This window comes from Pseudomonas sp. YeP6b (assembly GCF_025642995.1).
Classification (GTDB): Bacteria; Pseudomonadota; Gammaproteobacteria; order Pseudomonadales; family Pseudomonadaceae; genus Aquipseudomonas.
In genome coordinates, this window is the sequence record NZ_CP080090.1 from 2952489 (window position 1) to 3183174 (window position 230686).

A 230686-nucleotide genomic window follows, 5' to 3' on the forward strand; every position below is an offset into this window, starting at 1 on the left:
AAGTACTGCCAGCGGGCAGCTACATCATCGCCACCGAGCCTTTATCAAAGGACGTCGCCAAGCAACTGATCCCGCAGAACCTGGCGCTGTGCGACCAGAAAGTCGGGTTGGATTACTACCGGCTTTCCGCTGACCGCCGCCTGCTGTTCGGCGGTGCCTGCCATTACTCCGGGCGTGACCCGGCGGACATCGCCGCCTATATGCAACCGAAGCTGCTCAAGGTGTTCCCGCAGTTGGCAGGTACCGCCATCGAGTTCCAGTGGGGCGGCAAGATCGGCATTACCGCCAATCGTTTTCCCCAAGTTGGGCGGCTCGAGCAATACCCGAATGTGTTCTATGCCCAAGGCTATTCCGGGCATGGGCTGAACGTGACGCACTGGTGCGCAAAGCTTTTGGCCGAAGCCATTCATGCCGGTCATAGCCAAGGCCTGGATACCTTCAGCCAGGTGCCGCACATGACGTTTCCGGGCGGCAAGGCCTTGCGTTCACCGCTGCTGGCGCTGGGGATGTTGTGGTTCCGGCTGCGGGAGCTGGTTAGCTGAGGCGTCGCGATCCAAATGTAAGAGTGGGCTTGCTCGCGCAAGCGGAGTGTCAGTTGGCTTATTCGGTACTGGTTGGTGGGTACTGGGGTGACGGTGAATGCAATTCTGCCGGGGTCGACCTTTTCCGATGGCCTGGAACAGATGCTTAAAGGCGCCACAGCCCAGTCTGGGCGCAGCGCGCGGGAAGAGGCAGGCGTGTTTGTGCGTCATGCGCGGCCCACCTCGATCATCCAGCGCGCGGCGAATGTGGATGAAGTGGCGAACCTGGTGGCGTACATTGCTTCACCCCTGTCTTCTGCAACCACAGGTGCCGCGTTACGGGTCGACGGTGGTGTTGTCGACAGCATGGCGATCTGATTTTTTTACTTTGTTGGAGTATTTATTGTGGCAACAGCTTCTTCTGTTATTGAAGTACCGGTTTCGGCCGATCAGGTTTGGCAATTGGTCGGTGGCTTTAACGCGCTGCCGGATTGGCTGCCGTTGATCGTCAAGAGCGAGGCGCGCGACGGCGGGCGTGTGCGTCATTTGGAAACTGCAGATGGCGGCGTCGTGGTTGAGCGTTTGCAGAGCTTCGATAACGTGGCGCGCACTTATACCTACACCATTGAGCAGTCGCCGTTTCCGGTGAGTGCCTACCTGGCGACGTTGCAGGTTGAGGCGTTGACGGAGGCGTCGGCGAAAGTGACCTGGTCCGGCGTGTTTACCCCGGCGGCGGGGACTACGGACGTGGCGGTGGAGGAGTTGTTTGCCGGCGTGTACAGCGGTGGGCTTGAGGCGCTGCGGGCTAACTTCCCGGCCTGATTTAAGAGGCACCGCAGCTCCCACATAAAGCAGAGCACTGCGGTGCTGGCAGTCGAACTCGGTCAAAACTGTGGGAGCGGGCTTGCTCGCGAAGGCGGTGGGTCAGCCAGCTCATGTGTAACTGCCCCACTGAAGTGCGCCCCAGAAGTTGGACACCCGTCCAACTCCTGGGGCTTTTCATGAGCAAATACACGACGCAGTTCAAGCTTTCCGCCATTACCACTTTCCTTGAGCAGGGCCGAGGCTTTCGCCGCATAGCCGCTCAATTCCAAATGGATCCCACCTTGCTTCGTCGTTGGGTGGAGGCTTACCGATTACATGGCGAAGCCTGTCTAAGCAGAACCGGCGAACGCTACAGTCCCTTGTTCAAGTTTTCAGTGCTGCAACGCATGTGGCGCGACTCCTTATCCTTGCGCCGCGCAGCGGCGCTCTTCAACCTGGGTAACTCAAGCCAGGTGGGCAGATGGCAACAGCAGTATTACAGTGGCGGTATTGAAGCCCTGGAGTCAGGGAAAAAAGGATCGATTACCGCTATGCCCAAGCCGCCTTCTAAACCGCGTAAAACTACCACCCCACTCACCGACGCACAGCTTGCACACAAGGCATTACTCGATGAACTGCAGTATTTGCGCATGGAGAACGCCTACCTAAAAAAGCTTGGAGAGTTGGGCGAGGCGGTGATGAGGCGAGAGAGAGAAGCGAAGAAAAAGCCCGATTAGTCACTGAGCTCAAACAAGCTTTCCCCTTGAGTGATTTGCTCAAGCTGGTAGGTCTTGCGCGAAGTACGTACTACTACCAACTCAAGGCGATGGGCGTTGCGGACCGGTTTATCTCGATCAAAGCCTCTATCCAGACTATCCAAGACGAGAATGAGGGCCGCCTTGGTTACCGTCGGATGACTTTAGCGCTACGTAAGCAAACGCCGTTGATCAACGGTAAAACGGTACGACGGCTGATGGGAGAGTTAGGCCTGAAATGCACAGTGCGACCGAAAAAATACAAATCGTATAAAGGGCCAATGGGAGAGGTATCGCCCAATATCCTGGCTCGTCAGTTCGAAGCTGAGCAACCAAATCAGAAATGGGTGACCGATGTCACCGAGTTCAAAGTGGCCGGCAAAAAGCTGTATCTGTCCCCAGTACTGGACTTGTACAACGGAGAGATTGTGGCCTATAAGACCGCCGTCCGCCCCCAATACGCCTTGGTAGGCGACATGCTGGAGCTGGCCCTTGAGCGCTTGCCCGAAGGCGCCAAACCCATGCTGCACTCGGATCAGGGCTGGCACTATCGACACTCAAAGTATCGGGAAAAACTGGAAAAAGCTGGGTTGGAACAGAGCATGTCTCGCAAAGGGAACTGCTATGACAACGCCACAATGGAAAGCTTTTTCGGTACCCTGAAGTCGGAGTTTTACTATCGGGAAAGCTTCGACAGCGTTGCTCAGCTGCAGGCCGGGCTGGATAAGTACATCCATTACTACAACCATAAGCGAATCAAAACGAAGCTTGGCGGACTGAGCCCTGTGGCTTACAGAACCCGGTCCGCGGTAGCCTAACCATTAGCTGTCCAACTTTTGGGGCGCACTTCACCACCGCCTTCGCGAGCAAGCCCGCTCCCACATTGGGATCTCATTACATCAGCTAGATAGGGTGGTGCTCTGCTTCTGCCCTGCTTTTGCTTCAACCACTCAGGTCGGCTACTAGGCCGCCGTGCTCTTGCTTTTGATCTTGATCTTAGGCGCCCCGTTAACCACGATGGCCGAACGCAGGCTTGAATCCGTGGGTAACCCGGCAGGACGCCGGGTTAGCCGCGATGGGCCAAGGATGGCCCATGGCGGCGGCCCACGGATTCAAGCCGGAGTGAGCAACCGTGTCGAAATTCAAGCCATTTCAGCGAAATGCTTTTGATCGCGCACCATCGCATTCAAGATCGTCAGCAGCTTTCTCATGCATGCAACCAGCGCTACTTTCTTCGTCTTTCCTGCAGCAAGCAGATGGTTGTAGAACCTCTCGATCACCGGGTTATGGCTCTTCGAGGACAAGACGGCCATGTAAAGCACACTTCGAACCTCAGCTCGACCACCCCATATCCGTCTACGCCCTTTGTAGAGGCCGCTATCGCAGTTAAAAGGCGCCACACCAACCAAGGCAGCCACTTGTTTGCGATTAACCTTGCCCAGCTCCGGAACCATCGCCAGCAGCGAAAGTGCGAGCACGTTGCCAACACCAGCGACCTCGCGTAGCAAATCATAATTGGCCTTCCAGACCGGGGAAGCCTTGATGGCTTCGTGCAAGTCATCGTCTGTGCTTTTAAGCCGCTTTTGAAGCCAGGTGATATGTGCCTTGATGTCTCTTCGAAGTGCCTTGAATACCGCCTGCTTCAGCCGAGACTCCTCCGCCACGATCATGTCGATGAGTTGGCGGCGTCGAGTGAGTAGATCTGCCAGCTCACGAGTGTGTTCATCTGGCATCTCTCGAATCTCGGGTTTGACCGCCTGGGCAAACTCCGCAATCACCTGGGCATCCAGAGCATCGGTTTTAGCCAACCGACCGGTAGCTTTGGCGAAATCACGCACCTGGCGGGGGTTGACGACAACGACTGGCAGTCCCGCAGCGCAAAGCTCCGCAGCCGCAAGCCGCTCATACCCCCCAGTTGCTTCCAACACCACCAAAACCGGCTCCTGAGCCTTGAGATGTTTAGCTAAACGCTGGATACCTTCTTGAGTATTGAAAAACTGTTCGACTTGGCCAGTGGTGCTGACAAATGAGTCGAGCTTGTTTTTGGAAACATCAATTCCGACAAACGCAGAGTCATGGTCCATGGTGTTTTCCTCACGTCCAACCTTGCAGAATCGGGCTTCGCGCCCTGGCAACCGTTCGGACTAGTTTAGGAAGGAATCTGCTTCGACCCACGCTCACTCACGATCTCGAAATCCGAGGGCATAACGGTCTGAAGCAGATGAAAATCATCTTACAAGGGCACACCGAGCCTAGGCGAGGTGCCGAGTGGTGGGGCAAGAGCCCTTTTGGTTACTTTTGGCTGGGCCGGCATTCCGGGCTCTTTTCCAAAAGTGACCCGCCGTAAGGGCGGAACCAATAGCCACCGTTACCGCAGCAACGGATATGTACTCATATCTACCTAAAAACCCCGTCAAAAGCTTAGCGCAACACAAAAAGTTGCGTAGGTACCCACATTATTTTGTGGTGTTTGGGCTATTCGGGCATCAGCTGCTGCCGACACTCCAGCACCAACCGCGCACCACCACTCTGGCTGCTGCCGACCTCCAGCTTGAACCCGTGCAAGTTGATGATCGCCGCCACAATCGACAAGCCCAACCCGAACCCGCCTTGCTGGTCGTTTTCGTCCACGCGATAGAAACGCTGGAACACCGCGTCGCGTTCCGCTGCCGGGATGCCCGGGCCGGAGTCGTGCACTTCGATGCGCGTGCTGCCCGCGTCATCGACGCCGCGCAGGATCACTTCACCGCCCGGTGGCGAGAACTTGATCGAGTTGCTCAACAGGTTGGCCAGGGCTTCGAACAACAATGCTCGGTCGCCGGTGATCCAGGGCAGCGACTCGGGCACGTCGAGGCGCAACTGCAATTCGCCTTCTTCGGCCAGGGGCAGGTAAAAGTCATGCAGCTCGCGCAGCAACGGCAGCGGGTCCATCACCAAAAAGCCTGAGCGGCGCTGGTGGTCTTCCAATTCCGAGATGCGCAACAGCCCGCGAAAGCGCGCCATCAGGGTGTCGGTTTCGGCAATCGCATCGTCGAGTTTTACCGCGTAGCCCGAGTCTTGCTCTGCCTCTTGCCTGATGCGGTAGAGCTGCGCGCGCAAACGCGTCAGCGGCGTGCGCAGGTCGTGGGCGATGTTGTCGCACACGCCCTTGACCTCGTTCATCAGCTTCTCGATGCGGTCGAGCATGGCGTTGACGATGGCCGCGAGCATGTCCAGTTCGTCACGCCGGTCGGACAGCGGCAGGCGATGCGTCAGGTCGCCGGCAACGATGGCCTCGGCGCTGGCTTGGATCCCGCGAATACGCCGCAGCGGACGGCGGCGCAACAAATGCCAACCGGCAGCGCCCGGGATAATCGTCAGGGAGAGCGCCCACAACAGTGCGTGCCAGATGATCCGGGTCACGCCAAACAGTGAACCGTTGGCACGCACCAGCACCAGCCAGCGGCCGTCATCGGTGTGGGTGGCCACGGCGTCGCAGCTGTCCTTGGGCAGTTTTGGGTCGTTGGAGGCGACACAATTAGCCAGGGCGTGGATCTTGCCGTCCAGCGGCAGGTCGGGCGGCACCGCACGAATCGGCCCGCTCAACGGGCGAAATTGCTCATCGAACAGGCCGTAGGCGTCCACGCCCTTCATGTCGAAGGTCATGCTGGTGGTCAGGGCTTCCACCAGTTCTTCACCGTCGAAGCGTTGGAACAGGTGCTGGCGCTGCATCAGCGAGTGGCGCGACAAGTCGCCCAGGTACCCCGACACCTCGTAGTACAGCACCCCCATGAGGATGCAACTCCAGGCCACAAACAGCGAACTGTACAGCGCCAGCAAGCGGCTGCTGGAGGAACGCCAGCCCTTAGAGGGGTTCAGCAATGACATAACCGGAACCTCGTACCGTGCGGATCAGCGGCGTGAGGCCCGGCGGGTCGATTTTCTTGCGCAGACGACCGATGTGCACGTCGATCAGGTTGGTGCCCGGGTCGAAGTGATACCCCCAGACTTCCTCGAAGATCATCATCCGTGACAGGATTTGCCCGGTGTTGCGCATCAGGAACTCAAGCAGTTTGTATTCGGTGGGCAGCAGGCTCAGCGGCTGTTCGGCGCGGCTGGCTTCGCGGCTGATCAGGTTGAGTTCCAGGTCGGCCACGCGCAGGGCGGTTTCGAATTCCTTGACCGTGCTTTTGCGCCGCAGCAGCACTTCGACGCGGGCGGCCATTTCGTCGGAGGCGAACGGCTTGGTCAGGTAGTCATCGCCACCGGCGCGCAGGCCACGCACGCGCTCGTCGACGTCGGAGAGGGCGCTGATCATCAGGATCGGCGTCGACACCCCGATGGTGCGCAGGGTCGTGACGATGGCCAAGCCATCGAGTTCCGGCAACATACGGTCGAGGGTGATCAGGTCGTAATCACCACTCACAGCGCGGACCAGGCCTTCACGGCCGTTGTCCACCCAATCCACATCCAGTCCATGGCTACTCAGCTCGGCGACGATCTCGCGGGCTGTTACGGCGTCATCCTCGATAGTCAAAATACGGGTCATAGGATTACCTGGTGAGCGATTCACACTAGAAGTGGGGGCATTTTGCCAAGAAATGCCTGAACGCTTCCTAAATTAAACTTCATGTTGGCAAAACTGACGCAACTTTCATGCTGGGCGCGGTCCGTTGTGGGGGCAGGGTTGCCTGCGATGGCGGTGCACCACTCACTCACTTTTTTGCCTGGTAGACCGCTATCGCAGGTAAACCAGCTCCCACAGGGGGCGGGGGTTGTTGAGGGATTGCATAAAGCACGCTCTGTTCGGTCATTTCTTGCAACTTGCATGGTTCACGTGGGTTCAATTTAATTAACTATTTGAAATGTAACGAGTTTATTTTTTATGCGGACTGGCATGCTGCCTGCACTGTCCCTTTTGAGAGTTGTAACACTATTTTTCCTGCTGGGAGCAAAACAACAATGATCACATCCTCATCCACGCTGCAAGAGTCGAGCACGCACTCCGGGGTTTCCTGGGGGGCGATTTTTGCCGGTGCCGCCGCTGCGGCTGCGCTGTCGCTTATCCTGGTGCTGCTGGGCTTCGGCCTGGGTTTTTCGGCGGTGTCGCCGTGGGCCGACAGCGGCATCAGCGCCAAGGGGCTTGGCATTTCCACGATTGTTTGGCTGGCATTTACCCAGATCGTCGCGTCGGGGCTGGGCGGGTATATCGCCGGTCGTTTGCGCGTGAAGTGGGCCAATATGCATGGCGATGAGGTGTACTTTCGCGACACCGCCCATGGTTTCCTCGCGTGGGCAGTGGCCACGCTGGTGACCGCAGTGTTGGTGGTCGGTTCGGTCAGCAGCGTAGTCAGCGGCGGCGTTAAAGCCGGTGCAGGTGTCGCGGCCGGTGCTGCCAGTGGCTTGACCCAGGCTGCCGGCAGCGCAGCCAAAGGCGCCAACAGTGGCGACTTTGACTATTACGTCGACAGCCTGTTTCGTGACGACCGCCCAGCTGCCGTCAGCGATGACGCTGTGCATGGCGTAGTGGCACGCATCTTCACCCGCACCCTGAGCAACGACGGCCAACTGGCCCCTGAAGACCGTACTTACCTCGCCCAGTTGATCAGCCAGCGCACCAACCTCAGCCAGGCCGATGCTCAAGCGCGGATCGACAAGGTCTACGCCGACGCGCGCAAAGCCATCGAAGACGCCAAATTGAAAGCCAAACAGGCCGCCGATACTGCTGCGAAGGTGGCGGCTTATACCTCGCTGTGGACCTTTATTGCGCTGTTGATCGGTGCGTTCTTCGCCAGCTTCGCTGCAACCTTCGGCGGCCGTCGCCGGGATGCCGTGGTGTACGTCGAAACTGAAAACTACGTTCGTTAATTAAGGAGAACAACATGCGCTCATTACTGCTTTGGTTCCTCGGCGTACCTATCCCGGTCATCATCCTGATCGCGATCTTCATGCACTAAACCTGAGCCTGGCTCGGTCCCTTGTGGGAGCGGCGCAGTGTCAGCCGGATGATTGCAGGGTGAGCGGTCAGCAAGCCGGGTTGCATTGTGTGTTGTGGCTGCTGGCCGGTGTCGAGGAAAGCGAATTCTGCACTCGCGCCGCCGTTGGGCTGACGCTACAGCCGCTGGGCAAGTTTTGTGTGGGTGTGAGCCTGCTGCCTACAGTGATCATCGGCTATACCGCGCTGACCCTGGCGCAGATCCGTTATCACGGCCGAGTGCTCGCGCAATTATTAATAGCGGCTTAACGCGCGCTTGGCTAGACTCGCGCCTCTATGAGCCGCCTTCTGCGTTTAATCCTGGTCATACTGTTAAGCCTCACGCTTCCCCTGACTGGGATGGCGGGTGTGCCGTCGAGCAGCGAGCCTTGCCCGATGAAGATGTCGGACATGCAGATGATGACCGACATGGCCCCGGACTGCTGCCAGGACGGCGCCGACCATGGCAAGGCCTGCAAACCCGGCCAGGAATGCAAGACCGGCAGCCTGCTGCAACTGTCCATGCCGGTGCTCAAGGCCCCGCTGACCCTGGCCCATCCGCTGGTTGCCGGTCTCTCCTCTGATTTCATCCCCGACCGCACGCCGTCCGGCGTCTGGCGCCCACCCCGTTCCTGATTCCTGTCGCACCTGAAGACTCATCCCGTATTCGGGATGGCCTTGCTGTGGGCCGCGTAAAGCGGAACGCAGTCGAACAGATCAGGAATCTTCACCATGAATTCCCTCTACTTGCGCGCTCTGGTGGTGGGCGTGCTGACATGGCCCGCGCAGGCCTCTGCGCTGACCCTGGATGACGCCTTACGCCTGGCGCAAAACAACGCACCTTCGTTGACCGCTGAGACGGCCAAGCTGCACGCGGCTACCCAAGCCGCCATTCCGGCCGGCGAACTGCCCGACCCGAAACTGGTGGTGGGCCTGCAGAATTTCCCCGTCGGCGGGCCCAATCGCGGCACGTTGTATGGCGATGACATGACCGAGCAGATGATCGGCATCCAGCAACAGGTGCCCAGCCGAGACAAACGCAAGGCCCGTATTGAGCTGGCCGATGCGACGGTAGAACGGGCGGCGGCTGAGGGCCGCATCGAACGCCTCAACGTGCGTCAAGCCACCGCCCAGGCGTGGATTCGCGCGTTCGCAGTGGAGCGCAAAGAGGCGTTGTTCAAAGACTTCTACCAACAGAATCGCCTGTTGCAAGACAGCGTGAGGGCGCAGGTGGCCGGTGGCCGTGGGCAGGCCGCTGATACGGTTATTCCCAAGCAGGAAGCCGCAGAACTGGCCGAACGCGAAGATGAATTGACCCAACAACGGGCCCAGGCTCGCGCCGCCCTCAAACGCTGGATCGGCCCGGCCGCTAATGAAGCGCCCAGCGGCCAGTTGCCCAACTGGACCTTCGACAGTCACGGTTTGAGCCACAACCTGCATCAACATCCCGAGTTGCAAGCCTTCGTGCCGCGTACCCGCGAAGCGCAAGCGCGTTTGCAGGACGCCAAGGCGCAGAAGACTTCGGATTGGAGTTGGGAAGTGGACTACCAACACCGCGGCCGCGAATACGGCGATATGGTCAGCCTGCAATTGAGCTTCGACCTACCGATTTTCCCCGGCCGTCGGCAAACCCCGGGCATTGCCGCCAAACAGGCTGAGCTGGACCAACTCGACGCTGAACGCGAAGCCGCCACCCGTGAACATACCCAGCTGCTCGATGACGATTTGGCGGTTTACCAACGCCTGGACCGTGCCGTGCAACGCGGCCAGGACAGCCTGGTGCCGCTGGCGCAAGAGAAGGTAGCCCTGAGCCTCGCCAGTTATCGCGCGGGTAAGGGCGACTTGATGAGTGTGGTCAGCGCCCGCCGCGAGCTGGTCGAAGCCCGCTTCAAACAGCTGGAAGCCATCGAACAGCGCGCCTTGATCGGCGCCCAGCTGTACTTCGCCTATTGGGAGCCCACCCATGAATAATCGAATCGCGGCAGTGCTGTTGTCTCTTGGCCTGGGCGCGGGCTACGGGCTGGCGCAGTTGCAGCCGGGCGCGCCTGAACCGGCCAAAAACGACAAGCAGGCCCTGTACTGGTACGACCCGATGTTCCCGCAACAGAAATTCGACAAGCCCGGCAAGTCGCCTTTCATGGACATGCAGTTGGTGCCGCGTTACGCCGAGGGTGCCTCTGCTGGCACGCCCAGTGTGCAGATCGACCCACGCCAGACGCAGAACATCGGCGTACGCCTGGCGACGGTCAGCCGTGGCGTGATGACCTCCACCCTGGACCTGTCCGGCATCCTCGCCTTCAACGAGCGCGATGTCGCCGTGGTGCAAGCGCGGGTCGGCGGGTTTGTCGAACGGGTCTACGCGCGGGCGCCGGGGGATGTGCTCAAGGCCGGCGCGCCGTTGGCGGACATTCTGGTGCCGGAATGGGCCGCAGCCCAGGAAGAATTCCTCGCCCTGCGTCATACCGCTGACAGTGGTTTATTGGCGGCTGCCCGCCAACGCCTGCGCTTGAGTGGCATGCCTACCGGGCTGATCACCCAGATGGAACGCAGCGGCCAGGTGCAGTCGGTGTTGACCGTCACCACGCCGTTGGGCGGCGCGCTGCAAACCCTGGACGTGCGCGAAGGCATGACCGTAGCGGCGGGGCAGACCCTGGCACGGGTCAATGGCTTGGATCAGGTGTGGTTGCAGGTCGCTGTGCCCCAGGCTCAAGGCGCGGCGTTGGCCGTGGGGCAACGCGTGGCGGCGCAGTTTGTCGGGTTGCCGGGCAAAACGGTCAACGCCAGCGTCAGCGCGATCCTGCCGGCCAACGCCATCGACAGCCGCACCGTGCAGGTTCGCGTCGAACTGCCCAACGCCGACGGCAGTTTGCGCCCCGGGATGACCGCCCAGGTGCGCCTGGCACAAACCAGCGGGCAAGCGGTGTTGCAGGTGCCCAGCGAAGCGTTGATCCGCACCGGCAAGCGCGTGTTGGTGATGCTGGCCGAGGAAGGCGGGCACTTTCGACCGCTGGAAGTCGAGGTGGGCGCCGAGAACCAGGACCAGACCGTGATCCGCAGCGGCTTGCAGGAAGGCCAGCAGGTGGTCGCGTCCGGTCAATTTTTGCTGGACTCTGAAGCAAGTTTGCGCGGATTAGTATCGCCAGCGTCCGGCACTTTTGAAATGAGCATGCAGCCCGGAGCTCAGCCATGATCGCCTTGCTGATTCGTTGGTCGGTGGCCAACCGTTTTCTGGTACTGCTCGCCACGCTGTTCATCACTGCGTGGGGCGTCTGGGCCGTGCAAAACACGCCGGTCGATGCCTTGCCGGACCTCTCGGATGTGCAGGTGATCATCCGCACGCCGTACCCGGGCCAGGCGCCGCAGATTGTCGAAAACCAGGTCACCTACCCAATGACCACCACCATGCTTTCGGTGCCGGGGGCGAAGACCGTGCGCGGTTTTTCGTTCTTTGGCGACAGCTATGTTTACGTGCTGTTTGACGAAGGCACCGACCTGTATTGGGCGCGTTCGCGGGTGCTGGAATACCTCAGCCAGTTGCAGGCGCGGCTGCCGGCGTCGGCTAAACCGGCGCTGGGGCCGGACGCCACCGGGGTTGGCTGGATTTATCAATACGCGCTGGTGGATCGCACGGGGCGGCACGACCTGGCGCAGTTACGCGCGCTGCAGGACTGGTTTCTCAAGTTCGAACTCAAGACCCTGCCGAATGTGGCGGAAGTCGCGACCATCGGCGGCCAGGTCAAGCAGTACCAGGTGCAGCTTGACCCGCTGGCCCTTGCCAGTCGTGGCATCACCCAGGCGCAAGTGGCGGACGCCATCGGCAAGGCCAACCAGGAAACTGGCGGTTCGGTACTGAATATGGGCGAGTCCGAGTACATGCTGCGCGCGTCCGGTTACTTGAAAACGCTCAACGATTTCCGCGCTATTCCACTGCGCCTCGACAGCAACAATGTGCCGGTCACCCTCGGCGATGTAGCAACGATTCAACTCGGCCCGGACTTGCGCCGGGGCATCAGTGAACTCGACGGCGAAGGTGAGGCGGTCGGCGGTGTGGTGATCCTGCGCAGCGGCAAAAATGCCCGTGAAGCCATCGCTGCAGTCAAAACCAAGCTGGAGCAACTGAAAAGCAGCCTGCCGCCCGGCGTGGAAATCGTCGCCACCTACGACCGCAGCAAACTGATCGACCGCGCGGTGGACAACCTCAGCCACAAGCTGCTGGAGGAGTTCCTGGTGGTGGCGCTGGTGTGCGGGATTTTCCTCTGGCATCTGCGCTCATCGCTGGTGGCGATCATCTCGCTGCCGGTGGGCGTGTTGATCGCGTTTATTGTCATGCGCTACCAAGGGATCAACGCCAACATCATGTCGCTGGGCGGCATCGCGATTGCCATCGGCGCGATGGTGGATGCGGCCGTGGTGATGATCGAAAATGCCCACAAGAAAATCGAAGCCTGGCACTACGCCAATCCAGGGCGAGATTTAAAGGGCGACGCGCATTGGAAGGTGGTGACCGATGCCGCAGTGGAAGTCGGGCCGGCGCTGTTTTTCTGCCTGTTGATCATCACCCTGTCGTTTATCCCGGTGTTCACCTTGCAAGCGCAGGAGGGCCGGCTGTTCGGCCCGCTGGCGTATACCAAAACCTACGCCATGGCGGCGGCGGCCGGGTTGTCGGTGACCCTAGTCCCGGTCTTGATGGGCTATTGGATTCGCGGGCGTATCCCTGACGAGCAACGCAACCCGCTCAATCGCGGCCTGATCAGGCTCTATCAACCGGCCCTCGACGCGGTGCTACGTTGGCCACGCGCGACCTTGCTGGTGTCGCTGTTGATGGTCGCCAGCGTGCTGTGGCCGTTGTCGAAACTGGGCGGTGAGTTCCTGCCACCGCTGGATGAAGGCGACTTGCTCTACATGCCTTCGGCGCTACCGGGGCTGTCGACGCAAACCGCGGGTGAACTGCTACAGCGCACGGATCGCCTGATCAAAAGTGTGCCGGAAGTCGCCCATGTGTTCGGCAAGGCCGGTCGCGCCGAAACCGCTACCGACCCGGCGCCACTGGAGATGTTCGAGACCACGATCGAATTCAAGCCCCGGGACCAATGGCGCGCGGGTATGACCCCGGACAAACTGGTCAAAGAGTTGGACCGCACGGTGCAGGTGCCGGGCCTGACCAACATCTGGATTCCACCGATCCGCAACCGCATCGACATGCTCGCCACTGGGGTGAAAAGCCCGATTGGCGTGAAAGTCGCAGGCTTAAGCCTGATGCAGATCGACGCGGTGACCCAGGCCGTGGAGAAGGTCGCCAAGGGGGTGCCCGGCGTGAGTTCGGCGTTGGCTGAAAGGCTGACCGGCGGGCGCTATATCGACGTGGACATCGACCGTGCAGCCGCAGCACAGTACGGGCTGAACATTGCCGATGTGCAGTCGATTGTGTCGGGAGCGATTGGCGGCGAAACCATTGGCGAGACCGTTGAAGGCCTGGCGCGTTTCCCCATCAGCCTGCGCTACCCGAAGGCTTGGCGCGACTCGGTAACTGCTTTGGAAAACCTGCCGATCTATACACCGCAAGGCAGCCAGATCACCCTCGGCACGGTGGCCAGGCTCAGGGTCAGTGACGGCCCGCCAATGCTCAAGAGTGAAAACGCACGGCCTTCGGGCTGGGTCTACATCGACGTGCGCGACCGCGACTTGGCGTCGGTGGTCAAAGACCTGCGTGAAGCAATCAACCAGCAGGTGCAACTGCAACCGGGCATGAACCTCAGTTATTCGGGGCAGTTCGAGTTCCTGGAACGCGCCAATGAACGCCTGAAGCTGGTAGTGCCGGCGACGTTGTTGATCATCTTTGTCTTGCTGTACCTGACCTTCCGCCGTGTGGACGAGGCGTTGCTGATCATCGCCACGCTGCCCTTTGCGCTGACGGGAGGCGTGTGGTTGCTGTACTGGCTGGGTTTCAACTTATCGGTGGCCACGGGCGTGGGCTTTATCGCGTTGGCGGGTGTGTCGGCGGAGTTCGGCGTGATCATGCTGCTGTACCTGAAAAACGCCTGGGCGGCGCGCAAGGACGGCGACCTTTTGGCCGCCATCACCGAAGGCGCAGTACTGCGCGTGCGCCCCAAAGCCATGACCGTGGCCGTGATCATCGCCGGCTTGCTCCCGATTCTGCTGGGCGGCGGCACCGGCAGCGAAGTCATGAGCCGCATCGCCGCGCCGATGATCGGCGGCATGCTCACCGCGCCGTTGCTATCACTCTTCGTAATCCCAGCCGCCTACAAACTGCTACGCCGCCCCAAAACCAGGCACTGAGCAAACTGTAGGAACTGGCTTTATGTGGGAGCGGGCTTGTCAGTGTCATCCGGTCAGTCGTCGAACCCCACCTGCTCATGAATCTCATCGACCTTCAACTCCAACCGATACGCCACCGCAATAAACAGTGCCTGGCACAGGCACAACGTGGCGCTCAACGAGCGAAACGCAAACGACGACCCCTCATTCACTAACAGCACCGCGTTCGCCCGCTTGGCCAGGGGCGACAGGTTGCTGTCGGTAATGATCAAGGTCTTGGCCTGATGATGCTGGGCAATCCGCAAGCAGTGCTGAGTCTCTTTGCCATACGGCGTAAAGCTGATCGCAATCACCAGGTCATTGGCGCGCACGCTGCGCATCTGCTCGCGATAACTGCCGCCCAAACCGGAAATCAGATGGATGCGCTTGTTGGTGTGCTGCAGGTTGTAGACCAGGTAATCGGCCACCGCGAAGGAGCGGCGCACACCGACCACGTAGATATTGTCGGCGTTAACCACCAGGTCCACGGCTTTCTCGAAGGCCACATCATCCAGCTCCAGCCCCAGGCGTTCGATGCCGGAGAGGGTCGCGTTCACGCACTCGCGCGCCAGGTCACCGCCGCTGGCCTTCTGCGACTTGTTGGCGATCATGCTGCGGATACGCTGCTGGTAGTTCTGCACCGGCGTGGTCTTGTGGGTGTAGGCCTCGCGAAACAGCGCCTGCATTTCACTGAACCCACTGAAACCGAAGCGCTGGGAAAACCGCACGATGGCCGAGGGGTGCACTTCGCATTCGCGGGCGATGTCGCTGATGCGGTCGACCATGATCCGGTCGCTCTGCTGGCTCATGTAGCTGGCGATGCGCTTGAGCTGGCGCGGCAGGCTCTCGTATTCGTCGGTGATCAGCTGCAACAGGCGCTCGGCATTGATCGGAGGGCTGGCGATAGTGTCTTCCAGGGTGGTCTCGGGATCGGTGCGGGACATGGGTAATCCTTCTGGCGTGTTCTTCTGAGGCGCTGATGGGTGGGCGCAAGTCTACAGGGTAGGCGCAAAAAAATACCCCGACATCACGGCGGCCGTGGCCTGCTGAAACGATGCAGGACGGCTGGCATGCTATTATGCTGGCTTATTGGAAAAAATATTCCACTAAAAATAATTATGGAATAAATATTGATTGCGGCCGCCGGACGTTCTAGTCTGCTTGCACCAAGAGCGTGTGCCGTCACCACGGCGGCACCACGCAGGCTGATAAAAATAACAGGAGCCAGCATGGGCCAGACTCGTTTTGCCAGTGGGCGTCAATTGGATCTGATTTGCCTCGGGCGCCTGGGCGTCGACCTCTATGCACAGCAAGTCGGTGCGCGGCTTGAGGACGTGTCCAGCTTTGCCAAGTACCTCGGCGGGTCCTCCGCCAATATCGCCTTCGGCACCGCGCGGCTGGGGCTCAAGTCAGCAATGCTGAGCCGGGTAGGGGACGACCATATGGGCCGTTTCCTGGTGGAGTCCTTGGCCCGCGAAGGCTGTGATGTCAGAGGCATCAAGGTCGACCCGGAACGCCTCACCGCCCTGGTGCTGTTGGGCCTCAAGGACCGCGAAACCTTCCCACTGGTGTTCTACCGCGAAAACTGTGCCGACATGGCCTTGCGCGCCGAAGACATCAGCGAAGCCTTTATTGCCTCCAGCAAAGCCTTGCTGATCACCGGCACGCATTTCTCCACCGACAGCGTGTACGAGGCCAGCATTCAGGCCCTGGATTACGCGGCCAAGCACAACGTCCAGCGCGTACTGGATATCGACTACCGCCCGGTGCTGTGGGGCCTGGCGGGCAAGGCGGATGGCGAAACACGGTTTGTTGCCGACCAGAACGTCAGCCAGCACGTGCAGAAAATCCTGCCTCGTTTTGATTTGATCGTCGGCACCGAAGAAGAGTTTTTGATCGCCGGCGGCAGTGAAGATTTGCTCACCGCGCTGCGCACCGTACGGGACCTGACCCCGGCAACCCTGGTGGTCAAGCTCGGTCCGCAGGGCTGCACGGTGATCCACGGCGCAATTGCGGCGCGGCTGGAAGACGGCGCAATCTACCCCGGCGTGCGCGTTGAAGTCCTCAACGTGCTGGGGGCCGGCGATGCGTTCATGTCGGGCTTCCTCAGCGGCTGGCTCAAGGATGCCAGCGACGAACGTTGCAGCCAGTTGGCCAATGCCTGCGGGGGCCTGGTGGTGTCCCGCCACGCCTGCGCACCGGCCATGCCTACACCTGCCGAACTGGATTACCTGCTCAACAGCCCGGTGCCTATCACCCGGCCCGATCAAGACGTAACCCTGCAACGCCTGCACCGCGTCACGGTGCCGCGCAAAGCCTGGAAGCAGCTGTTCGTGTTTGCCTTCGATCATCGCTGGCAACTGGTGGACCTGGCGCAAAAAGGCGGCCAGGACACGGCACGTATCAGCGACATCAAGCAGCTGTTTATCCAAGCCATCGAACGCGTCGAGGGCAAACTGCGCGAGCAAGGTGTCGACGCCGATGTGGGCCTGTTGGCCGATCAGCGCTTCGGCCAGGACGCGCTCAACGCCGCCAGTGGTCGCGGCTGGTGGATTGCCCGCCCGGTAGAAGTGCAGAACTCGCGCCCGCTGGCGTTCGAGCACGGCCGTTCGGTGGGCAGCAACCTGATCGCCTGGCCCCAAGAACAGATCATCAAGTGCCTGGTGCAATACCACCCCGATGACGAGCCGATGCTGCGCCTGGAACAGGAAGCGCAACTCAAAGCGGTGTACGAGGCCTCGTTGGTCAGCGGCCATGAGCTGCTGCTGGAAGTCATCCCGCCCAAGGATCACCCGTCGACCTATCCTGATGTGCTCTATCGCAGCCTCAAGCGCCTGTACAACCTGGGCATCTACCCGGCGTGGTGGAAGATCGAGGCGCAGTCGGCCGAGGATTGGAAAAAGCTCGATGAGCTGATCCAGGAACGTGACCCGTACTGCCGTGGCGTAGTGCTGCTGGGCCTGAACGCCTCGGCCGAGTTTCTCGCCGACGGCTTCCAGCAAGCCAGCCAAAGCACTACCTGCCGGGGGTTCGCCGTGGGCCGCACGATTTTCCAGGAACCCAGCCGCGCGTGGATGGCGGGGGAAATTGATGATGAAACCCTGATCCAGCAGGTGCAGGGTACATTCGAACAGCTCATCAACGCCTGGCGCAGCGCCCGAACCTAAACACAGTCTTCAACTTGAAATGCAATCCAATGTGGGAGCTGCTTTTTGTGGGAGCCGGGCTTGCCCGCGATGCAGGCGACTCGGTCCACCTGCCAAGCCGATGTGATGCTATCGCAGGCAAGCCAGCTCCCACATAAAGCCAGACCTCAGTGATAGCTGAAAAACAACAAAAAGGTGCAGCCATGCCCGCAATCCGAATTGGCATCAACCCGATCTCCTGGAGCAACGACGACCTGCCGGCCCTGGGCGGTGAAACGCCCTTGAGCACCGCCCTGGGCGAAGGCAAGGAGATCGGCTACGAAGGTTTTGAACTCAACGGCAAATTCCCCAAGGACGCCAAAGGCGTCGGCGATGTGCTGCGCCCCTATGACCTGGCGCTGGTCTCCGGCTGGTACTCCAGCCGCCTGGCGCGGCGCTCGGTGGCGGAAGAAATCGAGGCCATCGCTGGCCACGTCGAGCTGCTGAAGCTCAACGGCGCCAAGGTGCTGGTCTACGGCGAAGTCGCCGATTCGATCCAGGGCGCCAAGGTGCGCCTGATCGAGCGCCCGCGTTTCCATAGCGAACACGCCTGGCAGGACTACGCCGATAAACTCACGGAGTTGGCGCGCTTCACCTTGTCCCAAGGCGTGCGCCTGGCCTACCACCATCACATGGGCGCCTACGTCGAATCCCCCGAAGACATTGACCAGCTTATGAAACGAACGGGCCCGGAAGTCGGCCTGCTGTTCGATTCGGGCCACTGCTACATGGGCGGCGGCGAACCCATCGAGGTGCTGCGCAAACACATCGAGCGCATCTGCCACGTGCATTTCAAGGACGTGCGCAAACCGGTGGTGCAACTGGCGCGCAACCAGATGTGGAGCTTTCCCGACTGCATTGTCAACGGCACCTTCACCGTGCCCGGCGATGGCGATATCGACTTTGGCGAGCTGCTCGATGTGCTGCTGGCGGCCCACTACGAGGGCTGGCTGGTGGTGGAGGCCGAGCAGGACCCGGCCGTGGCGCCCAGCTATATCTATGCGAAAAAGGGCTATGACACCTTGCGCGCGCTGCTCAACGAGAGGACTTAAGTGATGAGCCTGTTGGTCAAAAGCAGCAAACGCGGGCAAACCATGGTCGCCCTGGAAGAAGGGCGCCTGGAGTACGTAGGCTTTGCCGCCTACCGCCTGAGCCTCGGTGAAACCCTGCCGGTCACGGCCGGTGATCAGGAGTTGTGCCTGGTTCTGCTCAGCGGCCGGGTAAATATCGAAGGCGAGGGTTTCAACTGGCAGAACCTCGGTGATCGCCAGTCGGTATTCGAAGACAAATCACCCTTCGCCGCCTACCTGCCGCCAGGCACCGATGCGCAGATCACGGCCTTGAGCGATGTGCAAATCGCTGTCTGCGCCGCGCCGGGAGCGGCCGGTTTTGCACCGCGCCTGATCCGCCCCGAGCAATGCAAGCGCAGTGTGCGCGGCAAAGGCGCCAACACCCGTTATGTGTGCGACATCCTGCCTGACAGCGAGCCGGCCCATTCGCTGCTAGTGGTGGAAGTGCGCACGCCGTCGGGGCACTCCTCGAGCTACCCGCCGCACAAGCACGACACCGACGACCTGCCGCACCAGAGTTTTCTTGAAGAAACCTACTACCACCAGATCAACCCGCCCCAGGGCTTCGTGTTCCAGCGGGTGTACACCGACGATCGCAGCATCGACCAGGCCATGGCCGTGGAAAACAGCGACTTGGTGGTGGTGCCCAAGGGTTATCACCCGGTCAGCGTGCCGTACGGCTACGAGTCTTATTACCTGAACGTGATGGCCGGTCCCAAGCGTGCCTGGCATTTCCATAACGACCCACAGCACAGCTGGCTGCTGGACCTGTAACCGGTTTGAACGGAGAACAATAATGAAGTCGCCGTTACGTTTTGCCCTTAACCGCATGGTCGCGCCCAACCTTTCCCTGCCGGATTTCATTCAGTTGGCGGCGGCCCTGAAGTGCGATGCCATCGAGATTCGCAACGACCTCAAAGGCAACGAAATCGAATACGGCACCCCGGCCAGCCGCGTGCGCGAGTTGTGCGAGGTGCAGGGCATCACGGTGCTGTCGATCAACGCGCTGTACCCGTTTGACGTGTGGAATGACGAGCGCCGCGCCCAGGCGATCAAACTCGCGACTTATGCCCGTGAATGCGGGGCCCAAGGCTTGGTGATGTGCCCGCTCAATGAGTGCGGCGATACGCGCAACGAAGCCCAGCGCGCGGCCGGTTTGCGCACCGCGCTGAGTGAGTTGGCGCCGATCCTGCGCGGATACGGGCTTCTGGGCTTTATCGAGCCGCTGGGTTTCGAAGGCTCTGCGCTGCGCCGCAAGCGTGTGGCGGTGGACGCGATCCAGTCCATCGGCGGCCTGGATGTGTTCCGCCTGGTGCACGACACCTTTCACCATCACCTGGCCGGCGAGCAGGCGTTCTTCCCGCAGCTGACCGGCCTGGTGCATATCTCCGGCGTCGAAGATGCCGCAGTACCGCTCAACTCCATTCGTGACGGCCACCGCGTGCTGGTGGGCGAGGGCGATATCCTCGGCAATGCCGCGCAGATCGACACCTTGCTCAGCACTGGGTACGGCGGCTACCTGTCGTTCGAACCGTTTGCCGAGAGCGTGCATGGCCTAGCCGACATCCAGCAAGCCATTGGGGCAAGCATCGCCCATTTACAAAAAAACCGGACCTGACGCCGATCAACCTGTGGGAGCTGGCTTGCCTGCTCCCACATTAAATCTCTGTTGATCAATGGATCTGCATTTACTCAAGGTGCAAGTGATGACCACAACAAGATTGACCATGGCCCAGGCCCTGGTGAAGTTTCTGGATAACCAATACATCGAAGTCGATGGCGTGCAGAGCAAGTTTGTCGCCGGGGTTTTTACCATTTTCGGCCACGGCAACGTGCTCGGCCTGGGCCAGGCGCTGGAGCAGGACAGCGGCGACCTGGTGGTGCATCAAGGTCGCAATGAGCAGGGCATGGCCCACGCTGCCATCGGCTTTGCCAAGCAGCACCTGCGCCGCAAGATCTATGCGTGCACCGCCTCCGTAGGCCCGGGCGCGGCGAATATGCTCACCGCCGCTGCAACCGCCACCGCCAACCGTATTCCGTTATTGCTGTTGCCCGGCGATGTCTACGCCAGCCGCCAGCCTGACCCGGTGCTGCAGCAGATTGAGCAGTTTCATGACCTGAGCATCAGCACCAACGATGCCTTCCGTTCCGTGAGCAAATACTGGGACCGCATCAACCGCCCCGAGCAACTGATGACGGCGGCGATCCACGCCATGCGCGTGCTCACCGACCCGGCGGAAACCGGCGCCGTCACCTTGGCCTTGCCGCAGGATGTGCAAGCCGAAGCCTGGGACTATCCCGACTACTTCCTGCAAAAACGTGTGCACCGTATCGAGCGGCGTCCGGCGACCAAAGCGATGATCGCTGACGCGGTGGCCGCCTTTCGGGGCAAGCGCAAGCCGCTGATCATCTGTGGCGGCGGGGTCAAGTACTCCGGCGCGAATGCCGCGCTGCAGGCGTTTGCCGAACGCTTTGATATTCCCTTCGCTGAGACCCAGGCGGGCAAGAGCGCGGTGCTGTCCAGCCATCCGCTGAACGTCGGCGGCATAGGTGAAACCGGCTGCCTGGCGGCCAACCTGCTGGCGCCCGAAGCGGACCTGATCATCGGTATCGGCACGCGTTACACCGACTTCACCACCTCATCGAAGTCGCTGTTCAAGCACCCCGAGGTGAAGTTCCTCAACCTGAATATTAGCCCTTGCGACGCCTTGAAACTCGACGGTGTACAAGTGCTGGCGGACGCACACGTCGCCCTTGAGGCGCTGGCGGATGCCTTGGGCGACTACCGCGCCGGCTGGGGCGAGCAGATCCGCGACGCCAAGGCGCAGTTGGATGCGGAAGTGGACCGCGTGCATCAGGTTCAATACCAGGGCGACGACTTTGTGCCCGAGGTCGATGACCACCTGGACCGCGCGGTGCTGCGCGAATTTATCGAACTGACCGGCTCGTGCCTGACCCAGAGCCGCGTACTTGGCGTGCTCAATGCCAGCCTGGCCGATGACGCGATCATCGTTGCCGCCGCTGGCAGCCTGCCCGGTGACTTGCAGCGCAGCTGGCGCAGTAAGGGCGTCAACACCTACCACGTCGAGTACGGCTATTCGTGCATGGGCTACGAGATCAATGCCGCCCTCGGCGTGAAGCTGGCCGAACCGTCTAAAGAGGTTTACGCCTTGGTCGGCGATGGCTCCTACATGATGCTGCACTCGGAGCTGGCTACCTCGATCCAAGAGCGGCGCAAGATCAACGTGGTGCTGCTCGACAACATGGCCTTCGGTTGCATCAACAACCTGCAGATCGGCAATGGCATGGGCAGTTTCGGCACCGAATTCCGCTTCCGCGACCCCGAGAGCGGCAAGCTTGACGGCGGCCTGGTACCGGTGGATTTCGCCATGAGCGCGGCGGCCTATGGTTGCAAGACTTACAAAGTCAGCACCGTGGAGCAACTCGACGCGGCCCTGGCCGATGCGCGCACGCAAACGGTGTCGACGCTGATTGATATCAAGGTACTGCCCAAGACCATGATTCACGGCTACCTGTCGTGGTGGCGGGTGGGTGTGGCCCAGGTGTCCACCAGTGAACGCACGAATGCTGCGGCGAAAAAACTCAATGAACAGCTGGCGAAAGCCCGGCAGTACTAATAACAAGAGGAGTGTTTGCATGTCTTTGCTTACTAATTCGTTGCGGATCGGTGTCATCGGTACCGGTGCGATTGGCCGTGACCATATTCGTCGTTGCAGCCAGACCCTGCTCAACAGCCAAGTGGTGGCGGTAACCGACATCAACCTTGAGCAAGCCGCCAAGGTGGTGGCGGATTTGAACCTTACCGCCGAGGTGTACGCGGACGGCCATGCGTTGATCAACTCGCCGCAAGTCGAGGCCATTTTGGTGACCTCTTGGGGCCCGAGCCACGAGGAATTCGTGCTTGCCGCCATCGCTGCGGGTAAGCCGGTGTTCTGCGAAAAACCCTTGGCCGTGACCGCGCAAGGCTGCCGCAAGATCGTCGACGCTGAAATTGCCTTCGGCAAGCGCCTGGTGCAAGTGGGCTTCATGCGCCCGTATGACGAAGGCTATCGCGCCCTCAAGGCCGTGATCGACAGCGGGCAGATCGGCGAGCCGCTGATGCTGCACTGCGCGCACCGCAACCCTACGGTGGGCGAGAACTACAAGACCGACATGGCGATCACCGACACCTTGATCCACGAGCTGGATGTGTTGCGCTGGTTGCTCGACGACGACTACGTGTCGGTGCAGGTGGTGTTTCCGCGCAAGTCGAGCAAGGCCCTGGCCCACCTGCGTGACCCGCAGATCGTGCTGCTGGAGACGGCCAAGGGCACGCGCATCGATGTGGAGGTGTTTGTTAACTGTCAGTACGGCTACGACATCCAGTGCGAAGTGGTGGGGGAGACCGGCATCGCCAAACTGCCGGAGCCTTCGCAGGTGCAGCTGCGCAGCGGGGCCAAGCTGTCGAATGCGATTCTGATGGATTGGAAGGACCGCTTTATCGGCGCCTATGACGTCGAGTTGCAGGCCTTCATCGATAGCGTGCGCGCCGGGCAAGTGGGTGGGCCGTCGGCGTGGGATGGTTTCGCCGCAGCGGTCGCGGCGGATGCGTGTATCGAAGCGCAGAGCAGTGAGCAGATCGTCAAGGTGAGCTTGCCGGATCGCCCACGCTTCTACGGCTAATCATATTTAGACAGGTGGAATGCAGTCGGTGTGGGAGCTGGCTTGCCTGCGATAGCAGTCTTTCAGTGACGGGTTCATTGACTGACACACTGCTATCGCAGGCAAGCCAGCTCCCACATTTGATTGGGTTTTCAGTTCTAGAAGGAGTGTATGTATGCGAATTGGACTAGTCGGCTACGGCCATGGCGGCCGCTTCTTTCACGCGCCATTGATTGCAACGTTGCCCGGCGCGACCTTTGTCGGCGTGGTGACGCGGTCACCGGAACGCCGTCAGCAACTGGCGACTGACCACCCGGGCCTCAAGGCGTTCGACTCCATCGGCCAGATCGTCGAAGCCGGCGTGGATGCCTTGGTGATTTCCACCACGCTCAAGGGCCGCCCGGCACTGGTACTGGAAGCTATCGAACACGGGGTTGCCGTGGTCAGCGACAAACCGTTCGCCAGCAACGCCGAACAGGCCCAGGCGTTGATCACTGCTGCCGAACGCCAAGGCGTGAAGCTCTGCGTCTACCAGAACCGGCGCTGGGACTCGGATTTCCTGACCTTGCGCAAACTGATCGACGCCGGTGCCCTGGGCCAGATCACCCGCTTTGAATCGCGGGTTGAGCGCTTCAGCCCGCAAGCCGTGGGCAATGCCAGCGGCGGCGGCTGGCTGCGTGACCTTGGCAGCCACTTGGTGGACCAGGCGATGCAGTTGTTCGGCCCGGTGGACCGGGTGTTCGCGCAATTACAGTTCAGCCCGGAACACCCCAGCCTCGACCACGGTTTTTTTGTTTCGCTGACCCACGCCAACGGCGTGATTTCCCACCTGTGGGGCAGTGCGCTGCAAAACAGCCAGGCCCCGCGTTTTCGCGTCAGTGGCACCCTCGGTTGTTACACCGTGGAAGGGCTGGACGGCCAGGAGGACGCGCTGATGGCCGGCAAGTCGCCGAAAACCGAAGGCGAGCATTGGGGCGCGGAAGAGCATCGGCGCTGGGGCTGGTTTGAACAAGGCGCGGAGCGCGAACGGGTGCCCTCGGAAAAAGGCTGCTGGACGCAGTTCTATCAGCAGTTGCAACGCGCTGTGCAAGGGCAGGGACCGCTGCCGGTGAACGCCTATGACGCACTGGAAACCACCCGTATATTGGACGCCGCACGCCTTAGTAACGAGTGGCAACAGGTGGTTTCGACAAAAATAGAATAAAATTCTAAAACAGGTTGATATGGAAATTATTTTCTAATAAAGTCTTTTCCAGGTTGCAAAAAGTACGCCTCGGGCTTGATCCAGGCGACTCAACAAAAACAAGATCAAAAACAACCAGGTACCGTCAGATGAAAATCTTCAACGCTGTACTGCGAGTTTTACGCCCCTCCAAAGCGCCAAGCGGTCTGCCCCGCGCCCGGCCGTTTTATTTTTCCTTCCTTAATGTGCTCTGCGTCGAAAACAAAGGCGCCCTGGTGTGCTGCATTCCGGGGGCACCGATCGTGCGACTGCCGACCTGCGCGCTCTGAAAAACGCAACGTCCAAAAAACCAACAAGAAATTGGAGACAGACCGTTCATGAAGACCCCGATTCGTTTCACCGCGCTGGCCCTGTCCATGCTGCTTGCCAGCGGTTTTGCCTCGGCTGCCGACATCAAAGTGGGTGTGACCATGTCCGCCTTCGATGACACCTTCCTGACCTACCTGCGCGAAGACATGGACAAGCAAGCCAAGTCCTATCCCAAGGGCGACGGCGTGCAACTGCAGTTTGAAGACGCCCGCGCCGACGTGGTCAAGCAACTGAGCCAGGTCGAGAACTTTATCAGCCAGAAAGTCGACGCAATTATCGTCAACCCGGTGGATACCGCCTCGACCAAGAACATCATCAGTGCAGCGACCAAGGCTGGCATTCCGCTGGTGTTCGTCAACCGCCGTCCCGACCAGAAAGACCTGCCTAAAGATGTGGTGGCGGTGACGTCCGATGACGTCGAGGCCGGTCGCCTGCAAATGCAATACATCGCTGACAAACTCGGTGGCAAAGGCAAGATCGTGATCCTGCTGGGTGACCTGGCGAATAACTCCACCACCAACCGCACCAAGGGCGTGAAAGAAGTCCTGGCCAAATACCCGGGCATCACCATCGAACAGGAACAGACCGGTACCTGGCTGCGTGACCGCGGCATGACCCTGGTCAACGACTGGATGACCCAAGGCCGTGAGTTCAATGCAGTGCTGGCCAACAACGATGAGATGGCCATCGGTGCGTCCATGGCCTTGAAGTCGGCGGGCACCAAGTCTGGCACTGTGCTGATCGCTGGGGTCGACGGTACGCCGGACGGCTTGAACGCGATTTCCAAGGGCGACATGGCCGCGTCGGCGTTCCAGGATGCGAAAGGGCAGGCAGTCGGTTCGGTGGAAGCCGCGCGCAAGATGGCCAAGCACGAGCCGGTCGAGCAGAACGTGATTATTCCGTTCAAGCTGATCACCCCGGACAACGTTAAAGACTTCAAGTAGCCCTTTATAACAACAATAAGCGAGCAGGGCGGCCACGGTCGCCCTGCTGATGGAGTACCCGATATGCTTGCTCAAGCGGTTGTCTCGCAGCCTCCCGGTATCCAGCCGCCGTCGCTGGAAGAACCCTACCTGCTGGAAATCCTCAATATCAGCAAAGGCTTTCCCGGCGTTGTGGCCTTGGCCGATGTGCAACTGCGCGTACGCCCCGGTTCCGTGCTGGCGCTGATGGGCGAGAACGGTGCGGGCAAGTCGACGCTGATGAAGATCATCGCCGGCATCTATCAGCCCGACGCCGGGGAAATTCGCCTGCGCGGCAAGCCGATTGTGTTTGAAACGCCGCTGGCGGCGCAAAAGGCGGGGATCGCGATGATCCACCAGGAACTTAACCTGATGCCGCACATGAGCATCGCCGAAAATATCTGGATCGGCCGCGAGCAGCTCAACAGCCTGCACATGGTCAACCACCGTGAAATGCACCGCTGCACGGCTGAGTTGCTGGCGCGGTTGCGCATCAATCTGGACCCTGAAGAACAGGTCGGCAACCTGAGCATCGCCGAACGGCAGATGGTCGAGATTGCCAAGGCGGTGTCCTACGACTCCGACATCCTGATTATGGATGAACCCACGTCGGCCATTACCGAGAAGGAAGTGGCCCACCTGTTTTCGATCATTGCCGACCTCAAGTCCCAGGGCAAAGGCATCGTCTACATCACCCACAAAATGAACGAAGTGTTCGCCATCGCCGATGAAGTGGCGGTGTTCCGTGACGGCCAGTACATCGGTTTGCAACGCGCCGACAGCATGAACAGCGACAGCCTGATCTCGATGATGGTCGGTCGTGAGCTGAGCCAGTTGTTCCCGGTACGTGAGACGCCCATTGGCGAACTGCTGCTGTCGGTGCGCGACCTGCGCCTGGACGGCGTGTTCAAGGACGTGTCCTTCGACCTGCACGCCGGCGAAATTCTCGGCATCGCCGGGTTAATGGGCTCGGGGCGCACCAATGTGGCCGAAACCATTTTCGGCATCACCCCAAGCTCCGGCGGCCAAATTACCCTCGACGGCAAGCCGGTGCGCATCAGCGACCCGCACATGGCCATCGAGAAAGGGTTTGCGCTGCTGACTGAGGACCGCAAGCTCAGCGGCCTGTTCCCGTGCCTGTCGGTGTTGGAAAACATGGAAATGGCGGTGCTGCCGCATTATTCGGGCAACGGCTTCATCCAGCAGAAAGCCCTGCGCGCCCTGTGCGAAGACATGTGCAAGAAGCTGCGGGTGAAAACCCCGTCGCTGGAGCAGTGCATCGACACCTTGTCCGGCGGCAACCAGCAGAAAGCCTTGCTGGCGCGCTGGCTGATGACCAACCCACGGCTGCTGATTCTCGATGAGCCCACCCGGGGCATCGACGTCGGTGCCAAGGCCGAGATCTATCGTTTGATCTCTTTTCTCGCCAGCGAAGGCATGGCGGTGATCATGATTTCCTCCGAGCTGCCCGAAGTGCTGGGCATGAGCGACCGGGTGATGGTGATGCACGAGGGCGAACTGATGGGCACCCTGGACCGCGCGGATGCGACCCAGGAAAAAGTCATGCATCTGGCCTCCGGTTTGACCGTAGTCCACTGACGAACAGCAGCGTGGGCCTGCGGTTGGCCTGTGCCACAGAATAAGAAGGTGATTGGCAATGAACGCAATAACAGACAACAAGCCTGCCACGGCACCGGTCAAGAACCGCAGGCGTTTGCCCACCGAATTAAGCATCTTCTTGGTGCTGATCGGTATCGGCCTGGTGTTTGAAGTGTTCGGCTGGATCGTGCGCGACCAGAGCTTCCTGATGAACTCCCAGCGCCTGGTGCTGATGATCCTGCAAGTGTCGATTATCGGCCTGCTGGCGATTGGCGTGACCCAGGTGATCATTACCACCGGTATCGACTTGTCTTCCGGCTCGGTGCTGGCGTTATCGGCGATGATCGCCGCGAGTCTGGCGCAGACTTCCGACTTTTCCCGGGCGGTGTTTCCCAGCCTGACGGATTTGCCGGTGTGGATCCCGGTGGCGATGGGCCTCGGGGTCGGGCTGCTGGCGGGGGCGATCAACGGCAGCATTATCGCGGTGACCGGTATTCCGCCGTTTATCGCAACCTTGGGCATGATGGTGTCGGCCCGTGGCCTGGCGCGTTACTACACCGAAGGCCAGCCGGTGAGCATGCTCTCGGATTCCTACACCGCCATCGGTCATGGCGCGATGCCGGTAATCATCTTTCTGGTGGTGGCGGTGATTTTCCATATCGCCCTGCGCTACACCAAGTACGGCAAGTACACCTACGCCATCGGCGGCAACATGCAGGCGGCGCGCACCTCGGGGATCAACGTCAAGCGCCACCTGATCATCGTCTACAGCATCGCCGGGTTGCTGGCGGGTTTGGCTGGCGTCGTCGCCTCGGCACGTGCCGCGACGGGCCAGGCCGGCATGGGCATGTCCTATGAGCTGGATGCGATTGCCGCCGCCGTGATCGGCGGCACCAGCCTGGCGGGCGGGGTAGGGCGTATTACCGGTACGGTGATCGGCGCGTTGATCCTCGGCGTGATGGCCAGCGGGTTTACCTTTGTCGGGGTGGATGCGTATATCCAGGACATCATCAAGGGCCTGATTATTGTGGTGGCGGTGGTGATCGACCAGTATCGCAACAAGCGCAAACTCAAACGCTGAAGCGCAGTTGCAAGCGGTAAGCCACACGCTGCAAGTTAGACGAGCTTTACAGCTGGTCGCTTGCAGCGTGTGGCTTATAGCTGCTTAACGAACTTTCCTGCTATAAACGCACTCCGATGACCATTCGCCAAGCCCGTCCTGGTGCCTTTGGAGGTTAATTGGGAAAAAATGCCTGTCATTTCAGTTGCTGAGCCCTCAAGTCGGCCTTAGACTGCCGCCCCTCGTAAATTGAGTGCCGGGTGGCGCTTGAAATGGAAGGCGCCTTTCCGAGGCCTGCAACGGTCTGCCGAAACGCTCCCTTATTCGCCTTAATGCACGTATTTTTTATAGAGAAATCAATGACAAAGGAAAAGTTGCTGGCCATGCCGGCGGATGACTACATGAATGCCGAACAGCACGCTTTTTTCGAGCAGCTGCTGCAAGACATGAAAGTGGAACACCACGAGCGCATTGAACAGAACCGCATCGCCATCGAAAGCCTGGACACCCCGGCTGACCCGGCTGATGCCGCTTCCGTGGAAGAAGAGCGCACCTGGTTGGTTAATGCTATCGATCGCGACCAGCGCATGCTGCCGCAGCTTGAGCGCGCCCTGGAACGCATCAAGGAAGATTCCTTTGGCTGGTGCGACGACAGCGGTGAGCCTATCGGCCTCAAGCGCCTGCTGATCAGCCCGACCACCAAGTACTGCATCGAAGCGCAAGAGCGCCACGAGCAGATCGACAAGCACCAGCGCCAAGCCTGATGGGCTGAAGTTGGGCGCTGTGCATGCAGCGCCCAAGAGAAATACCGGTTACGCCCAGGTCTATTGATCTGTTGCAAGCGCCTCCTCTAATAGCCCATAGATAATGGCCTGATAGTGGCGTTTAATGCAGCAACAATAACGACAAACAGTGGGGTAACGATGATGGCTGGAGACGGATCTCTGATGGGCGCAGCAGTGCCACCGCAGACGGTGGCGCGCGTGCTGCCCGGCTGGCTGATGCCGCTCCTGCAGAGCACCGCCCTGGTGCTGGTACTCCTGGGCCTGGCGTTTGCCGGCTGGCCGATCTACCTGTGCCTGCCACTGGCCTTGCTGGTGATCTGGCTGCCTCGCGTTAAAACTCAAAAGCCCGTACTCACGCCGTCAGCCGCGTCCGATGCGATGGGTGAACTGACCCGCGATCTCTCCTACACCACCAGCCATAACGCGCTTTCCGCTGCCGGCGTGGCCTATTCGGTCAAGCAACTGGCGGCACGCTTGCAGTCACAGTTGAGCGCGGCCAAGCAAATTGTTAGCAGCGCCGAAGTCATGATCGGTACCGAAAAGGTCACCTCGCAGCTCAGCCGCCAAGCCCTGGGCGCAGCCACCCAGGCTCACCAACGCAGCACCGAAGGGCGCGAAGTGCTGGCCCAGTCCATCACCCGCATGCACCAACTCAGCCAACGCGCCAATGCCAGCCGCGAATTGATCGAGGCGCTGAGCCAGCGCAGTGAAGAAATCCAGCGCGTGACCTTGGTGATTCAATCCATCGCCAGCCAAACCAATTTGCTTGCATTGAACGCGGCCATTGAAGCCGCGCGCGCCGGTGAGCACGGGCGCGGCTTTGCTGTGGTTGCCGACGAGGTGCGTGGCCTGGCCGGGCGTACGGCCATGGCCACCGATGAGGTCGGGGTGATGGTTGCTGATATCCAGCATCGCACCGCGCAAGTGGTCGAGCAGATTCGCCAGTTGTCGTCGGACCTGCACACCGGCGTCGAACAAGTGGAACACGCAGGCGAACACTTGCAGAGCATCGCCAGCCTGGCGGCGGACGTGGAAGGGCAGGTCAATGAGATTGCCCAGGGCACCGACACCAACCGTGTGCAACTCGACAGCTTGTTCCATGCCGTGGAGCAGATGCGCAGCGACCTGACCGTGAGCGACCTGCAAACCCGCCAACTGGCCGATGCGGCGGTGCAGATGGAAGGGCAGGCCGAAACCATCAGCGAGCGCTTGGCCGAAGTCGGGTTGGATGACTATCACCAGCGTATCTACGACCTGGCCCGCGAAGGCGCAAACCGCATTAGCGAACAGTTCGAGGCCGATGTAGTGCAAAACCGTATCAGCCTGCAGGACTTGTTTGACCGCAGTTACACGCCGATCCCGAATACCAGCCCAAGCAAATATCACACGCGTTTTGACGGTTACACCGACCAGGTATTGCCGGCGATCCAGGAAGCGCTGCTGCCGCGTCATGAAGGTTTAGTGTTTGCGATTGCCTGCACACCTCAAGGTTACGTGCCGACGCACAACAAGGCGTTTTCTCACGCCCTGACCGGTGACGCGCAGATCGACGCGGTGCAGAACCGCACCAAACGTAAGTTCGAAGACCGCACGGGCATTCGTTGCGGCAGTCATCAGCAGGCTGTGCTGTTGCAGACCTATACCCGTGACACCGGCGAGTTGATGCACGACTTGTCGGTGCCGATCATGGTCAATGGCCGGCATTGGGGTGGGTTGCGCCTGGGCTATAAACCGGAAGGGGCAAAGGCCGCGCGTTAGGGATTGTTGCTGATTATGCAATGAAGCTATTCCTGGGATAGCTTTTTCCAACTGGAATAAAGCCGTAGCATGGCCAACATTGTTAGCCAGCTAACTAATGCTGCGGAGAAGCTCCATGCAAAACAAAGTCGATGTCGCCGTGATGATCGGCAGTGGTGTTCCCGAAACCCTGCGTGCGTTGGGTCAGAAAGCCTGTTGGGTGGTGCTGATCAATGGCGAGCAGCGCGGCACGGCGTTCGCCAGCCGTGATGAAGCGCAGGAATGCAGGGCTGCCTGGCAAGCGCTGTTGCGCCTGGAACAGTCAGACAGCCTACATTGAGGGGTATTACTGGGATTGATGTAGGCGCTGGTTCAACTCGTCCACGGGGATGGCCCATTCGGCGTCCTCACGCAGCTCTTCCTTCAGAAAATTCGCCTGTTGCGACGTCCAGAAGGGCGCATCGATCAGTTTCACATCTTCGCCCAGCGGGTGTGCGCCGATGAATGCGTCGATGGCCTCGGGGGTCGAATCCAGGCCCAGTTGTTCAAACAGGGTTTCGAGCGTCGGGATTGGCGCGTCCATATTTCAGTCTCCATGCAAGGTGATGGTCGTTGTGCATGTGAGGCTTGGTGCGCGGCAGAGTTCTATCGGCGTGTCAGGAATTGAGTGCACCTGAGTCCACAGCGGTTTTCAGGGCCTTGGCGGCATCTTTTGCCGCAGTTGCGGCGGCGTCGACAGTTTTGAACCAACGGTCTTTTTCTACCTGGTGTGCTGTGACAGTGGTCAGCGGTGGTTTGGCCCGCATGATGATCACCGCTTGAAATTCACCGTCTACTTCCCTCGCATCGCCATGGATAAAAAATTCGCCAATATCAAATTCCGTCACGTATAGCCTTCCCTTCAAGGTAACTGCACTGATGAAACCTGACCCCTATGGGGCAAACTTCAATGGACGCGGTAGTATGGCAGTTGTTGAGGGGCGACGGCGCAGTAAAGTCATCCAGATGACGAAACGAGCCCTGCGTGAGGGGCGTGCAGGCTGGCTTCGAGTTTTTTGGCCAACTCGCAGGCTTGGATGTGGTTGCTGCGAAAGCCTTTGATCCTGCCGCTGGTGACTTCCAGGATATGAAAGAAATTACGCCCAGCAGGTACAACTTGGTAAAGAACAGAATTGGAGTACCCGCTGTCGCTTTGCAAGCAGTAGTATTGGCGCTCGTCTGGGCATGATGAGCGAGTGCTGGAAGACATTACGGCGTGTTGACGTGGTTGCATGGTCAGCTCCTGTCGATCGATCTTGTTGACCCACCAGCAGCGTTTCGGGTGGTTTTGTCCCCTGTTGCTGTTTTAGTATTGTCGTTGGCAGTCGATGCTTGGTTCCATGCCAAGTATTTTGTTATGTGTTTGATGTCGGAAACTGCGCTTTTTATTTGGGTTATTCTCTGAAGCTGGTCGGCCCGTATTCTCGGACCGTTGAACCTGTGATTTGCTGTGGGGCCTGAAGACCTTCGTCAGGTCCATCTCGCATGTCTGTACTAGTCTTACGACGCGGCAGCAGGATCTCTTCAGTTTTTTAACGCGTGTGTGATCGTGCCGTTACGGCCGTTTTTTTGTGCTGCCCGCTCTGGCGGTTGGTACTCTTTTTTGATGTGGGGGCGTTTCCTTGGCAGTCAGTAATCTGGATATGCACGCGTTGTTCGTGTTGGGTGATTTGCGCGCAAAGTTGGTCAAGCAGTTTCAATCCCGTTTTGTTTACATCACAGAGCAGACGCCGGAAGGCATCTACATCGCCGAAATCGATACCGAGACGGCGCTGGTCGTGGATGACAAGCAACACCTGGAACTCAAGGTGGGCGATCATTTTCGCGCAGCCGTGTTGCCCAGTCGCGAAGGTGGAAAGTTCGAATTGAAGTTCCGCGATATCAAGTTGACGGTGTATGGCTTGGGCGATTACGCCTTTGTTTCCTCGGCCGAAGGCCAAGGCATCGTGTTCAAGGAAGGCCACAGCGTGATGCTGGTATTTGCCGCCAACGAACAACTGCAGGAAGGCCTGACCAAAACCCTCAAGGCCGTGACCGGCAAGGCCGCCAAGTGGCGCAAGGGTGAATTGGTAACGTTCAAGGCCAGTGAGTAGTCGATAAACCTCGGGTGTATTTATGCTCTCTCGGAACCCCTACTACAGTTGAGTTGACTTAACTATTCAGAGGCTTCGCGCATTGGCAGCAAAGCCGTCCGCTATGGCTGCGAAAACGCGAGGTGCAAAGGCATGAAAGGATTGAGAACCCTATTGGCAGCGTCCCTGACGGCCTTGAGCCTGTCGGTGGTTTCATTGCCGGTATCGGCTGCCCAGGCACCGGTGCATTTCGCCGACCTGAACTGGGAAAGCGGCAGCCTGATCACCGAAGTACTGCGCTTTATCGTCGAGAAGGGTTACGACCTGCCCACCGACACCTTGCCCGGCACCACCATCACCCTGGAAACGGCCCTGGCAAAAAATGACATCCAGGTGATCGGTGAAGAATGGGCCGGCCGCAGCCCGGTGTGGATCAAAGCCGAGGCCGAAGGCAAGGTGGTGGGCCTGGGCGACACAGTCAAGGGCGCTACGGAAGGCTGGTGGGTGCCGGAATACGTGGTCAAGGGCGACCCTGCCAAAGGCCTCAAGCCTCTGGCCCCCGAGCTTAAAAGCGTACAGGACCTGGCGCGTTACAAGGACGTGTTCAAGGACCCGGAATCTCCAGGCAAGGGGCGCTTTCTCAACAGCCCGATCGGCTGGACCTCGGAAGTGGTCAACAAACAAAAGCTCAAGGCTTACGGCCTGGACGACAGCTATGTGAACTTTCGCAGTGGTTCGGGCGCCGCGCTGGATGCCGAAATTGCCTCATCGATTCGTCGAGGCAAGCCGGTGTTGTTCTACTACTGGTCGCCGACGCCTTTGATGGGGCGCTACAAACTGATCCAGCTGGAAGAACCACCGTTTGACGCCGATGCCTGGAAGACACTGACCGACGCGGAGAACCCCAACCCTAGGCCGACTCGGTCGTTGGCGTCCAAGCTGAGCATTGGCGTGTCGACGCCGTTCCAGCAGGAACACCCGCAGATCGCCGAGTTTTTTACCAAGGTTCAGTTTCCTATCGAGCCGCTGAACAAAGCCCTGGCTGCGATGAGCGAGAACCACACGGCGCCACGGGAAGTGGCTCAGGTGTTTCTCAAGGAGCATCCAGAGGTGTGGAAGGCGTGGTTGACGGCGGATGTGGCGCAGAAGGTTGAAGCGAGTTTGCGCTAACACGGTATGCAGAACCCTGTGGGAGCCGGGCTTGCCCACGATGGCGGTGTATCAGTCATGTATGTGTTGACTGTCACACCGCCATCGCGGGCAAGCCCGGCTCCCACAGTTGATTGCATGGCAGGCTTAGAACTTGGTTTGAATCGCCACCTCGAAGGTCCTTGGCGACCCCAGGTAATACGCCGGCGACACATGCGCAAACTCGGCATACACCTCATTCGTCAGGTTGCGCACGCGGCCGGTCACCGAGGTGTGCGAGTCGACCCTGTAGCGCAGGAACGTTCCGAACAACGTGTAGGCCGGCACCGTCATGGTGTTGGCATTGTCCGCATACACTTGTGCGACATACCGCGCATCCACGCCGCCTTGCCAATCTTGCGTGAAGTCATAGGTCAGCCATAGGTTGCCTACGCGTTTTGGCACGTTGGTCGGTGTATTACCCTTGCGCGAGACCACGGCGCCGCTGGCGATTTTCTCGTTGAAGTCGTCGTATTCAGCATCCACCCAGGCAAAGTTACCTTCCGCCAACAGTTTCGGTGTGATGCGCAATGAGCTGGCCAACTCGATCCCCTTGGACGACTGCGCCCCCACTGGGATGCTGTTGTTCGGGTCTTGCGGGTCGGTGACGGCGAAATCCTTGCGCTCGATCTTGTAGGCCGCGACCGTGGCCGAACCGCGACCCTCCAGGTACTCAAACTTGCTGCCCACTTCCCACTGTTTGCCGGTTGATACGTCGAACACTTGAGTGGTGGTCGATGGCTGCTCGGCCGCCGTGCTGTATTGCACATACACATTAGCCGAGGGGATGAACTGGTAGGTCAGTCCAACACGCCCGGTCACCGGTTCCCAGCTGCGCTTGAAGTGGCGTGGGTTGGTGGCCGTCACTTTGCTGTGGTTGGTTACGTCCAAGTCGATAGCGTCGTAACGCAGGCCGGTGAGCAGTGACAATTTATCGGTGAGGCCAAGGCGATTTTCCACGAACAAGGCTTTGGTGGTGACTTCGTTGGTCTTGTCCTTAATAAGCCCGGGTTTGGTGCCGGGGATGTCGTAGAAGTGCCCAGGGTTGTAGTTGTTCGGGTCTACGGTGCTATTGCCCGGTTGTTTCAGCGGGTAACTGGTGGTGCTGTTGACCTTGTACTCAAAACCGCCGGACCAGGTGGTGGACAGGCCGAAGAATGTGTCGTCATGGCGCAACTCGAACTGGTTGCCGTTCTGTGCGCCCTGATGGCGCACTTGGTAAGCGGTCGAACGGTTCACTGCGCTGTTGTCGGCGTTGTACTGGTAGGTTTCCAGGTTGCGGTAATCGCGCTGGCTGTCCAAGTGATAGAGGGTGTTCTTCAGCGTGGTGCTGTCGTTGATTCGATAGTCGATGATCGAACGTGCCCAGATCGTGCGCTGTTCGTACCGGCCATCGGCAACATTGTAGTTGTTGAAGCGGTTATGCCGGTCGATCTTCAGCTCACCGGCCTTGGGGTTGAGCACCGGAGTGCCCCAGTACGGGCTGTCTTCCTGTTCGTCCTGGTATTCCAGCGCCAGGGTGTGGGACAGGTTGGGGGTCAGGTCACTGAGCAGCGAAAACGCCAGGCTCCAGGCTTCACGCTGGTCGCGGTCGATGTAGCTGTGATTGGTGTTGCGGCTGACGTCCAGGCGCGCGTAATGCTGCACCTCGGCGCCCGGTTCTGTCAGCGCGTGGTTGAGGCCGAAAGCCATGCCGGCGGTGTCGTAGCTGCCATAGGTGAGCTGGCCTTCGGCGGCTTGTTCCTCGCGGGTTGCCAACTTCGTCACGTAATTCAGCGAACCGCCCACGGAGCCGGCGCCATTGATCAAGGAGGAGGGGCCGCCGACCAGTTCAACGCGGTCATAGATCCACGCATCCACTGGGCGTGCCAAGCCGGTGGCGACGTTGATGCCGTTGAACATCTGGGTGATCTGGCTGCTGGTAAACCCACGGTAGGACACAAACCCGCCAAACCCCGGCGGCGCGCTGGCGTTGACGCCGGGCAACGTGTTGGCCGCATCGCGAAAGGTCTTGGCGCCATGGCGCTCGATATCGTTACGAGTGGCGATGGCCACCGACGCCGGGGTTTCCCGCACGCTCAGGCCGAGGCGCGACGCCATGCCGCTGGATTGATCCAGGGTCAGGCCGGGCTCTGCGGTTTGTTCGCCATCGATGGTGGTAGGCGCCAACTCGAGCGCCCAGCCACAGACAGGCAGGCAGCCGAACAGGCCCGCCAACAAGGATAAATGTTTCATGGTTGAATCCTGAAAAACTTGGCTTGAAAAACAACGCACAGCCGCGCGTATTCCCCGATGGGAACGTTGGCCGGTGCAGATCAGAAAGCGAAGGGGTCAGGCGAAAGCGGGAGGCGCGCGCGGGTTGGCCGTGGGCCAGGTGAAACGGGCAGGGATATCAGCGGCGAGAACCACCGCCGGTGGCGGCGCATGGGGTTGTGGCAACACCGCCACATTCAGGTTGGAACTCAGCGCCGGGCCCATGCCGCCGGTCGAACACAGCGGGCAACCAAACGCCTTCGACAGCGTCGGCAGGTTCTCATCCGTGGAGTTGCTCTGCTTGGGCGCCTGGGTACGCGGGTCCACCGTACAGAACTGCCCGCTGATACCGTTGAGCTGCATGCCCACCATCTGCCCATGACCAATACTGCACGCGAACACATTGAACAGGACGCAGCAATAGAGCATCCAGGCAATGAGCGAGCGGTCGGCACGAGCGATTTTCATGGGGCGGCACTTTACCATCACCCGCCGACGAAATACCCACAAAAAATCTCAGGGCGACTATCATCACTCGCACATTTTCAGGGAGCGCCCGCCATGAGCTTTGTCATCGCGCGATGGATCGTTGGGGTTTTTACCTGCATCAGCATGGTGCACCTATACTGGGCCGCTGGCGGCAAACTCGGCAGCCTTGCCGCCATCCCCCAACTGCCCGGCGAATTCGCCCACGGCCCCCGACCGGCGTTCAAGCCCTCATCGCTGGGCACGTTCCTGGTCGCAATGGGCTTGGTCGCGATAGCGCTGCTCGTCTGCCTGCGAGCCGGGCTGTATTTTTCGCCGGTGTCCCATGGGGCGTTGCAATGGGGGATCAGTGCGATAGCCGTGGTGATGTTCGCCAGGGCGATTGGGGATTCGGAGTTGGTGGGGTTTTTCAAGAAGGTGGGTGGGTCGAGGTTTGCAAGGCTGGATACGTATTTTTATTCGCCGTTGTGTTTGGTGTTGGGGGTGGGGTTGTTGGTGGTGGCGTGGGGGTGAGGTGGGACTGAGCGATGCGAAATGTAGCTAATTGGCTCAATTCTATCCTTTTTTTTGAACAGCTCGAAAGTTAAGAGTTGATGAAGCAATAAACGTCTTCAGCGCTTATTTTTCCAGATGCTATTTTGTTTGCCGCTGAAGTGACTTCGTCTTTATGTTCGGTCGAGAATAAAAGCTGGGCCGCTGCATGTGTATCGCTTTCGTAAAACCGACATAGAATCACGTCTGGATGTGCTTCTAAATAATCGCGGATTTTTACGGCAGTGATGCCCTTTTCAAAAGTTGTCATACTGCTCCAGAGGTCACATATTCCCGTGCTGGATTGTTGAAGTAATAAAAAAACGTCATGCGAGCCCTCCAGGGCCTGATGGTCTATTTTTCTCGGGTCATGCGGTCGATTTTTGACAATAGAGTAAACGCTGCTGGCTTCATTTTTTTTGAAAAAATCTCCATTTTTAAGTTCGCTGGATAAGCTTCTTTTCAATAGGTATTCTTCAGCTCTCGAGTTGAATTCCGCTCCGCCTATCGATCGCCATTCTCGCTTAAAGGGCCAATTTTTTGAGAGTGTTTCCGTGATATGGCACCAGGAATTCCAGACGCTGACGAAGTCGTGATCAATCAAGGTCATCGTAGTGGAAGCGGGGTCTTTTATCTGGTCCTTACCTTCCCATGGTTTGACTCCAGGCTCATCTATGTAGAACGTTTTCATTTCTATCTCTTGAAGTGATTTTGAGTCGTCGCCGATCTTTTAAGATGTCTTAATGTCACGCGCTTGTATTGTTGCTGGGCGAAAATGGCGTTGGTTTTAAGTTTCCAGGGTTAAAAAAAGAAAAATAATCCTGTGTTTTTATTGATTGCCAATACGTTTAAGTGAATCAATTTATTTAGTGTTTTTGAATTTTCAGGTCTTAAATGTGTCTTCAGTATTTTCAAGGTTTTGCTTAGATCTGCAGGAGTACTTATGATTTCGTCCTCATATTCATCGATTATCTTTCCAGCTTCAATATTTATGCTTTCTAACGCGCCAGACTCTAAAAATTGTTGGTATTCTTCTTGCGTAAGCTTCGCACTCTCAAGTAGAGCGTCGGGGCAGTTGTTTATGTCTAGCAATTTCATTGCTTCTGTCGTGAGCGGCACGCAAATTGTCTTCATTTACTTGGAGGCTCATTGAAATGGGTGGCTTCCTTGTAAAGGAAGGGCATACAGAGATAAAAACTTACCTTTGAGTTCAATATAGGCTGATTTTGATTTTGCAGTGAGAAAAAAGTATCCGTTTTACTTCTGTGTTACTACGCTAAAAATCTCTCTGCGAGGGAGGTTTGTTATTTATAAGTCTCTAGTTTTGGAGTGGGTCAGCCCAGTTCTGCTATGTGTTATAATCTTCGTCTTTCCATTTTCCGGGCAGGCGATCATGAAAAACGGGTATGGCAAAGCCGACTCCAAAGAGGCGGGATCATTTTCTATAACTCAGCTGTGTATGTAACTGTAGACGTCTTCTTGCTGAATTTCTTTGATTTCCATCCTGCTAATTGCATCGTTTAGGAAGGGCAAATGCTCTGAGTGGAAGAAAATTTGGGCTACTCCGTGTGTTTCTGCGTCATAGAAGCTGAACGCTAGTACGGTTCGGTCTGCCAATATGAGCTTGAAATCATCTGATGTCGATAAGTGGCTTAGATTACTAAGATTGTTCCATGCGTCGCTGGGTTCGCTGTTTTTTTTCTGCATAAGTGTCACGGTGTAACGATAACTAGTGAGTGCGGTCGGGTCTATCTGATCAGGTTTTGAACTCAAGTGCTCTATTCCAGAATAGATCGAGGTTGCCTCGTTTTTTCTAAAAATGTCTTTGGGGCTTGATGTTTTTGCGAAATTTTTTAAAGCCAGATATTCCTGGGTTTTACTTTCGTACGGGAATCCCACGGTGTACCACATTGTGATTGTTGGCCATTCCGAGGTCAGTGCGGATGCAAGTTCGCACCATGTTTTCCAAACATTTTCAAAGTCCTGGTTTAGTAGGGAAATTGTCGAAAACTCGTGCTCGTTGGTCGCGTATAGCTGACCCCATGGGTGAATGCCGACTTCTCGGATGAAGACGGTTTTCATTAGTCACTCCTTAAAGTATGTGTGAGAGTCATCGCCGATTTCCAGTGGGACTTTACGGTGTTTGATAGTTGTTTCAGTATTGAAATGGGGCGCATGATTACCTTTCTTGTGCCCAAGGGAGTGTTCGCGAATTTCAATTTTTCGTTCGCGTAATCTAAACTCATAGACACGTCCTTGTGTATAGCGATTTTGATCGGTAAGTGTCTCTCGATAAACGCGTGCCGGATGTTGGTGTTTAGGGATGCCGCCAATTTCTTTCGCCCTTCTGAATGCCCCATTTCGGGAGAGTTTACTGTCGGCCCCTATGGGGGCTTCGGGCTCGTGCTCGTTAACACGAGCTGCGTAGGATGGCTCCTCAATGTTATGTGTCGGTTTACATCCGTTTCCACCCGGACACCGATTCAGTCCCAGCGGGTCTACCCACCCCGTAGGGTTAGGCACGTACTGGTACGCGTTGATCCCACCCGCCAGCTTCACCGGGTCGGGAGTCAGGTAACGACCAATATCTGGATTGTAGTAGCGATGGCGGTTGTAGTGCAGCCCGCTTTCCGGGTCGAAGTATTGGCCTTGGAAGCGCAGCGCGTTGTCGATCTTGTTTATGTCGAGGCGGCTGATTTGGCCGTAGGCGCGGTAATGCGCTGACCAGACGATTTCGCCGTTGGGGGCGGTGAGTTCCTGCGGGGTGCCGAGGTGGTCGAGTTGGTAGTGGAAGGGCTGGGTGTCTTTTGGGCCAAACCCTTCCAGCAATGCCAGCGGACGAAAGCTGTCCGGTTCGTAGAGGTAACTGCGATGGCGATCTGCGTGATGTTCCGCAATCAGCTTGTCGCCTTGCCAGAAAAACTCCGTGGTTATGCCGTCGACGGTTTTGCTGATCCGCCGCCCAAACGGGTCATAGCGGTAGCTGGCCGTTTGCCCGTTCGGTTGGGTAATGCCGATCAGCCGGTGTTGGCAGTCGTAGCGGTATTCGGTGACGAGTTGGTGTCCCTTGCCGCGTCTTTGGCGAATGAGGTTGCCGAAGGCGTCATAGTCATAATGATGATCGCCCTGAATCATCAACCGATTCCCCGCCACGATGTCCGGGCCGGGTCGATCCTGCATCAGCAAGTTGCCCGCCGGGTCATGGCCAAATCGTTCCTGCACGTCTTGCGAGTGGTCGGCCCGAGTCAGGCGGGCGAGGGGGTCGTAGTGGTAGTGGTGTTCACCTTTGCGAGCGTCTAGCAGGCGGGTCAGGTTGCCGGTTTTGTCGTAGTCGTAGTGGCGGCTATAGAGGTCATGGTTTTCTTGAGTCACCGCGTGGGCGTGCAGGCGGTTTTGCTCGTCGTAGTGGTAGTGGCTGAGGAGCTGGCCTTGTTGGCGTTGATGCTCGCGGCCGGTTTTGAATAGATGGGAGGTTAGCAGCGCACCATTTAACTCGACGGTGGCGAGGTGGCCGCCTTTGTCGTGGTTGAAGGTGAGACGATTGTTGTCCGGCAGGCGCAGGTTTTTCAGCTGGCCGCAGGCGTCGTAGCCGTAGCGCAAGGTGCCCCAGCCTTGGTGTTCGGCGGTGAGGCGGCTTTGGGCGTCGTATTCGTAGGCTAGCGCCCAGTGGCCGTCGTCGACGCTGAGGAGGTTGCCCTGGCGGTCGTAGGCATAGTCAACAACACAGCCGTCGGGCAGGGTTTTTCGTACGAGGCGGCCGGAAGGGTCTCGCTCGTAACGGGTAAGAAGCTGACTGCCGTCGTCGCCGTGTTCGGTCTTTTCCAGCAGGTTGCCGTTGAGATCGTAAACGTAGGCGGTGCGCTGCCCGTCAAAACCGATTTCCTGCTGGATCAGCCCGTTGGGGTGGTAATCAAGTTCGTAGGTTTCGCCGACTTCGTTTTCGATCTCGGTCAGCAGCAACCGGGCGTTGTCGTAGCGGTATTTGACCTGGGTGCCGTCGGCATTGATACGGCGGCTTATCAGGTGCAGGCCGTCGGCGTATTCGTAGCGGGTGACGTGGCCGAGTTCATCGCGTTCGGCGGTGATTTTTCCGTAGGGGTTGTAGCTGTATTCCCGCGTGGCGCCGTCTGGAAGTACGGCGCGAACCAACCGACCCACACCGTCCCACTGGTACTGGGTCAGCGCGCCATGCTCATCCTCACGCGCAACCTGTCGTCCAAGATCGTCATAGCGATACCGCTTGATACCGCCATTCGGCAGTTGTTCTTCAACGAGCTGCCCACGCTCATTCCAAACCAGCCGGTGACAACCGTTATCTGGGTACCAAACCCCAATCAGTTGCCCGTGTTTGTTGTACGTATAGTCCGTAACGTGGCCATCAGGATCAGTCTTACGCGTGACGTCGCCCTGATCATTACGCTCATATTTCCAAACCGCCTCACCACGCCGTACGACCCGTACGAACCCGTTGTCATGCTCGTAGGAAGTCGGCTCATCCTCCCCCGGAAACAGCGCCACCAAACGTCCGGCTTCGTCGTACTGATACGCCGTCACCGCCCCGAGCGGGTCCTGCTCGACCGTCAGCCGGCCTTTGGTATCGTAGGATTTGAAATGTTCAGCGCCATCCGGATCAATGCGCTGCACCAGCCGCGCCCGCTGGTCATGGACATAAACTTCCTGGCTACCATCCGCGTTGTGAACCGTAACCTTGCCGCCGTCCTCCCACGCATACCGCGTGTCCATCTGTGAAAAGCTGGCCCAATGCCGAACACACCGCGCCGCCTTACCAGCCCGTTCCCACTCCCAAAAGAAACTCGCCCCACCGGCCAGCTGCCGCTCAAGAATGACGTGCTGATCGTCGTACCGATAAACCTCACGTTCGCCTACAGCATTGGTCGCTGAAACCAGTCGTCCAGCCTCGTCATAGCTGTAGGAAACGACGTTCTGCTCTGTCACCCAAACATACGGTTCACGCCCTTTGGCACGATGAACCTGATAGTCAACGGCAACAATGCGACCGAGTTCGTAGCGTAGAAATAGCGACCGACCCGCACCGTTATCCAGCCGCTCAACCCGCCCCAAGCGATCACGAGAAATCCGCAGCCGGTTGTCATACGCATCGCTGATCGCCGTCAGCACACCGTCGCGAAAGTGATAAAACCGTGACGCCTGAGCCAGCACCAACTCATCAGGCAGCGACCCCAAGTAAATCGCCGCTTCGGCCAAGCTATTGGTGATCGCCGGTCGAGCCACCGTGGGCAAGGGCAGGGCAGTAGACCGGTTCTCATGATCCGTCCAAACCACCGAATCCCCCGCAACCACCAACCGCTGCGCCAGCGAGTGACTCCAACCAAACCCCAACCCACAATCCACTTCCACCGCACTGGTGCGGTACAACCGGGTCCACTCAAACGGCAATATCCCATCCAGCGCGCCATCGGTAAGAGTCAGCAACTCCTCGCCGGTGACCATCGACACCGGGCAGCCATTAGTGGCCGTCTTATCCGCAGGCGCCGCCGCATCTCCCTGCGGATTCTTCCCCGCAACAGGCACATCATCCACATGCTCTTTGTGCTTCAACACCGCGTTCTGCCGCGCCCGCCAGCGCATCTGCATCGTGCCTTGCTTCAGCCCACCGACCACGCCGCGAACCGCCACGGCCTTATAGCGATCCACCGCCTGCATGAACTGGGTCAGAATCGCCAGCAGGCTCCTGACAAAGCCAACGGCCGCCTCAAGAATCCGCGCGCCATACTTGACCAGCCGCAAGCTCAGATACGCCACACCCGCCGCTGGCAGTGCGATCATCAACACTGCGCCAATCACCAGGTCGATCAGCAGCGACACCACAAACCCCGCCGCCACCTCGGCGATCTCGCCAGGCGGCAGTGCGTCCAGCCACAGCATCGCCGTGCGCACCATCAGGTACAGCGCGGCCTCATCGCTGGCGAGCAACATGGCCTTTTCCATGACTTTGGGTGCATCGGTGGCCAACTGCGCCAACTTGGCCGCCTCGTTGCCGAGTTGTTCGACGTACTTCAGCGGGTCTTCAAGAATCGCCTGCACCAGCTTGATGCTGTCCCACACGTCGCGGATCGCCGCCCAGCTGCCGGCCAGCACGCCGCTGCCAATCGCGCTGGCGGTCGATTGCTGCCAATAGGGTTTGAAGTCGTTCCATTGCTCGCGCAGCCATTGCTCGAGGTCCGCCGTCAGCCCGGCGTAGGACGCAAACAACGCGTCCACCTGTTGAGTCGACGCGCCGCCTTGCACCCGCACTTGATACCGCCCGCCGGCCACGCAGGTATGCGAGCCTTTGCCGTGCTCATCGAGCATGACAACGGTGGAACTGCCGTCCTCCAGCCGAATCACCTCAACCGGGATGTCACCGATCGGCACGTCGTACACTGACTCGAATAGGCTCTCGATCTTCAGCTCGCCGCCCAGCGGGCACATGACGACGGTGCCCAGAACATCCGGGTCGGTCATGCTGACCGTGGTCTGTGAGGCCCCCACCCGCAACACGCGATCCATGCCCAGCAGTGACGGCAAATCCGTTGCGTGGCTGACCGAGTCCAGCGCCCGCGCGTACCAGGCCCCCATCTGCTGGCGATACTCCGCCAGGCTCAGATGGAAGCCGTTGAGTTCATGTTCGATAAAGGCGATGTGGGCAGCGTTGGTCATCCGTGACGTCTCGGCAAAATGGCAAGGCGTCGGAGCATGCCGCAGGAAAAAGCGCCTGGATGAACGGCTGGGAAAATCAGAAAGGGACGACTTTAAGCGGGTAAAAACCGCGAAGAACTAGCCAGGAGACTTACACAAAAAAGCGATCCAACTGATTGCGCAAAAACGCGGCAAATAAAAAAACACGCTCATCCGTGCCCGATTTGCGCCCATGGCCGCTCCGGTGCCAAGAGCAAGTCGTCCCTGGATAGCAAGGCGTTTACCGGCCGCGTCGGCGTGGTCTATCTGTTCGATAACGGTTTGGTGCCGTATGCCAGCTACGCAGAGTCGTTCAACCCGCAATCTCGTGGCTTTGAACTGGAAGGTAAGGCCAGCCTCAACGATAACCTGGACATCACCGCGGCCTACGGCTACCTGGATAATCGCACCAGCAAGTCCAACAGCACCGTGCAGGCGAGTGCGACTTATCAGTGGTAACTGGATGAGCAAGCTTTTTGTGGCGAGCGAGCTTGCTCGCGCTGGGGCGCGAAGCAGCCCCTCATCAGGACACTCGTATACACCCGGCAGACTGAGGTGTCAGGTGTTGGGGCCGCTTCGCAGCCCCGCGCGAGCAAGCTCGTTCGGCTCAGCCGATAAGGCAATTTAATGGCCCCTTTGTAACAAAATCCCCGCCAGAATCGCTTTTATTTTCAGGTGGTTAGGTGGGAATGCAAATGCGCACTGTTGGTATCATGCTGATCGCCTGCTCCATGGCAGGTGGTGCAGCTGCCGTGCAGGCACGGGAGCTGCGCGAGGGTGACAAGTACATGTGCAGTTGGGGCGCGGGCACCGCCGCCAGGGCCCAGGAACTCAAGCTGTCGGGCGTGTCGCTGTATGCCGCGCGGCAGAAGATCCAGACCATCAAATTCAGCAAATCCTGGATGCGCATGATGGCCATGGGCATCACCGAGCAGACCTATGACAGCCGTTCACGGCTCAAGCCCGAGGCGATTCGTCAGAGTTTTTATCAGGATTGCCTGCGTTATAAGGTGGCGCGTAAATAACCTATTACCTGCACCGGCCAGTGCAAAATCTGCGTAAGCCTGTCCAACTTTGCCCTGGCGCCGCTCGCCATACTGGCGCCAGGTAAACCACGAGGCACAGGCCATGACTGATTACGTATTCACCCCCGAGCAGCTTCCATCCCTGGCGATCCAAGGCAGCGCGGCGCGTTTCCCGCTGCGCCGGGTGTTTTGCGTGGGCCGTAACTACAGCGAACATGCCCGCGAGATGGGGCATGACCCGGATCGCGAGCCGCCGTTCTTCTTTATGAAACCGGCCGATGCGGTAGTGCCTGCCGAAGGCGTGATCGCGTATCCGCCGCTGACCGCCGACCTGCACCATGAGGTGGAACTGGTGGTGGCCATTGGCAAGGGCGGGGTGGATATCAGTCCTGAAGACGCCTTTTCCCACATCTTGGGCTACGGTGTCGGCATCGATCTGACTCGCCGCGACCTGCAAGCCCAGGCGAAAAAGCTTTCGCGCCCGTGGGAATGGGCCAAAGCCTTTGATGAGTCGGCGCCCAGCACGGCCTTGCAGCCGGTGAGTGTGGTAGGGCACCCGGCCAGCGGCAAAATCTGGCTGAAGGTCAATGGTGAACAACGCCAAGTCGGCGACCTGGCTGATCAGATCTGGTCCGTCAGCGAAGTCATCAGCCACGCCTCCAAATCCGTGGCGCTCAAGGCCGGCGACCTGATCTTCACGGGCACACCCGCAGGCGTCGGTGCATTGCAACCGGGGGATGTGGTCACGGCCGGTATCGACGGCATCGGCGAGCTGAGCTTCACCCTCGGCCAAGGTTGAGGCTAAAGTGGTGCCCAGGCCACCCGAGAGACCGTTATGCCAGGCACCCGCGTCACCACCTATGGCATGGAGCAGCGCAGCGACCGCCCCGACTTCTATATCCGCGACAAGCGCGGGCGGGCGGCGCTGACCAGCCCGCATCGGCATGAATACTTCCAGATCCAGATCAACCTGGGCGGCGACACCGTGCAGCATATCGGCGGCGCGGTGCGGCCGTTTCCGCACAAGGCCCTGGCGTTTATCCTGCCCCATCGCCTGCACGTGATTCCCCATCCTGAAGACGGCGAGTTCATGCTGATCAACTTCAGCCAGGCGTTTTTCCTGCCGCAACTGACCTGCGACCCGCTGGACCTGGAAGACATCCCCATCGGCCAGGCGCCGGAGCTGTCACCGTTTCGCTTTCAGGAGCAGCTGGATTTCATCCTCGACGACGCCGCCTTCGACGAAGTGAACACCTGGCTCACGCATATGCGTGCCTTGGACGCCCATCGCACCTTCGGCGCGCGCGAGCGGTTAAAAGGCTACGTGTTCCAACTGATCGGCCTGGTCTGCGAGCAGTACGCCGAGCCCTTGCAAGCATTTGCCGCCAACAACGCCACTCGACGCGGGCGCAAGGATGCCTTGGCGCGCGTGCAGGGCTATATCCGCGAGCATCTGCACGAGCCGACCCTCAACCTGACGGATGCCGCCGCCGCTGCTTTCCTATCGCCCAACTACCTCACCCACCTGTTGCGCAAGGAGACCGGCAAACCGTTCTCCCACTGGGTACTTGATCGCCGCATGCAATTGGCGCGCACTTTGTTGCTCAACAGTGCGCAGATGATCGGAGTTATCGCCCAGCGCTGCGGGTTTACCGATGAAGCGTACTTTTCTCGTTGTTTCCGCAAGGCCCATGGCTTCGCGCCGGGGCAGTTTCGCCGTCAGCAAAAGGCGCAGCCCTTGTAGGCCGCGCGTTTTACAAATCCACCACAAACCTTATGTTTCTATGTGCATACAATTGCATCCTTCAACAGGAGGCCTGTATGCAAACGCTGATACGTGTGGCGACACTGGACGATATCGACACGCTCTTCGCTATCCGCACCTCGGTGGTGCAAAACCACCTGAGCCGCGAACAAATGAACGACTTGGGGATTACCCCACAGGTGGTGGCGGATAGCATCCGCGAAGCACCGTGCGTGTGGATCGCCGAAGTGGAAGGTCGGCCCGCCGCCTTTTCCATGGTCGACCTGGCCGCAGGCGAGGTGTTTGCGATGTTCGTACAGCCCGGCTTCGAAGGCCGTGGCCTGGGCCGCCGCTTGATGGCGGTGGCGGAAGCAGCCTTGTTTGAACGCCACGACACGCTGTACCTGGTCACGGACGGGCGCGACGAAATCCGCGCTAACGGTTTTTACCAACGGCTGGGCTGGTCGAAGGTTGACCGCGTCGAGGGTGATGACGTTCGTTATGAGAAGAGCAGGGTGCCTTAATGCCATGAACCCATCACCAGCCCCTTCGTCCTACAGCTTTCGCTACTTTGCGATTGGGGTTGTGTGCGTCGCGGTGTTACTGGGCGGCTATTTCGTGCGGCTTAATGCCCAAGTCGATCGGGAACGGGCAGAGGTGGTCGAGCGTTTGGCCCTTTGCAGGCAAGTGGAACGTGTGGCCGGCGCGGCGGCGTCAAACAGCGCTGAACTTCGCGAGACGTGCCGTCAATTCAATGGGCAGTCCTCCAACAGCGTTACATCGCATTAGGTAATAACCACTTTTAATACAAGGAAATATAAGCGGTACTTGCACCAAAAAGTGGCACTTATAATCCCGTCTACCTTAAAAAATGTGTGGTTATTGAATGACTTACGACGATTTTAATCCGACGAAAGGATTAAAATAATCTTGTTCCGGCTTTTCTCAATCGATACTATAGCCGGGCGTTCACCTCCCACGGTTTATGCATTTTTAAATCCCAAGTTTCCATCAGCTACTTGGGATTTTTTTTGCCCGAAATTTGACCTCGGCGTCAAACTTCACTGTCGGCAAACTCTGCCCGCATACGCCCATTACGTTTGGCCTGGTACAGCAACTTATCGACTGACTCGATAAACGCCAGCATATTACTGTTGGGCGTAACGATATGCGTACCGACCCCCAGGCTCAGGGTCAGCAGCTTGGAAACCGCCGAAAAGCCATGCTCGATCTGCTGCTGGCAAATCAGATGCAAGCAACGCCGTGCCACCTGCCGCGCCGACGCCGCATCCGTCTCCGGCAGCAACCACACAAACTCCTCGCCGCCGATACGCGCAATGAAATCCCGTGGCCGGTTGGCCGCCAGCGACAAGGTGCGCGCCACCTGGCGCAAGGCTTCGTCGCCCTTGATATGGCCGTAGTGATCGTTGTACTGCTTGAAAAAATCGATATCGAGGATGATCAACGACAGCGGCAACTGGCTGCGCTGGGCGCTGGCCCATTCGCGCTCCAGCACGGTGTCGAACATGCGCCGGTTGGCGATGCCGGTGAGGCCGTCCTGGAAAGAATATTCCTCCAGTTGTTTCTGCAGGCGGATCAGGTGCTCTTCGGTCTTTTTGCGCTCGCTGATATCGAACATGAAGCCGATCAACGCTTCTACTTCATCGCCCTTGCGCACCACATGCACCACGTCACGGATCCACACATAGTCGCCATTTACCGTCAGCGCGCGGTAGTCGGCCTCGTGATCCTCACCGGCGCGCGATTGCGACACGCAGAAATTCACCACGTATTCCCGGTCGTCCGGGTGCATGCGTTCGACCCAGTCGTCCACGCTCACCCAGCTTTGCGGGGCCCAGCCCAGCAGCGCTTCGATCTGCGGGCCGATATAGCTGAAGGTCATGGTCTGCCAATCGATGCGCCAGGGGATGGCCTTGGTTGACTCCAGCAGCGTTTTGTACACGGCACTGTCGGGCGGGCTCGGTGGAGTCAGGCTCATGGCGGCGGCTCGGAATGATGGCAAAGAGCCAAGATCGTGTTTTGAACGACGCCGAGAGTCAAGCCTTCGGCATCGCAGCAGACGAGAGGTCGCGTGCTGGGTTTTTGGCGCCAGCACGCCAGCGTTTACACGGCAAAATGCGGCACATGTATCACTTTTGAATTAATTGTTCAGTGGCCGGCAAAAGCTTATCTATGCTGGATGCATCACACCTACAGGGTCGAACCCAGAGACGGGGTTTTGTCATGATTCCGATCACCGAACTCAACCGCATCATGGCCGCAGGCTTCCTGCCGCTGTCGTGTGATTGCAGCCTCAACAGCGACGGCTCGTTGCGCATCAGCGTGTTCGAGCCGGCGTCCGGGCGTGTCGACCTGTTGCTGACCCGGGTCTCGCCCCAAGGCCTGGACAGCGTGCGTTCCATCGCCAACCTGATTGGCGAACTGCGCACCGAGCTCAAGGCCGGGCGTCGTGGCTTTGCGGCATTCGGCTAGCTATTGACGGTGCTGGTTGGGGCAGTGATTGCGCCGTAGTAGCGCCAGCAGCAATGCCGGTGTTCCGGCAGGATTACGCAGCCGCTGAGGCTGACGATCAACAGGGCGGCAACCAGCCTATAAAGGCGACGGGTCATGATATTTCCTCAGTGTGTGTACGGCGTTACTCCTTGAACGCCGCCACCTGTAAAAACCCGTCGCAATGCTTTCAAACATTTCATCAAGCGCCGCCATCCTCTGAGTAATACTCGTCTCAACCACCTGAGTGGTAGAAGCAGAAGCACAGCAACACACACATCTGTCTGATGTACTGGAATCCAACTGTGGGAGCGGGCTTGCTCGCGAATGCGGTGGTTCAGTTACAAATAAGCTGACTGACCCACCGCATTCGCGAGCAAGTCGAATCGTCGCACTGCTGCTCCCACAATTTTGACCGAGTTTAGCTGCCACCACTCAATGCTCTGCTTTTCTGTGGGAGCTGGCTTGCCTGCGATACAGGCGCCTCGGTCTACCTTACCTCAACCCGGTTCTACACACTCCACCGCTCGATCCACCAAAGCCCTCGCCATATCCACCAGATGCAGCACCGAAATCACCAGTGTTTGCGACGTCCCGTCCAATCGCTCGCCAGCCTCTTGTGCCGTGGCAGACGCACAGCACAACAAGCTGCTGGCATGCACCCAAGCACTTTCAAAACTGGTTTCAGGGTCAACGGTGAACAGCATCGGTTCTACCGTGTCGGGTGAGGGAGCAGGGGAGAGATAGTGATCCAGGGCGCGCTTATACGCGGCGTACTTTAGTGTTTGGTCACTGTCTCTGAACGGTTGATCCGCGTTTCCTGTGTTCATCATGAAGTACCTCTAGTCAGTTAAAAACGCTGCAAAAAAATGAAGCGTCGCGACTAGTCATTTACAGGCTGCTAAAACCGGTCACTGAATTGGCAGTGACGGGTGGAGACTAGCTAGCTGATTTGGGAGGCGCAAGCGGTTGGGGTTTTCTCGGAAACGTCCTGCGAGGGAAAGGGAAATATCGGCGATGACCCGATTAAACAGGCTGGACGAGCGAAGACGAAATCTTCAGCCGCTGCCGCGTTCGTCAAATCCTTTGTCGAACGGCAGAAAGCAAGTGAGGTAATGAAGCGAGGTTTGCTGAGCAGCGTGTAGAGCGCGCAATTACAGGCGACGTAGGAAGGATCTGACGATGTGCCGGGTGGCGTCGGTGGTGTCCAGTTCGTCCAGGGCGCCATAGGCGTGCCACCGGCAAGCGACGATCTCGTTGCGCGGCCGCGCGTCGGCAATGTTTACCACCGAGGCTTCGAACACGTGGTGCACGGTGTCGCGGGCCTTAAGTTCCTGCAAGTACAGCAAGCCGTCCACGTTTAACCCGGTTTCTTCTTCCAGCTCGCGCTCGGCTGCACCGACCGGGCGCTCATCACGCTCGACCTTGCCGCCGGGCAGTGCCCATTTTGATCTGGCCTTGCGCACGAAGAGGATATGCCCCTCGTGTTCGCAAATGACCGTGGCTCTTATTTTCATCGAGTGTGCCCACGCGCGGGATGAGTGTCATAAAAGTGTAATGCAATTGTCATGCTAAGTGCTTATGGCGCACAGGGGTGGGGATGTGGATACTGACCGATTGATGAAAACGGACGAGGACAACAGATGACTACCGTACGTTGGGGCATGATCGGCTGTGGTGATGTAACTGAGTTGAAGAGTGGACCCGCTTTCTACAAAGCGCCAGGCTCGGCCCTGGTGGCGGTGATGGGGCGCCGTGAGGCGGCCGTGCGCGATTATGCGGCACGCCATGGCATTGCGCGTTTCTATACCGACGCCCAGGCACTGATTGACTACCCCGAAGTAGACGCGGTGTACATCGCCACACCGCCTGACAGCCACCTCGAATACAGCTTGATGGTGGCCGCGGCCGGCAAGCATTGCTGCGTCGAGAAACCCATGGCCCTCAACGCCGAGCAAAGCGCGTTGATGCAGCGCACCTTCGAGCGCGCCGGGCTGCACTTGTTTGTGTCCTACTACCGCCGCTCGTTGCCGCGTTTCCAGCAAGTACGTGACTGGCTGCGCGACGGGCGCATCGGTGAGTTGCGCCAAGTGATTTGGACGTTTACCAAGCCGCCAGCCGCCGCCGACACCAGCGCCGCCAACTGGCGCACTGACCCGACGATCGCCGGCGGTGGCTACTTTGCCGACCTGGCCAGCCACGGGTTTGACCTGTTGCAGTACCTGGCCGGCGATATCGTCGAAGTCACCGGGTTCACCGCGCGCCAGGCCGGGCTGTATGCGGCGGAAGATGCGGTGACGGCCTGCTGGACCTTCGGCTCAGGTGCGCTGGGCATGGGGTGCTGGAACTTCGTCGCGGACCGTCGCGAAGATCGCGTCGAGCTGATCGGCAGCCGTGGCCGCATTACCTTTGCGGTATTCGAAAACCAGCCGTTGCGCCTTGAAGGCGAGGTTAACGAAGTGCTCGAAGTGCCTCACCACGAACATATCCAGTGGCATCATGTGCTGGCGATGAACGCGCACATTCGTGGCGAAGCCGAGCATCCTTCGCTGGCGATCGAGGCGTTGAAGACCGATCGAATTCTGGACAAAGTATTGCAGCGCAATCCCAACCGTCCTGAGTAGATTTCCAACTCGTTGTGTTGCTTTGGCCACTATCGTTTATGGCCGCCGGTTTCAACAATAGCGGCTTACTTTTTTCAAGGGTTAGAGGGATGAACTACAAAACAACATGGATGGCAATTTGCCTGGTGCTGGCCAGTATGGCGACGCAAGCGGCACCCCGGGAGCAGCGGCCGGCGGGGGATTTTGATTTTTATGTGCTGTCGTTGTCGTGGTCGCCGACCTTCTGCCTGACGCACCCCGGCAACGAACAGTGCACAGGCAAAGGCTATGGGTTTGTGCTGCATGGGTTATGGCCGCAATACGCCAAAGGCGGCTGGCCGGCGTCGTGTGATGCGCAATCGCGACTGTCGACAGAGGACTTGGCCAAAGGCGCGTTGATGTTTCCCACCCAGGCCTTGCTCAAGCATGAATGGACCAAGCACGGTACGTGCAGCGGGCTGGACGCTTCGGGTTACCTGGAGGCGACCGATAAGGCATTGGCGGCGGTGCAGATTCCGCAGCAATTGCAGCCATTCAACGTACCGAATTACCTGGAAGCTGGGGAAATCGCGGCGCTGTTCCGTAAGAGCAACCCGGCCATGGGCGACCATGGCATGGCGGTGATCTGCAAGGGCAAGGAGTTGTCTGAAGTGCGCGTGTGCCTGAGCAAGGAACTGCGCTTTGCCGGTTGCCCCAAGAGCGTGAAGAGCCAGTGCCGTGGCGGTGATATTCGCATCCCGGTGCAGCGCTGATCAGGTGCCTGAGTGCAGTGAAATGGCGGCTGGCGTGGCATTCGCCGCTCCGGCGCGGTCCGCCAGGTAACGCGCTTGCGTTTTCATAACCCGGTCCGCGGTCGCCTAACCATTAGCTGTCCAACTTTTGGGGCGCACTTCACTTTTGAATTGCACTCGGTAAAAAATGTGGGAGCGGGCTTGCTCGCGAATGCGGCGTATCAGTCAACAGATTCATTGGCTGACTCACCGTATTCGCGAGCAAGCCCGCTCCCACATGGGTTAGGTGGCGCCCATTAGTCCACGCAAACCAACCGGCCCTCCGATGTGGCGCACCTCCAAGCTGCACCGCAGAAACCTTGTGGGAGCTGGCTTGCCTGCGATGGCGGTGGGTCAGCAACACTAATGCCAGCTGGCACGGCCTCATCGCAGGCAAGCCCGCTCCCACATGGGTTAGGTGGCGCCCATCAGTCCACGCAAATCGCCCGGCCCAGCTTGCCTTTCTCCACCGTCGCCGAGCAGCCGAAGTGACTGTTGTCCACCTGGCACGTGCCCGCTACAGGGCCGTTACCCGATTGCGTGGTCACGCTGGTCTGGCACTCACCCTCACACTGGCTCGAATCAGTGCAGGCCTTGCCCGCGTCCTTGTATGGCGTGATGCACTTCCAGCTCTGCAACTTGCCGACCTGCCTCATCGTGCCACCGCCCGCCAGGCAGGTGGACGCGGCGGCGTCCTGTGCCGGTGCAGCGGTGGGCGAGTGGGTGGAGCAGGCCGATACCAACAGCAGGGCGGCCAAGCCAATCATCAATTTCATGCAAAAATCCTCATGGAGTCAGCGCAGTAGTGCAGTGTACGGGCGATTGGACTACTTTGATTGGCGAGCGATCCCTACCTGGAACTGACCCATGCACACCTTATGGAAACGCTATTTAGCTTTGCTGGAAAACGACCTGAGCACGCAGATTTTCGACAACGTAAAAAACCTGCTGGTGTGCGCGCTGCTGTTTGCGGCGGGGACCAATACCTTGCTCGGGCAACGTGAACTGTTTATCGGCGTGTTCGCCTCCAGCGTGGCGGGCTGGGGCCTGATTATTTTGTCCGCCGTGTTGATGGTGTTGAACATCAGCGACGGCATTCGCCGGCTGGCCAAGCTGCGGTATCACCTGGCGCTGCAACTGTTGCTGATCCTGGTTTACCTGGTGATTGCCGAGCGGGTGGTGGAGATAGTCTGGGGCTTTCGGGCGCATTGAAGTATCCTCCGCGCCCCGCTATCACTGATTCAAAGAAACATGACCGGACAAGACATGCAGGCGCTGCTCGAGTCGATCCTCGACGAAGTTCGTCCACTGATCGGCCAGGGCAAAGTCGCCGACTACATCCCCGCGCTGGCCGACGTGCCCGCCAACCAACTCGGCATCGCCGTGTACGGCAACGATGGCTCGGCCTATTGCGCCGGTGATGCCGATACCCTGTTTTCGGTGCAGAGCATTTCCAAGGTGTTCAGCCTGGTGCAGGCCATCGACCACGGTGGCGAAACCATCTGGGAACGCCTGGGCCACGAGCCGTCGGGGCAACCGTTCAACTCCATGGTGCAGCTGGAATTCGAACGCGGCCGCCCGCGCAACCCCTTCATCAATGCTGGCGCGCTGGTGATTTGCGACATCAACCAATCGCGCTTCGCCGTGCCGATCCTGTCGATGCGCGACTTCGTACGGCGCCTGTCGGGTAACCCGCAGATTCTGGTCAACAGCGTCGTCGCCGACTCCGAAGCCCAACACGGTGCGCGCAACGCGGCCATGGCGTACCTGATGAAGTCCTTCGGCAATTTTCATAATGACGTGGATGCGGTACTGCACAGCTACTTCAACTACTGCGCGCTGCAGATGAGCTGCCTGGACTTGGCCCGCGCCTTCAGCTTCCTCGCCAACGAGGGCGTAAGCGCCCACAGCGGCGAACAGATCCTGACCGCGCGCCAGACCAAGCAAGTCAACTCGATCATGGCCACCAGCGGGCTGTATGACGAGGCGGGCAACTTTGCTTATCGCGTGGGCTTGCCGGGCAAGAGCGGGGTAGGCGGCGGGATTGTCGCGGTGGTGCCGGGGCAGTTTACGGTGTGCGTGTGGTCGCCGGAGTTGAACGCAGCGGGGAATTCGCTGGCGGGGATGAAGGCGTTGGAGTTGTTGAGTGAGCGGATTGGGTGGTCGGTGTTTTGAGGGGCTGGGGATTGACGGCGGGGGCCGTAGATCCCCATGGATACCTAAGCTTTATGCGGTTTCACGAACAGATCGAACATCAAGAACAACGCCCCAGCAGTAATCGCAATATCGGCAATATTGAACACGCCGGTATGCGTTGGCCCGACGTTCAGCACCATGTAGTCAACCACATGACCGTCCCGAAATACGCGGTCGATCAAGTTGGCAATACCGCCCAAGGCAATCGCATAAAGCGGCAAGACCTTACGCAGCGGCTGGTTCCAATTGGAAAGCGACCACCACGTAGCCCACGCGACCACGATGGCCACGCCGACGATAAAAATCAGCTGTTTGACCTGCGGCGGCAACGCCGCGCCCAGGCTGAGGAATGCGCCGGGGTTAAGGCTCAGCTCCAGCGCCAGGTTGATTGGGTTGGGGCCGATTTTAAAACTGCTGGCTTGCAGTGAAACCAGGGCCAGTAGCTTTACCAACTGGTCGACGGCAATAAAGGCGATGCCGGCGAGGAGGGCGAAGGTGCGGCCTCGCAGTCGGGGTGACGTGCTCAAGCGGTAACTTCCTGTTTCGGGCTTTCGATAGAGCGCCAGAAGATAGCTCAGGCGCTTTATCTCGTCCATCTCAGGCCACCGAGTGATCGTGCCCACGCTCTGCGTGGGCATGCATCCTGTGACGCTGCGCGTCACGTTGTTATGCATCGATGAAAGCGTCCGGGGCGGCATTCCCTAGCTGCGCAGGGGGACGATCTTTATGCGGCTGGGTGGGCTATGTTCAAGGCCTTGTCTACCAGCAACTGCACGCCTTCCAGCATCCTGCAAATGCCCAGCGCGACATTGCGTTGCGAACCCTCGATTTCAAAGGCCATATGGTTGGCGATTTCGCAGACGGACGCCAGGTCCTGGGAAGCATTGACCAGCAAGGTTTCGGTGCCCAGGTCGGCGCGCACGGTGAAGATACCTTCGCTGGGTTCGGGAATGGGTTTGCCGGGGTTGAGGTAGTGGCTGATCGCGCGGTAGGCCACTTCGTGCAGGGTGCTGGTGTCGAAGTCTTGCTGGCCTGGGGGATTTGGGCTGTCTTTAATCATGGTCAAGCTCCTTTATAAATGGAACTGCCACAATTCGCGGTCAAACGAAATAGGGTGGCAGCTATACGCGGGTTGACCGACCGGCCAAAAGAGCAACACCGGCATACCCGAAGGTATCCCGCGCACAGCTGCCGCGACACGATACATCAGGCGTAAAAAAACGCCCAAGATCGGTGTTAGCGCATTTGCTCTTTTGGAGTCGGACGGTCAAATCCGGTCGCTGAATCGGCAGCGACGTCGAAGAGGTTAGTCAGCGCACTTCCGAGCGACAACCTGAAACCACTGTGGGAAATGTCCGAGAGCCCCCGGCGTCGAGCGCTCTGCAACCGCGTAAGCTGCACCGACTCAAGGAAGATGCCGACCATGCCCAAACCGCCTAATCATGTCGTCCAAACCGCAGCAAAGTAGCGTGTTTTACCTTCGAGCCGCATATCCGTGAGCGCGCAGGCGACTGGGGTTACAAGCACGAAAACATCTATTTTTTTGATGGCGAGGGTGACGCCTGCGAGCTATGAGCCAGGCGCAAACCACTGTACCCAGCCCGCCAATAACAGCAAGAGTACCCCGACGCACAGCAGCGCGGCGTACGCCGGCCGTACGCGGCGGATGCGGTCTTGCAGTGCGCCGATGGCGCAGAGTGCGATGAGCAGCGCGAACACCCAACTGGGCAGGTGGGCGGTGATGCCTAAACGGTTTCGTGCTCGTGGCGTGTGGGCTGCCTCTTCTGATGAACTCTCGGACGGCTTCTTTGCTGGGCTGGGCTTGTGCTTACTCATGCTCTTTTCTCTGTGCCGCGACGCTGCTCTTCGGCAGGGGCAATACCATGCTGACTTCTTGCTGGTAGCGCCGGTACCGTTCACCAAACAGCACCACCAAGTCTTTTTCTTCAAAGTAGGCGCCGATAAAGATATAGATCGTCATGCCCACCGCAAACAGCAGATGGCCCGCCGTCATATGTGGCGTGGCCCAGAAGGCGATCAGAAACCCCAGGTACAGCGGATGGCGCACGACCTTGTAGAACCATGGCGTTCTGAACACCGGCGCTTGTTGTGGCGTGTTGCGCCAGCGGTCGATGGCTTGCTTGAGTCCGAACAGTTCGAAGTGACTGATCAGCAAGGTTGCCAACGCCACAAGGCCCCAGCCCAGCCAGAACAGCACGGTCAACAATGCTGTGGCCCAGGTGGGCTCCACCTGCCACACCGTGAGCGTGAGCGGTTGCCACAGCCAGAACATCAACGTGAGCATCAGGCTGCTCAGCAAGACATACGTTGAGCGTTCAGCCGCTGCGGGGACGAATGCTGCCAACCAGTGCTTGAAGCTTTTACGCGCCATTACGGTGTGCTGGACGCTGAACAGAATGATCAGCAAGCAGTTGACCGTGGCTGCCAGTGGCCAATCGACAAGAGGGCCGGAGTCGAGGTGTTTGGGCACGACTACGCCGCCTACAAACCCTATCAAATAGAGAATGGTGCATAGGAAGATCAGGTAGCAGCCGGTGCTGTAGACCAGCCCGGCGGCGCGTGCCGCAAGGCTGTTTGGATCTTTTTTCCGGTTCATGGACGAGTCCTTTCGCTCATGCTGAATGGGTAAGCCAATCGATGATTGACCTCTGGACCGGCTAAGCTAGCGCAGTTTGTGGATTAAGTAACCTGTGAGAATTGACAGTTCTTTAGACTGTTTTGGTCTTCAACTTATCCAGCAGGCTGTGTTGCGCCACGGCGCCGATTTATAACCGCTGCACTCCATGCAACAACGAAACCTGGAGTCATTCAGAGATGGCTTCGAGGGTGCAGGTAGGAAGAATGCGCATTTTTTTGAGTTAAATCTTAATGAAGCTCGTGGCCCTTCACATTTTTCAGGCGTTGCTCGACAATGCGCCCTCTGTTCCGGAGTAGTTCAGCGGTAGAACACTCGGCTCTTAACCGGGTGGGCGCTGGTTCGAATCCAGCCTCCGGACCCATCACATACACAGCAATCTGGGCAGACCTCCAGATCACACAGAGTGACTAGCATGGACGCAGGTTATGCAGTTTTCCAACTGTCGAAAGCGCTGCTCGCGCACGATGTGGATTGCGGTCCAGTCGCTCGCTTTAACGCCCGCAGACGTATCTCACGCTGGCAGCAGGTCATTGGGAACCTGCTGCAAGGCTCCGTCGAGTATGGCTCGCGCACACCGATTGCTGAGATTCCAGCCTGGGTTACGCTAGAGGTCGTTACGGGCGGTTTTGCTACCGGCAATCTGTTGGCAGGTGGCGAACTGACGGACTATGAGCGTGAACTGGCCGCCTCTATTCCAGGTATTCGTCCAGGCTTTGAACGGCTCGATATCAATGCCTGGCATCTCACGGATGACGGCCTTGAGGCGCTGCACTCACGTTTAGCCCGTTGTGATTATGCGGTCGATGTGCCGGAAGAGGCCGCGTTACTGACAGTAGCTTGGCTAGTCGGGCAGCAGCGCACCGAGCAGGCTCGGGCGCTGATAGACGTGATTGGGCCGTTCTTTGACCGACTGCGTTTCTTCCCATCGATCTCTACGCAGTTGCCGATCTCTGCCGCGCAGGTTCATATTGTGGACGCTGGCGATATCAAGCAGTTGCTTTCAAACTTGCCTTCCCAGGCTCAGATCGTTGTGCAGAAACACACGATAGAAACGCGTTTACCGCTTTATGATTCAGCTGTTTCGCATTTCCTCCTGACCTATGAGGCTGGCTGGCCGTGCCGTAATTACCCGAGTGGGTGGCGCGAGCAGGCGGCCGAGTTAGAGCTGGATTTTAAGCGGCTCGGTATCGACAGGCGCTCTTCGGATCGCGTGGAGGAACTGTTTTCTTTACTTGGGCAATGCGCCCGCGACGCGCAATCACTCACCGGGCGTCAAGTCGGTCGCATACGGCAAATCGTCGATGATTTTGTGCGTAAGCATGGCGATCCGGGTTCAGCCTCTCACCGTGCGTTGCGTGCGAATCAACTTAGTCAGGTGGCGGGGCCAGAGCATCACCTCATCGCTCGTATTGTGGCGAATCGGCTCTCAACGTATCCCGCGCAAGGTGGTCTCTCGGATTTTGCTGATTTGGCAGCACCGATCACTGCTGAGGAGGCATCGGCGTTTGGGCAAGGCGAGGGCGTTGCCATTCCACCAGCGATCCAGCGCCGTCTTCAGCGATGCCGGAGTGGGACGATCAGCGAATTGATCGAGCATGGGCTGATTACTTCAGGTGATACCGTCGCGCGGGTGCTGCCCGCGATGACAGCGCAACTGAGTAGCTCAGGGTTGCGCGATGAAGCGCTGAGAAGGGTATACGCCTCTACCTATCGCGCGTTCCGTCGACGGCGTTCGTTATTACTGCTGAACCTTCAGCGTCAGGTTGGCCTCAGTGAGTTGCCTTGGGTTGCCGTCATTGAAGGCGACCGCCAGGCCGGTGCTGTGGTGGCGGGATCTGCCAAGCAGGCGCTGGTTGAGTCATCGGCGTTGACGCTTTCTGCTTTCCCATACGCCATTCTGCCTAACAAGCTTCTCCAGGAGTTTTCAGCACTGGCGGACACTGCGGAACTGGACTTGCCCTTTGTGGAAGAGGTCGCAGCAGATATCTTCATGGGTAAGTTTTCCGATAAGTTTGCCGATGCCGCCAGGCGAGCAGGCCGGGTGTTAGCAGGCTCCCTTTACGCACGCTATTACGACATTGATACCGATGAGCTGGCGAGCCTTGTTACCCGAGGTCGGCGACGTGCGCGAGTGGCAAGCGATGCTTTCGCGACGTTGTGCGCAAAGCGTGCAGGGGCCGAGTTGGGTACGTGGCACCCGGCGACCAACGGCACCATTCTTGAGCAGCAGCAGATTTTAACCACGCAAAACCTCGCGTTACTGTTTGAAGAACTTGGGTTGAAGGTTTTGCTGCGGCCGAGACTAGGCCGCATGGTGCAGGCGTGTTTTGAGTGGATCTGCAAACGGCAGCAGATGCGGATTGAGCACTATCATGCTCGGTTGATAATGCTCAAAAATACGGCCTATGCCTGGCGCCAGATGGTGTTCTATCTGGCTATGCTTGATGAGCATGAGTGCAGAGATGCCCTGGCGTCAGTCGAGGCTTGTTTCGCCGCGCAGCCAGTGGCTTTTCGAGAAACATTCCTGCCGCTGATGAGCGGCTTGCGCAAGGCTTGCGCCGGCGAAGTGTTGCCTCAACACGCGCCAACTGAGGACGGCGCGAGAGTCTTTCTGGGGTGGACCACCACGCGGCATTGGTTACTGCCGCCGCAGGACGTCGCTTCAAGCCGGGCGGTTGAGCAGCAGTGACGCAAGAGATCCAAATGTGGGAGCTGCGGTGCGACGATTCGACATTTAGATCCTCAGTGTGCTGACGAATCTCTCTGTGCCCAAACAAAAAATGCGCCCCTGAGGGCGCATTTTTTTGTTCAGTCAGCCACGGCCTTTTAGGCAATCGCATCCCAAGCACGGTCACCGTTCTCGTCTTTAATTCGAGTCGGCAGCCCCATCACGTCCAGCGCTTTGAGGAACGGCTCCGCTGGCAGTTCCTCGACGTTGGCCATGTGTTTCACATCCCACTCGCCACGTGCAACCAGCAGCGCTGCGGCCACCGGTGGTACGCCTGCGGTGTAGGAGATGCCCTGGCTGTCGGTTTCGGCAAAGGCTTCTTCGTGATCAGCCACGTTGTAGATGAACATCTCACGTGGCTGGCCATCTTTGGTGCCTTTGACCAGGTCGCCGATGCAGGTCTTGCCGGTGTAGCCTGGGGCGAGCGAAGACGGGTCGGGCAGTACGGCCTTGACCACTTTCAACGGCACCACTTCCAGGCCTTCGGCGGTGGTGACCGGTTTTTCGGAGAGCAGGCCGAGGTTTTTCAGCACGGTGAACACGTTGATGTAGTGTTCGCCGAAGCTCATCCAGAAACGCACGTTGGGCACGTCGAGGTTTTTCGACAGCGAGTGCACTTCATCGTGGCCGGTCAGGTACAGGTTTTGCGAACCGACTACCGGCAGGTCGTCGGTACGTTTGACTTCGAACATGGTGTTACTGGTCCACTGGCTGTTCTGCCAGCTCCACACCTGCCCGGTGAATTCGCGGAAGTTGATTTCCGGGTCGAAGTTGGTGGCGAAGTATTTGCCGTGGGAGCCGGCATTGACGTCGAGAATGTCGATCGAATCAATGCGGTCGAAATGCTGTTGCTGCGCCAGCGCGGCATACGCGTTGACGACACCCGGGTCGAAGCCCACGCCAAGGATGGCGGTGATGTTCTTCTGTTTGCACTCTTGCAGGTGGTTCCACTCGTAGTTGCCGTACCACGGCGGGGTCTCGCAGACTTTGCCCGGCTCTTCGTGGATGGCGGTGTCGAGGTACGCAACGCCGGTATCGATGCAGGCGCGCAGCACCGACATGTTGAGGAAGGCGGAACCTACGTTGATGACGATCTGCGAGTCGGTCTCGCGGATCAGGGCCTTGGTCGCTTCCACGTCCAGGGCGTTCAGCGCGAAGGCTTGGATGTCGGCGGGAACCTTGAGGCTACCCTTGGCCTTGACGCTGTCGATGATGGCCTGGCATTTGGAGATGTTGCGCGACGCGATAGCAATACGACCGAGTTCGTCGTTGTGCTGCGCGCACTTGTGGGCCACCACCTTGGCGACACCTCCTGCACCAATGATAAGAACGTTCTTTTTCAATTGCTTTATTTCTCCTATATCCGCCAGCTTACGAAAGGCTGGACAGGTAGTCGTCGTAACCAAATTCACGAACCACCTCGACTGTACCGTCGAGTTGTTTCACTACGATGGACGGCATTTTCAGGCCGTTGAACCAGTTTTTCTTGACCATGGTGTAGCCTGCGGTGTCGATGAACGACAGCCGATCGCCGATGGCCAGCGGACGATCAAATTGATACTCGCCGAAGATGTCCCCGGCCAGGCAGGATTTGCCGCACACCATGTAGGTGTGTTCACCCTCGCTCGGCGCCAGCTTGGCGTTGAGGCGGTAGATCAGCAGGTCCAGCAGGTGGGCTTCGATGGAGCTGTCGACCACGGCGAGGTTTTTGCCGTTGTAGAGGGTGTCGAGCACGGTGACTTCCAGGGACGCACTGTTGGTGATCGCCGCTTCGCCGGGTTCCAGGTAGACCTGCACGCCGTACTTCTCGGAGAACGCCTTCAAACGGGCGCAGAACGCGTCGATTGCGTAGCCTTCACCGGTAAAGTGAATGCCGCCGCCGAGGCTGACCCACTTGACCTTGTGCAGCAACTCACCGAAGCGTTCTTCGATGGTGCCCAGCATCTTGTCGAACAGGCTGAAGTCGCCGTTCTCGCAGTTGTTGTGGAACATGAAGCCGGAGATCTGTTCGATCACGCCTTCGATCTTCACCGGGTCCCACTCGCCCAAACGGCTGAACGGGCGCGCCGGGTCGGCCAGCAAGTAGTCGGAGCTGCTCACCTGTGGGTTCACACGCAGGCCACGGGTCTTGCCCTCGGAGCGCTCGGCAAAACGCTGCAGCTGGCTGATCGAGTTGAAAATGATCTTGTCGCAGTTATCCAGCATCTCTTCGATTTCATCGTCGGCCCAGGCCACGCTGTAGGCGTGCGCTTCGCCTTCGAACTTCTGGCGGCCGAGCTTCAACTCATACAGCGACGACGAGGTGGTGCCGTCCATGTATTGCTGCATCAGGTCGAAGACCGACCAGGTGGCGAAGCACTTGAGCGCCAGCAGAGCCTTGGCGCCGGACTGTTCGCGCACGTAAGCAATCTTCTGCATGTTGACCAGAAGTTTCTGTTTATCGATGAGGTAGTACGGCGTTTTGATCATTTTTGAGAGCCTGCGGCGGTGCCTGCCAAAAAAGGACACGCATTGTGCCCGCACTTGGATCAGATCGAAAGGTTAGCGGGCGGATTTTGCCGCGATTCGATTCACGGTCGCCGGTGACTCTGGCGAAATTTCGTGACTGTTTAACGTATGGCTGCGCAAATACGCCGCCATCGCGGCGAAGCGTTGACGGGTTTCGTGCTCGAACAGGCGGTTGGCCAACGGGTTCAGCAGCCAGCCGAGCCAGCGCGGGCGCAGGCCGACGTTAAAGGTGTAGATCAGCTCCGAGGTGGCGCCATCCAGATCGCGATGGCGCATGGACGCCGACCACTGGTGGAACCAGCCGGCAGGTTCCACCAATACCGCGGCGGCGACCTTGGCCGGCACGTAGTTGACGAAGCGCGTGCGCATCGCGAAATAGCGCTTCCAGCCACGCCCCTGGTTGAAGGTGATCGCGCCTTTATAGGGATGGCTGCCACCGCCTTCGACACCGGCGCGCGACAGCAGCGTGTCCCATTGCATACGCACGCTGTGGTTGTGGAACGCCTCGAAGGCGTCGGCGGCGCTGGCCGGCATGACCAAGGTGATGCGGCGTTGGCTCATGGCGCGTCCTCGATGATGGCGGTGGTGAAGCCCCAGCGCTCGAACTCGGCGGTGAACTCATCCAACTGCAAAAAGCCCAGGCACGCAAACGCGCCGGTTTGCGGCAGCTGTTTTTTTGCCAGCTTGAGCGCGATCAGCAAGGCCGCCATGCACGGGATCTCCGGGCCGTCACCGCCCGGTGCGGTCAGGTGCCAGGTCAGGGTACCCAACTGGCCGTTGCTGCGCAGGCCCTGCACGCGCACTTGCATGGCGCCGGTCGGGCTGCCGAAGCGGTCGAGAAAACGGCTGGAAAATGCATCAAGCTGTGCGGCGTAACGGCTGATCGGCAAGGGCACGCCGAGGCGGCGCAGCGCGGCGGCGAACCACAGCGCTACGTGTTGGACGGGCAGTTCCAGCGCCGCATGAAAGGCCACGTCGCGTACGCCGGGATAGCGCTCTGGGAACAGCGCCAAGTCCGGCACATCACACGCCGCGCCCCAGCGCTTACCGATGCTTTCGAAGTGAAAACGACGCAGGTTTTGCCAACCAAATTGTCGCGTCCAGGCGCCGCCATTCCAGCGTTCGAACCCAAGGCCGGCATAGCCAAACACCGCCTGGATGGTCGCAACCCCACGCACGGCTTGTTGGCCGGGGGCGATCACGGTCTGGATACTGTCGATGCGCGTAAAGGATTGGGCCAACTGATCGACCACCGCCGAGGACAACCCCGGCACGCTGCTGGCACCGGAAATGGCCAGCACGTCGGCGGCTTTCGCTTCGGCATCGACATTGGCGGCGAACTCGGCGACAAACGCGCGGCCATCGGCCAGGTCCAGGTAATGCGCCCCGGCCGCGCAGGCTGCCTTGGCGACGCGATAATCCTGGCCTTGAAAGGGCCCCGCACAGTGAATCACCAGATCAGGTTTGGCGCCCGCCAGGCGCTGTTCGAAGTCGGCGGCGCCAATGTCCAGGGGCAGGGTCGCGACCTGTTGGCCGTCGCTGAGGGTGTGCAGGCCTGAGTGTGAGCGGCGGCTGGCCGCAATCACTTCAATGCCAGGCTCCGAGGCCAGACGCCGACAGATACGCAGCCCGAAGTTGCCCAGGCCTCCAATGACGATGACACGCATGATTCATCCTTGAGCAATAGGGCAGGGTGCGCAGTATAAAGGCAGATAGAGTAGCGGAAGAAATCAAGGACTTTGTGTAGGTCGCAGCCTCCGAGGCTACCTGATGAAAGCCACTGTGCAGACAAAGCTGCGCTGCTTCGGGCTGGGCCGTATAAAGGCGTTCTGCTCCTGAAGTTCATAGGCCCTCAGAAAACAATTGATTGCAATCAATCGCTCGTGGCTAAAGACACCTAAAAAGTATTTTTCAGATTGATTAAGTCGATTAGAACTGTTTGCCGCCCCGTGATAAGTCAAGTCAAAAGCCGGGGTGAAGAAGCGAATCGATATGATTTATAGCTAAAGCTAGTTGGAAAGTGAATCCGCCCTCTTTTAATGTAGACGCTTCAAGCTTGCGGGCACTACAGTCGAGCTGAAAAGGTGCTCGAGCGGTAGAGCCCAAATATTAAAGAACATCTGGTTATGATTTCAAACGGTCACGGCAGCTCGTTCATTCGATTAAGTTTTAAATTCCAACGGACTACCAGATACTGCGCAACAATAGAGAGCAATCAGGAGCAGGCCATTTGGGTTGTCTGAAAATCAGGCCTGCTTCCTGGCTTTTTATATGATGAGAGACTCGAATGGTATAGAATCGCAAGATTGTTGGCTGGTAGCTATGTTACTATGCTCTTGTTGTTCCGTTTGTGAGGTAGTTAATGAATCTATTGTAGTGAAAATCTTCGCGATCGTTTACCCATATTTTGAGCTTTTCACTGGCAAAATTTCCAGTCATAAGTTCCTGTTTCTTACAGTCCCTGGTTGCAGAGAGTGTCGACAATTCCGTAATTATTTCTTTCTTTTCTTGGCAGTAATACTCTCTTGCGAATACCTTTTTTTCAGTAAGTTTTCTAATTTCGTCGATTAATTCTTTGCCTTTATAGTGGCATGCATCCACTATTATATAGATCGCGTTGTCGAAGCTCAATAGTTCGTTATCGGTCGAGCAATTGAACTCTGGCGAATAACAGTTTTTCCTGCCGAAGCGGGCATTCAATTCGCTTGAAAAAGCGATGTTTTTCTTTTGGTTTTCATTTGGCGCTTGATTGGGGTCAATATATTGAAATATCATCTCGAACTCTTGAGAGTTTTTCAAAGATTCTCTATTTCGATCAAAGTCGCGGGCGCCAGCAGATCTCAATGAAATTGATAGGTCAGACGTAGATCGCAGAGCATTGGGCTTGAAAACGATTTGAATTGGACCGTATGGGTTTGGCTGAGATCTTGATGTTTTTTTTGTAAATTCTCGGCCGAAATCTGAGAAGTTCCCAAAAACCTTATCCCATACATCATTCTCTTTATCGATTTTGTCAGTGTCAAATATTGTAAACTCTAAATTGCTATTCAGAAGTTTGTTTCTGGAGGGGATACCGCCCAGGTGAATGTACGACCTGAAGTCCTTAAGCTGGCATGCATGGTATAAAAGTGCATTGCGGCCTTCTAGTGACTTAGTGATTTTCTCAATTTCACTTTTGTCTTTTATTGTCATGACTTTTGCTCCTTGCTAGATGAGGTTTTTTTGATTTTTTAAAGTGGATTTATATAGTTTTAGGGAGTCTTCTAGTTCGTTCTTGGTGGTCAGCTCCTGAGTGGATAATAGTTCCTGTAGGAAGCTTGAAGCTTTGTGCCAGATGATTTCTGCTTTGCCACCGCTTACGCCTTCTGTTTCCAGTCGCCATGACTTTTCGCGCTCCCACCAAGGAGATGTTTGAAGATTTTCACATTTTGCGCTTTCTAGATAGAATTGAATCCATCCAAGAGTAGTCTTGTCCAGATTGAACTTTTCTGAGCACTTTAATAGTGCTCTTTTGCCTGTGGATGTATGTTTGTCTATTGCCACCCAAAAAGGGAAGTTTACAGGTTCTAGAGAGTCTGTTTTTGTCACTGTAGGAGCTTCATCTGTTACATATAAATAGGCACTCGCAATAGCGAAGGCTTTATCCCATGGCCATCCCGCTAGTTTAAACCCGGTCTCAGCCCTTTCCAAGAAGTCAAGTCCAAGGGGGTCTGATCTTAACTGTTTTGCCCAGCGCCAAAAATCTTCAGGCCGTCTAACCGCTTCAGCGATGATTTTGATATGCTTATTTGCAGGGTCGCCTTTTACTAGTACCGTTCTGGACCCTCTAGAGAGCTCGTAACCTAGACTGCCCAGGCCGGCTGCATTTTTATTTTTTGAGGAGCTCGCGAGATCTTTATATTGCTTTATGAGTAGGTCTTCATTCGTTGTGAATTGAAGTTTACTCACGCACGACCAAGTCTCCTCAAATGCAATAACCCCTAATCTGTTCTTAAGCCACGTAGTCTCTCCCTTTTGAATAAGATGTATTGTTGTTCTCTCTGCAATAGCTACAGCTCCCCGCCGAACCGCTTTCTGCAGTAATGATCTGAAAATCTGGTCACCTGTAACGGCTCTATTAATTTTCATAATCTATCGAATATTGAACCGGAAGATGGAGTAAATATTTTATGATATAAGCGTGTTGCATAATCATCAGTCGTGCCGGATAAATAGTCGCAAACTATCCGTAAGTCATTCGACTCTGTGTAACGCTCTCTATATTTTAAGGGGAGAAGGCGATTAGGGTTGTTGGCAATTGCATCAAACAAATCTATCACCATTTGCTGTCCTTTGTATTCTAAGGTTTGAACCTCAGGTGTTAAAATCACATTCTTACGAATAAACTCCTGAAGTAAGTCCAGGCTCGCTCTTGCTTTGGCGTTAATTGTGGCGGTTAAGTCATATATCTCATCGGAAAATATCTTATTGCTAGAGATTGTAGTTGCGGTGATGAAGTGGTTTACTAACTCGCCAATAGCCTTTTTTCTGTTTCGGTTTATTCCTGAAAAGAGGTTTTGTGTTAAGTGTTCTATTTTGCTTTCTAGGCTGTATTTTTTGTCGGTGTTTTTTATTGCATCCAATACATTGATATTCCAGGAGTTTAAAGTTACCAGTCCCAAGGCAATGGCATCTTCTAAGTCGTGAACTCCATAAGCAATGTCGTCAGCGATCTCCATGATACTGCAGTCGAGTGACTTGTGCGTTGGTTTGTTGTGTTTGTCTTTTCGTCTTTCAATAGAGGAGAATATGATCCGTTGCTGAGGGTTTAAGGAATTTAAGATCCAGTCTAAGGATAATCTGTCAGAGTCGAAAATGCACTTGGGCGGTTTATAGCTATCGATATTTTTACGGCTTTCACCATTATAGGCTTCAATGTTTACAGTGTCGGTGTAAGTGGCTGGGTATTTTAGTATTCCTAACAGGGTCCTTCTGGTGAGGTTTAATCCTGCCTCGCTCGAGTATTCACCTAGCTCTGTACATATACGAAGAGTTTGAGCATTTCCTTCGAACCCCCCATGCTCTCTCATTGAATAATTCAGTGCTACCTCTCCTCCATGACCAAACGGAGGATGACCAATGTCATGAGCTAGTCCTATTGTTTCTATCAAATCCTTCGTAGGTAGAAAGCTTATTATTTCCGGATGGTTTTTATATTTCTCATTCAGGAATTCTACAAGTCCGCTACCAAGCTGTGCTACTTCTAATGAGTGAGTTAGGCGCGTTCTATAAAAGTCACTCTCACCTAAGCCTAAGACTTGAGTTTTTCCTTGAAGTCTACGAAAAAAAGCAGAATGAATTACTCGTGCTCGATCACGCGCATATTGATCTCTATCGAAATTATCGTTCTGCAGGGGTTGTTTTCGCTCTTTCCACATATGGCACCAATTTTGTTGTTTGCGACTAAAGTAGTATTGCCATAGTCGATTATGAATATCTGAAGAAATTTTTAGGTTGTGTGTAATTAATAGTGGCTTTAAGCCATAAAAGCAACAGAAGGTAACGAAAAATTACGTTTGATAATCGGATTCGATCAAACTAATAAGCGCTTTAAATCGTAGGCAAGCCTTGGCCAATGGGGCTTTGATGATCCGCGATCAGAAAGAATCGTCAGTAAATTCCCCTCTACATGGCGACCTGGCGAAGCTGCTTTGAGTCGATAGTCAATTCAATTTGCAGGTCTAAAAAACCAACACATTTCGGCCAGTCCCTTCGCATTTGGAAAGGGGGAGTGGCGGTCTACCAGGAGAACTAGGCTATGTGTATCAGCGACTTCGTATGCGTTGCAGTCTCCTGCTCCACCAGTGCTTTACCGATATTGCGCCCTCGAATCTAGTAATCCACGTACCTGGCGTAGCCGACCGCCGCCAGGGCCAGCATAGGGGGGCGCAAGACATGACGCCGCAATCAACTGGCCGTGACGAAAGACGCCTACAAGGCACTCTCCCGGTTGGTCAAACCGATTTGTGCAGTTTTCCCACTCGGTGATAAGCCGCGTCAGGAACCTGAACCCTTCGGCAACGGCCTGCGCTTCCAGCTCACGGAGCTGCTCGGGAAGCTCTTCGAGCTTGCGTATCGAAAAGGCTTCGCTGGCCTGTGTCATACAGAGTCCTCGCAAAACCAGGCAGCCTTGGATTCAAGGCAGCTGTGCGCTTGATTGCGCGCAACAAAAGGCGTGTCTAGCGTGCCGAGTGCGATGGAAACCCATCCTCGGTAAAGCCCATTGGCATCAGACCAGAATAGCGATGATCCACACCGTGAACAGAATTGGCGAGTAACGCCCTGCGAAGACTCATAGCTTCGAAGCGTATCCGGCGAAGCGTTGACATTCAGCGCTGATTTGGGTGCGCTGGCATACGTGGAGAACGCCGCGCCGTGGCCTTTCTGGCACTTTTTGCAGTGGCAGTGGGTGACGGCTTTTAATCGAGTCGAAACCTGATAGTTGATAGCACCGCATAGGCAACTGCCTTGAGTCACTGCATCCATGTTGGTGGGTCTCCCAAGAAGTACCACCCTAGTTTATTTCAGCGCGCAGAGGCTGTGGTGAATGAGTTGTCGTGGCACGCAGGTTTTCTGTGGCAGGTGCGCTTAGGTGTTGGTCTTCAACTTGGTCCACAGCCGGGTAGCCAGCCGTGCAATGGCCGGGGGCAGGTCTTCGACGATAAACAACGTGTCCATCACGCTTTTCGGCGGGTAGATCGCCAGGTCCTGCTTAACCGCAGGAGTGAGGAACTCATCCGCCGCGCTGTTGGGGTTGGCGTAGTGGATGCTGTTGCTGATGTTGGCGATCACCTTGGGCTCGAGCAGGTAGTTCATGTAGGCGTAGGCGTTCTTTTCATGGGGCGCGGCCTTGGGCATCACCACCATGTCCAGCCACAGCGTCGAGCCTTCTTCGGGGATGGAGTAGCCGATCTGAATGCCATTGTTGGCTTCTTTTGCGCTCGTAGCCGCTTGCACTACGTCACCGTTGAAACCGATCACCGCGCAGATATTGCCGTTGGCCAAGTCGCTGATGTACTTGGACGCGTGGAAGTATTGGACGTAGGGCCGGATCTTCAACAGTGCCTGCTCGGCCTGTTTATAGTCGGCGGGTTCATGGCTGTGGTGAGGCAGGCCGAGGTAGTTGAGGGTGATGGGCAGAATCTGCGTGGGGTTGTCGATGATTGCCACGCCGCAGGTACTGAGCTTTTTGATTGTGTCTTCGTCAAAAAACATCTTCCACGAGCGGGTGACGTCGGTGTTGCCGAAGATCGCCTTGATCTTCTCGACGTTGTAGCCGATGCCCGCCGTGCCCCACATGTAGGGGAAGCCGTACTGGTTGCCCGGGTCGTTGACTTCGAGTTTTTTCATCAGCAGTGGGTCGAGGTTTTTCCAGTTCGGCAACTGGCTGCGGTCGAGCTTCTGGATCGCGCCGGCCTTGATCAGCCGCGACAAGAAGTGGTTGGAAGGGCTGACCACGTCGTAGCCGGTGTTGCCGGTCATCAACTTTGATTCAAGCACTTCGTTGCTGTCATGAATGTCGTAGGTGGCCTTGATGCCGGTGGCCTGAGTAAAATTGGTAAGGGTGTCGTCGGCGATATAGCCGTTCCAGTTGGAGATGTTCACTTCTTCAGCGGCATGGCTGGCCGCCGACAACGCGCCGAGTATCACCGCCACAGACAATCGCTTGATGTGCATTGCATTCACCTTTTTTGTTTTAGATTTCTGAACGGGCGCGTACCGCTTCGATGCGCATGCGCAGCAGGGCGCCAAGGTCGAACAGCGGGCGCGGCGGCAACCAGCCCGGTTGCGCACGCTGGATGACCGATTGCAGTAACGGCGAGCTGTGCCCGCAGGCCCACTGCGCCATCAGCCGGCCCCACAAGGTGCCGCGCGCCACGCCGGAACCGTTGCACCCGGCGATGGCGTACAGGTTGTTTTCGACCTTGGCGAAGTACGGTTGGCCCGACCGCGAAGCGCTGAGGTGGCCGGTCCAGGTGTAGTGGATGTCCTGTTCGGTGAGCCACGGGAAGCGTCGTTGCAAACCCCGCACATGGTGCTGGCGGCGTTGCAGCAAGTCGGTGTTGGACAAGTCGCGGGTGCGGTACTCGGCGGTGTTGCGGATCATCACGCGCCGGTCCGGCGTCAGACGTACCGTGGCGCCGAGTGGTCGCGTGGACAGCACGCCCCAGGGCTCGACGGCGCATTCTTTGTCCGTCAGCGGGCGGGTGAGGCTGGCGCTGAGTTCCATGGGGAACGTGGCGCTGTGGTCCAGGCCTACGCGCGGCACAAAGGCGTTCAGGCACACCAGCACGTGCCGCGCTTCAATACTGCCGCCAGGGCTGGTCGCGCGAATGCTGCCGTTGCCCATGCGCTCAAGGCCGCTGATGTCGGTGTGTTCAAACAGGCTGACCGAGGCCGGTAACGCCGCCAGCAAACCCTTCACGTACTTGGCCGGTTGCAGCAGGGCGTTGCCATTGCCGCACCAGATACCGGCCTGGTAATGCGCGGTGCCGAGCTTCTGGTGCAGCGCGTCGCCTTGCAGAAATTGTGCAGAAGCGCCGAGGGCGAGCAAGGTGGCGAGTTTGCTGTCGACGTGATCGAGCTTATCGGCGTCATGCACGGCGAAGAAGTAACCGTTGTCGCGATAGTCGCAGTCGATGGCATGGCGAGCAATGCGTTGGCGCACCTCGTCACTCGCCGCGCGGGAGATCGCGGTGTCCACCTCAAAACCGTCGAAGCCCACATTGCCCAGCAACTCGCTTTCGGTCGGGTGTTCGTGCGCCACCACAAACCCGGAGTTTCGCGCCGAGGCACCTTGCGCCGCGCACTGGCGGTCGACGATCACGATACGTGCATCGGGGTGCAACTCGGCCAGGCTGTGAGCCGCGCAGAGCCCGGTGATACCCGCGCCGATCACCAGCCAGTCGGCCTGCTGTGTACCTTTCAAGGCGCTGCGGGCGGGCAGGGGTTGGGTTTGGGCGATCCAGCCACAGATATTGTCCACGTTTACCTCGGCTGCATGCGTTGATCGCATGGATGATTTAAGTCGATGGCTGGAATTTATAGGGACTTGGGTGGTACAACCAACGCTATAAAATCATCCAGCTATTCGGAAAGCGCATGGATAAGCTTCGTCACGTACCGTCGATGCAAGGTCTGCAGGCGTTGGTGGCAGTCAGCGACAGCAGCAGTTTCACCCAGGCTGCGCAGACGTTGTGCCTGACGCAGAGCGCGGTCAGTCGCCAGGTGCAGCAATTGGAAAGCCACTTCGGTGTGGCGCTGTTCACGCGCACCAGCCGCCGTTTGCAGCTGACGGCTGAAGGCGAGCAGGTATTGATTTTCGCACGCAGTATCCTCGCGCAACTCAAGGCGCTGGAGGACCGCATCTCGCCGCACAAACGCCCGTTCCGCATTCGCCTGCATGTGTCGTTGGCCGTGCGCTGGCTGCTGCCCAAGTTGAGCGATTTCTACCGGTTGCACCCGGACATTTCCCTGGCCATCGAGACCGTCGCCACGGAAGTGGTCGAGCCTGCCGGCGACAGCGATGCCTACATTCAGTACCTGCCCACGCCGCCCACTGATCCGACGTGCCTCACGCTGTTCCAGGAAAAACTGGTGCCGGTGTGTGCGCCCAGCCTGAAGCCGTTGGCAACCCTAGCTGACCTGCGCACCGTGGCGCTGCTGCACCGCTCGGTCGACCAGCAAGACTGGCGCGTATGGCTTGCCGCCAACGGCGCCGGTGCACTGGAGGACTACCGGCACATTCCCTTCAACCTCGATGAATTGGCGCTGGACGCCGCCGCGCGCGGGCTGGGTGTGGCGATGACCGACTTGAGCCTGGCCGCTGAATCCATCGAGCGCGGCGTGCTGGTGGTGCCGTTGGGTGAGCCGTTGGAGACGGGCGGGGTGTATGCGCTGTGCTTGCAACCGATGGCGGCGTCCCACGCAGGGTGTGCCGTGGTCATGGCGTGGTTCGCACAACAGGTACAACGCTGAACTACAAACGTACAAGATTGAGCGTAAACCGCCTCAGTAGACTCGCCGGACTTCTTCTACGGCAGGTTTTTTCATGGACATTTTCCTCTACGCCTTCAGTGTCATGTACAGCCCAGGCCCTGTGAACTTGATGGGCCTGAACGCCGGGCTCACCGGTAAATTGCGCCGCTCCAGCGGGTTCTACATTGGCGTGGGCTGCGCGATGCTGCTGATGTTCGTGCTGTTCGGCTACACCGGCGAGGCGATCGTTTCCCAGGCGGCGCTGCCGTATATCTCACTGGTCGGCGGTGTGTACACGCTGTACCTCGCCTATCAAGTGTTCACCGCCCGCACGGTGGTTGAAGCGTCTTCAAGCACGCCGACCAAGGCCCTCACGTTCTGGAATGGCCTGGTGATTCAGTTGCTCAACCCCAAAGGCATCGTGGCGGTGTTGCCGATTACCAGCGTGATGTTGCCGGCGGCGCATGTTACCGGGGCGTCCATCGCCGGGGTTTCGGCCTTGCTGGGGCTGGGCGCAGTCGGTGCGCCGTGGGTCTACGCCTTGCTGGGCGCGGTGCTGGGGCGGCGGATTAACGGGGCGTCGGCGTTTACCGTATTCAATCGTTGCATGGGCTTGGCGCTGGCAGCGTGTGCGTATTTCATGTTTCACGCGTTCTATCTACACGTGATGGCAACATGAGTGGTTCTCGTGATCGTCTAGAGTAAAATGAGTTTGTCTCACTATTGGTGTGTGTCGACAATGGCTGCCATCAATATCGACATTGGAGTTGTAAGTCATGGCAGTCGCTCATTCCCTTGGATTTCCGCGCATTGGACGCGATCGTGAACTGAAAAAAGCGCAGGAAGCGTTTTGGAAGGGCGAGCTCGACGAGGCCGGCCTGCGTGCCGTGGGCCGTGACTTGCGCAAGGCGCACTGGGAACTGCAAAAACAAGCCGGTATCGAGCTGCTACCGGCCGGTGATTTCGCCTGGTACGACCAAGTCCTGACTCACTCGCTGATGTTCGGTGTGATCCCTGAACGCCTCCGCCCAGCCGATGGCAACACCACGCTGCAGACCCTGTTCGGCATGGCCCGTGGTGTCAGCGACAGCTGCTGCGGCGGTGCCCACGCCCAGGAAATGACCAAGTGGTTTGATACCAACTATCACTACCTGGTGCCTGAGTTCAGCGCCGACCAGCAATTCCAACTGGGTTGGGAGCAGTTGTTCGAAGAGGTTAAAGAAGCCCGTGACCTGGGCCACAACGTCAAGCCCGTGGTCATCGGCCCGCTGACTTACCTGTGGCTGGGCAAGGCCAAGGGCGGCGACTTCGACAAGCTAGACCTGCTTGACCGCCTGCTGCCGTTGTATGGCCAGATCTTCCAGCGCCTGGCGGATTTGGGCGTTGAGTGGGTGCAAATCGATGAGCCGATCCTGGTGCTCGACCTGCCACAAGACTGGAAAAACGCCTTTGAGCGCGCCTACAACCAGATCCAGCGCGACCCGCTGAAAAAACTCGTGGCCACCTACTTTGGCGGTTTGGAAGAGAACCTCGGCCTAGCCGCCAACCTGCCGGTTGATGGTTTGCACATCGACTTGGTGCGTGCACCGGACCAGTACCCGACCATTCTCGACCGCTTGCCGGCGTATAAGGTGTTGTCCCTGGGCGTGGTCAATGGCCGTAACGTCTGGCGCTGCGACCTGGAAAAAGCCCTGGCGACCTTGCAGCACGCGCATGAGAAATTGGGCGATCGCCTTTGGGTCGCGCCGTCTTGCTCGCTGCTGCACAGCCCGGTTGATTTGGGCCGCGAAGACACGCTGGATGCCGAGCTGAAAAGCTGGTTGGCCTTCGCCGTGCAGAAGTGCGCGGAAGTTGCGGTGCTGGCCCAGGCCGTCAACGCACCGCAAGCCCCTAACGTGCTCGCCGCCCTGGCGGAAAGCCGTGCCGTGCAAGCTGCCCGTTCGGCCTCGCCACGGATTCACAAGCCTGCCGTGCAAGCCCGTGTGGCGGCGATCACCGCCAAGGACAGCCAGCGTCAGTCGCTGTTTGCCCAGCGTATCGAGAAGCAACGTGCCGGCCTGAACCTGCCGCTGTTTCCGACCACGACTATCGGTTCGTTCCCGCAGACCGCCTCGATTCGCCTGGCGCGCCAGTCGTATAAAGCCGGCAAGTTGAGCGAAGCCGAATACGTCGAAGCCATGCACAGCGAGATCAAGCATGCCGTTGAAGTGCAGGAACACCTCGGCCTGGACGTGCTGGTACATGGCGAAGCTGAGCGTAACGACATGGTCGAGTACTTCGCCGAGCAGCTCGACGGCTACGTGTTCACCCGTTTCGGCTGGGTGCAGAGCTACGGTTCGCGCTGCGTGAAACCGGCGGTGATCTTCGGCGACCTCAGCCGTGCGAAAGCCATGACCGTGGAGTGGATCCGCTACGCCCAAGGCCTGACCAACAAGGTGATGAAGGGCATGCTGACCGGCCCGGTGACCATGCTGATGTGGTCGTTCCCGCGCGAAGACGTGAGCCGCGAAGTGCAGGCGCGGCAACTGGCGCTGGCGATTCGCGACGAAGTGGTGGACCTGGAAGCCGCTGGTATCAAGATCGTGCAGATCGACGAAGCCGCGTTCCGCGAAGGCCTGCCGTTGCGCCGGGCGCAGTGGCAGCACTATCTGGACTGGGCCACCGAAGTGTTCCGCCTGTGCGCCTGTGGCGTGCGCGACGAAACCCAGATTCACACGCACATGTGCTACAGCGAGTTCAACGATGTGATCGAGTCCATTGCGGCGATGGATGCTGACGTGATCACCATCGAAACCTCGCGCTCCGATATGGAACTGCTGGAGGCGTTCGAAGCCTTTGCTTACCCGAACGACATTGGCCCGGGCGTCTATGACATCCACTCGCCACGCGTGCCGGATGCGTCGGAAATGGCCAATTTGCTGCGCAAGGCGGCCAAGCGCATTCCTGCGCAGCGCCTATGGGTCAACCCGGACTGCGGCCTAAAAACCCGCGGCTGGCCGGAGACGGAAGCGGCGTTGATTCATATGGTTACTGCTGCGCGGCAACTGCGGGCTGAACTGGCCTAACACAGGGTAGGCATGTGGGAGTACAGCCTGAGCAGCACACCCATCTGCCTGATGTATTGAGATCCAAATGTGGGAGCTGGCTTGTCGGATCGCCGCACCGCTGCGATGCAGACACCTCGGTGTATCAGGTACACCGAGTTGATGCCATCGCAGGCAAGCCAGCTCCCACATTAGATTGAGTTCAGCCATCAAGATCAGGTCGGCTGTCAGGCCGCCTCGGCTTTGCTTTTGATTTGCTTCAACCACTCAGGTCGGCTACTAGGCCGCCGTGCTTTTGATCTTGATCTTGATCTGAGGCGCCCCGTTAAACCACGCTGGCCGAACGCAGGCTTTGGAGCGGGGGTAAACCGGCAGGACGCCGGTTTAGCCGCGATGGCCAAGGATGGCCCATGGCGGCGGCCCACGGTCCAAAGCCTGCGTGAGGGCACACCGAGCCTAGGCGAGGTGCCGAGTGGTGGGGCAAGAGCCCTTTTGGTTACTTTTGGCTGGGCCGGCATTCCGGGCTCTTTTCCAAAAGTGACCCGCTGTAAGAGCCATGCCTTTCAAGGTCTGCGTTTAAAAGTTCGTTTAAAGCAGTGTTTAAGTCTGTTTATCCGACTTGGCAGCCTTAAGCACCCGAGCTGTTGAAACATGAGCCCGTGCGGCCTTACCTTCCAGCCACTCCTTGGGTTTGGCGACTTTAGGGCCGCGCGGGCTTTTCGCGACGGCCTTAGGTTTGATCAACCTCGCCAGGGCCAGTAACCGCTCTGCCAACCCTTGCGAGGTCTTTTCGAGAGGGAAGTTTTCCGCCGGTAATGCGATCTGCATTCCCTCATAACCGCTGCGAACGTGCACCGCCAAATGGTAAATCGAAGCCTCCCAACTCGCTGGCTGCGTTTCGCGGTGCGCCTGTTCCACACTGCGTTTGAGAACCGACAAAACGTTGTAAGCCAGAACCGCCGAGGCGAAGCCCAGCAGCGCGGCTTTAGGGCTACCAAGGCTCTTGATCTCACTGTCGAGCACCGATTCAAGGCGTTGGAACATCCCTTCAATACTCCAGCGGCGGCGGTATAAATCAGCTATTTGTCGAGCGCTGATGGTGTCGGGCAAATTGCTCCAGAACCACATCACCAAATCACCTGAGTCATTTGCCGTTTGCAGGCTCAACTCAACGCGTCGCCAGCGGCGACCGCCTTTTACTTCGATGGTTTGTTCGCGAACGGTTCCGGTGTCGACGGTCCCTGACTCTTGCCAGTCGCCTTCCTGGATCACACGTGGATGTTTGCTGTGTTGGCGAACGATGAACGAGGCCCCTGTGTTTTCGCAGGCTTGCAGGACAGGCAGCGTGCAATAAAGTCGGTCAGCCATCCATAGTTGACCCGCGCTTGCGCGGGCCAACAGCGGTAGAACACTGACCCGCTCGCTGGCATGGGCGTCTTCCCAAGGCTGAAGATCGACGACTAAATCCAGATCAGGATCGTAGGCCACTACGGAAAACCCTGGGCGAGCCGCAGCTCGCTCGCTGCGCAAAGGGCCTAAACGTTTTTCAGTGGCCGGTAGGTGGTTGCCATCGACAATGCGCAACTGCCAGCCGGGTAGTATCGATGAGTGGCCGAGCGTTTTGATGGTTGGTTCTAAACGCTCTGCGCTGCCTGAAATGAGGGCTCGAAGCACCTCGGGTTCGGTCCGATTGATCTTGTCATAGAGCGCCGCAACGCTCACCGAAAGGCCCTCCATCTTACGCGCTGCAGCGTGCAGTGATGGCCTCAAGCCCAATGAAACAAGGGACATCAGCTCTACAACGGTTGAAAACAAGAGCTCACGGGAGTACTGGCGTTGTCGGTGGTCATTGAACACCTTGTCAACCCACTCGGCAGGTACGGCCTGCTCCAATACCAGCTTGGTCATGACACTGGCCGGCGCCTGCTTTTCAAACCGTTCTAGAACCTTTTCCCACATCGTTTCGTCATCCTGACTAAAGTATTTGTTTATGTTTTAAACCAAGACCTTGAAAGGCATGGCTGTAAGAGCGGAACCCATAGCAGCCGTTACCCAAATAACGGATATGTACCCAGCGCCCCCCGCGACAACCAAAGAACTCAACCCATAAAAAGATGTGTAGATACCTATGCTGCGATGCGGGCGCATCGGTCTGTCAGTGACACACAGTCGATGCCATCGCAGGCAAGCCAGCTCCCACATTTGATCTTCGCTGCTTTGAGCTTTTGCGTCCGCTTAACCGACCGGCATCAGGGCAAGCCCGCTCCCACACCAAAAGGCTAACCCTAGGTGCAGCCCCGGCGCCGGAGGCGAAACTTAATCGACTCTGGCGGCGTCAATGATGAAATCTGCAGGCTCATAGGAGGCAATGATGACAAGCTTGAACGGCCAGCCGGCCGAGGCGGTGATTCAATTTTGGAAGCAGGCGGGGCCCAAGCGCTGGTTTGCCAAGGACGCGGCGTTCGACGCAGCGTTTCGCGACACCTTCTACGCCACCCATATGCAAGCCGCTCGGCGCGAGCTGGAAGGTTGGCTGGATTCAGCGCACGGCGCGCTAGCGTTGTTGATCCTGCTGGATCAGTTCCCGCGCAATGCCTTTCGCGGTACGGCGCACATGTTTGCCACCGACCCGCTGGCGCGGCTGTATGCGCAGCGCATGCTCGATGCCGGGCTGGATCAACTGATCGAGCCCGAACTACGGGCGTTCTGTTATCTGCCGTTTGAGCATTCCGAAGACCCGGCCGATCAGCAGCGCTCGCTGGTGTTGAACCAGCGCCTGGATGCCAGCACCTACCATTGGGCCAAGGAGCACGCAAACATCATCGAACGGTTCGGGCGTTTTCCCCATCGCAACGCGGTGTTGGCCAGGGCCACCACCGCGCAAGAACGTGAGTTTCTGGTTAAAGGCGGCTTCGCAGGCTAAGCCGGTGCCAGGGCTTCCTTGGCGCCTGCCGCGCGATAACGCCGCAAGCCCTTGAGGTCGACCGCCCAGCGCAACGCTTCGGTCGCCGAGGGGCGTGGGCCATGGGTGATCGCCTGTTCATCGTTGCCGAGTGCGGCGAGGTAGCCTTGGGCGCCGCCGCGTTCGCTCCAGTAGTGGGTGTGACTGAACCACGACCGTGCCAGCCAGCCCTTCCACTTGCCTACAGTGACCGGCAAATCCAGCACGCCGGCGCCCATCACCGGCTTGACCGGGCCCGCGACGATATCGCCAAACAGGCCGTAGGGCGCCGGGAAGTAGAGGTTGGTCCAGCGCGTCACGGCAAAGGCCGCCGCGTGGTGCAAATACTGTGGGGTGAAGGGTTTTTCGCCGAGCATCACCGGCTGGCGGGCGTTGTAGCCGTAGCCCTTTTCGTCCTGGGTGGGCGGGCAGGCCGGGGCTTCGCGACGTGCCATGCGTTGTTTGAAGTCACTGACGCTGCGGCCCAGCAACAAGCTGGCGTGGGCCATCGGGCTGCCAACGGTGACCAGGTCGGTGATGCGCCACGGGTTGCCCAGGCCACGTTGCTCGATAAACGCTTGGGTTTGCTGTTCGCGAAACCTCAAGAGGCTGCCCAGGCTGCCGTCGAGTGCGGCACCGGCGTTTGGCAGCGCATCCTTGACCACCGGTTGCAGCGGTTCGTGGTGGGCATACCGGTTGGCCAGCTCGCGGTTACTGGGGATGACTTTGGTGAGTTGATCGTGATGTTCGTGCCACAGGTAGCCGACGATATCGTAGGCAATCATGCTGCCCAAACTGTGGCCGACGACGATGATGCGGTCGTACTCGCCCTTGTTGTGCAACGCACGCAGCAGCGCCACGCCGTCGGCACGGATCTGTTCGCGCACCACGACATTTTGCGGGTTGGGGCTGAGGTAACGCGCCGCATCGCCCAGGTAGGACAGCGCGGAATAGCGCAGCCCCAGGCCGATGGCGCCGAGCAGCAGCGGCACCAGGGCGTAAGGGTTGTCGTGGTGCTCGAATTTTCCCCAGGCGGTGGCGAGGCTGCCGCTGGCGATCAGCAGCAACAGCAGGATCACCGTCCAGCGCGTGGTGCGCCAAATCGGCACGATGGCGTCGGGGATATCACGGCGCGGGCGCTTAAAGATGTCCCACAGCCAGCCCAGCAGATGGCCGAGCTTGGTGCCCTGCATCTTGTGGGCCCAGTAGTACTCGTAAAAATCCGTGCTTGTGCGGCCCGAGGACTTCAGCACGCGCAGGTCGAAGTTGCGCGACAGCCGGTCCGGTTTGCTCCAGTACAACGGGGTGCCGTCGGGGGTGTCGGCGGGGATCATCGCTTCGACAAAACCACGCAACGTATCCATTGGGCGTTGTTCACCGATGCCGTGAATGACGACAACTGCTTGTTTCATAAGATGTTCTTCCTTGAGCACTTTTGAATGGCGGAGCGTTCTCGCAGACTAGCGAGTCGCTATGATATTGCCACTATTGGGCCTATTCCCGCCAGGAATGGCCCCATAAAAACCCTGCATTGTCTTTATCGCCGCAGATCTCGTAGCGTGGGGTTCCATTCAAGGAGATCGCCCATGCACCCGAGCCCGCTGCGCCTCTATGTAGATTCGATGTTTACCAGCCCCTATGCGATGTCGGTGTTTGTCACCCTGCGCGAAAAAGGCCTGGCGTTCGACCTGCTCACCCTGGATTTGGACGCCGGGCAAAACCAGGCGGCGGACTTCGCCCAGCTCTCGATGACGCAGCGCGTGCCTACGTTGGTTGAGGGCGACTTTGCGCTGTCGGAATCTTCCGCGATCACTGAATACCTGGAGCAGGTCTACCCCGAAACGCCGGTGTACCCGGCTGATCCAAAACAGCGGGCGAGGGCGCGGCAGGTGCAGGCGTGGCTGCGTAGCGACTTACTGCCGATCCGTCAGGAACGTTCGACGTTGGTGGTGTTTTACGGGCAGAAGATGCCGCCGTTGTCGCCCGTTGCAGAGGCGGCCGCGCGCAAGCTGATCAGCGCGGCGCAGGCGCTGCTGGCGGGCAATCCCCACTACCTGTTCGGCCAATGGTCGATTGCCGATGTGGACCTGGCGGTGATGCTCAACCGTCTGATCCTCAACGGTGACAGTGTGCCAGCCGAGTTGGTGGATTACGCACAGCGCCAATGGCAGCGGCCGTCGGTGCAGGCATGGGTCAACCTGCAGCGCCCGGCGCTTTAGGGTTTACAGCCATTCGTGGGCTACGCGTCGGTCCAAATCTTCCCAGTCCGCCATGCCCAGCACCCGTGTGGTGTTCAAACCGCGCAGGTAACCGCGCAGTTGCTGGGCGCTGGCGTAGCGCTGGTCGGCATCGGCGGTTTGATCCTGCAGCACGTTTTCATAATCGACCAGGTAATCGGCGACCCGCTCGCGAAACTCCGGCAATACGGCTTCGCGGATGCGGTCGAAGGTTTTCTGGTGGGGCTTCATGGCAGGGTCCTTATAGTTTTATAGAGGTCGCGAGATACTCGACACTATCGGTTCAAATGATAGTCACCATCAAGGATCGCAAGTTCTGTTTTTGTACCAAAAGCGCAGAATCACCCCATCGAGACGCTGTTCAAGGAAATGCGCGATGAGGACGATGATCCAGTTGGGTTTAATCATGCTGATGCTTGGCACGACGGTGTTGGCCAATCCGGCAATTGCCGAAGATCTGCGTACCGGCCATTTGCTGGCACTCGCCGGTAGCGTAGACTCCCTGCAGCACGCGCAGTCGGTGGGGGTGTTGTACAGCGAAAACACCCGCGACAACCTCAGTTACCTTGAACGCTACCACGCCATGGCCATGAACGGCGCCAAGGATGCCCTTGACGGGCGCATCCGCGAGGCGTTCGTCAACAGTTCAGACCCGGAACTGGCGATTGATTGGCTGATGAATTCATTGCAGGGCACTTTTCGCAGCGTGACGGTCTATAGCAGCCTGGATGAACTGGTGCAGGCGCACCCTGATGTGGTGGTGATGCTCGACATCCATAACCAGCTGCTGACCCAGCGTAACGACCAGGTCGAGGCGCGTTTTGTTGCACGGTTCTATGATGCAGACCTGCAATACATCGCCAAGGCCGAAGGCTCGGTACACAAACAAGTGCCATCGGTTTGGGTGCATGACAAGGCGGCCCCGGAAATTGCCGCGCAGATTGAACAGCAGCGTGATGTACAGCTCAATGCCTTGAAGCAGTTTGATGCATCGCTCAAGGCCCTGGTCCGCGCCGGATGACGCGCGGATCGATGTGAACCCTATTGGTTATTTTCAGGAATGTTTATGCGCTCTTTTTTCGTCCCGGCCCTGGCTTTTGCTTCGTTGTTGCTGACCGGTTGTATCACTGCGCCCAATGCGCCGAGCTTAACCCTGCAAACCAGCAAGACTCCCGAAAGCTATGTGCAATGTGTATTGCCCAAGCTTGAAAAGTACGGCATCACCTCGACCGTGACGCAGAACTCGCGCCACGCCAAGGTGGTGTTGACCAGCAAGATTGCCGCCGATGACGTGCTGGAGGCCTACAAGTCCCAGGACGGCACCAAAGTGTTCCTGTACGAGCGTAAGCCACTGGCGTCGGCGATCAAGCCGTCGCGGCTTGAGTTGGCGGCTCAGGACTGCAAGTAGCTAAAGGCCAATACACAGGTCCAATGTGGGAGCGGGCTTGCTCGCGAATGCGGAGTATCAGTCGATGCATTTACTGACTGACCCACCGCTTTCGCGAGCAAGTCGAATCGTCGCACCACCGCTCCCACATTTTGCTTTGTGTCGTGCTTAGGGTTTTGCTTCGCTACTGAAGCTGTTCACGGTCTTGACCAGCCCTTTAGCCGCCAACGCCACCAACTCACCGCCTTTTTCCACCGTCGCCAGGGCCGGGTCCGAACCCATGCGCCCGTCGGGGAAGCGTGCGCGGAAGTCCAGCGCTTCGCGGATCGGCCCGGTGTTGGCGATTTGTGGGGAATAGTCGGCTGACTTGATCGAATCAGCGTACGCCCATTGCGTCACCGCAATCTCCGACGGCGTGGCATGGCTGCCATGGCCGACTGGGAATTGGCGCTGCGCCAGGTCAGTGACGCCTTCCAGGTCCCACCAGTTCACCAGCTTCAGCGCGAACCCGGCCGGTCGGCGGGCGAAGCTCGCCTCGGCGTACAGCTCGGAAAACGCCGCTTCAATGGTAGCGATATTGCCGCCGTGGCCGTTCAGAAACAGGATCTTCTCGAAACCATGCCCGGCCAACGAGCGCACCCAGTCGCCAATCGCGGCAATAAAGGTGGAAGGGCGCAGGGAAATAGTGCCGGGAAAGCCCAAGTGGTGCTGGGCCATGCCGATGTTGAAAGTCGGGCCGATCAGGATGTCGGCGTTCTTCTGCGCCTCATGGGCGATGATCTGCGGGCACATCCAGTCAGTGCCCAGCAGGCCGGTGGGGCCGTGTTGTTCGTTGGAACCGATGGGGATCACCACCGTACGGCTGCGTTCCAGAAACTGCCCGATCTCGATCCAGGTGGAGTGGTGTAGAAGCATGCGGCGCTCTCTTTTATCTGTGGGGACAGGCTAACCACCACGGATTGTACGACTACTTGCCACTTGTTGGGGCTTGCAGTTCAGATACGTTGACGACTTCAACCAACGCTGGTCCGGGTACCAGGAAAACATGAACTGCCCGTCCTTGAGCTTATCCACCACTTGGCGCGCCACCTGCGGGCGTACGGCCGGGCAACCCTGGCTGCGGCCGATACGGCCTTCGCGCTTGCTCCACGCGGAGTTGACGTAGTCGGCAGCGTGGATCACCAGCGCGCGGTCGCGGGCCTGGTCGTTGAAACCGGGCTCCAGGCCGTCCATGCGTAACGAATAGCCGTGGGCGCCGAGGTAACTTTCCTGGGTGCGGAACAAGCCCAGGCTGGACTGGTGGCTGCCTTCGAGATTGGAAAATTGCGTGGCGAAGTTTTCCCCGGATTTTGCGCCGTGGGCCACCAGATCACGCAGCACCAAGGTCTTTTTGCGCAAGTCGAAGATCCACAGCCGACGAGCGGTCGAGGGCTGGGAGTAGTCAATAACCGCTAGGCGCTCTGAGCGTTCCTCGCCGTTATTGACCGCGCACTGCACGGCGCTCAGGGCGCTTTTCAGTACAGTGGGATTGAGTTCTGGAGCCGAGCGCGCCAGGCTGCTATACAAGTTAGGAGGATTCCCATTGGCGGCGAGCGCTAAATTGCTCAACGTAGCCAGGGTGATGGTGATCAAACCGAAGCGGCACATAAAAGTCAGCATCTACAAAGCGTCCCCCGCTGTGGATTGGAGCCCAGTCAATTGTTCAAAAAACACGCATGTTACTTGAGCATTTGCCTGCTCGTTGCACCATTGGTCGCGACAGCTGACGAACTGCCAGTGGGCGCCGTGCCGGTTATTTCCCTAAGCCCTGTGCAAATGGCCCCGGTGCAACAGGCCCTCGCGCAGCTCCCCAGCGTTTGCCCCAAACTCGCCCCGCACATCGACGCCGCGGCGCAATCGCGCTTGCAAGCGTTCTATCAGCAGCAGGGTGATGTGCCGCTGTGGTCTGCCGATGACCGCCGCCAAGCCTTGCACACTCAATTGCTGATGCTGGCGGACGACGGCCTGGACCCTACCCACTATAGCCTGCCTGCGGCGGACGCCACGGCCAACGTGCTGTGCAGCGATATCGACGTCAGCCGCCAGTACCTGCAAGCCCTGCAGGATTTGCACTTCGGGCGCTTGCAGCAATCACGCTTTGAGCCGCTGTGGCATTCCCAGCCGCCCACCCGCGACCCGAATACCGAGGTGCTGGCCTTCGCCGCCACCGGGCTGCAAGACATGGCCCAAGCCTTCGACCAGGCACGCCCCAGCGCCGACCTTTACCGCAGCTTACGCAATGCCTATGCCACCGTGCGCCTGCAACCGTTGCCGCACTGGGACCCGGTCGGCAGCGGCCCATTGCTGCGCCCCGGCATGGAAGACCCGCGCGTGCCGGAGCTGGCGCGGCGCTTGTACAGCGGCGGCTACCTGGCCAAGGCGCCCACCGGCAATGGCAAGCAATACGGTGATGAACTGGTCAAGGCGGTGAAGGCCTTCCAGCTCAGCCACTCGTTGCAGGCCGATGGCGTGATTGGCGCGGGCACCGTGGCCGAACTCAACATCAGCCCGGCGATGCGCCGCGACCAACTGCGCATCAACCTTGAGCGTTTCCGCTGGCTGGCCCAGGACCTGGAGCCCGAAGGTGTGCTGGTCAACGTCGCTGCCGCGCAGCTGAGCGTCTACCAGAGTGGCATCCCCGTGTGGCAAACCCGTCTGCAAGTCGGGCGCGCCGAACGCCAGACGCCGCTGCTCAAGTCGCGTATCACCCGACTGACCCTGAACCCCACCTGGACCATCCCGCCGACCATCATGCGCGAGGACAAACTCCCGGCCATCCGCCTCAACCCCGAATACCTGCGCCAGCAAAACCTCCAAGTGCTCGACGCCGAAGGCCGCCCGTTGGCGCCTGAACAGATCGACTGGGCGCGCCCGGGCAACATCCTCCTGCGCCAGGACGCTGGCCCGCGCAACCCGCTGGGCAAGATCGTGATGCGCTTTCCTAACCCCTACTCGGTGTACTTGCATGACACGCCAAGCCAACCGCTGTTTACCAAAGGGCCGCGCGCCTTCAGCTCGGGTTGTGTGAGGGTTGAGCAGCCACTGCTGCTGCGCGACCTGCTGGTGAGCCCGGCCGAACGCACGCGCACCGACGAACTGCTCGCCACCGGCGTGACCCACGAATTTCGGCTGGCCACGCCGGTGCCGGTGCTGTTGGGGTACTGGACGGTGGAAGTCGATCGCCAGGGTGGCCTGGTGTACGCGCCGGACATCTATGGGCGCGACCTGGTGTTGATGAAGGCGATGGGGGCTGTGCTTTAAGGTCGGCACCTTACCTGTGGCGAGCGGGCTTGCCACCACAAGCCCGCCCGCCAACTGTCAGATGTGCTTCAGGACAAGCGCCACAGCCTGATCCGCTGTCACAAGCGCCGTATCGACCGTCAGCGGCAGTTCATCCCAAGGCTCATACTCATGCGCCGATACCGACTGCCAAGTAGGCGGTACCAAGCCGGCAATATCACCTGAACGGCTTTCAACGCGGCGCTGGTGTTCCTGCCGATCCGAACAGACCACCTGAATATTCAACAACTCAACGCCTGCCGCCGTCGCCACGGCCTTCCACGCCGCTCGGCTTTCCCTGACCGGGTTCACACAATCGGCAATGACCCTGTGCCCCAAGCGCACATTACTCAACGCCAGTGCATTCGCCACGCCATAACCACTGGCACCCACATCACCGGCCAACACGCCCGCATCCCGCAGCGCCTGCTCAATCACATCGATACGCAGGTACACCGCACCGATCTGGCGCGCCAGTTCGTTGGCAATCGTGGTTTTACCGCTGCCGGGAAGGCCACTGAACACAATAAGCATCATCAATCCTTTGCAAGGGGAACCCGGCCAGTCTAGCCGCGCTTACTTCAAATAGCAGGCACTGATCCAGTCTGCCGGGTGTGCTGCCAGTTGCGTCGCCACAGGCAGGTAACGCTTGTCCAACTGCGCCGCCAGCCAGAAGAGCGTCGCGCTGCTGTTGGGTTGCCAGGTGCCGCTGTACCCGGCTTCGCCTACCCCGGCGCGGTCTTTGTCGAATTGCACGTGGGTGTGCACAAACTCCTCGTGGCTGCGTTGCCCAGTGGCATACGGTACCAGCCAATCGAGCGCGCCAGCCAGGGACGCGCCCTTCACGCTGATGCTCAGCCAGTCGCCGCCGCCGTCGTAGGGCTTGGCCGCCAGCGCGGCCTGTACCAGGGGCTCAAGGTCATAGACCACGTAATGCAAGGCATCGCGGTCCTGGAAGTCGGTAACCGAGCCATCCGGCAGCACGTTGTCGGCGATCTGCTGCTTGAACAGCTGGTGCGCGTGTTCAAGCATCGCGCGGTCGCCCAGTGCGGCGGCGGCCACGCTGACCAGTTTGACGCGATGGCTCTGCCAGTTATTGGTCTGGGTGCCTTTTTTCTGCCCATGGAATTGCTCGATACGCGCGATGTAACCGTTGCCCAGGTTGCTGATCAAGCGGCGGCTGGCGGCGCGGGTTTCCAGGCGCAGGTGATCGGCGGTCAGCGCATAGGCAGTGATCAGCATGTCGAGGTTGGTTTCATCAATCGGGTTGAAGTCCGGCTGGTACACGTCGGCCCACGCGGCCAGGTAGTCGTCGACTTGCTTGAGGTAACGTGGGTCACCGCTCAACCGCCACGCCAGCGCCGCTTGGCGCATCACTGGCCAGTCTTTTTCGGCGGCAATACTTTGCTCACGGATGCCGTGGTGGGGCAGGGTGCCTTCAGTGTGCAGATGGGGCCGCGGGTTGGGCGGGTCGGCCAGGTGCCGTTGGGCGGCGGCCAGCAGCGCCTTCGACATCGGGTTCGACGTGGCCGGCTGGCACAGGCTGGGATTTTGCGCGGCCGCCATGGCCGCGTGGGAAAACGCGAGCAGCAGCGCGGTTAAAGCGAAGAAGGTTTTTTTCATGGCGGGCTCTGCCGGATCAGCACGCACACACGCTAACATGCGCCCGAATCGGCTTGGATGAAACTCCCGTATGCTGACCCTCTACTCAGCTCGCCCACCGGACAGCCCATGACCTTGCCCTTTGTGAAGATGCATGCCCTTGGCGACGATTTCATCATCATCGACCGCCGTGGCCACAGCGACCCGGTCACCGCGCAGCTCGCCCGTCGCCTGGGCGACCGCCACACCGGTATCGGTTTCAATCAGTTGGCGGTGGTCCTCGACTGCGATGACGCCGCCGCGCGCATCAAGTTCTGGAACCCCAACGGCACACCTTTGCAAACCTGCGGCAGTGCCACGCGCGGTGTCGCCGACCGCTTGATGCACGAAGCCGGCAGCGATTCGATTGTGTTGCGCACCGATCGAGGCTTGCTGACGTGCGCACGCGTTGCGGGGCAGCGGGTTTCGGTCGACATGGGCGAGCCGTCGCTGGCGTGGTCGGCCGTGCCGCTGGCCACGGCGATGGATACCCGCACCTTGCCCATTGAAGGCGACCCGGCGGCGTGCAGCATGGGCAACCCGCACTGCACTTTTTTTGTCGATGACGTCGCTGCCGTCGACGTGGCCGCCGTGGGCCCGGCGCTGGAAACCCACCCGTTGTTCCCGGCCAAGACCAATGTGCATTTCGTGCAGGTGCTGGATCGCAGCCATATCCGCCTGCGTATCTGGGAGCGTGGCGGCGGTGTGCCGCAGGGTTCCGGTTCGTGTTGCTGCGGCGCCGTGGTCAATGGGATCCGACGCGGCTTGCTGGATGAGACAGTGCAGGTGCAGTGCGACGGCGGCACGGTCACGGTGCAGTGGGACGGGCAGGGCGGTGTGGTATTGACCGGCAGCGTCGAGCCGATCATGCAAGGCACGGCGTATCTGTTCTAAAACTTTACGGTAAATGTCGTACCGTTAATGGCGCAGGAACTTACCGTTACGTCGCCGCCATGCACTTTGGCCAATTCGTGCACGATGTACAGGCCCAAGCCCACGCTGCGCACACCGCTGCCTTGGTCGGTGCCACGGGTCATGGGCTCGAACAGGCCGGCCAGCAGCGTTTCTGGAATAACCGCGCCGTGGTTGTGCACCGCCACTTCGCAGCCGGTATCGCCTAGCCGTGAGGTGATGGTGATCGGCTGGAGCGGGTCGCCATACGCCACGCTGTTGGCCACCAGGTTACCGATGATCTGCTGCACACGGTCGGCATCCAGGCAGGCATCGCCATGGCCTTGGGCTTGATGTTCCAACGTGGCCTTGGGGAAGGCCACGCGCAGTTCATCCACCGCGTGCGCAATCACCGCGTGCAACTCCAGCGGCGCGGCCTTGATGGTGATGCCGTGGCCGACCCGGGCTTGGGTGAAGTCGAGCAAGTCGGCGATCATCCGGTGGGCGCGCTCGGACGACTGGGCGATATGGCCCAACAACTGGCGCTCCTTGGTTGTACGCTCGCCACGATTGAGAAAATCGGACGCCATACGGATGGCCGTCAGGGGGTTCTTCAAATCGTGACTGACGATCGCCACCATCTGCTCAGCAAACAACGCACGACGCTGGGCAATGGCATAGGCCTCGCTCAATTCCGCCTGGGCCTGCTGCAGCGCGATTTCCGTGGCGGTTTTTTCCTGCAACAGCGCCTCGGCCAGGTTGCGCGCGTTGAGCAGCTCGCGTTCGTACTTGTCGCGGTCGGTGGTGCCGAACAGCGCGAGGTCGTAGACCACGGCGTCGGCCTGTTCGCGCTTGTTGCCATTGAGCAGCACGGTCACTTTGTGCCCGTCGTGGTGCAGCATGTCGAGCTTCACTTCGGTGACACTGCCGCGCAGGCGCAACATCGGCGCCAGGTGGGTCTGGTGGAAAATCCGCCCGCCCATGGTCAGCAAATCCTGAAAGCGCCGCCCGCACAGCTCGGCGCTGCTCAAGCCCAGCCATTCGCTGAACCGCGCGTTGGCTTGCAGGATCGTGCCGTCTTCTGCGGTGACGGCCAGGGCACAGGCGGCGTTGTCGAACAGGTCAACCGACATCAGTAATCGCCCACGGCGCCAGGAAGCTTTGCATCGCGGCTGCGCAGGCTTGCGGCGCGCTCATGTGCGGGCAATGGCCAACATTGTCCACCAGGCAATACGTGCTGTTGGGCAGTACGCGGTGCAGGTATTCACCCACCGCCAGGGGCGCGATCAGGTCGTCGCTCGATTGCAGGATCAACACCGGGGCGGTCAGGCCGATCACGTCCTGGCGGTTGTCCGACAAAAAGGTCACGCGCGCAAACTGCTTGGCGATGTCGGGTTCGGTGCGGCAGAAACTCTCGCGCAGTTCGTCGCTCAAGGCCGGTTGCCCAGGCGCACCCATGATCACCGGGGCCATGGCGCTGGACCAGCCGAGGTAGTTGCTGTCGAGGGTGTCGAGCAGGTCGTCGATGTCGCTGCGCTTGAAACCGCCCGTGTAATCGACGTCATCAATGTAGCGCGGCGACGGGCCGATCATCACATGGGCGGCGATGCGCCCGGGGGCTTGGCGGTCGGCGAGGGTGCCGATCATCGCGCTGACCGAGTGGCCGACTAGGATCACCGGGCCTACGGCAAAGGCTTCGATAATCTCGTTCAGGTCCTGGGCATAGCCATCCAGGGTGCCGTACTTGGCTTTGTCGAATGCACTGAGGTCCGACAGGCCGGCCCCGACCAAGTCGTACATCACCACGCGGAAGCGGTCGACAAAGGCCGGGGCCAGGTAATTCCACATCGCCTGGTTGCAGCCGAACCCATGGGAGAACACCAGGGTCGCCATCCCGTTGCCCATCACACTGACGTTGTTGCGGTGCTTTAGGTTCATGCAATTCTCGTGTATGGCTTTTTGCTATGCGGGCTGCGAGCAGTTTAGATAGTCGCAGGCGTGGGGTCACGCGTTATACGTCGATAAGGTAAAGTCGTCGCCTTCAGGTAGAAACCTCAGGTAACAAAGCATGATGCTGTTTGTGCGGCAATCCGTGTTGAGTCTGCTGGCGCTGGTATTCATCGGGCTGTTCTGCACCGTCCATGCGCAGACGTCGCCCATTGGCGTCTCCCTCGATCAGCGGGTGATCGACCTCACCAACACCCTCGACACTGGCTTCACCACGCGCCTCAACGACCAACTCGCCGCCCTTGAACAGCGCAAAGGTGCGCAAGTCGCGGTACTGCTGGTGCCCACCACCGGCGGCGCGAGTATCGAGGACTACGCCAACCAACTGTTCCGCGCCTGGAAACTGGGGCGCAAGGACGTTAACGACGGCATCCTGCTGCTGGTGGCCAAGGACGACCGCAAAGTGCGTATCGAGGTGGGCTACGGCTTGGAGGGCACCGTTACTGACCTGTTGGCCCATCGCATTATCGAAGAACACATCACGCCGGCGTTTCGCCAGGGTGACTATGCGGGCGGTGTTCAACAGGCGGTCAATGACTTGACCGTGCTGGTGGACGGCGGCGATCTGCCCAGGGTGACCGGGCCTGGCATTAACCCCCAGGCGATAGCCGTGTTGCTGGCGTTTATCCTGGGCGGTATTGGCGGCGTACTGATAGCCGCCGGCAAGTTACCTTGGCGCCGGGCATTAATTGCCGCCGTGGTGGCCACGCTGCTGTTGGCGCTTTATGGTGGCGGCCGCGAATGGCCGATGTACCTGCTGCTGTTGCCGCTGACCCTGCTGATCGGCGGCGCGACCTTTGGTGCGCTATGGCTGGCGCGTACCGTGTTTTACTGCGTGATCGGCTTGCTGCTCTACATCGGCGGGCTGCTGGTGGTGGGTCGATACGTCGACGTCAACTTCATCCATTGGTTGGCAATGCCGCTGGGGGCACTGGCTGTGCTGGGGGCGTACCTGGTGCTGTGGGTGGTCATGCGAAACGCCTGGAAAACCAGCCGGGTAGGGTTTGCCGTGCGGCTGTTTGCGGCGGTGGCGATCTACGTGGTGGCAGGTCTGGTTGCCGACGCGGGCCGTGACGGTTGGTTGCTGGCGGTTCCGATTACCTCGTTTGTGGCGTTGTTCATCTTTGGCAAGACCGCCGGCGGGTCGGGCTCAAGTTCGAGCGGTGGCTCATCCGGCTCGAGTTCCAGCAGCTCCAGCAGCAGTTCGTCCGGCGGCGGTGGTTCCAGTGGCGGCGGCGGGGCGTCGGGCAGTTGGTAACCCCGCTAGCGCGGCTTATCGCCAACCCAGCCTACGGCATAGGGCTCCTGCGGATTTGGCGAGGGCTAAACCCTACTGAGGGCAATCGGCAGTGGTAAATACGGTTACGTGCATTCGTGATAAAACATTGAGCCTTTCAACTCAGAGTACGGAGGCTCGATGCCTGCCGCCAACACCCCACGCGTGATTATTCGTGACGCCATTGCTGAGGACGCCGTGTGCATTGGCGTGCTGGGCATGCAGGTCTTCCTTGATACCTATGCCACCGAAGGCATTCGCAGCTCAATCGCCAATGAGGCACTGCACGCCTTCGCGCCGCAGACCATTAGTCAACTGATCACGCAGCCGGGTGTCTCGCTGCTGGTCGCGCAAGTAAACGGCCATCTTGTTGGCTTCGCCCAGATCAAGCTCAACGCCAGCCATTCGATGATCGACGCCGCTGACGCTGCCGAACTCCAGCGTCTCTATATTCAGGAGCGATTCACCGGCTTGGGGCTTGGTTGTCAGCTGCTGCAAGCGGCGGAGCAACACGCGGCGCGGGGCGGCGCCGGGTTATTGTGGGCCACCGTGTGGGTGGGCAATGAGCGGGCGCTGGGTTTCTACCCTCGGCGCGGGTATGAGGTGCTGGGTTCACCGACCTATACCTTCCAGGGAGAAACCCATGGCAATCGTCTGTTTGGTAAACCCTTGGTGCTCAGCACCTGAGGGCTTACGCCAGGACGATGTAGTCATTCTGCTGGATGATCGGCCGGTGCGGGCCTTGCACCAGATGAACATAGCGGCCGTCCACCAAGTCGATGGGCAGGCAGTCGTCGATGTCCATCACGCCGTCGGTGTGGGCCTGGGACCAGTGGCGCAGCATCTGCTGTTTGCCTTTGCTCATCGCTTCCTTTTTATTGCGCGCGACCACCAGCAAATAATGATGGGCCTCGCCAAACGCGTTGGCTTCATAGCCGCCCAGGTTGATGAAGTACAGGTGATGCGCATCCGCCTGGGGTGCCATCTGGCTGATCTGGACTTTCCAGCCGTCGACGCCGTCGACGGCCATCCATGAGTCGATATGCACACCCTTGGGGCTGCCGAACCAGCCGTCGCGCAATTGCGGGTAGGTGGATTCCAGCGTATCCGCCACCGCGAACACCACATCGTGAACTTCAATTCTGGCCCGTGGGTGCTTGCCCCCGAGCATGACGACAAACAGCATTGCAGGTCCTTCCTGGCGATTTAGCAGAGAGTAACCATACTTCTTGTTCGGCCAGTTCCACACTACTAATCCGCTAGTTAATCAGGAGGTTGTCATGCGTACCGTCGATTTAGCCGGTGTTCCCGTCCCTGTCATCGGTCAGGGAACCGCGAGCATGGGCGAAAACCCCGACCAGCGCAGGGCCGAAGTCGCCGCGTTGCAATTGGGCATCGACGAGGGCATGACCCTGATCGATACCGCCGAAATGTATGGCGAAGGCGGTGCCGAGGAAGTGGTCGGTGAGGCCATTCGCGGCAAACGCGACCAAGTGTTCCTGGTCAGTAAAATCTACCCTCACAATGCCAGCCACAAGGGCGTCCCCCGTGCCTGTGAAGCGAGTCTCCAGCGCCTGGGCACTGACTATATTGATCTGTACCTGTTGCACTGGCGTGGCCAGTACCCGCTTGAAGAAACCGTCGAAGCCTTTGAGCGTCTGCGTGAGGCCGGCAAGATCGGCCGCTGGGGCGTTTCCAATTTTGACGTGGCCGACCTTCAGGAACTTGCGTCCCCGGCCTGTGCCACCAACCAGGTGCTCTACAACATTGAAGAGCGCGGTATCGAATTCGACCTGCTGCCGTGGTGGCAACAGCACCATTTGCCATTGATGGCCTACTGCCCAATTGCCCAGGGCGGCGAGCTGCTGTCCAGCCCCACGCTCAAGCAAATCGCTCGCCGCCATGAGGTGACACCCGCCCAGGTTTCACTCGCCTGGGTCTTGCGGCAGGACGGCGTGATTGCCATCCCCAAGGCCGTGACACCCGAACATGTGCGGCTCAATGCCGGCGCCGCGCAGCTGGTGTTGGACGAGCACGACCTGGACGCCATCGACCGTGTGTTTGGCGCACCCAAGCGTAAGCACCCGTTGGCGATGGTGTAGCCCAACAGCAGGAGCGCCGCCGTCCATGGCCTGCGCTCCTGCATCAGCCGAGGTTAGCCAGCTACCGGGCTACGCCAGTCGTCCGAGCCGGAAGTACCGGCGACTTCGTGGGTCCACACGATCTTGCGATAGGTGAAATACACATCCTCCAAATGGGTGAAGTGCGCGTTGTCAGGGTCCTGGCAATTGGGCATGCGCGATTGAATGTCGACGATGGTCGCGCCTTCCAGTTCAGTGGTGAAGTAGTGCTCCTGGGTGCCGGCCGAGGAGGTACGGAACCACTCCAGTCGGCACGACACTTCTTCACCTGTGGTGAGCGCGCTGAAGAGCAGCGGCGACGATTTGTCGAAGACTTTGCTGATCATCAGCGGTTTATGCACCCGCTGGCCGGTTGGCTGACCTGATTGCGGATCGCGGGGAATGATCACCTGATGGGCAAACGCCTGCACGAGAATCTGATCCTCATGACCCTCCTGATAAATGTTGCCGACCGAGTCTTGGGTAAATGTGCCTGCCGTGATTAGACCTTGCTTTACACCGGTAACAGAGAGGTACGCGGGTGTTGGCATGACTGGTTTCCTTGTCTGATTGAGTAGGTAGTCCTGAACGGCGAGGGTGCTGTTCAGGCAAGTCTCTATAACAAGAAGCGTGCCTGAAATGGCAAGGGCTAATGAAATAAGGGTGTCCGGTAGTTGTGGCGCTAGATATTAATAAGTTGATCGAGATTTAAGTGGCTATTTAGTCTGGTTGTTTGCGCGCAGGTGTGCAGTTAGTTGCTCACGCTATTTGTCGTGATTCTGGGCGGCTCTGCGAGCGAAAGGGGCTGTTTGCATGAGTGTGACTGCGCAAGCTTCTGCGCAGGTCCTGATTTTTCGGGGGTGTAGGAACTTTCTTAAGTGTTGGTGCGTAGCTTGCTGGTTGTTTTTTCTATGGCTAAGGTTCAACTGCTTCTCGGAACATTGAAAGAAATTAAATGGAATTCTGATGCTTTTACATTGGAATTAGTTTGCTGGTTTTGCATTGAATAGTTGCGCGCGGCCTAAAATGGTTTATTCAGACACGCTTTACGCTTATTACCTCGAGCTTGCACGGCATCCTTGCTTGCCAAGGGACTTTGCCGGCAGTGATATTCGTTTTTCGAGCGAGTTTGAAGTCTTGGAGTCTGAGCTTGCCAAGGCGCAATCGATTCATGGTGCAAGCCTGCCGGATTGGCAGAAGGTCAGCGAGCTCAGTGAGCGCCTGTTGCGTGAGCATTCCAAGGACCTTCGGGTTGCTGTCTGGTTGACGTGGGCTTTGCATCAACGTGATTCATTTCCAGGGCTCCTGGCTGGGCTCGGGCTGGTGCGTTACCTGTGTGAGCATCACTGGACGATTGTGTACCCCGCCAAGTTACGTACCCGTAGTGCTGCGTTTGGTTGGTTGGTGTTGCGGCTTGAACCGCTGTTTGCGCAAAACTTCGCCCTGGCTGACCAGCTGCCATTGTTCCAGGCGCTTCTGGAACACCTCGCAAGCCTGGACGAGTTATGGGCAGAGCATCTGGGTGACGATGCACCTTTGTTGTTGCCCATTCGCAGGCAATTGTCGGAGCGCCTGACGCTCGCCACGCAAAGCTGCACAGAGCCTGGAGGGCTTGCCAGCGTCATTGCTCAGGTCAAGCAGGCCGCAACCCAGTTGCGCAAGCCCGAGCAGCCGGTCAATAACGAAAAAGAGGCTCACAAACTGCTGCGCGCATTGCAGGAGCAGGCACGCCCCTTGTGCGCCTGGTGGCTACGCCAGAGTGCAACTGACCTGCGTGCCTTGCGCTTGAGCCGAACCCTGGCATGGCTGACGCTCATCCACTACCCGGACGCCAATGGGGAGCGAGTAACGGCTTTGCGTGCACCGTCGCCGGACAAACTCAAGCGCTTCCAGGATCGCTTCAAACAAGGGCATTACGCCGAGCTTTTGCTTGAACTTGAGATCAGCCTGGCCAGTGCGTTGTTCTGGTTTGACGGCCTGCGTATGGCCTGGGAATGCCTCGAAGCCTTGCAGGCGGACTTGGCCATGACCGAGCTGGAAATGAATTTTGCCGTGTTGTTGCAACGCCTGCCGAACCTGCCTGAGTTCAGGTTTGACGACGGCACTGCGTTTGCCGACCCCGCGACGTGTGACTGGATCGCGCTGCATGTTCTTCGGCATCTGCACAAGGCTGAGCCCCTAAGCGCCGTGGCCGATGTCGCAGGTGAGCCTTGGGAGGCCGCTTTGCAGGCTGTGATGTCCAGGCTGCGCAAGGATGGACTCAAGGCCGCGGTCGGCGAACTCAAGCAAGGTCTGCAGGCCGCGTGCAGTGATCGAGCCCGCTTTCATTGGCGATTGGCACTGGCCAGGTTGTGCATTCGGGCAGGTAAGCATGAGTTGGGCAAGATCCAGCTCGAGCAACTGGACTTTGAATTACAGCGAGCCGATTTGGAGCGTTGGGAACCCGAGCTGGCTTTTCAAGTAGCCCAGCTCCTGCACCGTTGTTATGACCTTTTGCCACAAGACCATGCCGTGCGCGAGCGCAAGGACGTCACCCACCGCAGGTTGTGCCGCTTCGATCTGGACGCGGTACTTGAATAGGCCTTCGCGCCCACTGAAAAAGGAGAAAAACCATGGCCAAAGACGGTTCGGTAGCCCCCAAGGAACGTATCAACATCACCTTCAAACCCGCCAGCGGCGGTGCGCAAGAGGAAGTTGAGTTGCCCTTGAAATTACTGGTGCTGGGTGACTTCAGCCAGCGTGAAGACCCGCGCAAGCTCGAAGATCGCAAGCCTATTGGTATCGACAAGAACACCCTTGATGAAGTGCTGGCCAAACAAGCCTTGAGCTTGACGTTGAGCGTACCCAATCGCTTGCAGGAGAACACTGACGTTGAAGAGTTGGCCCTCCAGGTTCGGATCAACTCGATGAAAGACTTCAATCCCGCAAGCCTGGTTGAGCAAATACCTGAATTGCAAAAACTGATGGCGTTGCGTGAGGCATTGATGGCGCTCAAGGGGCCGCTGGGCAACACACCCAGCTTTCGCAAAGCCATTGAGCAGGCACTGGCCGATGACACTTCGCGTGCGCGGGTACTCGCGGAACTGGGGCTGAGCAGCCCTGGCGCCGGAAAACTTCAGTAAAAGGACACTGACACCATGATAACGATCCAGCACAACCCGCAGCCCGCAAGTGCGGCTGACGAATACAGCATCCTCGACAACATCGTTGCCCAGACGTTACTGAGTGCCGACGACGAGGCGTACGGCATTGCCAAACGTGGCGTATCGGCGTTTATCGAGGAGCTGCTCAAGCCGCACAACAGCGCAGAGCCGGTGAAGAAACGCCTGGTCGACCGGATGATCGCCGAGATCGATACAAAACTCAGCCAGCAAATGGACGAGATTCTTCATCACCCGGATTTCCAGGCACTGGAGTCGGCGTGGAAAGGCCTGCAGTTGCTGGTCGACCGTACCAATTTTCGCGAGAACATCAAGATCGAGCTGCTGAATGTCTCGCGGCAGGACCTGCTGGATGACTTTGAGGACTCACCGGAGATTACTCAGTCCGGCCTCTACAAGCATATTTACAGCGCCGAATACGGTCAGTTTGGTGGCCAGCCGGTAGGCGCGATCATTGCCAACTACTTCCTTTCACCCAGTGCGCCCGACGTGAAGCTGATGCAATACGCGTCCAGCGTAGCCTGTATGGCACATGCACCCTTTATCGCCGCTGCCGGGCCGGGCTTTTTTGGGCTGGAAAGCTTCACGGGGCTACCTGACCTCAAGGACCTCAGGGACCATTTCGAAGGCCCGCAGTTCGCCAAATGGCAAAGCTTTCGCCAAAGCGAAGACGCCCGCTATATCGGTCTTACCGTGCCGCGCTTCCTGCTGCGAACGCCATACGACCCGCTTGAATGTCCGGTGAAAACCTTTGCCTATCAAGAGAACGTGGTCAACAGCCACGAGCACTATCTATGGGGCAATACCGCTTACGCTTTTGCTACTCGCCTGACTGATAGCTTCGCGCGCTTTCGCTGGTGCCCGAATATCATCGGCCCGCAAAGTGGCGGGGCAGTGGAGGATCTGCCACTGCATCACTTCCAGAGCATGGGAGAGATCGAAACCAAGATCCCTACCGAAGTGCTGGTTTCCGACCGGCGCGAATACGAGCTGGCGCAAGAGGGGTTTATTGCTCTGACCATGCGTAAGGGCAGTGACAACGCAGCGTTTTTTTCCGCCAGTTCCGTGCAAAAACCCAAGACCTTTGGCATCAGTGAAGAGGGCAAGGCCGCCGAATTGAATTACCGACTCGGCACCCAGTTGCCTTACATGATGGTGGTCAATCGTCTGGCCCATTACCTCAAGGTGCTGCAGCGCGAACAATTGGGTTCCTGGAAAGAGCGCACGGACCTGGAGTTGGAGCTCAACAAGTGGATTCGCCAATACGTGGCCGATCAGGAGAACCCCAGTGCCGAAGTGCGTGGGCGGCGCCCATTGCGTGCAGCACGCATCGTCGTCAGCGATGTCGACGGAGAGCCAGGCTGGTATCGGGTTAACTTGAGCGTGCGCCCGCACTTCAAGTACATGGGGGCAGACTTCACGTTGTCTCTGGTTGGCAAGCTCGATAAAGAATGAGTAAAGGCCAGGGCAAGTCCCACACCAATAGCCTTTTCGAGCGCCTCGAATGTGACGCGCGAACCCGGACGTGTGGCGTGGCATCTGTCGCGGCTCATTTGGGGAAAATGCTCAGCACCCGCGCAGGCAGTGTCCAGACGTTGCCTGATTACGGTTTGCCTGACCTCAATGACATGCGGCTCAGCCTGCATGAGTCCATGAGTCAGTCGCGGGTTCTGATCGAGCGTTTCATCCGAGCCTATGAACCGCGGTTGGTGAATGTGCGTGTCAGGGTGTTGCCCCGTGGGAGCGACCCTTTGGCCTTGGCATTCGCAATCGATGCTGCGCTGATGATTGACGGTGTGATGCAACCCGTGGTGTTTAATGCGCGTCTGGTTGATGCCGGGCGGGTTGAGGTTTGCGCCGATGGGCTTTAACCGCCATTTCCAAAGTGAGCTCAGTGCCTTGCGGCAGCTGGGTCGACGGTTTTCCGAGCGCAACCCCGCACTGGCCCCGTTTCTGGCGCAAACCGGCCAGGATCCGGATGTGGAGCGATTGCTGGAGGGCTTTGCGTTCCTGACAGGCCGCCTGCGCCAGAAGCTGGACGACGAGTTGCCGGAACTGACGCATTCCTTGATGCATTTGCTTTGGCCCAACTACATGCGGCCAATGCCCGCCTTCAGCATCCTGCAATTCGACCCATTGAAACGCACCGGTCCCGCTGTGCGAGTGGCGCGCGATACCGCCGTAGAAAGCATCGCGATACAAGGGGAGCGTTGTCGCTTTCGGACCTGCTACGCCACTGACGTCATGCCCCTGCAACTCAGTGGCCTGGAGTACAGCACCCAGGGTGAAAGTGCACGGTTGGAGCTGCGCTTGAACATGACTGCCGAGGGCAACTTCAGCGAGTTGACGTTTGACTCCTTGCGACTGCATCTGGCCGGGGACCGCTATATCAGCCAGGGGCTGTACCTCAGCCTGCTGCGCCACCTTGAGGGCATCCACGTGTTGTTATTGGACGAGTCAGGTTCAGCGGTCAACGGCATCGATGGGCAACCCGTGACGATGCGTCTGCGCGCCAGTCAGGTTCAGCCGGTGGGGTTTTCAGAGGAACAGGCGTTGATACCTTACCCGCAGAATACGTTCCGTGGTTACCGGCACCTGCAGGAGTACTTCGCCTTTCCTGACAAGTACCTGTTTGTCGATGTTGAGGGGTTATGTGCGCTGCACGCGCTTCCCGATCATTTGCTTAAACAGGTGCATGGCTTGGTGTTGCGCTTCGAGCTTAGCGTCCATGGGCATCAACCCCAATGCCCTACGCTGGACAACGTGAAGTTGTATTGCACGCCTATCGTCAACTTGTTCAAACATGATGCGGTACCCATTCGCCTGGACGGAAAACAGGACGAGTACCTGCTGGTGCCGGGGGAGTACGCACCAGGCCACGCGGGTGTGTTTTCCGTGGACAACGTCACCGGATGGCGCCCCGGTGGGTTGGGACATCAAGCCTACGTGCCGTTCGAGTCCTTTGAGCATGACTGCGACGACGGACTGCCCACGGCGCCTTCCAGCTACAGCATTCGCCAACGCGCGTCGCAGCAGCATGGTGGCCTGGATACCTGGATGGGGTTTGGCGCTCGCTCCCCGCAAGATCAGGAAACGCTCTCGATCGAACTGACCTGTACCAATTGCAACCTGCCACGCCAGTTGCGGGCCGGCGACATAAACCAGCCCAGCGAGCAGGCCCCGGAGTCACTCACTTTTCGCAATATTACTGCGCCAACCGCGAGCTTTGCACCGCCGCTGGATCAGGATTTTCTGTGGAAGCTGATCAGCAACATGTCGCTCAACTATCTGTCGTTGACCGATATCAACGCCTTGAAAGTGATCCTCGAAACCTACGATTTACCGCGCTATCACGATCGGCAGGCGCAAAAGGTCAGCCAGACCCGGCTCGGCGCGTTGCGGTCCATCCGCCACGAGGCAGTTGATCGGTTGCATTGCGGCCTACCCATTCGTGGGTTGCGCGTGGACCTTGCAGTCGATCCGCAAGGGTTTCTCGGCATGGGCGACCTGTTCGTGTTCGCGTCTGTCCTCAATGAGTTCTTTGCGCTCTACGCCAGCCTTAATTCGTACCACGAGTTGCGAGTCACCAGCACACAAGGAGACGTGTATCTATGGCCATCCCGGATGGGGCAACAACCCCTGCTTTGACTCAGCTTTGTCGTGTCATCCGCGAGTACACGCTATTCCAAGCGGTTCTGCAGGTGATCGAGCGATTGCGCGAGGCCCACCCGCTGTTGGATGAGGACGCGCTTTACCAGCAACTGGAGTTTCAGGCCAACCCTGGTCTGGGCTTCGCGGGGCACGACATAGATCGGGTGGAGTTTTTTATGGAACACGGGCAATTGCGCGCTCGCCTGCGGCTGAACATCTTGGGGTTGTTCGGCGCCGGTTCGCCGCTGCCGGCGTTTTACGGTGAGCAGGCATTTGCGGAGCGGCCGGGCGGTAATCCTACGTGTGACTTCCTCGACATTTTTCACCAACGCCTGCACCGGTTGATGTTGCCAATCTGGCGTAAATACCGTTATCGGGCGTGTTTTAAAACGGGAGCCAGTGATGTGTTTTCCGAGCAGATGTTTGCACTGATCGGCTTGGGTGGCACCGCGATTCGGGGCGCGTCGCAACTGGATTGCAAGCGCCTGCTGCCTTACCTGGGGCTGCTGAGTTTGCGCGCGCATTCGGCCGCGTTAATCGAGACCGTCCTGCGCTACTACTTCAAGCACACCCCGTTGTTCATCGAGCAATGGGTTGAACGCACGGTGGAGGTTGCCCCTTTGCAACGCAATAACGTGGGCGTCGCCAACAGCGAGCTCGGTCAAAACCTGGTGCTGGGGCAGCGAGTGGCCGACCGCAGCGGAAAGTTCAGGGTGCATGTGATCGCACTGAGTTGGCAGCGTCTTCACGAGTTTCTGCCCACCGGCAGCGGGTATCAGCCGCTGTGTTCACTGGTGCGATTAACCTCACGCGATCCATTGGAGTACGACCTGCGTCTGGTGTTGGCTGAGGGTGAAGTCAGGGCGCTGCACATTGGCGAGCGCAATGTCTGTCGACTGGGGTGGACCAGTTGGTTGGCGCATGAGCGAGCCGATGGTGTGGTCACGCTCGCAGGCAACTTTGATTAAGGACTGATGAGCATGATGAATGTGGACCTGCAACACCTTATACGCACATTGACGGCCCAGGCACGGCAAGACCTGGAGCGCGCTTCTGAGCGTTGTGTGACGCGCGGTGGCCGTGAAGTACTGGTGGAAGATTTGCTTCTGACGTTGCTTGAACATCCCGACGGGCTGTTGGCCAAGGCGCTGGCAGACGCCGGTGTGCAGATGAGCGAGTTGCAAGCCACATTGCAGCCCAGAAGTGAGCAGAGTGCCTGCGCCAGTCCAGTCTTCGCCCAGGCGCTGGTTCACTGGTTGCAGCAAGCGCGGAGGGTCGCCCAGCGTGAACTGGAGCAACCCTTTGTCGATCACGCTGCACTGTTGCTGGCGCTGTTGCGGCATTCGCTCAATGATTCCGGCAGGGGTTATCACGGTGTGTTGAGCCGTCTGGATGCCGGGCGTGTGCGTGATTTCCTCGCGAGCCAAGCACCTGAGACCCAGCCAATAGCACCCGAATCGTTGCTGCAGCGCTTTACTCACGACCTCACTAACCAAGCCCGCGAAGGGTTGATTGATCCGGTGCTGTGTCGAGACAGTGAAATCCGCCAGCTGATTGACATCCTTATGCGGCGCCGCAAGAACAACCCGATTCTGGTCGGCGAGGCGGGGGTGGGGAAAACCGCGATTGTCGAAGGCCTTGCCCTGAAAATCGTCGCTTCGCAGGTACCCGAAGCGCTCAGGCATGTTCGCGTGCTGACTCTGGATATGGGGCTGCTGCAAGCGGGTGCCAGCCTCAAGGGTGAGTTTGAACGGCGCCTCAAAGGCGTGATCGATGAGGTCAATGCCGCGCCGCAGCCGGTCATCCTGTTTATCGACGAAGCCCATACCTTGGTCGGCGCGGGAGGTCAGGCGGGCGGTTCCGACGCGGCTAACTTGCTTAAGCCGGCGTTGGCACGGGGAGGGCTGCGCACCATCGCGGCCACTACGTGGTCGGAGTACAAGCAATACATCGAAAAAGACCCGGCATTGGCGCGGCGTTTCCAGCCGGTACTGGTCGGCGAACCGAGTGTTGAGCAAGCGGCGTCGATTCTGCGCGGTCTGGTCCCGGTGTATGAGGCGAGCCATGGGGTCTACTTACGCGACGATGCGGTCGTTGCGGCGGCGCATATGAGCGCTCGCTACCTCGCGGGGCGCCAGTTGCCCGATAAGGCCGTGGATGTGCTGGACACTGCTTGCGCCTGGGTGCGTACACGCCAGGCCATGCCACCTGAGGCGTTGCAGAACATCTGCGCTCAACAGGCAGAAGGCGGCCGGCACCAGCAGGCATTAAGTCGAGATGCCAGCATGGGCATAGCGGTTGATGCGCAGGCTTTGCAGGCGCTGGGCCTGCGTTTGGAAACCATCGAGCACGAGCGCCAGGCGCTGGAACAACAGAGCGGGCAAGCACCGCGCACTCTTGAGGTGTGCCCGCGCGTGGTGGCTCAGGTCATCAGCACCTGGACCGGCATACCGCTCGAGCAACTGACGCTTGAACCCAACGAAAAAGTCTTGGGCTTCGCCGATGCCCTGCGCGCACGCATCCTTGGGCAAGAGCATGCGGTGCAGGCCCTTGACCGCGGGCTGCGCGCTGTTGCGGCAGGCCTCAACAAGCCGGACGCGCCGGTGGGGGTTTTTCTACTGGTGGGCCCAAGTGGTGTAGGCAAGACGCAAACCGCGCTGGCGCTGGCAGACCTTTTGTACGGTGGTGAGCGGTTTATCACCACCATCAACATGTCGGAATACCAGGAAAAGCATGCCGTGTCCCGATTGATCGGTGCGCCGCCGGGCTACATCGGTTACGGCGAGGGCGGCGTGCTGACCGAAGCCGTGCGCCAGCGGCCCTATTCGGTAGTGCTGCTCGACGAAGTCGAAAAAGCTGATCCGGAAGTGTTGAATCTGTTTTACCAGGTCTTTGACAAGGGCCGCGCCAATGATGGCGAGGGGCGCGAAATTGATTTTCGCAACACGTTGCTGCTGATGACTTCCAACCTGGGCAGCGATTGCATCAGCGCGCTGTGTGCCGGCGGCCGGCAACCGGATGCCCAGGCGCTGCAGGACGCGATTCACCCCGTACTGCGCGCGCACTTCAAGCCCGCACTGTTGGCCCGGATGCGGGTCGTGCCGTACTACCCGATTGCAGGGCAAGTGCTGCACGACGTTGCAAGGCTCAAGCTTGCAAGCCTCGGTGAGCGGCTGCAGCGACGCAAGCTCGCCTTCACTTACTCGCCCGAGCTGATTGCGCATATGACCGAGCGGTGTGAGCACGGTGACAGCGGCGCGCGCTACATCGATCAATGGATCGAGCAGTATTTGTTGCCACCGATGGTGGATCGTCTTCTCTGCGCCACGAGCATGGGCGAGTCATTGTCCTTGGTCCATGCGCGACTGGATGGCAACGGCCAACCGACTTGCGAGTTCAGATGATGACCGACCGCCTGTTTACCGATCTGCCCGATCCTCTGGCCTATGCCGACACCTTGCTGAGCTGCTTCATGGGCTTGGGCCAAGGCACAGATGAAACAGCCTTACCTAGACGCTGTGTCGCGGGCGCCGCGCAACTGAGCGGGTGTGAACTCAGCCAGTTGTACCTGCATGATGAGGTAACGGGGCGACTTGATCTGATCGCCGAGCAGTTACCGGGTCCGATACCCTGCAGCGACCTGACTGCAACCCGTGAATGGCAAAAACAACAACTGCTGCACTACGTTCTCAATAAGCGCTGTACGCTCAGCCTTGATGACCTGGAGAGCAGCCCCTTTGACAGCGGTTTTCTGCCGGTGGCGCAGGCGCCCTGGCGTTCGGTGCTGGCGGTGCCACTGTTTAACCACAGCAAGCAGATTACCGGCGTATTGCTGTGTGCCAGTTGGCACTCGGTGCCGTTGCAAGGCTACGCAGTCTCGTTGGGTCAACTGGGCAGCTTTGCCTTGAACCAGTTACGCCTGTTGCGGCGCGTGCAACCTGTGCCGGGCGCCGCACGGTCAGAGCGCGGTGCGCCGATAACGGGGGCGTATGGCTTGATCGGTAACAGCGCGGCGATTGAGAAGACCTGCCACTTGATCGGCAAGGTGCTGCATACCCCGTACACCGTGCTGTTGCGAGGCGAGACCGGCACCGGCAAGGAAGTCGTGGCACGCGCCATTCACGCCGCCGGCCCGCGCAGTGCCAAGGCGTTTGTGGTGCAAAATTGCGCCGCGTTCCCGGAAGGCTTGCTGGAGAGCGAGCTGTTTGGCTACCGCAAAGGTGCATTCACCGGCGCCGAGCGCAACTATACGGGGCTATTCGATGCCGCCGATGGCGGTACGTTGCTGCTGGATGAAATTGGCGATATGCCCCTTTCACTGCAAGCCAAGTTACTGCGGGTATTGCAGGAAGGCGAGGTGCGCCCGCTGGGCGCCAGTACCGCCCACAAGGTTGACGTGCGCATCATCGCTGCGACCCACCGCGACCTGGCTGCGATGGTGGCAGCGGGTAGTTTTCGTGAAGACCTCTATTACCGGCTCGCACAGTTCCCGATCCCATTGCCCGCTTTACGTGAGCGGGACGGCGATGTGCTGCAACTGGCGCGGCACTTCGCCGACAAGGCTTGCGTGTCCCTCGGGAGGGCGCCTGTTGACTGGTCCAATATTGCACTTGATCAACTCTCGAGCCACGACTTTCCCGGCAATGTGCGCGAACTCAAGTGCCTGGTGGAGCGAGCAGTCCTGCTGTGTGACGACGATATGATTCTGCCCGTGCACCTATCGCTACCACTGGCCCCGGCTGTGCCTGCGGCAGTCGATGTGACCCTGCGCCAACGTATGGAACGGGTGGAGCGGGTGTTTCTGATTGATTGCTTGCACAAGAACCGTGGCAATCGGACCCGCACTGCACGTGAGTTGGGGGTGGCTCGTCGCACGCTGCTCTACCGTCTGGCCCGCTTGAACATTCCTTTTGGTGATGCCAAGGAGGAGTGCTGAAGGGTGCGCTTGAGTATCGCTATGCATGACCGTCGCCTGCGTCAAATCTGGCCCGACGACCTTATCTCTGTGGGAGAAACCTGATGACTGATCGTCCGTGGCGAGCCGTTGTGCTTGTGTTGTGTTTGCTGAGTGGTTGTAGCGCCAACTATGTTTTTGATGATGCCGACTACCGTCCGCTGGGTGAGCCGAAGATGGTCACCCGTGGCCAGTAAATAGGGGAGCCAGACATGCAACTCATATTCGAGGTCTGTGATGCCGAGGGCGTTAACCCTGCAGCATCGGCGCGCAAAATGTTCGACGAGGGCGGTGGTGTGATTGGCCGCGGGGCGGGTTGTGACTGGGTGATTGCGGATGCCAATCGCCTGCTTTCCAGCCACCATGGGTTGGTCGCTTACCGCGAAGGTCGGTACTTTTTGACCGACATCAGCACTAACGGCATCGGTGTGGCAGGCAGTGCCGAGCGTCTGCGCAAAGGGCAGGCGCGATTGATCGGTGATGGCGAGGTATTTGAGCTGGGACCGTTTGCGATACGTGCGCGTTTGATCACGCACGCGCCGTCTCGTGATGAGCCCTACGATGTCACGTGTGCAACGATCCCCGATGACGCATTCCTGGCGTTGGACCCCATTCAATCGCTCGATTTGGAGCATCAGCGCCAGACTCGCTCGCCGGAGTTGGCGGCATTGGAGGAGGGTATTGACGTGCCTGGAACGTGGCCGGAGCACAACGCGGCCAGCAGAGACCACCTGACGATAGCCCGACGGGCCGAACCCGTTGTGCAAACATCTTCGATGCCTTGCGTCACGCCGTCGATGGCTGCCAATGAGGCCTTTTGGGAACAGTTCGCGGCAGCCCTGGGCATGCGCCTGGACACGCTGGACGGCGACGCCCGAGAAGCCTTGGCGATCAAGGTGGCGCGCCTGCTTCGCGTGGGCGTCGAGGGGTTGCAACAAAGTCTGCATACCTGTGAAGAGCTTAAGCGTGAGCTAGGCGTGCCGCTTGTCGACGCCCAGCACAAGCACCGCAACCCCTTGAAGGCGCACGTCGACACCCCTGCTGCATTGGCGGCGCTGCTAGGGCCGGGGGAATCCGATTATTTGCCTGCCGAACAGGCCATTACCCATGTTTACCGGGATTTGCAGGCCCATCAGGTTGCATTGATGGCCGCCTGTCGCAGTGCGCTGCGCAACACACGTAGCGCCTTTGCGCCGGGGCATTTGCTGATGTGCTTCGACTACCAGGCTAAGCGGCCGCGGTTTTCCACCGACGGTGGGCACTGGCGAGCGTATCAGCGTCACTACCAGCGCTTGATCGAGGATGAGCCTTTCAACGATGACTTGTCAGGCGGCGACTTCGCCAAAGCCTACGAAGAGCAGGTTCGCTTGATTTCAACGCTGCACGTCGATTATCCAGGATGAGAGTTATGTATCGAGTGACCCTTGCGTCAATGCTGCTCCTGCTCGGCCTGTTGGCCGGCTGCAGCGCAGTATCGCCGTTCTCTACGTTAACCAAATTGGACGTGGCGCTGACCGCCGGTGATCACGTCAACCCCGACCTGCACGGTCGACCTTCGCCGGTGGTGGTACACCTGCTTGAGTTGCGCCATCCCGTGGCCTTTGAGAATGCCGACTTCTTCAGCCTGTACAGCAATGCTGAACAAGCACTGCCCAGGGACTGGCTGGGCAGCGAGGAACTTGAGCTGCGCCCGGGTGAACGCCTGGCGCTCAAGCTCAGGCTCGAACCTCAAACGCGCTTTGTAGGCGTGCTGGCGGCTTATCGAGATTTGCCCCATGTTCAATGGCGTTGGGTTTTACCTGTGACACCCCAGCAGTTGACCCTGGCCGACCTCGTGCTGGACCAGACCGGCATTCGCCTCGCGTCCCCCACGCCAGACAGCGAGGCAGAGTGATATGCACGTTCATAAAGTTGTTTGGCAGGAAGGCATGTTGTTAAGGCCTCAGCATCTGCAGCACAACGACCGTTATTACCAGCAACAGCTCAATCAAACCCGTTTGCTCGCCAGTGACGCCTGGGGCTTCCTTACGCTTGAGGTTGACTTGCAGTACCTCAATTTTGGCAAGGTGGTGGTCAACCAGGCCTCTGGCGTTTTGCCGGACGGCAGCCTGTTCGAGCTGAGCGGGGCAATGGAACCCTTGGTTCTGCAAGTGCCAGCGAATTCAGGCAAGCAAGCGATTTACCTGGCGTTGCCGTTGGCCACCGGTAATCAGGTCGAGGTTCGCGGGCAGCAGCAGATCGATGTCCTGGCACGCTACCTGGCCTGTGATATCGAGGTGGGTGATTCAAATGCGGGTGTCGATACCCGTTGCCGCATCAGTTGCGCGCGCCCTGACCTGCGTCTTGTATTGGGCGACCCGCCCGCTGACCAGGGCTTGGTCAAACTCAAGGTTGCGCAAGTCGTGGGGGCCACCGATGAAGGCGGCGTGAGCCTTGACGCGGACTTCACGCCAACGTTCATTTTTCTTCAGGGTAATGGCTATGTGTCGTCATGCCTCAAGGAGGTGATCAGCCTGCTTGCCAACCGTGGAGATGCCATCGCGGCGCGTATTCGCGGTGAGGGGACGGCCGCAGGCTCGGAAGTCGCAGACTTCCTGATGTTGCAGTTGATCAACCGTACTGAGCTGGAACTACGTCACTACCTGAGCCAGGCCCAGGTCCGCCCGGAAGCGTTGTTCCGAGCGCTGCTGGCAATGTTTGGTGAGCTCTCCACGTTCGCCAGCGACAGCAAGCGAGCGCACCTGGAGGTGCGTTACCGGCATGGCGACCAGGCTGAAAGTTTTCGTGCGCTGATGGTGGGCGTGCGTGACGTGCTGTCGATGGTGCTGGAGCAACACGCCATCGAGTTGAGCCTGCAGCAGCGCCAATACGGGGTGTTGGTATGCCCGGTGAGCGATCTGAAGCTACTGGGCAGCGCAACCTTCATTCTTGCGGCCACTGCACAGTGTGATTCGGAGGCGTTGCGCCATCGCTTGCCGGCGCATTTGAAGGTTGGGCCGGTGGAACGCATACGCGAGCTGGTCAACCTGCACCTGACGGGTATCAAGGTCAAACCGCTACCGGTGGCGCCGCGACAGATTCCGTTCCATGCCGCCAAAACCTATTTCATGCTCGACCTGAGTGCCCGCGATATCACTCAGTTGGAGCAGTCGGGTGGTTTCGCCTTCCATGTGGGCGGTGAATTTTCAGCGCTTGAACTCAACTTCTGGGCCATCAGGAACTGAATGCTATGGACAGTGAATATCCGCAGGATGAAAAAACCGTATTGCTCGACCATGAGGGCCGTGGCCCGAGCCAGGGGCCGGTAACGGACTTCCCTACGCCGCCGCGCTTTGAGCAGTTGGAAGACCGGATGATCTATGCCGCCCGCGTACAGGATACGCGCAGCTTCAAGATCGGTCTCAACCCCCTCGTAGCGGCGGCCTCGGCGTTACTGTCGCAGGTGGTTCAGCTCAAGGGCTGCACCGGTCGCGAAGGGCTGGGCGCGATCAACGACCGCCTGTCATCGGCGGTCACGCAATTTGAAACCCGCGCATTGCAGTGCGGTGTCGAGAACAGCCAGGTTATCTCGGCACGCTACGTGTTATGCAGCGTGGTGGATGAAGCCGTGGTGACCACCGCGTGGGGCACTCGTAGCGACTGGTCGAGGATGAGCCTGTTGAGTCGTTTTCACAACGAAACCTTCGGCGGGGAGAAGGTCTTCCAGCTATTGGAGCGACTGTCACGCGACCCGGTCAAGCACTTGGCGATGCTGGAGCTGATGTACCTGTGCCTGTCCATCGGCTTTGAAGGCAAGTACCGCATCATGGAACGAGGCGCGTCGCAACTTGAAAGCGTACGCGACGCCTTGTATCGGCAGATACGGCAGGTGCGAGGTGAGCCGCCCTCGCAACGCGTGGCGCCCGCAGCCAGGCAAACGCGACGTACGCGACTGCGCGTCATTTCTGCCACCTGGGTCGCGGTTCTCACCTTGGCCTGTGTGCTGGCGATGTATGCAGGGTTTGCCTGGACGTTGAGCCAACAGGCTACGAACGCGCTGCAACTCTTTCAACCTTCGGCGTCGACACTGACTCAGACGCCCTTGTAAACGCTGGGAGCAATGAATGAACGCATTCTTCAAGGGCGCGGGCACCGTGCTGTGCAGGATTTGGGTCTGGAGCCTGTTACTGGTGCTCGCCTGTGCAGTGCTGGTGTGGTTTTTGGGGCCGCTGTTGGCAGTGGATGATTACCGGTTCTGGCAAGACCCGGCTGATCGGCTGGTCACCATCAGTGTGCTGTTTCTGCTGTGGGGGCTGGCGATGGTCGTCGCAGGTGGACACCGTGCGGCAGGGCTCAAGAGCCCTGAGAGCCACGTTCACCATCAGCCAGTGGGCTGGGTGGAAGACGAGCAGAAACACGTACGCGGTCGTTTCAAGGAGGCAGTCCAAAGGCTGAAAACCACGCGTCGTTACGCAGGGCGCAACGAGCGTTGGCGCAATGACTTGCCCTGGTATTTGTTGATCGGCGAACAGGGCAGCGGCAAGACGCATCTATTGGCGGCAGCCGGCTTGCAGTCGCCGCTGGATCAAGGTGAGGCGATGCCGACGCACGGCACTGCTCATTGCCAGTGGTATTTCGCTGACGAAGGTGTACTCGTCGATACCCCGGGGCGCTACCTGACGCAACCCGACAATGCGGTGGATGCCGCAGGTTGGTCGGTGTTGTTGAGCCTGCTCAGGTCACGCCGTCGGGCACGCCCACTCAACGGTGTGGTGGTGACGGTATCGGTGGACACGCTGTTGAGCCGCAATGAACACGATCTGGACCTGCATGCCCGGGATGTGCATTCCCGCTTGCAGGAAGTCCAGCAGACATTGCATGTGGATGTACCGATCTATCTGGTGTTGACTCAGGCTGACCGGGTCTCAGGGTTCGCCGAGTTCTTTGATGCGTCCCCGGGAGAGGATGCCGAAAGCGTGCTCGGTCAGTTCTTCGACACTGGGACGGTGGGCATTGAGATCACACAAGTGCGCCAGTCCTTCGAGACACTGCTGCAAGGTGTGAATGCTGAGCTGGTGACGCGATTGCATCAGGAACGCAGCGTCGAGCGCCGTGGGCGTATGCTGGATTTTCCCCAGCACGCCGCTCAGCTTGGCGAGCGTTTGTGCCAGTTCGTCGAATCGGCTTTTTCCGCGCATCGTTACCAGCGTATCAATGGTTTGCGCGGGTTCTATCTGACCTGTGCCGGCGACAGGCGCAGCCACTTTATCCAAGGCTTGTTCAGTCGTGTGATCTTTGCCGAAGCCGACCTTGCTGGCTTGCAGACCCAGGAGCAGCGGCGCATTCGTTGGCGCCAAGGGTTGCAGGCCTTAGCCATGGCCTGTGTGATCGGTGGGGCCGGATGGTTGTGGACCCACAGTTATTCAGTCAACCAACAGCGCTTGGCACAGCTGGAGGCATTCGCTGAACACCCGTCGCTCGCCTCGTTGGATGCCGACCAGACCCTGGCACTGTTGGATGCTCGCTTGGCCGCGACGCAGGTGTTTCCACCGGTCAACGATGTCCCGTTTACCGAGCGCGCCGGCCTGTATCAAGGTGAGGCCAGCCGGCCATTGCTGGCCCGCGCTTATGAGCGGGCGCTGCTACAGCCGTTACTGGCCCAGATAACGGCACAGCTCGAGGAGCAAGTGCGTGCAAACCTGGGTGATCGTGAACGGCTGCTGGAAAGCCTACGTGCCTACCTGATGCTCAACCTGCGTGAGCGCCGCGACACCGAGTGGCTGGCGCAGCGAATGGCAGATCACTGGTCGGCGCGTTATGAGGGTGATACGTCGACGCAAACACGCTTGAATCAACACTTGGCACGGCTGCTTGAACAGCCGTTTGCAACGCCGCTTGATGAAACACTGGTGGCGACAGCGCGTGAAAAACTGCGCGGTGAGTCATTGGCGGATGTGGTTTACCGCGTGCTGCGCGAGCAGTCGCGCAACCTGGAACCCCTGCGTCTTGCCGAGGGCAAGGTATTCACCGCTGTTGATCCACCGATTCCGGGCTTTTATACAAAGCGTTACGTGCAGTACTTCGAGGCACAAGGCCCCAGGCTGGTGAATGCCATCGCGCAGGATAACTGGGTGTTGGGCGAGGGCACTGACCTGAGTGTCATGGATTTGCGTCGGCTGATGATTGAGCTCCAGCAGCGCTATTTCAGTGAGTATGCCGATGCCTGGAGCAGCGCCCTCGGGCGAGTCAGGCTGCAACCGACTGACAGCCTCAAGCAAGATGCCGAACAACTGGCGAGCCTCACATCGGCACAGTCGCCATTGATGCAGCTTTTGCTGCTACTGCGTGAAAATACGCGCCTACTGCCCGCCCCAGAGCTTTTGGGCAAGGCGGCCGCGAAGGCGAGCGAATCAGGCGTGCTCGCCCAGGCGGCGGTAGCCGATGGGTGGGTGGCGGCCGTGCCTGACTCTGCCCGACGTGCGTTGCAACGGCGTTTTGAGCCGTTGCACCAGTTGCTCGATGAGCAGCAGAACCCGGGTGTCGAGTTGACCCGGGCGCTGCGTTTGCTCGACGAATTGCACCTGCAACTGGCGGCGCTGAACCGCGAGAGTTCACCTGAGCAGGCCGCGTTCAAACGAGTAAAGCGGCGTATGGAGGGGCAACAGGATGCCTTGGGCGACCTGCGTGACGCTGCTGCACGTCTACCGCTGCCACTCGCCGGTTGGTTTGAGGGGATGGCTGACGACAGTTGGCGCCACCTGTTGGAAGGCGCCTATGTGCACATCAACCAGCGCTATCAAAACGAGGTGCACGGCCTCTACGCCAAGGCGATTCGCGAGCGTTATCCCTTCAGTGCCCACGCCGCCAGTGAGGTGGCTGTCAACGATTTCCAGGAATTCTTCAAGCCCAATGGGGTGATGGCGGGTTTTTATGACGGCTATCTGCGGCCTTTCATCAGCGCCGACGGCAACCGGTACCGGCTGCGTGGCCTGGATGGCATTAGCTTGCCAATATCGCGTTCGTTGCTGGACCAATTGACGAAAGCCGAGGTTATCCGCCGCGCGTTTTTCAACGAGGAGCACAGTGGGTTGTCGGTTCGGTTCACCTTGGCACCCTACAGCCTGGATCAATCGGTCAGCCGCGCGACCCTGCGCTTTGGCGAGAGGCAGCTGGAGTATCGGCATGGCCCGATCGTGCCTATGGCGTTTGATTGGCCCACGGATGCAGACAATGGCCGTACCAGCCTGGTCGTGGAAAGAGGGACCGAGCAACGGCCATTGGGCATCGAGAAAAATACCGGGGCCTGGTCGCTCTTCAGGTTTTTCGACTTGTTGCAGAAAGAGCCTGCGAGCGGGCGAAATGCGCAGCTCTACAAGGCGGACCTTGCCGGTTTGCGCGCCAATTACCTGCTCACGAGCCCACGTACTCCCAGCCCGTTTGACATGGAGGCGTGGCGCACCTTTCGCCTGCCGGAGCAACTGTGATGCCCATGCAGGTTCACAGTGCCGGGCGTACGCAGCGGGGCAAGACCAGGTCGCGTAACGAAGATGCCTTCCTCGACTGCCCGCAGCAGGGCTGCTGGGCGGTGGCGGACGGCATGGGTGGGCACCGGGACGGCGATGTGGCCAGTCAGTGGGTGATCAGCAGTCTTGCCGCGTTGAAAGCCCAGGGTTCCCTCGACCAACGTGTCAACGCGACTCGGCAACGGCTGCAAGCTGTGAACCAGCGGTTGGAGAGTATCGGCACCCGTTCCGCTGCAACTATGGGCAGCACCGTTGTGGCGTTGCTGCTTGAGGAGGGGCGTGCGGCGTGTGTGTGGGCAGGCGACAGTCGTTGCTACCTGTGGCGCGGGCAGCGCCTCTACCAGTTGTCGAGGGACCACTCGCTGCTTCAGCGCCTCATGACTGAACGTCAAATGAGTGTGGACCAAGCCCAGGCACACCCTGATGCGCGAGCGTTGACCCGTGCTATCGGGGCCTGTGCGTCGTTGCAGCTTGAAGTGCTGGAGCTCGGCACCCAGCCAGGGGATGTGTTTCTTTTGTGCAGCGATGGCCTGTATCAGGCACTCAGCCATGGGGAGTTGGGGCGGGCGTTAAGCGCGGGGACGCCGCAACAAATGGTGGACCAATTATTTACGGCGGTGTTGCTTACACCGGCGCGTGACGATTTGACCGCAGTGGTTGTGCAGCCATGAGTGAGGTATCGGCCCCACCCCGTTTGCTCGCTGGGCGCTATCACCTTGAACGCGAGTTGGGCAGGGGCGGAATGGGTGTGGTGTATCGCGCCCGAGATCTGTTGCACGAGCAATTTGGCGAGCCCAGCGCAAGCGTGGCACTCAAGCTGCTGGGCGAAACGTTTTCCGAATGCCCGGATGCGCATGTGCTGCTGTACAGCGAGTTCGCCATGACCCGCAGCCTGCGCCATGAAGGCGTGGTAAGGGTGTTTTCGTTCGAGGTGGACACCCCTGGCCGGTGCGCTTTTTTCACCATGGAGTTGATGCACGGCGTCACCCTGGATCGACTGTTGCCGCAGTGGCCCAGCGGCTTGACCTGGCCGCAATTACAACCGATGGCGCTACAGTTGCTCGATGCGCTGGTTTACACCCATCAGCAAAATGTACTGCATGGCGATATCAAGCCCGCCAACGTCATGGTGAGCGAAGAGGGTGTGCGCTTGTTCGATTTTGGTTTGGGGCATGCCCAAGCACAGGTGGCGGCAGGTTTGCCGAGCTTGAGTCGCAACCGTTTCACTGCCTGGACACGCGCTTACGCAGCGCCGGAATTGCTCGCCGGCGATGAATTGACCGCGGCCGCCGACCTCTATGGCGTGGCGTGCATCGTGTACGAACTGGCCAACGGGAAACGCCTTGGCGAGCGTCAGCTTACGCAACGACTCACGCGGCCTCGGCACCTACCCAGGCATTGCTGGCCTGCGTTACGCACCGCCTTGGCAGTTGACCCCGAACGCCGAACCATCACCGTTGCTCAATTGCGCGAGGTGATGGGGTACACACGACGCCCCTGGTACTTGTAGGCAATAGCTCACCCAGCCAAGCCATGCAATTGACAGTATTCAGCCCAGCTCAACCCCGCCATCTGCGCAACTTCCTTGTGCACTTCCAGGCGTTGGGCCTCGAAGGCTTCGGGGGTCTCGGCCGTCAACTTGAGGGTCAGCTCCCAGGCAAACAGGCCCTGGCGCTCAGCCTCGGCCTCGAAGGCTTCGTGCAGGCGTTCGGCACGATACTGCGCCTGGGTTTCACCCTTGGCCTGCGCGGCCAAGGGGTTGAGGGTATCGAGCTGCGTGGCCACATCCGGATGTTCGCTTAAGAACCGATCCAGGGCACGTTGGTGATTATCACCGGGTTCTGACAAGGGCTTGCTCCCGTTTAAGTGAATTGACTCAATGGGGTCATGCCCCTGGGTTTGCAATCAGGTAGCGCGCGATTGCCTCATACGCCGGCAACGTCACCCCGTCATTCGCGGCATTGGCCGCAACCGGGTGGGAGGCGAAGCGCACAATCACCATTTCGGCCGCCGGGTCGATGTAAACACTTTGGCCATGCACGCCACGGGCCATGAACGCGCCATCCGGGTTGTGGGTGACCCACCACATGTTGCGATAGCTCCAACCTTTCAATTGGCTGTAACCGGCCTGGGCAAACGCGTGCTTGTCGCCACCTTGGCGAATGTCTTTCACCACGCTGTCGGGGACGATTTGCTCGCCGTTGACGCGGCCGTTATTGCGCAACATTTCAGCGAAGCGCGCCATGTCCCGCAGGCCTGCGTTCAAGCCGCCACCGGCGAACGGTGTGCCGATGGAGTCGACGCTGAAATACGCGTCCTGCTCACTGCCCAGCCGGCTCCAGATGCGTTCACTGAGCAACTGTGCAACGTTGCGCCCGGTAGCGCGGGCGATCACCCAGCCGAGCACGTCGGTGTTCACGGTTTTGTAGCTGAACGCCTGACCATGTTCGCCGCGTGGCTTGACGGTTTGCAGGAACTCGAAGTAGTTGCGCGGCCCCATGTAGTCCTTGGGCTTGGGCAGCGGATTACCGGCTTGGAGGTACGCCCAGATCCCGGCGTTGGGGTCGGCGTAGTCTTCGTTGTAGTCAAGGCCGGTGGTCATGTCCAATACCTGGCGCAGCGTGGCGCTGCCGAATGCGGACTGGGCCAGTTCGGGCACATAGTCGGCGATCTTTTTACCCGCATCGAGGGTGCCGTCGGCCACCAGCATCGCGCCCAGTGTGCCGACTACTGATTTGGTCACGGACATGGCCGCATGTTGCCCGTCTTCCTTGAGTACCCCGAAGTAGCGCTCATACACCACGGCCCCTCGGTGCAACACCACGATGCCGTCGGTGTAGGTGGCCTCCAGCGTCTGGCGCCAGGTCAGCGGTTGGTCGGCGCCGATGGGCACTATGGGCAGCGCTTCGATGCGCGGGTCAATACGCTGCGGCAGCGCCGATGCAGCCGCGAGCCCCCGCGACACATTGACGGTGGGCATCAGCTGACGGAAGTTCGCCACACTCCAGCGCAAGGCCGGGAAACGAAAGTAGCTGCCATCTTCAAAACGCAGGGTTTTGTCCGGCGGCGGCGGGGCGCCGACCATCCACTTGAGGCGGGCAGGGTCACTGGCTTGGGCGTCGGGAAATTGCTCAGCGCCGGCGTTGACGGCACAGCTCGAAAAAACCAGCAGCGCGCAGCTCATGAGGGGCAGGATGGGGCGCATCGCCAAGCTCCTTGGTGTCGCAAAATGCACACGGAGCAAGGCCTGAGCTCGGGTCCGTTCGAGAGTCACGCGGCAAAGGATGGGCTAACACTCGGTAACCGACAAGCATCAACGGGCAAAATCAATTCTAAATAATTACTGACGAGCCGGTAAAAACCTTTCGCGCAGGCTATCAGGGCGTGTAGCGTTAACCAGGGTTTTCGGGCTTGCCTACCATGGGCGCAGAGGCACAGAGCGATGGGCAGAGGAACAGAGGGACGGAGCATGGCGCAAACGCTGTTCAAACTTTTCCTCACGCAACGTCTGGCTGCCTTGGCCAGCACCGAATCGTTGCGTGCCATCCGTGAAGGCTTGTTGTGGATTTTGCCGTGCCTGCTGGTGTCGGCCGGGTTCCTGATCCTTTCCGAATGCGCCAGGGTGCTGGGGGTCGATCCGCAGGTGGTGGCCTTTCTGTCTGGGCTGCACAACCAAATCAGCTCAGTGATCCCGCTGCTGGTCGCTGCCTCGATTGGTTATATGTTGGCGATCCAGCACCGCCTGCCCCAATTGCCCGTCGCGTTTTTGTGCCTGGCCCATGTGGTGGTCGCCACGTTTGTGTTGCGTGATTACCCGCGCGCTTCGGCCACCTTTGTCTTGTTTATCGCCATCGCCTCGCCGCTGCTCAATGTGCCGGCGATTGCCTGGCTGCATCGGTTTCGGTGGACGCGTCTGGTCAACGAGGACCTGGTCGGCCACAACCTGCGCGGCACCATCAATATGGTGGTGCCCGGCGCCATCACCGCCTTGTTGCTGGTGGTCATTCTGTCGTTGCTGCTGCAAATCCCTTATGTGGCGCAACTGCAAGGCCCGCAGGTGCTCGACGCCTTGCAAACGCCGTATGGCAGCGGCTTGTTTGTGACCTTGATGAATTCGCTGCTGTGGTTTTTCGGCATTCACGGTGTGTACGCCATGCAGCCGTTGTTCGATGTACTCGACCAGGCGGTGGTGCTTAACGGTGCGGCCTTGGCGGCCGGTGAACCGATCAAGTACCTGCTCAACAGTGGCTTGCTGGGCAGTTTCGCGTTTATCGGTGGCTCCGGCGGGGCGTTGTGCCTGCTGGTGGCGATCCTGCTGTTCTCTAAAAGCCAGTCCATGCGTTTGCTGGCGATGGCCAGTTTGCCGCTGTCGTTGTTCAACGTCAGCGAAGTGCTGCTGTTTGGGTTGCCGATCATCCTTAACCCGCGTCTGTTCATCCCGTTTTTGCTGGTGCCGGCGCTTAACACCATGGTGGCGTTGGCGGTGGTGCAACTGGGCTGGGTCTCACCGGCGGTGGCCAGTGTGCCGTTTACCGCGCCGGTGCTGCTCAATGCCTACCTCAGCACCCATGGCGATGTGGCGGCAGTGGTGCTGCAAGTCGCGCTATTGGGCCTCGGCACGCTGGTGTACGCGCCGTACGTACGCGCGATTCAGCGCCAGTCCAGCGAGGGCGGCACGGTTTACCTTAAATCGCTGGACATGACCTTCCGTGGCCTCGAAGAGAAAGGCCGCCTGTTGGCGCTGGACGCGGTGTTGGCGTCGCACAAGATCCTGGCCCAACAGGCCGTGGCGCTGAGCCGCATCCAGCAGATCAGCGACTACGAGTTCTACCTCGAATTTCAACCGCAAATCTCTACCCGCACCGGCCTGTGCACGGGGTGCGAGGCCCTGATGCGCGCGCGGGACAGCCAGGGCACGGTGCATTCACCTTGGGAGTTCCTGCAGTGGTTGGCCCAGGCGCGGTTGATGCCGGACGTGGATGTGTGGGTGGCGTCCCAGGCGGTGCGCCAGTACCAAAAGTGGCGCAAGGGGGGCTTTGCTTTGCCGATGACCATCAATGTTTCCAGCGCCACGCTGACGGACGCTGCCTACGCGGATCGCCTGGTGGAGATCCTCGCCCAGGCCCATGGCCAGGTGTCGGTGGAAATCACCGAAGACGCGCTGGTCGGCGACGTCCAGGCCACGCGCCAGACCATCCAGAAACTCCAGGCCATTGGCGCCAAGGTGTATATCGACGACTTCGGCACCGGGTTTTCCGCCTTGAGTTATCTGCACCAGTTTCCGGTGGATTTCATCAAGATCGACCGCAGCTTCGTGGTGGCCCAGCGCGACCCCAAGGGCGCCCAGGTGCTCACCGGCATGCTGCGTTTCTGCGAGGCGCTGAACCTGGGCGTGGTGGTCGAAGGCGTAGAGACCGCCGAGCAGTTGGCGTTTTTGAATACCGGCACTGAGCTGTTCATTCAGGGCTGGTATTTCAGCAAGGCACTGCCCGGCGATCAGTTGCAGCGCTTTGTGCGCGAACGCGCGGCGGCTCAGGTTTAACCCGGCTGCGCCGCGTATTCGCGCTGGGTCTGTTCGATCTCTTCGACTAACCGATCGATCCCCGCCAAGCGCGCGCGGTTGTCGTGGTCCCAGGGGTGAAAGCCCGGTTTGAAGTAGTGCAGCCACGGCCGCAGCATGCGCGGGAACACGCCCTTGGGGCCGTACAGAAACTTGAGCATGCGCCAGAAGCCCTTCACGTGCCCGCCAGCCTTGCGGTCGGCAATCAGCAGGCGCAGGTGGAAATCCAGTACCACCAGCCAGAAGAATACGCTGGTGACGAGCATGGTGCCGGTGCGCAACAGGTAGCGCCCAGGCCCCGGCTTGATCACCGTGTTCCACACGTCAAACGCCACGGCTTTGTGTTCGGTTTCTTCCAGGGCGTGCCAGTGCCACATCTGCTGGTAGCCTTTGAGTGATTGGCCAAAACGCGAAGGGTCACTCAGCAGGATTTCCGCGAGCATCGCCGTGTAGTGCTCAAGCGCGATGGTGACCGCCAGGTTGAACGAGGGCGGCAGGTGTTTTTTCTGCAGGTCGAGGATGAATTTCAGGCGTCGGTCGAGGGTGTGCGCCGGCAGGCCCGCGGCTTGCAAATGATCGTTGTAGGCCACGTGTTCGCGGCTGTGCATGGCTTCCTGGCCGATAAACCCCTGGATCTCTTTTTTAAGCTCAGGGTCGTCGATGCGATCGCGGTAGTGGCGCACGCTGTCCATGAAAAACAGCTCGCCCTGGGGAAACAGCAGCGACAACGCGTTGAAGAAGTGCGTGATGAACGGGCCTTGTTCATGCCAGTCCTTGATGCGCTCGGCAGGCAAGGCAAAACGGATATCGCGACGGATGGGTAGCATCGTACGTGCTCCTGTTTAGAGACGAGGTTCGTCGTTGGTTTCAAACACCGGCGTGCGCTGTTTGGGCGCCATGCGCTTGCTGGCGAACACCACCAGGGCTTGATAAGCGGCGGGCAGGCAGCGGGCGAGCAGGTCGAGAAAATACGCATCGCGGCCGATCAGCACGCGGCGTTTGTTGTTGCGCACGCCTTGCAGGATGACCTTGGCGGCGTGGTCGGCGTCGGTGATGAAGAGCTTTTCGAAGTCGGCGCGGGCCTGTTGCTCGCTGTGGATCAGAAAGCCGGTCATGTTCGCGTCGATACGGCTGCTGCGGCAGATATCGGTGCGAATACCGCCGGGGTGCACGCAGGTGGCGGACACCCCGCAGCGTTGCAGGTCGAGTTCCTGGCGCAGGGATTCGGTAAAGCCGCGCACCGCAAATTTGGTCGCGTTGTAGCCGCTCATGCCAGGCTGGGCGAACAGGCCGAACACGCTGGAGGTGTTGATCACATGGCCGTCGCCGCTGGCTTTGAGGTGCGGCAAGAACGCCTTGGTGCCATGCACCACGCCCCAGAAATTGATGCCGACGATCCACTCGAGGTCGGCATAGTCCACGCCTTCGACGGTGCTCGACAGCGCCACGCCGGCGTTGTTGAAGATCAGGTTGACCTGGCCGTGATCCGCCACGCAGCGTGCCGCCCAATCCTGCATGGCTTGGCGGTCGGACACATCCAGCACCTGGGTGGTGATCGTTACCGGCGCCAGCGTCGAGGTCTTGATCAGCGCCAAGGTCTGTTCCAGCCCTTGGCTGTTCTTGTCCGCCAGGGCCAGGTGGCAACCTTCGCGGGCGAGCGCCAGTGCCAGTGCGCGACCCATGCCGGACGCCGCGCCGGTGATGGCCGCTACGCGGCCGTTGAATGACTTCATGACAGGCTGCCTTCTGCGGTGGAGTGGGGCGCCGGAACCGCGCGAGGTGTCGGCGCAGGCAGTGGGTGGGCGAGGTAGTCCTTGAGGGCGAAGTGCCGCGTGACCTGCTTGAAGCGCCAGGTCGAGCCGGGCCACAGGGTGGTGTTTTTGCCGGTGCGCGGGTCGAGGTACCAGCTCTGGCAACCGCCGGTGCTCCAGATGGTGCGCTTGAGCTTGGCTTGCAACTGCTGGTTGTAGGCCAGCTCCACGGCGGGTTTGACGTCCACGGTGGCGATGCGTTGGCGCTGCATGTGCTCAATGGCATCGAGGATGTAGGTGACTTGGGCTTCGATCATCAGAATCATCGAGTTATGCCCAAGGCCGGTGTTCGGCCCGACAATCAGGAACAGGTTCGGATAGCCCGGCACCGTGGTGCCTTTGTAGGCGTGGGCGCCATCGCGCCAGGCATCCATCAGGTCGATGCCGTCGCGGCCGATGATGCAATCGCGGGGCAGCGGGTCGGTGGCCTGGAACCCGGTGCCGAAAATCAGGCAGTCGGCCGGGTGCTTGATGCCGTCGGCGGTGATCACACCGTCAGCTTCGATGCGCAGCACCTTGTCGGTCACCACCTCGACATTGCTGCGTGACAACGCCGGGTAATAGTCATTGGAGATCAGCACGCGCTTACAGCCGATGGTGTAGTCCGGCGTCAGGGTTTTACGCAGAGAAGGGCGCGCCACTTGTTTGCGCAGGTGCCGCAGGGCGATTTTCTGCACCATCTTCATCAGCCGTGGGTGCAGGGCAAAGCCGACCACGCGGCCTTCCAGCGCCCAATAAAACGCCCCGCGCACCAGGCGCTGGGTGAAGGGCAGGTGCTTGAAGGCCCAGCGCTCAAGGCGCGAAATCTTGCGGTCGGGCTTGGGCATGATCCACGGCGGCGTGCGCTGGAACAGGTCCAGGTGCGCCACCTGCGGCGCGATCTGCGGCACGAACTGGATAGCGCTGGCGCCGGTGCCGATCACCGCCACGCGTTTGCCTTTCAATGAATAGTCATGGTCCCAGTGCTGGGAGTGGAAGCTTTTGCCCTTGAAGCTGTCCAGCCCAGGAATATCCGGCAGCGCCGGGCGCGACAAGCCGCCCATGCCCGACACCAGCACCCGCGCGCTGACTTGGCGGCCATCGCTGAAGCTCAATTGCCAGCGTTGCTGCTGCTCATCAAACACTGCTCGTTGCAGGCCCATGCCGAAACGCAGGTAGGGCGCCAGCTCGAAACGCTGTGCGCATTGCTCCAAGTACGCGCGGATCTCTGCCTGGGGCGCGAACTGGCGGGTCCAGTCCGGGTTTGGTGCAAACGAAAACGAGTACACGTGGGACTGCACATCGCAAGCGCAACCCGGGTAATGGTTGTCGCGCCAGGTGCCGCCGAGTGTGGCGGCCTGTTCGGCGACAAAGAAGTCGGTGAGCCCGGCTTCCTTGAGTTTGATCGCCATGCACAGGCCGGCAAACCCTGAACCGATGATGGCGATGTCGATTGAGTCGCTGTGGGCATTCATGAGTTGTCCCTCTTGGGCATCAGATGTGCTCCTGTTTTTGTTTTGTCTTTTAGATAGAACACCATTGCAAAGGAAAAATGAATTAATTATTTTAAAAAAGATTTTAAATAATCTACCTGAAAATATCGCCTACGCTAGGACCTTGTTCCTCATGTGCGACTTGTCCGACGGACGAGCACGGGTTGCATGAAGTTTAGGTCCAAGGTGTGGACGATGGCTGAGGCCTTGATCAATACCGGTCGGGTCGCCAGCAGCAGGGAAGCAGAGGGCCAAGCTATGGCGGTTGAATGGGTTGTCGCTGCGGGCGTATTGGCGGGGGCGAGCGTGGTGTTATGGGGCTTCAGTGCCTGGATGACACGGCGCATAGAAGCCTGTGTGCCGATCAACGGGCGTTTTGTCGAGGTCGATGGCGAGCGCTTTCATTATGTAGAGGAAGGCAAGGGCCCGCCGCTGGTGATGATTCACGGGCTGATGGGCAGCAGTCGCAACTTGACGTATGCCTTGTCCGGCCAGTTGCGTGAGCATTTTCGGGTGATCACGCTGGATCGTCCGGGGTCGGGCTATTCCACGCGCCACAACGGCACGGCGGCAGACCTGCCGGGCCAGGCTCGGCAAATCGCTGCGTTTATCAAGACCCTGGACCTGGATAAACCGCTGGTGCTGGGGCATTCCCTCGGCGGGGCGCTTGCTTTGGCGCTGGCGCTTGACCATCCCCACGCGGTGTCCGGGTTGATCCTGGTGGCGCCGCTGACCCATCCCCAACGCCTGCTGCCGCTGGTGTTCCTGTCCCTGGCGGTGCGCCCGGCGTGGTTGCGGCGCTGGGTGTCACACACGCTGACCATGCCCGTTGGCCTGCTGACCAAAGGTTCGGTCGTGAAGGGCGTGTTCGCCCCTGATGCCGCGCCGGCGGACTTCGCCACGCGCGGTGGCGGGTTGCTGGGTATGCGCCCAACCAACTTCTACGCCGCCTCCACCGAGATCAACACGGTCAACGATCACCTGCCGGACATGGTCAAGCGCTACCCGCAACTGACCCTGCCGATCGGCCTGATCTATGGCGCGCGCGACCAGGTGCTGGACTTCCAGAAGCACGGCCAGGCCCTGGCCAGCAAGGTGCCTGGGCTGAAGCTGCAGGTGGTGGAGGGCCGTGGGCATATGTTGCCGATCACCGCCACAGAGCGCGTGGTGGCCGTGGTGGAGCAGGTCGCCAAGCGCGTCAGGCCGGTAGAAAGTGCCACCGTGTTGCACCCGCCGTTTGCCCTGGCGAGTAAATAATTGTGCTACCCGACTCGCGGTTCAACGGCGTCGATGCCTGCTTTAGACACCTGACCAGATGGCTGAAAAAGAGACTGCCCGGTCACGTCAAAAAGCCTTCGAGAAACTAGTTGACGACCTAACGATTCCGCGCTATTTATTTAAAAAAATTATTTCAATGTGAAATTTGAAACGATTTTTGAAATGCCTAAGAGCGAATAAAATAATGAAAAAAACGCCTTTTATCGCATCTCCAATCTGTCTCGTTCGGAGGCTGCCATGAATCAGACTCTGGTAACTCCGACCGTCTGGGCCGACGGCAAACGTCACCTTTGGTGGCTGGGCATCATGCCCCTGGCAACCCCATTGCTTTCCGGCGCGCTGGCCATTACCACCGGCGTGCAGCAACTGTGGTGGGTTGGCGTACTGGTGATCTTTGGTTTCATCCCCTTGATCGACGGCCTGCTCGGCGAAGACGTCAGCAACCCACCCGAATCTGCCGTCAGCAACCTTGAATCGCAAAGCTATTACCGTTGGATCGTCTACACCGGCGTGCTGTTTGTGATCGCCTCCGTGGTGATCACCGGCTGGCTGGCTGCCGGCGGTATCGACTGGATCATCAACGGCGGCCTGCTCAACGCCACCGCCACCCTCGAACCATCCAGCTGGCTGGCCAAAACCGCCGCGTTTATGACCGCACGCACCGAGTTGCACGGCGAAATCACCTGGTTCACTTACCTGGGCATGGCGATGTCCACCGGTGCCGCCACCGGCATTGCGATCAACACCGCCCACGAGCTGGGGCACAAGCCCAAGGCGCTGGAAGTGTTCCTGGTCAAAGTTACGTTGGCGCCGACCTTCTACGGGCACTTCTACACCGAACACAACCGTGGCCACCACGTGCGCGTGGCCACGCCGGAAGACCCGGCCAGCTCGCGCCTGGGTGAAAGCTTCTGGGCGTTCCTGCCGCGCTCGGTGTGGTTCAGCGCCGTCTCGGCCTGGAACTTGGAGCGCGAACGCCTGCGCAAACTCGGCCTGCCGGCGTTGCACTGGAAGAACGCCGTGCTCAGCGCCTGGATGTACAGCGTGGTGTTGTGGGGCGCAATGATTGCCTGGTTGGGGGCGGCAGTGATTCCGTTCCTGATCATCCAGGGCATTTATGGGTTCTCGTTACTGGAAGTGGTCAACTACGTGGAGCACTACGGGCTTAAACGCCAGAAGTTGCCCAACGGCCGTTATGAGCGTTGCTCGCCACGGCACTCGTGGAACAGCAATCGGATCGTGACCAATATCTTTCTGTTCCAACTGCAGCGTCATTCCGATCACCATGCTAACCCCACGCGTAGTTATCAGTCGTTGCGCCACTTTGATGAGTCGCCGCAACTGCCTTATGGCTACGCGAGCATGATTGTCTGGGCCTATGTGCCGTACTTGTGGCGACGCCGCATGGACCATCGGGTACTCAATCATTACGCCGGTGATATCAGCCTGGCTAATCTTCAACCGTCACAACGTTTGAAGTACCTGGAGAAGTACAGCAACAGTGCCAGGCCGTTTTGATCTGATTTAAAAACAGGATGGGCGAACTCGGGATCTGTGTATCGCGCAGGTTTTCATCGCCCAAGGTTTAGCGGTTTAGTTGCAAGAAAGTGGTTTGACCCGAACAACAATAATTTCAAGGGAAGGACGTACATTATGCAAAGCCCTGCCAAGTTCACCGCCCATGTCGTATTGGCCGCCCTGGGCCTGATTGTCTACCACCAGGCCCAGGCCGCGCGTATAGAGCCTGCCGGCAGCGCCTTTACGGCCCAGGGGCCGATCAGCTTTTCCAAGGGCGCGCTGATCAGCGCCGACTGCACCATCAAGGTGGCTGGCAAGGTCGCGGCCGATGGTTCATCGGTGAATGTCGATAAAGTTGAATTTGACGGCGGCCTTAAGTGCAGCCGCGTCGAAGCCATCAACTTGCCTTGGGTATTAGTTGCCAAGGATACCAAGAGCGGCTCCATGTCGAAGATCAGCGTGGATGTTCATGCCTTTGGCCTGGGCGGCAAGTGCGGCCCTTCAACCGCCGACGGTACTTGGGATAACGCCACCGGCAAGTTGGAAGCCGTCAATGTGCCGATTGGCGAAGACTGCACGATCAAGACAGTGTCGATCAAGATGCCGCCGACCTTCAAAGTGGTCGAATAAACGGTGCGGTAATTGAATTGAGATTTGGCTGGAAAGGGAAGTTCTGCAGTTTCACCGTGACCTCTCGATCATGGCCATTACCCCTGGCGAAATGACTCGCCATAACATGTGAGGAAAAACAATGAAAAGCTTGAAAACTCTCGTGTCGTTGACTGCTCTGACTGTTTGCATGGGTGCTGCTTCGCTGGCCAGCGCGGCTTCGATCAGCCCGGAAGGTCCTTTTACCACCACCGCAGGCTCCATCGTCGTGCAGTCACCGTCTTCATTCGGGGGCTCTGTGACGTGCGGTATTACCTTCAGCGGTAATGTGAGTGGCGGCGTTGCCACTATCAACAATGCCGCCCTGACCGGTGGTGGCCTCTGCTCGTTGCCAACCCTCAAAAGCATCCCGTCGCCAGGCTGGAAGCTGACCGCATTGTCGGGCACTACAGGCCAGGTGGAGAACGTGGGTTACACCATCAAAAAGTCCATCGTTATCCCAGCCACCGATTGCGGCCCTTCCACCATCAGTGTGGCCTGGAACGCTGCGACTCACACCCTCACCGCGGCTAACCAGGCGCTGAGCGGCGGCTGCAACATTGTATCGCTGACCACTACTGCCGCCGGTCTGACCGTTAACCCATAAAGGGCGCGCGTCGCAGGACAAAGGGTTGATCTCCCGATGAAAGGCCGGTGTCTCGCAAGAGGTGCCGGCTGACGTGGAAACCCGGCAATACCGGGAGCGCATAATAATAAGGAGTGCCGCATGATCACTAAGAAACAACAGGCTCAAACACTGCTGGGGCTGGCATTACTGGGGGGGCTGATGACGACAGCGCCCGTGCAGGCGGGTGGTTTCTCCACGCCGACTTACGGTGCCCCTGGGTGGGGGCGGGCGTTCGGCGGCGGTTCTCTGTTCAAGAACGACCCAAGTTCTGCTTACAACAACCCGGCGGCCATGGCATTTGTTGACCAAGCCGTGGTTCAACAGACCGTCGACTATGCGCGTGTGAAGATCAAATACAGCGGCCAGGCTTACGACTACGCCGGCAACCCAGTCTCCAATACCGCCGTGATGCCCGATGCCAGCTTTGATCCGAGTACGGCAGTCGTCAACAACAATGACGGTGGCCAGGGCGGTTTCACCGCCTGGTTGCCGACCGGTTTTCTGGTCATCCCGATGGGTGACCGTTTTGCATTCGGCCTCAGTCAGGTCGTGCCACAAGGGATGCGTACCACTTGGAATGAAAACTCCAAGTTTCGCGACTTCGCCGTCGACACCAAAATCGAAACCGTCGGCTTGACGGGGTCGTTATCGTTCAAAGTGCGTGACGACTTCTCCATCGGTGGTGGCATGATCGTCCAGCGTAGCCAAGGCTTCGTCAGCCAGAACATCGATCTGTTTTCGGCTGCGTCGGTCTCTCCCGGTTTGGGCAATGGGGCGTTTCCGTCGGGCGTCGGCAGCGCGCTGATGCGCGTCAAGGTCGATAACGTCTCCGTTGGCTGGTTTACTGGCGTTGTCTGGAAACCGACTGACCAAGACTCGTTGGGCCTTAACTACCACGCTAAAATCAAAAACAAGCTGACCGGTAAATACAACATCCGGGCTGATGCGTTGAACAACGGCTTGATGACCGACGACACCGTCTTCGGTACCGGTAAGACGCTGGTCGAAACGGCGTACCCTGGGCTGAAGTTGTACCCCAACGGCGCCAATGCCAGCACTCAGCTGGATATTCCGGCGACTGCCGCGATCGACTGGGTGCACCAGTTCAACGACCGTTGGACCTTGGGTCTCAGCGCCATGTGGACGCAATGGTCGTCCTTCAAGGACCTGACACTCAAGTCCGAGGGCTCGACGATCGTTGCCATTCCTTACAACTATCGGGATGCCTGGATGTACTCCGTGGGTGGCGATTTCAAGGCCACGGATGAGCTGACCCTGCGGGCCGGTGTGGCGTATGACCAAACCCCCACGCGCAACTCGACGCGTGACCCACGTATCCCGGACGGCGATCGTTACTTTGCCTCGCTGGGTGCGGGTTACGACATCAAGGCCATTCCGGGCTTGACGCTGGATGCCGCGTATTCGCACCAGTTTGTCGAGAAGGTCAACATCAAAACCCAAAACGTTGATCGTCTTGGTGGCGGTCGACTAGACGGTACGGCTGAGTCTTCAGGCGACATCGTCAGTCTGTCTGCTACCTACAAGTTCTAAAACCATTGCGGCCCGGGCACCCAGCGCATCTAGGTGCTCGCGGCTTAACCCCCTGATTGCTGTTCAAGCAGGCTGACGCGTTCAGCCCGTTATTGTTGCGCGAAAACATTAAATAAAAATTTCAAAACATAATTTGAATTTAGCTTTTCAAGTTTGTAGTGTGGTCTTGCGCCACCGCTCATTTCGAGTGACCTGCGCATCGGCCACGCCCTGAATCAAGTAGAGGTATCCCCATGGTTATCTGGTTATTGGTGGGCTTCGCAGCAGCGATTGCCCTGGCGTATCGACAAGCCGTCGCCGCCCTGTGGTTGGGCGCTGGCCTTATCTGGCTGGCGGCGGGTTACCTGTTCAACGTGGTGGCCGGGTTTGGCGCCACCGTCGCGGCGATACTGGTGGTGTTGCCCGCGTTGCTGCTGGCGATCAAGCCCCTGCGCCGCGCGTTGTTGACCAGCAAGGCCCTGGGCCTGTTTCGTACAATCATGCCGGCCATGTCCGACACCGAACGCGCCGCGATCGAATCCGGCACCGTGTGGTGGGATGCCGAGCTGTTCAGCGGCAAACCCAACTGGGACCGCCTGCTCAAGGCCGCACCGGCCAGCCTCAGCGCTGAAGAACAAGCCTTTCTCGACAACGAGGTCGAGACCCTCTGTGACATTGCCAACGACTGGGAAACCACCCAGGTCTGGCAGGACATGTCCCCCGAAGGCTGGCAATACACCAAGGACGCCGGGTTCCTTGGCATGATCATTCCCAAGCAGTACGGCGGCAAAGGCTTCTCCCACTATGCGCATTCGCAAGTGGTGATGAAACTGTCGACGCGCTGCTCGGCGGCGGCGATTTCGGTGATGGTGCCCAACTCCCTGGGCCCGGCTGAACTGCTGCTGCATTACGGCACTGATGCCCAGCGCAATTACTACCTGCCGCGCCTGGCGCGGGGTGAAGACATTCCCTGCTTTGCGCTGACCAGCCCCTATGCCGGTTCCGATGCCGGGGCGATTCCTGACCTGGGCATCGTCTGCAAAGGCGTGCACGAAGGCGAGGAAGTGCTGGGTTTCAAAGTGACTTGGGACAAGCGCTATATCACCCTTGGGCCCATCGCCACGGTGCTGGGCCTGGCGTTTCGTGCCGAAGACCCGGACGGTTTGCTCGGCAAGGCGGGCTCGCTGGGGATTACCTGCGCGTTGATTCCAACGTCCCACCCAGGTGTGAACAGCGGCCGTCGTCACTGGCCGCTGAACGCCGTGTTCCAGAACGGCCCGACCACCGGCAAGGATGTGTTTATTCCGCTGGAATGGGTCATCGGCGGCCGCGAACAGGTCGGCAATGGCTGGCGCATGTTGATGGAATGCCTGGCAGCCGGGCGGGCGATTTCCTTACCCTCGGCCAACGTCGGCCTGGGCAAAGTCGCGGTGCGCGGCACCACCGCCTACGCGGCGATGCGTAAACAGTTCGGCCTGCCCATCGGCAAGTTCGAAGGCGTGCAGGCGCCATTGGCGCGCATGGCCGGGCATTTGTATGCCTGCGATGCGGTGCGCAAGGTCTCGGTGGCGTCCCTGGATGCCGGCGAAAAACCCTCGGTGATCTCGGCCATCGCCAAATACCACGTCACCGAGCGCGCGCGGATCATCGTCAACGACGGCATGGACATCGTCGCCGGCAAGGGTATCTGCATGGGGCCGAATAACTTCCTGGCCCGCGCTTACCAGCAAAGCCCGATTGCGATCACCGTGGAGGGCGCGAACATCATGACCCGTTGCCTGATCATCTTTGGTCAGGGCCTGATCCGCTGCCATCCCTATGTGTTCCGCGAGATGGAAGCCGCGCGCAACCCGGACCGGCGCAAGGCGCTGGAGGCATTCGACAGCGCGATGTTCGGCCATGTGAGCTTTGTGCTGGCTAATACCGTACGCGCGGCGGTGCATTCGCTGACCGGCGGGCGGCTGCTTTCCGCACCGGCCAAGACCGACCCGGCGCTGGCGTCCTACTACCGCCAGGCCAATCGGCTGTCGGTGGTGCTGGCGTTGATCTCGGACGTGTCCATGGGCGTACTCGGCGGTGCGCTCAAGCGTAAGGAAAGTATCACCGGGCGCCTGGGGGATATTCTGTCGCAACTGTACATCCTGTCCTGCGTGCTCAAGCGCTTTGAGGATGACGGACGGCCCCAGGCAGACCTGCCGCTGGTGCACTGGTCGGCCCAAGACGCGCTGTTGCGTGCCCATGAAGCCCTGGCCGAAGTGCTCGATAACTACCCCTCCAAAGCCGCTGCAGTCGTGGTGCGCGGTTTGAGTTTCCCGTTCGGTATTCCACTGCGTAAACCCTCGGATCGCTTGCTGGCGCAAGTGGCGGATGTGGTGCAAACCCCAGGCGAAACCCGCGACCGGTTGCTGGCTAACTCCTACATCCCACGCCCGGAAATCGACAAGCTGGCTTACGGCGAATTGGGCTTGCGCTTGTTGCCGCAGGTAGAACTGATCGAAGCGCGGCTCAAGTCGGCGGTCAAGCAAGGCCTGATCGAACCGATGCCGATTTGCGCCACGGCCTTCACCGGCTGGCGCGTCAAAGCGCGGGCGCTGGACTTGATCAGTGACGAGGAAGATAGCTTGCTGGGGCGCTATGTGGAATACGCCGACCATGGCATTCAAGTCGACGACTTCCCGCAGGATTTCGGCTTGCTCGAAGCGTTGCAGCAGCGTCAGCAAGCGCTGGAGCCCAAGGCCAAACGCCGCACCCCCCAAGGCGAAAACGCCTCGGTGAACTAGGAGAAGCGCGGTCCACCTGTGGAGGCCGGCTTGCCTGCGATGGCATCACCTCGGTGTATCGGCAAGACCGAGTCGCCTGTATCGCAGGCAAGCCAGCTCCCACAGGGGGCGGGTTTACAAGGCAAGGCACGTGGTGTGAGTGAATACGTTTACTGAATGAACGCGTTGAGTGTGGGAGCCGGCTTGCCTGCGATGGCATCACCTCGGTGTATCGGCAAGACCGAGTCGTCTGTATCGCAGGCAAGCCAGCTCCCACAGTTGATCGGGTTTACAAGGCAGGATTGTTTTGTGAGTGGGACCTTTTATGAGTGACAGCTACCTATCCTTCGTCAATTCCCCCTGGGGCCGGCGCTTGGCCCAGGCTATCGGCCTGCCGCAACCCTTGCCGTTGCAGCGTCATCGCAGCGGCCAGTCAGGTCTGGCCAACCCGGTGATCGTCGCCGGGGCAGGGCGGCTTGCCTCGCAGGTGCAACAGATTTTCGAGGCCACCGACACCGTCGCCGCCACCCCGGCGACCCTCAAGGCGCCGTCCACCGTCAAGGTGCAAGGCGCAGTGTTTGACGCCACGGGTGTGCTCGATTTACAGCAACTCGATGAGCTGTACGTGTTTTTCCACGCCAACGCCAAACGCCTCGGCCACCACGGCCGCGTGGTGGTGCTCGGCACTGCGCCGGAACATTGCCAGGATTTGCCCCAGGCCATCGCCCAGCGTGCCCTTGAAGGCCTGGTGCGTTCGCTGGCCAAGGAGCTGCGCCGGGCGATCACCGTGCAATTGATCTACGTCGCGCCGGGTGCCGAACACGCCCTGGACAGCAGCTTGCGCTTCTTCCTGTCGCGCCGTTCGGCCTATGTGTCGGGGCAAGTGGTGCGCCTGGAAAAACCGGTGGACGGCGCTGTCGCCGTGAACTGGGACAAACCCTTCGCCGGTCGACGTGCGCTGGTGACGGGCGCTTCCCGTGGGATTGGTCTGGCCATCGCCCAAGTGCTGGCCCGCGACGGCGCCCATGTGGTTTGCGTCGACGTGCCCCAAGCCCAGGAGGCGCTGCGCCAGGCCGCTGACAGTGTGAACGGCTCAGCCTTGGCGCTGGACATCACTGCCGCGGATGCCGCCGCGTTGTTGCAGGCGCATGTCAGCCAATACGGCGCCTTCGACGTGGTTGTGCACAACGCCGGGATCACCCGCGACAAAACCATCGCCAAGATGACCGAGGCGGCCTGGCGCAGTGTGCTGGCGGTCAACCTGCAAGCGCCGTTGCAGCTGAGCAATGCCTTGTTGCACAGCCAAGGGTTGAACCCGGGCGGGCGGATTGTGTGCGTGTCGTCGATCTCCGGCATTGCCGGCAACCTGGGGCAAAGCAACTACGCCACCTCCAAGGCCGGTGTGATTGGCCTGGTGCAGGGCCTGGCGCCGTTGGCGGCGCAGCAGCAAGTCACGGTGAATGCCGTGGCGCCCGGGTTTATCGAGACGCAGATGACCGCGAAAATTCCGCTGATGATTCGCGAGGCGGGGCGGCGCATGAACTCGATGTCCCAAGGCGGGCAACCGATTGATGTGGCCGAGACCATCGCCTGGCTGGCCCATCCGGCGTCCGGCGGGGTTAACGGCCAAGTCGTACGCGTGTGCGGCCAAAGCCTGCTGGGAGCCTGAGCCATGGACTACGTGACGCAGATCATCGACCCACCACCCTCACGCACCCAGCTGTTACTGGATGGTGTGCGCGCGCTGCGCAAACCCAAGCTCGACGGCGCGCCGTTGCTGCCCCAGGCACTGTTGGTGCGCGCGGCGGTGGAGCTGTCGGCCAGTGACATCGCCGCGTATGGCCGCGCCTGTGGTTTCCGGCGTGAGCAGGGCGTGCCGCTGTCCTATCCGCACGTGCTGGCGTTCCCGTTGCACCTGATGCTGCTGACGCGGCCAAGCTTTCCGTACCCGGCCAGCGGCATGGTGCATCTGGCCAATCGCATTCGTCAGCACCAGCGCTTGCACGAAGGCCAGGCGCTGCGCCTGGAGGTTGGGTCGCGCATCCCAAAGGCCAGGCGCTGAGTATCGCCACGCGGGCCTACAGCGCCGACGCGCTGGTGTGGGAGAGCGACAGCCTGTACCTTCGCCGCGCCGTGAAAAACCCGGTCGGTGAACCGTGGGATGACGTGCTGGGGTTGCAGGAAGACGGCCTGTTACGCACCCAACGCTGGGTGCTGCCCGCCGACCTCGGCCGACGGTTTGCCAAGGTTTCGGGGGATTTCAACCCGATTCACACCTCGGTGATCGGCGCCAAAATATTCGGCTTTCGCCGTGCTATCGCCCACGGCATGTGGACCTTGGGCCGCGCATTGGCGGCCCAGCAACCGCCGGGTGGTCTGGATCAGGCGCAAGCGCATTGCGACTTCAAACTGCCGATCTTCCTGCCCGGCCAGGTCGCCCTGTGGAGTCGCCCGGCAACCGGCCCGCGCCGTGAGTTCGAAGTGCGCAACTTTGCCGGTGATAAACCGCATATGCGTGGGCTGTTTATTTGGAATGAGAGCCACCCATGAGTGATTACAGCTTCAACCCGGCCCCGACCCGCCGTGTGGCGATTATCGGCGGCAACCGTATTCCGTTTGCCCGTTCCAACAGTGTGTATGCCCATGACAGCAACCAGGACCTGCTGGTCGCCGCCTTGCAAGGCCTGGTCGAGCGCTACAACCTGCACGGCCAGCGCCTGGGCGAGTTTGCTGCGGGCGCGGTGATCAAGCATTCGCGGGATTTCAACTTGGCGCGTGAGTCGTTGTTGTCGACCACGCTGTCGCCAGAAACGCCCGCGTACGACGTGCAACAAGCCTGCGGCACGGGCCTGGAAGCGGCGTTGCTGGTGGCGAATAAAATCGCCCTGGGCCAGATCGAAGTGGGCATTGCCGGGGGGGCCGACACCACCTCCGATGCGCCCATCGGCATCAATGAATCCCTGCGCCACACCTTACTCTCGGCTAATCGCGCCAAAGGCCTTGGCGACACGTTGAAAGCGCTGCTGAAGGTGCGACCGGCGATGTTTTTCAAGCCGTTGCTGCCGCGCAATGGCGAGCCGCGCACCGGTTTGTCGATGGGTGAGCACTGCGAAGAAATGGCCAAGCGCTGGCAGATCAAACGCCTGGCCCAGGACGAGTTGACCCTGACCAGCCATCAGCGCCTGGATGCGGCCTACCAACGTGGCTTCTTTGACGATTTGATCAGCCCTTACCGTGGCCTGGTGCGCGACAACAACCTGCGCGCCGACGCCAGCCTGGAGAAGCTCGCCGGGCTGTCCCCGGCCTACGACCGCCAGAACGGCACCCTCACGGCGGGCAACTCCACGCCGCTGACCGATGGCGCCTCGGTGGTGCTGCTGGCCAGCGAAGAATGGGCGGCTGAACATGGCTGGCCAGTACTGGCCTACCTGCGCACTGGCGAGACGGCGGCGGTGAGTTTTGTCGACGGCGCCGAGGGCCTGTTGATGGCACCGGCCTATGCGGTGCCACGCATGCTCAAACGCGAAGGCCTGAGCTTTGCCGACTTCGATTTTTTTGAGATTCACGAAGCCTTCGCCGCTCAGGTGCTGTGCACCCTCAAGGCCTGGGAGGACGCCGATTATTGCCGCGAGCGTCTAGGCTTGGACGCACCGTTGGGCGCCATCGACCGCAGCAAGATGAACGTCAACGGCGGCTCGCTCGGCTGCGGTCATCCGTTCGCCGCCACCGGTGGCCGGCAACTGGCGGCGCTGGCCAAAACCATCCATGAGAACGGTGGCGGGCGCGGCTTGATTTCGATCTGCGCGGCGGGCGGGCTGGGCATTACTGCCATCGTCGAAAAGTAGCGTTACCCAAAACAATAACAAGGAGACTGCCATGAACGCTGTAAGCCTGGAACACGCCGAACGGATCTGGTTGAACGCTTACTTGCCCGGCGTGCCGGCAGACATTGAGGCGGGTATCGAGGCGTATCCGTCGTTGCGTGAGGTGTTCCTGGAACACCTGGAGAAGTTCCGCGAACGCGTCGCTTACGTCAGCATCGGTACCGAAATGACCTATGCCGACTGGCAGGTGCAAGGCATCGCGTTTGCCGCGTGGCTGCAGGGCCAGGGCGTGAAGAAAGGCGACCGTGTGGCGTTGATGATGCCCAACTGCTTGCAGTACCCGATCTGCCTGCTGGGCACGATCCTGGCCGGTGCGGTGGTGGTCAACGTCAACCCGCTGTACACCGCCCATGAGCTCAAGCATTTGCTCAAGGACAGCGGCGCCGAAACGGTGGTGATCTTCGAAAACTTCGCCCACACCCTCGAAAAGGTTGTGGCCGGCAGCAGCGTCAAGCGCGTGGTGGTGGCGGCCATCGGCGACTTACTCGGCACCTTGAAGGGCGCGGCGATGAACTTCATCCTGCGCAGCGTGCAAAAGCAGGTGCCCACATTCAACCTGCCCGGCGCCGTGCGCTTCAACAAGGTGCTGAAACAGGGGCGGGCGCTTAATCACCTCCCGGTGGCGATGAACCTCGATGAGCTGGCCTTCTTGCAATACACCGGCGGCACCACGGGGGACGCCAAGGGCGTGATGCTCAGCCACCGCAATATCATCGCCAACCTGTTGCAGGCCAAGGCCTGGGTCGGTGACCAGTTGGACCAGGACACGCAAGAAACCAACGTCACCTTGTTGCCGCTGTACCACATCTTTTCCCTGACGGTGAACTGCCTGATGTTCATGTGCCTGGGCGGGCGCAACATCCTGATCGCCAACCCGCGCGACGTGAAGCGCGTGCAGATGATCCTGCGCAAAGAGCGTTTCAACGGGATTGCCGGGGTCAACACCTTGTTTAATGGCTTGCTGGAAAACAAGGAATTCTGCGCGCGGGACTTCTCCGACCTGCGCATGGTGATTGCCGGCGGCATGGCCACGCACACGGCGGTGGCCAAGCGTTGGAAGGAGGTGACAGGGCTGCCGATCATCGAGGGCTACGGGCTGACCGAATGCTCGCCGGTGGTGAGCATCAGCCCCATCGACATCTCACGCATGCGCGAGATGGAGTTTACCGGCAGCATTGGCGTGCCATTGCCGTCGACCTGGGTGCGCTTTATGCGCGAGGACGGCGAGTTGGCCGGCATCGGTGAGCAGGGCGAACTGCAAGTGCGTGGGCCGCAGGTGATGCAGGGTTACTGGAAGCGCCCGAAGGAAACCGCCGAGGTGCTGGATGCCGAGGGCTGGTTGTCGACCGGGGATATCGGCGTAATGGATGAGCGCGGCTATATCCGCCTGGTCGACCGCAAGAAAGACATGATCCTGGTCTCGGGCTTCAACGTGTACCCCAATGAAATCGAAGACGTGGTGGCCTTGCACCCAGGCGTGAGTGAAGTGGCGGCCATCGGCGTGGAAGACGCTGTGACCGGGGAAAAAGTGAAAATCATCGTCGTGCGCAAAGACCCGAACCTGACCCAGGAACAGATCCTCGCTCACTGCCGGGAATACCTGACAGGGTACAAAGTGCCGCGGTATGTGGAATTTCGCACCACCGAACTGCCCAAGACCACCGTCGGCAAAGTACTGCGCCGCGCCTTGCGCTGATTTACCGGTGTAGGTGATCTAACTGTGGGAGCGGGCTTGCCCGCGATAGCATTGTGTCAGTCACCGAATTCATCGACTGACACACCGCCATCGCGGGCAAGTCCGCTCCCACATGGGTGTTGTGTAAGTCTAGGCGATCAGTGTTTCCAGGCGGTTGGATTCACCAGGTTTTTCGGCCGTTCACCCGCCAGCGCCGCCAGCAGGTTGTCCACCGCACACTTGGCCATCGCCTCACGCGTTTCATGGGTCGCCGAGCCGATGTGTGGTGTGGCCACCACGTTGTTCAAGCGCAGTAATGGCGAGTCGTGGTTCAACGGTTCACGCTCAAACACATCCAGGCCCGCCGCCCGAATCGTACGTTGCTGCAACGCTTGGACCAGTGCGGCCTCGTCCACCACTTTGCCACGTGAGATATTGATAAAGATCGTCTCTGGGCCCATCAGCGCAAACTCTTCAGCGCCGATCAGCTTTTCGGTTTCGGCGGTCAGCGGCAAGGTCAGGCAAACAAAGTCGGCTTCCTTGAGCAAGGCCACCAAACTGCGGTACTGCGCGCCGAAGCGTTCTTCCACCAACGGTTTGGGCGAGTGGCTGTGGTAGATCACCGGCATGCCAAAACCAAAATGCCCGCGTTGGGCCAGGGCTTCGCCGATGCGGCCCATGCCGATAATGCCCAAGGTCTTGCCGTGTACGTCGCTGCCGAAATGCGCGGGGCCGATGTTCTTGTTCCATTGGCCGGCGCGGACCATGTCGGCCAGTTCGACCACACGGCGCGCGGTCGCCAGGATCAGCGCGAAACCGGTATCGGCAGTGGTTTCGGTGAGCACATCCGGGGTGTTGCTGAGCAGGATGCCACGTTGGGTGAGGTAGTCGATGTCGTAGTTGTCGACACCCACCGAGACGCTGGCGACTGCTTCAAGCTTGGGCGCCAGGTCGAGCAACTGGGCGTCCAGGCGCAGGCTGGCACCCAGCAGGCCCTGGGCACGGGGTAAGGCGTCGCGCAGTTTGGCCAGGCCCGGTTCGTCCAGCGCGTCGATCAGCGTGACGTCGGCGTGCTCGTGCAGCCGGGCCATCAAGGGCGCGGAGAGTTTTTTATATAAAACGACAGATTTTTTCATCAGGTTTTCACCTTCAATCCAAGAGTGGGCATCGGCACGCGTACACGGTCGCTGGCGCCGGGCTTGAGGAAAATCGTCAGCACCACGGCCAGCATCAGCGCACCGCTCATCAGCAGGTACGAGGCGCCAGGCGAACCGGTGCTGCTATTGAGGTAACCCACCAGGTAGGAGCCGCCGAAAGAGCCGAGCGCGCCCATGCTGTTGATCAGTGCCATGGCGCCACCGGCAACGTTGGCCGGCAGAATTTCCGGGACGATGGCGAAGAACGGCCCGTAAGGCGCATACATGCAGGCCCCGGCAATCACCAACAGGGTGTAGGACCACCAGAAATGCTCAGCGCCGAGTGCGTAGGACGCATAAAACGCGATGGACGCAATCAACAACGGCGGCCACACAAAACGTTTACGTTTTTGCAGCTTGTCCGAGCCCCACGACACCACGAGCATGCCGATCACCGCTGCCAGGTACGGCAGCGCCGACAGCCAGCCGGCTTCGACCATGTCCATCTGCAAACCGGCCTTGAGGATCGACGGCAGCCACAGCACAAAGCCGTACACGCCGATGCTCCAGCAGAAAAACTGCAGCGCCAGGACGATCACCTTGGGCGAGCGAAACGCCTCGGCGTAGTTCTTCACCGCCTTGATCCCGACTTGTTCGGCGGCCAGGGCGCTTTCCAGGTCTTTTTTGTGTTGCTCACTCAGCCACTTGGCGTCGGCGGGTTTTTCATCCGCCAGCTTCCACCAGATAAACGCCCAGATCACCGCCGGCAAACCTTCGATGATAAACATCCAACGCCAGCTGAAATGCTGCACCAGATAGCCCGAGACCACCGACATCCACAGCATGGTCACCGGGTTGCCGAGGATCAGGAAGGTGTTGGCGCGCGAGCGTTCCGCACGCGTAAACCAATGGCACAGGTAAACCAGCATCGCCGGCATCACGGCGGCTTCGACCACCCCGAGCATGAAGCGTATGGCGATCAACATGTAGGCGTTGGACACCACGCCGGTCAGGGTGGCGAGGCCGCCCCAGAGGATCAGGCTGACGAAAATCAGTTTTTTAACGCTGCGCTTTTGCGCGTAGATCGCCCCCGGCACCTGGAAGAAAAAGTAGCCGAGGAAGAACAGCGCGCCCAGCAGCGAGGACATGCCGGGGGTGATCATCAGGTCTTCGGCCATCCCGGAGGCGGCGGCGAAGCCGTAGTTGGCGCGGTCCAGGTACGCCAGGCTGTAGGTGATAAACACGATGGGCATGATGTACCACCAGCGGCGGGTGGCGAGTTTCAAGGTATCCATGGGGTTGCTCCTGAGCTTGTTGTAGTTGTGGCAACAGGGTGTGGGTCATGCAACGGATCGGGCAGGTAACTCCAAACGGGTCGGCAAGCCTTCCATATCGCCCCGGCTCTGCAGGGCGCGGCTGCCGATCCAGTTGCCGCGCTTTACCGCGTCGGGGAAGCTGAGGTTCTCCAGCAGGGCGCTGATCATGCCGACGGCAAAGCCATCGCCGGCGCCGACGGTGTCGACGACTTTTTCCACCGGCACGGCGGCGACAAAGCCTTGGTCCATTTGGGTGCGGTAATAGGCGCCATCCGGCCCAAGCTTGATCGCCACGGCTTCGGCGCCTTGGTCGAGATAGAACGCGGCGATGTCGGCCGGGTCGTCGAAACCGGTGAGCAAGCGGCCTTCGCTCAAGCCTGGCAGTACCCAATCAGCCAGCGCGGCAAGGGCGTTGATTGCGCCGATCATTTGCGCTTGGCTGGCCCATAGCGACGGGCGCAGGTTCGGGTCGAACGACACACTGCGCCCGGCCTTGCGCATTTGCGTCATCAATTCCACCGACAGCTCGCGGGTCGCCTCAGACAAGGCCGGCGGTATGCCGGTGGCATGCAGGTGCCGCGCCTGTAACAGCGCGGGGCTGATGGCGGCGATGGACAAGTGGCTGGCGGCCGAACCTTTGCGGAAGTATTCGACCTGAGGGTCTGCGCCGGCTTCTTCGCAGGACTTGAACTGAAAGCCGGTGGGGTGCTGCGGGTCCACCGCCACATGCTGGCAATCCAAGCCTTCTTTTTTCAGCGTGTCGACCACAAAACGCCCGAGCGAATCATCCCCGACGCGGCTTAGCCAGGCCACGTTGAAGCCCAGGCGCGACAGGCCGATGGCGACGTTGCTGTCGGCGCCGGCAATACGTTTGTGGAACTGGGCCACCTGGGCCAAATCGCCGGTCTGCTCGGCGACAAACATCGCCATGGTTTCACCAAACGACAGGATATCGATCTCAGACATGGGCATTTTCCGCACGGGGTTGGCCAAGGACGGCGAGGGCGGCGACCTGCTGCGCGGTGACCTCCACCAGGTCATCGCCTTGCAACGGGAATTCCACGGCCCGGGTAATACCTTGAGTCATATGTTTGAGCAGTTGTTCCCACAGATGCAGGTCGGTGGCGCCGGGCGGCAGGGCCACCAGCTTGCCGTCCTGGCGGCGGGCCACGGCCTTGCAATGCAGGTAATCCACATGCCGGCCGAGCAGGCGTGCGGCGGTGAGGGCGGATTGGTCCTGCCACTGCCAGTTGCCGATGTCGAACGTCATTTTCACGGGCAGGCCAAGGCGCTCGACCTCAGTGAAGAACCGCTGCATCGGCTCGATACGCCCACCCTGCAGGGTCTGGTCGTTTTCCACCAGCAACTGAACGGGGTGGCGGTTGAGCAGGGCGTGCAGGCTTTGCAGGTCGTTGGTGTCGGTGAAGTAACCGAGGGAGACTTTCAGCCAGCGCGCGCCAAATGCCTGGGCGCGGTCGAGGGTGGCATTCAGCTCGGCGTTGGGCTGGGCGCGGCCGGCGACCCACAGTTCCAGCGGCGAGGAGAACACGCATTCCAGGCCATGCGCGGCGGCGGCCTGGGCCAGAGCGGCAGGGTGTTCGCGGGTCAGCAGTTCTTCGCGCCATTCGATGCGCTGGGCGCCGGCGGCGCTCAGCAACTCGACGAAACTCAGTTGGCCCTGCTGGCGTACCAGGTCAGCGCCGTAGCTGGAAAGGCTGATGGAGACGGGGTATTTATGCATTGTTATGTACCTCTGAAACCGGTTTCATTTTTCTACGCAAAACAAGTGTGGGAGCTGGCTTGCCTGCGATGACGGTGTGTCAGGCGATTACTGCTTCGTCTGACGAACCGTCATCGCAGGCAAGCCAGCTCCCACAAGGGATTGTGTGGAGCCACGGATGATTAATTCCGGCAAAAAATCCAGGGTGCGCGTCGGCGCGTCATCGCCGCGCAGGCGTTGGAGCAGGCAGTCGAAGGCACTGGCGCCAATCGCTTCAGTGGGCTGGGCGAGGGCGGTGATGCCGTTGCCCACCAATGGGTACCAGTCCAGGTCATCCAGGGCGATCAGGCCCACATCGTCAAACAGGTTACAGCCCAGGGCCTTGAGCGCACGGGTACAGGCCAGCGCGGCAATGCCGTTGGCGCAGAACAACGCCTTCGGGCCGGGCTTGGCAACAAAGGCCTGCAAACGGCTTTCCAGTTCGCCATCCAGTTCCAGCACTGCGCCAGTCAGTTCGGGGCGGCTGGCGATCTCGGCCGTGAAACTGGTCTGGCGCTCCAGGCGCGAGCTGGTGCCGTCGGCGGCTTCGCTCACCAGCAACACATCGCGATAACCCTGCTGTTGCAGATGCTCCACAGCGATGCGCACGGCGGCGGGGTTATCCAGCCCGACCAGGTCGCTGTGCAGCGGCTCGACCTTGCGGTCCACCAGCACCAGCGGCATTTCCTGCTGCAGTTCGAGCAATTGGTCGAGGTGATGGCCGAGGGTGTTCACAATCAACCCTTCGATGTTGTACGAGCGCAGCGCCGCCAAGTGTTGGCGTTCCTGTTCGTCATCGCGGTCGGTGTTGCACACCACCAAGCTATAGCCATGCCGGCGGCAGGCGGTCTCGACGCCGTGCATCACGGCAATGGAATAGGGGTTGCGGATATCGGCGACCAGCATGCCGATCAGGCGTGTGCGCCCTCGTTTCAAACCGCGGGCCATTTGGTTGGGGCGGTAGCCGAGGTCGCTGATGGCTTGCTCGATGCGCAGGGCAATGGCGTCGGAGAGCAGGGCGCGGTCATCACCGATAAAGCGCGAAACGCTGGCCTTGGACACGCCGGCGCGCTCGGCGACGTCAAGCATGGTCACGCGGCTGCGCTGGGCGGCGGAAAATGGAGTCACGGTGGCGGGCCTTTCTTATTGGATTTAGTCGTTTGATTGCCAGCATTCGGCAGTCTGAAACCGGTTTCATAGAATGCCAGGCAGCCCGTTTCGTCAAGAACTATTTAAAAAAGGTCACGGCACCAGGCGTGAGAAAACCGACGAACGGATAGGGCTACCTGTTAGTTATGACAGTATCCGGCCAAAGGCTTTAGGCGTTTAATTTTCCTACGGACGATAGGCAGAAGTAATCCTCTCCTGTGATGCGTCGTCATGAAAATTAACCTGAGGCCGGAACATGGCTAACCTCCAAAAACCCTATCCGCGCTTCGGTTCGAAGATACTGACCCTGGGGGTCGGCGCAGAGTTACCGCCGATGACGATCACGGGTGTCGACCTTAACGACCCCGATGGCGTGGTGCCGCTCAACTATTTGTTAACCCCCTTGAAAGTCCAGATCCCACGTTGGTCGCCGTTACAGGTAGCGGGTGATGAAGACCATATCCTTGAGCTTCGAGAGCTCAGCGACGATGGCGAGTGGCTTATCGAGCGAATAACAATCAAGCCACCGCCGCCGGCAATTCCCAACGAATACGAGTTTGAAATCCCTTTGGCGTGGTTGAGGCGCCGTCCCCGTCGTACAGCGTGGCTTTTTTACTCGGTTATCAATGGCGGCAACACGACGGAATCTCAAAAAACACAGATCCTCGTCGATCTGGAACGGCCAAGCCTGCTGAAATCGACGGATACCGTGCGGTTTGTGGTGCCGCCCGTACCGGCGGTCAACGAGGCCTATTTGACAGCCAACCCTCTCGTGGCGTTTTACATCCCGCTCTACAACGTGATGGCGAAAGGGGATCGGATCGAGTTCTTTTTATCCAACCAGCCTAACGCTCCCTTAGCGGCGGCGGCGGGCGGGTCGTTGCTGAATGTCAGTAGCCTCCCATGGACCGCAACACTCGCGGCTGACGCCTTTCGCAAGCTGAGCAATGGCAACGCGTACGTGCGCTTCAGAATTTACGACGCGACGGGAAATTACAGTGACTTGAGTGCCGATCTCCCTTTCGTGGTGGGGTCTGCTGTGGTAGTCCAGCCTGTCACGCTTCCGGCGCCGAGACTGGAAAGCACACTTAATAGACTAGGTTACTTGACGTGTAGTTCGCTCACTACCGAGAAGAAAAGCGTTAGTTGGACAATTCTTCCGAACACCAACATACAGGTGGGCGACCAGATAAAGTTTATCTGGCAAGGGTATCAAACCAATAACTGGGAAACACTGCTTGCGAACGTCCTATTTGAACAGACTGCGACGTGGACGTTACTGCATCAAACGACAGGCATGCCGGTCGTCATGGATGCGTACTACACGGCACTGTTTCCCTTGCGCAAATTTTCATCCGCTATTGGTCGATATGAAGTCTGGCGTGGGGGTGCAAAGTTGGGCGACTCGCTGCAACGTTTGTTGCGTGTTGATTTGACTTTTCCCACGGGGGGCTATTGCGCGCCGGGTGGAATCATTTTAGATACGTGAGCCTTTGCTGTTTTGAACAGCGTGTCGTTGTTTTCGGAAAATAACGTAAGCACTCAAGGTGCGCCTTAAAGATTCGTGGTGGGTAAGCGTAAGTTTGCTCGAGTGGCGAAGTGGGTAGAAGGTTGTATGGTTTAAAACAACGGAGAATTAAAATGAATGTCGCAAATAGAAAAATTATCACTGATTTTGAGACCGCGATTCTTGCTCGTAATTATACCGATAGGTTTGCGCCAGCCACGTTTTTGGGTGAAGTGCCTAACTTTACTGGCTTGCTGTACCGAGAGACGGCATTGGGCGATACGATAACTGTCACTATACCGCTTGGGACTGGTGTACTAGCTGGTAACACCCTAACATTTGAGGTGGTGCCGTTTGATGTTACGGTACCCTTTGCCCTTCCTACTCCTGATGTTGAGGCAACCGATAGTCCATATTTTTTAACGGCTAAGACTTACCTCGCTTTTAGATTCCTTGCCGACCCCATCGGCGATACGGTGGTGTCTCTTCCTCGATCCCTTTTCTCATCGGGCGTACACTTGCTACGGTACGGTATCGGCGACGACGACCCGACTGTAGGCAACAGAACCATGTCTGTACCACAGTTGATCATTATAGACGGTGTGAGCCCGTATGATCTGCCGCGAATAGCCCCGCCTGCACCGGTGCCCCCTCAGCCTCTACCGGTCCCGTTTGATCGCAATTACTTCGCGAGCCAGCCCGGTCGAAGGGTGATGTTTACGCTGCCGTACGATGCTGCGAGAGGTCGTCAGGAAGGCGATTATGCGCAGTTTAGATTCGGCGAGTTGCCCTATCCTATTCCCATTGATTCAACCAGTGCGGAAACAAAATACCCGATTTCCAACGATCCGGCGGTTGCCGTTACCGTTCCATTGTCATTGGATACTATCGAGGCTGCGCCTAATGGTAACTTCCGTTTCAGCTACCAGCTTTGTGACGTTGCCAACTACTGCAGTGAATGGTCGAATGTTTACCTGCTAAACGATGTAGCCATGGGCCCCGCCGCCACTGACTTTTTGGCGCCGCAGGTTTTGCATGCAGTCCCTGGTGACAACCTGATCAATCGCGCCGATATGGCGCTTGAAGGCGGCTTGCAAGTACTCATTCCGCCTTATACCAATCCTCAGCGCTCAACCCCGACAGATACGTTCAGAGTGACCCTTACCCCGACGGCGACCCCGGGTTCGACTGGCGTTGCCGTGACGTTGGCTGATAGGCCACTGGGTAATACGCCTTTCTCCGTTCCCGTGCTGGCCACCCCGGCTCAACTTGCTACGCTCTACGGTAATGCAGTAGGCACCCAGCAAGTCACGGTTTCTTACGTCGTTATACGCGGCGGGGTTACTTACCCGGTAGCGGCAACTACGATATTCAATCTGGACCTGAATGTAATCGTAATACCTGGGACGACAGATGGAACGGATGCTAACCCTAATCTCCCTCCGGTCGTTGTTCAACCGGTACGCCCCGCTGGTGAAACCCGACCTAACAATAGACTCGAGCGTGTTGACAATGGCCGCGATGCCGTGGGTCTGGTAACACTGTGGAATGTGGCGACACTGCCTGCAGCCGCCACGCCGTTCGTGATTTCTTTCAGCTACGGCGCCTATTCGGCGGAAAAGACTTTTTCGACCCCTGCGGACATCCCAGCCAATGGAATCGTAGAGTTCCCAATTACTTGGGACACTATCAGGGCATTGGGCGGCCCTCTGCAAATTGCTAGCTACACGGTCCGTCGAACCACCTCTACCAACCAGCAGCAGCCGCTAAACGCGACGGAGGTCACTGTAGAATCTGTCTTCAGGCGAATGAATGCGCCTATCGTTCGACGGGCGACAACGACGGTTGTCTGCTCGACCTTGGATCCATTGAATACCGGCATACTTAGAGTATTTATTCCGCCTTCAGTGAATTTAGACGGTGCCACGAACGGCTCGATTACTATTACGGGGTATAGAAATACTAGCCAGACGGCACCTGTAGCTGCGTCGACAACTATACCTTTCCCAAACCCACTCCCGCTGTCGGCGTCGACATTAGGGTTTGATTTAACGTTTCCTTCGCCCGGTGCTTTTTTCAAACAGATTCAAAACGCTCGGTCGGTGAACGCGGCCTCGCTAAGGTTGATATACAGTGTGACGGTAGCGGGTGAACTGGTGAACTCTGATCCTGCAGATTATCGCCTGAATCACATCAGACCTGGGCCGATTACCTCTGCGCTGTATTGTGATGGTACGCCTGTGCCAGTAGTGTAAAACCAAGGTAATAGCCAGAGCGCGGGAGACCGTCTCTGGCTTACTTGGTTATGTCAGTTGTTGTGTGTTGAAAAAGTGTCGCAATGATTCGGTCTTACAGCATCTGTTTATTGTTGACACTCCAGTTCAGGAAAAATCCTACAGAACTGGCGTGTTTGCTGGGTAATTATGGCGTCGCTTGATTGGAGGGGTCTCACGAGATTTAGAACCCGCCCTATCGTTTCGTGAAGGAACGCCAACTAGAGGTCAACTAAGATGTCGGCAGTATTTAATTTCAAACCCACGCCTTTGAGCCTGGCCCTGACGGCTCAGGCTGTTACGCTGTTTCTTCTGGCGTCCCCTGATGTGCAGGCACGGATCATAACTCAGCCTGGCACGGTAATATCGTCGACTGCTCCGGTTACTAATTACGAGCTTAGCGCAGGTTCGAGCTTGATTGTTGACGGTGCGACCACCACGCAAATTAAGGCGGTGGGTGCAGGCTTGACGCTGCGGCCGGGTAGCACAACGTTAGATATCGATGCTACGGGTGGATCGACCGTAGTGGTTGATGGCTCTCAGGTGACTGCTCGTACAGGAGTATTTGGGTTAACTGCCGCTGTTCACGTTCTTAACAACAGCAGCGTATTGATCACTAACAACAGCACGGTCACTAATACCGGTTTGGCAGGTGTGCAGGCCAGCCGGAACGGCCTCAGCCAGGTTGGATCGACCATCACGGTAAACAACAACAGCCGGGTATCCGGTAGGGATTTCGGTATTACGGCCAGTGCCTACAGCACGGTCAACCTTGATCGCGCGCAGGTCCAGGCCACGGGTGCCACGGGCACCGGTTTGCAACTGGCGAACGCTGACGCCTTTGTAAGGAATAACAGCAGCATCGTAGGGGGGCGCAACGGCGTATTCATGCGTGCGGAAGGTAACGTGACCCGGACCAATACCTTGATCCTCGACCATTCTGTCGTCGAGGGCAAAACCGGTTCGGCGATCTTGGTAAACCCTACGGCGAACAATAGACCCTCGTCCGATATTCAGGTGCTGAACGGATCGAGGCTGATTGGCGGCAATGGTGTTCTGCTTGAGGTGGGCAATAGTTCCATTGCCAACATGAACGTCGACAACAGCACCTTGGTCGGTGACGTGCGCATTGGTGCAGGCAGCACGGGCACAGTGCAACTCAACAACAATGCGTCGCTGACCGGCCAGCTGTTCAACGTCAAGCAACTTGATGTCAACGGTAATGCCCAGTGGATGCTGGTGGGTGACAGCCAGGTCAATGCGCTGAGAATGGCCGGCGGTAACGTCGTCTTTGGCAGCCCAAACCAGTACTTTCAACTGAACACTAACAGCTTGGCCGGCAACGGCACGTTCAAAATGCACACCAACTTCAACACCGGCGAGACCGACTTGTTGAACGTCAATGGCAACGCCGAAGGTAATCACCAGCTGTTGATTGGCGCCAGTGGCTCGGAGTTGGCCACCGGCGAGGCCATCAAGGTGGTGCACACTCAAAGCGGCGGCGCCAAGTTTGGCCTGGTGGGCGATACCGTCGATGTCGGCGCTTTCGAATATGGGCTCAAGCAGGAAGGCACCGATTGGTACTTGGACACCGAGAAACGGGGTACCAGTACCAGCGCCAAGGCGGTGCTCGCACTCGCGAACGCGGCACCGGCCGTATTGCTCGGCGAATCGAGCATACTGCGCACCCGCATGGGTGAAGTACGCTTCGGCGAAGGCAAGAGCCAAGGCCTGTGGATGCGTGGCTACGGTAACAAGGTGGACGTGGCGGCCAACAGCAACGGCGTGGGCTACTCACAGAATCAGTCGGGTCTGACCATCGGTGCAGACTGGGCGGTCGATGAACTGTGGACATTGGGTGTGATGGGCGGTTACAGCAATTCCACCCTAGGCCTGAGCCGCGGCAGCAGCGGTATGGTCAACAGCTACTACGCGGGTGTCTATGGCATTTTGCGTGATGACGAGAGTGGTGTGTATGTAGACCTCACGGCGAAGGTCAACCGCTTGAACGGCCAAAGTCAGGTCAACATGAGCGATGGTCAGCGCGCCAAAGGCAAATACTCGCAAGACGCGGTCAGTGCATCGGTTGAGGTCGGCAAGAATATCAAGCTCGATGACGACGGTTTGTATCTTGAACCCTTCGCTCAGTTGGCCGTCGCTGCTATCGGCGGCTCCAACTACACGATGGACAACGGTTTGAAGGCAAAGAGCGACCGTGCCACTTCAGCGATCGGTAAGGTCGGTGTAACCGCAGGTAAAAATATCCAGCTCGAAAGCGGTGGCATCCTGCAGCCGTACCTGCGTACTGCCGTGGCGCGTGATTTCAGCCCGGACAACAAGGTCTATGTCAACGATCAGCAATTTAAAAACAACCTGTCGGGCGGCAGTGTAGAGGTCGCGGCCGGCTTGGCTGTTTCGTTGTCACCCAGCCTGAGCGTGCATGCCGAAGGCACTCACATGAAAGGCAAGGCCTATGACCAGCCTTGGGGCGCTACTGTAGGCGTGCAGTGGGTTTTCTAAGCAGTTCACGCAGTTAAAAATGGGAAGCCTCGGCTTCCCATTTTTTTGCCTGCCAGATCTGTACGCCGGCCTAGCTGAACAACCCTGCGGCAATGTTGATCGAGAAACCCAGAATTGCGGTATTGAACAGGAACCCGATCAACGACTGGCCCAGCACGACTTTGCGCAAACTGCGCGTGGCCACCCCCACATCCGCCGTTTGCACCGCCACGCCGATGGTGAACGAGAAGTACAGAAAGTCCCAATAGTTGGGGTTGCGCAAGCCTTCGGCAAAGCGCAGCGCTGGCTCGTCACCTTCCCAGGTATAAAAAAGCCGCGCGTAGTGCACGCTGAAAATCACCCCCGTCAGCAACCATGAACCGATCACGGTCATGCCGGTAAAACCGTAATGCAGCAGGCGCGCCGTACTGTCCAGGTCCTTGCTGCCTACCAGGTTGACCGTGATGGTCGCCAGGCTCGCAATCGCTGCGATGCACACCATAAACAGCACCAGGCCTGCGTTTTCATCCTCGACTTCGGCGATGCGTTTTACGTCGTCGGCGCGGGCGCGGGTCGCCAGCCACACCATCAGCAGCAGGTAGGTCCACACCCCGGCGTTCCAGCCGATGAGGACCTTGCTGATCAGCGTATCGGCAGGCGCCAGAATGCCCACGGCAAGGCCGAGCACGGCGGCGGATGAGAGGCGAGGGTGGGTGCGGGCAAGGAAGGCCATAGGTGCTCACAACAGAGGATGTTGTGAGCACCATAGCGCATTCTCCAGAGGCTAACTTGCTGGGGTGAGCCTGTTGGCCTGGATTTTCACGGGGGCGCTGGGAGCATATCCGTTATTTGGGTGATGGCTGATATGGGTTCTGCTCTTACAGCGGGTCACTTTTGGAAAAGAGCCCGGAATGCCGGCCCAGCCAAAAGTAACCAAAGGGCTCTTGCCCCACCATTCGGCACCTCGCTTAGGCTCGGCGTGCGGCCAGCGTGGTTTAACGGGGCGCCTAAGATCAAAAGCAAGAGCACGGCGGCCTAGTAGCCGACCTGAGTGGTTAGATCAAAAGCAAAGCCGAGGCGGCCTGACAGCCGACCTGATAGTGGAAGCTGATACTCAATCAACTGTGGGAGCTGGCTTGCCTGCGATGCAGACACCTCGGTCCATCAAGTACATCGAGTTGATGCCATCGCAGGCAAGCCAGCTCCCACAGAAAAGCAGAGCACTGCGGTGCTGACAGTCGAACTCGGTCAAAACTGTGGGAGCGGGCTTGCTCGCGAATGCGGTGGGTCAGCCAGCTCATGTGTAACTGACCCACCGCATTCGCGAGCAAGTCGAGTCGTCGCACCGCCGCTCCCACATTGGGATCTCATTACATCAGCTAGATAGGGTGTTGCTGTGCTGTTGCCCTGCTTTTGCTTCAACCACTCAGGTCGGCTACTAGGCCGCCGTGCTTTTGCTTTTGATCTTGATCTGAGGCGCCCCGTTAAACCACGCTGGCCGAACGCAGGCTTTGGAGCGTGGGTAAACCGGCAGGACGCCGGTTTAGCCGCGATGGGCCAAGGATGGCCCATGGCGGCGGCCCACGGTCCAAAGCCTGCGTGAGGGCACACCGAAGCGTGAGCGAGGTGCCGAGTGGTGGGGCAAGAGCCCTTTGGTTACTTTGGGGCTTTTCCAAAGTGACCCGCCGTAAGGGCGGAACCCTAACCAGCCGTGACCGCAGCAACGGATATGCACTCAATCTACAAACCCCCGTCACAACCTCAGAGCAACACAAAGACTTGCGTCGATACCTACGCCTGTTGTGGCAAGCCCGCTGATAACAACGGGCCCGCCCGCCACTTAGGGTTTCTTGCGCACCAGCTTCATGACCACCACAAAGAACACCGGCACAAACACCACCGCCAGTGTGGCGGTGATCATCCCGCCGATCACCCCGGTACCAATCGCCTGCTGGCTGGCCGAGCTGGCACCGGTGGCAATCGCCAACGGCACCACGCCGAGGATAAACGCCAGCGACGTCATGATGATCGGCCGCAGGCGCAGGCGCGCGGCTTTTAAGGTGGCGTCGATCAGGTCTTCGCCCTGGTCATACAAGTCCTTGGCAAACTCGATGATCAAAATCGCGTTCTTCGCCGACAAACCGATGATGGTGATCAAGCCAACCTTGAAGAACACGTCATTAGGCATACCACGCAAGCTCACGGCCACCACGGCGCCGAGTACGCCCAGCGGCACCACCAGCAACACCGACGTCGGGATCGACCAGCTTTCATACAGCGCCGCCAGGCACAGAAACACGATCAGCAGCGACAGGCCCAACAGCAACGGTGCCTGGGAGCCGGACAAGCGTTCCTGCAGCGACAACCCGGTCCATTCCTGCCCCAGGCCCGCCGGCAGTTGGCTGACCAGACGCTGGATCTCCTCCATGGCCTCACCCGTACTGTGCCCCGGCGCCGCCTCGCCGCTGATGGCGATGGCGGGGTAGCCGTTGTAGCGCGTCAACTGCGCCGGGCCCTGGGTCCATTTGGCTTCGACAAACGCCGACAGCGGCACCATTTTCCCAGCATTGTTGCGCACGTTGATCTTCATCAAGTCCGCCACCTGGCTGCGCTGGTCGCCTTCAGCCTGTACCACCACCCGCTGCATGCGGCCCTGGTTGGGGAAGTCGTTGACATACGCTGAGCCAATGGCCGAGGACAGCACATTGCCCACATCGGCAAACGACACGCCCAGCGCGTTGGCCTGCTTGCGGTCCACTTCCAGCTGCACTTGCGGCGCCTCGGCCAGGGCGCTTTCGCGCACGTTGGCCAGGATCGGGCTTTTTTCGGCGGCGGCTAGCAACTCGGTACGCGCAGTCATCAACGCGGCATGGCCGACCCCAGCACGGTCCTGCAGGCGGAATTCGAAGCCGCTGGACGTGCCCAGGCCGTCTACCGGCGGCGGCAGGATCGCGTAGGCAATCGCATCCTTGAGTTCGCTGAAGGCTTCGTTGGCGCGGTCGGCAATCGATGCGGCGGAGTCATCGCTGCCGCGTTCCGACCAATCCTTCAACGTGGTAAACGCCAACGCCGCGTTCTGCCCGGAACCAGAGAAACTGAAGCCCATGATCATGGTGGTGTCACCCACCCCGGGCTCCTCGGCGTTATGCGCCTCGATCTGCTCGGCCACCTGCACCGTGCGGTTCTTGCTTGCACCCGGCGGCAGTTGGATATCGGTGATGGTGTAACCCTGGTCTTCCACCGGCAGGAACGAGGAGGGCAGGCGGCTGAACATCCAACCCAGGCCCACCAGCAGCACCAGATAGATCAACAGGTAACGCCCGCTGCGCTTGAGGGCATAGGCCACCCAGCCTTCGTAGCGGTCAGTGAGGCGTTCAAAGCGTGTGTTGAACCAGCCGAAGAAACCGCCCTTGGCATGGTGCTCGCCCTTGGCAATCGGTTTGAGCAAGGTGGCGCACAGGGCCGGGGTCAAGGTCAGGGCGAGGAACGCCGAGAACAGGATCGAGGTGGCCATCGACAGGGAGAACTGCTGGTAGATCACTCCCACCGAACCCGGCATGAACGCCATCGGCAGAAACACCGCCACCAGCACCAGGGTAATACCGACGATGGCACCGGTAATCTGGCCCATGGCCTTCTTCGTCGCGTCCTTGGGCGACAGGCCCTCGGTGACCATGATGCGCTCGACGTTTTCCACCACCACAATCGCGTCGTCCACCAGGATACCGATGGCCAACACCATGCCGAACATGGTCAGCACGTTGATCGAGAACCCCAGCAACAGCATGGTGGCGAAGGTGCCCATCAGTGCAATCGGCACCACCAACGTTGGGATCAAGGTGTAGCGCACGTTTTGCAGGAACAGGAACATCACCGCAAACACCAGCGCCATGGCCTCGAGCAAGGTGTAGACCACCTTGGTGATCGAGACTTTGACGAATGGCGAGGTGTCGTACGGAATTTTGTACTCCACGTTGGCCGGGAGGTAGCGCGACAGCTCGTCCATCTTCGCCCGCACCAGGGTGGCGGTGTTCAACGCGTTGGCCCCCGGCGCAAGTTGCACACTGACGGCGGTGGACGGCTTACCGTTCAGGCGCGTGGAGAACTGGTACTCCTGGCTGCCGATTTCCACCCGTGCCACATCGCCGACGCGCACGGTGGAGCCGTCCGGGTTGGCCTTGAGCACGATGTCGGCGAATTCCGCCGGGGTCGACAGCTGGCCCTTGACCAGGATCGCGGCGGTGATTTCCTGGGTTTTGGTGCCTGGCAAATCACCAATGCTGCCTGCCGAAACCTGGGCGTTCTGCGCGCTGATCGCGGCGTTGACGTCAGCCGGCGTGAGGTTGAAGCCAATCAGTTTCTGCGGGTCGATCCAGATACGCATGGCGCGCTCGGCCCCATACAGCTGCGCCTTGCCCACACCGTCCAGGCGCTTGAGCTCGTTCATCACGTTGCGCGCCAGGTAATCGCTGAGCGCTACGGCATCGAGCTTGCCGTCGGTGGAGGTGAGGGTGACCAGCAGCAGGAAGCCGGCGGACACCTTCTCCACCTGTAAGCCTTGCTGGGTCACCGCCTGCGGCAGGCGCGGCTCTACCGCTTTGAGGCGGTTCTGCACATCGACCTGGGCCATTTCCGGGTTGGTGCCCGGCTGGAACGTCGCGGTAATGGTGGCCGAACCCAGGCTGCTCTGGGATTCGAAATACAGCAGGTGGTCGGCGCCGTTGAGTTCTTGCTCGATCAGGCTGACCACGCTTTCGTCCAGCGTCTGGGCCGAGGCGCCCGGGTACACCGCGTAGATTTCCACCTTCGGAGGGGCGACGTCGGGGTACTGGGCCACCGGCAGCTGCGGGATGGCGAGCGCGCCGGCCAGCAGGATAAACAGGGCGACCACCCAGGCAAAGATCGGGCGATCAATAAAGAACTGCGGCATGGCGGGTTATTCCTTGACTGGCTGGCCGGAGGCTGGACTGTTATCCACCTCGACTTTTTCACCGGGGCGCGCGTGTTGCATGCCTTCGACGACGATGCGGTCACCGGGCTTGAGGCCGCTGCTGACGATCCAGCGATCCTCAATCACCGCACCCAGCTCCACCGGTTGCAGGCTCACGGTGTGTTCGGCGTCTAACAGCAGCACCATCGGGATACCGGCGCTGTCGCGGGTGATAGCGCGTTGCGGCACGCTGATGCCTTGTTTATCCACGGCCTGTTCCAGGCGTACGCGCACAAAGCTGCCGGGCAACAGGTCGAGGTCTGGGTTGGGGAATTCGCTGCGCAGGATGATTTGCCCGGTGCCGGGGTCCACGCTGATTTCGGCAAACAGCAACTTGCCCGGCAGCGGGTACAGGCTGCCGTCGTCCTCGATCAGCGTGGCCTTGGCCTGGTCCTGGCCGACCTGTTTCAAGCTGCCGGCCCGGAAGGCGCGGCGCAGGTCGTTGAGTTCGCGGGTGGACTGGGTGAGGTCAGCGTGAATCGGGTCCAGTTGCTGGATGATTGCCAGCGGCGTGGCCTCGTTCTGGCCGACCAGCGCGCCCTCGGTCACTAACGCCCGGCCGATACGCCCGGAAATCGGCGCGGTCACGGTGGCGTAGCCCAGGTTGAGCTTGGCGCGCTCGACGGCGGCTTTGTTCGCGGCCACCTCAGCATTGGTCTGGCGCACGGCGGCGCGGGCGTTGTCGTAGTCCTGGCCGCTGATGGCGTTGCCTTCGACCAACTGGCTGTAACGCTGCTCTTGCAGGCGTGCCTGGAAGGCGTTGGCCTGGGCCTTGCTCAGGTTGGCCTGGGCGCTGTCGAGGTCGGCTTTGAATGGCGCCGGGTCGATACGGAACAGCACGTCGCCCTGTTTCACGTCGTGGCCTTCCTTGAACACGCGCTGCATCACTACGCCTGCGACCCGTGCGCGCACTTCGGCAATGCGCGGCGCGGCGATACGCCCGCTCAGTTCGCTGGTGATGGAGAGGGGCTTGGCCTCAAGGGTTTCGATGCGGACCTTAGCCAGGGGCGTTTCCGGCGCTTCGTCCGCCGATGGGCCACACGCGCTGAGGGCGAGTGTCAGTGCCAGCAGGCAAAACGGCGCAAACAGATTCTTCGACATGCTCATATCCCAATATTGACTGGCGCATCCTAAAGACACCTGCGTCGTGGTGCTGTGAAGCTGTGTAGCTCGTCTGTGAAGAAATGTAAGGTGCGACCCACAGTCGCCTGAGGGCGTATATCCTTGCACAATCCTGCAAACAGCAAAGATCAAATGTGGGAGCGGGCTTGCTCGCGAAAGCGCTGTATCAGCCATAAGTCTGCCAACTGAACCATCGTTTTCGCGAGCAAGCCCACTCCCACAAGGGTCTGGCTACAGCCGACGAACCGTATTATCTGGAAACACCATGCCCAATATCCTCCTGGTGGAAGACGACGCCGCACTCTCCGAGCTGATTGCCAGCTACCTGGAACGCAATGGCTACCACGTCAGCGTGCTCAGCCGTGGCGACCACGTACGTGAACGAGCGCGTCTGAACCCACCGGACCTGGTGATTCTCGACCTGATGCTGCCCGGCCTCGACGGTCTGCAAGTGTGCCGCCTGTTGCGCACCGACTCGGCGGGCTTGCCGATCCTGATGCTCACCGCACGCGATGACAGCCACGATCAGGTGCTGGGCCTGGAAATGGGCGCCGACGACTATGTGACCAAACCCTGCGAGCCGCGCGTGCTGCTGGCCCGTGTGCGCACCTTGCTGCGCCGCAGCAGCCTGTCCGAACCCCAGGTGGCTAATGACCAGATCGTCATGGGCAACCTGTGCATTGACCTGTCGGAACGCACCGTGACCTGGCGCGAGCAGGCGGTGGAGTTGTCCAGCGGTGAATACAACCTGCTGGTGGTGTTGGCTCGGCATGCCGGTGAAGTGCTTAGCCGCGACCAAATCCTGCAACGCCTGCGCGGTATCGAGTTCAACGGCACCGACCGTTCGGTAGACGTGGCCATCTCCAAGCTGCGCCGCAAGTTCGATGACCACGCCGGTGAAGCGCGCAAAATCAAGACCGTGTGGGGCAAGGGCTACTTGTTCAGCCGTTCCGAGTGGGAATGCTGATCCATGTTTCGTGTCCTGCTGCGCCTCTACCTGATCACCATCGTCACCTACAGTGCGGCGATCTACCTGATCCCCAAATTGGTGATCCAGGTGTTCGAACACCGTTACCTGAACTACAACGTCGAGCAAACCCGCGGCCTGCAAAAGCTCATCGTCAAGCAATACCTGCGCGCGCCGGTGGAGCGTTGGTCCCAGGTCACTGACCAACTGAGCCGCGACTTTGCGCCGCTGAAAGTGCAACTGCTGCTGCGCCAGGATGCGAGCTACACCCCTGAAGAAGAACAACTGCTGGAACACGGCAAGCCGGTGATCCGCCTGGGCGAGTGGGGCTGGATGGAAGAAATCAGCTCGCCGATCAACCAGCAATTCGCGGTCAAGCTGACCATCCCGCCAGACCCGCTGGACATGAACCTGTTGTACTGGTCGATGAACGTGCTGATCGGCGCTGCGCTGCTGGCCTGCCTGCTGTTCTGGCTGCGCCCGCACTGGCGTGACCTGGAACGCCTGAAAACCACCGCCGCGCAATTGGGCAAGGGCAACCTGGCCGAGCGCACGCGTATTCCTGCCAGCTCCAACATCGGCAGCCTGGCATCGGTATTCGACACCATGGCCGACGACATCGAGCGCCTGCTCAACCAGCAGCGTGACCTGCTCAACGCGGTTTCCCATGAACTGCGTACGCCGCTGACTCGCCTGGATTTCGGCCTGGCCCTGGCGTTGTCCGAAGACTTGCCGCCGGCCAGCCGCGAGCGCCTGCAAAGCCTGGTGGCGCACATCCGTGAGCTGGATGAGCTGGTGCTGGAATTGCTCTCCTACAGCCGCCTGCAAAACCCGGCGCAACTGCCGGAGCGCGTAGATGTGGTGCTCGACGAGTTTATCGACAGCGTGCTTGGCAGCGTCGATGACGAGCTGGAAAACCCCGAGATTGTCATCGACGTGGCGCTCGACTGCGCCGTGGAGCGCTTCAGCCTCGACCCGCGCCTCACCGCCCGCGCGTTGCAGAACCTGCTGCGCAACGCCACGCGCTACTGCGACAAGCGCATCCAAGTGGGCGTCAAGGTGTGTGCCAACGGCTGTGAAATCTGGGTGGATGACGATGGCATCGGCATTCCCGTGGACCAGCGTGAGCGCATTTTCGAACCCTTTTATCGCCTGGACCGCAGCCGCGACCGCGCCACCGGCGGCTTCGGCCTCGGCCTGGCCATCAGCCGGCGCGCGATGGAAGCCCAGGGCGGCAGCTTGACGGCCCTGGCCTCGCCCCTGGGTGGGGCGCGGTTTCGGCTGTGGCTGCCCAGCGTCGGCTGATCAGAGCACTTTGACGGCACGGCCGATTGCCTGGATCGGCCCGGTCGGTTTGCCGGTCGGTGAGCCCTGTAGATCTTCCAGGGTCAGCTCGAACAGCTGGTTTGGCGCCAGTGGCGGCAGTTTGTCCAGCGGCACCGACAACGTCTGGCCGGGCTTGACCAACCCCAGCGATACAGGGCCTTGCCAGCCATCGCCCTTGGTCCAGAATTGCAGGGCCTTGTCGGCAGGCACTTGCATCACACCCAATGGAATCAGCTGGATCTGCTGAGTATTGCTGGCTTGGATCACCCAGCCTGGCGCCTGGCTTTGTGGCGCTACCAGCACCACCACAAAGGTCGGTTCAGCGGTTGGCGGGCGCGTCAGCAGCAGTGCTGCCAATACTAACGTGGTGACCAGCCCGGCACCGGCCAGGCCACGCCAGAGTGCGAGCAGGTTCCACCACGGGGTTTGGGTGTTGGCGGGGGCGGGTGCGACAGTGCGCTCGATGCGCTGCCATAGCTGGGCGGAGGGTGGCACCGGTTCGGCCAATGCCGTCAACGGCAACAGGCGCTGCTCCCAGGCATCCACCGCCGCGCGCAACTCGGCATCCTGGGGCAAGCGCTGTTCAACCTCGGCGCGTTGCTCAAAGGGCAGGGTGCCCAGCACGTATTCGCCGGCCAGTTCGTCCAATGGGTTGCTCATGCCATGCACTCCCGCAGCGCGGCGAGGCTACGTTTGATCCAGGCTTTGACAGTCCCCAGTGGGGTGTCCAGTTTCTGCGCGATTTCGCTGTGGGAATAGCCGTCGACATACGCGTGGAGTACGCAACGGCGACGGGCCGGGTCGAGTTGTTCCAGGCAGTGCTGAATCTGCCCTGAGCGCGCGGTGAATTCAAAGCTGTCGTCGGCGGCTGCAACGTATTCATGTTCTTCGCCCAACGCCACTTCGCGGTGATGGTTGCGCACCCCATTCAATGCCAAGTGCCGAGTTACGCTGAACACCCAGCCACGCGCCGAACCACGGTTGGGGTCGAAACTGCCGGCGCCGCGCCAGATCTTGATAAACGCATCATGCACGATGTCTTCGGCCAGGGCTCTGTCCCGGGCGATACGCATGGCCACGCCGAGCAGTCGGCTGCTGTCGTGCTCATACAGTCGGCGCAGGGCGCGTTGGTCGCCACGGGCACAAGCGCCCAAACAGGCTTCGTAATCAAAAGTGGTTTTGGGCAAGGACACTGTTTTCCGCAGCAAGAACAAAACCAATGCCCCGACCCAGAGGGCGGGGCGCTAGCTCAGCAGCGTAGCTGAAATTGCTCAGTTGGCCGCCCAGAAAATGTAGTCGGCCTGGTACTTCACCCTCTCTTGCTTGCCCTTGTTGGCGGTGGTGCATTCGGTACTCGGCGCTACACCTCCTTGAAGCGCGACCCGCTGGACGTAACTGACGCCACTCATCGCGCCTTTGCCTTCGGCGGGGTTGGCCTTGACCAACTGATAGGGCAGGTTGCCCGCACTCGACGGCGCCACGGCCAGTTGAGTGCCGGTGATTTTCGAGCCGTCATTGGCCTGCCAGGTGGCCGGCGGGCCGAAGTAAGTGCCGACGGGCTTGCCGCTGCGATCGTTGAGTACGGCTTTGGGGCCAACGAAGGTCCATTCGGTCTGGCCGGCGGCGTTGGCTTTGTCGCGGCATTCGTAGGTGATTTCGCCGACGCCGGTGGTCTCCAGCGCCACCTTGTGCCCATCCGGCACCTTGATGCTGTCGGGCAAGCCGGTCTGGGCGAAAGCCGTTGGCGCAGCGGCCAGCAGGGCGGTCAGGCAGAACAGTGCTTTAGCGTTCATCGGTGTTTCTCCATTGAGTAAAACAGCGGGACAACTGTAAGCACTACCCGGGACGCGCACGATTGGATGCAGTGATTAGAAAATAAACGCGCAAGGGCACACACTGTCGCCCCGCTATACCCGAGGAGAGATTGGCAATGACTGGTGTCCACACGTCTGCTCAACAGGGTTTCTCTACCCAAGCCGTCACCTACGCCCAGGGCCGACCCGACTATCCACGACAACTCACCGGCTGGCTGACCGAGGCGCTGCACATCGACGCGCACTCGACGGTGATCGACCTGGGCGCCGGCACCGGCAAGTTCACCCGTTTACTCAACACTCTGGCGCCTGCGTTAATCGCCGTCGAGCCGGTGCAAGCCATGGGCGCGCAGTTGAGTAAACTGTTGCCGGATGTGCGCCTGGTCAATGGCACCGCCGAATCCATTCCGTTGCAAACCGCCGTCGCCGATGCGGTGGTGTGCGCGCAAGCCTTCCATTGGTTCTCCACCGAGGCGGCGCTGACGGAAATCCACCGGGTGCTCAAACCGGGCGGGCGGCTGGGGCTGGTGTGGAATGTGCGCGATGAGTCGGTGGACTGGGTCGCGGCCATTACCGACATCATCACGCCGTACGAGGGCGACACGCCGCGCTTTCACTCCGGTCGTTGGCGCGAAGCCTTTACGGGGGAGTACTTTACTGCGCCCGAAATGACCACTTTTGCGTATCAACATGTTGGCAGTCCGCAGGAGGTGATCATGGATCGTTTCCTCTCGGTGAGCTTTATCGCGGCGCTGCCAGCGGCGCAAAAAGCCACGGTCACTGCGCAATTGCAGGCGTTGATCGAAACCCACCCGGCGTTGCGCGGGCGCGACACGGTGGCTTTTCCGTATCAGACCCAGGCCTATGTCTGTCATCGGCTGGCGTAAAAGGCATAAAGTCAGATCATATTGATATAAGTCGTTATAAGAAAAATCGCTATCCTGCGGCCAGAAATTTATAAGGCCGCAGGTAGCTGTAATGGATGTGGGTAATGTTGGTTTTGTAATTGCGGGCCTGATCGTTGGTTTTATCGTGGGCATGACCGGTGTCGGTGGTGGCTCTTTGATGACGCCGATCCTGTTGTGGTTCGGCATCAACCCGGCCACCGCCGTGGGCACTGACTTGTTGTATGCGGCTATAACCAAGTCCGGTGGCGTGCTGGTGCACAGCAAGAATAAGAACATCGACTGGACCATCACCGGCTGGCTGACGTTGGGCAGTGTGCCGGCGGTGCTGCTGACGCTGTGGTTCCTCGCAAGCCTGCACACTGATCCCAGTGCCATGAACGCGGTGATCAAGCAGGCTCTGGGTTTTGTGTTGCTGCTGACGGCGCTGGCGATTCTGTTCAAGAAAAGTTTGTTGGCTTTTGCCCAGCGTCATGCGGGTGATGACTATCACATGACCCCGCGTAATTTGAACGCGTTGACGGTGGTGACCGGGGCGGTGCTAGGGACCATGGTTGCGCTGACGTCTATCGGCGCGGGTGCGCTGGGGACGGTTGCGCTGTTTATCCTGTATCCGTTTCTGGCTACGCGGCGGTTGGTTGGGACGGAGATTGCCCACGCGGTGCCGTTGACGCTGGTGGCGGGATTGGGGCATGCCAGCATGGGGAATATGGACTGGCATCTGTTGGGGTTTTTGCTGATGGGGTCGTTGCCTGGGATTTATCTGGGCAGTCATATGACCGGCAAGGTGCCGGATGGTGTGTTGCGGCCGTGTCTGGCGGTTATGTTGATGGGTATTGGGTATAAGTTGGCGTTTTGATTTTTCGCCTGGATTGAGTACATATCCGTTACCGCAGCAATGGATATGTACCCGGTCGTGATAAATCCTACCCCTTGCCCGGCCCATTCCCGATCTGCCACACAAACGGCGGCTCCGCCCCATTGATCACCCAATCCCCCACAATCCGCGCCTTGTAGATCACCGGATTATGCGAAGACACCGTCCGCGCATTCCGCCAATGCCGGTCAAGCGCCTTGCCCTGGCGCACATCCGACGCCCCCAGCGCATTAAACAACTCAGTGGTAGCCCGCTGAACCAACCCCGACACCACCACCTGCGCCGTCGCCGATTCAATCTCGGCCGCCACATTCGCTTCACGCTCCGCTACGTCATCCCCACCAAACCGTGCCAAGTACGCCCGTTGCGCCGGCACCGCAGCTTTCAACGCACTGGCCTCGGCGGCATACACCAATGCCGCCACGTCACCCACCACCTGTTGAACCTGCGCATCCTGACTGACATGCGCGGCATTGCCATGGCTGTAAATACGCGTGCGATTACGCACCTGATGCGCCACATCGTTGAGCGCCGCGCGGCCAATCCCGGCCAGGCTTGCCAGCAACACCAGCTGGTAAAAAGCGGTCTGGTATTTGAAACGGGTGGCAAAGTCGATCACGTTTTCCGCTTCCACCTCCGCATCGGTAAAGCGCGTAGTGCCGCTGCCCGTGGTGCGCTGGCCAAAGCCGTCCCAATCATCGCTTTGCACCACGCCAGGCTGGCGCGTGCGGGTGGCGGCGATCACATTTCCACCGGTGTCACTGCGCTGCGCATACACGTCGATCCAGTCGGAGAAAAGACTGCCGGTGCTGTAGAACTTTTCACCGTTGAGCTTCCATCGGTCACCGTCGGGGCTGACCTGGGTGACCACATCACCGATGGCCACGTTGCCGATTTCAGTCCAGGCGCAGCCGACGATATCGCCATCGACAAAGCGCTTGAACCACCGCTCACGGCCGGCGCTCGGTGGCGCATTCAGGCGGTCCTCGGCAAAGGCGAAATGCCCGCGCAAGGCCTGCGGCACGTTGGAGTCGGCGGCCGCCAGTTCAATCAGCAGTTCGAACAGCTGTGGCAACGACGCGCCGCCGCCGCCGTATTCCACCGGCACCCGCACCGCGCCAAAACCAGCTTGCTTGAGCCACTGGATCGGCTCGTAGGGCAGGGTGCGGCTGTGCTCGCGCTCTACGGCACCCTCGGCAATGCGCTGGAAGATCGGCCGAAAGCGTGCGGCCAACGTGGGGTAGTCGACGCCGGTGGACAGTGGGTTGATGACGTGTTGCTCGGTCATGGGGACGGCTCCTGGGCAGTGATCAATAGGTAGCCGATTGCACAGTCCGTGCCGGGCACCGGGGCCCGTGTTTACGGCGCCTGGATACGTACAACTGTTGCCCCGGCAACAGCAAACCGACAAACCGGCACGATCCACGACATTCAAGCCAGCGCCGCTGAACATCGGTTCTAAGTCGCCAACGCCTTTGCGCCGGGCTTTTGCCGCTGCCTGGCACGCTTGCTGCTCAAGCACTGGGTACATCCCTTTGTGCGAGGTACTCCCAGATGAGTCAGCAAGCAGTGAAATTTGCCTATTGGGTGCCCAACGTCAGCGGTGGGCTGGTGGTGAGCAAGATCGAGCAACGCACCCATTGGGGCATCGACTACAACCGCAAACTGGCACAGCTGGCCGAAGCGGCCGGCTTTGAATATGGGCTGACGCAGATCCGCTTCACCGCAGGTTACGGCGCGGAAAACCAGCATGAATCCGTGGCATTCAGCCATGCATTGCTGGCGGCGACCACCACGCTCAAAGTGATTGCGGCGATCCTGCCCGGCCCGTGGCAGCCGGCGCTGGCGGCCAAGCAACTGGCAACCATCGACCAGCTCACCAACGGTCGCATTGCGGTGAATATCGTCAGCGGTTGGTTCAAGGGCGAATTCCAGGCGATCGGTGAACACTGGCTGGAACACGATGAGCGTTATCGGCGTTCCGAGGAGTTTATCCGCGCGCTGAAAGGCATCTGGACCCAGGACGATTTCACCTTCAAAGGCGACTTCTACCGGTTCAACCATTACACCCTCAAGCCTAAGCCACTGGGCCAGCCGGAAGTGTTCCAGGGCGGCAGCTCGCGAGCGGCGCGGGACATGGCCGCGCGGGTGTCAGACTGGTACTTCACCAATGGCAACACGCCGGAAGGCATCAAGGCCCAGGTCGATGATATTCGCGCCAAGGCGGCGGCGAATAACCATTCGGTCAAAGTTGGCGTGAACGCCTTTGTGATCGCCCGCGACACCGAGGAAGAAGCCCGCGCCGTGCTCGCCGAGATCATCGACAAGGCCGACCCGGAAGCCGTGAATGCCTTTGGTGACGCGGCCAAGCAGGCCGGCAAAGCCTCACCGGAAGGCGAGGGCAACTGGGCTAAATCCAGCTTTGAAGACCTGGTGCAGTACAACGACGGCTTTAAGACCAACCTGATCGGCACGCCGCAACAGATTGCCGAGCGCATTGTTGCGCTCAAGGCCGTCGGCGTGGACCTGGTGCTGGCGGGCTTCCTGCACTTCCAGGAGGAAGTCGAGTACTTCGGCAAACGCGTACTGCCGCTGGTGCGCGAGCTGGAAGCCAAGGCCGGCATCAAGCAGGTGGCCTGAGCCTTTACCGAGTGAAGAGCACGACGGCCGCGCGCAGCTTGTTGTTGCCAAACCGGCACATGCGTTCGAACTCCCCATGGCTGACCGGCAAGTGCTGGCAGTCCAGGGGCTGGCGGTGCTGGCTGTGGTCCACATCCGGGTCGTGCAGGTAGACGAAGTCGTCGTCGCAATCGGTGACCATCACCCAGTGCGGCGACTTGGAGCGGGTCAGCCGGTAGCTGCTGATCAGCACCAGCGGCTGCCCGCCATCGCGCAGTACCTGAGGTAAATCCAGCGCGCCGCCAAGCACCTGCTCGACGTCGCTGCCCGTCAGTTCTTCCTCAAACGCCTCGTGCACCAGGCGCATGACGTCCTTTTTATGCTGGTCACGCACGCCATCCAGAAACAGCGGCCCGCGCACATTCACCTGCATACGTACGCGAAAGCCCCGGCGCCACGCCGCCAGTGCCAGGCCCTGCGGGCTGCAGCCACCGTGGCCTGCGGTCATGAACACGGTGGTCGCTTCACGCCAGATTTGCAGCTCCTCGCGCCGACCAGCCACACGCGCAGGCACCAGCGCGCCCATGGCCATCAGCAGGCACGCGGCGCCACAGGTGAAGTCGGTGGTCTGCTGGTAATACGGCACGCTTTGCGGGCGCGCGTCCTGGTGCTGGACGATGCGTTTTTCAAGGCGCAGGGCCGGGGCGTGGTCTTCGTAGTAGTCGTTGATCAGCGCAAAGCGCCGGTAACCATTGCGCTCATACAGGGCCAGGGCGCCGGGGTTGTCGGTGCGTACTTCGAGGCGCAGGTAGGCGCAATCGTGGGCCACGGCGCAAGCCTCGATGCGCGCGAGCAACTGTTTGCCCAGGCCCATGCCGCGTGCGTGCTCGGCGATGGCGATGGAATACAGCCGCGCCAGTGAAGTACCGCGATGGAACAGCACCAGCGCATAACCGAGCAAACCGTCGTCATTTTCAGCGACCAGCAACTGGCCATGGGCGCGGCTGACCATCCACTGAAAACTGCGTGGCGACAGCCGGTCGGTGGTGAAGCAGTGCTGTTCCAGTGCCACCAATTCGGGCACGTCAGCGGGTGTTGCAACGCGAAAGGAAAGAGCCATATGACCGCCGTAAAAGTTGCGTAACGAAACGGGACTTCTCTAAAAGATCGTGCTTAATAGAAAAGGTCGAGTTCTCTAAAGCGGATCAAATATTATGTCGGCGGTACAAAGTCATTGGCGTGAAGTATCCGAGCAAACAGTCGCGGCGACAATAACTTCCAAGGGTTATTTTTCGCCTCCCCTCAAAGGTTCCAGCCAAGTCGTGATCATTGTCGAACGCAAGGAAGATTGGGCCTCCTACTTTCCCAGCGAAGACATCGTCACCGCCCAGGAGTACCTGGAGCAAACCCGCGAGAACGAGACGGGCAAGCGTGTACAGGTGATCAACCTGTGCCGCAGCTACAAGTACCTGGGGCACGGTTACTACTGCTCGCTGCTGGCCGAGGCGCGTGGGCACAAGGTGATTCCATCGGTGCGTACCATCAGCGAACTGACCAAGAAGTCGTTGTATGGCTTGTCGCTGGATGACCTGGATAAAACCCTCGATAAAGCCTTGAGCCATCACCTTTACAGCAATACCGAAGGCTTTACCCTGACGCTTTACTTTGGCCGAACCAATATAGAACCGTTGCAGGAGTTGGCCCGTCAGTTGTTTGAAACCTTCCCGTGCCCGATTCTGTTAGTTGAGTTTCGCAAGAATAACGGCTGGCACATCGAAGGGGTCAAATCCGGCGTATTGCATAAGTTGCGCGACGACCAGGAAGACCAGTTCGCCCACGCCCTCGACAACTTCAGCCGTAAGATCTGGCGCCAACCGCGCTCACGCCGGTTGGCCCGTTACGACCTGGCGATTTTGCACGATCCCCAGGAGCAACTGCCGCCATCCAACGCCCGCGCCCTGGAAAACTTCGTGCGGGTCGGCAAGGGCTTGGGCATTGATGTGGAACTGATCGAACGCAAGGATTATTCGCGCCTCGCCGAATACGACGCTTTGCTGATCCGCGAGACCACCAGCGTCGACAACCACACTTACCGCTTCGCCAAAAAGGCCGAAAGTGAAGGCCTGGTGGTGATGGACGACCCGGCGTCAATCCTGCGCTGCACCAATAAGGTCTACCTCACCGACCTGCTCAACAGCCACCAACTGGGCATGCCCGCCACCGAAATTCTGTACAAGGAACGACCGGAAGATTTCGAGCGGGTCGGCGAGCGCCTGGGCTTCCCGCTGGTATTGAAGATCCCCGACGGCTGTTTCTCCCGGGGCGTGATCAAGGTGGAAAGCCAGGAGGCGTTGCTCAAGGCCACCGCCGAGTTGTTCGAACATTCGGTGCTGTTGCTGGCCCAGGAATTCTTCTACACCGAGTACGACTGGCGCATCGGCGTACTCAACCGCAAGCCGATCTTTGCCTGCCAGTACTTCATGTCCAAGGGCCATTGGCAGATCTACAACCACAAGGCCATCGGCCAGGACATCAACGGCGAATGCCGCACCCTGGCGGTCCACGAAGCGCCCAAGGCGGTGGTGGAACTGGCGGTGAAGACTGCCAACTTGATCGGCGACGGCCTCTACGGGGTCGACCTCAAACAGTCCGGCGACAAAGTGGTGGTGATCGAGGTCAACGACAACCCCAATATGGACGCCGGCATCGAAGACGCCTACCTGCAAGACGACCTGTATGCCCTGGTGCTGGAGGAGTTTGTGCGGCGCCTGGAGTTGAAGCGTCAAGGCCAGGTGTGGTGACGCGCGATGATCCAGCGCTTTGAGTTCTCCGGTGGGAAGTTGCGCAGTGGGGAGAGCGAAGATGCCCCGATCATGCTGTTCAACAACCCCGACCTTGCAGAGCGTGAGTGGCTGCGCGACCACCACAAGCTGGATGAGCATGCCCTGGCCTCGGCGCTGGACCCGGATGAGGTGTCACGTATCGAGTTTCACCCCGATAACCTGTTCCTGATCTGGAAGCGCCCGGAAAACTATTCCGGCGGCGGCAATCTGGTGTTTGAGGTGTCGTCCTGCGGCCTGTTGTTTTCCCAGGATCGCCTGTTGGTGATCGCCACTGATGAAACCCCGCTGTCTGGGCTCGGCGCACGCCGGCCGCTGCACACACCGCTGGATGTGTTGCTCGACTTGTTGCTCAATAACATTCATCACTACTTGGGCCACCTTAAGGTGATCAAGCTGGTTGCGCGGGAGTTGCAACAGCAGTTCAACGCGTCGATGAGCAACCATCACTTGATGCAGATGTTCAGCCTCAGCGAGAGTTTGATCTATTACATCAATGCGCTGCACAGCAACGGCGCGGTGCTTTCGCGGCTGCGTAACCACGCGGAAAAGGAGCATTTCAGTGCTGAGATTTTGGGGGTGATCGATGATTTGATCATCGAGAATCACCAGTGCTACAAGCAGGCGGAGATCTACTCCAATGTGTTTTCCGGGTTGATCGATGCGCGTGGGAACTTGATGAACAACAGCATGAATAATCTGTTGCGTAAGTTGACGCTGATCAATGTGGTGTTTTTGCCGCTTAATTTGATTGCCAGTGTGGGTGGGATGTCGGAGTTCAGCATGATGACGGCGGGGACGCCTTGGTGGGTGTCGTATCCGCTGCTGATGTCGGCGATGGCGTTGGGGGCGGGGTTGATGGTGTTGGGGTTGAAGCGGATTGCGGGTGGGGCGAGTGTAGTGTGATTTGAGGTGATGTAAGTATATATCCGTTGCTGCGGTAACGGCTGCTTAGGGTTCCGCCCTTACGGCGGGTCACTTTTGGAAAAGAGCCCCAAAAGTAACCAAAAGGGCTCTTGCCCCACCACTCGGTGCCTCGCCTAGGCTCGGCATGCCCTCACTCCGGCTTGAATCCGTGGGCCGCCGCCATGGGCCATCCTTGGCCCATCGCGGCTAACCCGGCGTCCTGCCGGGTTACCCACGGATTCAAGCCTGCGTTCGGCCATCGTGGTTAACGGGGCGCCTAAGATCAAGATCAAAAGCAAGAGCACGGCGGCCTAGTAGCCGACCTGAGTGGTTGAAGCAAAAGCAGGGCAGAAGCACAGCAGCGCACTCTCTTTCTGATGTACTGAGCTCCAAATGTGGGAGCTGGCTTGCCTGCGATGCAGGCACCTCGCTCTATCAGGCACAACCCATTTCAGCCATCACCCAAATAGCAGATATGCCCGCAGCACCCGCCTGCACATCGACAATGCTCAACCCATTACCTGCTGCAAGGTCAGCACCTCAAACCCGTCCGCCGTCACCGCCACGGTGTGCTCCCATTGCGCCGACAAACTGTTGTCCTTGGTCACCACCGTCCAGCCATCCTTCAAGTCGCGCACCTTGGCGCTGCCCTGGTTCAGCATCGGCTCAATGGTAAACACCATGCCTTCACGCAGTTCCAGCCCGGTGCCGGGGCGGCCGAAGTGCAGGACCTGTGGCTCTTCATGCATCTCACGGCCAATACCGTGGCCGCAATACTCACGTACCACGCTGTAGCCATTGGCCTGCGCATGGCTCTGGATCGCATGCCCGATGTCACCCAGGCGTGCGCCGGGCCTGACTTGGCGAATGCCGGCCCACATGGCCTCGAAGGTCTTTTCCACCAGGCGCTGCGCTTTGGGCGCCACGTTGCCGATCATGTACATCTTGCTGGAGTCGGCGATAAAGCCGCCTCTTTCCAGGGTGATGTCGATGTTGATGATGTCGCCGTCCTTAAGCACGTCCTTGGCGCTGGGCATGCCATGGCACACCACCTCGTTGATCGAGGTGTTGATGCAAAAGGGATAGTCGTATTGCCCAAGGCTCGCCGGGCGGGCCTTCAAGTCGTTGCGGATGAAAGCTTCGACGGCGGCGTCCAGTTCCAGGGTGGAGCGGCCGGCGACGACAAAGCCGTCGAGCATCGTGAATACCTGGGCCAGCAGGCGCCCGGATTCACGCATCACAGCCAGTTGCGCGGCAGTCTTGATCATCAGCTGCGCCCCCGGATCAGGTCGGGCTTGTCCAGCAATAGCTTGTTGATCAGCTCGTTGTAGGGCAGGTGCGGGTTGAGTTCGGCGAGCAGGCCGATCTTGATCCAGAACTCGGCCTGGGCGTTGATGGAGCGGTCCATGGCGGCGCTGGCCAGGCGAAGCTGTTCGTGCAGTTGGTCGGTGATCTTGACGATGCCCATGAGGTTCACTGTGTTAAATGGATATACAAAGCGTATACGTTTCGTATATCGCTAGTAAACCCCCGCCGGCTAAATGGCGGGCGGCCATTGACTTGCCCGGTGACCGCCGGTTAATTTCGCGGCATGACCTTTCAAACCTTGCGCAGCCAGCCAAGCATTATTACCGCCATTCCTCATTTGGCGGGATAGCACACGGCTGCACCCAAACCCGCCCTAGAGGCGGGTTTTGTTTTTCCGTCTCCAGGGCCATTTATACAAAGCCAGGAGACACCCATGAGCACCTGCACCGCGCCCCACACCGCCGACCCGGGCCTGCTTGAGCACTACGTGAAGAAGATCCTCGCTGCGCCGGTCTACGACCTGGCGGTGCGCACACCGTTACAGGTGGCACCGGCGTTGTCGGTACTGCTGGGCAATCAGATATTGCTCAAGCGCGAAGACTTGCAGCCGACGTTCTCCTTCAAGATTCGCGGCGCTTACAACACGTTGGTGCAGCTCACTGCCGAGCAAAGAGCGCTTGGCGTGGTGACGGCGTCGGCGGGCAACCATGCGCAGGGTGTAGCGCTGGCGGCGCGGGAGTTGGGGATCAAGGCGCGGATCGTCATGCCATGCAGTACGCCGGAGTTGAAGGTGCTGGGCGTGCGTTCGCGCGGTGCCGAGGCCGTGTTGCATGGCGAGAGCTTTCCGTTTGCCCTGGCCCACGCGTTGCAACTGGCCCAGACCTCGGGTTGTACCTTCGTTTCACCCTTTGATGACCCGGACGTGATCGCCGGCCAAGGCACCGTGGCAATGGAAATACTGCGCCAGCAACAAGGCCCGTTGGACGCGATCTTTGTACCGGTGGGCGGCGGTGGCTTAATCGCCGGGATCGCGGCGTACGTTAAATACCTGCGGCCCGAGGTGCGCATCGTCGGTGTCGAGCCCGAAGGTTCCAGTTGCCTGTTGGCAGCGCTGCGCGCGGGCGAGCGGGTGGTGCTGCCCAGTGTCGATGGGTTTGCCGACGGCACCGCCGTGGCGCAGGTCGGCGCCTATGGTTTTGAGATCTGCCGCGACTGGGTCGATGAAGTCATCACCGTCAGCAACGACCAATTGTGCAGCGCCATCAAGCTGATCTACGACGACACGCGTTCCATCACCGAGCCCTCAGGCGCCTTGGCCGTCGCGGGCATTCGCCAGTTTGTCGAGCAAAGCGGCGTGCGCGGGCAAACCCTGGTGGCGGTGAATTCCGGTGCCAATATCAACTTTGATAGTTTGCGACATGTTGCAGAAAGAGTCGCAGCGCAATGTTCAATTTAGTGCATAAACGTTTAATCAATGCTATTCGCCGATGATGTACACCGAACCTGCAGACTTATATAGCTGCGCGTGTCGCTTATGAGGAAAAGTTACAACGAGAGCGGATTTTGCCGAGTAGGCTTGGGGGTTGTAAGCGTCTTCCAAGGTCGGTAAGACGTGGCAGGCAGGCGCCTGCCGGGCACACAATAATCTGTTGGCAGTCTCATAAAAGGAGAGGTTGGCCATGCTTTCGGAATTAGAACTTCGCAGCATTATTGAAGGAAGTTTCCTGCCTAAACGGTGCGAATGCACCAAAGCCGAAGATGCTTCGTTGACGATCAAAGTCTATGACGACCGTGACCGCGACCGAGTGGATTTGGAAGTCAAAGGTATAAACGCCGACAAACTCGACAGCAGTCGAGCCATTTGCAACCTGATCGCCGGGTTGCGCGAAGACCTCAAGCACTCCCATTCACCTGCTCTGCAGAGGCTACCTCTGCAAAGAGTGTCAGGGCGCAGCTATTATTAAGCCCAGTGTGAGGTTGAGTCACCGAAAGAGCGGTGGGCCTGGTAAACGCCAGGCCCAATAAGGCTCGGTTGTTGGTTGTGGTGCTGGTCCAACGCTTCAATTTTGGAAATCACAGGCTTCGGACATTTTCAGGTAGCCCACGTCTTTGATCTTGCCAGCATTATCGACGAACTTGATGTCCGCATTGATGACTTTACAGTCGTTGGTTTGGGTTTCGTTCATGGCAATGACCTTGTCTATGTTCAAGGGCATGCCGTACCGATACGGCACAGGTTTGGCCGCCGTGGCTTGAGTGTCGGCCTGGGCCAGGCCCGAAACGGCTGCCAGTGCCAAGGCGCCGCCGAGCATCAAAGTGCGCAGTTTCATGGTGGTTCTCCGCAAGTGGGTACACCTTCACTCTCGGCGCGCGCGATTAACCATCGATTAATTTTGCCGTGGCTGACAAAACCTTCATGAAACGTTGCGTTCATCCAAGTTGGGCGCGATACGGCAGGTCCGGCCCGGTCTTGCTGCAGGTCAGGGCGGCGGCGCGAATGGCAAAGGCGAGCATGGCGTCGATCTGCGTGCGCGTGAGCTGTTGCAGGCCTTCCACCGAATCCAATTGCTGCTCGGTCAGCCAGGCAATCAACGCGGCCTGGAAGGTGTCACCGGCGCCGACGGTATCGGCCATCACCACCTTCACTGCAGGTGCCGACCAACTGCCGTGCTGGCGGCTGAATACCGTAGCGCCGTCACCGCCTCGGGTGAGGAACACCAACTCGCAGCGGTGCTGCAACCAGCCTTGCAGTACGCTTTCCGGCGACTGGTCGGGGTAGAGCAGGTGCAGGTCTTCATCGCTGACTTTGATCAGGTCGGCGTGCTTGACCAACTCGGCCACGCGGTCACGCCACAGTTGGATATCCGGCTGCGGGTTCAAGCGCACATTGGGGTCGAGGCTGATCAGGCGCTTGCCGCTTTCGCGCTTGACCAGGCTCAGCAGGGTGTCGCCGATCGGCTGCACCACCAGCGAAAACGAGCCGACATGCAGCCCGCGAATCTCCTGGCCCAACGTGGGCAAGTGCACAACCCGCAGTAGGCGGTCGGCGCAGCCTTCGCCACGGAAACTGTATTGCGGTGAGCCATTGGCGCCCACCGCGACCATCGCCAGGGTGGTCGGCGCGGGGAACTCGACCAAAAATTGCTCACTGACGCCTTCGTCCTTGAGCACCTGCAACAAGCGCTGGCCGAGAAAGTCGTTGGACACGCCGCCGAACAGCGCGGAGTCGATGCCCAGGCGGCGCAAACCCACCGCCACGTTAAACGGCGAACCGCCGGCAATCGCTTTGTAATTGACCTTGGAAGCCTGCCCGCTGGCATCTTCTTCGCTGAAAAAATCAAACAACGCTTCGCCACACACCAGATACATAGTCGTTCGCTCTTAAAGGGTTGCCACGAGTTGTTGATAGCGCGCGTAGGCCTGTTGATAGGCGCTGACATTGGCCGCCACCGGCAGCGTGCGGCTGGCCGGGTCGACGCTCACGCATTTGTCGCACACGCTGGCCAAGGGTTCGCCGGACTGGCTCCACACCGCCTGGATCGCCGCGCCCAAGGCGGCGGCTTCGCTTTGTTCGGTGCAGATCACTTCGGTGTTCATGATATCGGCAACCATCTGCCGCCACACCGGGCTTTTCGAGCCGCCGCCGATCAGGCGGATGCTGTGGCTTTGCAGGCCGGTCTGGCGCAGCAGGTCGAGGCCATAACGCAGGCCGAAAGTGGTGCCTTCGACCACCGCGCGGCACAGGTTGGCGCGGGTCAGGTTGGTCATGGTCAGGCCGTGCACGCTGCCGGTGGCGTGGGGCAGGGCGGGCACGCGCTCGCCGTTTAGGAAGGGCAGCATGCTCACACCGTCGGCGCCAATCGGCGCCTCGGCGACCAAGGCGTTGAAGGTGGCCAGGTCGAGGTCGAACAGTTCGCGAATCACCCCGGTGGCGTTGGTCAGGTTCATCGTGCAGATCAACGGCAACCAGCCGCCGCTGGAGGAGCAAAAGGTCGCGACCGACGCTTGCGGGCTCACATTCGGTTGCTCGGCAAAGGCGTACACGGTGCCGGACGAACCCAGGCTCATGGTGATCACGCCGGGGGCGATATTGCCGGTGCCGATCGCGCCCATCATGTTGTCGCCGCCGCCGCTGGAAACGCGCGCGTTGGGGTTGATGCCCAGGCGTTCGGCGATGGCTGGCAGGATCGTGCCCACGCTTTGATTCGCCTCGATCAGCTCAGGCAAGGCAGCTTCCAGGCGGCCGCTGGAGTCGATGTGCTGGAGCAGCGCCACGTCCCATTCACGCGTGCGCACGTTGAAATAGCCGGTGCCCGAGGCATCGCCGTATTCCGCGACGGCACGCCCGGTGAGCCAATAGTTGAGGTAGTCGTGGGGCAATAAAATATGCGCGATGCGCGCGAACACGTCCGGGTGCTGCTCGCGGGTCCAGAGCAATTTGGATACCGTGTAACCGGGGGCGATGGCCACGCCGAGGCGTTCCAGCGAGCCGCGTTCACCGCCCAAATACGCCAGCAGGCGCTCGTTTTCCGGTGCGGTTTCGGTGTCGCACCACAGCTTGGCCGGGCGCAGTACCTGGCCTTGGTCATCGAGTAAAACCAGGCCATGTTGCTGGCCGGAAACACCGATGCCGAGGATGTCCTGGCCGTCCACACCGGCCTGTTGCAAGGCGCGGTGGGTGGCTTCCGTGAAGGCGTCCAGCCATTCCTGGGTGTGCTGTTCGCGCCGGCCATTAGCGCCGCTGATGAGCGTATGCGCCGCGGCGCCCAGCCCGAGTACCTTGCCGTGGGTGGCGTCGAGGACGATGGCTTTGGTGCCCTGGGTGCCGCAGTCGATGCCGAGGTAAAGGTTTTGCTGGGTCATGGTGGAGTGCTCAGCATTATTGTTGGAGTGAAAATGCGGCCAATGTGGGCGCTGGCTTGCCTGCGATGGCGGTCTATCAGTCAGATCATGGCGGGCTGGGCCACCGCTATCGCAGGCAAGCCAGCTCCCACAGGTTTAAGCCGGTTTCTTCAGAAGTTGTTGCAGGGTTTCTGTGACGCCTTTGTCGCGCAAGCTGATGAAACACCGCTCAAACGCTGCCACAAACTCAGGCGAGTTGGGAATAGCCTTGCCAAAAATCTCCTCCACACCCAGCAACCGCTGGCTGATCAACGCATCATCACTGACCAAACCCTGGCAGAACTCAGCGCGCGGATCCGGGATTTTGTAAGTCACGCCATTCTCATCGACACTCTTCAAATACAACGCCCAGGCGGCAACTACCAACGCAGCGCGCTCCGTCTCACGCCCATCGGCAATCAAGCGATTAATGGTCGGCACGGTGAACTTGGGAAACTTCGACGAGCCATCCGAACACACCCGCTCCAACTGGTCGGCAATCGCCTGATTGGAGAAGCGATCCACCAACGTCTGCTTGTACTCGGTCAAGTCAATGCCCGGCACCGGCGCCAGATTTGGCGTGACGTCCAGGTCCATATACGCGCGCATATAGGCCACAAACACCGGGTCATTCATGGTCTCGTGTACGAACCGGTAGCCCTTGAGAAAGCCCAGGTAAGTCAGTGCCAAGTGGCTGCCATTGAGCAGGCCGATCTTCATCTCTTCGTAGGGCGTGACGTCATCGGTGAACTGCACGCCAACCTTTTCCCAGGCCGGGCGACCGTTGACGAACTTGTCTTCGAGCACCCACTGCACAAAGGGTTCGCAGACCACCGGCCAGGCATCGTCGATGCCATGGTCATCGTGCAATTGCAGGCGGTGGGCGGTGCTGGTCATCGGTGTGATGCGGTCGACCATAGCATTCGGGAAGCTCACGTTGGCCTTGATCCAGTCATGCAGCTCGGCGTTGTGCAGGGCGGCGAAGGCCAGCAGCGCCTTGCGCGTGACGGCGCCGTTGTGCGGCAGGTTATCGCAGGACATCACGGTAAACGCCGCAACCCCGGCTGCACGGCGTTGGGTCAGCGCGGCGCAGATAAAGCCGAACACGGTTTTTGGCGACTTCGGGTGCGCCAGGTCATGCTGGATCTGCGGCAGGTGGGCCATGAACTCGCCATTGCTGTCGTCGATGCAATAGCCGCCTTCGGTGATGGTCAGCGAGACGATGCGAATCTGCGGGCTGGCCAGTTTGTCGATCAGCGCCTGGGCGCCGTCTTCAGCCAGCAGCATGTCGCTGATCGAGCCGATCACGCGCACGTCGGTGTCGTCGGTGTCACCTAGCTCATAGAGTGTGAACAGGTAATCCTGGCCGGCCAGGTCGTCGCGGGCTTTGCGGTCTTCGCTGCGCAAGCCGACGCCGCAAATGCTCCAGTCCAATCCTTCACCGGTGTTCATCAGCGCATCGGTGTAATACGCCTGATGCGCGCGGTGGAAGCCGCCGACGCCGATATGCGCGATACCTTGCGTGGTGCTGGCAATGGTGTAGGTCGGGGTTTTGACTTCCGGCGCCAACTGGGTGAGGTTCTGTTTATTCAGTTTCATCACAAATCTCGCGAAATCAGGCGGCAGCGCGCAGTGGTCGGGCCACGGCCACGCCGTCGGTGTCGAACAGATGGCAGTGCGCCGGGTCCAGGTGCAGCTGCAGGGTTTCGCCGTACTGGCTGGCCATGTCGCCGCGAATCCGCATGGTTAGCGGCTCGCCGTTGGCGGTGATGACGTGGCAGAAGGTGTCGCTGCCCAGGCGTTCGCCGACGTCGGCGGTGACGGTCAAGGTGGTTTGGCCGGGTGAAGCGATTTCCAGATGCTCCGGACGAATCCCCAGGGTCACCGCGCTGCCCACGCTCAGGCTGGCGCCGCTCAACGGCAGGCTGATGGTGGTGCCGGCGTCCAGTTGTACTTCGCAGCCCTGGCTCTCGATACGGGTGACCTTGCCCTTGAGAAAGCCCATTTTCGGCGTGCCCAAAAAGCCCGCCACAAACAGGTTGGCCGGTTGGTGGTACAGCTCCAGCGGCGAGCCGACCTGTTCGATGCGGCCGCTATTGAGTACGACCACTTTGTCGGCCAAGGTCATGGCTTCAACCTGGTCGTGGGTCACGTAGATCATGGTCGCTTGCAGGTCTTTATGCAGGCGCGCCAGTTCCAGGCGCATCTGCACGCGCAACGCGGCGTCTAGGTTGGACAGCGGTTCGTCAAACAGGAAGATCTTCGGGTTGCGCACAATCGCGCGGCCGATGGCCACACGCTGACGCTGGCCGCCGGACAACTGCTTGGGCTTGCGCTCCAGCAACGGGCCGAGTTCCAGAATGCGCGCGGCTTCGCTGACCTTGCTTTCCACCAGTTTCTTGTCCACACCGGCCAGGTCCAAGGCGAACGACATGTTTTTGCGCACGCTCATGTGCGGGTACAGCGCGTAAGTCTGGAACACCATCGCCAGGTCACGCTTGGCCGGAGTCACTTCGGTGATGTCGCGACCATCCAGTTCGATGGTGCCTTCGGTGACTTCTTCCAGGCCCGCGATCAGGCGCAGCAAGGTGGATTTGCCGCAGCCTGAGGGGCCGACGAAGACCACGAATTCCTTGTCATTCACTTCCAGGTCAATGCCCTTGATGATGGAGAAGCCTTCGAAGCCTTTTTGCAGATTTTTGATTTTCAGGTTGGCCATGGGATGGGCCTCCACTTGGAATTTTTATAAGCAATCGTTACTTAACGGCGCCGAAGGACAAACCCCGCACCAGCTGTTTCTGGCTGAACCAGCCGAAAATCAGGATCGGCGCGCAGGCCAGGGTCGACACGGCCGACAATTTGGCCCAGAACAAGCCTTCGGGGCTGGAGTAGGAGGCGATCAGCGCGGTCAACGGCGCGGCACTCGAGGAGGTCAGGTTCAACGACCAGAACGCCTCGTTCCAGCACAGGATCAGCGACAGCAACACCGTGGAAGCCAGGCCACCCTTGGCAATCGGCAGCAGCACGCGGACCATTTCCTGCCACAGCGTGGCGCCATCCAGGCGCGCGGCTTCGAGGATGTCCTTGGGGATGTCTTTGAAGTAGGTGTAAACCATCCACACCACAATCGGCAGGTTGATCAGGGTGTAGATGATGATCAGCGCAACGCGCGTATCCAGCAGGCCAAGGCTCTTGGCCAGCAGGTAGATCGGCATCAGCACGCCCACCGGCGGCAGCATCTTGGTGGACAACATCCACAGCAGCGTGCCCTTGGTGCGTTTGGTTTCATAGAACGCCATGGAGTAGGCGGCCGGCACCGAGATCAGCAGGCACAGGGCGGTGGCGCTGAACGAAATCACCACCGAGTTCCAGGCGTAGGCGAAGTAGTTGCTGCGCTCGTTGATGTGCAGGTAGTTCTCCAGCGTCGGCGTGAAGATGAACTGCGGCGGCGTGGCAAACGCGTCGATTTCGGTCTTGAAGCTGGTCAGCACCATCCAGAAGATCGGGAAGAAAATCAGGATCGCGATGGCCCAGGCCAAGGTGCCGAGCAACAGGCTTTGCAGGCGGCGGGATTGTTGAAGCGTCATGGCGCGGCCCTCAAGGCTTGTCAGTCAGGTTTTTGCCGATCATCCGCACCAGGATGATCGCCGCGATATTGGCGATGACCACGGCAATCAAGCCGCCGGCCGAGGCCATGCCCACATCGAACTGCACCAGCGCCTGGTTGTAGATCAGGTAGGCGAGGTTGGTCGAGGCGTAGCCGGGGCCACCGTTGGTGGTGGTGAAGATTTCGGCGAATACCGAGAGCAAAAAGATCGTTTCGATCATCACCACCACGGCAATCGGGCGTGCCAGGTGGGGCAGGGTCAGGTGCCAGAAGATCGCGATGGCGCCGGCACCGTCCAGGCGCGCGGCTTCCTTTTGTTCCTGGTCGAGGGACTGCATGGCGGTCATCAGCAGCAGGATCGCGAAGGGCAGCCATTGCCACGACACAATGATGATGATCGACAGCAACGGGTAATGCGCCAGCCAGTCCACCGGCTCGGCGCCGAACAGCTTCCACACGGCGGCGAGAACCCCCGACACCGGGTGGAAAATCAGGTTCTTCCAGATCAGCGCACCGACGGTGGGCATGATGAAGAACGGTGAAATCAACAACACCCGCACCAGGCCGCGACCGAAAAATTCACTGGCCTCAAGCAAAGCACTGATCAGTACGCCGAACACCACGCTGATCAGCAGCACGCTCCCCACCAGCAACAGGGTATTGGTGGCGCCGGGCAGGAAGCCCGAGTCGGTGATGAAGTAAGTGAAGTTTTCCAGCCCCACGAATTGGTTTTCGCCGGGGTAGAGCAGGTTGTAGCGGATCAGCGAAAAGTACAGGGTCATGCCCAGCGGCACGATCATCCACAGCAGCAACAAGGCCACCGAGGGGCTGACAAGGAACCAGCCGGGGTTGGCCAGGCGGTTTTTGGAGGGTGTATTCATGGTGATCATGGCCAGTCAGATGCAGACAGAACTGTGGGAGCGGGCTTGCTCGCGAATGCGCTGTGTCATTCGCTGCATGTGTCGACTGACACTGCGCATTCGCGAGCAAGCCCGCTCCCACATTAATGACGGGGTTGCGTACTATTTGGGATAACCCGCCCGCTTCATTTCACGCTCGGTAGTGGTCTGCGCGGCGGTCAAGGCAGCATCGACCGTTTGCTGACCGGTCAGCGCGCCCGAGAAGAACTTGCCGACCTGGGTGCCAATCGCCTGGAACTCAGGAATGGTCACCAACTGGATACCGATATACGGCACCGGCTTGAGCGTCGGGCTGGTCGGGTCGGCAACTTTCAGCGATTCCAGCGTCACCTTGGCGAACGGCGCAGCCTGCATGTATTCGTCGCTGTAGGTCGACTTGCGCGTGCCTGGCGGCACGTTGGCAATACCGTCGGTCTTGGCCACGAGCTGGCCGTATTCCTTGGAGGTCGCCCAACTGGTGAACACCTTGGCGGCGTCCTTGGCTTTGGAGCTGGTCGGGATCGCCAGGCTCCAGGAGTACAGCCACGAGGTACCTTTGTCGGTCTTCTCGTGCGGGGCAAAAGTGAAGCCGACATGCTCGGAGACCTTGCTCTGAGTCTTGTCGGTGACGAACGAGCCGGCCACGCTGGCATCGACCCAGATCGCGCACTTGCCGCTGTTGAACAACGCCAGGTTTTCGTTAAAACCGTTGCTGGAAGCACCCGGCGGGCCGGATTTTTTCATGTTGTCGACGTAGAAGTTCAGCGCGTCTTTCCACTCAGGGCCATTGAATTGCGGCTGCCACTTCTCATCAAACCAGCGCGCACCGTAGCCATTGGCCAAGGTGGTGATCAGCGCCATGTTCTCACCCCAACCGGCTTTGCCGCGCAGGCACAGGCCGTACTGCTCTTTGGTCTTGTCGGTGAGTTTTGCCGCGAATTCGCCGATCTGCGTCCAGGTCGGGTGCTCAGGCATGGTCAGCCCGGCGTCCTTGAACAGGTCAGTGCGGTAATAGGTGATCGAGCTTTCGGCGTAGAACGGCAGGGCGTACAGCGAGCCTTTGACGGACAAGCCATCACGCACCGAAGGGAAAACATCATCGAGGTCGTAGGAGGCCGGCAGGTCCTTCATCGGTTCCAGCCAGCCCTTGGCACCCCAGAGTGCGGCTTCGTACATGCCGATGGTCAATACGTCGAACTGCCCGCCTTGAGTGGCGATGTCGGTGGTCAGGCGTTGGCGCAGCACGTTTTCTTCGAGCACCACCCAGTTGAGCTTGATCTGCGGATGCTCGGCCTCGAAGGTTTTCGAGAGCTTTTGCATGCGGATCATGTCGCTGTTGTTGACGGTAGCAATGGTCAGGGTTTGCGCGCCAAAACTGACGGCGCTGAGGGTCGTGCATACAGTCATGCAAGAACAGGCAAGCAGCGTTTTTGCTGTGAACTTCATCGCGCACTCCATTTCTGCGCCCAGGGGCTACAGAAGGACAGTTATTGTTGTTGTGTCTTCCTACAGGTAGCCAGGAAGAGTGTGCGTTGATTACAGCCTTCAAATGGGGTTAAGACAAATCCTTGGGCGCACTTGGACTGATACTTTTTTGCACTCGTGGTGGGGCGGGGTAAAACGGTTCACCTAACAGCAGGGGAAAAGCACTGGCGTTCCACCGCCGTCACTTTTGCCCTTTTGGATCAAACCTGGCCTGCCGGTTCGTGCCTATGCGCGGCTATTGGCTCGCTGACGCTTTTGCTTGGGCTGTTTGACGGCTTGCGCCAGGGTTTCAAGTGGCGACAGAGGCACCTCTGCTATGGGGGTTCCCCAAGACACAGAGAGTTGGTGGTAGTGGGTGAAGGGGAAGCTTTGGTTAGGGTCCATCTCGGTAATTTTTGCCAGTACGGATTGACGGTTCTTTTGCTCCCATTTGTATTCCGGCGCGTGGTGTTGGGCAGGCATGCTTTCCTTGTAAAAGCTCATGACCTCATACAATGCCGCACCGGTGCTGGGCGGATACCGCACATCGGTAGTCGAACCACCGGCCATGGTTCGTACACTGCCCTGCAGCTTGGGCCAGACAGCGGACCAGCCCGAACCGTCATGTTGCGTGAAGGTGGTGTCGGCGCCGTTTACCTGACCGGTCAGATCACCGGAGCCAGGGTTGATCCGCACGCTGGTGGGATCGATGCTGTGCTGTTGCGCAAAGTCCGTAAACGCCGTGTCAGTCAGTGCGGCCAGGAGTTTTTTGCGCGCCACGTTGAATGAGGACAGCTCAGGAATGTTGTTCAGCCTGATCGGTGATTCGTGCTCACCCGTGCCTGGAATCAGCTGTATCAGCGCCCGGCGGCACAGCTCTGCCAGCTCATGGTCGGCGCGTAAAAGTCTTGCGCCCTGAAGCCCTGGCTTGAACGCTGCGAGAAGCGCTTTCAGCGCCGGCTGCGGCAAATCCACGATGTGTTGGGCGGCGTCTTTTTGCCGCTGTTTGAGGGGCTCAGTACCAGGGTCGGTACTGGTTAAACCCGGGAAAGTCCCTGCGTGCGACAGCTGTCCGAGAGTGGACAGAATAGTGTCGCTGTTGACGGTGTCCAAAGGCAGGCCGTAGAACTGCGCGACGGTAGTGTTCGATGTATGAAGTGGGCCGTAGAACGTTACCCCGCCGGAGTACCCATGCACATCATGGTTTGGCCCCACTACGTTTTTGGCGGCGGCGATAACAGCTGCCGTCGCGGCTTTTGATTCGGCGCACGCGTTCGCATCGAAAATGGCGGGTTCCTTGCCGCCTAAATTGGCAATCGTTCCATTGGGGTGGACGACCATGTCGTCAATGTTGATTTTGTTGCGTTTGGCGTACGACGTGAACGGCTCCGATTGTACGGCTTCAGCAAACGTGGCCCACGCCAGGCCGAAAGTGGATTCAGCCGGGACCCTGACTTTATCGGTCCCACGGTCTGAGCTATCGGTGTCAATCGCTTGCTGCAGGCGGATCAAGCTGTTCGCGACGCTACCGGCCAGTTGCTGGTCACCCTGTTCAATCACGGCCTTGGCGAACTTTTGGAGAGGGGTGTTGCTTGGGGTGAGGTTCTGCAGGTCTCGACGGGTGCGCGACAAGCGATTGAGCGGGTTGGGTGAAGCGGGCAGGTGGTTTGTGGGGAGCGCCTGAGCGTGTTTTTGCGGGTGTGGGTGTTGTTCCACCTGACTACGTGGCGTCAGCTCGGCAGGTTGGAGGGCGGGTATGGCAGTGGGTAGCGGCAGACCATTGATCATCGGGTGTCCTTTTTGCTCATGCGTTGAAGGCCGTCCCTCTATCGATTAGATGAGGGGGCTTTCGCTGAGTGGCAGTGGGCTCGATGAGGTTCCTGTGGCGTTTTGCAAAACCAGGCCGTTTCACTGACGAATATCTATTCGGCGTGTTTCGAGGGGGCCAGGGTTAAGCCAGGTTCTGCTCGGTCAGCCGCTGCACCGCCAGGCGCCGGTAGTGTGAGGGTGTCATGCCCTTGAGCTGCTGGAAGCGTCGATTGAAGTTGGAGATATTGTTGAAGCCCGACTCAAAGCACACGTCGGTCACCGCCTTGTCGCCATCGGCCAGCAGTTCGCAGGATTTGCTGATACGCAAGCGGTTCACAAACTCGATAAACGTGCGCCCGGTCGCCTGTTTGAACACCCTGGAGAAGTAGGTCGGCTTCATGCCCAGGTATTCGGCGACTTCCTCCAGCGACAACTCCCGCGCGTAATGCGCAAAAATGTAGTCCACCGCGCGGTTGGTGCGGTCAATGCTGTGCTCATCGGCAAGTTGCGGCGTAGTGACGCCGGACAGCAGTTGGTAGTCCTCACAGGCGCTCAACACTTCCAGCAAGATAAAGAAGTGCCCCAGGCGCGCCATGCCTTGGGCGTCCTCGATGCGTTGCATCAAGTTCATGGCTTGAGCGATGGTCTTTTTACAGCGAAATTCGATGCCGTATTGCGCGCGTTCGAGCAACGGCACCAGGCTCTTGAGTTCGGTGAAGATCTGGCTGCCGCCCTCGAACAGCTCGTCGGTGAAGTTCACCAGCATGTCGCGCTTGGGCACCACCTCGTCTTCCTCCACCTGGCTGATCCAGTTGTGGGGCAGGTTGGGGCCGGTGAGGAACAGGCTTTGCGGGTAGAAGTTGCCGATGTAATCGCCGATAAACACCTTGCCTGCGCTGGCGACGATCAGGTGCAGCTCGTATTCCTTGTGGAAATGCCAGCGCACCAGTGGGCAGGGGAAGCCGTGCTGGCGATAGATGATGGACAGACCGTTGTGATCGTCCATCAACTCGTAGGAAGGGTCGGTGATTCGCGTTGCTCGGGTCATGCTGCCGTCGCTTTATTGTGGTTGCTGCCTGGGATAATGCCCCCTCGCGCGCAACCTCGCCAGCGTCAGTGCTTATACGTTGCGGTTTTTAGCCTCGATCCACTGGGACATGTACTGCGTACTCTTATGCGCATGGTGGCGCAGCATGCTGCCGATGAAGTTGTCGCGGCGATGGGCCGAAAGGTTGCTGCGGCACTGCTCCAGGCATTCCACCAGCGCCGGGCCGTGGATGGCCAGGTCATAGCGACGGGCCAGCAATCGGCGGCCGTTTTCTTGGGCCTGGGTCCAGCGTTCACGGTCTTGATACAGCGCCACGGCAGCTGCGGCCAGGGCTTGCGCGTTGTGCTCAATCGCACCCGGCCACGGTTGCTCATCGCCCATGCCTTCGGCGCCAATCGGCGTGGTGATATTCGGCGTGCCGCACAGCATGGCATCGGCCAGCTTGCCCTTGATGCCGGCGCCAAAACGCAGCGGCGCCAGGCAGATGCGCGCGGCGCTCATCACCGCGAGTGCATCTTCGGCCCAGTTCATCACGTGAAAACCCTGGGCGGGGTTATGCAGGGCGGTGGCCTTGGGCGGTGTGTAGGAACCGTAGATATGCAGTTGAGCGCCCGGCAATTGCTGGCGGATCAGCGGCCAGAGGCTGTTCTTCATCCACAACACCGCATCCCAGTTGGGCGCGTGGCGGAAATTGCCGATGCTGAGGAAATGCGCGCGGTCTTCGAACGGTGTGAAGGCCTCGGTCGGCGGCTCCAGCATCAGCGGGCACCAGTGGAGCAGGGCGGTCGGCACCTTGAACTGCTCGGTGAGCAGCCGGGCTTCGACGTCGGAGATCATTAGGCTGATGTCGCAGCGCAAAATCGCCGCGATCTCGCGCTTGGCCACGTCGGTGTCGGCCATCCGTTGAAATTCATCCAGCAGCGCAGGGGCGAACAGCGGGCTGAAGTCGTCGTCGTGAGGATGCGCCTTGAGGTGGTCCTTGAGGCGCTGCTGGCGGGCGTCGCGCAGGCTTTGCAGGTCGCAGGTCTCCAGCACGCGCAGGGCGTCGGGGCAGTGCTTTTCCACGCGCCAGCCGAACTGTTCTTCCATCATGAAACGGTCGAACAGCACGATATCCGGGTCCAGTTCGCGGATAAAGTCATCGAAACTGCTGTTATTCAGCGCGATGGCGCATTCGGTGATGCCCAGCGCTGGCAAATCGGCCTTGTGCTCGCCAACCGTCGCGGGGCTGGCGAAGGTAACGTCCCAACCTTGTGTCAGAAAGGTTTCGAGAATTTGCATCATGTGCCCGCCGGCAGCCGAGGAGCGGGGTTCCGGCCAGACATAACCAATGACCAGGACTGTGGTGGCGGGCTGATTCATCAACGACGGTTTCCTTGCAGGGTGGGCGAAAAGCGCGCAATTAAACCATAGCTGCCGTCGCCAAGGCGTCGGCATGACAATTTACGTTCGGGCATAGGTAGCTACGGCAGTTTGTGGTTAACTTCTGCGTCTCGATTTCGTTTAATCAAACCCAGCATAAGGATTCCGTTCATGGCCCAAGTCACCCTTCATGGTAACCCTGTCCAGGTTGAAGGCGAATTGCCTAAAACCGGTTCCACCGCCCCAGATTTCGCCCTGACCACCGTCGAACTGTCGGAAGCGACCCTGGAAACTTTCGCCGGCAAGCGCAAAGTGTTGAACATCTTCCCAAGCGTTGACACCCCGACCTGCGCGACTTCGGTACGCAAGTTCAACGCCCAGGCCAACGATGTGAGCAACACTGTCGTGCTGTGCATCTCCTCTGACCTGCCGTTTGCCCAGAAACGTTTCTGCGGCACTGAAGGTCTGGACAACGTGCTGAGCCTGTCGGATTTCCGCGACCCAGGCTTCGCCGTCGACTACGGTGTGTCTATCGTTGATGGCCGACTGAAAGCCCTGACCGCCCGTGCCGTGGTGGTACTGGACGAGAACAACAACGTGCTGCACAGCGAATTGGTCAGCGAAATCGGCCAAGAGCCAAACTACGAAGCGGCCCTGGCTGTTTTGAAGTAACTGTTTCAGCGCATTACTGTCTTTTCGCAGTAACACGCTTGATAGATGATTGCGGCCTGGCCTAGTCCAGGCCGTTTTCATTTAGAGTCAGCGGCTTAGCTAAATAGCGACTGGACTAAGGCCAGAAGTTAAAAGTTGTAAGTCCAAGGTAAATTGCCGGTAAAGGCGCTTTTCTTAATGCGCCCCAGTGCTTATCTTTCAGCCTCCTAAAGAAGAAGCTCTCGCGCCCAATGGTTGATCACTCGATGCAATCCTCCCCCCGCAACTCCCGTCGCTGGCTGTTCGGCCTGCTCGTGCTGCTGGTTATCGCCGGCCTGTGCTGGAAGTTCTGGCCTGCCAGCCATAAGGATGGCGCCGCCCAGAAACCGGCCGGGCACACCGGCAAGACGGGGATGGCGCGCCCTGGCTTCGGCGGTTCCACCGGCCCGGTGCCGGTGCGTGTGGCGCCGGCGGTGCTGGGGGAATTCCCGGTGTACTACAAGGCCTTGGGCACGGTGACCGCGCTCAACACCATTAATGTACGCAGCCGGGTGGGCGGTGAGCTGGTGAAGATCGCCTTTGAAGAAGGGCAGATGGTCAAGGCCGGTGACCTGCTGGCGGAAATCGACCCGCGCAGCTACCAGAACGCCTTGCTTCAGGCTCAGGGCACGCTGATGCAAAACCAGGCCCAGCTGAAAAACGCCCAGGTTGACGTGCAGCGTTACCGCGACTTGTATGCCCAGGACAGTATCGCCAAACAGACCCTGGACACCGCCGAAGCACTCGTCCTGCAATATCAGGGCACGGTCAAGACCAACCAGGGCGCGGTGGACGACGCCAAGCTCAACCTCGAATTCACCAAGATCCGTGCGCCGATCAGCGGCCGGGTGGGCTTGCGTCAGGTCGATGTGGGCAATCTGGTGGCCGCCAACGACACCACCTTCCTCGCGGTGATCACCCAGACCCAGCCGATCAGCGTGGTCTTTACCCTGCCGGAAAGCACCCTGGACACCGTGCTCGCCCGTTACCACGCCGGCAACAAGCTGCCGGTGGAAGCCTGGGACCGTGGCGACACAAAAAAACAGGCAGTCGGCGTGCTGCAGAGCCTGGATAACCAGATTGACGTGACCACCGGCACCCTGAAATTCAAGGGCCGTTTCGATAACAAGGACCAGGCGCTGTTCCCCAACCAGTTCGTCAACGTGCGCCTGCTGGCCGATACCTTGCACAACGTAGTGCTGGCGCCGTCCGCTGCGATCCAGTTCGGCAACAACGGCACCTTTGTCTACAAGCTCGATGGCGACAAGAAGGTCAAGGTCCAACCTTTGGTGGTCGGTGACACCGACGGCGACAACACCGTGATCAAGGAAGGTTTGGTCGCGGGTGACCGCGTCGTCATGGAAGGCACCGACCGCCTGAAGGAAGGCAGCGAAATCGAAGTGGTCAACGACAGCACTGAAGTGCCGACCACGCCGACCGAACACCTGCAAGGCAAACCCGCGGCGAAAGGGGAGACCGGCGCTGACGCCGGCAAGGCGCAAAAGGTCGGTTCATGAACCTTTCGCGCCTGTTTATCCTTCGCCCGGTTGCCACTACGCTGAGCATGCTGGCCATTGTCCTGGCCGGTATTATTTCGTATCGCTTGCTGCCGGTTTCGGCCTTGCCCCAGGTGGAATACCCGACGATCCGGGTAATGACTCTGTACCCCGGCGCCAGCCCCGATGTGATGACCAGCGCGGTAACAGCGCCGCTTGAGCGCCAGTTCGGGCAAATGCCCGGGCTGACCCAGATGGCGTCGACCAGCTCCGGCGGTGCGTCGGTGCTCACGCTGCGTTTCAACCTCGACATCAATATGGATGTTGCCGAGCAACAGGTGCAGGCCGCGATCAACGCGGCAACCAACCTGTTGCCCAAGGATTTGCCGGCGCCGCCGGTGTACAACAAGGTCAACCCGGCGGACACCCCGGTGCTGACCCTGGCGATCACGTCCAAGACCATGCTGCTGCCCAAGCTCAATGACTTGGTGGACACGCGCATGGCGCAAAAAATTGCGCAGATCAGTGGCGTCGGCATGGTCAGCATCGCCGGTGGCCAGCGCCAGGCCGTGCGCATCAAGGTCAACCCCGAGGCCCTGGCCGCCAATGGCTTGAACCTGTCGGACGTGCGCACCCTGATCGCTGCCTCCAACGTCAACCAGCCCAAGGGTAACTTCGACGGCCCCACGCGGGTGTCGATGCTCGACGCCAACGACCAGTTGGTCTCGCCCGAGCAATATGCCGAATTGATCCTGGCCTACAACAATGGCGCGCCGTTACGCCTTAAAGATGTGGCGCAGATCGTCGACGGTGCCGAAAACGAGCGCCTTGCCGCCTGGGCCAACGAAAACCAGGCCGTGCTGTTGAATGTTCAGCGCCAGCCGGGCGCCAACGTGATTGAGGTGGTCGACCGTATCAAGGCGTTGCTGCCGAGCATCACCGACAATCTGCCGGCCGGCCTTGAGGTCACAGTGCTCACCGACCGCACCCAGACCATCCGCGCCTCGGTTACCGATGTGCAACACGAATTGCTGATCGCCATTGCCCTGGTGGTGATGGTGACGTTCCTGTTCCTGCGCCGCTTCAGCGCCACGATCATTCCGTCGATTGCCGTACCGCTGTCGCTGATCGGCACCTTTGGCGTGATGTACCTGGCGGGTTTTTCCATCAACAACCTGACACTGATGGCCCTGACCATCGCCACCGGCTTTGTGGTGGACGATGCCATCGTGATGCTGGAGAACATCTCACGTTACATCGAAGAGGGCGAGACGCCGCTCAATGCGGCGCTCAAGGGCGCCAAGCAGATTGGCTTTACCTTGATTTCCCTGACGCTGTCGTTGATTGCGGTGTTGATCCCGCTGCTGTTCATGGCTGACGTGGTCGGGCGGCTGTTCCGCGAATTCGCCATCACCCTGGCGGTGGCAATCCTGATTTCCCTGGTGGTCTCGCTGACCCTCACGCCGATGATGTGCGCGCGCCTGCTCAAGCGTGAACCCAAGGAAGAAGATCAGAGCCGTTTCTACAAGGCCAGCGGCGCGTGGATCGACTGGTTGATCGCGCGTTATGCAAGCATGTTGCAGTGGGTACTCAATCACCAGCCGCTGACCCTGCTGGTGGCTATCGCTACCCTGGGCCTGACCGTGGTGCTGTACCTGGTGGTGCCCAAGGGCTTTTTCCCGGTGCAGGACACCGGGGTGATCCAGGGCATTTCCGAGGCGCCTCAGTCGATTTCGTTTGCTGCCATGAGCCAGCGTCAGCAGGAATTGGCCAAGGTCATCCTGGCTGACCCGGCGGTGGACAGCCTGTCGTCCTACATTGGCGTGGATGGCGATAACGCCACCCTCAACAGCGGGCGCCTGCTGATCAACCTCAAGGCCCACGGCCAGCGCGACTTGAGCGCGGCCCAGGTGATCACGCGGTTGCAGCCGCAAATCGACAAGCTGGTGGGCATTCGCCTGTTCATGCAGCCGGTGCAAGACCTGACCATCGAAGACCGTGTGAGCCGCACTCAGTACCAATTCAGCATGTCCTCGCCCGATGCCGAGCTGTTGGCGCTGTGGAGCGATAAGCTGGTGCACACCTTGCGTCAGTTGCCGGAACTCACCGACGTCGCCAGCGACCTGCAGGACAAAGGCCTGCAAGTGTTCCTGGTGATTGACCGCGACGCTGCCTCGCGCCTGGGCGTGAGTGTGTCGACCATCACCGACGCGCTGTACGACGCCTTCGGCCAGCGGCAGATTTCTACCATTTACACTCAGGCCAGCCAGTACCGCGTGGTGCTGCAGGCGCAGTCCGGTGAAACCCTCGGCCCTGCGGCGCTGAACCAGATCTACGTGAAAACCACCGACGGCGGCCAAGTGCGGCTGTCGAGCCTGGCCCACGTGGAGCAACGCCAGGCGCAGTTGGCGATCTCGCACATCGGCCAGTTCCCGGCGGTGATGATGTCGTTCAACCTGGCCCCCGGCGTCGCGCTGGGTAAAGGCGTGGAGCTAATCAACCAGACCCAGAAAGACATCGGCATGCCGATCGGGGTGCAGACCCAGTTCCAGGGCGCAGCACAGGCCTTCGAAGCGTCGCTGTCGAGCACCTTGTTGCTGATCCTGGCAGCGGTGGTGACCATGTACATCGTGCTCGGCGTGCTCTACGAGAGCTATATCCACCCGATCACCATCCTCTCGACCTTGCCGTCGGCTGCGGTGGGGGCCTTGCTGGCGTTGCTGCTCAGCGGCAATGACCTGGGCATGATTGCGATCATTGGCATCATCTTGCTGATCGGTATCGTGAAAAAGAACGCGATCATGATGATCGACTTCGCCCTCGACGCCGAACGCAACCAAGGCCTGGACCCGCAGACCGCGATCTATCAGGCGGCGCTGTTGCGTTTCCGGCCGATCCTGATGACCACCTTGGCGGCCTTGTTTGGCGCGGTGCCATTGATGTTGGCCACCGGTTCCGGCGCCGAGTTGCGCCAGCCATTGGGCCTGGTGATGGTCGGCGGCTTGCTGGTGAGCCAGGTCTTGACCCTGTTCACCACGCCGGTGATCTACCTGTATTTTGATCGTTTGGGCCGTCGCTGGCGCAAAGAGCCGCAAAGCCTGGAGCCGGTTGAGTCATGAACCTGTCCGGACCGTTTATTCGCCGGCCGGTAGCGACCATGCTGCTGAGCCTGGCGATCATGTTGTTGGGCGGCGTCAGCTTCAATTTGCTGCCGGTGTCGCCGCTGCCGCAGATCGACTTTCCGGTGATCGTGGTCTCGGCCAGCTTGCCCGGCGCCAGCCCCGAGGTGATGGCGTCCACCGTGGCCACGCCGCTGGAGCGCTCGTTCGGTGCGATTGCCGGTATCACCACCATGAGCAGTTCGTCGAGCCAGGGCTCGACGCGGGTGATCCTGGCGTTCGACTCCGACCGAGATATCAACGGTGCGGCGCGTGAAGTGCAGGCGGCGATCAACGCCTCGCGCAACCTATTGCCCAGCGGCATGCGCAGCATGCCGACCTACAAGAAGATCAACCCGTCCCAGGCACCGATCATGGTGCTGTCGCTGACCTCCGACGTGCTGCAAAAGGGCCAGTTGTATGACCTGGCGTCGACGATCCTCTCGCAAAGCCTGTCCCAGGTGCCGGGTGTGGGCGAAGTGCAAATCGGCGGCAGCTCCTTGCCGGCGGTGCGTATCGAGCTGGAACCCAAGGCCCTCGACCAGTACGGCGTGGCCCTGGACGATGTGCGCAACACCATCGCCAACGCCAACCAGCGCCGGCCCAAGGGTTCGTTGGAAGACGGCGAGCGTAACTGGCAGATCCAAGCCAACGACCAGCTGGAAAAAGCCAAGGATTACGAACCGCTGCTGATTCGCTACCAGAATGGCGCGGCCTTGCGCCTGGGCGATGTGGCGAAGATCAGCGACGGCGTGGAAGACCGTTACAACAGCGGCTTTTTCAACAATGATTCGGCGGTGCTGCTGGTGATCAACCGCCAGTCCGGCGCCAACATCATCGAGACGGTCCGGCAGATCAAGGCGCAGTTGCCGGCGTTGCAGGCGGTGCTGCCGTCCAGCGTCAAGCTCAACCTGGCCATGGACCGCTCGCCGGTGATCACCGCCACTTTGCATGAAGCCGAGATGACCTTGCTGATTGCCGTGGCCCTGGTGGTGCTGGTGGTGTACCTGTTCCTGGGTAACTTCCGCGGCTCGTTGATCCCGACCTTGGCGGTGCCGGTGTCGCTGGTGGGCACCTTTGCGGTGATGTACCTGTTCGGTTTCTCGTTGAACAACTTCTCGCTGATGGCCTTGATCCTGGCCACCGGTTTGGTGGTGGACGATGCCATCGTGGTGCTGGAGAACATTTCCCGGCATATCGACGACGGCGTGCCGCCAATGAAGGCGGCGTACCTGGGCGCGCAGGAAGTCGGCTTTACCTTGCTGTCGATGAACGTGTCGCTGGTGGCAGTGTTCCTGTCGATCCTGTTTATGGGCGGCATCGTCACCAACCTGTTCCGGGAGTTTTCCATCACCTTGTCGGCGGCGATCATCGTTTCGCTGATCGTCTCGCTGACCTTGACCCCGATGCTCTGCGCGCGCTGGCTCAAGCCGCATGTCAAAGGCCAGATGACCGGTTTGCAGCGCTGGAGCCACAGGGTCAACGAGCGCATGGTTGCGGTCTATGCCACCAGCCTGGACTGGGTGCTGCGCCACCGGCGCCTGACCCTGCTGAGCCTGTTGCTCACCGTGGGAGTGAACATCGCGTTGTACGTGGTGGTGCCGAAAACCTTCATGCCGCAGCAGGACACCGGCCAGTTGATCGGTTTTGTGCGTGGCGACGATGGGCTGTCATTCAGTGTGATGCAGCCCAAGATGGAGATCTTCCGCCAGGCGGTCTTGAAAGACCCGGCGGTGCTCAGCGTGGCCGGGTTTATCGGCGGCAACAGCGGCACCAACAACGCGGTGATGCTGGTGCGCCTCAAGCCGATCGCTGAGCGCAAGCTCTCGGCCCAGGCGGTGATCGAACGTATCCGCAAGGAAGTCCCGCTGGTACCGGGTGGGCGTCTGTTCCTGATGGCCGACCAGGACCTGCAATTTGGCGGCAGCCGCGACCAGACCAGCGCGCAATATTCCTACATCCTGCAAAGCGGCGATTTGGCCGCGTTGCGCCTGTGGTACCCGAAAGTGGTCGCGGCCCTGCGTGAGCTGCCGGAGCTGACCGCCATCGACGCCCGTGAGGGCCGTGGTGCGGCGCAGGTGACGCTGATGGTCGACCGCGATCAGGCCAAGCGCCTGGGCATCGACATGAGCATGGTCACGGCGGTGCTGAACAACGCCTACAGCCAGCGGCAGATCTCCACCATCTATGACAGCCTCAACCAGTACCAGGTGGTGATGGAGGTCAACCCCAAATATGCCCAGGACCCGATTACCCTGAACCAGATGCAGGTGATCACGGCCACCGGCGCGCGGGTGCCACTGTCGACCATTGCCCATTACGAAAACAGCCTGGCCGATGACCGCGTCAGCCATGAAGGCCAGTTCGCCTCGGAAGACATTGCCTTCGACATGGCGCCTGGGGTGACGGTGGAGCAGGGCACGGCCGCTATCGAGCGGGCGATTGCCAAGGTGGGCTTGCCCGAAGATGTGATCGCCAAGATGGCCGGCACCGCCGATGCCTTCGCGGCGACCCAGAAGGGCCAGCCATTCATGATCCTCGGCGCGCTGGTGGCGGTGTACTTGGTGCTGGGCATTCTGTATGAAAGCTACATTCACCCGCTGACCATCCTCTCGACCTTGCCGTCGGCGGGTGTCGGCGCGTTGCTCTCGATCTACTTACTGGGTGGCGAGTTCAGCCTGATCTCGCTGCTGGGGTTGTTCCTGCTGATCGGGGTGGTGAAAAAGAACGCGATCCTGATGATCGACCTGGCCCTGCAACTGGAGCGCCACGACGGCATGAGCCCGTTGGAATCGATTCGCAGCGCCTGCTTGTTGCGGCTGCGGCCGATCCTGATGACCACACTCGCCGCGATCCTCGGCGCCTTGCCGCTGCTGCTGGGCTCCGGCGACGGCGCGGAAATGCGCCAGCCGCTGGGCCTGACCATTATCGGCGGCCTGGTGTTCAGCCAGATCCTGACCCTTTACACCACCCCGGTGGTTTACCTCTATCTCGACCGCGCGCGCCACCGCTTCAACGCCTGGCGCGGTGTGCGTACCGATGCTGCCTTGGACACTGCGCTATGACCGATTCAACGTTTGCCAAATTGGCCATGAGCATGCCCCGTGGTTCCCGCGTCGCCAGCCTGGTGCTGTGCGCGGCCTTGCTCAGCGCCTGCGCCATCGGCCCCGATTACAAACGGCCGGAGGTGGTCGAGCCGGTGCAATTCAAGGAGGCCCAGGGCTGGAGTCAGGCGACGCCGAGTGACTCCCTGGCCCGTGGCGCCTGGTGGGAGCTGTACGGCGACCGCCAACTGAACGACCTGGTGACACGCCTGAACAACTCCAACCAGACCGTGGCCCAGGCCGAAGCACGTTTTCGCCAGGCCCAGGCGCAGGTGCGCAGCGCGCGCGGTGCGTTTTTTCCGACGGTGGACTTGAGCGCCGGCAAGACCCGCGCCAGCCAGGGCACTGGTAGCAGTAATGCGAGCCTCAGCAGTTCCAGCAGCGGTATTCGCGACACGCTCAACGCGCAATTGGGCGTGAGTTGGGAGGCGGACGTGTGGGGCAAATTGCGCCGTGGCCTGGAGGCCAATGAAGCGACTGCCGAGGCCAGTTCGGCGGACCTGGCGGCGATGCGTTTGAGCCAGCAATCGGAGCTGGTGCAGGACTACCTGCAATTGCGGGTCATGGATGAACAGACGCGTTTGTTGCAAGCCACACTGGACACTTACCAGCGCTCGCTGAAAATGACTGAAAACCAATACCGCGCCGGTGTGTCGGGCAAGGATGCGATCGCCCAGGCGCAAACACAGCTCAAGACGACCCAGGCGAGCCTGATCGACTTGATCTGGCAGCGTGCACAACTGGAGAATGCCATTGCGGTGTTGATCGGTGAGGCGCCAGCCAATTTCAACCTGGCCGTGAGCAAGGATATTCCTGCATTGCCGCAGATTCCCGTGAGCTTGCCGTCGCAATTGCTGGAGCGTCGTCCGGATATTGCTTCGGCTGAGCGGTCGGTGATGGCTGCCAACGCGAATATTGGTGTGGCCAAGGCGGCCTATTATCCGGATTTGACCTTGAGCTTGGCGGGTGGGTATTCCAGCAGTACTTATGCGAATTGGATCAGTTTGCCTAATCGGTTTTGGTCGGTTGGGCCTAAGTTGGCGATGACGTTGTTCGACGGTGGGCAGCGGTCGGCGGAGGTTGATCGGACTGTGGCGTCTTATGACGAGACGGTGGCTAAGTATCGCCAGACGGTGCTGGATGGGTTCCGTGAGGTGGAAAACTACATGGTGCAGTTGAAGGTGCTGGAAGACGAGGCGGTCGTCAGTAACGAAGCCTTGGATGCGGCGCGTGAATCGCTGCGGTTGACCGAGAACCAGTATAAGGCGGGGTTGATTGCTTATCTGGATGTGGTGACGGTGCAGGCTACGGCGCTTAGTAATGAGCGGACGGTGCTGACGTTGTTGCAGACGCGGTTGGTGGCGAGTGTGCAGTTGATTGCTGCCTTGGGTGGTGGGTGGGATGGGCAGACGTCGGTTGCTGGCAAGGAGTGACTGAGTACATATCCGTTATTTGGGTAACGGCTGAAATGGGTTCCGCCCTTACGGCGGGTCACTTTTGGAAAAGAGCCCCAAAAGTAACCAAAAGGGCTCTTGCCCCACCACTCGGTGCCTCGCCTAGGTTCGGCATGCCCTCACTCCGGCTTGAATCCGTGGGCCGCCGCCATGGGCCATCCTTGGCCCATCGCGGCTAACCCGGCGTCCTGCCGGGTTACCCACGGATTCAAGCCTGCGTTCGGCCATCGTGGTTAACGGGGCGCCTCAGATCAAGATCAAGATCAAGATCAAAGCAAGAGCACGGCGGCCTAGTAGCCGACCTGAGTGGTAGAAGCAAAAGCAGGGCAAAAGCCCGGCAGTACACTCTCTGTCTGATGTACCGAGATCTAAATGTGGGGAGCGGGCTTTGCTCGCGAATGCGGTGGGTCAGTTACACATGAGCTGACTGACCCACCGCATTCGCGAGCAAGTCGAGTCGTCGCACCGCCGCTCCCACAATTTTGACCGAGTTTAGCTGCCAGCACCGCAGTGCTCTGCTTTTCTGTGGGAGCTGGCTTGCCTGCGATGCAAGCACCTCGGTGTGCCAGGCATAACCAGCCGATGCCATCGCAGGCAAGCCAGCTCCCACATTTGATTGAGTTTCATCTTCCAAGATCAGGTCGGCTGTCAGGCCGCCTCAGCTTGTTTTTTGATCTAACCACTCAGGTCGGCTACTAGGCCGCCGTGCTCTTGCTTTTGATCTTGATCTTAGGCGCCCCGTTAAACCACGCTGGCCGAACGCAGGCTTTGGAGCGGGGTAAACCGGCAGGACGCCGGGTTAGCCGCGATGGGCCAAGGATGGCCCATGGCGGCGGCCCCCGCCCAAAGCCTGCGTGAGGGGGCACACCGAGCCCTAGGCGAGGTGCCGAGTGGTGGGCAAGAGCCCTTTGGTTACTTTTGGGGCTCTTTTCCAAAAGTGACCCGCTGTAAGAGCGGAACCCATTTCAGCCGTAACCCAAACAACGGATATGTACTCAAATCAACCCCCCACCCCACCACTCCCAAGCCAGCAAATTGACGTCAAAACGCCACTAATGGCCCCTTGATAATTAATCAACTGTCCAATAATTATTCTCGCTACAATCGCCCGCTTTGCCACCTGCCACGGGCCTTCAATGCCCGTCAGTCTTGAGAAACCCCATGCTGATCGGTAGCTATTCCCCCTCCCTGGTCGTGATCTCGCTGTTCGTCGCGATCCTGGCGTCCTACACCGCGCTGGACCTCGCCGGCCGCATCGCGACCACCAAGGGCCGCGCGGTGTATTTGTGGATGACGGGCGGTGCATTGGCGATGGGCGTAGGCGTGTGGTCCATGCATTTTATCGGCATGTTGGCCTTACACCTGCCGTTTGCCCTGGGGTTCGACCTGAGCATCACCGCGCTGTCGCTGCTAATCGCCGTGTTGTCCAGCGGCTTTGCTTTGTGGCTGGTCAGCCAACCACGCCTGCCCGCGTGGCAACTGGGGTTTGGCGCATTGATCATGGGCGCGGGCATCAGCAGCATGCACTACACCGGCATGGCCGCAATGCGCATGACCCCGGGTATCGACTACGATCCCACCCTGTTCGGCGCCTCGTTGCTGATTGCCGTCGGGGCGTCTGGCGCAGCCCTGTGGATCGCCTTCAACCTGCGGCGCAACACGCCGTACGTGCGCCTGGCACGTGGCGGGGCAGCGGTGGTGATGGGCATTGCGATCGTGGGCATGCACTACACCGGCATGGCGGCGGCACGTTTTGACGACGACAGTTTCTGCGGCGCCGCGCTGACAGGGCTGAGCGGCACAGGCCTGGATAACTTGGTGCTGGTCACCTCGTTGGCGGTGTTAACCATCGCGTTGCTGACCTCCTTGCTCGACGCACGCCTGGAGACGCGCACTGCCGTACTCGCCGACTCCCTGAGCCTGGCCAACCAGGAACTGACCCACCTGGCCCTGCATGACATGCTCACCGGTCTGCCCAATCGCACCTTGCTCGCCGACCGCATTCAACAAGCCATCCAGGCGGTGAAGGAGCAGGGCGGTTGCTTTGCGTTGATGTTTATCGACCTGGATGGTTTCAAACCGGTCAACGATGCGTTTGGTCATCACATGGGCGACCAGTTGCTGCGCGAAGTGGGCCTGCGCTTGCGCGAAGATCTGCGCAGCCAGGACACCCTGGCACGCATCGGCGGTGATGAATTTGTATTGCTGGTGCAATTGACGCAGCCGGACGATGCCATGGGCTTGGCTGAACGCCAGGTCGGCTTGATCAACCGTGCGTTCACGGTGGCCGAGCATGAGCTGAAAATCTCCGCCAGCATCGGTATCGCGCTGTTTCCGGGCAACGGCGGCAACCCCGAGGAACTGTTGATGAATGCTGACGCCGCGATGTACCACGCCAAGGGCATGGGCAAGAACGGCTACAGCTTCTTTGACGTGTCGATGAATACCAACGCGCGCAAACAACTGCAGTTGCTGCAGGACCTGCGCAATGCCCTGGAGCACGAGCAGTTTCGGTTGTATTACCAGCCTAAGTTCGATGCGCTTAGTGGTCTGCCTGTCGGCGCCGAAGCACTGCTGCGCTGGGAGCACCCGCAGCAAGGTTTACTGATGCCGGCGGCCTTTATCGAGCTGGCGGAAAAGACCGGGTTGATCATCCCGATCGGCGAGTGGGTGCTGAATGAAGCGTGTCGCCAGATGCGCGTGTGGTACGCCCAGGGCTATGAAGACTGGCGCATTGCCGTGAATCTGTCGGCACTGCAGTTTTGCCATGTCGGGTTGGTCAACAGTGTCGCCGCCGCCCTCGAACGTCACCAGTTGCCGGCCAACAGCCTGACCCTGGAAATCACTGAAACCACCGCCATGAGCGATGCCGATGCGAGCATGACGGTGTTGCAGCAGTTGTCGGACATGGGTGTGGACCTGTCCATCGACGACTTTGGTACGGGCTATTCCAGCCTGATGTACCTCAAGCGCTTGCCGGCCAACGAGTTGAAGATCGACCGTGGTTTTGTTCGCGACCTGGAGCATGACAGCGACGATGCGGCCATCGTTTCCGCGATCGTCGCCCTCGGCCAGGCTCTGGGGCTGCGGATTGTCGCTGAAGGTGTGGAGACCGATGTGCAGCAGAGTTTCCTGACGCGTTTGGGTTGCAACTCGCTGCAAGGCTACTTGCTGGGGCATCCCTTGCCGGCTGAGGGTTTCATGGCCGACATCCAGCGCGCCAAAGAGGCGGTAGCGCCTGACAAGAGCGGTGGGTGACGGGTATTCTTGGATCCAACCTTAAACAGATGGTTGAATCAGGAGACTGCACGCATGGACAAAGTCGTCATCATCACCGGGGGCAGCCGTGGCATCGGCGCCGAGACGGCATTGCTGGCTGCTCGCGAGGGCTACCGTATCTGCATCAACTACCAGTGCGACGAAAAAGCCGCCCATAGTGTGCTGGAACACGTTCGCGCCCTGGGCGCCCAGGCGATTGCAGTGCGTGCGGATGTCAGCATCGAAGATGAAGTGATCGCGCTGTTCAATCGCGTGGATGCGGAACTGGGCCGTGTGACCGCGCTGGTCAATAACGCCGGTACCGTGGGGCATAAGTCGCGGGTCGATGAGATGTCCGAGTTCCGCATCCTGAAGATCATGAAGACCAATGTGCTGGGGCCGATGCTGTGCGCCAAGCACGCGGTGCTGCGTATGTCACCCAAACATGGCGGGCAGGGCGGCAGTATCGTCAATGTGTCGTCGGTGGCCGCGCGTCTGGGGTCGCCGGGTGAATATGTCGACTACGCCGCCTCCAAGGGCGCGCTGGACACCTTCACCATTGGCCTGTCCAAAGAAGTGGCGGGTGAGGGGATTCGCGTCAACGCCGTGCGCCCTGGCTATATCTTTACCGACTTCCACGCGCTCAGTGGCGACCCGGACCGCGTCAGCAAACTGGAGTCCGGCATTCCCATGGCCCGTGGCGGTCGCCCGGATGAAGTGGCGGAAGCGATCATCTGGCTGCTGTCGGACAAGGCTTCCTACACCACCGGGGCATTCCTGGATTTGGGCGGCGGGCGCTGATATTGATAAAAAAGACCATTTCCTGACAAGGAAATGGTCAGCAAATAAGCGTAAGGCAGCCGGTGTTAATGATGTTTTGCCCACAGTATGCGATCGACCCGTTCCCCTATACGTTGTTTCGGCCCGAGCTGTTCCCGATCAGCGTCCATAGCGCAAACGAAATTGGCGACCTTCACTTTGCCCTCAAAATGACCGCACAATCCGCCCCAACGTCTCCATTGCCTTCTCCGACGCCTCGGTCCACGGGCTGCCATAATTCAAACGGATACAATTCCTGAAGCGCTGAGTCGCCGAAAAAATCGGCCCCGGCGCAATGCTGATGCCCTGTGCCAGGGCCATCTGGAACAACTTCAGCGAATCGGTCTGTTCCGGCAGTTCCAACCACAGGAAATACCCGCCGGCCGGCTGGCTGACCCGCGTCTGTGCGGGGAAGTAACGGGCGATGGCGGCCAGCATGGCGCTTTGCTGCTCTTCCAGGGCGTAACGCAATTTGCGCAGGTGCCGGTCATAGCCACCATGTTGCAGGTAGTCGGCAATCGCTGCCTGGGCCGGCATCGAGGGGCACAACGAGGTCATCAATTTGAGGCGCTCGACCTTCTGCGCATAACGCCCGGCCGCGACCCAGCCGACGCGGTAACCCGGCGCGAGGCTCTTGGCAAAGGAACCGCAGTGCATGACCAACCCTTCGGTGTCGAAGGCCTTGGCCGGTTTCGGTGCTTGTTGCCCGTAATACAACTCGGCATACACATCATCTTCGATCAGCGGCACCTGGTGGCTGCGCAGCAGTTCTACCAGCGCTTGTTTTTTCGCCTCCGGTAAGGTGGCGCCCATGGGGTTCTGGAAACTGGTCATGGTCCAGCAGGCCTTGATCGGGTAACGCTCAAGGCTTTGCGCCAAGGCGTTGAGGTCGATGCCATCGCGCGGGTGCACGGGGATTTCCACCGCCTTGAGTTTCAGGCGTTCCAGCACTTGCAGGCAGGCATAAAACGCGGGGGCTTCAATGGCGACCAGGTCGCCCGGCTCGGTCACGGCCTGCAAGCACAGGTTCAACGCTTCGAGGGCGCCGTTGGTGATCAGCAGCTCCTCCATGGGCAGCATCAGGCCGCCGACCATGTAACGCAGAGCAATCTGTCGACGCAGTTGCGGGTTGCCCGGTGACATGTCGGTGACCACCAGGCGAGGGTCCATCTCGCGGCTGGCGCTGGCCAGGGAGCGGGCCAGGCGCGGCAACGGAAACAGCATCGGGCTGGGGAAGGCCGAGCCGAAGGGCACCGTATTGGGGTCCTTGATGGAGTCGAGCACCGAAAACACCAGCTCACTCACATCCACTTCAGTGGACTCATGCACGTGCTCGCTTACCACCGGCTCGGAAAACGGGCTCGGCGCATGGGCGTTGACGAAGTAGCCAGAACGCGGCCGCGCGCGAATCAGCCCACGGCGCTCCAGCAGGTAGTACGCCTGGAAGACCGTGGACGGGCTGACGCCATAGGTCTGGCTCGCATAACGCACCGACGGCACCCGCTGGCCGGGCCCGAGGACGCCGGAGCGGATCAGTTCTGCGATGTCATCGGCAAATTTTTCGTAGCGTTTCATGAGGGCCTAATTAGCTTTGTAAAAGTGTACGCAGGGCTAAAGGTGGGAGCTGGCAAGCCAGCTCCCACCATTGATCGTTTGTGTTTGCCAGACCTCAGCGGTTCATCGGCGCCACAAAGCGGCTATCGGCAGCACTGTAGATCCACGGTTCATCCACATCCGTCACCTTGAAGCGCAGGGGCTGCGAACTGCTCGCCGGTTTGTCGGCCAACAACGCCACCGACACCGGCACATCGCTGATTTCCCCCGGTGCCAGGCTGATTTCGGTCTTGCCTTGCAACTCGAAGCCATCGGCATCCACCAGTTCCAGACGGTAGTCCTGGCGCTGCTGGGTCTTGTTGATGACCTTGAGGCTGTAGATGTTTTCGATCAAGCCCTGACTGTTTTCGCGGAACATGCCACGGTCCTTGGTCACGTCGAGCGATACCATCGGCCGCCCCACAAGGGCCACCACCAACGCGGCGATCATCACCAGCAGCACGGCACTGTATCCGATCAGCCGCGGCCTGAGCAGGTGGGTTTTGCCGCCTTGCAGTTGGTGTTCGGAGGTATAGCTGACCAGGCCACGGGCATAGCCCATCTTGTCCATGATCGAATCACAGGCGTCGATGCAGGCCGCGCAGCCGATGCACTCCATTTGCAGGCCGTCGCGGATGTCGATGCCGGTGGGGCACACCTGCACGCATAGCTGGCAGTCGATGCAGTCACCCAGGCCGACATCGGCAGGCTTCACCTCGCGCTTGCGTGGCCCACGGTTTTCTCCACGGGCCACGTCGTAGGAAATGGTCAGCGTGTCCTTGTCGAACATCACACTCTGGAACCGCGCATAAGGGCACATGTGCATGCACACCGCTTCGCGCAGCCAACCGGCATTGATGTAGGTGGCGGCCGTGAAAAACAGCACCCAGAACAGGCTCACACCACCCATTTGCCAGGTCAGCAGCTCCAGGGCCAAGGGGCGGATGGGCGTGAAGTAGCCGACAAAGGTCAGCCCGGTCAGCACGCTAATACCCAGCCACAACGTATGTTTGGCCGAGCGCCGCGCCAGTTTGTTCAGGCTCCAGGGTGCCGCCTGCAGTTTGATGCGTTGGTTGCGCTCGCCCTCGGTGACTTTTTCGCACCACATGAACAGCCAGGTAAACGAGCTTTGCGGGCAGGTGTAGCCGCACCACACGCGGCCTGCAAACACGGTAATCGCAAACAGGCCGAAGGCGCAGATGATCAACAGCGCTGACAGCAGGATGAAGTCCTGGGGCCAGAAGGTCGTACCAAAGATGTGGAACTTGCTTTCGGCCAGGTCCCACAGCACGGCTTGCCGTGCACCCCAGTTCAGCCACACGGTGCCGAAAAACGCCAGGAACAGTAGGGCTGCACCGCTCACGCGCAAGGTGCGGAACAGGCCGGTGAAGCTGCGGGTATGGATCAGGTTATCGCTGGTTTTGGCCTTCACCTTCTTTGGGTGTATGGGCTCAAAGGTTTCCACGGTGGGGATTCTTTCGCTCATGGTCGTTCGCTCATCAGCCTCCATCAGGCCGATGAACTATGAACGCCGCTCTGTTTGCATAACAGACTCAGCTAGGGCGATAAAAAGCGGATCAGATGGGTTTTTCAGGCAGGCCTGCGACGATCTGCTGCACCCCGTGGCGCCTGGAGTGCAGCGCTATTGAGCGGGTGCTGATACAGATCAATCAAATCACCGAATCACTGTCGGTCGCCTTCAAGTGTTTACGCCCATCCACGGCGCCGGCGACGGTCAATGCGTCGGCTTGCGCTTCGGTGATGTAGATTCGCTCGCCTTCCACCACCACAAAAGACATGGACTTGAGGCTGTCGGTAAGGACCTCTATCTCAGGCGCCGGCAGGCTGCGTTCCTGGCCGTTTTCGTCGACCTTGAAGTAGCACGTTTGGTTGTCGATACGTACAGGCATGGTGATCTCCTTTTCCGTAGGCTGGTAATTGTTAGGGCTCACCACTGTGCCAAGCGTTCCAGGCAACTGACTGGCGGTCGCCGCTGTCCATCGTTTATCAATAATCACAAAGGAGTGCTTCCATGGACGCCTGGTGGCAAGAAGTGTGGCAAACCCTGCAAGCCGAGTTCGCTGACATCGGCGATGCGAAGCAACTTACCCAGATCACCGTGCGCCTGCTGATCGCCGCGATCCTGGGCGGTATTCTCGGCTTTGAACGTGAGCACAAGGGCAAGGCGGCGGGCGTGCGTACCCATATGCTGGTGGCATTGGGTGCGGCGCTGTTTGTATTGGTGCCGCAGATGTCCGGTAATCAGGCCGATGCCATGAGCCGCGTCGTGCAGGGGGTGATTGCGGGGATTGGCTTTCTTGGCGCCGGCACCATCCTCAAAGGCAAGGAAGATGAGGACGGCCAGCACGTCAAAGGCCTGACCACCGCTGCCGGCCTTTGGATGACCGCTGCGATTGGGGTTGCCGCGGGTATGGGCCGCGAATCGACCGCGGTGCTCAGTACGTTGTTGGCCTTGGCGGTATTTAGCGTGATGCCCCGGATTGTCAGGGCGTTCGAGGCCCATGATGACCGCCGGTCAGATCAGTAGGTCCTTTTCTTTCACTTGGCCGAATATCTTCGCGACCAGCGCCGGCTCCCCTTTGATGCCGGAAATCACCAGCACACTGGCATTATTTTCACGCGAGTATTTCAACTGCATCTCGCCACTGGCGCCGGATAATTGGTTGACCCAGTGCAGGGGTTTATTGAGCTGCTTACTAATACCGGTGACGTCGATTTTGTCTCGGTCAGCGACGAAATTCCTGATTTCGGAGGGGTGTTCAAGGGTAGATGCTGCGGTATTACTGAAGCTGTAGGTTTTGGAATGCTTTGCGTGGTCAGGTTCGCGGTATTTCTCTAGCTCCAAACCTTCAGGATGTGCAATTTGCAGCGCCCCGATCGCTTTGTGCACCTCGGTGGCAATGTCGTAGAGGTGCTTACTCTTGGCGTACACGTCATTTATATAGTGTTGAATGCTCGTCAGGCGGGGGTCCTCTTTTCGGAAAGAATCGCTGGCTATTTCAAAGCGTTTTTCATCCGGGGCCATTATCAAGCGGACCTTTAGATCGAACAGTATCGATTCCACATGTCTGCGGTAGGCCTCGACCTGCTCGTTTGAGATAGGATCGAGAGCAGTGTCGATCGACTCTTTTTTTAATTGGGTCTCGATCTTGGCAAGCGTCTTTGTGCAAGACGCCGCATTCTTGCCGGCCAACATGCCCTTGATGTTGTCTGGGGTCAACACCCTGTCGATCTTATCGTAATGGGCTTTTGACTCGTCGGATTCAGGGTGGCGCATCATGAGCTCGACCGTTGCAGGAGTTAGCTGGGCACTGAGTTCTTTGAGCTCTCCCTCTATTATGGCCCGGCCTTCAGGCGTCATCTTGGGCTCATCGGGGCGCATCGGCTGCCGGTCGCTGTTGGGGCCCGACTGGAGCAGGTCGTCCATGGCTTTGTCAGACACGACGGCGGGTGCTGGGGGAGTGGCCTGCGACTTAGCGTGGATTGGAGGCGCGTCGGAGCGGACTTGCGATGGCTGATAGATGGTCGACACGGTAATTCCTCATATGCGGATCGGCTGAACGCTGGGGCCTCGGACTTGGCGTTGAAGTCAGCGTCAGATCAGTATGGGAACTACCAGGTCGGTTGGATTTGGGGTTTTCCTTTAATGTAGGTGGGAAATTTCGACTATTAACGTCCGCCTGCACGTCTTGGTTCGATTGCCACCATTACGCGGATTGAGCAGGCGGACGTCGAACCAGCAGCGAATACGTCAGAGGATGACCGGCGGCTCGCTTGTTGGAGGTTCCTGCACTGGCGGCGGCTCATTTTCAGGGGGTTCCTGTTCAGGAGTCGGCGGTGGCTGCGCAGGCGGTAATGTCGGATCGTCGATATTCGGATCAGGTGTTTCAGCCGGGATCGGGATATTCATCGGTGTGGCCTCCTTTGTGCTTTGCTCTACCGGTGGACAACCGCCGGGGAGATTTGATTCCCCGCCCAATGGCGGCACATCCACCTGAACTTTTGCGCTGACGGCAGGCTCGGACCTATTACGGCCCTGCTCAGGGAGAGCGCTGCCGCCTCAGAATTCGGATCAAGCAAAGAGCGTCCACAGGGCGTAAGGGGAAGATGCTCGATGACTGCTGAAACACTGGCTCCAGACGATTCTTTATTGCCACTGTCCCAGGCGCTGCTGCTGCCTAGGATCGCTATCGAAAGCACCGCGCCCGTGATCGACGGCGGCGAATTTGCTGTAAAGGCGGTGGTTGGCCAGCGGGTCAACGTCACCAGTAAGGTGTTCGCCGACGGCCATGACAAGCTCGCCGTGCTGATTCGCTGGCGCCCGCTGCAGGACGAAAGCTGGCACAGCGTGGTCATGGCAGATGTGGGCAACAATGGCTGGGAGGGCGCGTTTAGCGTGACCCAGCAAGGCCCCCATGAATATTGCATCGAAGCCTGGATCGATACGTTCGCCAGCTTCTGCTACGAATTGCGTAAAAAGCACGAAGCCGGCGTGCCGGTCAGCCTGGAATTGCAGGAAGGCCGCAGCCTGGTGCTGCAGGCCGCTGAGCGCAGTGACAATGAGCTGCGTGACCGCCTGATGCTGTTGCACCATGAACTCTCCGGGCTGCTGGAAACCGAGCAGGTCGCACAATTTTTGCACGAAGACAGTGCGCACTTGATGACCCAGGCCGACCACCGCGCCTACTTGAGTATCAGCCCCGTCTACCCGATTGACGTTGAGCGTGAGGCTGCGCAGTTTGCCAGCTGGTATGAGCTGTTTCCCCGCTCGATTACCGACGATCCCGCGCGTCACGGCACCTTCAACGATGTTCACTCGCGGCTGTCGATGATCCACGACATGGGCTTCGACGTGCTGTATTTCCCGCCGATTCACCCGATTGGTCGCAGCCACCGCAAAGGCAAGAACAATTCCCTGACCGCCGGCCCGGATGATCCCGGTAGCCCGTACGCGATTGGCAGCGAGGAGGGCGGCCATGAGGCCATCCACCCACAATTGGGTAGCCGCGATGACTTCCGCCGACTGGTCAAGGCCGCCGCCGAGCATGGTTTGGAGATCGCCCTGGATTTTGCCATCCAGTGTTCCCAGGACCACCCGTGGCTCAAGCAGCACCCCGGATGGTTCAACTGGCGCCCGGACGGCACCATTAAATACGCCGAGAACCCGCCGAAGAAGTATCAGGACATCGTCAACGTTGACTTCTATGCCGCCGACTCAATCCCCAGCCTATGGACCGAGCTGCGCGACGTGGTGGTCGGTTGGGTAGAAGAGGGCGTGAAGACCTTTCGCGTCGACAACCCGCACACAAAACCGCTGCCGTTCTGGCAGTGGCTGATCAGCGATGTGCGCGCCAAACACCCGGACGTGATCTTCCTGGCCGAGGCGTTCACCACCCCTTCGATGATGGCGCGCCTGGGCAAGGTCGGTTACTCGCAGAGTTACACCTATTTCACCTGGCGCAACACCAAGGCCGAGCTGAGCGAATACTTCGCGCAGTTAAACGAGTCGCCGTGGCGCGAGTGTTACCGGCCGAATTTCTTCGTCAACACGCCGGACATCAACCCGGGCTTCCTGCATCAGTCCGGCCGACCAGGCTTTTTGATCCGCGCGGCGCTTGCCACCATGGGCTCGGGCCTGTGGGGCATGTATTCGGGTTTCGAACTGTGCGAAGCCGCCCCGGTGCCGGGCAAGGAAGAGTACCTGGACTCGGAAAAATACGAGATCCGCCCACGGGACTTCACCGCCCCGGGCAACATCATTGCCGAGATCGCCCAGCTCAACCGTATCCGCCGGCAGAACCCTGCGTTGCAGACCCACTTGGGCCTGAAGCTCTACAACGCGTGGAACGACAACATTCTGTACTTCGGCAAGCGCAGTGAAGACGGCAGCAATTTCATCCTCGTCGCCGTCAACCTCGACCCGTTCAATGCCCAAGAGGCGGATTTCGAGTTGCCGCTGTGGGAAATGGGCTTGCCGGATGATGCCCAGACCCAAGGCGAAGACTTGATGAACGGCCATCGCTGGACTTGGTACGGCAAGACCCAGTGGCTGCGGCTGGAGCCGCACACCCCGTTTGGAATATGGCGCATCACCACTTCCTAAGCCGAGCCTGATCTTCAGACTGATGAAGAGTAAAGGTGGGAGCTGGCTTGCCTGCGATAGCGGTCTGTCAGTGGCAGATTTTTTGCCTGACACACGGCTATCGCAGGCAACCCAGCTCCCACATCGAACGCGCCCCTTCAGGTCAATGTTCAAGCATTTCAGGAGTTTCCAATGGCGAAGAAACCCAAGGCTGCCACCTTTATCAAAGACCCGCTCTGGTACAAGGACGCGGTGATCTACCAGGTTCACGTCAAATCCTATTTCGACTCCAACAATGACGGCATCGGTGACTTTCCCGGGCTGATCGCTAAGCTCGACTACATCGCCGACCTGGGCGTGAACACCATCTGGCTCTTGCCGTTCTACCCCTCGCCACGCCGCGATGACGGCTATGACATCGCCGAATACCGTGGCGTGCACAGCGATTACGGGACCATGGCCGACGCTAAACGCTTTATTGCCGAAGCGCACAACCGCGGGCTGCGGGTTATCACCGAACTGGTGATCAACCACACCTCCGACCAGCACCCCTGGTTCCAGCGTGCGCGCAAGGCCAAGCCGGGTTCGGCCGCTCGAGACTTCTACGTGTGGTCCGACGACGACCAGAAATACGACGGCACCCGCATCATTTTCCTCGACACCGAGAAGTCCAACTGGACCTGGGACCCGGTCGCCGGCCAGTACTTCTGGCACCGGTTCTATTCCCACCAGCCGGACCTCAACTTCGACAACCCGCAGGTGATGAAAGCGGTGCTGTCGGTGATGCGCTACTGGCTGGACATGGGCATCGACGGCCTGCGCCTGGATGCCATCCCGTACCTGATCGAGCGCGACGGCACCAATAACGAGAACCTGCCGGAAACCCACGACGTCCTCAAGCAGATCCGCGCCGAGATCGACGCGCATTACCCGGACCGCATGCTGCTCGCCGAGGCCAACCAGTGGCCGGAAGACACGCAGCTCTACTTTGGTGACAAAAAGGGTGATGACGGCGATGAGTGCCACATGGCCTTTCACTTCCCGCTAATGCCGCGCATGTACATGGCCCTGGCCCAGGAAGATCGCTTCCCCATCACCGACATTTTGCGCCAAACCCCGGAGATCCCTGCCAACTGCCAATGGGCGATCTTCCTGCGCAACCACGATGAACTGACCCTGGAAATGGTCACCGACAAAGAGCGTGACTACCTGTGGAACTACTATGCCGCCGACCGTCGTGCACGGATCAACCTGGGTATTCGTCGGCGCCTGGCGCCGCTGATGGAGCGCGACCGCCGTCGCGTTGAATTGCTTAACAGCCTGTTGCTTTCAATGCCGGGCACGCCGACCTTGTATTACGGCGATGAGATCGGCATGGGCGACAACATCTACCTCGGCGACCGTGACGGCGTGCGCACGCCGATGCAATGGTCCATCGACCGCAACGGCGGCTTCTCCCGCGCCGACCCGGCCAGCCTGGTGCTGCCGCCGATCATGGACCCGCTTTACGGCTACCAGTCGGTCAACGTCGAGACTCAGGCCCAGGACCCGCACTCGCTGCTGAACTGGACCCGACGCATGCTGGCGGTGCGCAAGCAGTCCAAGGCCTTTGGCCGTGGCAGCTTGAAAATGCTCTCGCCGAGCAACCGCCGTATCCTGGCCTATACCCGCGAATACACCGGCGACGATGGGCGCAACGAGATCATCCTGTGCGTGGCCAACGTGTCGCGCAGTGCCCAAGCGGCCGAGCTGGACTTGTCGGCCTTTGCCGGCATGGTGCCGGTGGAAATGCTCGGCGGTAATGCCTTCCCGCCGATTGGCCAGCTGAATTTCCTGCTGACCCTGGCGCCGTACGGTTTCTATTGGTTCGTGTTGGCGGCGGAAAACCAGATGCCGAGCTGGCATGTGGAACCGGCGCAGAGCATTCCGGACTTCACTACGTTGGTGCTGAAAAAACGCATGGAAGAGTTACTCGAAGAACCGTGCCGCACCACCTTGGAGCACACCTCGCTGCCGGCCTGGCTGCCCAAGCGGCGCTGGTTCGCGGGCAAGGACACCGCCATCGACAGTGTGCACATCGCCTACGGCGTGCGCTTCGGCGACCCGCAGTACCCGGTGCTGCTCAGCGAAATCGAGGTCAGCAGCGGTGGTCAGGTCAGTCGCTACCAACTGCCGTTCGGCTTTCTCGGTGAAGACCAGTTCACCAGCGCCTTGCCGCAGCAGTTGGCGCTGGCCCGCGTACGCCGAGCGCGTCAGGTGGGCTTGGTGACCGATGCCTTCAGCCTCGAGCACTTTATTCGTGCGGTGATCCACGGCCTGCAAGCCGGCACGGTGTTGAACACCCGTGAAGGTGATTTGCGCTTTGAGGCCACGCCGAACTTGGCCCAGTTGCAACTGAGCGATGAGTCGCAGGTGCGCTACCTGGCGGCCGAACAGTCCAACAGCTCCGTGGTGGTGGGCGAAAGCCTGGTGCTCAAACTTATCCGCAAAGTCAGCGCCGGGGTACATCCGGAGCTGGAAATGAGCGCTTATTTGACCGCCGCCGGCTACCCGAATATCTCGCCGCTGCTGGGCTCGATGATTCGCCATGATGCCGAGGGCCAGGACAACCTGCTGATGATCGCCCAGGGCTACTTGAGCAACCAGGGCGATGCGTGGGGCTGGACCCAGAACAACCTGGAGCGCGCGATTCGCGACGAACTGGCCGAAGCCATCTCCGAGCAGGAACAGCACTACAACGCCTTGGGTGAGTTAAAAGACTTTGCCGGCCTGCTCGGCCAGCGCCTGGGTGAAATGCATGGGGTGCTGGCGGCGAAAACCACCAACAAGGCCTTCAACCCCGAAGCCACCACGGTCAAGGACACCCAGGCCTGGGCCAAGGACGTCGGGGCGCAGATCGACCGCGCGCTGCACTTGCTCAAGCTGCATCAAAACCAATTGAACCCTGCCGATCAGGCGCGGGTCAGTGAGTTGCTGGCGCAGAAAAAAGCCATCACCGGTCACGTCCAGGCCTTGGCGAAAGCCACGGCGGGCGGCTTGCGGATTCGGGTCCACGGTGACTTGCACCTGGGCCAGGTGTTGGTGGTCAAGGGCGATGCTTACTTGATCGACTTTGAAGGTGAACCGGCGCGGCCGCTGCATGAGCGGCGCGGCAAGCACAGCCCGTATAAAGATGTGAGTGGCGTGCTGCGTTCGTTTGATTACGCTGCCGCCATGGCCCTGAATGTGCAAGGAGTGGATCACTCGCCCGAAGCGGATATCGCCCGTAAACGCGTGACCGAGCGTTACCTGAATGAAGCGCGAGCGGCATTTACCCAGGCTTATCATCAGGCGACGACTACACTGGCGCATGACTGGCAGGATGCCAAAGGCCAGAGCGCCGCGCTGACGTTGTTCAGCCTGGAGAAGGCCGCGTACGAAGTGGCCTACGAAGCGGAAAACCGCCCGACCTGGTTGCCGGTGCCGTTGCAAGGTTTGCACGGCCTGCTCAGCGGGCTGACACCTATATCGAAAACTGCACGCGGTGGGGAGACGTCATGAGCTTTACAAATAAAGAACCGCTGCAACCGAAATTGACTGCAATGCCGGCGTCCAAGGACGTCGAAGCACTGGTGCGCGCCGAGCACCATGACCCGTTCTCGATTCTGGGGCCGCATGATGACGAGCAGGGCGGGCAGTTTATCCGCGCGTTCCTGCCCGAAGCCCTGAGTGTTCAGGTCTTGGCGCGTGACAGCGGTGAACAGATCGGCAGCCTCGACGCGACTCAGGTGCCGGGTCTGTTTGTCGGGTATTTCAACACGCGCCAGGGTTACCTGCTGAAGATCCAGTGGGCCGGCGGTGAGCAGATCACCGAAGACCCTTACAGCTTCAACCAATTGCTCCTCGGTGAAATGGACCTGTACCTGTTTGCCGAAGGCAATCACCGTGACCTGAGCAGTTGCCTCGGTGCGCAGGTGACCAGCGTCGACGGCGTGCAGGGTGTGCGCTTCGCCGTGTGGGCGCCGAATGCCCGGCGTGTGTCGGTGGTGGGCGACTTCAATATCTGGGACGGCCGCCGTCACCCGATGCGCCTGCGTCATCCGTCTGGCGTGTGGGAAATCTTTATCCCACGCCTGCAACCGGGTGCGGCCTACAAGTACGAAATTCTCGGTGCCAACGGGATTCTGCCGCTCAAGGCCGACCCGATGGCACTGGCCACCCAACTGCCGCCCGACACCGCCTCGAAAGTCGCCGCGCCGTTGCAGGTGGACTGGCAAGACCATGAGTGGATGCAGTCGCGCGGCGACAAGCACAAGACCACGGCGCCGCTGTCGATTTATGAGCTGCACGTCGGTTCCTGGCAATGCGAGCTGGACGAGGCCGGCGAAGTATCGCGCCAGTACGGCTGGCGCGAGCTGGCCGATCGATTGATTCCGCATGTGCAGCAATTGGGCTTCACCCATATCGAGCTGATGCCGATTATGGAACACCCGTTCGGCGGCTCCTGGGGTTACCAAGCGTTGTCACAATTCGCTCCGAGTGCGCGTTTTGGCTCGCCGGAAGATTTCGGCTTTTTCGTCAATGCCCTGCACCAGGCCAATATCGGCGTGATCCTCGACTGGGTGCCAGCGCATTTCCCCACCGACACCCACGGCCTGGCCCAGTTCGACGGCACCGCGCTGTATGAATACGCCAACCCGCTGGAAGGCTTTCACCAGGATTGGGACACGCTGATCTACAACCTGGGCCGCACGGAAGTGCACGGCTTTATGCTGGCCTCGGCGCTGCACTGGCTTAAACACTTCCATGTCGACGGTTTACGGGTGGATGCCGTGGCCTCGATGCTGTATCGCGACTACTCGCGCAAAGCCGGCGAGTGGGTGCCCAACCGCCATGGCGGCCGCGAGAACCTCGAAGCCATCGATTTCCTGCGGCACTTGAACGACGTGGTGGCGCTCGAAGCACCGGGCGCGCTGGTGATTGCCGAGGAGTCCACCGCCTGGCCGGGTGTGAGCCAGAGCACGCAGCAAGGTGGCCTGGGTTTCAACTACAAGTGGAACATGGGCTGGATGCACGATTCCTTGCATTACATCCAGCAAGACCCGGTGTACCGCGCCCATCACCACAATGAGCTGAGTTTCGGCCTGGTGTATGCCTGGTCCGAGCGGTTTATCCTGCCGATCTCTCACGATGAAGTGGTGCACGGCAAGCATTCGCTGATCGACAAGATGCCCGGCGATCGCTGGCAGAAGTTTGCCAACCTGCGGGCTTACCTGAGCTTCATGTGGATGCACCCGGGTAAGAAATTGCTGTTCATGGGCTGCGAGTTCGGCCAATGGCGTGAGTGGAACCACGATCAGCAGTTGGACTGGTACCTGCTGCAATACCCCGAGCACCGGGGCGTGCAGAAGCTGGTCGGCGACCTGAACCGCCTGTACCGCGAGGAGCCGGCGCTGCACGAACAGGACGACGCACCTCAAGGGTTCCAGTGGCTAATCGGCGACGATGCGATCAACAGCGTCTACGCTTGGCTGCGTTGGAGCAAGGACGGCAAACCGGTATTGGTAGTTGCCAATTTCACCCCAGTACCGCGCGAGGCGTATTCGGTCGGCGTGCCGATTGCGGGGCGTTGGAGCGAGGTGATCAACAGTGATGCCGACACCTATGCCGGTTCCAACTATGGCAACGGTGGGGGAGTGTTCACTCAGGATGAGGCGCGCCATGGGCAACCGGTGTCGCTCTCGCTGAATCTGCCACCACTGGGTGTATTGATTCTGCGGCCGGAAGCCCTTTAAAGGCTCTAGCATGCCGGATTCTGTTGTCCGCACTACTGGCAGGGTGCCACAATGGCGCCTTTGTCGAGGCAGTCGAAACAGGCGTATTTCATGAATAGCCTTGGACGTGGGCAGGACCAGGATGGTTTTATCGAAGAGCAGGTGCGAACCGACCGGTTGCACCAGCTATTTCGCCAATCGTTCTCCGCCATTTTCGGCAGTTACCTGGCCGCCAGCATGCTCTGCTGGCTGTGTTGGGACCGCTTTGACCACCAGGTCATGCTGGTCTGGCTGCCGGTGCTGGCGGGCACCTCGCTGTTGCGCATCAAGATGTTCTTGGAATGGTTTCGTTGCCCCATTAACGAGCGTACGCCCCTGCGTTGGGAGCGTCGTTACTGGGTGACGCTGATGCTGTCGGCGGGCGTGTGGGGCATTGGCGCGTTGGCGGTGATGCCCACGGACGACCGCCTATCCCAAGTGCTGGTCATGCTGTTTACCGTGGGCATGTCAGTCAGCGCGGTCTCGTGTTATTCAGCCTATCGCTACATGACCCTGGGCTCCATTGCCCTGGTGCTGATGCCGTGTACGCTGTGGCTGCTGTTCCAGCCCTCGTCGATGCAAGTGGGTGTGGCCATTGCGGTGCTGGTGTTCTCGTTTTTCGTGGCCAGCGCCACGCACAAACTGTCCGATGCCCTGGAAAAAGCCTTTCGCCTGACCCGGCAAATGGAGCGTGCGTACACGATTTCCACACGCGCCGCCCAGACCGACGAACTCACCGGGCTGATGAATCGTCGGGCGTTTTTCGAACACGCCCAAGTGCTCTACGCGCAGTGTCGCCACAACCAGCAGCCGCTGTGCGCGCTGATGATGGACATGGACCACTTCAAAGATATCAACGACACCTACGGCCACCAGGCCGGCGACCAAGTGCTGCGCCAAGTCGGCGGGGTGATCAGTGCATCGTTTCGTCAGGCCGATGTCTACGGGCGGCTCGGCGGCGAGGAGTTTGCGGTGCTGTTGCCCAATACCTCACTGGAAACTGCACGGGGTATCGCTGAGCAACTGGTCAAGGCGATTTCCGGGCTGGCCTCCGAGCCGGTGCAGGGCTTGACCGCGAGCCTGGGCGTTGCCACCACCCGCAGCCTCGATCAGGACCTGCACAGCCTGATGAACACCGCCGACAAGGCGCTGTACCGCGCCAAGGCCATGGGGCGTAACCAGGTGGCGGTAGCAGAGTAGGGCGCTTGAGGCAGGGCTCAGTCGCGTTGCATCGATTTGGCCAGCGCACGGGCCACTTGGTCGGCGGAGTAGGGCTTGGCCAGGAACTCGACGCCTTCGTAGCCACTGTCGGCCAGCTCTTCGCTGTAGCCCGAGGTCAGCACTATCGGCAAGTCCGGCCGCCTCTGGCGCAGCAGCTTGGCCATCGCCACGCCGGTCATGCCCGGCATCACCACATCCGAGAAAATCGCGTCGAACGCCATCCCGTCGGGCCCGGCCAGCGCCAATGCCTGTTCGGCATCGGTGGCCCAGGTGGTCTGGTAGCCGAGGTCCTGCAGGATCTGATTGGCGAAACGGCCGACTTCCAGGTTGTCTTCCACGATCAGAATATGGTGCATTGCCGTGTCGTGGGTTGGGTTGCAGTCTTCCTGCGCCAGGCTGGGTTGCTCCGCCGCCGGTTCCGCTTCAGGCAGGTACAGGGTAAACACACTGCCCTGGCCCAAGTGGCTGGCTACATCGACATTGCCGCCGGACTGCTTGGCAAACCCGAACACTTGCGACAAGCCCAGGCCGGTGCCTTTGCCCACGGCCTTGGTGGTAAAGAACGGCTCGAAAATGCGCTCGACGGTATTGCCGGGAATCCCGCTGCCGGTGTCGGCCAGCGCAATCGCCACAAACGGCTGATGGGCTTCGGCATCGCCCCGGATACGCGGCAGCGCCGCCAGCGTTGCCACGCGCAGTGTCAGGGTGCCTCGGCCCTCCATGGCATCGCGGGCGTTGAGCGCGATGTTGATCAGCGCGGTTTCAAACTGGCTGGGGTCGACGCGCACATAGCAAGGCTGGCCGGGCAATTGAGTCTGCACATGGATACGCGCACCGGTCACGCTTTCGAGCATTTCGCCGATGTTCTTGACCCGCTGGCACACATCGAACACTTCCGGGTTCAGCGGTTGGCGGCGGGCGAAGGCGAGCAACTGGCTGGTGAGCTTGCTGGCGCGCTCGACGGTGTCCGAGACGGCGCCCATGTAGCGTTGGCGCCGCTCTTCGGACAGCCCGGGATGGCGCAGGAAGTCCACCGAGGAGCGAATGATCGTCAGCAAGTTGTTGAAGTCGTGGGCCACGCCGCCGGTCAACTGGCCGATGGCTTCGAGCTTTTGCGACTGATGCAGCGCCGCTTCGGCCTGGGTCAGGGCGCTGGTGCGTTCTTCGACGCGCTGCTCCAGGGTGGCGTTCAGCTCGGTAATGGCCGCCAGGCCCTCGCGTACGGCGGCGTCGGCGCGCACCCGTTCGATATGCGCCCAGGAGCGCTCGGTGACTTCCCTCACCAGGGCCAAGTCATAGGGCGACCAGACGCGCGCAAACTTGTGATGCACGGCCATCAGGGCGGTCAGGCGCCCGTCTTTGATCAGCGGGAAACACGCCGTCGCCGTGACGCCCACGGTCTGGTAGCAGGCGGACTCCTCGGGCGTGCACTCCACGCGGTTGTCGCCAATCACCAGCGCTTCACCGGCGTTCAGCTGTTTTATCGCGTGTGCGCCGAACGAGGCCAGGCTGTACCGCCCGACGATACTTGGCGAGCCGGGCGCCGCCCAATTACCGCGAATGGTGAAGCCGTCTTCATCGGCGTCCATATCGGCATAGGCGCAATTGGACACATGCAGGTGTTCGGCCAACAGGCGCGTGGTGGTGGTCATGATGGATTCGGCGTCGGTGGCGTTGGCCACCGCACTACCAATGGCATCCAGTACGGCCAGGCGACGGGCGAGAAAGACCGTGGCGGTGGTTTCTGTGACCGTATTGAGCATGCCGACGACCGTGCCTTGCGGGTCGCGCACAGGGCTGTAGCAAAACGTAAAGTACGCTTGCTCCGGGCCATTGCCACGCTCAATCACCAGCGGGTAGTTTTCTACGTAGGTCGCATTGCCTTGAAAGGCAGCATTGGCGAAGTGGCTCACTTCGTCCCAGACTTCACGCCAGGTGTCGCTGAAAGCACGCCCCAATGCGTAGGGCTTATCGCCCAGAATAGGGATAAACGCATCATTGTAGAGCGTGATCAGGTGCGGGCCCCAACTGATGGACTGGGGGAAGCTTGAGGCAAAACACAGCGCAACGGTGGTTTTGAGTACATCAGGCCATTGTTCCAATGGACCTAATGGCGTACTTGCCCAATCATGCTGGCGAACTCGCTCGGCCATGTCGCTGCTGCTTTGCAGCCAATTCATCATTGGGTGAACACCTTGTTTTCCAGAGTCTTTAGCGTGCCTGAATGCCTCAGGTATCAAGCTACTGACCCGGTTGACCGCTGCCAGTTCAGCGCAATTATCGCCTAGATGGCAATTTGATTCTCCCTCCGTTTGGATAGATTGCGCTCGGCGGAGTTCGGCGCCTGCTCACGCCCTACTGCGCGCCGAATAAACCGGTCCAATAAATCCCCGCGTCACTCTTCGGGTCCATTGCATAGGCTGCGCCCAACTCGCGAAATTGCGGGTTCATCAAGTTGGCGCAATGGCCGGGGCTGGCGAGCCAGCCGTCCACCACTTTGCGCGGGGTGTCGAGGCCGGCGGCGATGTTTTCACCGATGTTTTTTGCGATGTAGCCGGCCAGCTCCGCGCGGTCGCCCGGGGTGCGGCCATCGTGGTCGAGGTGGTCGAAGAAGTTGCCGTTGGCCATGTTGCGTGTGTGGCTGTTGGCGGCATTGGCCAGCTCATCGTTCCACGACACCGGCGTGGTCGCGGTAAACGCCTGGGTGCCGCACTGGCGCGGTTGCGCGCGCGCGGTGTTGATCAGGTTCAGCAGTTGCTTGCCTTCGGTCTGCCAGTCGCCCAGGCCGCTGGTCAACAACGGGCGCGCGAGCACGATGCGCCAATCCTGGCCGCTGTTGCTTACGCCGATGTCGACAAATTGCGGGTCGAGCACCACGCGGCAGAAACTTTCGCGCACGGCCTTCATCGCCGCCTCGGCATTTTTGGGGCCGGACAGGCTGATGGCTTGCACATTCACCATCGGGTACGCGGCCCGCGCCAGCGCTTGCTGCAAGTCGCCGACATTGGTGGCCGGCAGCACCAGCCGCGTGTCGCTGGCCAACGGTGGCAGTTCCTGGGAACCCTGGTTACCGCAGCGCTGCACCTGGCTGCGGTACTGATTGATCTGTTGCACCAACTGACTTTCTTCATTCGCCATCGCGCTGGCGCAGAACGCCAAACTGGCGGCCAGCGTCGTAAGACCCATCATCAATGACAGCACGCGCATGGACATTACCCTTGAGCTTGAAAGTGCCCATGATGCGCGATGTAACCCGGTCTGGCGCAACGCCTTTTTTGTTTTTTTGCCTCAACGGGTGTTCTGCGCGCCGTTCTCGGCGCTGTGGCGGCGCCAGGCAAAGGTGCTGGCGGCGATGATCAGGGCCAGTGCTGCGGCGAAGGTCATGTGCAGGCCATTAGCCACGGTTTGCGCCGCTGCGCGGGTGACATCGGGGCTGGCCCAGGCAAACACAGCGCCCAGGGCCGAGGCACCGAAAATCAGGCCCAGGTTGCGCGACAGGTTCAACAGGCCGGAGATCGTGCCCCGGCGTGACGCGTCGACATCGCTCATGACCGCCGTGTTGTTGGCGGCCTGGAACAGGCTGTAGCCCATCGTCAACAGCACTAGCGCGGCAAGGTAAGCCACCAGGGCGCTGACCAGCGACAGTGCCAGGGCGCCGACGGCCATGAGGCCCAACCCCGCGAGCGTCATGCGCTGGCTGCCCAGGCGCTCGGTGAGGTGGCCGGCCGGCACACCGGTGGCCGCTGAAACGCACGGCCCGACGGCCATCGCCAGGCCCATCCACGCCGCCTCAAGCTCCAGGCCCCGGGAAAGATAGAACGGGCCGACCACGAAGGTGGTCATGATTACTGCCGATACCAAGGTGCTCATCGCCAGGCCTGCGCGCAAGGCTGGGTCTTTCAACGGCAGCCAGAATGCATTGCCCGAGGCCGACGTGCGGCCTTGCTGATCTGCCGGCAAATACCGCCAGGCGAGGGCGGCGGCCAACAAACCCAGAGGCGCGCCCACTAGAAACAACGCGCGCCAGCCCCACAGGCTGAGCAGCGCGCCGCCGACGCTGGGGCCCATGGCGGTGCCCACCGCCGACATCGTGCCGAGCAGGCCCATCACACGCCCGGTGCGTTGCGCGGGCACGGTGTCGCCGACCAAGCCTAAAGTCATCGCCATCATGCTCGCTGCGCCCAGCCCTTGCAGGACGCGCGCGGCAACGAGCCATTGCAGTGAAGGTGCGGCGCCGCACAGCGCGCAGGCCACGGCGAACAGCAGCAACCCGGCGAGCAACAATCGGCGCCGCCCCAGACGGTCGCCCAGGCTGCCTGCACTGACAATCACCGCCGTGATCGCCAGCAAGTACGCCAGCACCACCCACTGCACCGCGTGAAACGAGGCATCAAACGCCTGCGCCAGGCTGGGCAGGCCGACATTGGCAATGCTGGTGCCGAGGGAGGCCAGCAGCATGGACAGGGACAGGCTGATAAGTCGGCCTTTTGATGAGGTGTGCATGGGGCGATTCCTTGAGTGAACGCAGCTGTCGCCAATCTACGTCCTCGCCTACTATGGCGGAAGGCGCAGGGTTTGCAGCCTATACGTGCATCAAGCGCCTTATGAGGATTGCCCATGCCCGATCTCAACCTGCTGATCACCCTGGATGTGTTGCTGACCGAAGGCAGCGTCGCGCGTGCCGCCCAGCGCCTGCGCCTGAGCCCATCAGCCATGAGCCGGGCACTTGCACGCTTGCGCGAGACCACCGGCGACCCCTTGCTGGTGCGCGCCGGGCGCGGCCTGGTACCGACGCCGCGTGCATTGGCACTGCGTGAACAGGTCAGCCGGCTGGTGCAGGAGGCCCAGGCGGTGCTGCGCCCCGTGCAATCTCTGGACATGGGCCAGGTTGTGCGCACGTTCACCCTGCGTGCCAGCGAGGAGTTTGTGGAGAACCTCGGCCCGGCCTTGCTGGCGCGAATCGCCCACGAGGCGCCCGGCGTGCGGCTGCGCTTCGTGAATAAGACCGACAACGACTACGCGCTGCTGCGCGAAGGCAGCGTCGACGTGGCCATCGGCGTGGTCGACCCCAGCGCCAGCCCCGAAGTGCTGACCCAGGCGCTGTTTCGTGATCGCCTGGTCGGCGTGGTGCGCAGCGGCCATCCCTTGAGCCGGGGCGCCGTCAGCGCCGAGCGGTTTGCCCAGGGGCAGCATGTCTATGTCTCCCGGCGCGGCCTGGCGCGTGGCCAGGTTGATGACGCCTTGCTCGCCTTGGGCCTCACGCGCGAGATCAGCACTCTCGTTGCCGGCTTTGCCACCGCCATCGCCCTGGCCCGCGATACCGACCTGATCGCCAGCGTGCCCGAGCGCTACACCGCCAACCAGCGTGAAGGGCTGTTCAGCTTTGCACTGCCGGTATCCCTACCGACGTTCACCGTGGCCATGCTCTGGCACCCGCGCCTGGACGCCGACCTGGCCCACCGCTGGCTGCGCGGTTGTTTGCGCGAGGTGTGCGGGCAATAACGCGGCTGCAACAGGTACAATCGCCGCTGCCTTGACGCGAAACCCCAGGAATTTGCATGTTCAGCCTTACCCGCTATACCACGCCGTGCCCCGAGCCGATCAACAGTCAGATCCTGCAGTTGGTGGTCGATAACCTCACCGACATCAGCAGCGTCGCGCTGGCGCCCAGCAACTTGCTCTACAACATCTACCAGTACGCCATCGGCTTTGAGGTGCACCTGTACTTGGAGGCGCTGGATGGCGCCAAGGGCATTGCCGTTGAGCTGGTAGTGGCGATGGATGAGGACACGGTGATTGGCTTTTGCCTGTACCTACCGGTGAAAGATGATCCGCAAGCCTGCGGCATCGCGTTCATGGCGGTGCAGGCAGGTAGGCGGCGCCAGGGTGTGGCCCGCGCGATGCTGCAGGACGTGCTGGCGCGCTACCCCCACGCCGAGTTGGCGTGTGCCGTGGAAAAGGTCCCGGCGTTCGCGGCCATGGGCTTTCAGGTACGCGGCGCGCGTGGCACCCAGGTGCTGATGAATACCCGCGATTACGGCACTGATGGCTTGATGGGCGTGCTGGACGTGGCGGCTATCTATAGCTCGCTGGAAGTGCGGCAGATTCACACGTACCTGCTGCAAAAACACGGCAAGCGCGCGATGGTGGATGCGGAGAAGCAACGTGATCGGCATCTCGATCAACTGGCGCGCAAGGTTCAGCGGTTTATCGCTGAACGCTAGTGGCGATCGGGCTGTTGTGGTGAGTGGGCTTGTTGTGGCAAGCCCGCTCGCCACAAATTACTCAAACACGCCCGCGATTGACCATGGCCAGGATCGTCGCCAGTAACTCATGCTGCGCCTCGTCACGGCTGATCTCGCCGCTGGCCGCCGCCTGCGACAAGGCTTCCGCCGCGCCGAGCATCGCCCGCAACCCGGCCTGGGACACTGTGGCGCCCGGCGCGAACGGCGCCAGGGCAGCGCGGCATTTGTCGAGGAAGATCGCCTCGTACTTGCGCTTGAGGGTTTCCAGCTCTGGCGAGCTGCTCAGCGCGGCGATCACCCCCGGAATTTCCCGACCTTGCAGCAACACACAATCGACATAACACGCGGCGATCACCTGCGCGCGCTCATCCAGCGTCGCGCCGCTGGTGTCCAGGGCCTCGGCAAACACCTGGTTCTGGCGCCCGTCGAAGTCTTCATACAGCGCGGCGAGCAGCCCCGCGCGGGTGACGAAATGGTCATAGACCACCGGTTTGGTAACGCCCGCCAGTTCCGCCAGGCGGCCCAGGGTCAGGGCTTCGGTGCCTTCCTCGCGCACCAGTTGCCAGGCCACATCGAGCAACTGGCGCAGGCGATCCTCGCGTGTAAGGCGGCGGCGTGGGGCAGGGGATTCAGTGCTTGACATGCTTATATACCAAAAGTAACTTAATCGGCGTAACTTACCAAAAGTAGCTTATCCTAAGCCGAAAGGGAGTCCTTGTCATGCACGCACTAATCGTTGTTGCTCATCACGACCCACAATCGCTCACCCACGGCCTCGCCGCACAGGTGGCGGCGGGGCTGACAGCCTCAGGCCACACCTTCGAGATCGCCGACCTCGCCGCCGAAGGTTTCGACCCGCGCTACAACGCCGCCGACCATCGCGTACACCGCAGCCGTGCCACCCCGCCTGCCGACGTGCTTGCCGAACAAGCGCGCCTGGACCGCGCCGACGCCTTGGTTCTCGCGTTCCCGATTTATTGGTGGTCGCTGCCGGCCGTGCTCAAAGGCTGGATCGACCGCGTGTTCGTCAACGGCTGGGCCATCGACTATGGCCCCGATACGCCGGTGGTGAAGAAGCTGCGGCACTTGCAGGTGCACCTGCTGGCGCTCGGCGCGGCGGATGCCGGCGCATTTGATCGCCACGGCTATGCCAAGGCGATGCGCACGCAGATCGACTACGGGATCTTTGATTACTGCGGGGCGCAGGTGGTGACGTCCGAGTTGCTGTTGGAGTCTGAAGGCGGTAGCGCCCAAACGCATTTGCACACGGCCAAAGCCGTAGGGCAGGGGCTGTTTCAGGGCGAGGCTGTAGCGGGCTGATTCAACCTTCGCGAAACAAATCGTGGGCATCCAGCAACCGGTAAGCAATCTCCGGGCGTTTCTCCATGCCGCGACGAATCGCCGCCGGAATGGATTGCCGAGTCTTACGGCACATGCCGGGCAGGTCGTCGATGACGATATGGATCCCGCGCATGCTTTTGACTTCGGTATGGCCTGGCGCGACATGCACGCGGATGCCCAAAAGTTCGTACATCCGCTGTTGCATGTGTTCCAAGTCTTGCAGGCTCTTGAGGTCTTCGAGGCGTTCGATCAGCTTTTTCTCCTCCTGGCGCGTCAGGTTGAGAATGCGCACGTCGGCGTCGGGTGCCTGCAGCAATTGTTCACGCTCGCAGACACAAGCGCCGGGTGGGCAGGGTTGGCGAAGTGTCATGTGCATTCCCTCCCCATGCCGACGCGGCTGCTTCAGTCGCTCAGCGCGACCCCAAGACTGCCCAAGGCCTTCCAGTATTCAGGGTAGGTCTTGGCCACGCAATCCGGGTCCTGAATGCGGATACCCGCGACTTTCAAACCCGCCAGGGCAAAGCACATGGCGATGCGGTGGTCAGCGTGGGTGTCGATCAGCGCATTGCACGACGTACCGGCCAATGCAGGGTCGCTGGCCACCAACAGGTCATCGCCTTCGATGGTCGCCAGGCCTGGGCGGATTTCGTTGAGGCCGTCGTGCAGCGCCTGCACGCGGTCGCACTCCTTCACGCGCAGGTTGGCCAACTCGGTGAATCGCACTGGGGTGTTGTTGAAGGCGGCGAGTACGGCCAGGGTCGGAATCGCGTCCTGCATCTGCGAGCCGACCACCGTGGCCTGCATGTTCGGGAACTGGGCGATCACGGCTTGCGCCTTGGCGTCCGGCTGGGTGAAATCTTGCGCGGCGACGCCGATGTCGATGCGCCCGCCGGTCAACACTTCAGCGGCCCACAAATAGGTGGCCGCGGACGCGTCGGGTTCGATCAGGTAGTCATGGGCGGTGTAGCCGGTCGGGGCCACGCGCCAGGTGGTGTCGTCGACCCCTTCGACCTGCGCGCCGAAGGCCCGCATGCAATCCAGGGTCAGGTCCACATAGCCACGGGCGCCGATGTCCTTGCCGGTCAGCGCCACTTCAATCGGCGCTTCGCCGCAGGCTGCAAGCATCAGCAGGGCCGACACGTACTGGCTGGACAAGCCACCATCGATTTCAAAACGCTTGGCTTGGACTTTGCCCACGCCATGCACGGTCACCGGTGGGCAGCCGGTGGGGCTGTCGACGCGGATACCGTTCTGGCCAAGGGTGGCCAGCAGCGGGCCGATCGGGCGCTTTCGCATGTAGTCATCGCCGTCCAGCACCACGGTGCCTTCGACCGTCGCTACGGCAGCGGTGAGAAAACGCATGGCGGTGCCGGCATTGCCGAGGAACAACGGCTGCGCAGGCAGTTGCAGCTTGCCGGAGCCGGTGACGACGAAGGTGGTGTCGTCCGGCTCATCGATGGTCACGCCCATCTGGCGCAGGGCCACCGACATGTGGCGGGTGTCATCGCTTTTCAGTGCGCCGCTCAGACGGCTGGTGCCCTTGGCCAGGGCCGCCAGCAACAGGGCGCGGTTGGTAATGGATTTGGAGCCGGGGGGCGCGACCTTGCCGTTCAGGGGGAAATTGGGCGGTGTAACGGTCACGGTTTTCTGCGAACTCAAGGTACAAGGCTCCTGATCAGGGCAAGGTGGCGTGGAGTGGCCGACGGGCGGACCCGAATAATCAGCCAAACACGCCACGCTTGTCGAGCGGGGATCGTTGTACGGCGTGTATTTGCGGCGTGATCCGCGTGTGGACACTGCTTGTAGCTGTATCGCCCTTCACTGGGTAGGACAAACAACCCTACCGATGCAGGGCAAAGGCCTTTACTCCGCGAAACCTGGCCGATGTACGAACTTTCCGAGAGAAGCAGCGGCTGGACAATATCGCCCGGCGAGGTAAGTTCGATGCACGCCCCAAGACGGTGCGTATTCAATCAAGGAGTGACTGAAATGAACAAACCCCAGACGCAACTCAGACACGGCCGTGTCGTGACCCCCGCCAGCCGTGGCTCGGTGGCCGTGGAGCGTGGGCTGCTGGGCAACTGGCAAGTCAACGAAATGGAAGGCGGCAAGAACTTCCCCGCACTCACCGCCGGGCCATTCCCTGCGCCTTACCAAACTGATGACCCAAGCGTCGCGCCACCTGCCGACGGGTATATCTTGAGCGGCGGCAAAACCGATGACCGCGACTGCATCAACTTCACCGACGAAGAAATGAGTAAAAAGCTCAACACCTCGTTCAATTGGCCATTGCTGAATGTCGAAGCCGGCCAGGTGTTTAAGGTGCAATGGGAATACACCGCCGCTCACGTCACCCGTGGTTATCGCTGGCTCATCACCAAAGACGGCTGGGACCCCAAGCAGCGCATCAGCCGCGCCCAATTGGAGGCCAAGCCGTTCTTTGAGGATTTCTACACCCAGGAGCCGTACTACCAGCACGCCGATGAAATGAAGGCCAAGGTCGAGCACCAAGTGACGCTGCCCAAGGGCAAGAAAGGTCGGCACGTGGTGGTGTTGATGTGGATCGTGGCCAACACCGGCAACGCGTTCTATCAGGCGTTTGACCTGGATTTCAAGTAAGCGCTGTTAACGCTGGGCCAACCAGTAATCATGTAGCGCCCGCGCAGCCGGTTCGATTGCACTGACCCGCTGTTGATGGGCGTTTACATCCAGGTCCGCCGGCAATTCGAAGTTGTCTTGCTCGGCGCACCAGGAAATCTTCTCCAGTTGCCCGGCCTGTTCGGCAGGCAATTCGGGCCAGTTGCCGATCGCGGCACCGCGGATATAACCAAAGCACCACTCCTCAGCGAGCGTCACGGCTTGGCCCTGATGGTCGGTTTCGTCGAAGCGCGCCTTGAACGCCTGGGCATCGGTCGCCAGTTGCGCTGCCAGCGTATTCATATGGCGTACGCACAATTCCAGGAAACGCTGGGCCTCTTCCACGCTTTCCCAGTCCGGGTTCTGCCCACCCCAGATCGCCGGGAACCACTCACCGACTTCCACTTGGGCCGGGCTTGAGACCAGCGCGGTGAAGTAGCCGTCGAGTTCGGCCAGGTTCAGCACCGAGTGATCGTCGCCGTACTTGAGCAGGGTTTCTTCGATGAATTCGAAATCGGCGGGGGCGAGGGGTTGGGCGTGCATGGCAATTCCTTTGAGCGTCGAGCGCCGCTGCGGGCGGCTTAAAGCGCGAAGGATGGCGCTTAGGCTGGCTTTTTTCCAGTGTTTTCCCAGTGCTGGCACCGCTTGCTCACGCACACCGAACCCACCACCGCGAGAATGATCGGCACCAGAAAGTCATGGCCGATACGGGTAAATTCTGCCGTGGACGGCATAGGCGGCTCCAGGCAAGGGCCCTGACTGTATAGCCGATAACGCGGGCCTGCGGGGTGAAAGGTATCGGCGCTGCATGAAGCCCGCGCACACAACATTTCATTACGTTTGCCAGTCCCGTTTTTGGCCGATGCGCCGTCGCGCTCCCTTGTTATAGTTCGGGCCTTATCACTCGCCAGTCAGGGATCACTGCCATGTCCGAATACCAAGCTTTCGTCGTCGAACTCACCGGCAACGTTGCCCATGTGCAGATCAATCGCCCGGAAAAGATCAACGCGATGAACGCGGCGTTCTGGACCGAAATCATCGAGATCTTCCAATGGGTCGAAGACACCGATGCCGTGCGCGCTGTGGTGCTCAGCGGTGCGGGCAAGCATTTTTCTTCCGGTATCGACCTGATGCTGCTGGCCTCGGTGGCCAACGCGTTCGGCAAGGACGTGGGCCGTAACGCGCGCCTGCTGCGGCGCAAGATCCTCGAGCTGCAAGCCTCGTTCAACGCCGTCGACAACTGCCGCAAACCGGTACTGGCGGCGATCCACGGCTATTGCATCGGCGGCGCCATCGACCTGATCAGCGCCTGTGACATGCGCTACGCGGCTGAAGACGCGCAATTTTCCATCAAGGAAATCGACATCGGCATGGCCGCCGACGTCGGCACCTTGCAGCGCCTGCCGCGGATTGTCGGCGACGGAATGCTACGTGAACTGGCCTACACTGGCCGCCAATTCGGCGCCGAAGAAGCGCGCAGCATCGGCCTGGTCAATCGTGTGTATGCGGACTATGAAAGCCTGTTGGCCGGCGTCATGGAAATTGCCGAGCAAATCGCCGCCAAGTCGCCGATTGCCGTGACCGGCACCAAGGCCATGATCAGCTACATGCGTGACCACACGGTCAATGATGGTTTGGAATACGTTGCCACCTGGAACTCGGCTATGTTGCAATCCAACGATCTGCGCGTGGCCATCGCGGCCCATATGAGTAAGCAGAAACCCGAATTCGTGGATTGACTGATATGACCCCAGGCTGGATTACCACAACGCTGCTGGACAACGACGCCCCTGGCGGCTGGGCCGTAGCCCGCAGCCGCGAAGGCTTTTTGCATGACACCAACGGCCCGCTGTTCCCGCGCGAATGGCTCAAGCGCCAGGACCTGTCGGTGTTTGCCGAACATGGCATCGGCTACCTCGACGGCGAGCCGGTGTACCTGCTGGAACTCAACTCGGCGAGTGAAGTACCCGGCTGCAGCTGGCAGGGCTTGCGCGGCTTCATGCTGCAAGGCGACCACACGCTGTACAAAGTGCTCGGTTACGCGGCGCAGATTGGCACCTGGGCGCGCGAGCACCGGTTTTGCGGCAGTTGCGGCCAGGCCATGGCCCAGGTGCCACGCGAGCGCGCGATGTATTGCCAGGCCTGCGACCTGCGCAGCTACCCACGCATTTCGCCGAGCATGATCGTGCTGGTGACCCGTGGCGATGAGATTCTGCTGGCGCGCTCGCCGCGTTTTGTCACCGGCGTCTACAGCACCTTGGCCGGGTTTGCCGAGCCGGGTGAGTCGGCCGAAGACTGCCTGATCCGCGAAGTGCGCGAAGAAGTGCAGGTGGAGGTCAAGAACATCCAGTACATGGGCAGCCAGTGCTGGCCGTTCCCGCATTCGATGATGCTCGGCTTTCACGCCGAATACGCCGGTGGCGACATCGTGCCCCAGGCCGATGAGATCGAAGACGCGCAGTGGTTCAACATCCACGAACTGCCGCCGTTGCCGGCGTCACGCTCGATTGCGCGCTACTTGATTGACCTCTACTTGGCCCGTCGTTTAGGCCACGCTGAACCAGTGTTGCCAGGCTAGGCGCACGGTCAGGCCGAGGACCACGGTGATAAACACCGGGCGAATGAATTTGGCGCCGCCGCTGATCGCGCTGCGCGCGCCAAAGAACGCGCCACACATGACCGAGAAGCCCATCGCCAGGCCGACGATCCAGTCTACCGAGCCATTGAAGATAAACACCGACAGCGCCGCCGCGTTGCTGACGAAGTTCATGCTGCGCGCCACACCGCTGGCTTTGACCAGGTCGATGGGGTGCAGCAGCATGGTGCTGACCGTCCAGAACGCGCCGGTGCCGGGGCCGGCCACGCCATCGTAGAAACCCAGGCCGAAGCCTTGGGTGGATTGCCATTTCTTCTTGATCGGTGCGTCGGCGTCCAGCGGCGCCTTGGGCGTGCCGCCGAAGAGCAAATACACACCGCAGGCGAACACGATCACCGGGAGCATTTTGTTCAGGGTTTCGGCGGGCAGGTAGTGGGCGACTATTGCACCGGCGAGGGCGCCGATCAGTGTGCCGACGATGGCGTGCACCCATTGGCGCGGGTGGAACAGCTTGCGCCGGTAGAAGGTGAGGCTGGCGGTGGCGGAGCCGAAGGTGGAGCTGAGTTTATTGGTGCCCAGCACCAGGTGCGGGGGCATGCCGGCGGTGAGCAGGGCCGGCGTGGTGAGCAGGCCGCCGCCGCCGGCGATGGCGTCGATGAAACCGGCGATGAAGGCTACGACGGCCAGGATGGCGAGGGTGGTCAGGTCAACGCTGAGTTCGAAGGGCATGGGCGGGGCTTATAGTTGGCAGGGGGGAGCGAATTGGGTGCGCCTAAGGGCGTTATGGTACCTCTGGCTTTGGGTACATATCCATTTTTGTGGTAACGGCTTCGTAGGGTTCCGCCCTTACGGCGGGTCACTTTGGAAAAGAGCCCCAAAGTAACCAAAGGGCTCTTGCCCCACCACTCGGCACCTCGCTTAGGCTCGGTGTGCCCTCACTCCGGCTTGAATCCGTGGGCCGCCGCCATGGGCCATCCTTGGCCCATCGCGGCTAACCGGCGTCCTGCCGGGTTACCCACGGATTCAAGCCTGCGTTCGGCCATCGTGGTTAACGGGGCGCCTAAGATCAAGATCAAAAGCAAAAGCAAAAGCACGGCGGCCTAGTAGCCGACCTGAGTGGTAGAAGCAAAACAGGGCAAAAGCACAGCAAAAGCACGGCAGTACACTCTCTGCCTGATGTACTGAGATCCCAATGTGGGGCGGGCTTGCTCGCGAAGGCAGTGGGTCAGTTACACATCAGCTGGCTGACCCACCGCCTTCGCGAGCAAGCCCGCTCCCACAACTTTGACCGCGTTCGGCTGCCAGCACCGCAGTGCTCTGCTTTTCTGTGGGAGCTGGCTTGCCTGCGATGCAGGCACCTCGGTCCATCAAGTACACCGAGTTGATGCCATCGCAGGCAAGCCAGCTCCCACATTAGATTGAGTTCAGTTTCAAATATCAGGTCGGCTGTCAGGCCGCCTCAGTTTTGCTTTTGATTTAACCACTCAGGTCGGCTACTAGGCCGCCGTGCTCTTGCTTTTGATCTTGATCTTAGGCGCCCCGTTAAACCACGCTGGCCGAACGCAGGCTTTGGAGCGGGGTAAACCGGCAGGACGCCGGGTTAGCCGCGATGGGCCAAGGATGGCCCATGGCGGCGGCCCACGGTCCAAAGCCGGAGTGAGGGCACACCGAGCCTAGGCGAGGTGCCGAGTGGTGGGGCAAGAGCCCTTTGGTTACTTTTGGGGCTCTTTTCCAAAAGTGACCCGCTGTAAGAGCGGAACCCTAAGCAGCCGTTACCGCAGCAACGGATATGTACTCAACCGACCTAGCTCAACCGTGGCGTCTATCCCACCACTCCAACCCCGTACGCCACACACAAATCCCCAGGAAATAAGCCGACATCACCGACCACAACCCAAACGTCCAAGGATTCGTATTCGGATAATCCACCACCATCAAAAAGCTGCACAGCAACCAAATGGTGGTAACGGCGATATTCAGCGGCATAAACCGCTTAACCCGAAACGGATGCAAAAACTTCATCGGCGTCACAGTCAGCAGCGCCAAGCCAATCACGGTCAGCAACGTTACCCAGGCTTCCGGCTGGATGATATACACGCACAAGGCCACCACGTTCCAGGCCGCGGGAAAGCCGACAAAGTAGTTGTCCTTGCTCTTCATGTTCACATTGCAGAAGCAGAACAACGAAGACACCAGGATCACCGACACCGTGAACAGGTGGGTAAAGTCCGGCAAATCGATATAGCGGTAGATAAACAACGCCGGAATAAACACATACGTCAGGTAATCAATCACCAAGTCCAGCACCGAGCCGTCGAAGCTTGGCAACACCGTGCTGACATTCACCCGTCGCGCCAGGGAGCCGTCAACGCCATCAACCACCAGCGCCAGGCCCAGCCAGAGCAGGCACGCCTTGGGTGAGTTTTCCAGCAGCGCCAAGGTGGCCAGGAAGGCCAGCACCACGCCGGTGGCGGTAAAGCCGTGGGCGCCCCAGGCTTTGAGTCTGGCTACATGCAGGGTCGATATCACGGGCGGTTCTCCAAAAGGTGAAACAGGGCAGCCGACAACGTAACGCCGTCGAGTCTGGCCAGGGGATGCAGGTATCGACCGGGAAGGGGGGGATAAGGTTCACCACCCGGTGTATCACTTAGCGTAGCAAGCGTAGGACGTTTCAGCATCAACCCTGACGGAACACCAGCGCCTTCAAGCCACTTTGTGGGTCGATATCCGGAAATTCAGGCGGATTTTGCAGCCGTTCCACAAAGCGCAGGCCCGGTGCTTCGCGGGTGACGCCGTCGATCAGGAAGTCTTCGCCGAACGCCGGGTCGTTCATGCACGCCAGGACGGTGCCGTGTGGCGTGAGCAAATCCGGCAAGCGGCGCAGCACGCGCTGGTAGTCCTTGGTCAGCAGGAAACTGCCTTTCTGGAAGGACGGCGGGTCGATGATCACCAAGTCATAGGGGCCGCTGTGGGTCACCTTGGCCCAGGATTTGAAAAGGTCGTGGCCCAGGAAGGTGACATTGCCCAGGTCATGACCATTCAAGCGATGGTTATCGCGACCACGGCTGAGGGCGCCGCGGGCCATGTCCAGGTTCACCACATGGTCGGCGCCGCCTTCGATGGCCGCGACCGAGAAGCCGCAGGTATAGGCAAACAGGTTCAGCACGCGTTGGCCCTTGGCCTGCTGGCGCACCCAGTTGCGCCCATAGCGCATATCGAGGAACAGCCCGCTGTTCTGTTTTTTACCCAGGTCGATCAGGTAACGCAGGCCGCCCTCGGTGATGGTCAGCTCATCAACCGCTTCGCCCACCAGCCACTCGGTGGTGCTTTGCGGCAGGTAGCGATGTTGCAGGGCGACGGTATGCGCGCCATGTTGGGCCCAGTCGAACTCAACCAGCAGCTGTTTCAACGCGTCCAGCTGCGTAGCCTCGGGCTCTTTGAACAGCGCGACCAGCACCACGCCTTGCAACCAGTCCACTGTCAGCTGTTCCAGGCCCGGCCAGCAGCGGCCCCGGCCGTGGAACAGGCGCCGGGTTTCAGCGGGCGGGCTGGCCAGGGCGGTGAGCAGGTGGGCGTGCAGGGTGGCGAGTGCGTCTGGGGTCATCGGTTAGCGTCGGTCATTGAGCGGGCGGCATTTTAAACACAGTTGCAACGTCTCGTGTGGCTTGAGCACAACGTGCTGGTAAAAAATGGATTGGCAGTGATTCATGCTCAAAACACTCAAACCTGCGCCTGATAACAGGCAAAAAATCCTCAGGCTCCGACATAAACTGGAAAAAAAGCCCGGAGGTGCCCATGAACGGTTTCGCGAGTGCAGTCAATCACACGGCGTTGGATCAGGTAGAGCAGGACGAATGGCGTGATGCGCTGGCCTCGCTGGTGGCCAGCGCCGGTCCCGAACGGGCGCGGCAGATCCTCGACCTGCTGGCCCGCGAAGGCAGCGCCCCGCACATCGACTGGAAACCCCGCCACGGCACGCCCTACATCAACAGCATCGGTGTTGAGCAACAGCCGGCCTTTCCCGGCGACCTCGCCACCGAAGAGCGCCTGGCGTCGCTGGTGCGTTGGAACGCCCTGGCCATGGTGGTGCGCGCCAATCAGGCGTACGGCGAACTCGGTGGCCATATCGCCAGCTATGCGAGCGCGGCGGATTTGTTCGAAGTGGGCTTCAATCACTTCTTTCGCGCCCGTAACGAAGGTTTTGGCGGCGACCTGGTGTTCTACCAGCCGCATTCCGCGCCGGGCATTTATGCGCGCGCCTACCTGGAAGGCCGCCTGACTGAAAACGACCTGGCGCATTACCGCCAGGAGATCGGCGGGCCAAAAAACGGCGCACGCGGCCTCTCCAGCTACCCGCATCCGTGGTTGATGCCGGACTTCTGGCAGTTCCCCACCGGCTCTATGGGCATCGGCCCGATCAGCTCGATTTTCCAGGCGCGCTTCATGCGCTACCTGCAGCATCGCGATTTGCTCGACACCACCGACCGCCACGTGTGGGGCGTATTCGGCGACGGCGAAATGGACGAGCCGGAAAGCATGTCGGCGCTGACCTTGGCCGCGCGCGAAGGCTTGGACAACCTGACCTGGGTGGTCAACTGTAACCTGCAACGCCTCGACGGTCCGGTGCGCGGCAATGGGCGGATCATCGACGAACTGGAGGCGTTGTTTGCCGGTGCCGGTTGGAACGTGATCAAGCTGGTCTGGGGCTCGGATTGGGACGCCTTGCTTGCCAAGGACAGCGACGGCTCGCTGGTGAACACGCTGTCGCAGACCGTCGACGGGCAATTCCAGACGTTCGCCGCCAAGGACGGCGCCTACAACCGTGAGCACTTCTTCGGCCAAAGCGAGTCACTGGCCAAGCTGGTCGAGGGCATGAGTGATGAGCAAATTGACCGCCTCAAGCGTGGCGGCCACGACATGGTCAAGATCCACGCCGCCTACCACGCCGCGCGCGGGGTCAAAGGCCAGCCGACGGTGATCCTGGCCCAGACCAAAAAGGGCTTCGGCATGGGCGAAGCCGGGCAGGGCAAGATGACTACGCACCAGCAGAAGAAGCTCGATCGCGACGCGCTGATCACCTTTCGCAATCGCTTCCAGTTGCCGCTGTCGGACGCGCAGACTGAGTCGCTGAGTTTCTTCAAACCGGCCGCTGACAGCCTGGAATTGCGCTACCTGCATCAGCGCCGCCACGCGCTGGGCGGTTATGTGCCGAGCCGCAGCCCGCTCGCCGCGCCTGTCGGCGTCCCGCCGGTGACGGGCTACGCCGGTTTCGCCACGGCGGCCGAAGGCAAGGAAATGTCCACCACCATGGCCTTCGTGCGCATGCTCACCCATCTGCTCAAGGACAAGGCGCTGGGCCCGCGCATCGTGCCGATCGTCGCCGATGAGGCGCGCACCTTCGGCATGGCTAACCTGTTCAAGCAGATCGGCATCTATTCCAGCGTCGGCCAGCGTTACGAGCCGGAAGACATCGGCTCGATCCTCAGCTACCGCGAAGCCACCGACGGGCAGATCCTTGAAGAAGGCATCAGCGAAGCCAGCGCCATCAGTTCCTGGGTGGCGGCGGCCACCAGCTATTCGGTGCATGGCCTGCGCATGTTGCCGTTTTACATCTACTACTCGATGTTCGGCTTCCAGCGCGTCGGCGACCTGATCTGGGCCGCCGCCGATCAGCGTGCTCGCGGCTTCCTGCTTGGCGCCACGGCCGGGCGCACCACCTTGGGCGGCGAAGGGTTGCAACATCAGGACGGCAGCAGCCACCTCACCGCCGCCACCGTGCCCAATTGCCGCGCCTACGACCCGGCGTTTGCTGGCGAGTTTGCGGTGATCCTCGACCACGGCATGCGCCAGATGCTCGAACACGATGTGGACGAGTTTTACTACGTGACCCTGATGAACGAAAACTACCCACAGCCGAGCCTGCCCCAAGGCGTGGAAGCGGCAATCATCAAGGGCATGTACCGCCTGCAAGGCGCCGCCGCCGCCCAGGTGCGCTTGCTCGGTTCAGGCACGCTGGTGCGCGAAGCCCAGGCGGCCGCGCAGTTGTTGGCCGATGATTGGCAAGTGGCGAGCGAGGTGTTCAGCGTCACCAGTTTCAGCGAACTGGCCCGGGAGGCGCGGGAAGTGGAGCGATGGAATCGCCTGCACCCGCAAGGCGACAAGCGTTGCAGACATGTGAATGAATGCCTGCCTAAAGGCGCACCGGTGATTGCCGTATCCGACTATGTACGGGCGGTGCCGCAGATGATCGCCTCGTACCTGGATTCCAGCTACACCGTGCTCGGCACCGACGGTTTCGGCCGCAGTGACACGCGGGCGGCATTGCGTGACTTCTTCGAGGTGGACCGGCACCACATCGTGCTGGCGGCGCTCACGGCGTTGGTGGAGCAGGGGCGTTTGGCGCGGGAGGTATGTCAGCAGGCGATTGAGCGCTATGGCTTGCAGACGGAGCGGGCGGGTTCCTGGATGTGCTGAACAACACAAGTCAAATGTGGGCGCTGGCAAGCCAGCGCCCACAGTGTTTTGGGGTGTTTGTTAGAAAGTGGCGATCAGGGCTGGCCCAAATGCCTCTTTCAGAAACCCAGGCGCGATGTACCGCTCGTAATGCGCCTCAGAAAGCAGAAAAAACTCCCGATCAATCGCATCGCGCAAATCGGTCAGGTTGCGCTCACGAAACGCCGGCAGCAACGCCAAGCCATACGCATCCAGCCTGGAAATCACCCGCGCGCCCCGCGCAATCAACTGATACGCCCAGCAATACGGCGACTGGTGCGGCATAAAGCGAATCTTGCGGTCTTCCAGCTGCTGGCGCAGGCGCTGCGGGTCGAGCACTTCCAGCTTGCTCGCCATCACCTGCACCAGTAACTGCTCCAGACGCAACCACACGGCCTGTTTTTCGTCGGCGTTGTAGCCAT

Annotated in this window: 197 protein-coding genes, 1 tRNA gene and 3 pseudogenes (2 of these 201 only partly in view); 110 read left to right on the forward strand and 91 right to left on the reverse strand. The window is 59.8% G+C overall.

From position 1 onward, the window contains the following. The 4 genes and pseudogenes from KZH41_RS13230 to KZH41_RS13245 form a co-directional block, all read left to right on the forward strand. Positions 1-542, forward strand: the final stretch of a protein-coding gene (locus tag KZH41_RS13230; RefSeq protein ID WP_094953820.1) for an NAD(P)/FAD-dependent oxidoreductase. The gene continues 754 nt to the left of window position 1, outside the view; 542 of the gene's 1296 nt are visible here — the last part of the coding sequence; the start codon falls outside the window, past its left edge; the stop codon is at positions 540-542. Between the two features lie 72 nt (positions 543-614). After that, positions 615-899: pseudogene (locus KZH41_RS13235) on the forward strand (SDR family oxidoreductase); the annotation flags it as partial. Between the two features lie 27 nt (positions 900-926). Further along, the gene (locus KZH41_RS13240; protein ID WP_242155752.1) at positions 927-1343 is read left to right on the forward strand and encodes an SRPBCC family protein; all 417 of its coding nucleotides are present in this window, start codon (positions 927-929) and stop codon (positions 1341-1343) included. A 179-nt stretch (positions 1344-1522) separates the two neighbouring features. After that, a protein-coding gene (locus KZH41_RS13245) for an IS3 family transposase (RefSeq protein WP_412548774.1) occupies positions 1523-2898 on the forward strand; the annotation gives its coding sequence in 2 pieces (ribosomal slippage) (positions 1523-2002 and positions 2005-2898; 1374 coding nt in all). A 324-nt stretch (positions 2899-3222) separates the two neighbouring features. On the opposite strand, the gene KZH41_RS13250 is transcribed toward KZH41_RS13245, so the two are convergent. The 3 genes from KZH41_RS13250 to KZH41_RS13260 form a co-directional block, all read right to left on the reverse strand. After that, positions 3223-4164 (reverse strand): IS110 family transposase, encoded by a 942-nt coding sequence (locus tag KZH41_RS13250; RefSeq protein WP_263274766.1) that lies wholly within the window; start codon positions 4162-4164, stop codon positions 3223-3225. Between the two features lie 391 nt (positions 4165-4555). Continuing rightward, positions 4556-5947, reverse strand: coding sequence for a sensor histidine kinase (locus KZH41_RS13255; protein WP_263274957.1), 1392 nt, complete (start codon positions 5945-5947; stop codon positions 4556-4558). Further along, the gene (locus KZH41_RS13260; protein ID WP_003219726.1) at positions 5925-6608 is read right to left on the reverse strand and encodes a response regulator transcription factor; all 684 of its coding nucleotides are present in this window, start codon (positions 6606-6608) and stop codon (positions 5925-5927) included. Before KZH41_RS13260 ends, KZH41_RS13255 begins: the two co-directional genes overlap by 23 nt. 413 nt (positions 6609-7021) lie before the next feature. On the opposite strand from KZH41_RS13260, the gene KZH41_RS13265 reads away from it, so the two are divergent. The 6 genes from KZH41_RS13265 (at position 7022) to KZH41_RS13290 (ending at position 14330) form a co-directional block, all read left to right on the forward strand. Further along, positions 7022-7927, forward strand: a complete 906-nt coding sequence (locus tag KZH41_RS13265; protein WP_094952503.1) for a hypothetical protein — start codon at positions 7022-7024, stop codon at positions 7925-7927. A gap of 148 nt (positions 7928-8075) precedes the next feature. Beyond that, on the forward strand, positions 8076-8303 hold the full coding sequence (locus KZH41_RS13270) for a hypothetical protein (protein WP_263274958.1): 228 nt from the start codon (positions 8076-8078) through the stop codon (positions 8301-8303). A 27-nt stretch (positions 8304-8330) separates the two neighbouring features. Next, a complete protein-coding gene (locus KZH41_RS13275; RefSeq protein ID WP_263274959.1) occupies positions 8331-8669 on the forward strand; it encodes a hypothetical protein in 339 nt (112 codons plus the stop codon). A 96-nt stretch (positions 8670-8765) separates the two neighbouring features. After that, on the forward strand, positions 8766-10004 hold the full coding sequence (locus KZH41_RS13280; RefSeq protein ID WP_263274960.1) for a TolC family protein: 1239 nt from the start codon (positions 8766-8768) through the stop codon (positions 10002-10004). Continuing rightward, on the forward strand, positions 9997-11223 hold the full coding sequence (locus KZH41_RS13285) for an efflux RND transporter periplasmic adaptor subunit (protein ID WP_263274961.1): 1227 nt from the start codon (positions 9997-9999) through the stop codon (positions 11221-11223). The genes KZH41_RS13280 and KZH41_RS13285 overlap by 8 nt, the downstream gene beginning before the upstream one ends. Then, positions 11220-14330: an efflux RND transporter permease subunit gene (locus KZH41_RS13290; RefSeq protein ID WP_263274962.1), complete on the forward strand. Its 3111-nt coding sequence runs from the start codon at positions 11220-11222 to the stop codon at positions 14328-14330. The genes KZH41_RS13285 and KZH41_RS13290 overlap by 4 nt, the downstream gene beginning before the upstream one ends. 53 nt (positions 14331-14383) lie before the next feature. Here the strand turns inward: KZH41_RS13290 and KZH41_RS13295 are convergent, their stop codons facing one another. Beyond that, complete coding sequence (locus tag KZH41_RS13295) at positions 14384-15292, reverse strand: MurR/RpiR family transcriptional regulator (RefSeq protein ID WP_017136418.1); 909 nt, start codon at positions 15290-15292, stop codon at positions 14384-14386. A gap of 285 nt (positions 15293-15577) precedes the next feature. On the opposite strand from KZH41_RS13295, the gene KZH41_RS13300 reads away from it, so the two are divergent. The 14 genes from KZH41_RS13300 to KZH41_RS13365 all read left to right on the forward strand — a co-directional run bounded on the left by KZH41_RS13300 (position 15578) and on the right by KZH41_RS13365 (position 31300). Next, complete coding sequence (locus KZH41_RS13300; RefSeq protein WP_263274963.1) at positions 15578-17515, forward strand: bifunctional 5-dehydro-2-deoxygluconokinase/5-dehydro-2-deoxyphosphogluconate aldolase; 1938 nt, start codon at positions 15578-15580, stop codon at positions 17513-17515. Positions 17516-17697: 182 nt separating this feature from the next. Next, positions 17698-18585, forward strand: a complete 888-nt coding sequence (gene iolE / locus KZH41_RS13305; RefSeq protein ID WP_094952508.1) for a myo-inosose-2 dehydratase — start codon at positions 17698-17700, stop codon at positions 18583-18585. Positions 18586-18588: 3 nt separating this feature from the next. Continuing rightward, positions 18589-19377 carry a 5-deoxy-glucuronate isomerase gene (iolB, locus tag KZH41_RS13310; RefSeq protein ID WP_242155765.1) on the forward strand — a complete coding sequence of 263 codons (789 nt, stop codon included), beginning with the start codon at positions 18589-18591 and terminating at the stop codon, positions 19375-19377. Positions 19378-19399: 22 nt separating this feature from the next. After that, on the forward strand, positions 19400-20221 hold the full coding sequence (locus KZH41_RS13315) for a TIM barrel protein (protein WP_263274964.1): 822 nt from the start codon (positions 19400-19402) through the stop codon (positions 20219-20221). A gap of 88 nt (positions 20222-20309) precedes the next feature. Further along, complete coding sequence (gene iolD / locus KZH41_RS13320; RefSeq protein ID WP_094952522.1) at positions 20310-22241, forward strand: 3D-(3,5/4)-trihydroxycyclohexane-1,2-dione acylhydrolase (decyclizing); 1932 nt, start codon at positions 20310-20312, stop codon at positions 22239-22241. 19 nt (positions 22242-22260) lie between these two features. Continuing rightward, positions 22261-23286, forward strand: coding sequence for a Gfo/Idh/MocA family protein (locus tag KZH41_RS13325; RefSeq protein WP_094952511.1), 1026 nt, complete (start codon positions 22261-22263; stop codon positions 23284-23286). Positions 23287-23440: 154 nt separating this feature from the next. Further along, complete coding sequence (locus tag KZH41_RS13330; protein ID WP_263274965.1) at positions 23441-24469, forward strand: Gfo/Idh/MocA family protein; 1029 nt, start codon at positions 23441-23443, stop codon at positions 24467-24469. A gap of 128 nt (positions 24470-24597) precedes the next feature. Beyond that, positions 24598-24777, forward strand: coding sequence for a hypothetical protein (locus KZH41_RS13335; RefSeq protein ID WP_263274966.1), 180 nt, complete (start codon positions 24598-24600; stop codon positions 24775-24777). Between the two features lie 48 nt (positions 24778-24825). Then, positions 24826-25761, forward strand: coding sequence for a sugar ABC transporter substrate-binding protein (locus tag KZH41_RS13340; RefSeq protein ID WP_263274967.1), 936 nt, complete (start codon positions 24826-24828; stop codon positions 25759-25761). A gap of 63 nt (positions 25762-25824) precedes the next feature. Further along, the gene (locus tag KZH41_RS13345) at positions 25825-27378 is read left to right on the forward strand and encodes a sugar ABC transporter ATP-binding protein (protein ID WP_094952515.1); all 1554 of its coding nucleotides are present in this window, start codon (positions 25825-25827) and stop codon (positions 27376-27378) included. Positions 27379-27436: 58 nt separating this feature from the next. Next, positions 27437-28459: an ABC transporter permease gene (locus KZH41_RS13350; RefSeq protein WP_094952516.1), complete on the forward strand. Its 1023-nt coding sequence runs from the start codon at positions 27437-27439 to the stop codon at positions 28457-28459. A gap of 338 nt (positions 28460-28797) precedes the next feature. After that, the gene (locus KZH41_RS13355; RefSeq protein ID WP_010564800.1) at positions 28798-29202 is read left to right on the forward strand and encodes a TraR/DksA family transcriptional regulator; all 405 of its coding nucleotides are present in this window, start codon (positions 28798-28800) and stop codon (positions 29200-29202) included. Positions 29203-29748: 546 nt separating this feature from the next. Beyond that, complete coding sequence (locus tag KZH41_RS13360; protein ID WP_371917703.1) at positions 29749-30981, forward strand: methyl-accepting chemotaxis protein; 1233 nt, start codon at positions 29749-29751, stop codon at positions 30979-30981. 115 nt (positions 30982-31096) lie between these two features. Continuing rightward, positions 31097-31300 carry a hypothetical protein gene (locus tag KZH41_RS13365; protein WP_094952518.1) on the forward strand — a complete coding sequence of 68 codons (204 nt, stop codon included), beginning with the start codon at positions 31097-31099 and terminating at the stop codon, positions 31298-31300. 6 nt (positions 31301-31306) lie between these two features. On the opposite strand, the gene KZH41_RS13370 is transcribed toward KZH41_RS13365, so the two are convergent. The 3 genes from KZH41_RS13370 to KZH41_RS13380 form a co-directional block, all read right to left on the reverse strand. Further along, positions 31307-31543: a DUF2789 domain-containing protein gene (locus KZH41_RS13370; RefSeq protein WP_094952519.1), complete on the reverse strand. Its 237-nt coding sequence runs from the start codon at positions 31541-31543 to the stop codon at positions 31307-31309. Between the two features lie 73 nt (positions 31544-31616). Beyond that, the gene (locus KZH41_RS13375) at positions 31617-31847 is read right to left on the reverse strand and encodes a hypothetical protein (protein ID WP_094952520.1); all 231 of its coding nucleotides are present in this window, start codon (positions 31845-31847) and stop codon (positions 31617-31619) included. A 110-nt stretch (positions 31848-31957) separates the two neighbouring features. Further along, entirely contained in the window at positions 31958-32233 is a 276-nt protein-coding gene (locus KZH41_RS13380) for a hypothetical protein (RefSeq protein ID WP_094952521.1), read from the reverse strand. A gap of 409 nt (positions 32234-32642) precedes the next feature. Between KZH41_RS13380 and KZH41_RS13385 the strand changes: the two genes are divergently transcribed. Both KZH41_RS13385 and KZH41_RS13390 read left to right on the forward strand, forming a co-directional pair. After that, positions 32643-33092 (forward strand): hypothetical protein, encoded by a 450-nt coding sequence (locus KZH41_RS13385; RefSeq protein WP_176463024.1) that lies wholly within the window; start codon positions 32643-32645, stop codon positions 33090-33092. A gap of 132 nt (positions 33093-33224) precedes the next feature. Beyond that, the gene (locus KZH41_RS13390; RefSeq protein ID WP_094953797.1) at positions 33225-34241 is read left to right on the forward strand and encodes an ABC transporter substrate-binding protein; all 1017 of its coding nucleotides are present in this window, start codon (positions 33225-33227) and stop codon (positions 34239-34241) included. Positions 34242-34367: 126 nt separating this feature from the next. Here the strand turns inward: KZH41_RS13390 and KZH41_RS13395 are convergent, their stop codons facing one another. Together KZH41_RS13395 and KZH41_RS13400 are read right to left on the reverse strand one after the other, a co-directional pair. Beyond that, on the reverse strand, positions 34368-36494 hold the full coding sequence (locus KZH41_RS13395; RefSeq protein WP_263274968.1) for a TonB-dependent receptor: 2127 nt from the start codon (positions 36492-36494) through the stop codon (positions 34368-34370). A gap of 96 nt (positions 36495-36590) precedes the next feature. Next, on the reverse strand, positions 36591-36980 hold the full coding sequence (locus KZH41_RS13400; protein ID WP_263274969.1) for a DUF2946 domain-containing protein: 390 nt from the start codon (positions 36978-36980) through the stop codon (positions 36591-36593). Between the two features lie 93 nt (positions 36981-37073). On the opposite strand from KZH41_RS13400, the gene KZH41_RS13405 reads away from it, so the two are divergent. Next, a complete protein-coding gene (locus KZH41_RS13405) occupies positions 37074-37511 on the forward strand; it encodes a DUF3995 domain-containing protein (RefSeq protein WP_263274970.1) in 438 nt (145 codons plus the stop codon). Positions 37512-37581: 70 nt separating this feature from the next. On the opposite strand, the gene KZH41_RS13410 is transcribed toward KZH41_RS13405, so the two are convergent. The 4 genes from KZH41_RS13410 to KZH41_RS13425 all read right to left on the reverse strand — a co-directional run bounded on the left by KZH41_RS13410 (position 37582) and on the right by KZH41_RS13425 (position 44210). After that, positions 37582-38220, reverse strand: coding sequence for a hypothetical protein (locus KZH41_RS13410; RefSeq protein WP_263274971.1), 639 nt, complete (start codon positions 38218-38220; stop codon positions 37582-37584). A gap of 110 nt (positions 38221-38330) precedes the next feature. Beyond that, a complete protein-coding gene (locus KZH41_RS13415) occupies positions 38331-38627 on the reverse strand; it encodes a hypothetical protein (protein ID WP_263274972.1) in 297 nt (98 codons plus the stop codon). Positions 38628-38978: 351 nt separating this feature from the next. Next, positions 38979-39611, reverse strand: coding sequence for a hypothetical protein (locus KZH41_RS13420; protein WP_263274973.1), 633 nt, complete (start codon positions 39609-39611; stop codon positions 38979-38981). A 3-nt stretch (positions 39612-39614) separates the two neighbouring features. Continuing rightward, on the reverse strand, positions 39615-44210 hold the full coding sequence (locus tag KZH41_RS13425; protein ID WP_263274974.1) for an RHS repeat-associated core domain-containing protein: 4596 nt from the start codon (positions 44208-44210) through the stop codon (positions 39615-39617). A 219-nt stretch (positions 44211-44429) separates the two neighbouring features. On the opposite strand from KZH41_RS13425, the pseudogene KZH41_RS13430 reads away from it, so the two are divergent. From KZH41_RS13430 to KZH41_RS13455, 6 genes and pseudogenes are all read left to right on the forward strand, one after another. Continuing rightward, positions 44430-44663: pseudogene (locus KZH41_RS13430) on the forward strand (TonB-dependent receptor domain-containing protein); the annotation flags it as partial. 260 nt (positions 44664-44923) lie between these two features. After that, the gene (locus KZH41_RS13435) at positions 44924-45253 is read left to right on the forward strand and encodes a hypothetical protein (RefSeq protein ID WP_242155777.1); all 330 of its coding nucleotides are present in this window, start codon (positions 44924-44926) and stop codon (positions 45251-45253) included. A gap of 103 nt (positions 45254-45356) precedes the next feature. Continuing rightward, complete coding sequence (locus tag KZH41_RS13440; protein WP_242155778.1) at positions 45357-46052, forward strand: fumarylacetoacetate hydrolase family protein; 696 nt, start codon at positions 45357-45359, stop codon at positions 46050-46052. Positions 46053-46088: 36 nt separating this feature from the next. Next, the gene (locus KZH41_RS13445) at positions 46089-46997 is read left to right on the forward strand and encodes a helix-turn-helix transcriptional regulator (RefSeq protein WP_242155779.1); all 909 of its coding nucleotides are present in this window, start codon (positions 46089-46091) and stop codon (positions 46995-46997) included. Positions 46998-47074: 77 nt separating this feature from the next. Continuing rightward, positions 47075-47521 (forward strand): GNAT family N-acetyltransferase, encoded by a 447-nt coding sequence (locus tag KZH41_RS13450; protein ID WP_263274975.1) that lies wholly within the window; start codon positions 47075-47077, stop codon positions 47519-47521. A gap of 4 nt (positions 47522-47525) precedes the next feature. Further along, positions 47526-47786 carry a hypothetical protein gene (locus KZH41_RS13455; RefSeq protein WP_242155781.1) on the forward strand — a complete coding sequence of 87 codons (261 nt, stop codon included), beginning with the start codon at positions 47526-47528 and terminating at the stop codon, positions 47784-47786. A gap of 265 nt (positions 47787-48051) precedes the next feature. Here KZH41_RS13455 and KZH41_RS13460 read toward each other — a convergent pair whose 3' ends face one another. After that, complete coding sequence (locus tag KZH41_RS13460) at positions 48052-48996, reverse strand: sensor domain-containing diguanylate cyclase (protein ID WP_094953549.1); 945 nt, start codon at positions 48994-48996, stop codon at positions 48052-48054. 245 nt (positions 48997-49241) lie between these two features. Between KZH41_RS13460 and KZH41_RS13465 the strand changes: the two genes are divergently transcribed. After that, entirely contained in the window at positions 49242-49490 is a 249-nt protein-coding gene (locus KZH41_RS13465) for a DUF1652 domain-containing protein (protein ID WP_094953548.1), read from the forward strand. On the opposite strand, the gene KZH41_RS13470 is transcribed toward KZH41_RS13465, so the two are convergent. The 3 genes from KZH41_RS13470 to KZH41_RS13480 all read right to left on the reverse strand — a co-directional run bounded on the left by KZH41_RS13470 (position 49487) and on the right by KZH41_RS13480 (position 51025). Further along, positions 49487-49627, reverse strand: coding sequence for a hypothetical protein (locus KZH41_RS13470; RefSeq protein ID WP_263274976.1), 141 nt, complete (start codon positions 49625-49627; stop codon positions 49487-49489). The two genes, KZH41_RS13465 and KZH41_RS13470, sit on opposite strands and share 4 nt — an antisense overlap. 381 nt (positions 49628-50008) lie before the next feature. Continuing rightward, positions 50009-50341, reverse strand: coding sequence for a DUF6124 family protein (locus KZH41_RS13475; RefSeq protein WP_242155786.1), 333 nt, complete (start codon positions 50339-50341; stop codon positions 50009-50011). Between the two features lie 321 nt (positions 50342-50662). Beyond that, positions 50663-51025: an NUDIX hydrolase gene (locus KZH41_RS13480; RefSeq protein ID WP_263274977.1), complete on the reverse strand. Its 363-nt coding sequence runs from the start codon at positions 51023-51025 to the stop codon at positions 50663-50665. A gap of 126 nt (positions 51026-51151) precedes the next feature. Between KZH41_RS13480 and KZH41_RS13485 the strand changes: the two genes are divergently transcribed. Both KZH41_RS13485 and KZH41_RS13490 read left to right on the forward strand, forming a co-directional pair. Next, positions 51152-52132 carry a Gfo/Idh/MocA family protein gene (locus KZH41_RS13485; protein ID WP_263274978.1) on the forward strand — a complete coding sequence of 327 codons (981 nt, stop codon included), beginning with the start codon at positions 51152-51154 and terminating at the stop codon, positions 52130-52132. An 89-nt stretch (positions 52133-52221) separates the two neighbouring features. Continuing rightward, positions 52222-52863, forward strand: a complete 642-nt coding sequence (locus KZH41_RS13490) for a ribonuclease T2 family protein (RefSeq protein WP_094953545.1) — start codon at positions 52222-52224, stop codon at positions 52861-52863. A gap of 446 nt (positions 52864-53309) precedes the next feature. Here the strand turns inward: KZH41_RS13490 and KZH41_RS13495 are convergent, their stop codons facing one another. Further along, a complete protein-coding gene (locus tag KZH41_RS13495) occupies positions 53310-53657 on the reverse strand; it encodes a hypothetical protein (RefSeq protein WP_094952686.1) in 348 nt (115 codons plus the stop codon). A 91-nt stretch (positions 53658-53748) separates the two neighbouring features. Here KZH41_RS13495 and KZH41_RS13500 point away from each other — a divergent pair, with 91 nt between their 5' ends. Further along, on the forward strand, positions 53749-54093 hold the full coding sequence (locus KZH41_RS13500) for a hypothetical protein (RefSeq protein WP_242155789.1): 345 nt from the start codon (positions 53749-53751) through the stop codon (positions 54091-54093). A 54-nt stretch (positions 54094-54147) separates the two neighbouring features. Beyond that, positions 54148-55056 (forward strand): glutaminase B, encoded by a 909-nt coding sequence (gene glsB / locus KZH41_RS13505; protein WP_263275103.1) that lies wholly within the window; start codon positions 54148-54150, stop codon positions 55054-55056. A 44-nt stretch (positions 55057-55100) separates the two neighbouring features. On the opposite strand, the gene KZH41_RS13510 is transcribed toward glsB, so the two are convergent. From KZH41_RS13510 to mddA, 4 genes are all read right to left on the reverse strand, one after another. After that, positions 55101-55604 carry a signal peptidase II gene (locus KZH41_RS13510; protein ID WP_263274979.1) on the reverse strand — a complete coding sequence of 168 codons (504 nt, stop codon included), beginning with the start codon at positions 55602-55604 and terminating at the stop codon, positions 55101-55103. A 197-nt stretch (positions 55605-55801) separates the two neighbouring features. Beyond that, complete coding sequence (locus KZH41_RS13515; protein WP_242155790.1) at positions 55802-56137, reverse strand: DUF6124 family protein; 336 nt, start codon at positions 56135-56137, stop codon at positions 55802-55804. 509 nt (positions 56138-56646) lie between these two features. Continuing rightward, a complete protein-coding gene (locus KZH41_RS13520; RefSeq protein ID WP_094952692.1) occupies positions 56647-56913 on the reverse strand; it encodes a hypothetical protein in 267 nt (88 codons plus the stop codon). After that, the gene (gene mddA, locus KZH41_RS13525; protein WP_242155791.1) at positions 56906-57694 is read right to left on the reverse strand and encodes a methanethiol S-methyltransferase; all 789 of its coding nucleotides are present in this window, start codon (positions 57692-57694) and stop codon (positions 56906-56908) included. The genes KZH41_RS13520 and mddA overlap by 8 nt, the downstream gene beginning before the upstream one ends. A gap of 328 nt (positions 57695-58022) precedes the next feature. On the opposite strand from mddA, the gene KZH41_RS13530 reads away from it, so the two are divergent. Beyond that, a tRNA-Lys gene (locus KZH41_RS13530) sits at positions 58023-58097 on the forward strand. 51 nt (positions 58098-58148) lie between these two features. After that, positions 58149-60425: a hypothetical protein gene (locus tag KZH41_RS13535; protein WP_263274980.1), complete on the forward strand. Its 2277-nt coding sequence runs from the start codon at positions 58149-58151 to the stop codon at positions 60423-60425. 137 nt (positions 60426-60562) lie between these two features. Here the strand turns inward: KZH41_RS13535 and KZH41_RS13540 are convergent, their stop codons facing one another. From KZH41_RS13540 to KZH41_RS13585, 10 genes are all read right to left on the reverse strand, one after another. Beyond that, a complete protein-coding gene (locus KZH41_RS13540) occupies positions 60563-61807 on the reverse strand; it encodes a saccharopine dehydrogenase family protein (RefSeq protein ID WP_094952695.1) in 1245 nt (414 codons plus the stop codon). Between the two features lie 28 nt (positions 61808-61835). Further along, positions 61836-62933 carry a carboxynorspermidine decarboxylase gene (locus KZH41_RS13545; RefSeq protein WP_094952696.1) on the reverse strand — a complete coding sequence of 366 codons (1098 nt, stop codon included), beginning with the start codon at positions 62931-62933 and terminating at the stop codon, positions 61836-61838. 72 nt (positions 62934-63005) lie between these two features. Next, positions 63006-63533 carry a hypothetical protein gene (locus tag KZH41_RS13550; RefSeq protein ID WP_263274981.1) on the reverse strand — a complete coding sequence of 176 codons (528 nt, stop codon included), beginning with the start codon at positions 63531-63533 and terminating at the stop codon, positions 63006-63008. After that, positions 63530-64639 carry a saccharopine dehydrogenase family protein gene (locus tag KZH41_RS13555; RefSeq protein WP_263274982.1) on the reverse strand — a complete coding sequence of 370 codons (1110 nt, stop codon included), beginning with the start codon at positions 64637-64639 and terminating at the stop codon, positions 63530-63532. Before KZH41_RS13555 ends, KZH41_RS13550 begins: the two co-directional genes overlap by 4 nt. A 661-nt stretch (positions 64640-65300) precedes the next feature. After that, on the reverse strand, positions 65301-66164 hold the full coding sequence (locus KZH41_RS13560) for a hypothetical protein (protein ID WP_263274983.1): 864 nt from the start codon (positions 66162-66164) through the stop codon (positions 65301-65303). Between the two features lie 15 nt (positions 66165-66179). Then, positions 66180-66920, reverse strand: coding sequence for a hypothetical protein (locus KZH41_RS13565; protein ID WP_263274984.1), 741 nt, complete (start codon positions 66918-66920; stop codon positions 66180-66182). A gap of 176 nt (positions 66921-67096) precedes the next feature. Next, positions 67097-68389: an anti-phage deoxyguanosine triphosphatase gene (locus KZH41_RS13570; RefSeq protein WP_263274985.1), complete on the reverse strand. Its 1293-nt coding sequence runs from the start codon at positions 68387-68389 to the stop codon at positions 67097-67099. A 721-nt stretch (positions 68390-69110) separates the two neighbouring features. Next, positions 69111-69497: a GFA family protein gene (locus tag KZH41_RS13575; RefSeq protein ID WP_094952707.1), complete on the reverse strand. Its 387-nt coding sequence runs from the start codon at positions 69495-69497 to the stop codon at positions 69111-69113. 102 nt (positions 69498-69599) lie between these two features. Further along, positions 69600-70688 carry a polyamine ABC transporter substrate-binding protein gene (locus tag KZH41_RS13580; RefSeq protein WP_094952708.1) on the reverse strand — a complete coding sequence of 363 codons (1089 nt, stop codon included), beginning with the start codon at positions 70686-70688 and terminating at the stop codon, positions 69600-69602. A gap of 19 nt (positions 70689-70707) precedes the next feature. Further along, complete coding sequence (locus KZH41_RS13585) at positions 70708-71997, reverse strand: NAD(P)/FAD-dependent oxidoreductase (RefSeq protein ID WP_263274986.1); 1290 nt, start codon at positions 71995-71997, stop codon at positions 70708-70710. Between the two features lie 116 nt (positions 71998-72113). Here KZH41_RS13585 and KZH41_RS13590 point away from each other — a divergent pair, with 116 nt between their 5' ends. From KZH41_RS13590 to metE, 3 genes are all read left to right on the forward strand, one after another. Next, positions 72114-72989 (forward strand): LysR substrate-binding domain-containing protein, encoded by an 876-nt coding sequence (locus tag KZH41_RS13590; protein ID WP_263274987.1) that lies wholly within the window; start codon positions 72114-72116, stop codon positions 72987-72989. Between the two features lie 73 nt (positions 72990-73062). Further along, a complete protein-coding gene (locus KZH41_RS13595; RefSeq protein ID WP_263274988.1) occupies positions 73063-73668 on the forward strand; it encodes a LysE family translocator in 606 nt (201 codons plus the stop codon). Between the two features lie 97 nt (positions 73669-73765). Then, positions 73766-76054, forward strand: a complete 2289-nt coding sequence (metE, locus tag KZH41_RS13600; RefSeq protein WP_094952711.1) for a 5-methyltetrahydropteroyltriglutamate--homocysteine S-methyltransferase — start codon at positions 73766-73768, stop codon at positions 76052-76054. A gap of 579 nt (positions 76055-76633) precedes the next feature. Here metE and KZH41_RS13605 read toward each other — a convergent pair. Then, positions 76634-77941, reverse strand: coding sequence for an IS4 family transposase (locus KZH41_RS13605; protein WP_242150573.1), 1308 nt, complete (start codon positions 77939-77941; stop codon positions 76634-76636). A gap of 463 nt (positions 77942-78404) precedes the next feature. On the opposite strand from KZH41_RS13605, the gene KZH41_RS13610 reads away from it, so the two are divergent. Next, positions 78405-78956: a DUF924 family protein gene (locus tag KZH41_RS13610; protein ID WP_263274989.1), complete on the forward strand. Its 552-nt coding sequence runs from the start codon at positions 78405-78407 to the stop codon at positions 78954-78956. Here KZH41_RS13610 and KZH41_RS13615 read toward each other — a convergent pair. Then, positions 78953-80386, reverse strand: a complete 1434-nt coding sequence (locus KZH41_RS13615) for a lipase family protein (protein ID WP_263274990.1) — start codon at positions 80384-80386, stop codon at positions 78953-78955. The two genes, KZH41_RS13610 and KZH41_RS13615, sit on opposite strands and share 4 nt — an antisense overlap. A 174-nt stretch (positions 80387-80560) precedes the next feature. On the opposite strand from KZH41_RS13615, the gene yfcF reads away from it, so the two are divergent. Further along, the gene (gene yfcF / locus KZH41_RS13620) at positions 80561-81193 is read left to right on the forward strand and encodes a glutathione transferase (protein WP_263274991.1); all 633 of its coding nucleotides are present in this window, start codon (positions 80561-80563) and stop codon (positions 81191-81193) included. A gap of 3 nt (positions 81194-81196) precedes the next feature. On the opposite strand, the gene KZH41_RS13625 is transcribed toward yfcF, so the two are convergent. Next, entirely contained in the window at positions 81197-81442 is a 246-nt protein-coding gene (locus tag KZH41_RS13625; protein ID WP_094953298.1) for a hypothetical protein, read from the reverse strand. 145 nt (positions 81443-81587) lie between these two features. On the opposite strand from KZH41_RS13625, the gene KZH41_RS13630 reads away from it, so the two are divergent. Together KZH41_RS13630 and KZH41_RS13635 are read left to right on the forward strand one after the other, a co-directional pair. Continuing rightward, positions 81588-82232 carry an ATPase gene (locus KZH41_RS13630; RefSeq protein ID WP_263274992.1) on the forward strand — a complete coding sequence of 215 codons (645 nt, stop codon included), beginning with the start codon at positions 81588-81590 and terminating at the stop codon, positions 82230-82232. Positions 82233-82277: 45 nt separating this feature from the next. After that, positions 82278-82619 carry a hypothetical protein gene (locus KZH41_RS13635; RefSeq protein WP_242155817.1) on the forward strand — a complete coding sequence of 114 codons (342 nt, stop codon included), beginning with the start codon at positions 82278-82280 and terminating at the stop codon, positions 82617-82619. A 147-nt stretch (positions 82620-82766) separates the two neighbouring features. Here the strand turns inward: KZH41_RS13635 and KZH41_RS13640 are convergent, their stop codons facing one another. Continuing rightward, positions 82767-83513, reverse strand: a complete 747-nt coding sequence (locus tag KZH41_RS13640; RefSeq protein ID WP_094953292.1) for a creatininase family protein — start codon at positions 83511-83513, stop codon at positions 82767-82769. A gap of 30 nt (positions 83514-83543) precedes the next feature. Continuing rightward, on the reverse strand, positions 83544-84257 hold the full coding sequence (locus KZH41_RS13645) for a murein L,D-transpeptidase catalytic domain family protein (RefSeq protein ID WP_094953290.1): 714 nt from the start codon (positions 84255-84257) through the stop codon (positions 83544-83546). 39 nt (positions 84258-84296) lie between these two features. On the opposite strand from KZH41_RS13645, the gene KZH41_RS13650 reads away from it, so the two are divergent. Continuing rightward, entirely contained in the window at positions 84297-85898 is a 1602-nt protein-coding gene (locus KZH41_RS13650) for a L,D-transpeptidase family protein (RefSeq protein ID WP_094953288.1), read from the forward strand. A 57-nt stretch (positions 85899-85955) separates the two neighbouring features. On the opposite strand, the gene KZH41_RS13655 is transcribed toward KZH41_RS13650, so the two are convergent. Both KZH41_RS13655 and KZH41_RS13660 read right to left on the reverse strand, forming a co-directional pair. After that, entirely contained in the window at positions 85956-86450 is a 495-nt protein-coding gene (locus KZH41_RS13655; RefSeq protein WP_094953286.1) for an AAA family ATPase, read from the reverse strand. A 42-nt stretch (positions 86451-86492) separates the two neighbouring features. Further along, on the reverse strand, positions 86493-87539 hold the full coding sequence (locus tag KZH41_RS13660; RefSeq protein WP_263274993.1) for an alginate lyase family protein: 1047 nt from the start codon (positions 87537-87539) through the stop codon (positions 86493-86495). 108 nt (positions 87540-87647) lie between these two features. Here KZH41_RS13660 and dapF point away from each other — a divergent pair, with 108 nt between their 5' ends. Then, entirely contained in the window at positions 87648-88451 is an 804-nt protein-coding gene (dapF, locus tag KZH41_RS13665; protein ID WP_263274994.1) for a diaminopimelate epimerase, read from the forward strand. Here dapF and KZH41_RS13670 read toward each other — a convergent pair. Beyond that, positions 88448-89581 (reverse strand): PAS domain-containing sensor histidine kinase, encoded by a 1134-nt coding sequence (locus KZH41_RS13670; protein WP_242155829.1) that lies wholly within the window; start codon positions 89579-89581, stop codon positions 88448-88450. The genes dapF and KZH41_RS13670 overlap by 4 nt on opposite strands. Continuing rightward, a complete protein-coding gene (locus tag KZH41_RS13675; RefSeq protein ID WP_176463003.1) occupies positions 89571-90386 on the reverse strand; it encodes an alpha/beta fold hydrolase in 816 nt (271 codons plus the stop codon). Before KZH41_RS13675 ends, KZH41_RS13670 begins: the two co-directional genes overlap by 11 nt. Positions 90387-90516: 130 nt before the next feature. On the opposite strand from KZH41_RS13675, the gene KZH41_RS13680 reads away from it, so the two are divergent. Next, complete coding sequence (locus tag KZH41_RS13680) at positions 90517-91713, forward strand: TPM domain-containing protein (RefSeq protein ID WP_263274995.1); 1197 nt, start codon at positions 90517-90519, stop codon at positions 91711-91713. 159 nt (positions 91714-91872) lie between these two features. Continuing rightward, positions 91873-92418 (forward strand): GNAT family N-acetyltransferase, encoded by a 546-nt coding sequence (locus KZH41_RS13685; RefSeq protein ID WP_242155834.1) that lies wholly within the window; start codon positions 91873-91875, stop codon positions 92416-92418. 4 nt (positions 92419-92422) lie between these two features. Here the strand turns inward: KZH41_RS13685 and KZH41_RS13690 are convergent, their stop codons facing one another. Continuing rightward, positions 92423-92917: a DUF1543 domain-containing protein gene (locus KZH41_RS13690; protein WP_094953276.1), complete on the reverse strand. Its 495-nt coding sequence runs from the start codon at positions 92915-92917 to the stop codon at positions 92423-92425. 94 nt (positions 92918-93011) lie between these two features. Between KZH41_RS13690 and KZH41_RS13695 the strand changes: the two genes are divergently transcribed. After that, entirely contained in the window at positions 93012-93833 is an 822-nt protein-coding gene (locus KZH41_RS13695; RefSeq protein WP_094953274.1) for an aldo/keto reductase, read from the forward strand. Positions 93834-93886: 53 nt separating this feature from the next. Here the strand turns inward: KZH41_RS13695 and KZH41_RS13700 are convergent, their stop codons facing one another. Continuing rightward, the gene (locus tag KZH41_RS13700) at positions 93887-94402 is read right to left on the reverse strand and encodes an Hcp family type VI secretion system effector (protein ID WP_094953272.1); all 516 of its coding nucleotides are present in this window, start codon (positions 94400-94402) and stop codon (positions 93887-93889) included. A 475-nt stretch (positions 94403-94877) separates the two neighbouring features. Here KZH41_RS13700 and tssA point away from each other — a divergent pair, with 475 nt between their 5' ends. The 16 genes from tssA (at position 94878) to KZH41_RS13780 (ending at position 114629) form a co-directional block, all read left to right on the forward strand. Then, on the forward strand, positions 94878-96431 hold the full coding sequence (tssA, locus tag KZH41_RS13705; RefSeq protein ID WP_263274996.1) for a type VI secretion system protein TssA: 1554 nt from the start codon (positions 94878-94880) through the stop codon (positions 96429-96431). A 32-nt stretch (positions 96432-96463) separates the two neighbouring features. After that, positions 96464-96973: a type VI secretion system contractile sheath small subunit gene (gene tssB / locus KZH41_RS13710; protein WP_094951981.1), complete on the forward strand. Its 510-nt coding sequence runs from the start codon at positions 96464-96466 to the stop codon at positions 96971-96973. 15 nt (positions 96974-96988) lie between these two features. Further along, positions 96989-98467: a type VI secretion system contractile sheath large subunit gene (gene tssC, locus KZH41_RS13715; protein ID WP_263274997.1), complete on the forward strand. Its 1479-nt coding sequence runs from the start codon at positions 96989-96991 to the stop codon at positions 98465-98467. Beyond that, positions 98464-98883: a type VI secretion system baseplate subunit TssE gene (gene tssE, locus KZH41_RS13720; RefSeq protein WP_263274998.1), complete on the forward strand. Its 420-nt coding sequence runs from the start codon at positions 98464-98466 to the stop codon at positions 98881-98883. Before tssC ends, tssE begins: the two co-directional genes overlap by 4 nt. After that, a complete protein-coding gene (gene tssF / locus KZH41_RS13725; protein WP_263275104.1) occupies positions 98873-100660 on the forward strand; it encodes a type VI secretion system baseplate subunit TssF in 1788 nt (595 codons plus the stop codon). The genes tssE and tssF overlap by 11 nt, the downstream gene beginning before the upstream one ends. Beyond that, a complete protein-coding gene (gene tssG / locus KZH41_RS13730; protein ID WP_263274999.1) occupies positions 100624-101631 on the forward strand; it encodes a type VI secretion system baseplate subunit TssG in 1008 nt (335 codons plus the stop codon). Before tssF ends, tssG begins: the two co-directional genes overlap by 37 nt. 12 nt (positions 101632-101643) lie before the next feature. Then, complete coding sequence (locus KZH41_RS13735; protein ID WP_263275000.1) at positions 101644-104067, forward strand: AAA family ATPase; 2424 nt, start codon at positions 101644-101646, stop codon at positions 104065-104067. Further along, positions 104067-105599, forward strand: a complete 1533-nt coding sequence (locus tag KZH41_RS13740) for a sigma-54 interaction domain-containing protein (protein ID WP_094951976.1) — start codon at positions 104067-104069, stop codon at positions 105597-105599. Before KZH41_RS13735 ends, KZH41_RS13740 begins: the two co-directional genes overlap by 1 nt. 83 nt (positions 105600-105682) lie before the next feature. Then, the gene (locus tag KZH41_RS13745) at positions 105683-105814 is read left to right on the forward strand and encodes a type VI secretion protein (RefSeq protein ID WP_094951975.1); all 132 of its coding nucleotides are present in this window, start codon (positions 105683-105685) and stop codon (positions 105812-105814) included. A gap of 15 nt (positions 105815-105829) precedes the next feature. Further along, on the forward strand, positions 105830-107020 hold the full coding sequence (gene tagH / locus KZH41_RS13750) for a type VI secretion system-associated FHA domain protein TagH (RefSeq protein ID WP_263275001.1): 1191 nt from the start codon (positions 105830-105832) through the stop codon (positions 107018-107020). 5 nt (positions 107021-107025) lie between these two features. Beyond that, entirely contained in the window at positions 107026-107511 is a 486-nt protein-coding gene (gene tssJ / locus KZH41_RS13755; RefSeq protein WP_094951973.1) for a type VI secretion system lipoprotein TssJ, read from the forward strand. A gap of 1 nt (position 107512) precedes the next feature. After that, positions 107513-108841 carry a type VI secretion system baseplate subunit TssK gene (gene tssK / locus KZH41_RS13760; RefSeq protein ID WP_242155844.1) on the forward strand — a complete coding sequence of 443 codons (1329 nt, stop codon included), beginning with the start codon at positions 107513-107515 and terminating at the stop codon, positions 108839-108841. A 5-nt stretch (positions 108842-108846) separates the two neighbouring features. After that, positions 108847-109704 (forward strand): type IVB secretion system protein IcmH/DotU, encoded by an 858-nt coding sequence (gene icmH / locus KZH41_RS13765; RefSeq protein ID WP_094951971.1) that lies wholly within the window; start codon positions 108847-108849, stop codon positions 109702-109704. A 16-nt stretch (positions 109705-109720) separates the two neighbouring features. Beyond that, complete coding sequence (gene tssM / locus KZH41_RS13770; RefSeq protein WP_263275002.1) at positions 109721-113080, forward strand: type VI secretion system membrane subunit TssM; 3360 nt, start codon at positions 109721-109723, stop codon at positions 113078-113080. After that, positions 113080-113790 carry a PP2C family protein-serine/threonine phosphatase gene (locus tag KZH41_RS13775; RefSeq protein ID WP_263275003.1) on the forward strand — a complete coding sequence of 237 codons (711 nt, stop codon included), beginning with the start codon at positions 113080-113082 and terminating at the stop codon, positions 113788-113790. The genes tssM and KZH41_RS13775 overlap by 1 nt, the downstream gene beginning before the upstream one ends. Next, positions 113787-114629, forward strand: a complete 843-nt coding sequence (locus KZH41_RS13780) for a serine/threonine-protein kinase (RefSeq protein ID WP_094951968.1) — start codon at positions 113787-113789, stop codon at positions 114627-114629. The genes KZH41_RS13775 and KZH41_RS13780 overlap by 4 nt, the downstream gene beginning before the upstream one ends. Before the next feature lie 8 nt (positions 114630-114637). On the opposite strand, the gene KZH41_RS13785 is transcribed toward KZH41_RS13780, so the two are convergent. After that, complete coding sequence (locus KZH41_RS13785; protein WP_094951967.1) at positions 114638-114967, reverse strand: DUF6388 family protein; 330 nt, start codon at positions 114965-114967, stop codon at positions 114638-114640. 37 nt (positions 114968-115004) lie between these two features. Then, entirely contained in the window at positions 115005-116303 is a 1299-nt protein-coding gene (locus KZH41_RS13790; protein ID WP_263275105.1) for a serine hydrolase domain-containing protein, read from the reverse strand. A gap of 285 nt (positions 116304-116588) precedes the next feature. Here KZH41_RS13790 and KZH41_RS13795 point away from each other — a divergent pair, with 285 nt between their 5' ends. Further along, a complete protein-coding gene (locus KZH41_RS13795; protein WP_263275004.1) occupies positions 116589-118661 on the forward strand; it encodes a PTS sugar transporter subunit IIC/EAL domain-containing protein in 2073 nt (690 codons plus the stop codon). Here KZH41_RS13795 and KZH41_RS13800 read toward each other — a convergent pair. Genes KZH41_RS13800 through KZH41_RS13810 form a run of 3 tightly spaced genes read right to left on the reverse strand, consistent with a single transcriptional unit; the run spans position 118658 to position 121944 of the window. Next, entirely contained in the window at positions 118658-119506 is an 849-nt protein-coding gene (locus tag KZH41_RS13800) for a metal-dependent hydrolase (RefSeq protein ID WP_094951964.1), read from the reverse strand. The genes KZH41_RS13795 and KZH41_RS13800 overlap by 4 nt on opposite strands. 15 nt (positions 119507-119521) lie before the next feature. Next, entirely contained in the window at positions 119522-120412 is an 891-nt protein-coding gene (locus KZH41_RS13805; protein WP_094951963.1) for an SDR family NAD(P)-dependent oxidoreductase, read from the reverse strand. Further along, the gene (locus KZH41_RS13810; RefSeq protein WP_094951962.1) at positions 120409-121944 is read right to left on the reverse strand and encodes a flavin-containing monooxygenase; all 1536 of its coding nucleotides are present in this window, start codon (positions 121942-121944) and stop codon (positions 120409-120411) included. The genes KZH41_RS13805 and KZH41_RS13810 overlap by 4 nt, the downstream gene beginning before the upstream one ends. A gap of 276 nt (positions 121945-122220) precedes the next feature. Between KZH41_RS13810 and KZH41_RS13815 the strand changes: the two genes are divergently transcribed. The 10 genes and pseudogenes from KZH41_RS13815 to KZH41_RS13860 all read left to right on the forward strand — a co-directional run bounded on the left by KZH41_RS13815 (position 122221) and on the right by KZH41_RS13860 (position 135903). Further along, positions 122221-123219 carry an alpha/beta fold hydrolase gene (locus tag KZH41_RS13815; RefSeq protein ID WP_263275106.1) on the forward strand — a complete coding sequence of 333 codons (999 nt, stop codon included), beginning with the start codon at positions 122221-122223 and terminating at the stop codon, positions 123217-123219. 258 nt (positions 123220-123477) lie between these two features. Next, positions 123478-124758 (forward strand): alkane 1-monooxygenase, encoded by a 1281-nt coding sequence (locus KZH41_RS13820; protein ID WP_263275005.1) that lies wholly within the window; start codon positions 123478-123480, stop codon positions 124756-124758. 135 nt (positions 124759-124893) lie between these two features. Next, positions 124894-125388 carry an alkane oxidation protein activator PraA gene (gene praA / locus KZH41_RS13825; protein ID WP_094951960.1) on the forward strand — a complete coding sequence of 165 codons (495 nt, stop codon included), beginning with the start codon at positions 124894-124896 and terminating at the stop codon, positions 125386-125388. Positions 125389-125509: 121 nt separating this feature from the next. Further along, positions 125510-126013 (forward strand): alkane oxidation protein activator PraB, encoded by a 504-nt coding sequence (gene praB, locus KZH41_RS13830; RefSeq protein WP_083358168.1) that lies wholly within the window; start codon positions 125510-125512, stop codon positions 126011-126013. Positions 126014-126133: 120 nt separating this feature from the next. Continuing rightward, complete coding sequence (locus KZH41_RS13835; RefSeq protein ID WP_094951959.1) at positions 126134-127585, forward strand: outer membrane protein transport protein; 1452 nt, start codon at positions 126134-126136, stop codon at positions 127583-127585. 233 nt (positions 127586-127818) lie between these two features. Further along, positions 127819-130344: an acyl-CoA dehydrogenase gene (locus tag KZH41_RS13840; protein WP_094951958.1), complete on the forward strand. Its 2526-nt coding sequence runs from the start codon at positions 127819-127821 to the stop codon at positions 130342-130344. Between the two features lie 304 nt (positions 130345-130648). Next, positions 130649-131992 (forward strand): 3-oxoacyl-ACP reductase, encoded by a 1344-nt coding sequence (locus tag KZH41_RS13845; protein WP_263275006.1) that lies wholly within the window; start codon positions 130649-130651, stop codon positions 131990-131992. 3 nt (positions 131993-131995) lie between these two features. Then, positions 131996-132873, forward strand: a pseudogene (locus KZH41_RS13850) (MaoC/PaaZ C-terminal domain-containing protein). Further along, a complete protein-coding gene (locus KZH41_RS13855; RefSeq protein WP_094953519.1) occupies positions 132870-134168 on the forward strand; it encodes an acetyl-CoA C-acetyltransferase in 1299 nt (432 codons plus the stop codon). Before KZH41_RS13850 ends, KZH41_RS13855 begins: the two are co-directional and overlap by 4 nt. Before the next feature lie 31 nt (positions 134169-134199). Further along, on the forward strand, positions 134200-135903 hold the full coding sequence (locus tag KZH41_RS13860) for an AMP-binding protein (RefSeq protein WP_094953520.1): 1704 nt from the start codon (positions 134200-134202) through the stop codon (positions 135901-135903). A 137-nt stretch (positions 135904-136040) separates the two neighbouring features. Here KZH41_RS13860 and KZH41_RS13865 read toward each other — a convergent pair whose 3' ends face one another. From KZH41_RS13865 to KZH41_RS13885, 5 genes are all read right to left on the reverse strand, one after another. Then, entirely contained in the window at positions 136041-137018 is a 978-nt protein-coding gene (locus tag KZH41_RS13865; protein WP_242155856.1) for an NAD(P)-dependent oxidoreductase, read from the reverse strand. Then, the gene (locus tag KZH41_RS13870) at positions 137018-138313 is read right to left on the reverse strand and encodes an MFS transporter (protein ID WP_094953522.1); all 1296 of its coding nucleotides are present in this window, start codon (positions 138311-138313) and stop codon (positions 137018-137020) included. The genes KZH41_RS13865 and KZH41_RS13870 overlap by 1 nt, the downstream gene beginning before the upstream one ends. Positions 138314-138358: 45 nt before the next feature. Further along, a complete protein-coding gene (locus KZH41_RS13875; RefSeq protein ID WP_263275007.1) occupies positions 138359-139300 on the reverse strand; it encodes a sugar kinase in 942 nt (313 codons plus the stop codon). Further along, positions 139293-140075 carry a sugar phosphate isomerase/epimerase family protein gene (locus KZH41_RS13880; RefSeq protein WP_094953524.1) on the reverse strand — a complete coding sequence of 261 codons (783 nt, stop codon included), beginning with the start codon at positions 140073-140075 and terminating at the stop codon, positions 139293-139295. The genes KZH41_RS13875 and KZH41_RS13880 overlap by 8 nt, the downstream gene beginning before the upstream one ends. Positions 140076-140162: 87 nt before the next feature. Next, entirely contained in the window at positions 140163-141221 is a 1059-nt protein-coding gene (locus KZH41_RS13885; protein ID WP_094953525.1) for a LacI family DNA-binding transcriptional regulator, read from the reverse strand. Positions 141222-141498: 277 nt separating this feature from the next. Here KZH41_RS13885 and KZH41_RS13890 point away from each other — a divergent pair, with 277 nt between their 5' ends. The 3 genes from KZH41_RS13890 to KZH41_RS13900 all read left to right on the forward strand — a co-directional run bounded on the left by KZH41_RS13890 (position 141499) and on the right by KZH41_RS13900 (position 147542). Beyond that, positions 141499-142731 (forward strand): hypothetical protein, encoded by a 1233-nt coding sequence (locus KZH41_RS13890; RefSeq protein WP_242155862.1) that lies wholly within the window; start codon positions 141499-141501, stop codon positions 142729-142731. A 152-nt stretch (positions 142732-142883) separates the two neighbouring features. Next, the gene (locus KZH41_RS13895) at positions 142884-145004 is read left to right on the forward strand and encodes a hypothetical protein (protein WP_094953825.1); all 2121 of its coding nucleotides are present in this window, start codon (positions 142884-142886) and stop codon (positions 145002-145004) included. 255 nt (positions 145005-145259) lie between these two features. Next, entirely contained in the window at positions 145260-147542 is a 2283-nt protein-coding gene (locus tag KZH41_RS13900) for an autotransporter outer membrane beta-barrel domain-containing protein (RefSeq protein ID WP_263275008.1), read from the forward strand. A gap of 70 nt (positions 147543-147612) precedes the next feature. Here KZH41_RS13900 and KZH41_RS13905 read toward each other — a convergent pair whose 3' ends face one another. The 3 genes from KZH41_RS13905 to KZH41_RS13915 all read right to left on the reverse strand — a co-directional run bounded on the left by KZH41_RS13905 (position 147613) and on the right by KZH41_RS13915 (position 153612). Continuing rightward, positions 147613-148254 (reverse strand): DUF1345 domain-containing protein, encoded by a 642-nt coding sequence (locus tag KZH41_RS13905; protein WP_094953824.1) that lies wholly within the window; start codon positions 148252-148254, stop codon positions 147613-147615. Positions 148255-149361: 1107 nt separating this feature from the next. Next, entirely contained in the window at positions 149362-152451 is a 3090-nt protein-coding gene (locus KZH41_RS13910; protein ID WP_263275009.1) for an efflux RND transporter permease subunit, read from the reverse strand. A gap of 6 nt (positions 152452-152457) precedes the next feature. Then, complete coding sequence (locus KZH41_RS13915; RefSeq protein WP_094953628.1) at positions 152458-153612, reverse strand: efflux RND transporter periplasmic adaptor subunit; 1155 nt, start codon at positions 153610-153612, stop codon at positions 152458-152460. A 286-nt stretch (positions 153613-153898) separates the two neighbouring features. On the opposite strand from KZH41_RS13915, the gene KZH41_RS13920 reads away from it, so the two are divergent. Then, entirely contained in the window at positions 153899-154600 is a 702-nt protein-coding gene (locus KZH41_RS13920; RefSeq protein ID WP_094953622.1) for a response regulator transcription factor, read from the forward strand. A gap of 3 nt (positions 154601-154603) precedes the next feature. Continuing rightward, positions 154604-155905, forward strand: coding sequence for an ATP-binding protein (locus KZH41_RS13925; RefSeq protein WP_242155867.1), 1302 nt, complete (start codon positions 154604-154606; stop codon positions 155903-155905). On the opposite strand, the gene KZH41_RS13930 is transcribed toward KZH41_RS13925, so the two are convergent. The 3 genes from KZH41_RS13930 to KZH41_RS13940 form a co-directional block, all read right to left on the reverse strand. Next, entirely contained in the window at positions 155906-156586 is a 681-nt protein-coding gene (locus tag KZH41_RS13930; RefSeq protein ID WP_242155870.1) for an anti-sigma factor domain-containing protein, read from the reverse strand. It lies immediately after the preceding gene. Next, positions 156583-157113 carry a sigma-70 family RNA polymerase sigma factor gene (locus tag KZH41_RS13935; RefSeq protein ID WP_263275010.1) on the reverse strand — a complete coding sequence of 177 codons (531 nt, stop codon included), beginning with the start codon at positions 157111-157113 and terminating at the stop codon, positions 156583-156585. The genes KZH41_RS13930 and KZH41_RS13935 overlap by 4 nt, the downstream gene beginning before the upstream one ends. Positions 157114-157197: 84 nt before the next feature. Beyond that, positions 157198-157719 carry a DUF3455 domain-containing protein gene (locus KZH41_RS13940; protein WP_263275011.1) on the reverse strand — a complete coding sequence of 174 codons (522 nt, stop codon included), beginning with the start codon at positions 157717-157719 and terminating at the stop codon, positions 157198-157200. Positions 157720-157856: 137 nt separating this feature from the next. Here KZH41_RS13940 and KZH41_RS13945 point away from each other — a divergent pair, with 137 nt between their 5' ends. Together KZH41_RS13945 and KZH41_RS13950 are read left to right on the forward strand one after the other, a co-directional pair. Further along, a complete protein-coding gene (locus KZH41_RS13945) occupies positions 157857-158627 on the forward strand; it encodes a class I SAM-dependent methyltransferase (RefSeq protein WP_263275012.1) in 771 nt (256 codons plus the stop codon). A 91-nt stretch (positions 158628-158718) separates the two neighbouring features. After that, positions 158719-159504 (forward strand): sulfite exporter TauE/SafE family protein, encoded by a 786-nt coding sequence (locus tag KZH41_RS13950; RefSeq protein WP_094953627.1) that lies wholly within the window; start codon positions 158719-158721, stop codon positions 159502-159504. Between the two features lie 67 nt (positions 159505-159571). Here KZH41_RS13950 and KZH41_RS13955 read toward each other — a convergent pair whose 3' ends face one another. Next, entirely contained in the window at positions 159572-160810 is a 1239-nt protein-coding gene (locus tag KZH41_RS13955; RefSeq protein ID WP_242155875.1) for an acyl-CoA dehydrogenase family protein, read from the reverse strand. Between the two features lie 266 nt (positions 160811-161076). Between KZH41_RS13955 and sfnG the strand changes: the two genes are divergently transcribed. After that, positions 161077-162162 carry a dimethylsulfone monooxygenase SfnG gene (sfnG, locus tag KZH41_RS13960; RefSeq protein WP_094953805.1) on the forward strand — a complete coding sequence of 362 codons (1086 nt, stop codon included), beginning with the start codon at positions 161077-161079 and terminating at the stop codon, positions 162160-162162. Between the two features lie 4 nt (positions 162163-162166). On the opposite strand, the gene KZH41_RS13965 is transcribed toward sfnG, so the two are convergent. Further along, positions 162167-163261, reverse strand: coding sequence for a GNAT family N-acetyltransferase/peptidase C39 family protein (locus KZH41_RS13965; protein WP_094953806.1), 1095 nt, complete (start codon positions 163259-163261; stop codon positions 162167-162169). Positions 163262-163355: 94 nt separating this feature from the next. Between KZH41_RS13965 and KZH41_RS13970 the strand changes: the two genes are divergently transcribed. Both KZH41_RS13970 and KZH41_RS13975 read left to right on the forward strand, forming a co-directional pair. Then, positions 163356-164942 (forward strand): RimK family protein, encoded by a 1587-nt coding sequence (locus KZH41_RS13970; protein WP_094953807.1) that lies wholly within the window; start codon positions 163356-163358, stop codon positions 164940-164942. A 6-nt stretch (positions 164943-164948) separates the two neighbouring features. After that, the gene (locus KZH41_RS13975; RefSeq protein WP_263275013.1) at positions 164949-165887 is read left to right on the forward strand and encodes a magnesium transporter CorA family protein; all 939 of its coding nucleotides are present in this window, start codon (positions 164949-164951) and stop codon (positions 165885-165887) included. Between the two features lie 509 nt (positions 165888-166396). Here the strand turns inward: KZH41_RS13975 and map are convergent. Then, positions 166397-167155, reverse strand: coding sequence for a type I methionyl aminopeptidase (gene map, locus KZH41_RS13980; RefSeq protein WP_094953620.1), 759 nt, complete (start codon positions 167153-167155; stop codon positions 166397-166399). Then, positions 167155-167355, reverse strand: coding sequence for a ParD-like family protein (locus KZH41_RS13985; RefSeq protein ID WP_003190946.1), 201 nt, complete (start codon positions 167353-167355; stop codon positions 167155-167157). Before KZH41_RS13985 ends, map begins: the two co-directional genes overlap by 1 nt. A gap of 273 nt (positions 167356-167628) precedes the next feature. On the opposite strand from KZH41_RS13985, the gene ilvA reads away from it, so the two are divergent. Both ilvA and KZH41_RS13995 read left to right on the forward strand, forming a co-directional pair. Beyond that, on the forward strand, positions 167629-168651 hold the full coding sequence (gene ilvA, locus KZH41_RS13990; RefSeq protein WP_263275014.1) for a threonine ammonia-lyase, biosynthetic: 1023 nt from the start codon (positions 167629-167631) through the stop codon (positions 168649-168651). A 223-nt stretch (positions 168652-168874) separates the two neighbouring features. Continuing rightward, a complete protein-coding gene (locus tag KZH41_RS13995; RefSeq protein ID WP_094953618.1) occupies positions 168875-169159 on the forward strand; it encodes a DUF1652 domain-containing protein in 285 nt (94 codons plus the stop codon). Between the two features lie 96 nt (positions 169160-169255). On the opposite strand, the gene KZH41_RS14000 is transcribed toward KZH41_RS13995, so the two are convergent. The 11 genes from KZH41_RS14000 to KZH41_RS14050 form a co-directional block, all read right to left on the reverse strand. Then, positions 169256-169525 carry a DUF2790 domain-containing protein gene (locus KZH41_RS14000; RefSeq protein ID WP_094953617.1) on the reverse strand — a complete coding sequence of 90 codons (270 nt, stop codon included), beginning with the start codon at positions 169523-169525 and terminating at the stop codon, positions 169256-169258. A 100-nt stretch (positions 169526-169625) separates the two neighbouring features. After that, on the reverse strand, positions 169626-170564 hold the full coding sequence (locus KZH41_RS14005) for a carbohydrate kinase family protein (RefSeq protein ID WP_263275015.1): 939 nt from the start codon (positions 170562-170564) through the stop codon (positions 169626-169628). A gap of 12 nt (positions 170565-170576) precedes the next feature. Continuing rightward, positions 170577-172058 carry a xylulokinase gene (xylB, locus tag KZH41_RS14010; protein ID WP_242155880.1) on the reverse strand — a complete coding sequence of 494 codons (1482 nt, stop codon included), beginning with the start codon at positions 172056-172058 and terminating at the stop codon, positions 170577-170579. Between the two features lie 135 nt (positions 172059-172193). Further along, a complete protein-coding gene (locus tag KZH41_RS14015) occupies positions 172194-173675 on the reverse strand; it encodes a mannitol dehydrogenase family protein (RefSeq protein WP_263275016.1) in 1482 nt (493 codons plus the stop codon). A 16-nt stretch (positions 173676-173691) separates the two neighbouring features. After that, positions 173692-174795, reverse strand: coding sequence for an ABC transporter ATP-binding protein (locus KZH41_RS14020; RefSeq protein WP_094953613.1), 1104 nt, complete (start codon positions 174793-174795; stop codon positions 173692-173694). Between the two features lie 37 nt (positions 174796-174832). Then, complete coding sequence (locus KZH41_RS14025; RefSeq protein WP_094953612.1) at positions 174833-175663, reverse strand: carbohydrate ABC transporter permease; 831 nt, start codon at positions 175661-175663, stop codon at positions 174833-174835. A gap of 10 nt (positions 175664-175673) precedes the next feature. Beyond that, a complete protein-coding gene (locus KZH41_RS14030) occupies positions 175674-176564 on the reverse strand; it encodes a carbohydrate ABC transporter permease (protein ID WP_242155882.1) in 891 nt (296 codons plus the stop codon). 141 nt (positions 176565-176705) lie between these two features. After that, positions 176706-178028, reverse strand: coding sequence for an ABC transporter substrate-binding protein (locus KZH41_RS14035; RefSeq protein ID WP_263275017.1), 1323 nt, complete (start codon positions 178026-178028; stop codon positions 176706-176708). A 264-nt stretch (positions 178029-178292) separates the two neighbouring features. Next, positions 178293-179834 carry a hypothetical protein gene (locus KZH41_RS14040; protein WP_263275018.1) on the reverse strand — a complete coding sequence of 514 codons (1542 nt, stop codon included), beginning with the start codon at positions 179832-179834 and terminating at the stop codon, positions 178293-178295. 163 nt (positions 179835-179997) lie between these two features. Then, entirely contained in the window at positions 179998-180903 is a 906-nt protein-coding gene (locus KZH41_RS14045; protein ID WP_242155886.1) for an AraC family transcriptional regulator, read from the reverse strand. Between the two features lie 72 nt (positions 180904-180975). After that, positions 180976-182265 (reverse strand): glycosyltransferase, encoded by a 1290-nt coding sequence (locus KZH41_RS14050; protein WP_263275019.1) that lies wholly within the window; start codon positions 182263-182265, stop codon positions 180976-180978. A gap of 171 nt (positions 182266-182436) precedes the next feature. On the opposite strand from KZH41_RS14050, the gene tpx reads away from it, so the two are divergent. The 7 genes from tpx to KZH41_RS14085 all read left to right on the forward strand — a co-directional run bounded on the left by tpx (position 182437) and on the right by KZH41_RS14085 (position 196226). After that, a complete protein-coding gene (tpx, locus tag KZH41_RS14055; protein WP_242155890.1) occupies positions 182437-182937 on the forward strand; it encodes a thiol peroxidase in 501 nt (166 codons plus the stop codon). Between the two features lie 230 nt (positions 182938-183167). Beyond that, complete coding sequence (locus KZH41_RS14060) at positions 183168-184472, forward strand: MdtA/MuxA family multidrug efflux RND transporter periplasmic adaptor subunit (protein ID WP_094953372.1); 1305 nt, start codon at positions 183168-183170, stop codon at positions 184470-184472. Then, the gene (locus KZH41_RS14065) at positions 184469-187570 is read left to right on the forward strand and encodes an MdtB/MuxB family multidrug efflux RND transporter permease subunit (protein WP_263275020.1); all 3102 of its coding nucleotides are present in this window, start codon (positions 184469-184471) and stop codon (positions 187568-187570) included. Before KZH41_RS14060 ends, KZH41_RS14065 begins: the two co-directional genes overlap by 4 nt. Continuing rightward, positions 187567-190674, forward strand: coding sequence for an efflux RND transporter permease subunit (locus tag KZH41_RS14070; protein WP_263275021.1), 3108 nt, complete (start codon positions 187567-187569; stop codon positions 190672-190674). Before KZH41_RS14065 ends, KZH41_RS14070 begins: the two co-directional genes overlap by 4 nt. Further along, entirely contained in the window at positions 190671-192146 is a 1476-nt protein-coding gene (locus KZH41_RS14075) for an efflux transporter outer membrane subunit (protein ID WP_094953376.1), read from the forward strand. The genes KZH41_RS14070 and KZH41_RS14075 overlap by 4 nt, the downstream gene beginning before the upstream one ends. Positions 192147-193328: 1182 nt before the next feature. Continuing rightward, complete coding sequence (locus KZH41_RS14080; protein WP_242155898.1) at positions 193329-195425, forward strand: putative bifunctional diguanylate cyclase/phosphodiesterase; 2097 nt, start codon at positions 193329-193331, stop codon at positions 195423-195425. Positions 195426-195479: 54 nt separating this feature from the next. Further along, entirely contained in the window at positions 195480-196226 is a 747-nt protein-coding gene (locus tag KZH41_RS14085; protein WP_094952335.1) for an SDR family oxidoreductase, read from the forward strand. A gap of 183 nt (positions 196227-196409) precedes the next feature. Here the strand turns inward: KZH41_RS14085 and mapR are convergent, their stop codons facing one another. From mapR to KZH41_RS14100, 3 genes are all read right to left on the reverse strand, one after another. Beyond that, a complete protein-coding gene (mapR, locus tag KZH41_RS14090; RefSeq protein ID WP_094952336.1) occupies positions 196410-197819 on the reverse strand; it encodes a GntR family transcriptional regulator MpaR in 1410 nt (469 codons plus the stop codon). 94 nt (positions 197820-197913) lie between these two features. Next, positions 197914-199323 (reverse strand): cytochrome c oxidase accessory protein CcoG, encoded by a 1410-nt coding sequence (gene ccoG, locus KZH41_RS14095; RefSeq protein ID WP_263275022.1) that lies wholly within the window; start codon positions 199321-199323, stop codon positions 197914-197916. 184 nt (positions 199324-199507) lie between these two features. Then, a complete protein-coding gene (locus tag KZH41_RS14100; protein WP_094952338.1) occupies positions 199508-199747 on the reverse strand; it encodes a DUF3203 family protein in 240 nt (79 codons plus the stop codon). Positions 199748-199869: 122 nt separating this feature from the next. On the opposite strand from KZH41_RS14100, the gene KZH41_RS14105 reads away from it, so the two are divergent. Then, complete coding sequence (locus tag KZH41_RS14105) at positions 199870-200385, forward strand: MgtC/SapB family protein (protein WP_242155902.1); 516 nt, start codon at positions 199870-199872, stop codon at positions 200383-200385. Here KZH41_RS14105 and KZH41_RS14110 read toward each other — a convergent pair. Further along, the gene (locus KZH41_RS14110) at positions 200374-201390 is read right to left on the reverse strand and encodes a M10 family metallopeptidase C-terminal domain-containing protein (protein ID WP_263275023.1); all 1017 of its coding nucleotides are present in this window, start codon (positions 201388-201390) and stop codon (positions 200374-200376) included. The two genes, KZH41_RS14105 and KZH41_RS14110, sit on opposite strands and share 12 nt — an antisense overlap. Before the next feature lie 219 nt (positions 201391-201609). Further along, complete coding sequence (locus tag KZH41_RS14115; protein WP_263275024.1) at positions 201610-201768, reverse strand: hypothetical protein; 159 nt, start codon at positions 201766-201768, stop codon at positions 201610-201612. Positions 201769-201972: 204 nt separating this feature from the next. Here KZH41_RS14115 and KZH41_RS14120 point away from each other — a divergent pair, with 204 nt between their 5' ends. The 4 genes from KZH41_RS14120 to KZH41_RS14135 all read left to right on the forward strand — a co-directional run bounded on the left by KZH41_RS14120 (position 201973) and on the right by KZH41_RS14135 (position 210932). Further along, positions 201973-203961: an alpha-1,4-glucan--maltose-1-phosphate maltosyltransferase gene (locus KZH41_RS14120; RefSeq protein ID WP_094952341.1), complete on the forward strand. Its 1989-nt coding sequence runs from the start codon at positions 201973-201975 to the stop codon at positions 203959-203961. Between the two features lie 171 nt (positions 203962-204132). Next, positions 204133-207480, forward strand: coding sequence for a maltose alpha-D-glucosyltransferase (treS, locus tag KZH41_RS14125; protein ID WP_263275025.1), 3348 nt, complete (start codon positions 204133-204135; stop codon positions 207478-207480). Continuing rightward, on the forward strand, positions 207477-209714 hold the full coding sequence (gene glgB / locus KZH41_RS14130; RefSeq protein ID WP_263275026.1) for a 1,4-alpha-glucan branching protein GlgB: 2238 nt from the start codon (positions 207477-207479) through the stop codon (positions 209712-209714). Before treS ends, glgB begins: the two co-directional genes overlap by 4 nt. A 51-nt stretch (positions 209715-209765) precedes the next feature. Next, positions 209766-210932: a GGDEF domain-containing protein gene (locus KZH41_RS14135; RefSeq protein ID WP_263275027.1), complete on the forward strand. Its 1167-nt coding sequence runs from the start codon at positions 209766-209768 to the stop codon at positions 210930-210932. 17 nt (positions 210933-210949) lie between these two features. On the opposite strand, the gene KZH41_RS14140 is transcribed toward KZH41_RS14135, so the two are convergent. The 3 genes from KZH41_RS14140 to KZH41_RS14150 form a co-directional block, all read right to left on the reverse strand. Then, the gene (locus KZH41_RS14140; protein WP_263275028.1) at positions 210950-213136 is read right to left on the reverse strand and encodes a response regulator; all 2187 of its coding nucleotides are present in this window, start codon (positions 213134-213136) and stop codon (positions 210950-210952) included. Between the two features lie 172 nt (positions 213137-213308). Next, on the reverse strand, positions 213309-214160 hold the full coding sequence (locus KZH41_RS14145) for a CAP domain-containing protein (protein WP_263275029.1): 852 nt from the start codon (positions 214158-214160) through the stop codon (positions 213309-213311). 81 nt (positions 214161-214241) lie between these two features. Continuing rightward, positions 214242-215456 (reverse strand): MFS transporter, encoded by a 1215-nt coding sequence (locus KZH41_RS14150; RefSeq protein ID WP_263275030.1) that lies wholly within the window; start codon positions 215454-215456, stop codon positions 214242-214244. A 114-nt stretch (positions 215457-215570) separates the two neighbouring features. Here KZH41_RS14150 and KZH41_RS14155 point away from each other — a divergent pair, with 114 nt between their 5' ends. Both KZH41_RS14155 and KZH41_RS14160 read left to right on the forward strand, forming a co-directional pair. After that, positions 215571-216455, forward strand: coding sequence for a LysR family transcriptional regulator (locus KZH41_RS14155; protein WP_263275031.1), 885 nt, complete (start codon positions 215571-215573; stop codon positions 216453-216455). A gap of 56 nt (positions 216456-216511) precedes the next feature. Further along, positions 216512-217177: a GNAT family N-acetyltransferase gene (locus tag KZH41_RS14160; RefSeq protein WP_094952349.1), complete on the forward strand. Its 666-nt coding sequence runs from the start codon at positions 216512-216514 to the stop codon at positions 217175-217177. Between the two features lie 61 nt (positions 217178-217238). On the opposite strand, the gene KZH41_RS14165 is transcribed toward KZH41_RS14160, so the two are convergent. Then, positions 217239-217841, reverse strand: a complete 603-nt coding sequence (locus tag KZH41_RS14165; protein WP_263275032.1) for a TetR/AcrR family transcriptional regulator — start codon at positions 217839-217841, stop codon at positions 217239-217241. Between the two features lie 77 nt (positions 217842-217918). Between KZH41_RS14165 and KZH41_RS14170 the strand changes: the two genes are divergently transcribed. Further along, positions 217919-218518, forward strand: a complete 600-nt coding sequence (locus KZH41_RS14170) for an NAD(P)H-dependent oxidoreductase (RefSeq protein ID WP_094952351.1) — start codon at positions 217919-217921, stop codon at positions 218516-218518. 1 nt (position 218519) lies between these two features. Here the strand turns inward: KZH41_RS14170 and KZH41_RS14175 are convergent, their stop codons facing one another. Further along, a complete protein-coding gene (locus KZH41_RS14175) occupies positions 218520-218909 on the reverse strand; it encodes a hypothetical protein (RefSeq protein ID WP_263275033.1) in 390 nt (129 codons plus the stop codon). Positions 218910-218941: 32 nt separating this feature from the next. Further along, positions 218942-220198 (reverse strand): 3-phosphoshikimate 1-carboxyvinyltransferase, encoded by a 1257-nt coding sequence (locus KZH41_RS14180; protein ID WP_263275034.1) that lies wholly within the window; start codon positions 220196-220198, stop codon positions 218942-218944. A 330-nt stretch (positions 220199-220528) separates the two neighbouring features. Between KZH41_RS14180 and KZH41_RS14185 the strand changes: the two genes are divergently transcribed. After that, positions 220529-221158 carry a lytic polysaccharide monooxygenase auxiliary activity family 9 protein gene (locus KZH41_RS14185; RefSeq protein WP_083358232.1) on the forward strand — a complete coding sequence of 210 codons (630 nt, stop codon included), beginning with the start codon at positions 220529-220531 and terminating at the stop codon, positions 221156-221158. 6 nt (positions 221159-221164) lie between these two features. Here the strand turns inward: KZH41_RS14185 and KZH41_RS14190 are convergent, their stop codons facing one another. Together KZH41_RS14190 and KZH41_RS14195 are read right to left on the reverse strand one after the other, a co-directional pair. Beyond that, positions 221165-221719: a UPF0149 family protein gene (locus tag KZH41_RS14190; RefSeq protein ID WP_094952354.1), complete on the reverse strand. Its 555-nt coding sequence runs from the start codon at positions 221717-221719 to the stop codon at positions 221165-221167. Positions 221720-221778: 59 nt separating this feature from the next. Then, the gene (locus tag KZH41_RS14195; RefSeq protein WP_256589287.1) at positions 221779-221910 is read right to left on the reverse strand and encodes a hypothetical protein; all 132 of its coding nucleotides are present in this window, start codon (positions 221908-221910) and stop codon (positions 221779-221781) included. Positions 221911-222102: 192 nt separating this feature from the next. On the opposite strand from KZH41_RS14195, the gene KZH41_RS14200 reads away from it, so the two are divergent. Together KZH41_RS14200 and nudC are read left to right on the forward strand one after the other, a co-directional pair. Continuing rightward, positions 222103-222915, forward strand: coding sequence for a crotonase/enoyl-CoA hydratase family protein (locus tag KZH41_RS14200; RefSeq protein WP_242155915.1), 813 nt, complete (start codon positions 222103-222105; stop codon positions 222913-222915). Between the two features lie 5 nt (positions 222916-222920). Next, positions 222921-223754, forward strand: coding sequence for an NAD(+) diphosphatase (gene nudC, locus KZH41_RS14205; protein ID WP_263275035.1), 834 nt, complete (start codon positions 222921-222923; stop codon positions 223752-223754). On the opposite strand, the gene KZH41_RS14210 is transcribed toward nudC, so the two are convergent. The 3 genes from KZH41_RS14210 to KZH41_RS14220 all read right to left on the reverse strand — a co-directional run bounded on the left by KZH41_RS14210 (position 223722) and on the right by KZH41_RS14220 (position 227376). Continuing rightward, on the reverse strand, positions 223722-224501 hold the full coding sequence (locus tag KZH41_RS14210; protein WP_242155916.1) for a TSUP family transporter: 780 nt from the start codon (positions 224499-224501) through the stop codon (positions 223722-223724). The two genes, nudC and KZH41_RS14210, sit on opposite strands and share 33 nt — an antisense overlap. Positions 224502-225581: 1080 nt before the next feature. Beyond that, a complete protein-coding gene (gene pcsA / locus KZH41_RS14215) occupies positions 225582-226301 on the reverse strand; it encodes a phosphatidylcholine synthase (protein ID WP_094953839.1) in 720 nt (239 codons plus the stop codon). A 148-nt stretch (positions 226302-226449) separates the two neighbouring features. Continuing rightward, positions 226450-227376 (reverse strand): class I SAM-dependent methyltransferase, encoded by a 927-nt coding sequence (locus KZH41_RS14220; RefSeq protein WP_094953838.1) that lies wholly within the window; start codon positions 227374-227376, stop codon positions 226450-226452. Between the two features lie 191 nt (positions 227377-227567). On the opposite strand from KZH41_RS14220, the gene mdeB reads away from it, so the two are divergent. Continuing rightward, positions 227568-230246: an alpha-ketoglutarate dehydrogenase gene (gene mdeB / locus KZH41_RS14225; RefSeq protein WP_263275036.1), complete on the forward strand. Its 2679-nt coding sequence runs from the start codon at positions 227568-227570 to the stop codon at positions 230244-230246. 60 nt (positions 230247-230306) lie between these two features. Here the strand turns inward: mdeB and KZH41_RS14230 are convergent, their stop codons facing one another. Beyond that, positions 230307-230686 carry the 3' portion of a DUF1289 domain-containing protein gene (locus KZH41_RS14230; protein ID WP_094953836.1) on the reverse strand. The gene runs 109 nt beyond the window's last position, so only the last 380 of its 489 coding nucleotides appear in the window; the start codon falls outside the window, past its right edge — the gene reads right to left on this strand; its stop codon occupies positions 230307-230309.

Coding starts and splice junctions, on each gene's coding strand:
- tssJ (WP_094951973.1), top strand. CDS start 107,026: ATGTATCGAGTGACCCTTGCGTCAATGCTGCTCCTGCTCGGCCTGTTG.
- KZH41_RS13860 (WP_094953520.1), top strand. CDS start 134,200: ATGAACGCTGTAAGCCTGGAACACGCCGAACGGATCTGGTTGAACGCT.
- KZH41_RS13560 (WP_263274983.1), bottom strand. CDS start 66,164: ATGACAATAAAAGACAAAAGTGAAATTGAGAAAATCACTAAGTCACTA.
- KZH41_RS13805 (WP_094951963.1), bottom strand. CDS start 120,412: ATGAAGTCATTCAACGGCCGCGTAGCGGCCATCACCGGCGCGGCGTCC.
- map (WP_094953620.1), bottom strand. CDS start 167,155: ATGATCAAGACTGCCGCGCAACTGGCTGTGATGCGTGAATCCGGGCGC.
- KZH41_RS13945 (WP_263275012.1), top strand. CDS start 157,857: ATGACTGGTGTCCACACGTCTGCTCAACAGGGTTTCTCTACCCAAGCC.
- KZH41_RS13255 (WP_263274957.1), bottom strand. CDS start 5,947: ATGTCATTGCTGAACCCCTCTAAGGGCTGGCGTTCCTCCAGCAGCCGC.
- KZH41_RS13965 (WP_094953806.1), bottom strand. CDS start 163,261: ATGGCTCTTTCCTTTCGCGTTGCAACACCCGCTGACGTGCCCGAATTG.
- KZH41_RS14150 (WP_263275030.1), bottom strand. CDS start 215,456: ATGCACACCTCATCAAAAGGCCGACTTATCAGCCTGTCCCTGTCCATG.
- KZH41_RS14220 (WP_094953838.1), bottom strand. CDS start 227,376: ATGACCCCAGACGCACTCGCCACCCTGCACGCCCACCTGCTCACCGCC.
- KZH41_RS13420 (WP_263274973.1), bottom strand. CDS start 39,611: ATGAAAACCGTCTTCATCCGAGAAGTCGGCATTCACCCATGGGGTCAG.
- KZH41_RS13855 (WP_094953519.1), top strand. CDS start 132,870: ATGAGTGATTACAGCTTCAACCCGGCCCCGACCCGCCGTGTGGCGATT.
- KZH41_RS13605 (WP_242150573.1), bottom strand. CDS start 77,941: ATGACCAAGCTGGTATTGGAGCAGGCCGTACCTGCCGAGTGGGTTGAC.
- KZH41_RS13640 (WP_094953292.1), bottom strand. CDS start 83,513: ATGCTTCTACACCACTCCACCTGGATCGAGATCGGGCAGTTTCTGGAA.
- mdeB (WP_263275036.1), top strand. CDS start 227,568: ATGAACGGTTTCGCGAGTGCAGTCAATCACACGGCGTTGGATCAGGTA.
- KZH41_RS13570 (WP_263274985.1), bottom strand. CDS start 68,389: ATGTGGAAAGAGCGAAAACAACCCCTGCAGAACGATAATTTCGATAGA.
- KZH41_RS13745 (WP_094951975.1), top strand. CDS start 105,683: ATGACTGATCGTCCGTGGCGAGCCGTTGTGCTTGTGTTGTGTTTGCTG.
- KZH41_RS14195 (WP_256589287.1), bottom strand. CDS start 221,910: ATGCCGTCCACGGCAGAATTTACCCGTATCGGCCATGACTTTCTGGTG.
- KZH41_RS13660 (WP_263274993.1), bottom strand. CDS start 87,539: ATGAAAAAAACCTTCTTCGCTTTAACCGCGCTGCTGCTCGCGTTTTCC.
- KZH41_RS13810 (WP_094951962.1), bottom strand. CDS start 121,944: ATGAATGCCCACAGCGACTCAATCGACATCGCCATCATCGGTTCAGGG.
- KZH41_RS13820 (WP_263275005.1), top strand. CDS start 123,478: ATGAATCAGACTCTGGTAACTCCGACCGTCTGGGCCGACGGCAAACGT.
- KZH41_RS13955 (WP_242155875.1), bottom strand. CDS start 160,810: ATGACCGAGCAACACGTCATCAACCCACTGTCCACCGGCGTCGACTAC.
- KZH41_RS13405 (WP_263274970.1), top strand. CDS start 37,074: ATGAGCTTTGTCATCGCGCGATGGATCGTTGGGGTTTTTACCTGCATC.
- KZH41_RS13490 (WP_094953545.1), top strand. CDS start 52,222: ATGAACTACAAAACAACATGGATGGCAATTTGCCTGGTGCTGGCCAGT.
- KZH41_RS13515 (WP_242155790.1), bottom strand. CDS start 56,137: ATGATTAAAGACAGCCCAAATCCCCCAGGCCAGCAAGACTTCGACACC.
- KZH41_RS14140 (WP_263275028.1), bottom strand. CDS start 213,136: ATGATGAATTGGCTGCAAAGCAGCAGCGACATGGCCGAGCGAGTTCGC.
- KZH41_RS13360 (WP_371917703.1), top strand. CDS start 29,749: ATGATCGGTACCGAAAAGGTCACCTCGCAGCTCAGCCGCCAAGCCCTG.
- KZH41_RS13775 (WP_263275003.1), top strand. CDS start 113,080: ATGCCCATGCAGGTTCACAGTGCCGGGCGTACGCAGCGGGGCAAGACC.
- KZH41_RS13835 (WP_094951959.1), top strand. CDS start 126,134: ATGATCACTAAGAAACAACAGGCTCAAACACTGCTGGGGCTGGCATTA.
- KZH41_RS13790 (WP_263275105.1), bottom strand. CDS start 116,303: ATGAGCTGCGCGCTGCTGGTTTTTTCGAGCTGTGCCGTCAACGCCGGC.
- tssA (WP_263274996.1), top strand. CDS start 94,878: ATGGTTTATTCAGACACGCTTTACGCTTATTACCTCGAGCTTGCACGG.
- tssB (WP_094951981.1), top strand. CDS start 96,464: ATGGCCAAAGACGGTTCGGTAGCCCCCAAGGAACGTATCAACATCACC.
- KZH41_RS13920 (WP_094953622.1), top strand. CDS start 153,899: ATGCCCAATATCCTCCTGGTGGAAGACGACGCCGCACTCTCCGAGCTG.
- KZH41_RS13675 (WP_176463003.1), bottom strand. CDS start 90,386: ATGAACCTAAAGCACCGCAACAACGTCAGTGTGATGGGCAACGGGATG.
- KZH41_RS13895 (WP_094953825.1), top strand. CDS start 142,884: ATGAATGTCGCAAATAGAAAAATTATCACTGATTTTGAGACCGCGATT.
- KZH41_RS13410 (WP_263274971.1), bottom strand. CDS start 38,220: ATGAAAACGTTCTACATAGATGAGCCTGGAGTCAAACCATGGGAAGGT.
- KZH41_RS14080 (WP_242155898.1), top strand. CDS start 193,329: ATGCTGATCGGTAGCTATTCCCCCTCCCTGGTCGTGATCTCGCTGTTC.
- KZH41_RS13580 (WP_094952708.1), bottom strand. CDS start 70,688: ATGCACATCAAGCGATTGTCTGTGGCGGTGATACTCGGCGCGTTGTCG.
- KZH41_RS13435 (WP_242155777.1), top strand. CDS start 44,924: ATGCGCACTGTTGGTATCATGCTGATCGCCTGCTCCATGGCAGGTGGT.
- tssK (WP_242155844.1), top strand. CDS start 107,513: ATGCACGTTCATAAAGTTGTTTGGCAGGAAGGCATGTTGTTAAGGCCT.
- KZH41_RS13575 (WP_094952707.1), bottom strand. CDS start 69,497: ATGGATGCAGTGACTCAAGGCAGTTGCCTATGCGGTGCTATCAACTAT.
- dapF (WP_263274994.1), top strand. CDS start 87,648: ATGACCTTGCCCTTTGTGAAGATGCATGCCCTTGGCGACGATTTCATC.
- KZH41_RS14000 (WP_094953617.1), bottom strand. CDS start 169,525: ATGAAACTGCGCACTTTGATGCTCGGCGGCGCCTTGGCACTGGCAGCC.
- KZH41_RS13595 (WP_263274988.1), top strand. CDS start 73,063: ATGGACATTTTCCTCTACGCCTTCAGTGTCATGTACAGCCCAGGCCCT.
- praB (WP_083358168.1), top strand. CDS start 125,510: ATGAAAAGCTTGAAAACTCTCGTGTCGTTGACTGCTCTGACTGTTTGC.
- KZH41_RS13625 (WP_094953298.1), bottom strand. CDS start 81,442: ATGAAGCCCCACCAGAAAACCTTCGACCGCATCCGCGAAGCCGTATTG.
- KZH41_RS13740 (WP_094951976.1), top strand. CDS start 104,067: ATGACCGACCGCCTGTTTACCGATCTGCCCGATCCTCTGGCCTATGCC.
- iolD (WP_094952522.1), top strand. CDS start 20,310: ATGACCACAACAAGATTGACCATGGCCCAGGCCCTGGTGAAGTTTCTG.
- KZH41_RS14185 (WP_083358232.1), top strand. CDS start 220,529: ATGAACAAACCCCAGACGCAACTCAGACACGGCCGTGTCGTGACCCCC.
- iolB (WP_242155765.1), top strand. CDS start 18,589: ATGAGCCTGTTGGTCAAAAGCAGCAAACGCGGGCAAACCATGGTCGCC.
- KZH41_RS13340 (WP_263274967.1), top strand. CDS start 24,826: ATGAAGACCCCGATTCGTTTCACCGCGCTGGCCCTGTCCATGCTGCTT.
- KZH41_RS14155 (WP_263275031.1), top strand. CDS start 215,571: ATGCCCGATCTCAACCTGCTGATCACCCTGGATGTGTTGCTGACCGAA.
- KZH41_RS13645 (WP_094953290.1), bottom strand. CDS start 84,257: ATGCTGACTTTTATGTGCCGCTTCGGTTTGATCACCATCACCCTGGCT.
- KZH41_RS13910 (WP_263275009.1), bottom strand. CDS start 152,451: ATGCCGCAGTTCTTTATTGATCGCCCGATCTTTGCCTGGGTGGTCGCC.
- KZH41_RS13940 (WP_263275011.1), bottom strand. CDS start 157,719: ATGAACGCTAAAGCACTGTTCTGCCTGACCGCCCTGCTGGCCGCTGCG.
- KZH41_RS13480 (WP_263274977.1), bottom strand. CDS start 51,025: ATGAAAATAAGAGCCACGGTCATTTGCGAACACGAGGGGCATATCCTC.
- KZH41_RS13685 (WP_242155834.1), top strand. CDS start 91,873: ATGCCTGCCGCCAACACCCCACGCGTGATTATTCGTGACGCCATTGCT.
- KZH41_RS13265 (WP_094952503.1), top strand. CDS start 7,022: ATGATCACATCCTCATCCACGCTGCAAGAGTCGAGCACGCACTCCGGG.
- KZH41_RS14115 (WP_263275024.1), bottom strand. CDS start 201,768: ATGAATATCCCGATCCCGGCTGAAACACCTGATCCGAATATCGACGAT.
- KZH41_RS13800 (WP_094951964.1), bottom strand. CDS start 119,506: ATGCTACCCATCCGTCGCGATATCCGTTTTGCCTTGCCTGCCGAGCGC.
- praA (WP_094951960.1), top strand. CDS start 124,894: ATGCAAAGCCCTGCCAAGTTCACCGCCCATGTCGTATTGGCCGCCCTG.
- KZH41_RS13445 (WP_242155779.1), top strand. CDS start 46,089: ATGCCAGGCACCCGCGTCACCACCTATGGCATGGAGCAGCGCAGCGAC.
- KZH41_RS13345 (WP_094952515.1), top strand. CDS start 25,825: ATGCTTGCTCAAGCGGTTGTCTCGCAGCCTCCCGGTATCCAGCCGCCG.
- KZH41_RS13610 (WP_263274989.1), top strand. CDS start 78,405: ATGACAAGCTTGAACGGCCAGCCGGCCGAGGCGGTGATTCAATTTTGG.
- glgB (WP_263275026.1), top strand. CDS start 207,477: ATGAGCTTTACAAATAAAGAACCGCTGCAACCGAAATTGACTGCAATG.
- tssC (WP_263274997.1), top strand. CDS start 96,989: ATGATAACGATCCAGCACAACCCGCAGCCCGCAAGTGCGGCTGACGAA.
- metE (WP_094952711.1), top strand. CDS start 73,766: ATGGCAGTCGCTCATTCCCTTGGATTTCCGCGCATTGGACGCGATCGT.
- KZH41_RS13985 (WP_003190946.1), bottom strand. CDS start 167,355: ATGGGCATCGTCAAGATCACCGACCAACTGCACGAACAGCTTCGCCTG.
- KZH41_RS13670 (WP_242155829.1), bottom strand. CDS start 89,581: ATGTCGGTTGACCTGTTCGACAACGCCGCCTGTGCCCTGGCCGTCACC.
- KZH41_RS13300 (WP_263274963.1), top strand. CDS start 15,578: ATGGGCCAGACTCGTTTTGCCAGTGGGCGTCAATTGGATCTGATTTGC.
- KZH41_RS13635 (WP_242155817.1), top strand. CDS start 82,278: ATGCGCTCTTTTTTCGTCCCGGCCCTGGCTTTTGCTTCGTTGTTGCTG.
- KZH41_RS13335 (WP_263274966.1), top strand. CDS start 24,598: ATGAAAATCTTCAACGCTGTACTGCGAGTTTTACGCCCCTCCAAAGCG.
- KZH41_RS13890 (WP_242155862.1), top strand. CDS start 141,499: ATGGCTAACCTCCAAAAACCCTATCCGCGCTTCGGTTCGAAGATACTG.
- KZH41_RS13380 (WP_094952521.1), bottom strand. CDS start 32,233: ATGCAACCACGTCAACACGCCGTAATGTCTTCCAGCACTCGCTCATCA.
- KZH41_RS13780 (WP_094951968.1), top strand. CDS start 113,787: ATGAGTGAGGTATCGGCCCCACCCCGTTTGCTCGCTGGGCGCTATCAC.
- KZH41_RS14030 (WP_242155882.1), bottom strand. CDS start 176,564: ATGAATACACCCTCCAAAAACCGCCTGGCCAACCCCGGCTGGTTCCTT.
- KZH41_RS13875 (WP_263275007.1), bottom strand. CDS start 139,300: ATGTCTGAGATCGATATCCTGTCGTTTGGTGAAACCATGGCGATGTTT.
- iolE (WP_094952508.1), top strand. CDS start 17,698: ATGCCCGCAATCCGAATTGGCATCAACCCGATCTCCTGGAGCAACGAC.
- KZH41_RS13330 (WP_263274965.1), top strand. CDS start 23,441: ATGCGAATTGGACTAGTCGGCTACGGCCATGGCGGCCGCTTCTTTCAC.
- nudC (WP_263275035.1), top strand. CDS start 222,921: ATGACCCCAGGCTGGATTACCACAACGCTGCTGGACAACGACGCCCCT.
- KZH41_RS13700 (WP_094953272.1), bottom strand. CDS start 94,402: ATGCCAACACCCGCGTACCTCTCTGTTACCGGTGTAAAGCAAGGTCTA.
- KZH41_RS13485 (WP_263274978.1), top strand. CDS start 51,152: ATGACTACCGTACGTTGGGGCATGATCGGCTGTGGTGATGTAACTGAG.
- KZH41_RS13475 (WP_242155786.1), bottom strand. CDS start 50,341: ATGATGAACACAGGAAACGCGGATCAACCGTTCAGAGACAGTGACCAA.
- KZH41_RS13995 (WP_094953618.1), top strand. CDS start 168,875: ATGCTTTCGGAATTAGAACTTCGCAGCATTATTGAAGGAAGTTTCCTG.
- KZH41_RS13795 (WP_263275004.1), top strand. CDS start 116,589: ATGGCGCAAACGCTGTTCAAACTTTTCCTCACGCAACGTCTGGCTGCC.
- KZH41_RS13735 (WP_263275000.1), top strand. CDS start 101,644: ATGATGAATGTGGACCTGCAACACCTTATACGCACATTGACGGCCCAG.
- KZH41_RS14060 (WP_094953372.1), top strand. CDS start 183,168: ATGGTTGATCACTCGATGCAATCCTCCCCCCGCAACTCCCGTCGCTGG.
- KZH41_RS13500 (WP_242155789.1), top strand. CDS start 53,749: ATGCACACCTTATGGAAACGCTATTTAGCTTTGCTGGAAAACGACCTG.
- KZH41_RS13450 (WP_263274975.1), top strand. CDS start 47,075: ATGCAAACGCTGATACGTGTGGCGACACTGGACGATATCGACACGCTC.
- mapR (WP_094952336.1), bottom strand. CDS start 197,819: ATGAAACGCTACGAAAAATTTGCCGATGACATCGCAGAACTGATCCGC.
- KZH41_RS13325 (WP_094952511.1), top strand. CDS start 22,261: ATGTCTTTGCTTACTAATTCGTTGCGGATCGGTGTCATCGGTACCGGT.
- KZH41_RS13520 (WP_094952692.1), bottom strand. CDS start 56,913: ATGAGTAAGCACAAGCCCAGCCCAGCAAAGAAGCCGTCCGAGAGTTCA.
- ccoG (WP_263275022.1), bottom strand. CDS start 199,323: ATGAGCGAAAGAATCCCCACCGTGGAAACCTTTGAGCCCATACACCCA.
- KZH41_RS13915 (WP_094953628.1), bottom strand. CDS start 153,612: ATGTCGAAGAATCTGTTTGCGCCGTTTTGCCTGCTGGCACTGACACTC.
- KZH41_RS14200 (WP_242155915.1), top strand. CDS start 222,103: ATGTCCGAATACCAAGCTTTCGTCGTCGAACTCACCGGCAACGTTGCC.
- KZH41_RS14085 (WP_094952335.1), top strand. CDS start 195,480: ATGGACAAAGTCGTCATCATCACCGGGGGCAGCCGTGGCATCGGCGCC.
- KZH41_RS13395 (WP_263274968.1), bottom strand. CDS start 36,494: ATGAAACATTTATCCTTGTTGGCGGGCCTGTTCGGCTGCCTGCCTGTC.
- icmH (WP_094951971.1), top strand. CDS start 108,847: ATGGACAGTGAATATCCGCAGGATGAAAAAACCGTATTGCTCGACCAT.
- KZH41_RS14120 (WP_094952341.1), top strand. CDS start 201,973: ATGACTGCTGAAACACTGGCTCCAGACGATTCTTTATTGCCACTGTCC.
- KZH41_RS14105 (WP_242155902.1), top strand. CDS start 199,870: ATGGACGCCTGGTGGCAAGAAGTGTGGCAAACCCTGCAAGCCGAGTTC.
- tssM (WP_263275002.1), top strand. CDS start 109,721: ATGAACGCATTCTTCAAGGGCGCGGGCACCGTGCTGTGCAGGATTTGG.
- KZH41_RS13655 (WP_094953286.1), bottom strand. CDS start 86,450: ATGCTTATTGTGTTCAGTGGCCTTCCCGGCAGCGGTAAAACCACGATT.
- KZH41_RS13370 (WP_094952519.1), bottom strand. CDS start 31,543: ATGGACGCGCCAATCCCGACGCTCGAAACCCTGTTTGAACAACTGGGC.
- treS (WP_263275025.1), top strand. CDS start 204,133: ATGGCGAAGAAACCCAAGGCTGCCACCTTTATCAAAGACCCGCTCTGG.
- KZH41_RS14165 (WP_263275032.1), bottom strand. CDS start 217,841: ATGTCAAGCACTGAATCCCCTGCCCCACGCCGCCGCCTTACACGCGAG.
- KZH41_RS13365 (WP_094952518.1), top strand. CDS start 31,097: ATGCAAAACAAAGTCGATGTCGCCGTGATGATCGGCAGTGGTGTTCCC.
- KZH41_RS14035 (WP_263275017.1), bottom strand. CDS start 178,028: ATGAAGTTCACAGCAAAAACGCTGCTTGCCTGTTCTTGCATGACTGTA.
- KZH41_RS13415 (WP_263274972.1), bottom strand. CDS start 38,627: ATGAAATTGCTAGACATAAACAACTGCCCCGACGCTCTACTTGAGAGT.
- ilvA (WP_263275014.1), top strand. CDS start 167,629: ATGAGCACCTGCACCGCGCCCCACACCGCCGACCCGGGCCTGCTTGAG.
- KZH41_RS13470 (WP_263274976.1), bottom strand. CDS start 49,627: ATGACCCGTCGCCTTTATAGGCTGGTTGCCGCCCTGTTGATCGTCAGC.
- KZH41_RS13400 (WP_263274969.1), bottom strand. CDS start 36,980: ATGAAAATCGCTCGTGCCGACCGCTCGCTCATTGCCTGGATGCTCTAT.
- KZH41_RS13390 (WP_094953797.1), top strand. CDS start 33,225: ATGAAAGGATTGAGAACCCTATTGGCAGCGTCCCTGACGGCCTTGAGC.
- mddA (WP_242155791.1), bottom strand. CDS start 57,694: ATGAACCGGAAAAAAGATCCAAACAGCCTTGCGGCACGCGCCGCCGGG.
- sfnG (WP_094953805.1), top strand. CDS start 161,077: ATGAGTCAGCAAGCAGTGAAATTTGCCTATTGGGTGCCCAACGTCAGC.
- KZH41_RS14050 (WP_263275019.1), bottom strand. CDS start 182,265: ATGAATCAGCCCGCCACCACAGTCCTGGTCATTGGTTATGTCTGGCCG.
- KZH41_RS13285 (WP_263274961.1), top strand. CDS start 9,997: ATGAATAATCGAATCGCGGCAGTGCTGTTGTCTCTTGGCCTGGGCGCG.
- KZH41_RS13630 (WP_263274992.1), top strand. CDS start 81,588: ATGAGGACGATGATCCAGTTGGGTTTAATCATGCTGATGCTTGGCACG.
- KZH41_RS13865 (WP_242155856.1), bottom strand. CDS start 137,018: ATGAAAAAATCTGTCGTTTTATATAAAAAACTCTCCGCGCCCTTGATG.
- KZH41_RS13385 (WP_176463024.1), top strand. CDS start 32,643: ATGCACGCGTTGTTCGTGTTGGGTGATTTGCGCGCAAAGTTGGTCAAG.
- KZH41_RS13295 (WP_017136418.1), bottom strand. CDS start 15,292: ATGTCCCGCACCGATCCCGAGACCACCCTGGAAGACACTATCGCCAGC.
- KZH41_RS13930 (WP_242155870.1), bottom strand. CDS start 156,586: ATGAGCAACCCATTGGACGAACTGGCCGGCGAATACGTGCTGGGCACC.
- KZH41_RS13870 (WP_094953522.1), bottom strand. CDS start 138,313: ATGGATACCTTGAAACTCGCCACCCGCCGCTGGTGGTACATCATGCCC.
- KZH41_RS14100 (WP_094952338.1), bottom strand. CDS start 199,747: ATGCCTGTACGTATCGACAACCAAACGTGCTACTTCAAGGTCGACGAA.
- KZH41_RS13975 (WP_263275013.1), top strand. CDS start 164,949: ATGATCCAGCGCTTTGAGTTCTCCGGTGGGAAGTTGCGCAGTGGGGAG.
- KZH41_RS14015 (WP_263275016.1), bottom strand. CDS start 173,675: ATGAAACTGAATAAACAGAACCTCACCCAGTTGGCGCCGGAAGTCAAA.
- KZH41_RS14075 (WP_094953376.1), top strand. CDS start 190,671: ATGACCGATTCAACGTTTGCCAAATTGGCCATGAGCATGCCCCGTGGT.
- KZH41_RS13455 (WP_242155781.1), top strand. CDS start 47,526: ATGAACCCATCACCAGCCCCTTCGTCCTACAGCTTTCGCTACTTTGCG.
- KZH41_RS14190 (WP_094952354.1), bottom strand. CDS start 221,719: ATGCACGCCCAACCCCTCGCCCCCGCCGATTTCGAATTCATCGAAGAA.
- KZH41_RS13355 (WP_010564800.1), top strand. CDS start 28,798: ATGACAAAGGAAAAGTTGCTGGCCATGCCGGCGGATGACTACATGAAT.
- KZH41_RS14020 (WP_094953613.1), bottom strand. CDS start 174,795: ATGGCCAACCTGAAAATCAAAAATCTGCAAAAAGGCTTCGAAGGCTTC.
- tssG (WP_263274999.1), top strand. CDS start 100,624: ATGGCCATCCCGGATGGGGCAACAACCCCTGCTTTGACTCAGCTTTGT.
- KZH41_RS14170 (WP_094952351.1), top strand. CDS start 217,919: ATGCACGCACTAATCGTTGTTGCTCATCACGACCCACAATCGCTCACC.
- KZH41_RS14025 (WP_094953612.1), bottom strand. CDS start 175,663: ATGACGCTTCAACAATCCCGCCGCCTGCAAAGCCTGTTGCTCGGCACC.
- tpx (WP_242155890.1), top strand. CDS start 182,437: ATGGCCCAAGTCACCCTTCATGGTAACCCTGTCCAGGTTGAAGGCGAA.
- KZH41_RS13680 (WP_263274995.1), top strand. CDS start 90,517: ATGATGCTGTTTGTGCGGCAATCCGTGTTGAGTCTGCTGGCGCTGGTA.
- KZH41_RS13260 (WP_003219726.1), bottom strand. CDS start 6,608: ATGACCCGTATTTTGACTATCGAGGATGACGCCGTAACAGCCCGCGAG.
- KZH41_RS14065 (WP_263275020.1), top strand. CDS start 184,469: ATGAACCTTTCGCGCCTGTTTATCCTTCGCCCGGTTGCCACTACGCTG.
- xylB (WP_242155880.1), bottom strand. CDS start 172,058: ATGACCCAGCAAAACCTTTACCTCGGCATCGACTGCGGCACCCAGGGC.
- KZH41_RS13845 (WP_263275006.1), top strand. CDS start 130,649: ATGAGTGACAGCTACCTATCCTTCGTCAATTCCCCCTGGGGCCGGCGC.
- KZH41_RS13290 (WP_263274962.1), top strand. CDS start 11,220: ATGATCGCCTTGCTGATTCGTTGGTCGGTGGCCAACCGTTTTCTGGTA.
- KZH41_RS14160 (WP_094952349.1), top strand. CDS start 216,512: ATGTTCAGCCTTACCCGCTATACCACGCCGTGCCCCGAGCCGATCAAC.
- KZH41_RS14145 (WP_263275029.1), bottom strand. CDS start 214,160: ATGCGCGTGCTGTCATTGATGATGGGTCTTACGACGCTGGCCGCCAGT.
- KZH41_RS13590 (WP_263274987.1), top strand. CDS start 72,114: ATGGATAAGCTTCGTCACGTACCGTCGATGCAAGGTCTGCAGGCGTTG.
- KZH41_RS13900 (WP_263275008.1), top strand. CDS start 145,260: ATGTCGGCAGTATTTAATTTCAAACCCACGCCTTTGAGCCTGGCCCTG.
- tssE (WP_263274998.1), top strand. CDS start 98,464: ATGAGTAAAGGCCAGGGCAAGTCCCACACCAATAGCCTTTTCGAGCGC.
- KZH41_RS13460 (WP_094953549.1), bottom strand. CDS start 48,996: ATGAGCCTGACTCCACCGAGCCCGCCCGACAGTGCCGTGTACAAAACG.
- KZH41_RS13925 (WP_242155867.1), top strand. CDS start 154,604: ATGTTTCGTGTCCTGCTGCGCCTCTACCTGATCACCATCGTCACCTAC.
- KZH41_RS14005 (WP_263275015.1), bottom strand. CDS start 170,564: ATGTATCTGGTGTGTGGCGAAGCGTTGTTTGATTTTTTCAGCGAAGAA.
- KZH41_RS13970 (WP_094953807.1), top strand. CDS start 163,356: ATGTCGGCGGTACAAAGTCATTGGCGTGAAGTATCCGAGCAAACAGTC.
- KZH41_RS14210 (WP_242155916.1), bottom strand. CDS start 224,501: ATGCCCTTCGAACTCAGCGTTGACCTGACCACCCTCGCCATCCTGGCC.
- KZH41_RS13315 (WP_263274964.1), top strand. CDS start 19,400: ATGAAGTCGCCGTTACGTTTTGCCCTTAACCGCATGGTCGCGCCCAAC.
- KZH41_RS13615 (WP_263274990.1), bottom strand. CDS start 80,386: ATGAAACAAGCAGTTGTCGTCATTCACGGCATCGGTGAACAACGCCCA.
- KZH41_RS13880 (WP_094953524.1), bottom strand. CDS start 140,075: ATGCATAAATACCCCGTCTCCATCAGCCTTTCCAGCTACGGCGCTGAC.
- KZH41_RS13815 (WP_263275106.1), top strand. CDS start 122,221: ATGGCGGTTGAATGGGTTGTCGCTGCGGGCGTATTGGCGGGGGCGAGC.
- KZH41_RS13465 (WP_094953548.1), top strand. CDS start 49,242: ATGATTCCGATCACCGAACTCAACCGCATCATGGCCGCAGGCTTCCTG.
- KZH41_RS13250 (WP_263274766.1), bottom strand. CDS start 4,164: ATGGACCATGACTCTGCGTTTGTCGGAATTGATGTTTCCAAAAACAAG.
- KZH41_RS13275 (WP_263274959.1), top strand. CDS start 8,331: ATGAGCCGCCTTCTGCGTTTAATCCTGGTCATACTGTTAAGCCTCACG.
- KZH41_RS13535 (WP_263274980.1), top strand. CDS start 58,149: ATGGACGCAGGTTATGCAGTTTTCCAACTGTCGAAAGCGCTGCTCGCG.
- KZH41_RS13550 (WP_263274981.1), bottom strand. CDS start 63,533: ATGAGCCAACGCCGCATCACCTTGGTCATGCCGGCCAGCGCCGCCGAC.
- KZH41_RS13905 (WP_094953824.1), bottom strand. CDS start 148,254: ATGGCCTTCCTTGCCCGCACCCACCCTCGCCTCTCATCCGCCGCCGTG.
- KZH41_RS13425 (WP_263274974.1), bottom strand. CDS start 44,210: ATGACCAACGCTGCCCACATCGCCTTTATCGAACATGAACTCAACGGC.
- KZH41_RS13695 (WP_094953274.1), top strand. CDS start 93,012: ATGCGTACCGTCGATTTAGCCGGTGTTCCCGTCCCTGTCATCGGTCAG.
- KZH41_RS13350 (WP_094952516.1), top strand. CDS start 27,437: ATGAACGCAATAACAGACAACAAGCCTGCCACGGCACCGGTCAAGAAC.
- KZH41_RS14175 (WP_263275033.1), bottom strand. CDS start 218,909: ATGACACTTCGCCAACCCTGCCCACCCGGCGCTTGTGTCTGCGAGCGT.
- KZH41_RS14135 (WP_263275027.1), top strand. CDS start 209,766: ATGGCGCCTTTGTCGAGGCAGTCGAAACAGGCGTATTTCATGAATAGC.
- KZH41_RS14045 (WP_242155886.1), bottom strand. CDS start 180,903: ATGACCCGAGCAACGCGAATCACCGACCCTTCCTACGAGTTGATGGAC.
- KZH41_RS13545 (WP_094952696.1), bottom strand. CDS start 62,933: ATGATCAAAACGCCGTACTACCTCATCGATAAACAGAAACTTCTGGTC.
- KZH41_RS13950 (WP_094953627.1), top strand. CDS start 158,719: ATGGATGTGGGTAATGTTGGTTTTGTAATTGCGGGCCTGATCGTTGGT.
- KZH41_RS13495 (WP_094952686.1), bottom strand. CDS start 53,657: ATGAAATTGATGATTGGCTTGGCCGCCCTGCTGTTGGTATCGGCCTGC.
- tagH (WP_263275001.1), top strand. CDS start 105,830: ATGCAACTCATATTCGAGGTCTGTGATGCCGAGGGCGTTAACCCTGCA.
- yfcF (WP_263274991.1), top strand. CDS start 80,561: ATGCACCCGAGCCCGCTGCGCCTCTATGTAGATTCGATGTTTACCAGC.
- KZH41_RS13690 (WP_094953276.1), bottom strand. CDS start 92,917: ATGCTGTTTGTCGTCATGCTCGGGGGCAAGCACCCACGGGCCAGAATT.
- KZH41_RS13840 (WP_094951958.1), top strand. CDS start 127,819: ATGGTTATCTGGTTATTGGTGGGCTTCGCAGCAGCGATTGCCCTGGCG.
- KZH41_RS13555 (WP_263274982.1), bottom strand. CDS start 64,639: ATGCGTGTCATCGTCATTGGAGGCCTGGGCAACTTCGGGCTGCGTATC.
- glsB (WP_263275103.1), top strand. CDS start 54,148: ATGCAGGCGCTGCTCGAGTCGATCCTCGACGAAGTTCGTCCACTGATC.
- KZH41_RS14070 (WP_263275021.1), top strand. CDS start 187,567: ATGAACCTGTCCGGACCGTTTATTCGCCGGCCGGTAGCGACCATGCTG.
- KZH41_RS13440 (WP_242155778.1), top strand. CDS start 45,357: ATGACTGATTACGTATTCACCCCCGAGCAGCTTCCATCCCTGGCGATC.
- KZH41_RS13280 (WP_263274960.1), top strand. CDS start 8,766: ATGAATTCCCTCTACTTGCGCGCTCTGGTGGTGGGCGTGCTGACATGG.
- KZH41_RS14040 (WP_263275018.1), bottom strand. CDS start 179,834: ATGATCAATGGTCTGCCGCTACCCACTGCCATACCCGCCCTCCAACCT.
- tssF (WP_263275104.1), top strand. CDS start 98,873: ATGGGCTTTAACCGCCATTTCCAAAGTGAGCTCAGTGCCTTGCGGCAG.